The sequence below is a fragment of the Variovorax sp. WS11 genome (genome assembly GCF_010499245.1).
Taxonomy (GTDB): domain Bacteria; phylum Pseudomonadota; class Gammaproteobacteria; order Burkholderiales; family Burkholderiaceae_C; genus Variovorax.
Genome location: NZ_JAAGOW010000001.1, coordinates 3,049,261 through 3,268,351, shown reverse-complemented (window position 1 = coordinate 3,268,351; position 219,091 = coordinate 3,049,261). Strand labels below are relative to the sequence as shown.

General features: G+C 68.7%; 226 protein-coding genes, 1 tRNA gene, 2 pseudogenes and 3 riboswitches (2 of these 232 running past the window's edge). Of the genes and pseudogenes, 98 read left to right on the top strand and 131 right to left on the bottom strand.

Annotation, left to right across the window (positions count from 1 at the left end; translation table 11 throughout):
• Window positions 1–355, top strand: the final stretch of a protein-coding gene (locus GXN78_RS16220) for a tripartite tricarboxylate transporter substrate-binding protein (RefSeq protein ID WP_106558979.1). It extends 623 nt beyond the left edge of the window; the window shows 355 of its 978 coding nt (coding positions 624–978); its start codon lies beyond the left edge, outside the window; its stop codon occupies window positions 353–355.
• Here GXN78_RS16220 and GXN78_RS16215 read toward each other — a convergent pair.
• The 8 genes from GXN78_RS16215 to GXN78_RS16180 all read right to left on the bottom strand — a co-directional run bounded on the left by GXN78_RS16215 (window position 352) and on the right by GXN78_RS16180 (window position 7,434).
• The gene (locus GXN78_RS16215) at window positions 352–1,506 is read right to left on the bottom strand and encodes an ROK family transcriptional regulator (RefSeq protein WP_106558978.1); all 1,155 of its coding nucleotides are present in this window, start codon (window positions 1,504–1,506) and stop codon (window positions 352–354) included. The two genes, GXN78_RS16220 and GXN78_RS16215, sit on opposite strands and share 4 nt — an antisense overlap.
• Entirely contained in the window at window positions 1,503–2,279 is a 777-nt protein-coding gene (locus tag GXN78_RS16210; protein ID WP_106558977.1) for an ATP-binding cassette domain-containing protein, read from the bottom strand. The genes GXN78_RS16215 and GXN78_RS16210 overlap by 4 nt, the downstream gene beginning before the upstream one ends.
• Window positions 2,276–3,466, bottom strand: a complete 1,191-nt coding sequence (locus GXN78_RS16205) for an ABC transporter permease (RefSeq protein WP_106558976.1) — start codon at window positions 3,464–3,466, stop codon at window positions 2,276–2,278. Before GXN78_RS16205 ends, GXN78_RS16210 begins: the two co-directional genes overlap by 4 nt.
• Window positions 3,467–3,479: 13 nt before the next feature.
• A complete protein-coding gene (gene xylF, locus GXN78_RS16200) occupies window positions 3,480–4,505 on the bottom strand; it encodes a D-xylose ABC transporter substrate-binding protein (protein ID WP_106558975.1) in 1,026 nt (341 codons plus the stop codon).
• Between the two features lie 141 nt (window positions 4,506–4,646).
• A complete protein-coding gene (locus tag GXN78_RS16195) occupies window positions 4,647–5,882 on the bottom strand; it encodes a DUF5666 domain-containing protein (RefSeq protein ID WP_239142734.1) in 1,236 nt (411 codons plus the stop codon).
• 129 nt (window positions 5,883–6,011) lie between these two features.
• The gene (locus GXN78_RS16190; protein WP_239142733.1) at window positions 6,012–6,800 is read right to left on the bottom strand and encodes a DUF6502 family protein; all 789 of its coding nucleotides are present in this window, start codon (window positions 6,798–6,800) and stop codon (window positions 6,012–6,014) included.
• A gap of 97 nt (window positions 6,801–6,897) precedes the next feature.
• Complete coding sequence (locus tag GXN78_RS16185) at window positions 6,898–7,083, bottom strand: hypothetical protein (protein ID WP_106558972.1); 186 nt, start codon at window positions 7,081–7,083, stop codon at window positions 6,898–6,900.
• Window positions 7,084–7,224: 141 nt separating this feature from the next.
• On the bottom strand, window positions 7,225–7,434 hold the full coding sequence (locus GXN78_RS16180; protein WP_106558971.1) for a hypothetical protein: 210 nt from the start codon (window positions 7,432–7,434) through the stop codon (window positions 7,225–7,227).
• Between the two features lie 153 nt (window positions 7,435–7,587).
• Here GXN78_RS16180 and GXN78_RS16175 point away from each other — a divergent pair, with 153 nt between their 5' ends.
• The gene (locus GXN78_RS16175) at window positions 7,588–7,914 is read left to right on the top strand and encodes a hypothetical protein (RefSeq protein WP_106558970.1); all 327 of its coding nucleotides are present in this window, start codon (window positions 7,588–7,590) and stop codon (window positions 7,912–7,914) included.
• Window positions 7,915–8,183: 269 nt separating this feature from the next.
• Here the strand turns inward: GXN78_RS16175 and GXN78_RS16170 are convergent, their stop codons facing one another.
• Window positions 8,184–8,891 (bottom strand): hypothetical protein, encoded by a 708-nt coding sequence (locus GXN78_RS16170; protein ID WP_106558969.1) that lies wholly within the window; start codon window positions 8,889–8,891, stop codon window positions 8,184–8,186.
• Between the two features lie 206 nt (window positions 8,892–9,097).
• Between GXN78_RS16170 and GXN78_RS40840 the strand changes: the two genes are divergently transcribed.
• The 4 genes from GXN78_RS40840 (at window position 9,098) to GXN78_RS16150 (ending at window position 11,204) form a co-directional block, all read left to right on the top strand.
• Entirely contained in the window at window positions 9,098–9,751 is a 654-nt protein-coding gene (locus GXN78_RS40840) for a hypothetical protein (protein WP_204162229.1), read from the top strand.
• 167 nt (window positions 9,752–9,918) lie between these two features.
• A complete protein-coding gene (locus GXN78_RS16160) occupies window positions 9,919–10,206 on the top strand; it encodes a DUF1778 domain-containing protein (protein ID WP_106556336.1) in 288 nt (95 codons plus the stop codon).
• 5 nt (window positions 10,207–10,211) lie between these two features.
• Window positions 10,212–10,709, top strand: coding sequence for a GNAT family N-acetyltransferase (locus GXN78_RS16155; RefSeq protein WP_106556337.1), 498 nt, complete (start codon window positions 10,212–10,214; stop codon window positions 10,707–10,709).
• A gap of 72 nt (window positions 10,710–10,781) precedes the next feature.
• Window positions 10,782–11,204: a GNAT family N-acetyltransferase gene (locus GXN78_RS16150; RefSeq protein WP_106556338.1), complete on the top strand. Its 423-nt coding sequence runs from the start codon at window positions 10,782–10,784 to the stop codon at window positions 11,202–11,204.
• 151 nt (window positions 11,205–11,355) lie between these two features.
• Here the strand turns inward: GXN78_RS16150 and GXN78_RS16145 are convergent, their stop codons facing one another.
• A complete protein-coding gene (locus GXN78_RS16145) occupies window positions 11,356–12,837 on the bottom strand; it encodes an MBL fold metallo-hydrolase (protein ID WP_164255492.1) in 1,482 nt (493 codons plus the stop codon).
• 13 nt (window positions 12,838–12,850) lie between these two features.
• Window positions 12,851–14,956: a PQQ-dependent dehydrogenase, methanol/ethanol family gene (locus GXN78_RS16140; RefSeq protein WP_106556340.1), complete on the bottom strand. Its 2,106-nt coding sequence runs from the start codon at window positions 14,954–14,956 to the stop codon at window positions 12,851–12,853.
• 146 nt (window positions 14,957–15,102) lie between these two features.
• Here GXN78_RS16140 and GXN78_RS16135 point away from each other — a divergent pair, with 146 nt between their 5' ends.
• The 3 genes and pseudogenes from GXN78_RS16135 (at window position 15,103) to GXN78_RS16125 (ending at window position 18,440) form a co-directional block, all read left to right on the top strand.
• The gene (locus GXN78_RS16135) at window positions 15,103–16,329 is read left to right on the top strand and encodes a helix-turn-helix domain-containing protein (RefSeq protein WP_106556341.1); all 1,227 of its coding nucleotides are present in this window, start codon (window positions 15,103–15,105) and stop codon (window positions 16,327–16,329) included.
• A gap of 96 nt (window positions 16,330–16,425) precedes the next feature.
• Window positions 16,426–17,445, top strand: a pseudogene (locus GXN78_RS16130) (thiamine pyrophosphate-dependent dehydrogenase E1 component subunit alpha).
• Window positions 17,436–18,440, top strand: coding sequence for a transketolase C-terminal domain-containing protein (locus GXN78_RS16125; protein ID WP_239142732.1), 1,005 nt, complete (start codon window positions 17,436–17,438; stop codon window positions 18,438–18,440). The pseudogene GXN78_RS16130 and the gene GXN78_RS16125 overlap by 10 nt, the downstream one beginning before the upstream one ends.
• A gap of 89 nt (window positions 18,441–18,529) precedes the next feature.
• Here GXN78_RS16125 and GXN78_RS16120 read toward each other — a convergent pair whose 3' ends face one another.
• The 3 genes from GXN78_RS16120 to GXN78_RS16110 form a co-directional block, all read right to left on the bottom strand.
• On the bottom strand, window positions 18,530–18,721 hold the full coding sequence (locus GXN78_RS16120) for a hypothetical protein (RefSeq protein ID WP_106556342.1): 192 nt from the start codon (window positions 18,719–18,721) through the stop codon (window positions 18,530–18,532).
• Window positions 18,722–18,724: 3 nt separating this feature from the next.
• Entirely contained in the window at window positions 18,725–19,186 is a 462-nt protein-coding gene (locus tag GXN78_RS16115) for a hypothetical protein (RefSeq protein ID WP_164255490.1), read from the bottom strand.
• 214 nt (window positions 19,187–19,400) lie between these two features.
• The gene (locus tag GXN78_RS16110; protein WP_106556344.1) at window positions 19,401–20,162 is read right to left on the bottom strand and encodes an SDR family oxidoreductase; all 762 of its coding nucleotides are present in this window, start codon (window positions 20,160–20,162) and stop codon (window positions 19,401–19,403) included.
• A 109-nt stretch (window positions 20,163–20,271) separates the two neighbouring features.
• On the opposite strand from GXN78_RS16110, the gene GXN78_RS16105 reads away from it, so the two are divergent.
• Together GXN78_RS16105 and GXN78_RS16100 are read left to right on the top strand one after the other, a co-directional pair.
• A complete protein-coding gene (locus GXN78_RS16105; protein WP_106556345.1) occupies window positions 20,272–21,210 on the top strand; it encodes a LysR family transcriptional regulator in 939 nt (312 codons plus the stop codon).
• A 76-nt stretch (window positions 21,211–21,286) separates the two neighbouring features.
• On the top strand, window positions 21,287–22,303 hold the full coding sequence (locus tag GXN78_RS16100) for a tripartite tricarboxylate transporter substrate binding protein (protein WP_106556346.1): 1,017 nt from the start codon (window positions 21,287–21,289) through the stop codon (window positions 22,301–22,303).
• 28 nt (window positions 22,304–22,331) lie between these two features.
• Here the strand turns inward: GXN78_RS16100 and GXN78_RS16095 are convergent, their stop codons facing one another.
• Together GXN78_RS16095 and GXN78_RS16090 are read right to left on the bottom strand one after the other, a co-directional pair.
• Window positions 22,332–22,655, bottom strand: a complete 324-nt coding sequence (locus GXN78_RS16095) for a DUF1840 domain-containing protein (protein WP_106556347.1) — start codon at window positions 22,653–22,655, stop codon at window positions 22,332–22,334.
• A gap of 11 nt (window positions 22,656–22,666) precedes the next feature.
• Window positions 22,667–23,929, bottom strand: a complete 1,263-nt coding sequence (locus GXN78_RS16090) for a cyclopropane-fatty-acyl-phospholipid synthase family protein (RefSeq protein ID WP_106556348.1) — start codon at window positions 23,927–23,929, stop codon at window positions 22,667–22,669.
• A 124-nt stretch (window positions 23,930–24,053) separates the two neighbouring features.
• Here GXN78_RS16090 and GXN78_RS16085 point away from each other — a divergent pair, with 124 nt between their 5' ends.
• Genes GXN78_RS16085 through GXN78_RS16060 form a run of 6 tightly spaced genes read left to right on the top strand, consistent with a single transcriptional unit; the run spans window position 24,054 to window position 30,952 of the window.
• Window positions 24,054–26,417, top strand: coding sequence for a bifunctional salicylyl-CoA 5-hydroxylase/oxidoreductase (locus tag GXN78_RS16085; RefSeq protein WP_106556349.1), 2,364 nt, complete (start codon window positions 24,054–24,056; stop codon window positions 26,415–26,417).
• Window position 26,418: 1 nt separating this feature from the next.
• Window positions 26,419–26,895, top strand: coding sequence for a MarR family transcriptional regulator (locus GXN78_RS16080; protein WP_106556350.1), 477 nt, complete (start codon window positions 26,419–26,421; stop codon window positions 26,893–26,895).
• On the top strand, window positions 26,892–27,746 hold the full coding sequence (locus tag GXN78_RS16075; RefSeq protein WP_106556351.1) for an enoyl-CoA hydratase family protein: 855 nt from the start codon (window positions 26,892–26,894) through the stop codon (window positions 27,744–27,746). Before GXN78_RS16080 ends, GXN78_RS16075 begins: the two co-directional genes overlap by 4 nt.
• A gap of 4 nt (window positions 27,747–27,750) precedes the next feature.
• Window positions 27,751–28,947 carry an acyl-CoA dehydrogenase family protein gene (locus GXN78_RS16070; protein ID WP_106556352.1) on the top strand — a complete coding sequence of 399 codons (1,197 nt, stop codon included), beginning with the start codon at window positions 27,751–27,753 and terminating at the stop codon, window positions 28,945–28,947.
• Window positions 28,944–30,560 (top strand): AMP-binding protein, encoded by a 1,617-nt coding sequence (locus tag GXN78_RS16065; RefSeq protein WP_106556353.1) that lies wholly within the window; start codon window positions 28,944–28,946, stop codon window positions 30,558–30,560. Before GXN78_RS16070 ends, GXN78_RS16065 begins: the two co-directional genes overlap by 4 nt.
• The gene (locus GXN78_RS16060) at window positions 30,554–30,952 is read left to right on the top strand and encodes a RidA family protein (RefSeq protein WP_106556458.1); all 399 of its coding nucleotides are present in this window, start codon (window positions 30,554–30,556) and stop codon (window positions 30,950–30,952) included. The genes GXN78_RS16065 and GXN78_RS16060 overlap by 7 nt, the downstream gene beginning before the upstream one ends.
• 16 nt (window positions 30,953–30,968) lie before the next feature.
• On the opposite strand, the gene GXN78_RS16055 is transcribed toward GXN78_RS16060, so the two are convergent.
• The 21 genes from GXN78_RS16055 to GXN78_RS15955 all read right to left on the bottom strand — a co-directional run bounded on the left by GXN78_RS16055 (window position 30,969) and on the right by GXN78_RS15955 (window position 41,181).
• Complete coding sequence (locus GXN78_RS16055; protein WP_146163029.1) at window positions 30,969–31,370, bottom strand: hypothetical protein; 402 nt, start codon at window positions 31,368–31,370, stop codon at window positions 30,969–30,971.
• Between the two features lie 323 nt (window positions 31,371–31,693).
• Window positions 31,694–31,770: transfer RNA gene (locus GXN78_RS16050), tRNA-Met, on the bottom strand.
• Between the two features lie 18 nt (window positions 31,771–31,788).
• The gene (gene rplQ, locus GXN78_RS16045) at window positions 31,789–32,190 is read right to left on the bottom strand and encodes a 50S ribosomal protein L17 (RefSeq protein ID WP_106556355.1); all 402 of its coding nucleotides are present in this window, start codon (window positions 32,188–32,190) and stop codon (window positions 31,789–31,791) included.
• A 110-nt stretch (window positions 32,191–32,300) separates the two neighbouring features.
• Complete coding sequence (gene rpoA / locus GXN78_RS16040) at window positions 32,301–33,290, bottom strand: DNA-directed RNA polymerase subunit alpha (protein ID WP_086919805.1); 990 nt, start codon at window positions 33,288–33,290, stop codon at window positions 32,301–32,303.
• A 127-nt stretch (window positions 33,291–33,417) separates the two neighbouring features.
• Complete coding sequence (rpsD, locus tag GXN78_RS16035) at window positions 33,418–34,041, bottom strand: 30S ribosomal protein S4 (protein ID WP_106556356.1); 624 nt, start codon at window positions 34,039–34,041, stop codon at window positions 33,418–33,420.
• Window positions 34,042–34,172: 131 nt separating this feature from the next.
• A complete protein-coding gene (gene rpsK, locus GXN78_RS16030; protein WP_009124825.1) occupies window positions 34,173–34,577 on the bottom strand; it encodes a 30S ribosomal protein S11 in 405 nt (134 codons plus the stop codon).
• Between the two features lie 12 nt (window positions 34,578–34,589).
• Window positions 34,590–34,955, bottom strand: a complete 366-nt coding sequence (gene rpsM / locus GXN78_RS16025) for a 30S ribosomal protein S13 (protein ID WP_019653977.1) — start codon at window positions 34,953–34,955, stop codon at window positions 34,590–34,592.
• A 23-nt stretch (window positions 34,956–34,978) separates the two neighbouring features.
• Window positions 34,979–35,092 (bottom strand): 50S ribosomal protein L36, encoded by a 114-nt coding sequence (rpmJ, locus tag GXN78_RS16020; protein WP_038201958.1) that lies wholly within the window; start codon window positions 35,090–35,092, stop codon window positions 34,979–34,981.
• A 34-nt stretch (window positions 35,093–35,126) separates the two neighbouring features.
• A complete protein-coding gene (gene infA, locus GXN78_RS16015; protein WP_106556357.1) occupies window positions 35,127–35,345 on the bottom strand; it encodes a translation initiation factor IF-1 in 219 nt (72 codons plus the stop codon).
• 13 nt (window positions 35,346–35,358) lie between these two features.
• Window positions 35,359–36,669 (bottom strand): preprotein translocase subunit SecY, encoded by a 1,311-nt coding sequence (gene secY / locus GXN78_RS16010; RefSeq protein ID WP_106556358.1) that lies wholly within the window; start codon window positions 36,667–36,669, stop codon window positions 35,359–35,361.
• 22 nt (window positions 36,670–36,691) lie between these two features.
• A complete protein-coding gene (gene rplO / locus GXN78_RS16005; protein WP_106556359.1) occupies window positions 36,692–37,123 on the bottom strand; it encodes a 50S ribosomal protein L15 in 432 nt (143 codons plus the stop codon).
• A gap of 11 nt (window positions 37,124–37,134) precedes the next feature.
• Complete coding sequence (gene rpmD, locus GXN78_RS16000) at window positions 37,135–37,320, bottom strand: 50S ribosomal protein L30 (protein ID WP_057593150.1); 186 nt, start codon at window positions 37,318–37,320, stop codon at window positions 37,135–37,137.
• A gap of 14 nt (window positions 37,321–37,334) precedes the next feature.
• Entirely contained in the window at window positions 37,335–37,853 is a 519-nt protein-coding gene (gene rpsE, locus GXN78_RS15995) for a 30S ribosomal protein S5 (RefSeq protein WP_106556360.1), read from the bottom strand.
• 18 nt (window positions 37,854–37,871) lie between these two features.
• Complete coding sequence (rplR, locus tag GXN78_RS15990; RefSeq protein WP_106556459.1) at window positions 37,872–38,237, bottom strand: 50S ribosomal protein L18; 366 nt, start codon at window positions 38,235–38,237, stop codon at window positions 37,872–37,874.
• A gap of 14 nt (window positions 38,238–38,251) precedes the next feature.
• Complete coding sequence (rplF, locus tag GXN78_RS15985) at window positions 38,252–38,785, bottom strand: 50S ribosomal protein L6 (protein ID WP_106556361.1); 534 nt, start codon at window positions 38,783–38,785, stop codon at window positions 38,252–38,254.
• Window positions 38,786–38,810: 25 nt separating this feature from the next.
• On the bottom strand, window positions 38,811–39,206 hold the full coding sequence (rpsH, locus tag GXN78_RS15980; RefSeq protein ID WP_068674576.1) for a 30S ribosomal protein S8: 396 nt from the start codon (window positions 39,204–39,206) through the stop codon (window positions 38,811–38,813).
• Between the two features lie 20 nt (window positions 39,207–39,226).
• Complete coding sequence (rpsN, locus tag GXN78_RS15975) at window positions 39,227–39,532, bottom strand: 30S ribosomal protein S14 (protein ID WP_106556362.1); 306 nt, start codon at window positions 39,530–39,532, stop codon at window positions 39,227–39,229.
• A gap of 8 nt (window positions 39,533–39,540) precedes the next feature.
• Window positions 39,541–40,080 (bottom strand): 50S ribosomal protein L5, encoded by a 540-nt coding sequence (rplE, locus tag GXN78_RS15970; protein WP_106556363.1) that lies wholly within the window; start codon window positions 40,078–40,080, stop codon window positions 39,541–39,543.
• An 11-nt stretch (window positions 40,081–40,091) separates the two neighbouring features.
• Window positions 40,092–40,409 (bottom strand): 50S ribosomal protein L24, encoded by a 318-nt coding sequence (gene rplX / locus GXN78_RS15965; protein ID WP_106556364.1) that lies wholly within the window; start codon window positions 40,407–40,409, stop codon window positions 40,092–40,094.
• A gap of 12 nt (window positions 40,410–40,421) precedes the next feature.
• Window positions 40,422–40,790, bottom strand: a complete 369-nt coding sequence (rplN, locus tag GXN78_RS15960; RefSeq protein ID WP_068674584.1) for a 50S ribosomal protein L14 — start codon at window positions 40,788–40,790, stop codon at window positions 40,422–40,424.
• Window positions 40,791–40,914: 124 nt separating this feature from the next.
• Window positions 40,915–41,181: a hypothetical protein gene (locus tag GXN78_RS15955; protein WP_164255488.1), complete on the bottom strand. Its 267-nt coding sequence runs from the start codon at window positions 41,179–41,181 to the stop codon at window positions 40,915–40,917.
• Window positions 41,182–41,246: 65 nt separating this feature from the next.
• Here GXN78_RS15955 and proC point away from each other — a divergent pair, with 65 nt between their 5' ends.
• On the top strand, window positions 41,247–42,104 hold the full coding sequence (proC, locus tag GXN78_RS15950; RefSeq protein ID WP_106556460.1) for a pyrroline-5-carboxylate reductase: 858 nt from the start codon (window positions 41,247–41,249) through the stop codon (window positions 42,102–42,104).
• Window positions 42,105–42,122: 18 nt separating this feature from the next.
• Here proC and ubiA read toward each other — a convergent pair whose 3' ends face one another.
• The 4 genes from ubiA to recG all read right to left on the bottom strand — a co-directional run bounded on the left by ubiA (window position 42,123) and on the right by recG (window position 46,955).
• Window positions 42,123–43,004: a 4-hydroxybenzoate octaprenyltransferase gene (gene ubiA, locus GXN78_RS15945; protein WP_106556365.1), complete on the bottom strand. Its 882-nt coding sequence runs from the start codon at window positions 43,002–43,004 to the stop codon at window positions 42,123–42,125.
• 68 nt (window positions 43,005–43,072) lie between these two features.
• Window positions 43,073–43,666 (bottom strand): Dps family protein, encoded by a 594-nt coding sequence (locus tag GXN78_RS15940; RefSeq protein WP_106556366.1) that lies wholly within the window; start codon window positions 43,664–43,666, stop codon window positions 43,073–43,075.
• A gap of 149 nt (window positions 43,667–43,815) precedes the next feature.
• The gene (locus GXN78_RS15935) at window positions 43,816–44,787 is read right to left on the bottom strand and encodes a LysR substrate-binding domain-containing protein (protein WP_106556367.1); all 972 of its coding nucleotides are present in this window, start codon (window positions 44,785–44,787) and stop codon (window positions 43,816–43,818) included.
• 65 nt (window positions 44,788–44,852) lie between these two features.
• The gene (gene recG, locus GXN78_RS15930; protein ID WP_106556368.1) at window positions 44,853–46,955 is read right to left on the bottom strand and encodes an ATP-dependent DNA helicase RecG; all 2,103 of its coding nucleotides are present in this window, start codon (window positions 46,953–46,955) and stop codon (window positions 44,853–44,855) included.
• A gap of 81 nt (window positions 46,956–47,036) precedes the next feature.
• Here recG and queA point away from each other — a divergent pair, with 81 nt between their 5' ends.
• On the top strand, window positions 47,037–48,077 hold the full coding sequence (gene queA, locus GXN78_RS15925) for a tRNA preQ1(34) S-adenosylmethionine ribosyltransferase-isomerase QueA (RefSeq protein ID WP_106556369.1): 1,041 nt from the start codon (window positions 47,037–47,039) through the stop codon (window positions 48,075–48,077).
• Window positions 48,078–48,091: 14 nt separating this feature from the next.
• A complete protein-coding gene (gene tgt, locus GXN78_RS15920; protein WP_106556370.1) occupies window positions 48,092–49,264 on the top strand; it encodes a tRNA guanosine(34) transglycosylase Tgt in 1,173 nt (390 codons plus the stop codon).
• Between the two features lies 1 nt (window position 49,265).
• Here tgt and GXN78_RS15915 read toward each other — a convergent pair whose 3' ends face one another.
• Window positions 49,266–49,442, bottom strand: coding sequence for a hypothetical protein (locus tag GXN78_RS15915; RefSeq protein WP_164255486.1), 177 nt, complete (start codon window positions 49,440–49,442; stop codon window positions 49,266–49,268).
• A 182-nt stretch (window positions 49,443–49,624) separates the two neighbouring features.
• Here GXN78_RS15915 and GXN78_RS15910 point away from each other — a divergent pair, with 182 nt between their 5' ends.
• Window positions 49,625–50,401, top strand: a complete 777-nt coding sequence (locus tag GXN78_RS15910) for an SDR family oxidoreductase (RefSeq protein WP_106556371.1) — start codon at window positions 49,625–49,627, stop codon at window positions 50,399–50,401.
• Here the strand turns inward: GXN78_RS15910 and GXN78_RS15905 are convergent.
• The 8 genes from GXN78_RS15905 to GXN78_RS15870 form a co-directional block, all read right to left on the bottom strand.
• Entirely contained in the window at window positions 50,374–51,477 is a 1,104-nt protein-coding gene (locus tag GXN78_RS15905) for a zinc ribbon domain-containing protein (protein WP_106556372.1), read from the bottom strand. The genes GXN78_RS15910 and GXN78_RS15905 overlap by 28 nt on opposite strands.
• Before the next feature lie 32 nt (window positions 51,478–51,509).
• Window positions 51,510–52,958, bottom strand: coding sequence for an FAD-binding oxidoreductase (locus GXN78_RS15900; RefSeq protein WP_239142731.1), 1,449 nt, complete (start codon window positions 52,956–52,958; stop codon window positions 51,510–51,512).
• A 14-nt stretch (window positions 52,959–52,972) separates the two neighbouring features.
• Window positions 52,973–53,770 carry a DUF2145 domain-containing protein gene (locus GXN78_RS15895; RefSeq protein ID WP_106556461.1) on the bottom strand — a complete coding sequence of 266 codons (798 nt, stop codon included), beginning with the start codon at window positions 53,768–53,770 and terminating at the stop codon, window positions 52,973–52,975.
• Window positions 53,771–53,853: 83 nt separating this feature from the next.
• Complete coding sequence (locus GXN78_RS15890; RefSeq protein WP_146163030.1) at window positions 53,854–54,312, bottom strand: hypothetical protein; 459 nt, start codon at window positions 54,310–54,312, stop codon at window positions 53,854–53,856.
• Window positions 54,313–54,353: 41 nt separating this feature from the next.
• Window positions 54,354–54,839: a YiaA/YiaB family inner membrane protein gene (locus tag GXN78_RS15885; RefSeq protein ID WP_106556375.1), complete on the bottom strand. Its 486-nt coding sequence runs from the start codon at window positions 54,837–54,839 to the stop codon at window positions 54,354–54,356.
• A 103-nt stretch (window positions 54,840–54,942) separates the two neighbouring features.
• Complete coding sequence (locus GXN78_RS15880) at window positions 54,943–55,593, bottom strand: phosphatase PAP2 family protein (RefSeq protein WP_106556376.1); 651 nt, start codon at window positions 55,591–55,593, stop codon at window positions 54,943–54,945.
• On the bottom strand, window positions 55,593–57,557 hold the full coding sequence (locus GXN78_RS15875) for an MFS transporter (protein WP_106556377.1): 1,965 nt from the start codon (window positions 57,555–57,557) through the stop codon (window positions 55,593–55,595). Before GXN78_RS15875 ends, GXN78_RS15880 begins: the two co-directional genes overlap by 1 nt.
• Window positions 57,558–57,580: 23 nt before the next feature.
• Window positions 57,581–58,423, bottom strand: coding sequence for a hypothetical protein (locus GXN78_RS15870; protein WP_106556378.1), 843 nt, complete (start codon window positions 58,421–58,423; stop codon window positions 57,581–57,583).
• 121 nt (window positions 58,424–58,544) lie between these two features.
• Here GXN78_RS15870 and GXN78_RS15865 point away from each other — a divergent pair, with 121 nt between their 5' ends.
• The 3 genes from GXN78_RS15865 to GXN78_RS15855 all read left to right on the top strand — a co-directional run bounded on the left by GXN78_RS15865 (window position 58,545) and on the right by GXN78_RS15855 (window position 62,502).
• Entirely contained in the window at window positions 58,545–59,279 is a 735-nt protein-coding gene (locus GXN78_RS15865; RefSeq protein ID WP_106556379.1) for a helix-turn-helix transcriptional regulator, read from the top strand.
• Between the two features lie 167 nt (window positions 59,280–59,446).
• Window positions 59,447–59,572, top strand: a riboswitch (glycine riboswitch).
• Between the two features lie 79 nt (window positions 59,573–59,651).
• On the top strand, window positions 59,652–60,887 hold the full coding sequence (locus tag GXN78_RS15860) for an FAD-dependent oxidoreductase (RefSeq protein ID WP_164255485.1): 1,236 nt from the start codon (window positions 59,652–59,654) through the stop codon (window positions 60,885–60,887).
• Window positions 60,888–60,927: 40 nt separating this feature from the next.
• Window positions 60,928–61,031, top strand: a riboswitch (glycine riboswitch).
• Window positions 61,032–61,035: 4 nt separating this feature from the next.
• Window positions 61,036–61,141: riboswitch (glycine riboswitch) on the top strand.
• 92 nt (window positions 61,142–61,233) lie between these two features.
• Complete coding sequence (locus GXN78_RS15855) at window positions 61,234–62,502, top strand: D-amino acid dehydrogenase (protein ID WP_106556381.1); 1,269 nt, start codon at window positions 61,234–61,236, stop codon at window positions 62,500–62,502.
• A 3-nt stretch (window positions 62,503–62,505) separates the two neighbouring features.
• Here GXN78_RS15855 and GXN78_RS15850 read toward each other — a convergent pair whose 3' ends face one another.
• Entirely contained in the window at window positions 62,506–63,387 is an 882-nt protein-coding gene (locus GXN78_RS15850) for a LysR family transcriptional regulator (protein WP_106556382.1), read from the bottom strand.
• A 133-nt stretch (window positions 63,388–63,520) separates the two neighbouring features.
• Here GXN78_RS15850 and GXN78_RS15845 point away from each other — a divergent pair, with 133 nt between their 5' ends.
• Window positions 63,521–64,504 (top strand): tripartite tricarboxylate transporter substrate binding protein, encoded by a 984-nt coding sequence (locus tag GXN78_RS15845; protein ID WP_106556383.1) that lies wholly within the window; start codon window positions 63,521–63,523, stop codon window positions 64,502–64,504.
• Window positions 64,505–64,513: 9 nt separating this feature from the next.
• Window positions 64,514–65,686: a M20 aminoacylase family protein gene (locus GXN78_RS15840; protein ID WP_106556384.1), complete on the top strand. Its 1,173-nt coding sequence runs from the start codon at window positions 64,514–64,516 to the stop codon at window positions 65,684–65,686.
• Here GXN78_RS15840 and GXN78_RS15835 read toward each other — a convergent pair.
• The 7 genes from GXN78_RS15835 to GXN78_RS15805 form a co-directional block, all read right to left on the bottom strand.
• Window positions 65,683–66,951 (bottom strand): FIST N-terminal domain-containing protein, encoded by a 1,269-nt coding sequence (locus GXN78_RS15835; RefSeq protein ID WP_106556385.1) that lies wholly within the window; start codon window positions 66,949–66,951, stop codon window positions 65,683–65,685. The genes GXN78_RS15840 and GXN78_RS15835 overlap by 4 nt on opposite strands.
• A gap of 32 nt (window positions 66,952–66,983) precedes the next feature.
• Window positions 66,984–67,736 carry a PhaM family polyhydroxyalkanoate granule multifunctional regulatory protein gene (locus GXN78_RS15830; protein ID WP_106556386.1) on the bottom strand — a complete coding sequence of 251 codons (753 nt, stop codon included), beginning with the start codon at window positions 67,734–67,736 and terminating at the stop codon, window positions 66,984–66,986.
• A 68-nt stretch (window positions 67,737–67,804) separates the two neighbouring features.
• A complete protein-coding gene (locus GXN78_RS15825) occupies window positions 67,805–68,305 on the bottom strand; it encodes a copper chaperone PCu(A)C (RefSeq protein WP_106556387.1) in 501 nt (166 codons plus the stop codon).
• 26 nt (window positions 68,306–68,331) lie between these two features.
• On the bottom strand, window positions 68,332–70,659 hold the full coding sequence (locus GXN78_RS15820; RefSeq protein ID WP_106556388.1) for a TonB-dependent receptor: 2,328 nt from the start codon (window positions 70,657–70,659) through the stop codon (window positions 68,332–68,334).
• A 100-nt stretch (window positions 70,660–70,759) separates the two neighbouring features.
• Window positions 70,760–71,113, bottom strand: a complete 354-nt coding sequence (locus tag GXN78_RS15815; RefSeq protein ID WP_106556389.1) for a DUF2946 family protein — start codon at window positions 71,111–71,113, stop codon at window positions 70,760–70,762.
• A gap of 10 nt (window positions 71,114–71,123) precedes the next feature.
• Entirely contained in the window at window positions 71,124–72,239 is a 1,116-nt protein-coding gene (locus GXN78_RS15810; protein WP_106556390.1) for a TraB/GumN family protein, read from the bottom strand.
• Complete coding sequence (locus GXN78_RS15805) at window positions 72,240–73,487, bottom strand: cystathionine gamma-synthase family protein (RefSeq protein ID WP_106556391.1); 1,248 nt, start codon at window positions 73,485–73,487, stop codon at window positions 72,240–72,242.
• A gap of 53 nt (window positions 73,488–73,540) precedes the next feature.
• On the opposite strand from GXN78_RS15805, the gene GXN78_RS15800 reads away from it, so the two are divergent.
• Together GXN78_RS15800 and GXN78_RS15795 are read left to right on the top strand one after the other, a co-directional pair.
• On the top strand, window positions 73,541–73,954 hold the full coding sequence (locus GXN78_RS15800; protein WP_106556392.1) for a VOC family protein: 414 nt from the start codon (window positions 73,541–73,543) through the stop codon (window positions 73,952–73,954).
• Window positions 73,955–73,958: 4 nt separating this feature from the next.
• Window positions 73,959–75,128, top strand: coding sequence for a hypothetical protein (locus GXN78_RS15795; RefSeq protein ID WP_239142730.1), 1,170 nt, complete (start codon window positions 73,959–73,961; stop codon window positions 75,126–75,128).
• A 12-nt stretch (window positions 75,129–75,140) separates the two neighbouring features.
• Here GXN78_RS15795 and GXN78_RS15790 read toward each other — a convergent pair whose 3' ends face one another.
• From GXN78_RS15790 to GXN78_RS15780, 3 genes are read right to left on the bottom strand one after another with little or no spacing between them, the layout of a single operon-like run.
• Window positions 75,141–76,115: a tripartite tricarboxylate transporter substrate binding protein gene (locus tag GXN78_RS15790; RefSeq protein ID WP_106556394.1), complete on the bottom strand. Its 975-nt coding sequence runs from the start codon at window positions 76,113–76,115 to the stop codon at window positions 75,141–75,143.
• A gap of 41 nt (window positions 76,116–76,156) precedes the next feature.
• Complete coding sequence (locus tag GXN78_RS15785) at window positions 76,157–76,387, bottom strand: DUF2783 domain-containing protein (protein ID WP_106556395.1); 231 nt, start codon at window positions 76,385–76,387, stop codon at window positions 76,157–76,159.
• On the bottom strand, window positions 76,384–78,138 hold the full coding sequence (locus GXN78_RS15780; RefSeq protein ID WP_106556396.1) for an FAD-dependent monooxygenase: 1,755 nt from the start codon (window positions 78,136–78,138) through the stop codon (window positions 76,384–76,386). Before GXN78_RS15780 ends, GXN78_RS15785 begins: the two co-directional genes overlap by 4 nt.
• A gap of 74 nt (window positions 78,139–78,212) precedes the next feature.
• Between GXN78_RS15780 and GXN78_RS15775 the strand changes: the two genes are divergently transcribed.
• Window positions 78,213–78,992, top strand: coding sequence for a LuxR C-terminal-related transcriptional regulator (locus tag GXN78_RS15775; protein ID WP_106556397.1), 780 nt, complete (start codon window positions 78,213–78,215; stop codon window positions 78,990–78,992).
• Window positions 78,993–79,162: 170 nt separating this feature from the next.
• On the top strand, window positions 79,163–80,314 hold the full coding sequence (locus GXN78_RS15770; RefSeq protein WP_164255484.1) for a Fic family protein: 1,152 nt from the start codon (window positions 79,163–79,165) through the stop codon (window positions 80,312–80,314).
• Here the strand turns inward: GXN78_RS15770 and GXN78_RS15765 are convergent.
• The gene (locus tag GXN78_RS15765; protein WP_164255482.1) at window positions 80,293–81,297 is read right to left on the bottom strand and encodes a fumarylacetoacetate hydrolase family protein; all 1,005 of its coding nucleotides are present in this window, start codon (window positions 81,295–81,297) and stop codon (window positions 80,293–80,295) included. The two genes, GXN78_RS15770 and GXN78_RS15765, sit on opposite strands and share 22 nt — an antisense overlap.
• Here GXN78_RS15765 and GXN78_RS15760 point away from each other — a divergent pair.
• Both GXN78_RS15760 and GXN78_RS15755 read left to right on the top strand, forming a co-directional pair.
• Window positions 81,296–82,540 (top strand): DUF3108 domain-containing protein, encoded by a 1,245-nt coding sequence (locus tag GXN78_RS15760; RefSeq protein ID WP_239142729.1) that lies wholly within the window; start codon window positions 81,296–81,298, stop codon window positions 82,538–82,540. The two genes, GXN78_RS15765 and GXN78_RS15760, sit on opposite strands and share 2 nt — an antisense overlap.
• Before the next feature lie 121 nt (window positions 82,541–82,661).
• Window positions 82,662–82,940, top strand: coding sequence for a DUF3567 domain-containing protein (locus GXN78_RS15755; protein WP_181360530.1), 279 nt, complete (start codon window positions 82,662–82,664; stop codon window positions 82,938–82,940).
• Here the strand turns inward: GXN78_RS15755 and GXN78_RS15750 are convergent.
• Complete coding sequence (locus GXN78_RS15750) at window positions 82,934–83,995, bottom strand: AbrB family transcriptional regulator (protein ID WP_239142728.1); 1,062 nt, start codon at window positions 83,993–83,995, stop codon at window positions 82,934–82,936. The genes GXN78_RS15755 and GXN78_RS15750 overlap by 7 nt on opposite strands.
• A gap of 134 nt (window positions 83,996–84,129) precedes the next feature.
• Here GXN78_RS15750 and GXN78_RS15745 point away from each other — a divergent pair, with 134 nt between their 5' ends.
• Complete coding sequence (locus tag GXN78_RS15745; protein WP_106556462.1) at window positions 84,130–84,912, top strand: ChaN family lipoprotein; 783 nt, start codon at window positions 84,130–84,132, stop codon at window positions 84,910–84,912.
• Window positions 84,913–84,928: 16 nt separating this feature from the next.
• Here GXN78_RS15745 and GXN78_RS15740 read toward each other — a convergent pair whose 3' ends face one another.
• The gene (locus tag GXN78_RS15740; RefSeq protein ID WP_106556403.1) at window positions 84,929–86,263 is read right to left on the bottom strand and encodes an aminotransferase class III-fold pyridoxal phosphate-dependent enzyme; all 1,335 of its coding nucleotides are present in this window, start codon (window positions 86,261–86,263) and stop codon (window positions 84,929–84,931) included.
• 89 nt (window positions 86,264–86,352) lie between these two features.
• Here GXN78_RS15740 and purU point away from each other — a divergent pair, with 89 nt between their 5' ends.
• From purU to GXN78_RS15720, 4 genes are read left to right on the top strand one after another with little or no spacing between them, the layout of a single operon-like run.
• Complete coding sequence (purU, locus tag GXN78_RS15735) at window positions 86,353–87,201, top strand: formyltetrahydrofolate deformylase (RefSeq protein ID WP_106556404.1); 849 nt, start codon at window positions 86,353–86,355, stop codon at window positions 87,199–87,201.
• 34 nt (window positions 87,202–87,235) lie between these two features.
• A complete protein-coding gene (locus GXN78_RS15730) occupies window positions 87,236–88,738 on the top strand; it encodes an FAD-linked oxidase C-terminal domain-containing protein (protein WP_106556405.1) in 1,503 nt (500 codons plus the stop codon).
• Entirely contained in the window at window positions 88,738–89,097 is a 360-nt protein-coding gene (locus GXN78_RS15725) for a CidA/LrgA family protein (protein ID WP_106556406.1), read from the top strand. Before GXN78_RS15730 ends, GXN78_RS15725 begins: the two co-directional genes overlap by 1 nt.
• A gap of 4 nt (window positions 89,098–89,101) precedes the next feature.
• Entirely contained in the window at window positions 89,102–89,830 is a 729-nt protein-coding gene (locus GXN78_RS15720) for an LrgB family protein (RefSeq protein ID WP_106556407.1), read from the top strand.
• A 49-nt stretch (window positions 89,831–89,879) separates the two neighbouring features.
• Here the strand turns inward: GXN78_RS15720 and GXN78_RS15715 are convergent, their stop codons facing one another.
• From GXN78_RS15715 to GXN78_RS15700, 4 genes are all read right to left on the bottom strand, one after another.
• Window positions 89,880–90,299 (bottom strand): YXWGXW repeat-containing protein, encoded by a 420-nt coding sequence (locus GXN78_RS15715; RefSeq protein ID WP_106556408.1) that lies wholly within the window; start codon window positions 90,297–90,299, stop codon window positions 89,880–89,882.
• Between the two features lie 119 nt (window positions 90,300–90,418).
• Window positions 90,419–91,735, bottom strand: a complete 1,317-nt coding sequence (locus GXN78_RS15710; RefSeq protein WP_146163031.1) for an SGNH/GDSL hydrolase family protein — start codon at window positions 91,733–91,735, stop codon at window positions 90,419–90,421.
• A gap of 30 nt (window positions 91,736–91,765) precedes the next feature.
• Window positions 91,766–95,182 carry a carboxyl transferase domain-containing protein gene (locus tag GXN78_RS15705; protein ID WP_106556410.1) on the bottom strand — a complete coding sequence of 1,139 codons (3,417 nt, stop codon included), beginning with the start codon at window positions 95,180–95,182 and terminating at the stop codon, window positions 91,766–91,768.
• A gap of 11 nt (window positions 95,183–95,193) precedes the next feature.
• On the bottom strand, window positions 95,194–96,816 hold the full coding sequence (locus GXN78_RS15700) for an AMP-binding protein (RefSeq protein ID WP_106556411.1): 1,623 nt from the start codon (window positions 96,814–96,816) through the stop codon (window positions 95,194–95,196).
• A gap of 74 nt (window positions 96,817–96,890) precedes the next feature.
• Here GXN78_RS15700 and GXN78_RS15695 point away from each other — a divergent pair, with 74 nt between their 5' ends.
• The 3 genes from GXN78_RS15695 to GXN78_RS15685 all read left to right on the top strand — a co-directional run bounded on the left by GXN78_RS15695 (window position 96,891) and on the right by GXN78_RS15685 (window position 102,207).
• A complete protein-coding gene (locus GXN78_RS15695) occupies window positions 96,891–97,562 on the top strand; it encodes a TetR/AcrR family transcriptional regulator (protein WP_106556412.1) in 672 nt (223 codons plus the stop codon).
• A 53-nt stretch (window positions 97,563–97,615) separates the two neighbouring features.
• Window positions 97,616–98,887, top strand: a complete 1,272-nt coding sequence (locus GXN78_RS15690) for a branched-chain amino acid ABC transporter substrate-binding protein (protein ID WP_106556413.1) — start codon at window positions 97,616–97,618, stop codon at window positions 98,885–98,887.
• Between the two features lie 98 nt (window positions 98,888–98,985).
• Window positions 98,986–102,207 (top strand): cytochrome P450, encoded by a 3,222-nt coding sequence (locus GXN78_RS15685; RefSeq protein ID WP_106556414.1) that lies wholly within the window; start codon window positions 98,986–98,988, stop codon window positions 102,205–102,207.
• A gap of 12 nt (window positions 102,208–102,219) precedes the next feature.
• Here the strand turns inward: GXN78_RS15685 and GXN78_RS15680 are convergent, their stop codons facing one another.
• From GXN78_RS15680 to GXN78_RS15650, 7 genes are all read right to left on the bottom strand, one after another.
• Window positions 102,220–103,182 (bottom strand): GNAT family N-acetyltransferase, encoded by a 963-nt coding sequence (locus GXN78_RS15680; protein WP_106556415.1) that lies wholly within the window; start codon window positions 103,180–103,182, stop codon window positions 102,220–102,222.
• Between the two features lie 14 nt (window positions 103,183–103,196).
• Window positions 103,197–103,727: a hypothetical protein gene (locus GXN78_RS15675; protein WP_204162228.1), complete on the bottom strand. Its 531-nt coding sequence runs from the start codon at window positions 103,725–103,727 to the stop codon at window positions 103,197–103,199.
• A gap of 10 nt (window positions 103,728–103,737) precedes the next feature.
• Complete coding sequence (locus tag GXN78_RS15670; protein WP_106556464.1) at window positions 103,738–104,103, bottom strand: VOC family protein; 366 nt, start codon at window positions 104,101–104,103, stop codon at window positions 103,738–103,740.
• 43 nt (window positions 104,104–104,146) lie between these two features.
• Window positions 104,147–104,920 (bottom strand): alpha/beta fold hydrolase, encoded by a 774-nt coding sequence (locus GXN78_RS15665; RefSeq protein WP_106556416.1) that lies wholly within the window; start codon window positions 104,918–104,920, stop codon window positions 104,147–104,149.
• Between the two features lie 75 nt (window positions 104,921–104,995).
• Window positions 104,996–105,628 (bottom strand): TetR/AcrR family transcriptional regulator, encoded by a 633-nt coding sequence (locus GXN78_RS15660; RefSeq protein ID WP_106556417.1) that lies wholly within the window; start codon window positions 105,626–105,628, stop codon window positions 104,996–104,998.
• 25 nt (window positions 105,629–105,653) lie between these two features.
• A complete protein-coding gene (locus GXN78_RS15655) occupies window positions 105,654–106,121 on the bottom strand; it encodes a phasin family protein (protein ID WP_106556418.1) in 468 nt (155 codons plus the stop codon).
• A gap of 51 nt (window positions 106,122–106,172) precedes the next feature.
• Window positions 106,173–106,724 (bottom strand): hypothetical protein, encoded by a 552-nt coding sequence (locus tag GXN78_RS15650; RefSeq protein WP_181360532.1) that lies wholly within the window; start codon window positions 106,722–106,724, stop codon window positions 106,173–106,175.
• A 310-nt stretch (window positions 106,725–107,034) separates the two neighbouring features.
• Here GXN78_RS15650 and GXN78_RS15645 point away from each other — a divergent pair, with 310 nt between their 5' ends.
• Window positions 107,035–108,633, top strand: coding sequence for a wax ester/triacylglycerol synthase family O-acyltransferase (locus GXN78_RS15645; protein ID WP_106556420.1), 1,599 nt, complete (start codon window positions 107,035–107,037; stop codon window positions 108,631–108,633).
• Here GXN78_RS15645 and selD read toward each other — a convergent pair.
• Window positions 108,623–109,684: a selenide, water dikinase SelD gene (gene selD / locus GXN78_RS15640; protein ID WP_106556421.1), complete on the bottom strand. Its 1,062-nt coding sequence runs from the start codon at window positions 109,682–109,684 to the stop codon at window positions 108,623–108,625. The genes GXN78_RS15645 and selD overlap by 11 nt on opposite strands.
• Before the next feature lie 27 nt (window positions 109,685–109,711).
• Window positions 109,712–110,674 carry a selenoneine biosynthesis selenosugar synthase SenB gene (senB, locus tag GXN78_RS15635; protein ID WP_106556422.1) on the bottom strand — a complete coding sequence of 321 codons (963 nt, stop codon included), beginning with the start codon at window positions 110,672–110,674 and terminating at the stop codon, window positions 109,712–109,714.
• 28 nt (window positions 110,675–110,702) lie between these two features.
• On the opposite strand from senB, the gene senA reads away from it, so the two are divergent.
• From senA to rocF, 6 genes are read left to right on the top strand one after another with little or no spacing between them, the layout of a single operon-like run.
• A complete protein-coding gene (senA, locus tag GXN78_RS15630; RefSeq protein WP_106556423.1) occupies window positions 110,703–111,893 on the top strand; it encodes a selenoneine synthase SenA in 1,191 nt (396 codons plus the stop codon).
• Between the two features lie 32 nt (window positions 111,894–111,925).
• Window positions 111,926–112,795 carry a putative selenate ABC transporter substrate-binding protein gene (locus tag GXN78_RS15625; protein WP_181360533.1) on the top strand — a complete coding sequence of 290 codons (870 nt, stop codon included), beginning with the start codon at window positions 111,926–111,928 and terminating at the stop codon, window positions 112,793–112,795.
• Between the two features lie 13 nt (window positions 112,796–112,808).
• On the top strand, window positions 112,809–113,639 hold the full coding sequence (locus GXN78_RS15620) for an ATP-binding cassette domain-containing protein (protein ID WP_106556425.1): 831 nt from the start codon (window positions 112,809–112,811) through the stop codon (window positions 113,637–113,639).
• Window positions 113,636–114,484: an ABC transporter permease subunit gene (locus GXN78_RS15615; protein ID WP_106556426.1), complete on the top strand. Its 849-nt coding sequence runs from the start codon at window positions 113,636–113,638 to the stop codon at window positions 114,482–114,484. The genes GXN78_RS15620 and GXN78_RS15615 overlap by 4 nt, the downstream gene beginning before the upstream one ends.
• Window positions 114,481–115,299: a phosphonate ABC transporter, permease protein PhnE gene (gene phnE, locus GXN78_RS15610; protein WP_106556427.1), complete on the top strand. Its 819-nt coding sequence runs from the start codon at window positions 114,481–114,483 to the stop codon at window positions 115,297–115,299. Before GXN78_RS15615 ends, phnE begins: the two co-directional genes overlap by 4 nt.
• A gap of 19 nt (window positions 115,300–115,318) precedes the next feature.
• Window positions 115,319–116,236, top strand: coding sequence for an arginase (gene rocF, locus GXN78_RS15605; protein ID WP_106556428.1), 918 nt, complete (start codon window positions 115,319–115,321; stop codon window positions 116,234–116,236).
• Window positions 116,237–116,242: 6 nt separating this feature from the next.
• Here rocF and GXN78_RS15600 read toward each other — a convergent pair whose 3' ends face one another.
• Both GXN78_RS15600 and GXN78_RS15595 read right to left on the bottom strand, forming a co-directional pair.
• Entirely contained in the window at window positions 116,243–116,440 is a 198-nt protein-coding gene (locus GXN78_RS15600) for a hypothetical protein (RefSeq protein ID WP_106556429.1), read from the bottom strand.
• Window positions 116,441–116,579: 139 nt separating this feature from the next.
• Window positions 116,580–116,957 (bottom strand): VOC family protein, encoded by a 378-nt coding sequence (locus GXN78_RS15595; RefSeq protein WP_106556430.1) that lies wholly within the window; start codon window positions 116,955–116,957, stop codon window positions 116,580–116,582.
• 204 nt (window positions 116,958–117,161) lie between these two features.
• On the opposite strand from GXN78_RS15595, the gene GXN78_RS15590 reads away from it, so the two are divergent.
• Window positions 117,162–117,392 (top strand): hypothetical protein, encoded by a 231-nt coding sequence (locus tag GXN78_RS15590; protein WP_106556431.1) that lies wholly within the window; start codon window positions 117,162–117,164, stop codon window positions 117,390–117,392.
• Window positions 117,393–117,399: 7 nt separating this feature from the next.
• On the opposite strand, the gene GXN78_RS15585 is transcribed toward GXN78_RS15590, so the two are convergent.
• From GXN78_RS15585 to GXN78_RS15575, 3 genes are all read right to left on the bottom strand, one after another.
• Complete coding sequence (locus GXN78_RS15585; protein WP_106556432.1) at window positions 117,400–118,023, bottom strand: DUF2242 domain-containing protein; 624 nt, start codon at window positions 118,021–118,023, stop codon at window positions 117,400–117,402.
• A gap of 97 nt (window positions 118,024–118,120) precedes the next feature.
• Window positions 118,121–118,741 carry a nucleoside/nucleotide kinase family protein gene (locus GXN78_RS15580; protein ID WP_106556433.1) on the bottom strand — a complete coding sequence of 207 codons (621 nt, stop codon included), beginning with the start codon at window positions 118,739–118,741 and terminating at the stop codon, window positions 118,121–118,123.
• Window positions 118,738–120,009, bottom strand: coding sequence for a Glu/Leu/Phe/Val dehydrogenase (locus GXN78_RS15575; RefSeq protein ID WP_106556465.1), 1,272 nt, complete (start codon window positions 120,007–120,009; stop codon window positions 118,738–118,740). Before GXN78_RS15575 ends, GXN78_RS15580 begins: the two co-directional genes overlap by 4 nt.
• Window positions 120,010–120,193: 184 nt before the next feature.
• Here GXN78_RS15575 and GXN78_RS15570 point away from each other — a divergent pair, with 184 nt between their 5' ends.
• Window positions 120,194–120,889 (top strand): hypothetical protein, encoded by a 696-nt coding sequence (locus tag GXN78_RS15570; protein WP_146163032.1) that lies wholly within the window; start codon window positions 120,194–120,196, stop codon window positions 120,887–120,889.
• 54 nt (window positions 120,890–120,943) lie between these two features.
• Here the strand turns inward: GXN78_RS15570 and GXN78_RS15565 are convergent, their stop codons facing one another.
• Complete coding sequence (locus GXN78_RS15565) at window positions 120,944–121,633, bottom strand: YggS family pyridoxal phosphate-dependent enzyme (RefSeq protein ID WP_106556435.1); 690 nt, start codon at window positions 121,631–121,633, stop codon at window positions 120,944–120,946.
• A gap of 38 nt (window positions 121,634–121,671) precedes the next feature.
• On the opposite strand from GXN78_RS15565, the gene GXN78_RS15560 reads away from it, so the two are divergent.
• Genes GXN78_RS15560 through GXN78_RS15550 form a run of 3 tightly spaced genes read left to right on the top strand, consistent with a single transcriptional unit; the run spans window position 121,672 to window position 124,838 of the window.
• On the top strand, window positions 121,672–122,715 hold the full coding sequence (locus tag GXN78_RS15560; protein ID WP_106556436.1) for a type IV pilus twitching motility protein PilT: 1,044 nt from the start codon (window positions 121,672–121,674) through the stop codon (window positions 122,713–122,715).
• 28 nt (window positions 122,716–122,743) lie between these two features.
• Entirely contained in the window at window positions 122,744–123,880 is a 1,137-nt protein-coding gene (locus GXN78_RS15555) for a PilT/PilU family type 4a pilus ATPase (RefSeq protein WP_106556437.1), read from the top strand.
• A 37-nt stretch (window positions 123,881–123,917) separates the two neighbouring features.
• A complete protein-coding gene (locus GXN78_RS15550) occupies window positions 123,918–124,838 on the top strand; it encodes an NAD(P)-dependent oxidoreductase (protein ID WP_106556438.1) in 921 nt (306 codons plus the stop codon).
• 175 nt (window positions 124,839–125,013) lie between these two features.
• Here the strand turns inward: GXN78_RS15550 and GXN78_RS15545 are convergent, their stop codons facing one another.
• The 3 genes and pseudogenes from GXN78_RS15545 to GXN78_RS15535 all read right to left on the bottom strand — a co-directional run.
• The gene (locus GXN78_RS15545; protein WP_106556439.1) at window positions 125,014–125,760 is read right to left on the bottom strand and encodes a BON domain-containing protein; all 747 of its coding nucleotides are present in this window, start codon (window positions 125,758–125,760) and stop codon (window positions 125,014–125,016) included.
• Window positions 125,757–126,386, bottom strand: coding sequence for an SIS domain-containing protein (locus tag GXN78_RS15540; protein WP_106556440.1), 630 nt, complete (start codon window positions 126,384–126,386; stop codon window positions 125,757–125,759). Before GXN78_RS15540 ends, GXN78_RS15545 begins: the two co-directional genes overlap by 4 nt.
• A gap of 89 nt (window positions 126,387–126,475) precedes the next feature.
• A pseudogene (locus tag GXN78_RS15535) lies at window positions 126,476–126,835 on the bottom strand (YraN family protein); the annotation flags it as partial.
• Window positions 126,836–126,858: 23 nt separating this feature from the next.
• Between GXN78_RS15535 and rsmI the strand changes: the two are divergent.
• The 3 genes from rsmI to GXN78_RS15520 all read left to right on the top strand — a co-directional run bounded on the left by rsmI (window position 126,859) and on the right by GXN78_RS15520 (window position 129,695).
• On the top strand, window positions 126,859–127,791 hold the full coding sequence (rsmI, locus tag GXN78_RS15530) for a 16S rRNA (cytidine(1402)-2'-O)-methyltransferase (RefSeq protein ID WP_106556441.1): 933 nt from the start codon (window positions 126,859–126,861) through the stop codon (window positions 127,789–127,791).
• Window positions 127,792–128,047: 256 nt separating this feature from the next.
• Window positions 128,048–128,275: an RHS repeat domain-containing protein gene (locus GXN78_RS15525; protein WP_106556442.1), complete on the top strand. Its 228-nt coding sequence runs from the start codon at window positions 128,048–128,050 to the stop codon at window positions 128,273–128,275.
• A 79-nt stretch (window positions 128,276–128,354) separates the two neighbouring features.
• On the top strand, window positions 128,355–129,695 hold the full coding sequence (locus GXN78_RS15520; protein ID WP_106556443.1) for a transglutaminase domain-containing protein: 1,341 nt from the start codon (window positions 128,355–128,357) through the stop codon (window positions 129,693–129,695).
• Window positions 129,696–130,281: 586 nt separating this feature from the next.
• Here GXN78_RS15520 and GXN78_RS15510 read toward each other — a convergent pair.
• From GXN78_RS15510 to GXN78_RS15460, 11 genes are all read right to left on the bottom strand, one after another.
• Complete coding sequence (locus tag GXN78_RS15510) at window positions 130,282–131,010, bottom strand: glutathione S-transferase (protein ID WP_106556445.1); 729 nt, start codon at window positions 131,008–131,010, stop codon at window positions 130,282–130,284.
• Window positions 131,011–131,053: 43 nt separating this feature from the next.
• On the bottom strand, window positions 131,054–131,980 hold the full coding sequence (locus GXN78_RS15505; protein ID WP_106556446.1) for a dihydrodipicolinate synthase family protein: 927 nt from the start codon (window positions 131,978–131,980) through the stop codon (window positions 131,054–131,056).
• Between the two features lie 25 nt (window positions 131,981–132,005).
• On the bottom strand, window positions 132,006–133,757 hold the full coding sequence (locus tag GXN78_RS15500) for an IlvD/Edd family dehydratase (protein WP_106556447.1): 1,752 nt from the start codon (window positions 133,755–133,757) through the stop codon (window positions 132,006–132,008).
• Window positions 133,758–133,791: 34 nt separating this feature from the next.
• Window positions 133,792–134,808 carry a galactofuranose ABC transporter, permease protein YjfF gene (gene yjfF, locus GXN78_RS15495; RefSeq protein WP_239142727.1) on the bottom strand — a complete coding sequence of 339 codons (1,017 nt, stop codon included), beginning with the start codon at window positions 134,806–134,808 and terminating at the stop codon, window positions 133,792–133,794.
• Between the two features lie 8 nt (window positions 134,809–134,816).
• Window positions 134,817–135,875: an ABC transporter permease gene (locus tag GXN78_RS15490; RefSeq protein WP_106556466.1), complete on the bottom strand. Its 1,059-nt coding sequence runs from the start codon at window positions 135,873–135,875 to the stop codon at window positions 134,817–134,819.
• A gap of 50 nt (window positions 135,876–135,925) precedes the next feature.
• On the bottom strand, window positions 135,926–137,434 hold the full coding sequence (locus GXN78_RS15485) for a sugar ABC transporter ATP-binding protein (protein WP_239142726.1): 1,509 nt from the start codon (window positions 137,432–137,434) through the stop codon (window positions 135,926–135,928).
• Window positions 137,435–137,444: 10 nt separating this feature from the next.
• Window positions 137,445–138,662 (bottom strand): multiple monosaccharide ABC transporter permease, encoded by a 1,218-nt coding sequence (mmsB, locus tag GXN78_RS15480; RefSeq protein WP_106556467.1) that lies wholly within the window; start codon window positions 138,660–138,662, stop codon window positions 137,445–137,447.
• Entirely contained in the window at window positions 138,652–140,175 is a 1,524-nt protein-coding gene (gene mmsA / locus GXN78_RS15475; RefSeq protein ID WP_106556468.1) for a multiple monosaccharide ABC transporter ATP-binding protein, read from the bottom strand. The genes mmsB and mmsA overlap by 11 nt, the downstream gene beginning before the upstream one ends.
• A 106-nt stretch (window positions 140,176–140,281) precedes the next feature.
• Window positions 140,282–141,361 (bottom strand): multiple monosaccharide ABC transporter substrate-binding protein, encoded by a 1,080-nt coding sequence (chvE, locus tag GXN78_RS15470; RefSeq protein ID WP_106556450.1) that lies wholly within the window; start codon window positions 141,359–141,361, stop codon window positions 140,282–140,284.
• A gap of 62 nt (window positions 141,362–141,423) precedes the next feature.
• The gene (locus GXN78_RS15465; protein ID WP_106556451.1) at window positions 141,424–142,389 is read right to left on the bottom strand and encodes an ABC transporter substrate-binding protein; all 966 of its coding nucleotides are present in this window, start codon (window positions 142,387–142,389) and stop codon (window positions 141,424–141,426) included.
• 103 nt (window positions 142,390–142,492) lie between these two features.
• The gene (locus GXN78_RS15460; RefSeq protein ID WP_239142725.1) at window positions 142,493–143,950 is read right to left on the bottom strand and encodes an aldehyde dehydrogenase family protein; all 1,458 of its coding nucleotides are present in this window, start codon (window positions 143,948–143,950) and stop codon (window positions 142,493–142,495) included.
• A 117-nt stretch (window positions 143,951–144,067) separates the two neighbouring features.
• Between GXN78_RS15460 and GXN78_RS15455 the strand changes: the two genes are divergently transcribed.
• Window positions 144,068–145,030 carry a LysR family transcriptional regulator gene (locus tag GXN78_RS15455; protein ID WP_106556453.1) on the top strand — a complete coding sequence of 321 codons (963 nt, stop codon included), beginning with the start codon at window positions 144,068–144,070 and terminating at the stop codon, window positions 145,028–145,030.
• 6 nt (window positions 145,031–145,036) lie between these two features.
• On the opposite strand, the gene GXN78_RS15450 is transcribed toward GXN78_RS15455, so the two are convergent.
• Entirely contained in the window at window positions 145,037–145,855 is an 819-nt protein-coding gene (locus GXN78_RS15450; protein WP_106556454.1) for an SDR family oxidoreductase, read from the bottom strand.
• A gap of 117 nt (window positions 145,856–145,972) precedes the next feature.
• On the opposite strand from GXN78_RS15450, the gene GXN78_RS15445 reads away from it, so the two are divergent.
• Window positions 145,973–146,893, top strand: coding sequence for an SMP-30/gluconolactonase/LRE family protein (locus tag GXN78_RS15445; RefSeq protein WP_106556455.1), 921 nt, complete (start codon window positions 145,973–145,975; stop codon window positions 146,891–146,893).
• Window positions 146,894–146,897: 4 nt separating this feature from the next.
• Window positions 146,898–147,833 carry an aldose 1-epimerase gene (locus GXN78_RS15440; RefSeq protein ID WP_106556469.1) on the top strand — a complete coding sequence of 312 codons (936 nt, stop codon included), beginning with the start codon at window positions 146,898–146,900 and terminating at the stop codon, window positions 147,831–147,833.
• A gap of 757 nt (window positions 147,834–148,590) precedes the next feature.
• Here GXN78_RS15440 and GXN78_RS15435 read toward each other — a convergent pair.
• Window positions 148,591–149,247, bottom strand: coding sequence for a TetR family transcriptional regulator (locus GXN78_RS15435; protein ID WP_164255478.1), 657 nt, complete (start codon window positions 149,245–149,247; stop codon window positions 148,591–148,593).
• Window positions 149,248–149,418: 171 nt separating this feature from the next.
• On the opposite strand from GXN78_RS15435, the gene GXN78_RS15430 reads away from it, so the two are divergent.
• The 4 genes from GXN78_RS15430 (at window position 149,419) to GXN78_RS15415 (ending at window position 156,002) form a co-directional block, all read left to right on the top strand.
• A complete protein-coding gene (locus tag GXN78_RS15430) occupies window positions 149,419–150,699 on the top strand; it encodes an efflux RND transporter periplasmic adaptor subunit (protein WP_106559312.1) in 1,281 nt (426 codons plus the stop codon).
• Between the two features lie 13 nt (window positions 150,700–150,712).
• Complete coding sequence (locus GXN78_RS15425; protein WP_106559311.1) at window positions 150,713–153,877, top strand: efflux RND transporter permease subunit; 3,165 nt, start codon at window positions 150,713–150,715, stop codon at window positions 153,875–153,877.
• A complete protein-coding gene (locus tag GXN78_RS15420) occupies window positions 153,873–155,291 on the top strand; it encodes an efflux transporter outer membrane subunit (protein ID WP_106559324.1) in 1,419 nt (472 codons plus the stop codon). Before GXN78_RS15425 ends, GXN78_RS15420 begins: the two co-directional genes overlap by 5 nt.
• 96 nt (window positions 155,292–155,387) lie before the next feature.
• A complete protein-coding gene (locus GXN78_RS15415; RefSeq protein ID WP_106559310.1) occupies window positions 155,388–156,002 on the top strand; it encodes a c-type cytochrome in 615 nt (204 codons plus the stop codon).
• A gap of 69 nt (window positions 156,003–156,071) precedes the next feature.
• Here GXN78_RS15415 and GXN78_RS15410 read toward each other — a convergent pair whose 3' ends face one another.
• Genes GXN78_RS15410 through GXN78_RS15400 form a run of 3 tightly spaced genes read right to left on the bottom strand, consistent with a single transcriptional unit; the run spans window position 156,072 to window position 158,080 of the window.
• Window positions 156,072–156,611, bottom strand: coding sequence for a DUF2946 family protein (locus GXN78_RS15410; protein ID WP_106559323.1), 540 nt, complete (start codon window positions 156,609–156,611; stop codon window positions 156,072–156,074).
• A gap of 51 nt (window positions 156,612–156,662) precedes the next feature.
• Window positions 156,663–157,631: an alpha/beta fold hydrolase gene (locus GXN78_RS15405; RefSeq protein WP_106559309.1), complete on the bottom strand. Its 969-nt coding sequence runs from the start codon at window positions 157,629–157,631 to the stop codon at window positions 156,663–156,665.
• On the bottom strand, window positions 157,631–158,080 hold the full coding sequence (locus tag GXN78_RS15400) for a nuclear transport factor 2 family protein (protein ID WP_106559308.1): 450 nt from the start codon (window positions 158,078–158,080) through the stop codon (window positions 157,631–157,633). The genes GXN78_RS15405 and GXN78_RS15400 overlap by 1 nt, the downstream gene beginning before the upstream one ends.
• Before the next feature lie 243 nt (window positions 158,081–158,323).
• Between GXN78_RS15400 and rutA the strand changes: the two genes are divergently transcribed.
• Genes rutA through rutF form a run of 6 tightly spaced genes read left to right on the top strand, consistent with a single transcriptional unit; the run spans window position 158,324 to window position 162,561 of the window.
• Window positions 158,324–159,436 carry a pyrimidine utilization protein A gene (gene rutA / locus GXN78_RS15395; protein WP_106559307.1) on the top strand — a complete coding sequence of 371 codons (1,113 nt, stop codon included), beginning with the start codon at window positions 158,324–158,326 and terminating at the stop codon, window positions 159,434–159,436.
• A 15-nt stretch (window positions 159,437–159,451) separates the two neighbouring features.
• Window positions 159,452–160,240 (top strand): pyrimidine utilization protein B, encoded by a 789-nt coding sequence (gene rutB, locus GXN78_RS15390; protein ID WP_106559306.1) that lies wholly within the window; start codon window positions 159,452–159,454, stop codon window positions 160,238–160,240.
• Between the two features lie 27 nt (window positions 160,241–160,267).
• Complete coding sequence (rutC, locus tag GXN78_RS15385) at window positions 160,268–160,660, top strand: pyrimidine utilization protein C (protein WP_106559305.1); 393 nt, start codon at window positions 160,268–160,270, stop codon at window positions 160,658–160,660.
• A 2-nt stretch (window positions 160,661–160,662) separates the two neighbouring features.
• The gene (gene rutD, locus GXN78_RS15380) at window positions 160,663–161,463 is read left to right on the top strand and encodes a pyrimidine utilization protein D (protein WP_106559304.1); all 801 of its coding nucleotides are present in this window, start codon (window positions 160,663–160,665) and stop codon (window positions 161,461–161,463) included.
• Complete coding sequence (locus tag GXN78_RS15375) at window positions 161,460–162,050, top strand: malonic semialdehyde reductase (protein WP_106559303.1); 591 nt, start codon at window positions 161,460–161,462, stop codon at window positions 162,048–162,050. Before rutD ends, GXN78_RS15375 begins: the two co-directional genes overlap by 4 nt.
• A 16-nt stretch (window positions 162,051–162,066) precedes the next feature.
• A complete protein-coding gene (gene rutF / locus GXN78_RS15370) occupies window positions 162,067–162,561 on the top strand; it encodes an NADH-dependent FMN reductase RutF (RefSeq protein ID WP_106559302.1) in 495 nt (164 codons plus the stop codon).
• 13 nt (window positions 162,562–162,574) lie between these two features.
• Here rutF and rutR read toward each other — a convergent pair whose 3' ends face one another.
• Window positions 162,575–163,294 (bottom strand): HTH-type transcriptional regulator RutR, encoded by a 720-nt coding sequence (gene rutR / locus GXN78_RS15365; protein WP_106559301.1) that lies wholly within the window; start codon window positions 163,292–163,294, stop codon window positions 162,575–162,577.
• Window positions 163,295–163,547: 253 nt separating this feature from the next.
• On the opposite strand from rutR, the gene GXN78_RS15360 reads away from it, so the two are divergent.
• Genes GXN78_RS15360 through GXN78_RS15305 form a run of 12 tightly spaced genes read left to right on the top strand, consistent with a single transcriptional unit; the run spans window position 163,548 to window position 175,359 of the window.
• Window positions 163,548–164,549 carry a 2-oxoglutarate and iron-dependent oxygenase domain-containing protein gene (locus GXN78_RS15360; RefSeq protein WP_106559300.1) on the top strand — a complete coding sequence of 334 codons (1,002 nt, stop codon included), beginning with the start codon at window positions 163,548–163,550 and terminating at the stop codon, window positions 164,547–164,549.
• Between the two features lie 57 nt (window positions 164,550–164,606).
• Window positions 164,607–165,014 (top strand): VOC family protein, encoded by a 408-nt coding sequence (locus tag GXN78_RS15355; RefSeq protein ID WP_106559322.1) that lies wholly within the window; start codon window positions 164,607–164,609, stop codon window positions 165,012–165,014.
• Window positions 165,004–166,098 (top strand): BMP family ABC transporter substrate-binding protein, encoded by a 1,095-nt coding sequence (locus tag GXN78_RS15350; protein WP_106559299.1) that lies wholly within the window; start codon window positions 165,004–165,006, stop codon window positions 166,096–166,098. The genes GXN78_RS15355 and GXN78_RS15350 overlap by 11 nt, the downstream gene beginning before the upstream one ends.
• A complete protein-coding gene (locus GXN78_RS15345) occupies window positions 166,095–167,615 on the top strand; it encodes an ABC transporter ATP-binding protein (RefSeq protein WP_106559298.1) in 1,521 nt (506 codons plus the stop codon). Before GXN78_RS15350 ends, GXN78_RS15345 begins: the two co-directional genes overlap by 4 nt.
• Window positions 167,608–168,831, top strand: a complete 1,224-nt coding sequence (locus GXN78_RS15340; protein WP_239142724.1) for an ABC transporter permease — start codon at window positions 167,608–167,610, stop codon at window positions 168,829–168,831. Before GXN78_RS15345 ends, GXN78_RS15340 begins: the two co-directional genes overlap by 8 nt.
• Entirely contained in the window at window positions 168,828–169,760 is a 933-nt protein-coding gene (locus tag GXN78_RS15335) for an ABC transporter permease (protein ID WP_106559297.1), read from the top strand. The genes GXN78_RS15340 and GXN78_RS15335 overlap by 4 nt, the downstream gene beginning before the upstream one ends.
• Complete coding sequence (locus GXN78_RS15330) at window positions 169,757–170,452, top strand: isochorismatase family cysteine hydrolase (protein ID WP_106559296.1); 696 nt, start codon at window positions 169,757–169,759, stop codon at window positions 170,450–170,452. Before GXN78_RS15335 ends, GXN78_RS15330 begins: the two co-directional genes overlap by 4 nt.
• The gene (locus GXN78_RS15325; RefSeq protein WP_106559295.1) at window positions 170,449–171,435 is read left to right on the top strand and encodes a 2OG-Fe(II) oxygenase family protein; all 987 of its coding nucleotides are present in this window, start codon (window positions 170,449–170,451) and stop codon (window positions 171,433–171,435) included. Before GXN78_RS15330 ends, GXN78_RS15325 begins: the two co-directional genes overlap by 4 nt.
• Window positions 171,436–171,465: 30 nt before the next feature.
• Window positions 171,466–172,512 (top strand): ABC transporter substrate-binding protein, encoded by a 1,047-nt coding sequence (locus GXN78_RS15320; protein WP_106559294.1) that lies wholly within the window; start codon window positions 171,466–171,468, stop codon window positions 172,510–172,512.
• Window positions 172,509–173,651: an ABC transporter ATP-binding protein gene (locus tag GXN78_RS15315; protein WP_239142723.1), complete on the top strand. Its 1,143-nt coding sequence runs from the start codon at window positions 172,509–172,511 to the stop codon at window positions 173,649–173,651. The genes GXN78_RS15320 and GXN78_RS15315 overlap by 4 nt, the downstream gene beginning before the upstream one ends.
• Window positions 173,648–174,547: an ABC transporter permease gene (locus GXN78_RS15310; RefSeq protein WP_106559293.1), complete on the top strand. Its 900-nt coding sequence runs from the start codon at window positions 173,648–173,650 to the stop codon at window positions 174,545–174,547. Before GXN78_RS15315 ends, GXN78_RS15310 begins: the two co-directional genes overlap by 4 nt.
• Window positions 174,544–175,359, top strand: a complete 816-nt coding sequence (locus GXN78_RS15305; protein WP_106559292.1) for an ABC transporter permease — start codon at window positions 174,544–174,546, stop codon at window positions 175,357–175,359. Before GXN78_RS15310 ends, GXN78_RS15305 begins: the two co-directional genes overlap by 4 nt.
• Here the strand turns inward: GXN78_RS15305 and GXN78_RS15300 are convergent.
• Entirely contained in the window at window positions 175,295–176,098 is an 804-nt protein-coding gene (locus tag GXN78_RS15300) for a hypothetical protein (protein ID WP_106559291.1), read from the bottom strand. The two genes, GXN78_RS15305 and GXN78_RS15300, sit on opposite strands and share 65 nt — an antisense overlap.
• A 50-nt stretch (window positions 176,099–176,148) precedes the next feature.
• On the opposite strand from GXN78_RS15300, the gene GXN78_RS15295 reads away from it, so the two are divergent.
• Genes GXN78_RS15295 through GXN78_RS15285 form a run of 3 tightly spaced genes read left to right on the top strand, consistent with a single transcriptional unit; the run spans window position 176,149 to window position 178,227 of the window.
• On the top strand, window positions 176,149–176,751 hold the full coding sequence (locus tag GXN78_RS15295) for a LemA family protein (RefSeq protein ID WP_239142722.1): 603 nt from the start codon (window positions 176,149–176,151) through the stop codon (window positions 176,749–176,751).
• 7 nt (window positions 176,752–176,758) lie between these two features.
• Window positions 176,759–177,700, top strand: a complete 942-nt coding sequence (locus tag GXN78_RS15290) for a TPM domain-containing protein (RefSeq protein WP_106559290.1) — start codon at window positions 176,759–176,761, stop codon at window positions 177,698–177,700.
• Window positions 177,701–177,702: 2 nt separating this feature from the next.
• On the top strand, window positions 177,703–178,227 hold the full coding sequence (locus tag GXN78_RS15285; protein WP_106559289.1) for a TPM domain-containing protein: 525 nt from the start codon (window positions 177,703–177,705) through the stop codon (window positions 178,225–178,227).
• Between the two features lie 18 nt (window positions 178,228–178,245).
• On the opposite strand, the gene GXN78_RS15280 is transcribed toward GXN78_RS15285, so the two are convergent.
• The 6 genes from GXN78_RS15280 to GXN78_RS15255 all read right to left on the bottom strand — a co-directional run bounded on the left by GXN78_RS15280 (window position 178,246) and on the right by GXN78_RS15255 (window position 185,475).
• The gene (locus GXN78_RS15280; RefSeq protein ID WP_164255476.1) at window positions 178,246–178,824 is read right to left on the bottom strand and encodes a cyclic nucleotide-binding domain-containing protein; all 579 of its coding nucleotides are present in this window, start codon (window positions 178,822–178,824) and stop codon (window positions 178,246–178,248) included.
• A gap of 19 nt (window positions 178,825–178,843) precedes the next feature.
• Window positions 178,844–179,512 carry a ligase-associated DNA damage response endonuclease PdeM gene (pdeM, locus tag GXN78_RS15275; RefSeq protein WP_106559287.1) on the bottom strand — a complete coding sequence of 223 codons (669 nt, stop codon included), beginning with the start codon at window positions 179,510–179,512 and terminating at the stop codon, window positions 178,844–178,846.
• Window positions 179,513–179,557: 45 nt separating this feature from the next.
• A complete protein-coding gene (locus GXN78_RS15270; RefSeq protein WP_106559286.1) occupies window positions 179,558–182,143 on the bottom strand; it encodes a ligase-associated DNA damage response DEXH box helicase in 2,586 nt (861 codons plus the stop codon).
• Window positions 182,140–183,831 carry an ATP-dependent DNA ligase gene (locus GXN78_RS15265; protein ID WP_106559285.1) on the bottom strand — a complete coding sequence of 564 codons (1,692 nt, stop codon included), beginning with the start codon at window positions 183,829–183,831 and terminating at the stop codon, window positions 182,140–182,142. Before GXN78_RS15265 ends, GXN78_RS15270 begins: the two co-directional genes overlap by 4 nt.
• On the bottom strand, window positions 183,828–184,868 hold the full coding sequence (locus GXN78_RS15260) for a ligase-associated DNA damage response exonuclease (protein ID WP_106559284.1): 1,041 nt from the start codon (window positions 184,866–184,868) through the stop codon (window positions 183,828–183,830). The genes GXN78_RS15265 and GXN78_RS15260 overlap by 4 nt, the downstream gene beginning before the upstream one ends.
• Window positions 184,869–184,947: 79 nt before the next feature.
• Window positions 184,948–185,475 (bottom strand): DUF3617 family protein, encoded by a 528-nt coding sequence (locus tag GXN78_RS15255; RefSeq protein ID WP_106559283.1) that lies wholly within the window; start codon window positions 185,473–185,475, stop codon window positions 184,948–184,950.
• A gap of 170 nt (window positions 185,476–185,645) precedes the next feature.
• Here GXN78_RS15255 and GXN78_RS15250 point away from each other — a divergent pair, with 170 nt between their 5' ends.
• On the top strand, window positions 185,646–185,855 hold the full coding sequence (locus GXN78_RS15250) for a DUF3606 domain-containing protein (protein WP_106559282.1): 210 nt from the start codon (window positions 185,646–185,648) through the stop codon (window positions 185,853–185,855).
• A 9-nt stretch (window positions 185,856–185,864) separates the two neighbouring features.
• Here the strand turns inward: GXN78_RS15250 and GXN78_RS15245 are convergent, their stop codons facing one another.
• Together GXN78_RS15245 and GXN78_RS15240 are read right to left on the bottom strand one after the other, a co-directional pair.
• Complete coding sequence (locus tag GXN78_RS15245) at window positions 185,865–187,940, bottom strand: NAD(+) synthase (RefSeq protein ID WP_106559281.1); 2,076 nt, start codon at window positions 187,938–187,940, stop codon at window positions 185,865–185,867.
• 75 nt (window positions 187,941–188,015) lie between these two features.
• Window positions 188,016–188,258 (bottom strand): hypothetical protein, encoded by a 243-nt coding sequence (locus tag GXN78_RS15240; RefSeq protein WP_106559280.1) that lies wholly within the window; start codon window positions 188,256–188,258, stop codon window positions 188,016–188,018.
• 231 nt (window positions 188,259–188,489) lie between these two features.
• On the opposite strand from GXN78_RS15240, the gene GXN78_RS15235 reads away from it, so the two are divergent.
• Complete coding sequence (locus tag GXN78_RS15235; protein ID WP_106559279.1) at window positions 188,490–189,512, top strand: tripartite tricarboxylate transporter substrate binding protein; 1,023 nt, start codon at window positions 188,490–188,492, stop codon at window positions 189,510–189,512.
• A 108-nt stretch (window positions 189,513–189,620) separates the two neighbouring features.
• Window positions 189,621–190,328, top strand: coding sequence for a phenylalanine--tRNA ligase beta subunit-related protein (locus GXN78_RS15230; protein ID WP_106559278.1), 708 nt, complete (start codon window positions 189,621–189,623; stop codon window positions 190,326–190,328).
• 6 nt (window positions 190,329–190,334) lie between these two features.
• On the opposite strand, the gene GXN78_RS15225 is transcribed toward GXN78_RS15230, so the two are convergent.
• On the bottom strand, window positions 190,335–190,769 hold the full coding sequence (locus GXN78_RS15225; RefSeq protein WP_106559277.1) for a hypothetical protein: 435 nt from the start codon (window positions 190,767–190,769) through the stop codon (window positions 190,335–190,337).
• Window positions 190,766–191,359 (bottom strand): hypothetical protein, encoded by a 594-nt coding sequence (locus GXN78_RS15220; protein WP_204162227.1) that lies wholly within the window; start codon window positions 191,357–191,359, stop codon window positions 190,766–190,768. The genes GXN78_RS15225 and GXN78_RS15220 overlap by 4 nt, the downstream gene beginning before the upstream one ends.
• Window positions 191,360–191,543: 184 nt before the next feature.
• Between GXN78_RS15220 and GXN78_RS15215 the strand changes: the two genes are divergently transcribed.
• Window positions 191,544–192,206 (top strand): nucleoside 2-deoxyribosyltransferase, encoded by a 663-nt coding sequence (locus GXN78_RS15215; protein WP_106559276.1) that lies wholly within the window; start codon window positions 191,544–191,546, stop codon window positions 192,204–192,206.
• Here the strand turns inward: GXN78_RS15215 and GXN78_RS15210 are convergent.
• The 14 genes from GXN78_RS15210 to GXN78_RS15145 all read right to left on the bottom strand — a co-directional run bounded on the left by GXN78_RS15210 (window position 192,151) and on the right by GXN78_RS15145 (window position 205,449).
• The gene (locus GXN78_RS15210; RefSeq protein ID WP_106559275.1) at window positions 192,151–193,308 is read right to left on the bottom strand and encodes a Gfo/Idh/MocA family oxidoreductase; all 1,158 of its coding nucleotides are present in this window, start codon (window positions 193,306–193,308) and stop codon (window positions 192,151–192,153) included. The genes GXN78_RS15215 and GXN78_RS15210 overlap by 56 nt on opposite strands.
• 7 nt (window positions 193,309–193,315) lie before the next feature.
• Window positions 193,316–194,278 carry a substrate-binding domain-containing protein gene (locus GXN78_RS15205; protein WP_106559274.1) on the bottom strand — a complete coding sequence of 321 codons (963 nt, stop codon included), beginning with the start codon at window positions 194,276–194,278 and terminating at the stop codon, window positions 193,316–193,318.
• Between the two features lie 52 nt (window positions 194,279–194,330).
• The gene (locus tag GXN78_RS15200; RefSeq protein ID WP_106559317.1) at window positions 194,331–195,311 is read right to left on the bottom strand and encodes an ABC transporter permease; all 981 of its coding nucleotides are present in this window, start codon (window positions 195,309–195,311) and stop codon (window positions 194,331–194,333) included.
• Window positions 195,312–195,324: 13 nt separating this feature from the next.
• The gene (locus GXN78_RS15195; protein WP_106559273.1) at window positions 195,325–196,851 is read right to left on the bottom strand and encodes a sugar ABC transporter ATP-binding protein; all 1,527 of its coding nucleotides are present in this window, start codon (window positions 196,849–196,851) and stop codon (window positions 195,325–195,327) included.
• Entirely contained in the window at window positions 196,848–198,017 is a 1,170-nt protein-coding gene (locus GXN78_RS15190; RefSeq protein ID WP_106559316.1) for an ROK family protein, read from the bottom strand. Before GXN78_RS15190 ends, GXN78_RS15195 begins: the two co-directional genes overlap by 4 nt.
• 236 nt (window positions 198,018–198,253) lie before the next feature.
• A complete protein-coding gene (locus tag GXN78_RS15185; protein WP_106559272.1) occupies window positions 198,254–198,673 on the bottom strand; it encodes a F0F1 ATP synthase subunit epsilon in 420 nt (139 codons plus the stop codon).
• Window positions 198,674–198,694: 21 nt separating this feature from the next.
• Window positions 198,695–200,110, bottom strand: a complete 1,416-nt coding sequence (atpD, locus tag GXN78_RS15180) for a F0F1 ATP synthase subunit beta (RefSeq protein ID WP_106559315.1) — start codon at window positions 200,108–200,110, stop codon at window positions 198,695–198,697.
• Window positions 200,111–200,162: 52 nt separating this feature from the next.
• Window positions 200,163–201,038: a F0F1 ATP synthase subunit gamma gene (atpG, locus tag GXN78_RS15175; RefSeq protein WP_106559271.1), complete on the bottom strand. Its 876-nt coding sequence runs from the start codon at window positions 201,036–201,038 to the stop codon at window positions 200,163–200,165.
• An 18-nt stretch (window positions 201,039–201,056) separates the two neighbouring features.
• Window positions 201,057–202,610: a F0F1 ATP synthase subunit alpha gene (gene atpA, locus GXN78_RS15170; protein ID WP_106559270.1), complete on the bottom strand. Its 1,554-nt coding sequence runs from the start codon at window positions 202,608–202,610 to the stop codon at window positions 201,057–201,059.
• Between the two features lie 36 nt (window positions 202,611–202,646).
• On the bottom strand, window positions 202,647–203,177 hold the full coding sequence (locus tag GXN78_RS15165; RefSeq protein ID WP_106559269.1) for a F0F1 ATP synthase subunit delta: 531 nt from the start codon (window positions 203,175–203,177) through the stop codon (window positions 202,647–202,649).
• 10 nt (window positions 203,178–203,187) lie between these two features.
• Complete coding sequence (locus tag GXN78_RS15160; protein ID WP_106559268.1) at window positions 203,188–203,658, bottom strand: F0F1 ATP synthase subunit B; 471 nt, start codon at window positions 203,656–203,658, stop codon at window positions 203,188–203,190.
• A 90-nt stretch (window positions 203,659–203,748) separates the two neighbouring features.
• Window positions 203,749–204,015: a F0F1 ATP synthase subunit C gene (gene atpE, locus GXN78_RS15155; protein ID WP_170855569.1), complete on the bottom strand. Its 267-nt coding sequence runs from the start codon at window positions 204,013–204,015 to the stop codon at window positions 203,749–203,751.
• A 68-nt stretch (window positions 204,016–204,083) separates the two neighbouring features.
• A complete protein-coding gene (gene atpB, locus GXN78_RS15150; RefSeq protein WP_106559267.1) occupies window positions 204,084–204,953 on the bottom strand; it encodes a F0F1 ATP synthase subunit A in 870 nt (289 codons plus the stop codon).
• Between the two features lie 13 nt (window positions 204,954–204,966).
• Entirely contained in the window at window positions 204,967–205,449 is a 483-nt protein-coding gene (locus tag GXN78_RS15145; protein WP_106559266.1) for an ATP synthase subunit I, read from the bottom strand.
• Between the two features lie 170 nt (window positions 205,450–205,619).
• Between GXN78_RS15145 and GXN78_RS15140 the strand changes: the two genes are divergently transcribed.
• The 8 genes from GXN78_RS15140 (at window position 205,620) to GXN78_RS15105 (ending at window position 213,126) form a co-directional block, all read left to right on the top strand.
• Entirely contained in the window at window positions 205,620–206,525 is a 906-nt protein-coding gene (locus GXN78_RS15140; protein ID WP_106559265.1) for a D-amino acid aminotransferase, read from the top strand.
• Complete coding sequence (locus GXN78_RS15135) at window positions 206,522–206,818, top strand: DUF493 family protein (RefSeq protein ID WP_106559264.1); 297 nt, start codon at window positions 206,522–206,524, stop codon at window positions 206,816–206,818. The genes GXN78_RS15140 and GXN78_RS15135 overlap by 4 nt, the downstream gene beginning before the upstream one ends.
• Entirely contained in the window at window positions 206,815–207,492 is a 678-nt protein-coding gene (lipB, locus tag GXN78_RS15130) for a lipoyl(octanoyl) transferase LipB (RefSeq protein ID WP_106559263.1), read from the top strand. Before GXN78_RS15135 ends, lipB begins: the two co-directional genes overlap by 4 nt.
• Window positions 207,493–207,509: 17 nt before the next feature.
• The gene (lipA, locus tag GXN78_RS15125) at window positions 207,510–208,490 is read left to right on the top strand and encodes a lipoyl synthase (protein WP_106559262.1); all 981 of its coding nucleotides are present in this window, start codon (window positions 207,510–207,512) and stop codon (window positions 208,488–208,490) included.
• Between the two features lie 34 nt (window positions 208,491–208,524).
• Complete coding sequence (locus GXN78_RS15120; protein ID WP_106559314.1) at window positions 208,525–210,051, top strand: class I adenylate-forming enzyme family protein; 1,527 nt, start codon at window positions 208,525–208,527, stop codon at window positions 210,049–210,051.
• Window positions 210,032–210,646: an SLC13 family permease gene (locus GXN78_RS15115; protein WP_239142721.1), complete on the top strand. Its 615-nt coding sequence runs from the start codon at window positions 210,032–210,034 to the stop codon at window positions 210,644–210,646. The genes GXN78_RS15120 and GXN78_RS15115 overlap by 20 nt, the downstream gene beginning before the upstream one ends.
• Window positions 210,647–210,687: 41 nt before the next feature.
• Complete coding sequence (locus GXN78_RS15110; RefSeq protein ID WP_106561502.1) at window positions 210,688–212,424, top strand: IS1634 family transposase; 1,737 nt, start codon at window positions 210,688–210,690, stop codon at window positions 212,422–212,424.
• Window positions 212,425–212,505: 81 nt separating this feature from the next.
• Window positions 212,506–213,126 carry a hypothetical protein gene (locus tag GXN78_RS15105; protein ID WP_239142720.1) on the top strand — a complete coding sequence of 207 codons (621 nt, stop codon included), beginning with the start codon at window positions 212,506–212,508 and terminating at the stop codon, window positions 213,124–213,126.
• On the opposite strand, the gene GXN78_RS15100 is transcribed toward GXN78_RS15105, so the two are convergent.
• From GXN78_RS15100 to GXN78_RS15090, 3 genes are read right to left on the bottom strand one after another with little or no spacing between them, the layout of a single operon-like run.
• Window positions 213,116–214,516, bottom strand: a complete 1,401-nt coding sequence (locus GXN78_RS15100) for a class II fumarate hydratase (RefSeq protein ID WP_106560632.1) — start codon at window positions 214,514–214,516, stop codon at window positions 213,116–213,118. The two genes, GXN78_RS15105 and GXN78_RS15100, sit on opposite strands and share 11 nt — an antisense overlap.
• 6 nt (window positions 214,517–214,522) lie before the next feature.
• Window positions 214,523–215,500, bottom strand: coding sequence for a tripartite tricarboxylate transporter substrate-binding protein (locus tag GXN78_RS15095; protein WP_106560636.1), 978 nt, complete (start codon window positions 215,498–215,500; stop codon window positions 214,523–214,525).
• Between the two features lie 44 nt (window positions 215,501–215,544).
• Entirely contained in the window at window positions 215,545–216,921 is a 1,377-nt protein-coding gene (locus GXN78_RS15090; RefSeq protein WP_106560631.1) for an adenylosuccinate lyase family protein, read from the bottom strand.
• A 93-nt stretch (window positions 216,922–217,014) separates the two neighbouring features.
• On the opposite strand from GXN78_RS15090, the gene GXN78_RS15085 reads away from it, so the two are divergent.
• The 3 genes from GXN78_RS15085 to GXN78_RS15075 form a co-directional block, all read left to right on the top strand.
• A complete protein-coding gene (locus GXN78_RS15085; protein ID WP_106560630.1) occupies window positions 217,015–217,746 on the top strand; it encodes a GntR family transcriptional regulator in 732 nt (243 codons plus the stop codon).
• A gap of 25 nt (window positions 217,747–217,771) precedes the next feature.
• On the top strand, window positions 217,772–218,470 hold the full coding sequence (locus GXN78_RS15080; protein WP_106560629.1) for an AraC family transcriptional regulator: 699 nt from the start codon (window positions 217,772–217,774) through the stop codon (window positions 218,468–218,470).
• A gap of 64 nt (window positions 218,471–218,534) precedes the next feature.
• Window positions 218,535–219,091: the 5' portion of a DMT family transporter gene (locus GXN78_RS15075; RefSeq protein WP_106560628.1), read on the top strand. 295 nt of this gene lie beyond the right edge of the window; only the first 557 of its 852 coding nucleotides appear in the window; it begins with the start codon at window positions 218,535–218,537; the stop codon falls past the right edge of the window.

Below are 219,091 nucleotides of genomic sequence, written 5' to 3'. Positions count from 1 at the left end.
GCAGATCGAGGCCAAGAAGGTCAAGGCCTACGCCGTGACCACCTCGAAGCGCCTGAGCACGCCGCTGCTCAAGGACCTGCCCACGCTGCAGGAATCGGGGCTGAAGGACTTCCAGGTCACGATCTGGCACGGCCTCTACGCGCCCAAGGGCACGCCGCCGGCAGTCACCAAGAAGGTCAACGACGCGCTCAAGGTCGCGCTGAAGGACCCGGACTTCGTCAAGAAGCAGGAAGGCCTGGGCGCCGTGGTCGCCAGCGACAACCGCGTCGAGCCGGCCGAGCACAAGAAGTTCGTCGCCGCCGAGATCGCCAAGTGGAGCCCGATCATCAAGGCGGCCGGGGTCTACGCGGACTAAGGCAGGGCGGAGGCCGCGGCGCGCGCGCGCCGCGCCTTCGAATCCGGATGGAGCGGCCGCAGGTACTCGTGCAAGGCGAGTGCCGCCGCTCCGACCGCCGGCGCCCATTCCCCATGGCGCGCACCGCGCACTACCGGCGGCTGCATGCCGGCACTCTCGGCATAGCGCCGCACCACCTCGATCGCGCCGCGCAGCAGTTGCGGATGCGCCTGGCATGAGTGGCCGCCGACCACGATCGCGCGCGGCTCGAAGGTGACCCACAGGTTCTGAAGCAGCACGCCCAGAAAGGCCGCGCCGCGCGGCGCGGCATCGGCGCTGCCGCCCAGCACGCGCGAGCCGAGGAAGGCCTCGGCACAACCGCGGCGGCCGCAGGAGCACAGGGGCCCGTCCACCTGCAGGATGGTGTGGCCGATCTCGCCGGCCATGCCGTGCGCGCCGGTGAAGAGGCGGTCGTTGAGCACCACTCCGGCGCCCACGCCTACGTCGCAGCTCACGAAGACCAGCGGATCTTCGCCCTCGCCGCCCGCGAACTCGTACTCGCCCAGCGCCGCCGCATCGGCGTCGTTCTGCAGCTGCACCGGCACGTCTTCGATGCCCTCCCGCGCCAGCGCCTCGACCAGGCCCGGCAGCAAGCTCACCTGCCGCCAGCCGAGGTTGGGCGCGAAGCGGACCTGGCCGGTCGCGTCGTCGACCGCGCCGGGGACGCCGACGCCGATGCCCGAGGCACGCAGGCCCGCGGCGAGCAGATGCCGGTGCGCGGCGGCCACCATGCTTGCGACCTGCCGGCAGACCGCGTGCGGCGCAGGCTCGCGCAAGGGCTGGGCTTCCGAATGGAGCCGCTCGCCCAGCAGCGAGACGCACACCACGCGCAAGGTCTCGACTGCGATCTCGACGCCGATCAGGGCCCGCACGCCGGCGTGAATCTGCAAGGGGATGGAGGGCCGCCCGAGCCCGTCGGCCACGGCGGCATCGGCTTCATGCAGCCAGCCGTCTTCGAGCAGTTCTCGCACCAGCAGGCTGACGGTGGATTTCGTGAGCCCGCTCTCGGCCGCCAGCCGCGCGCGCGAGAGGCCGGGCCTGGCGCGCAGCAGCCGCAGCAGCACGCTGCGGTTGATGCGCCTGACCAGTTGCTGGTCGCCGAGGGTCGTCATCCCGAAGCGTGCTCGGCTTGCGCCTTCCCCTCGGGCCGCTTGCCCGCGATGATCATGCCCAGCACTTCGTCCTCATTCACGTCGGCGGTGCGGTAGGTGCCGACCAGGCGGCCGTTCTTCATCACCGCGAGGCGGTCGCTGAGCCCGAAGACATCGGGCATGTCGTGCGTGATCAGGAAGATGCCCACGCCGTCGGCCTTCAGCTGCTTGACCAGCGCGCCGACCATCGCCGTCTCCTCCGGCCCGAGGGCGGCGCAGGGCTCGTCCATGATCAGGATGCGAGCGTTGAAGTAGAGCGCGCGCGAGATCGCCACCACCTGCCGCTGGCCGCCCGAGAGGCGCCGCACCGGCACGCGGATGTTGGTGAAGTTCTTGTTGAGGCGGCGGAAGACCTTGCGCGCCTCGTTCTCCATGAAGTGGTCGTCCAGCGTGCGCCAGGGCGTGAGCTTCTCGCGCCCCAGGAACAGGTTGGCCACGGAGTCGAGGTTGTCGGCCAGGGCCAGGGTCTGGTAGATGGTCTCGATGCCCTGCGCCTGCGCTTCCGAGGGCGTGCGGATGTGGACCGGCTGGCCCGCGATGAGCGTCTCGCCCGAGTCGATGGGGTAGGCGCCCGCGAGCATCTTCATCAGCGTGGACTTGCCGGCGCCGTTGTGACCCAGCAGGGCCACCACCTCGCCGGGGTAGAGGTTGACGCTGACGTTGTCGACCGCTTTCACGCCGCCGAAGGACTTGCGGATCTCGCGCAGCTCGACGAGAGGGGGAGCCGCGTTCATCGCGTCTCTCCGAAATGCTTGCGGTAGAGCACGTCGAACACCACCGCCACGATCAACACCTGGCCGATGATCACCATGCGCTTGCCGATGGCCACGTCGAGCAGCAGCATGCCGCTGTCGAGCGACTGCATGATCAGCGCGCCCAGCACCGAGCCGAAGATGGAGCCGCTGCCGCCCGCCAGTGCCGCGCCGCCGATCACCGCGGCCGCGATCACGTAGAGCTCCATGCCCGAGCCCAGCGAGTTGGTCCCCGCGTTGAGCCGCGCGATCGACACGATGGCCGCCACCGTCACCAGCACCGAGAGCAGCGCGAACAGCAGCAGCGTCACGCGCTTGACCGGGATGCCCACCAGCGCCGCGGCATCGGGATTGCCGCCCATCGCGAACACGTAGCGCCCGAAGCGCGTGCGGTGGACGATGAAGGACAGCACCACCGCCACCACGGCCCAGATCAGCACGGGAATGGGAATGCCCTGCGGCTCGGTCTTGGACGAGATCTGGTAGCTGTTCATGGTCGCTGCGAAGGCGAACACCACCAGCACCGGCACTGCCGTGAGCAGCACGTCGAGCCACAGCGGCTCCACCGGCATCTCGTGGCGCTGGCGCGCGCGGCGCTGCTGCAGCATGCGCGCGAACAGCACGAGCGCCACCAGCGCGGCCAGCGCCCAGGTGGCCGTGGTGCCGATACCGCCGTCGTAGCCGCCGCCCAGGCGCTGGAAGAACTCATCGTTGACCGGCTGGGTCTTGCCGTCGGCCACCAGGAAGGCGGCGCCGCGGAAGGACATCAGCCCGCCCAGCGTGACCACGAAGGAGGGCACGCCCAGCATCGCCGTGAGCCCGCCCTGGTAGAGCGAGACCAGCAGCGCCACCGCCAGTCCCGCCAGGCAGGAGGCCGGCCAGGACCAGCCCGAGGTGTACTGCAGGTAGGCCACCAGCACGCCGACGAAGCCCATCACCGAGCCGACCGAGAGGTCGATGTGGCGGGCCACGATGACCAGCACCATCACGGTGGAGACGATGCCCACCACCGCGGTCTGCTGCGCGATGTTGTAGAGGTTCTCGGGCGTGAGGAAGATGCCGCCCGAGAGCCAGTGGAAGACGATCGCCATGATCGCCAGCAGCGCGCACATGAGGAGCAGGCGCAGGTCGACGCCGCTCCGGCGCCAGAGCCCCGGGGATTCGCTCATCGCTCTGCGCGCGTTACTTGCAGGCCGCGGGGGCCTTGTCGCCCGTCACGCCCTTGCAGAGCTCGTCCTTCTTGATCCAGCCTTCCTTGACCACCACGTCGAGGTTGTCGCGCGTAACCGGCACCGGCGTGAGCAGGCGCGAGGAGATCGCGATCTTCTTCTCGCCGCCGCTCCAGTTGGCCGCCTTCTCCGGCGTCTTACCTTGCACCAGCGCCATCGCGGCGCTCGCCGCCTCGCGGCCGAGCTCGCGCGAATCCTTCCACACCGTCACCGTCTGCGTGCCGAGGGCGACGCGGTTGAGCGCCGCGAAGTCCGCGTCCTGCCCCGACACCGGGATGCCGCGGATGCCCTTGGCGCTGAGCGCCGCCACCGCGCCGCCCGCGGTGCCGTCGTTGGCGGCCACGACCGCGTCGACCTTGCCGCCGGCCTTGGTGAGGATCTGCTCCATGTTCTTCTGCGCCACCTCGGGCTTCCAGCCATCGGTGTACTCGTCGCCCACGATCTTGATGTCGCCCTTCTTCACCGCCTCGGCCACGATCTCCTGCTGGCCGGCGCGCAGGAAGTTGGCGTTCGGGTCGGTGGGCGAGCCCTTGATGAACACGTAGTTGCCCTTGGGCTGCACTTTGTAGACGGCGCGTGCCTGCATGCGGCCCACCTCGACGTTGTCGAAGGTGATGTAGAAAACGCCGGGCGTCTCGATCAGCCGGTCGTAGGCCACCACCGGCACCTTCTGCCGCACCGCCTTGTTGACCGCGGGCAGGATCGCATCCTTGTCCATCGCCAGCACGATCAGCGCCTTGGCGCCCTTGGACATCAGGCCGTCGATGTCGGCCAGCTGCTTCTCGGGCGAGCCGCCGGCGTCGGCGCTGATGTACTTCGCGCCCAGCTTCTCCAGCTGCGCCTTGATCGCGGCCTCGTCGGTCTTCCAGCGCTCCTCCTGGAAGTTGGACCAACTCACGCCGACGACGGTCTGGGCGCAGGCGGCGATCGCGGAAAGGCCAAGGGCCAGGGCGCCCAGGGCGCGAAGCGGCTTCTTCATGTGCAGGTCTCCGGGTTTGTTGTGCGTGCGCTTGGCGCACGCGGCTTAGTTCGAGCAGCGAACTAACTATGGCGAGGCGCTCCGGCCGGGGCCATCCGGGGAATCCCTGCGAGCGAAGGCACTACACCGGCGGGGCTGCCCTCACTCGAAGCTGACGCGCGTGGCGATGAGCACGCCGTTCACGACCTTCGACCCTTCGAGGTTGACGTTGACCCCATTGCCCAGGTTCGCCACCGTTCCGTTGACGAACACCACGGCCGGGTCGCTGGCGTCGACGGGCTGGCCTTTCACCCGGAAGCTCGCGGCCGAGCTGAAGTTGCCGATGGCACCGATCAGGTTGAAAGACGCGGGTCCGCCGGTGCCCGGCACATGGCGGATCTTGAGCTTGGAAGCCTGGAGGACGCCGTTGGACATGACGCCGCCGACTTCCACCTTGACGCCGTTGCCGACCGCGCTGGCAGGCCCGCCGGTGATCTGCGCCGACGCGGCGTTCACCGGGACACCGAGCGCGCGCAAGGACCCCAATCCGGCGTAGTCGGTGACGATGCCGGCGATCTGTACCGGCGTGGCATTCGCCCTCGGCACCGGATACCACCACTGGACAAGGGTGGCCGTCAGCCGGCCCGGCAGCACGGTGTTCGCGCGCACGCGCACCAGGATGCCATTGGCCAGCGCGCTGCCGTCCAGGCTGCCGGAGAGCACCGCCGTGCTGTAGTCGACCGTGAAGCTGCCGATGGTGAAGGTGTGCCGCAGGGGGTCGAGGTTCTGCACCGTGCCGGTCAGAATGGCCGCGGAGGGGCCGCGCTGCTCGATGCGCGTGGCCCGCAGGATGCCCGGCGCGCCCGGCAGGCCCCACACCTGCAGTGTGGTGCCCGGCGGGATGGCGGCGAGGCCGGTGGCATCGGCCCACACGGTGGCGTTGTCCGTGGTCACAGTCGTGCCGAGGATGACGAAGCTGCCCTGCGCGAGATCGACCGAGGACGGCGTTCCGCGCAGATCCGCGGCGGAATCGACCTGGCGTGCGGTGCCGCTCGTGAAGTCGGCGTTGACCGGCCCGATGACCTTGGCGCTCATGCCCAGTTGCAAGGAGGGCGCATCCTCGACTTTCAGGACGGCGGTGTCGGTGTTGTAGCGCAAGCCGTTGACGATGATGCTGCCCGAGCCGTCGACCGCGCCGACGCCGGACGCATCGGCGGTGCTCACGCCGGTGCCGCCGGAGCCTACGCCACCGTCGCCACCCGCCCCTGCGGTCGCGGTCCCGGTGCTGCCCGAGCCCGTTCCGCCGGGTGCGGAGGCCGTCCCGCCCGAGCCGGACGTACCGCCACCCTGGCCATCTCCCCCACCGCCGGCCGGGCTGCTCCCGTCGCCCGAACTCAATCCATGCGCCCGACCCCACGATGCCGGCGCCCCCGACGGCAACACCCCCTGCCGCCGCTGCCACCGCCGCCGCACGAGAGCAGCAGCGCGGTCGACAGCGCCAGCAGGCGGCGCGCAGGAATGCGTACTTCATGCTTTTCTGTCCGATTTTTTCGAGGGGGTCGCCATGGAAGCTTTTGCCACTTCCGCGGCGTCTTCGTAGTAGGTGTAAATGCCGACTCGGATGCGACCCGAGGCCGTGTTGTCCGCCGCCTCGAAGGCACGGGTCATCTCACGCGTCAGTTCGTGGTGCAGCGCGCTCCAGCGTTGCCGCGCCAGCTGGTGGATCCGCTCGCAATCCTCGACCGAGATGCCGGTGGCGAACACCGAGCGCTCGAGCAGGGGTGCAGACGCGCCCAGGGTGTTGGCAACGCCGGCCAGCAGATGGTCGCGCGCGTTGTCGCCGAGGAAGGCGAGCATGCCCTTCAGATCCGTCGCCGGCACGAATCCGGCAGCGTTCAGCTCGACGCGGCCTGCCCGCTCGGTCGCCATGTTCAGGCGCACCAGTTCGTCGAGGATGGTGCGGTGATGCACGTTCCCGCGGCTGGCGTGCCGGGCCACGGTCTCGAAGGAGGCTGCCTCGCCCTCTGCCGCGATCGGCAAACTCAGCAAGGCAGGATCGTCGGTGGACATCTGGAGCCAAAGGGTGAGCGTCTTGGCCGCGGCCGACATCTCGGTGTGCGGCAGGGGTTCTTCTGACTCCCGCACCTTGGCCGTCACGGCCTTGCGGTTCAACCCGGTGGTCACCGAAATCTGGCTGAGGTTCGGCTCGACGCCCTTGGCCAGCCATGCCCGGCGCGCCTCGTCGATGAGGAGTTCGCGCAGCATCAGTTCGAGGTTTGCGTGCTTGAGGCCCAGCGCCAGCGCGAGGCGAATCATCGGCCGCATGACGCGCGCGCAGGCCTGAAGCGCCCAGCCCGTGGGGCCCTCGCCCCCAGGGTGCGCGGCCTCGACGTGCGCGGCGCCGCCGCCTTCGTCAGGCCTGGCGCTGCTCGATCCAGTGCGTCTTGTCGCCATAAAGCCGGTTGCCCAAGGCCATGGCCTCGTTGAGATGGTGTCGGTTGCGGGGAATGTCGGGAAGCCACAGGCTGCCGCTCGGGACAGCTTCCTCCTGAAAGATCTCGTCGGACCAGCGCAGCCTGATCTCGAACAGGGCCCTCAAGGTCCTATGCGACACGATGTTCCCCAGTGCAGAAGATGACAGGCATTGACGCTCAGTTACCAAGTGGACAGTGACATGCGTAACCGTCTTACAAAAAGCTGGGTCTGACTATAAGACAAGCGCATTATCGATGTGAAGTTTTCACATGCCAAACGGCCGATGCTTCGAGGAAAAAATGTCAAAGCCTGTCACACACAAGAAGAGCTCGGCGGCCTCGCGCAGCCATCGCTCGAACGGTGCTCCGCGATACGCCAGGGCCTCGGCGCGGATTTCGACGGAGCCCCGCGAAAAGATGGCGCGCAGCGCCTGGATCGCCGCGATGGACGCGAGGAAGGCCGTGCAGGCGCGCATCGCCGCGGCCTTCGGGAAATACCTCGAGGGGTCCGGGCCAGGCCCCACGGACGAACAGCTGCTGAACTTCGCAAGACTGGCGATCGCGGAGCAACGGCTCGAGCGCCGGCTACGCTGTACGCCACCCATCCTTCCTTCGCGAGGAGATCAGCCATGACCTCGACCGCCTTCGCCCGCCCCCCGGGCCCTCCGGATGTCGCTTTCGGCAGCCTGATCGATCTGGCGATGGTGCGAACAGGCGCGGTCTCGGTGGAGGTGTGCGAGGCGTGCAGCACGATCAATCTCGGCTCCGCGCGATTCTGCAAGGGCTGCTCGCACAAACTGCCGGCGTTCTATCGCGAACAGCCAGCGAGCGAGATGACGGTGCCGCTCGGCGGGTTGCGCGTTGCGCACGGGCGGGGTTGGACATGGGATCTGGCGGCGTTCTGGCTCGTCATCAATTCGCTGGCGGGCGCGACGGCGTTCGGCATCGGCTGGTAGCAGCGGCAACACCACCGGCCCGCTGCCATGCGAGACAAAGCCAGCCAGCCGATCACCGGCATGAGCGAGACGGCGATGCGCTCGCCGGCTTTCGATCACGCCGACCCCGCCGCCAACGAGCCCTTGCAGCCGGATGCAGCGCCGATATCGCGGACGCCGTCGGCACAGCCCAACTGGACGGACTGGCAGCCGCCCGGGCCGGCCATTCCGCCGCACCAGCTGACGCGCGTCTGCGATGCGTGTCAGACGCTCAACAGGGACACCGCCCATTACTGCCGGCATTGCGCGCGCAAGCTGCTGCCGCCCGGCATCGCGGAGCCCGCGGGGACGGCGACCAGCGAGCTGCGCGGGCGGCCGGCGCCGCAGCCGGCGCTGGACGAGTGGCCTCCGGTGCGCAAGCAGCGCGGGAGCAGGACGGCTCGACGCGTGCTGGGGATCCCTGTGCCGCCGGGCGTCGATGCGTCCATCGTGTGGTTGCTGCTCGTGCTGGCGGTGTCGCATGGCGCCTTCGTGCTCTGGTATCTCGGCCGCTCGGCGATGCAAGGCCCGCCGCCGTCCCTTCCGGCGCCGAGCGTGTGGCAGCCGTCCTCGGCCGAGCCGGAGAGCCGGACGGCAGCGACGACGCCTCCCCAGCCTGCCGCGCCGGTGACCGAAGCGAGACGCGAGCCCGACCCGCCGCAGGCATCGGAGACACGCGTTGCCGAGCCGGCAACGCCTGCGCCGCGTCTGCAGGACGACCCCGCGCCTGCTCTTTCTTCGTCGCCGGTCGAGACGGCAGCGGCCACGCCAACTGCCGAGCCGGAAGCGGCGCCGCCCGAAGCGATGCCAGTGCTGGTGCCGAGGCCTGCGCCCGTCGAGACGGCCAGGGCTCTCGCGCCTGCGCCTTCGAGGGCGACTGAGTTCCGCAGGCCGGTCGAGCCTGCCCGGGCCGCCGAGCCCGCGAAGCTCGCCGAGCCGGTGAGGACTGTCGAGCCCAAGGTTCAGGGTGACACGAGCGGGAGCGCGGTTTCCGCGTCGGTTCAGCAGCCGTCGGTTCAACAGCCTGTTGCTCCACCGCGGCCGGTGACTGTCGAGGCCCAGCCCCGCTCGGTCCCGGCTCCGCAGATTCAGGCTGCCCTGCCTCGAGGCCCGTCTCCGAGCCAATGCGACCGCTACAACCCGTTCGGGGAAGTTGCCTGCATGAATGCCCGGCCGGCCGGGTCGGCGGCGCAGTCATCCCGGACGGCTTCCGGCACTGCTGGCACTGGGAATTCCAGGGTCGAGCCTCGGCTACAACGACCGATTTTGTTCGCTGCTGGTGGGGGTGGGGCTTCCGCGGGTGGCGACGGTGGCGCGGGTGGTAGTGCCGGTGGTGGCGCCGGTGGTGGCGCCGGTGGTGGCGCCGGTGGTGGCGCCGGTGGTGGTGGTGGTGCTGGCGCTGGCGCCGGTGGTGGTGCTGGCGCTGGCGCCGGTGGTGGTGCTGGCGGTGGTGCTGGTGGCGGCGCTGGCGGTGGTGCTGGTGGCGGCGCTGGTGGTGGTGCTGGTGGCGGCGCCGGTGGTGGTGCTGGTGGTGGTGCCGGTGGTGGTGCCGGTGGTGGTGCCGGTGGTGGTGCCGGTGGTGGTGCCGGTGGTGGCGCTGGCGGTGGTGCTGGCGCGGGCGGTGGCGCGGGTGGTGGCGGCGCTGGCGGCGGAGGCCCCGGCGGCGGCGGACCTGGTGGCGGCGGTGGTGGAGGCGGGCCGGGTGGCGGAGGACCCGGTGGGAGGCGGTGGCGGAGGACCCGGCGGTGGCGGTGGCGGGCCTGGCGGCGGTGGCGGAGGCCCCGGCGGTGGTGGTGGCGGCGGCGGGCCCGGCAGGTAATCCAGGAATCACCCTGCCGACCCGGGCTCTCTTCCTCGGCGTGCAATGGTCGACGTGATGCGACCGGCCTCAATTGGTGAGAAGCCTTCTGACCAATGCCCTGTTTGTAATGACATTGTCGTTACCGTATGCTAAGGTGCAGCCAATCAACAGGAAGGACAGCCGCCATGACAACAGCCGTCACCAAACCGCGCAGAGAAACGCTGAACTTGCGGATTCCAGCGGTAGAGCGCAATCTCATCGACCGTGCGGCCGAGTCGGCAGGCAAGACACGCACGGACTTCATCCTGGAAGCCGCGCGGCGCGCCGCCGAAGAAGCGCTGCTGGATCGAGCGCTGATGGTTGTCAGCCCGGAGGCCTATGCGAAGTTCTTGAAACGGCTCGACCGCCCTGCCCAGCCGAGTGAGCGACTGCAGCGCACCATGCAAGCAAAGGCGCCCTGGCCGACGGCCTGAGCCGGATGCTGCGCGCCCCCGAAGCGCTCAATCCCGACCACGTTATCGCCGAATTCGACTGCGGGATTGTTTCACTCAACACATGGCTGCAGCGCCGCGCGGCTGCCAACCAAGTCAGCGGCGCATCGCGCACGTTCGTCGCCTGCGAGGGCGAGCGAGTTGCAGGCTACTACGCCCTGGCGTCAAGTGCAGTCACCCCAGCGTCCGCCCCGGGGCGCTTCCGCCGCAACATGCCGGACCCGGTTCCGGTTGTCGTGCTCGGCCGCCTGGCGGTGGCGGCGAGCCATCATGGCCAGGGGCTTGGGCGCGCCCTTTTCCAGGACGCGGCGCTCCGCGTCATCCATGCAGCCGACGCGATCGGCATCCGGGGTATGGTCGTACACGCCCTTTCAGAAGATGCCAAGGTCTTCTACTTGCGCCTCGGTCTCGACGAGTCCCCTCTCGACCCGATGACGCTCATGGTGACGATCGCCGATCTGCAGGCCGCGGTCAAAAAACGATGAGGCCGTGCCGCAGTCGATGCACCGCGACGCTGGGCCTGCAGAATGCATCTCTTCGCACCCATTGAGCGTTCCATGACAAGCTGGACCATTGCCGACGCAACACAAGAAGAAGTGAAGTCCGGCGAACTCGGGCGCCGACTGCGTCACTTCAACTACGGCTTCGTCGGCGAGTACCCCGAAGCGCAGCCCGTGTGGCTCAACGCCAAGGACGAACAAGGCCGAACGATCGGAGGACTTCGCGGATACGTGTTCCTGTATTGGCTCCAGATCGACGTGTTTTGGGTCGACGAGGCAGTCCGCGCCGCCGGCCTCGGGAGCGAACTGCTCGCGCAGGCCGAAGCCAGGGCGAAGCATCTGGGCGCGCACAGCGCAAAGCTCGAGACCTTCGAGTGGCAGGCGCGCGGCTTCTACGTGAAGCACGGCTACGAGGAGTTCGGCCGCATCGACAAGCACACCCAGGGCTTCTATCTGGCGTTCATGATGAAGGCGCTCTGACCCAAGCGGCAGAATCAAATCACCAAAGCCAAGGCGCTCTATGAACGATTCGGCTTCGAGGCCGAAGGGTTCATGGCGCCGCGCGTTCCGGATCGAGGGCGACTACCACGACGGCTATGCCATGGCGCTGGTGCGGATGCAGCCATGGACTTCAGCGCGCCGGCATGGGCCTGCCGGCTGTGGCGTAGAGCTCCGACAGCGCGACCACGCGGCCATGCAGCGGAAGGATGCGGTCGATCTTCAGGCCGAGCCGCTCGATGTTGGCGATCAGGTTCAGGTGGTTCGCATTCGGCGCGGGCAGGGGCGGCGCGTTTGGCGGGCTCGGCGTGAAGGCATCCGCCTGGATCAGCAGCTTCTCGTTGGGCAGATAGACCATGATGAAGCTGTCGCTGTGGACGCTGTTCGTGATGCGGTGCACCTCGATCGGGCGCGATGCGTCGCCCATGACCAGGCTGTCGCCGACGGCGAGCGTGCTCGGGCGCTTGCCTTCCTGCGCCATGCGGTCGGGTCGCACGCGGTTGGCCTGCGCGAAGGCGCTTTCAAAGTAGGGAACGTTGGCCGCCTGCGTGACGATGGTCGCGCCTTCCGCCACGGCAGTGCGCACGCCGCCCGCATGGTCGAAGTGCGCGTGGCTGTTGATCGCGAAGCGGATCGGCTTGCCCGGCACCAGGGCCTTGGCCTGGGTGATCACGGCCTGGGTGCGGGCGTCGTTGAGCGGGGTCTCGACCAGCACCAAATGATCCCTCGCCTCGATGGCCACGCTGTTATGCGAGCCACCGCCGAGGAACCACACGCCCTCGGCCACCTTCTCGGCGGTGACGCGCTCACCCGTGTTGCGCGCGGCATCGGGGACCTGCAGTGCCGCGGTATCGGCGTTGGGCTGCACCTCCTTGACGGTCAGGTCGAGCACCGGAAAGCCGCCCATGCTCTGCCGGATCCGCATCGGAAACCGGATGCCGGCGACGTCGCGGTAGTCCGAATAGGACGTGAGCGCGCGGGTGTCGCCCAGCACGGGGTCGGGGAACACGGAATCGACCTGCGTCACCAGGCCCTCGCTACTGATTTGCGCGGTCGCGCTGAAGCGGCCCGGCTCGACGAAGCTGAGCGTCGAGCCGCCATCCGCGCCGCGGCGCGCGCTGGCGTTGTTTCGCGCCGCCGCCTTGAGCACGCCGTGCGGCGTGATCCAGAGTTGGTGCATGCGGTCGGAGACGAGGCGCGGTCCCGGCGCGACGCCGCCCGGCGTCTGGTTCCACGCCAGGTCGCCGTGGATGAACTGGTCGTTGCGCTGCTGGCCTGAGAGCGGGTAGCCGCCACCGCCCGTGGGCTCGGCACGGCTCAGCACGATCTCGTCGCGCATGGCACCGCTGTCGTAGTCGATGGTGCGGGTATACGAGTGCAGCGTGATGCGCGGCCAGGGAGCACCGGGCTTGTACGCCTGGCCGAAGGTGTAGCCGACGCCCTCGGCCACGTAGCGCAGGCGCTTGGCTTGCGCCTCGCCCATCGTGGCGGAAGCACGGGCCAACGCGTCGCCGGCGCTGCCCGGGTTCGAGGCGCAGGCAGCCAGCCCACAGGCCATGGCGATGACGAAGGCCGATCGACATGCCGTGCCACGCGTGAAGGCGGATCGGGTCATGGTGTCTCCTGACCTACTTCGGCCGGATCGCATCGGCCGTCCCCTGGATGAAGGCCTTGATCTTCTCCACGTCCTCGGCGCTCAGCTTGCCGGTGAAGTCGGGCATGCCGCGCTCCATGGCCGGGCCCTTGAAGATGAATTTGTCGAGGTTCTCGATGTAGTTCGCATTCATGTAGCCCAGGTTCGGGATGTTGCCGCCGCGGTCCACGCCCGGCACGCCGTGGCAGAAGACGCAGTTGCTCACGTAGAGCAGCGTGCCGTCGGGCACCTTGGCCGGGTCGTACTTCACGCCCTGCAGCAGCTTGTCCATGCGGTACTGCACGAACTCCGGCTTCGGCGCATTGCCGCCGACCACGAAGGTATAGACGGTGCCCGGTCCCTGCCGCTCGGTGGCGCGCGCGGCCAGGCCATAGACCCCGCCCCAGCCCACCGCGATCGAGACGTACTGCTTGCCGTCCACCATGTAGGTGGAAGGCGCGGCGACCACGCCGGTGCCGGTGGCGGTCTCCCAGAGCTTCTCGCCGGTCTTGGCGTTGTAGGCGACGAGGCGGCCGTCGGCCGTGCCTTGGAACACCAGGTTGCCGGCCGTCGTCAGCGTGCCGCCGTTCCAGGGCGAGACGTGCTCGACGGCCCAGGCCTGCTTCTGCGCCACCGGGTCCCAGGCGATCAGGCGGCCGAAGGGCTTGCTCTTGGGCGGCTCGGCGTTGATGAACATGGCCGTGTTCCAGCCCAGCGCGGCATGGGGGCGGGCCGGCATGTTCTCGTTGAACTTCCAGGCCTTGTCGTCCATCAGGCTCAGCGGGATGTTCTGCGCCGGCAGGTAGGCCAGCCCGGTCTGCGGATTGAAGGACATCGAGTGCCAGTTGTGCGCGCCGAAGGGGCCGGGAATGCTGTCACCGGGCTTTTCGTTCTGGCGCGCAGCGGCGACCTCGATGGGGCGGCCGTTCTTGTCGTAGCCGGTGGCCCAGTTGACGTCGACGAAGTTCTTCGCGGAGATGAACTTGCCGTTGGTGCGATCGAGGACGAAGAAGAAGCCGTTCTTCGGCGCATGCAGGATCACCTTGCGCGGCTTGCCGCCGATCTTCAGGTCGGCCAGGATCATCGGCTGGGTCGAGGTGTAGTCCCAGTTGTCGCCCGGGGTCTCCTGGTAGTGCCAGACGTATTTGCCGGTGTCGGGGTCGAGCGCGACGATCGAGGCCAGGTAGAGGTTGTCCCCGCCCTTCGGGCTGCGCTTGCTGCGCGCCCATGGCGAGCCGTTGCCGGTGCCCACGTACATGAGGTTGAGCTCGGGGTCGAAGGCCAGCGTGTCCCAGGCGGTGCCGCCGCCGCCCGCTTCCCAATACTTGCCGCTCGGGTCCCAGGTCTTGGCGGCCTTGGCCATCGAAGCGTCCTCGAAGGGCTTGGACGGATCGCCCGGCACGGTGAACCAGCGCCACTTCTGCTCGCCGGTCGCGGCGTCGTAGGCGGTGACGTAGCCGCGCACGCCGTACTCGGCGCCGCCGTTGCCGATGACGACCTTGCCCTTGAAGACGCGCGGCGCGCCGGTGATGGTGTAGGACTTCGAGCGGTCGACGATGGTGTCCTTCTCCCAGACCGGCTGGCCGGTGGCGGCGTCGAGCGCGATCAGGCGTCCGTCGTAGGCCGCGACGTACACCTTGCCCTGGTGGAGCGCGACGCCGCGGTTGACCACGTCGCAGCAGCCCTTGAAGCCCTTGGACTTGTCGACCTTGGGATCGAAGCTCCAGATCTTCTTGCCGGTGCGCACGTCGACGGCATGCACCACGCTCCACGAAGCGGTGACGTACATGATGCCGTCCACCACCAGCGGGGTGGCCTCCACGCCGCGCGTGGACTCGAGGTTGTAGGACCAGGCGAGGCCGAGGTCCTTGACGTTGCCGGCGTTGATCTGGTCGAGCTTGCTGAAGCGGGTCTCGGCGTAGTCGAGGCCGTAGCTGGGCCAGTCGGGCGTCTTCGCGGCGTTGGCGCGGATGAAGGCGCCGTCGACGCGGCCGGTGGCGGCCTTGATGTGATCGGGCGAGCCCTTGCCCTGGGCCGCGGCGGGCATGGCAGTCAGGCACAGCAGCGCGCCGAGCGCCAGCGCGGTGTGGAGCTTGTTCATCGTGTCGTCTCCGGTGTCGTTATCAAGCGAAGGATCGTTCGCGCAGGCACTTTGTTCACCCTCGGGATTTCCCTAGCGCGCGACTGTTCCATTGCGGAACAAATTCGATGCGCTTCCCGAGGCGCCCACACGAGGAGGAGAAGGCCATGCCCCAGTCCCCGAGCCGCAGCGCCCCAGGCGCTCCGCGACAGCTGTTCTCGAGCACGCGCGCCGAGCGCGTGGCGCTGGCGCGTCAGCAGTTCTTCGAGGAAGGGGTGCGCCCCTCGGGGCTGGTCGGCGAGGCGGTGATCCAGTCGTGGATGCGCTGCACCCGCGCCCACACCGACCGGCGGCGCCTCGTCGCTTTCGACGCCGTCACGCCCAGCCGCCTGCATGCCACGCTGAACCGCAACCGCGAGCTGCTCGACGCGGCGCGCGCCGAGCTGGCGAGCATGGAGAGCTCGCTCGCCGGCACCGGCTCGCGCGTGCTGCTGACCGATGCGCAGGGCGTGATCGTGCACGTCACGCACAACCCGTCGGCGGCGCAGCAGCCGATCCTGCACAAGACCGCGCGCCTGGGCGTCAACATCGCCGAGAGCGTGGTCGGCACCACGGCGCCGGGCATCGTCACGTGCACCGGCCTGGCCTGCACGGTCGACGGTGCCGAGCACTACTTCGACTACCTGCGCGAGATGCAATGCGCGGCGGCGCCCATTCGCGACGTGCATGGCCGGCTGGCCGCGGTGCTCGACGTCACGGTGGAGTCGCGGCCCTTCGGCTTCGATGCGGCCTCGATGGTCGCGCTCTACGCCACCACCATCGAGAACCGGCTGCTGCTGGCGCAATCGGCCGACCGGCTGGTGCTGCGCTTCCAGGCCAGCCCGGCGCTGCTGGGCACGCCGCTGGAGGCGCTGGCCGGCGTGGCGCCGGACGGGAGCGTGGCCTGGCTCAACACGGCTGCGGCGCGGCTCGTCGGACGGCTGCCCCCATCGGGACCGCGCGACGTGGAGCGCCTGTTCGGGCTCGACCTCGCCACGCTGCTGCGCCTGGGCCGGCGCGAAGCGGCGCAGCCGGTGCGGCTGGCGAGCGGGCTGGGCGTGTGGCTGCAGGCGCGGCTGCAGGCGTACGACGGGGTGGACTTCAGGCACGCGATCGGCATGGCGGGGATCGCGGACGCGAGCCCGCCCGCCATCGAGACCACCCAGCCGTCCGCTGCCCCCGAAGCCGCCCCCGGCGGCGACGGCACCCTGCGCAGCCACAGCCGCAAGCTGATCGAGGACACGCTGGCCGCGCACGGCGGCAACATCTCGCACGCAGCGCGCCAGCTGCGGGTGTCGCGCGGCACGCTCTACCGGCGGCTGCACAGCTGGGAACAGGACGGCAAGGGCGACTGAGGCCCACAGCGCGCCCGGGTTAGCCCGCTCAGCCCTGTTGGTCGCGATCGATACGATGGCCCGCCAGGCGCAGCCCTGCCCTGCGCTGGAGTCGAGATGAACCCCCAGATTTCCGAGCCCGAGCGCCTGGCGCTCTACCGAACGATGCGGCGCATCCGCGCCTTCGAGAACGCCGCCGAGGCGGCCAGCCAGGGCGGCGTCAGCGCCTACGGGCAGGAGGCGGCGGGCGCTGCCCGGGTGCGCGGCTCGCTGCACCTGTCCACCGGCCAGGAGGCCGTCGCCGCGGGCGTCTGCACCCACCTGGCGAAGACCGACTAGCTGACTTCCACGCACCGCGGCCACGGCCACACGCTGGCCAAGGGCGCCGACCTGACGCGCATGATGTGCGAGCTCTTCGGCAAGGCCAGCGGCTTCAATGGCGGCAAGGGCGGCTCCATGCACATCGCCGACTTCTCGGTCGGCATGCTGGGCGCCAACGGCGTGGTCGCGGCCGGGCTGCCCATCGCGGTGGGGGCGGCGCATGCGCAGAAGCTCCAGGGGGAGGACGCGATCACCGTGTGCTTCTTCGGCGACGGTGCGATCAATCGCGGTCCCTTTCTGGAATCGCTGAACTGGGCGCGCGTCTATGGCCTGCCGGTGCTCTTCGTCTGCGAGGACAACCAGTGGAGCGCGACCACCGCCAGCGGGCCGATGACGGCCGGCGACGGCGCCTCGGCCCGCGCCGAGGCGCTGGACATCCCCGCGACTCGGGTGGACGGCAACGATGTCTTCGCGGTGCAGGCCGCCGCGGGCACGCTGGTGGCCGAGGTGCGCGCCGGCCACGGGCCGCGGCTGCTGCATGCGCTGACCTACCGCGTGAAGGGCCATGTGTCGGTCGACCCGGCGGTCTACCGCGATCCGGCCGAGCTGGCCGCCGCGCTCGAAACCGATCCGCTCGCGCGCGCACGTGCGCGCCTGCTGGCCGAGGGCGCGGAGCCCGCCCTGCTCGATGCGATCGAGCGCGAGGCGCTGGCGGAAGTCGAGGCGGCCCTCGCCGCGGCCGAGGCTGCGCCCTGGCCCGAGGCCGCGGCCGCCTTCACCGACGTGCAGAGCACCGGAGCCGGCCAATGGATATGAGCAGCGACATGGCACCCGGCCGCGCGGCCGTAGGCACGGTGAAGGAGCTCAGCTACGCCGAAGCCGCCGCGCTGGCCTTGCAGCGCGAGATGGAGGCCGACTCCCGCGTGGTGGTGCTCGGCGAGGACGTGGGCCGCGGCGGCATCTTCGGCCAGTACAAGGGCCTGCAGCAGCGCTTCGGCGCGGAGCGCGTGATCGACACGCCGATCTCGGAGGCCGCGATCATGGGCGCCGGCGTGGGCATGGCGCTGGCAGGCCTTCGCCCGGTGGTCGAGATGCGCGTGGTGGACTTCGCGCTGTGCGGCATGGACGAGCTGGTGAACCAGGCCGCAAAGAACCGCTTCATGTTCGGCGGCCAGGGCCGGGTGCCGCTGGTGGCGCGCATGCCGGGCGGCATCTGGGATGCGTCTGCGGCGCAGCATTCGCAGTCGCTGGAAGCCTGGTTCGCGCACCTGCCGGGCGTGGTGGTGGTCTGTCCCTCGACGCCGCAGGACAACCATTCGTTGCTGCGCTCGGCGCTGCAGTGCGGAGATCCGGTGGTCTACATCGAGCACAAGAATCTGTGGGCGTTGCGCGGCGCGGTGGACGAGTCGCTCGCCGTTCCGCTCGGCAAGGCCGCGCGCTTGCGTCGGGGCGATGCTCTGACGATGGTCAGCTGGAGCCGCCAGCTGCAGGCCTGCAGGGCCGCCTGCGACGCGCTCGCGGCCGAAGGCATCGCGGTCGATCTGATCGACCTGCGCACCCTGTGGCCCTGGGATCGCGACACGGTGCTGGACTCCTGCGCACGCACGCGACGCCTGTTGGTGGTGCACGAGGCGGTGCAGGCCGCCGGCTTCGGCGCCGAGATCGCGGCTACCGCGGCCGAGGCCACCGGCTGCCGCATCGCCCGCCTCGGCGCGCCGCGCATTCCGGTGGGCTATGCGCCGGTGCTGGAGGCCCAGTCGCGGGTAAGCGCCGACCGGATCGTCGACGCCGCCCGTGCGCTTTGCCGATGAGCGACACGGCCGGCCCCGAGCTGAGCCGACGCTTGACGAGCGCGTCGCCTCGGTGTCGCGGACGGACGGACCAGGAGCGTGCGCCGACCTCAGCGACCGCGCTTTTCCGAGTCCGAATCGCGATCGCCCTCCGGAGGCGGCGGCCAGTCGTCCGGAGCCTGCATGAAGGTATCGTCGGCTTCGATGATCTCCTTGCGCCAGACCGGCACGGACTTCCTGTCGAGATCTTCGAAAAGCGAGTCGTCCTGGTCGGGATCGGTAGGTTGTTGACGAATCACCATGGTTCATCCTTCCTTAGCGAGGCGCTTGGCGCGCAGGACTTCCTGCTGACACTCCCGGGCGAGCCCCCTGTCCTGCGCGATCTTGAGTCGCGGCTCTTTCTCCTCGAGGTCTGCAAAGATCTTCCTCAGCCGCGCATGTTCTCGCTGCAGCGACTCGGTCTCGCCCTTGGACTGGAAGACCGCCCACAGGTCGGCGCACCGAACGCGCAGATTGGCCCAAAGCCCTGCATGAGCCGCAGCCACCTCCGCCTTCTTGCTGAAGGCGAGAAGCGGCGATGCGATGGAAGCGACGGCAGCAGCGCCTGACAGCACCTTCCAGATCTCCGGGTAGTTGCTCCACACGCTCCAACCCGCAACCGCCCCGGAGGCGGACAAGGCGAGGAAGATCTTCAGCGCAAAGTCGCGGTTGCTGTACTTTTCGGTGATGCAGCGCCAGTACCGACTGTTGAAGTCGGAATCCAGCATGGCGCGCCAGAGAAGTGCTTTCATGAAGACCCTCCTGGCGGCAAGCTAGCACCGCAAAGAAGGCAGCACATCCTCAACTTTTGGGAGCTGCGGTCGCCGGACGCCGTGCGAACCCGGCGGACAGCCGGTCGGCCGCCGATGCAAGAGGCCTGCTCGGCAGCAGCCATGACAGCGCCGCTGTCGATGCGCAGGCCCAGAGGATGGAAGTCCGCTGCTAGGCCGCGAAGCCGCCGTCGATGTTGAGACTGGCACCGGTGACGAATCCGGCCTCCGGCCCCGCGAGGTACGCCACCATGCCCGCGATCTCTGCGCCGCGGCCGTGTCTCGGAATGGCCATGAACCCGTGCATGGTGGAAGCCATCGGGCCGTCGGCCGGGTTCATGTCGGTGTCGACGGGGCCGGGCTGCACGTTGTTGATCGTGATACCGCGCGGTCCGAGGTCGCGCGCGAAGCCTTGCACGAGGCCGGTGAGTGCGGACTTGCTCATGGCATAGACACCGCCGCCTGCAAAGGGCATGCGCTCGGCGTTGGTGCTGCCGATGTTGATGATGCGGCCGCCCTCGCCCAGGTGGCGCAGCGCCGCCTGGATGGCGACGAAGACGGCGCGCACGTTGACGTTCAGCGTGAGGTCGAAGTCTTCCAGCGAAATCTCGTCGGCGGCACCGAGCTTGAGAACGCCTGCGTTGTTGACCAGGATGTCGAGCCGGCCGAATGCCTGCGCAGCCTGGTCGACAGCCGCGCGCAGTGCATTCGCATCGGCGCTGTCGACGCGCAGCGCGAGCGCGCGCCCGCCTGCGGCTTCGATGCTTGCGGCCAGGTCCTTGGCCGCGGCATCGTTGCTGGCGTAGCTGAAGGCGACGGCGGCGCCGTCCTGGGCGAGGCGCCGCACGATGGCAGCGCCGATGCCGCGCGAACCGCCGGTGACGAAGGCGGCCTTGCCGCCGAGGATGGGCTTGGGAGAAGTGGCTTGGGTCATGGTTGGCTCCGGAAGTGTGTTGCGATGCCTTCAGTGTCGCGATTCGGTTGCGCCTTCGGTAGCCGCCGACAAGCCCTATCAATTTCAACTTTGGGTTGAAAATCCGCCCATGCAGCCCCTGAGCCATCTCGAGTCCTTCGTCCGCAGCGCCGAGACCGGCAGCTTCTCCGCCGCCGCGCGGCAGTTGGGCCTGACACCGGCGGCCGTGAGCAAGAACGTCGCGCGCCTAGAAAAGAGCCTGGGCCTGCGCCTGTTCCAGCGCAGCACCCGCAAGCTGGCGCTGACCGAGGGCGGGGAACGGCTGCTGGGGCAGATCTCCGGCGCACTCGGCACGCTGGCCGATGCCATGGCAGGGGCGGCCGGGACCGACGGCCAGCCGGCCGGCACGCTCAAGGTGAGCATGGGCCAAGCCTTCGGGCGCGAGTACCTGGTGCCGCTTCTGGGCGAGTTCCTGGCGCGCTATCCGGCGGTTCTGCCGGACTGGCATTTCGACAACCGCCCGGTGGACCTGATCGGCCAAGGCTTCGATGCCGCGATCGGCGGCGGCATTCCACTCACGCCCGGCGTGGTGGCGCGCGAGCTGGGACGCATCCGGGTGGTGGCGGTGGCCGCGCCGCAGTACCTGGCCGGGCGGCCGCTGCCCGGGCATCCGGTGGACCTGGCGGGCTTCGACGGCATCCTGCGGCGCTCCTCCGCCACCGGGCGCGTGGGTGCGTGGAGCCTGCGCAACGAGTCCGGCGAGGAGGTGGCCGTGGAGGCGAAGCCGCGCCTGGTCTTCGACGACCCCGAGGCGATGTGCCGCGCCGCCACGATGGGCCTGGGCATCGCCCTGCTGCCCATGCCCTTCGCGCTGTCCTGGTTGCAGAACGGTGCGCTGCGGCGCGTGCTGCCGGGCTGGTGGGCCGATGCGGGGCCGATCTCCATCTACTATCCGAGCCGCAAGCTGCTGCCGGCGAAGACGCGCGCGTTCGTCGACTTCGTGGTGGAACGCTTTCGCGAGCAGGGCTTCGCCGAACGCATGCAGGGCGCCTGCGTCGCGCCTGCATGAACACGGGGTTATTCCCTGCGGCGGATGTCATCCGCGGCATGTACAACACGGCGCCATGCATTCACAGGATCACAACATGAGACATTCCTCTTCCGTTTCCCGCCGCGGCGCACTCGCCGCGGCTGCCACCGCCACGCTGCTGCTGGCCGCGGGCACCGCCGGCGCGCAGGGCGCCTGGCCGAACAAGCCGGTGCGCATCGTCGTACCCTTCGCGGCGGGCGGCACCACCGACATCCTGGCGCGCGCCGTGGCGCCGGAGCTCTCGAAGGCCTTCGGCCAGCAGTTCATCGTCGACAACCGCGCGGGCGCCGGCGGCAACGTGGGCGCCGAGATCGTCGCCAAGGCACCCAACGACGGCTACACGCTGCTGATGGGCACCGTGGGCACGCACGGCATCAACCGCGCGCTTTACCCCAAGCTGCCCTACGATCCGATCAAGGACTTCGCGCCGATCACGCTGGTGGCCGCGGTGCCGAACGTGATGGAGATGAACGCCGACAAGGCGAAGGCGCTCAACATCAACAACGTGGCGGACTTCATCAAGTACGCCAAGGCCAACCCGGGCAAGCTCAACATGGCCTCGAGCGGCAGCGGCACCTCGATCCACCTGGCCGGCGAGCTCTTCAAGACGATGACGGGCAGCTTCATGACGCACATCCCCTACCGCGGCTCGGGCCCGGCGCTGCTCGACCTGGTGGGTGGCAATTCAGACGTGATGTTCGACAACCTGCCTTCGTCGATGCAGCAGATCAAGGGCGGCAAGCTCAAGGCCCTGGCCGTGACCAGCTCGCAGCGCTCGCCCGCCCTGCCCGACGTACCGACGGTCGAGGAGGCCGGTGGCCCCTCGCTCAAGGGCTACGAGGCGAGCTCGTGGTTCGGCCTGCTGGCCCCGGCCGGCACCCCGCCCGAGATCGTCAACCGCATCCAGCAGGAAGTGGCCAAGTCGCTGGGCACGCCCGCCATCAAGGAGAAGTTGCAGGCCCAGGGCGCGATCCCGAGCGGCAACACGCCAGCCGCGTTCGCCAAGCTGATCGACAGCGAACACACCAAGTGGGCGAAGGTGGTGAAGGCCTCGGGCGCGAAGGTGGACTAAGCCCGAGGCTGGCTCGCCTTGCGGCGAGCTAAACCTCCCAGGTGACGTCCTTGCCGTCAGCCAGTGACTCCTTGAGCATGTGCAGCAAGGGCACCGCACGCTGGTGCAGCCCGACGTGCTGCTTCTCGGCCTCGTTGTCATGGCCCTCGACGGCGTAGTCGTCGTGGTTGTGGGTGTTGCGGCTCTCGCGTGCAATGGCGGACTCGAGCGCGGAGATGGCGGCCGGCATCTGCTCGCCCGTGATGACGCCCTTGGGCGCCGGCGCCTTGCCGATGATGTCGAACAACTGCCGCGCGTGCGTCTCCAGCATCACGAAGGGAGGACTGGCGCGGGATTTGAATCGGTACAGCATGGGTGCCTCGCTTACTTGTAGATGTAATCGCGAACAAAAGGGTACACCGACTGTGCGCCGCGCAGGGGCCGTTCTTTCACCTTGCCGTCGGGCTTGGTGGACAGCATCTGGTGCAGCGCGATCCAGCCTTGCTCGAAGCTCATGGCCGAGCCCGCCAGGTACAGGCGATAGGCGCGCAGGACGCGCTCGGCCTTCTCCGCGCCGCCGGTGCGCACGAGGACCTCGCGCGCCTCGTCGAAGCGGGCCTCGAGCGCATCGGACCAATGCCACAGCGTGCGCGCGTAGTGCGGCCGCAGGTTCTCGGTGTCCACCATCTCGAGGCCGGCGGCGGAGGTCTCGCGCAGGATCCGGGTGACGTGCAGCAGCTCGCCACCGGGGAAGATGTACTTCTCGATGAAGTCGCCCAGGCCGGCACCCAGCTGCGCGTAGTCGACCTGACCCGAGGTGATGCCGTGGTTCAAGGCCAGGCCGCCGGGCTTGAGCAGGGCGTGGATCTTGCGGAAGTAGGTGCCCATGTTCGCGCTGCCCACGTGCTCGAACATGCCGACGGAAGCGATTTTGTCGAAGGGTTTGTCTTCCTCGAGCAGGCGGTAGTCGCGCAGCTCCACGCGCACCCGGCCCAAGAGGCCTTTCTCTTCGATCAGCCGCGTCACGTACGCTTGCTGGTTCTTCGACAGCGTGATGCCGGTCGCGTCGACGCCGTAATGCTCGGCCGCCCACAGCAGCAGCGCGCCCCAGCCCGAGCCGATGTCCAGGAAGCGATCGCCGGGCTGCAGCATGAGCTTGCGGCAGATGTGGTCGAGCTTGGCCTCTTGCGCCTGCGCCAGCGTCATGGCGGCGTCACGGAAATAGGCGCATGAATAGACGCGGCGCGGGTCGAGCCACAGCGCGTAGAAGTCGTCGGACACGTCGTAGTGGAACTCGATCTGCTCCGCGTCCTTGCCCAGCGAATGCGAACCGCGCGAGCGGGCCTGTCGCTGCAGCCTGCTCCACCAGCCGTGGGTGATTTCCGCCGGATTGCGTGGGAGCAGTCCTACCGTCACGTCGACCAGATCGCGCATGGCGCCTTGGATCTGAACCTTGCCCTCGACGTAGGCCTCGCCTATGGCGCCCAGCTGCCGCGCGCCGAGCTTGGCGAGCGCCGACCAGTCGGAGAAGGCCAGCGTGATGCGCGATCCGGGCCGGCTGACCTTCCGGCCGTCGGGCAGCTGCAGGGTCACGGGGACCGGCAAGTCGGAGAGCTGCGATTCGATCTTCGGCATCAGGCTTGGCATGGAGCTTGGCATCAGAGTCGGCATGGAGCCATTCTTGCCAGCACGCGCAGAGTCGTCAACCGACCCTCAGGGAAAGCCCTTCTCGGTGTTGACATCAGATTGTTTAGGTCTAAACTATTGATCCATGAACAGCTTCGCACCCAACCTCCAGCGCGTCCTGTGTATCGGCGGCGGTCCGGCCGGCCTCTACTTCGCGCTCCTGATGAAAGCCAGGCAGCCGAACCTCGAAGTCACGGTGGTCGAGCGCAACCGCCCCTTCGACACCTTCGGCTGGGGCGTGGTGCTGAGCGACCAGACGCTGGACAACCTCCGCGCGGCCGACGCCCCGACCGCGGCACTGATCGGCAACGAGTTCCACCACTGGGACGACATCCAGGTCTTCTTCAAGGGCCGCCAGGTGCGCTCGGGCGGCCACGGCTTCTGCGGCATCGGGCGCAAGCGGCTGCTCAACATCCTGCAGGAGCGCTGCCTGGCGCTGGGCGTCAAGCTGGTGTTCGAGACGGACGTGACGGACGATCAGGCGCTGGCCGCCCAGTACAACGCCGATCTGGTCATCGCCAGCGACGGCCTCAACAGCCGTATCCGCCAGCGCTATGCCGAGATCTTCGAGCCCGACGTCGACCTGCGCCAGTGCCGCTTCGTCTGGCTCGGCACGTACCAGACTTTCGATGCTTTCACCTTCGCCTTCGAAGAGACGGAGCATGGCTGGTTCCAGGCCCATGCCTACCAGTTCGACGACAAGACCTCGACCTTCATCGTCGAGACGCCCGAAGAAGTCTGGAAGGCGCACGGGCTGGACCAGATGGAACAGCCCGAGGCGGTCGCCTTCTGCGAGAAGATGTTCGCGAAGTACCTGGGCGGCCACGAGCTGATCAGCAACGCCACCCATCTGCGCGGCTCGGCCAACTGGATTCGCTTCCCGCGAGTGATCTGCAAGCGCTGGACGCACCGCATCGACGTCGGCAGCAAGAGCGTGCCGGTGGTGCTGATGGGCGACGCGGCGCACACCGCGCACTTCTCCATCGGCTCGGGCACCAAGCTCGCGCTCGAGGACGCGATCGACCTGTGCAACGAGTTCTCGGGCGGCGGCGATGTCGATGCCGTGCTCGAGGCCTACGAGGCGCGGCGCGGCGTCGAGGTGCTGAAGATCCAGAACGCGGCGCGCAACTCGACGGAGTGGTTCGAGAACGTGAAGCGCTACACGGCCATGGAGGTCGAGCAGTTCGCCTACTCGCTGCTGACGCGCTCGCAGCGCATCAGCCACGAGAACCTGCGGCTGCGCGACACGCAGTGGCTGGGGGGCTACGAGCAGTGGCTGTCGGGCGGCAAGGCGATCCCTCCCATGCTCATGCCGCTCAAGGTGCGCGGGCTCACGCTCAAGAACCGCATCATGGTCTCGCCGATGGCGACCTACAGCGCAGTGGACGGAGTGCCGCAGGACTTCCTGCTCGTGCACCTAGGCGCACGCGCGCTCGGCGGCGCGGCGATCGTCTTCGTGGAGATGACCAGCCCCACGCCCGAGGGCCGCATCACCCCCGGCTGCACCGGGCTCTACAACGATGCGCAGTCGGCCGCCTTCAAGCGCATCGTCGACTTCGTGCATGCGCAAAGCACCGCCAAGATCGGCATGCAGCTGGGGCACAGCGGTCCGAAGGGCTCGACCCAGCTGGGCTGGGAAGAGATGGACGAGCCGCTGCCGCAAGGCAACTGGCCGCTGCTGGCCGCCAGCGCGCTGGCCTACGGCGAGCAGAACCAGCTGCCGGCCGCGATGACGCACGAAGAGATGGAGACGATGCGCGAGCAGTTCGTGGCCTCGACGCGGCGCGCGGCCGAGGCCGGCTTCGACTGGCTCGAGCTCCACTGCGCGCACGGGTACCTGCTGGCCTCTTTCATCAGCCCGTTGACCAATCTGCGCACCGACGAGTACGGCGGCAGCCTCGAGAACCGCTGCCGCTATCCGCTCGAGGTGTTCCGCGCCATGCGCGCAGCCTGGCCGGAGGACAAGCCGATGAGCGTGCGCATCTCGGCGCACGACTGGGCGCCCGGCGGCAACACCGATGCCGATGCGGTGGTGGTGGCGCGCCTCTTCAAGGAAGCGGGCTGCGACTTCATCGACGTCTCGTCGGGCCAGACCACCCGCGCTGCCAAGCCGGTGTACGGCCGCATGTACCAGACGCCTTTTGCCGACCGCATCCGCAACGAGGTGGGCATCTCGACCATCGCCGTGGGCGCCATCACCGACGCCGACCAGGCCAACAGCATCATCGCCGCGGGCCGCGCCGACCTGTGCGCGATCGCGCGCCCGCACCTGGCCGACCCGGCCTGGACCCTGCACGAGACGGCCAGGCTGCAGGCCCGCGAGATCGAGTGGCCCAAGCAGTACCTGAGCGGCCGCGACCAGATGTACCGCGAGATCGCCAAGCAGCAGCAGCTCGCCGCCGCCATGGCCGTGAGCGCCGCGCCGCGCAATTCCGAAGAGGAGCAATAGCATGGACCTCGAAGCACGCGGCCACAGCGAGCACCCGGAGGAACTGCGGCTCTGGCTGCGCCTCCTCACCTGCACCCAGCTGATCGAGAAGCAGGTGCGCAACGAGCTGCGCGAGCAGTTCGGCACCACCCTGCCCCGCTTCGACCTGATGTCGCAGCTGGAGCGCGCGCCCGACGGGCTGAAGATGAACGAGCTGTCGCGCCGCATGATGGTCACCGGCGGGAACGTCACCGGCATCACCGACCAGCTGGTGGCGGAGGGACTGGTCGAGCGCGTCGACGTCGAAGGCGACCGCCGCGCCTGGCGCGTCCGGCTCACGGCGCGCGGGCGCCGGCTGTTCAATGACATGGCGCAGCAGCACGAGGCATGGATCGTCGACGCCTTCGCGGCGCTCAACGCCAAAGAGATCGCGCAGCTGCACAAGCTGCTCGGCAAGGTCAAGCAGCATTCCCATCAGCAACTGGCGGAGGCCCTATGAAGCACTACATCGGCGCAGGCAATCCCATGCATGCGCAATTCGAACCGAAATCCGCCTACCGGGCCGAGCACTTCAGCTGGGCCTTCGACGGCGGTGTCGGCACCATCACCCTGAACCGGCCGGAGCGCAAGAACCCGCTGACCTTCGACTCCTATGCCGAGCTGCGCGACCTGTTCCGCGTGCTGAACTACGCGACCGACGTCAAGGCGATCGTGGTGACCGGCGCGGGCGGCAACTTCTGCTCGGGCGGCGACGTGCACGAGATCATCGGCCCGCTGACGAAGATGCGGATGCCGGAGCTGCTGGAGTTCACTCGCATGACGGGCGACCTGGTGAAGGCCATGCGCCACTGCCCGCAGCCGATCGTGGGCGCGATCGACGGCGTGTGCGCGGGTGCCGGCGCGATGATCGCGCTGGCCTGCGACCTGCGCTACGGCACGCCGGCCACGAATACCGCCTTCCTGTTCACGCGCGTCGGGCTGGCCGGTGCCGACATGGGGGCCTGTGCGCTGTTGCCGCGGGTGATCGGCCAGGGCCGCGCCTCGGAGCTGCTGTTCACCGGCCGTGCGATGACGGCGCAGGAGGGCCAAGCTTGGGGCTTCTTCAACGCCTTGCACGAAAGCGATGCGCTCTTGTCCGCCGCCGCCACCATGGCGCGCAAGCTGGCCGAAGGCCCGAGCTTCGCGCACGGCATGACCAAGACCATGCTCTCGCAGGAATGGGCGATGACCATCGACCAGGCGATCGAGGCCGAAGCCCAGGCGCAGGCGATCTGCATGCAGACCGAGGACTTCAAGCGCGCCTTCGAGGCCTTCGCGGCCAAGCGCAAGCCGGTGTTCGGCGGGGACTGACACGATGGCTGCATCCGCAACGCCCCCCTCCACGGCGCATCTGGCGCTTCCCTTCTTCGATGATGCGCATCGTGCGCTGGCGCACGATCTGCTGCCCTGGGCGGCCGCGCAATCGGTGGACGAGCGCGACGATCGCGCCGCTTGCCGCGACTGGGTGAAACGCCTTGGCCAGGGCGGCTGGCTGCGCTATTGCGTGCCGGCGGCCTCGGGCGGCGCGCTGGAACGCCTGGACTCGCGCGCGCTGGTGCTGCTGCGCGAAACCCTGGCCTTCCATTCGCCGCTGGCCGATTTCGCCTTTGCGATGCAGGGCCTGGGCAGCGGCGCGATCACGCTGGCGGGCAGCGCGGCGCAGCAACGCGACTACCTCGGGGCCGTGGCGCGCGGCGACAAGATCGCGGCCTTTGCGCTCAGCGAGCCCGAGGCCGGCTCGGACGTGGGCGCGATGGCGATGCAGGCCGTGGCCACGCCACAGGGCTGGCGCCTCGATGGCGAGAAGACCTGGATCAGCAACGGCGGCATCGCGGACTTCTACTGCGTGTTCGCCAAGACCGACCCGGCGGCCGGATCGCGCGGCATCAGCGCCTTCGTCGTCGATGCGAACGCACCCGGCCTCGATACCTCCGCGCATATCGAAGTGATGGCGCCGCATCCGCTTGCCACGCTGCGCTTCGAAGAGTGCACGGTGCCGCGCGAAGCCCAGCTCGGAGAGGTAAACGGCGGCTTCAAGCTCGCGATGCGCACGCTGGACATCTTCCGTGCCTCGGTCGCGGGCGCCGCTCTCGGCATGGGGCGACGCGCCCTGGCAGAAGCCGTGCGCCATGCGAGCAACCGGCGCATGTTCGGGCAGACCCTGGCCGACTTCCAGCTCACGCAGGCCAAGCTGGGCGAGATGGCCGCGCTGATCGACAGCGCGGCGCTCCTGACCTACCGCGCCGCCTGGATGCGCGACGACAGCGAAAGCCGCGGCGCGCCGCCGGCCGGCGACATCACGGCGGCCGCCGCGATGGCCAAGATGTGCGCCACCGAGAACGCGAGCCGCGTGATCGACATGGCGCTGCAGATGCACGGCGGGCTTGGCGTGAAGGTGGGCACCAAGGTCGAGAGCCTGTACCGCGACATCCGCTCGCTGCGCATCTACGAGGGCGCGACGGAAGTGCAACAGCTGATCATCGGCAAGTCGGTGCTGCGGAGCGTGTCATGAGCGCGCAGGTCGACCGATTCGTCCACGATCGGCTGCCGCCGGCAGAGCAGTTGCCGACGTTGCGCTATGACCTGCCCGAGCTGCAGCTGCCGGACCAGTTGAACCTCGTGGAGGAACTGCTGGACAAGGCCGACTCCAAGCCCTGGGCCCACAGGCCGATGCTGCGCTCGCCGGCGCGCACGCTGAGCTATGCCGAGGCCGCAACGGAGGTCAACCGCATCGCGCAGGTGCTGGTGGAGGACCTGGGCCTGGTGCCTGGCAACCGCGTGCTGCTGCGTGGCGGCAATTCGATCGCGATGGCGCTGGGCTGGCTCGCGGTGGTGAAGGCGGGGCTGATCGCGGTCGCCACCATGCCGCTGCTGCGCGCCAAGGAACTGGGCGACATCATCGAGAAGGCGCAGCCCGTGGTCGCGCTGTGCGATGGCCGGCTGCTCGAGGAGCTTCGGAGTGCGCAGCAGGCCCACCCGGTGCTCAAGACACTGATCGCCTTCAACCAGCCCGAGACGTCCGACTCGCTGGAGGCGCGCGCCGCCGTCAAGAGCGGTGTGTTCAAGGCCTGCTCGACGGCCGCCGACGATATCGCCCTGCTGGCTTTCACTTCGGGCACCACAGGCAAGCCGAAGGCGCCGGTGAGCACGCACCGCGACGTGCTCGCGATGTGCCAGACCTGGCCGCGCCACGTGCTGCGCGCGCGCAGCGAGGACATCGTGCTCGGCTCGCCGCCGCTGGCCTTCACTTTCGGGCTGGGTGGCTTGCTGGTCTTCCCGATGTGGGCCGGCGCCTCGGTCTATTTCAGCGACGGGCCCTACACGCCGGAAAACATGGTCAAGACCATTCGCGATGTCGGCGCCACGATCTGCTACACCGCACCCACCTTCTATCGGCAGATGGCGCCCTTTGCGAAGGCGCTGGGCCTGCCCACGCTGCGCATCAGCGTGAGCGCCGGCGAGGCGCTTCCCGATGCGACGCGCCAGCTGTGGAAGGACGCCACCGGCATCGAGATGCTGGACGGCATCGGCGGAACCGAGGTGTTCCACATCTACATTTCGGCAGCCGCCAACGAAGTGCGGCGCGGGGCGGTCGGCAAGGCCGTGCCCGGCTTCACTGCAAAGGTGGTGGACGACGAGGGCAAGGAGGTGCCACGCGGCACCGTCGGCAAGCTGGCGCTGATCGGCCCGGTCGGCTGCCGCTACCTTGACGACCCGCGCCAGGCGGACTATGTGAAGAAGGGCTGGAACTACCCGGGCGATGCATTCGTGCAGGACGAGGATGGCTACTTCTTCTACCAGTCGCGCGCCGACGACATGATCATCACGGCCGGCTACAACGTGGGCGGGCCGGAGGTCGAGGACGCGCTGCTCAAGCATCCCGCCGTCGCCGAGTGCGGCGTGATCGGCAAGCCGGACGAGGAGCGCGGAATGATCGTCAAGGCCTTCTGCGTGCTCAAGCCCGGCCAGACCGGCGATGCGGCCCTGGTCAAGGCGCTGCAAGACCACGTCAAGGCCACCATCGCACCCTTCAAGTACCCAAGGGAGATCGAGTTCGTCGCCGGCTTGCCGCGCACCGAAACCGGCAAGCTCCAACGATTCAAACTGAGGCAGATGACATCATGAACAAACTCTTGCAACCGCCCGGCTGGGCGCCTCCCAAAGGCTACGCAAACGGCGTCGCAGCGCGCGGCACGATGGTTTTCGTCGGCGGACAGGTCGGCTGGAACGGGCAACAGCAATTCGTCTCGGACGACTTCATCGAGCAGGCCGGCCAGGCACTGCGCAACATCGCCGAGATCCTGCGCGAGGGCGGTGCCGGGCCCGAGCACATGGTGCGGATGACCTGGTATGTGACCGACCGCGACGAATACAACCGGCGCCTGGGCGAGCTCGGGCCGGTCTACCGCGACGCGATGGGGCGCAACTTCCCTGCGATGACCTGCGTTCAGGTCGCTGCGCTGGTCGAGGGGCGCGCGAAGGTGGAGATCGAGGTCACGGCCGTCGTGCCGGACTGACCAACAGGCGTCGAAGCTACAGGTAAGCGCCGTCCTCGGCGCCAGGGTCGGACAGGATCAGTGCCGCGCGATAGGCGGCACGGCCGGCCACCTTCGTCTCCGCGGCCAGCGTCTTCCACAGTTGGTCGCGCTCGACCGGGGACAGCACGTCCGGCTGGTCGATCAACGAATGCGCAATGGCCAGCAGCGAAATGGCCGAGGTCAGGCAGAAACTGAGCGCAGACATCGTCGGCCTGCCGCGGTAATTGGCTTGCTCCCCACGACGAATCTGTTCCTGTTCATTCTCGTCGAGCGAAAGAAGATCGGTCGTCGGGTGGAATGGGACGGCGGGTTGGTTGTCGAAAACGTGGTGAACGACCTGCTGGACGGCATCCATCGCGTTTTCGACCAGATCGCGTGAAATCGAAGGATCAGTCATGAAATTTAACGTCTCCGGCATTCATGGACTTTTTCCTTCATTGCTGAGAATTCTGCTGACCAAATGTTACACATGGCAGGGGCATGAATCCATGACTTTTGTCACATCCGCTACTCGTTTAGGCCATGCGCAGGATAAAAGAGTAGTTTTTTCTTAATAGAAGACGAGGTCTGCCATTCGCCGGAAATTGGCGCAGCGCTGTATTGCGCAGTCGGCGGCCGCGAGGCAAATGGAGCTTTATTTACGCGTACTGCAAAAACAAAAACGCCCACTCGAAAGTGGGCGTTTTGTTATTTGCGAACAACTCGAATTCGCAAAATATTTGGTTGCGCGAGCAAGATTTGAACTTGCGACCTTTGGGTTATGAGCCCAACGAGCTACCAGGCTGCTCCATCGCGCGGCAGACTAATATTATAGCTTATTCTTCGCCAGCCTGCTCGTCGGCAGGGGTATCGGCGATTTCAGGACGATCGACCAGTTCGACCAAGGCCATGGGCGCGTTGTCACCCACGCGGAAGCCCATCTTCAGGATGCGCGTGTAGCCACCCGGACGCGCCTGGTAGCGCGGGCCCAGCTCGCCGAACAGCTTGACCACGCTGTCGCGGTCACGCAGGCGGTTGAAGGCCAGGCGCTTGTTGGCGACCGTCGGATTCTTGGCCAGGGTGATCATCGGCTCGATGACGCGGCGCAGTTCCTTGGCCTTGGGGACCGTGGTTTTGATGACCTCATGCTCGATGAGCGAGTTCATCATGTTCTGCAGCATCGCCAGACGGTGCGAGCTGGTGCGGTTGAGTTTGCGGAGTCCGTGTCCGTGACGCATGGTGAGTTCCTTTCCTTATCAATTGCGCACAGCCGGATCAGGTACTGTGCGTTCACCGTTTGCTAGAAGAAAACAAGGCTTGCCGCACGCGGCAGCCTTGTCCTTGCGGCTTAACGCTTATCCAAGCCAGCCGGCGGCCAGCTTTCGAGCTTCATGCCCAAGGTCAGGCCGCGGGAGGCGAGCACTTCCTTGATTTCGTTGAGCGACTTGCGACCCAGGTTCGGGGTCTTCAGCAGCTCGTTCTCGGTGCGCTGGATCAGATCACCGATGTAGTAGATGTTTTCGGCTTTCAGGCAGTTGGCCGAGCGGACCGTGAGCTCGAGCTCGTCGACCGGGCGCAGCAGGATCGGATCGAACTGCTGGGCGCTGCGCGGCGCCGGCTGGTCGAAGGCGGCGAGTTCGCCACCCTCCAGCTGCGCGAAAACGGCCAGCTGCTCGACCAGGATCTTGGCCGAGGCGCGGACCGCGTCTTCCGCGGTGATGGCGCCGTTGGTCTCGATTTCGACCAGCAGCTTGTCCAGGTCGGTGCGCTGCTCGACGCGGGCGCTCTCAACGGTGTAGCTCACGCGCTTGACCGGCGAGAAGGAAGCGTCGAGCACGATGCGGCCGATCGACTTGGTTGGCTCGTCCGCATAGCGGCGCATGGTACCGGGCACGTAGCCGCGGCCCTTCTCGACCTTGATCTGCATGTCGAGCTTGCCGCCTTGCGACAGGTGCGCGATCACGTGGTCAGGGTTGATGATCTCGACGTCGTGCGGCGTCTGGATATCCGAGGCGGTGACGGCGCCTTCACCGTCCTTGCGCAGGCTCAACGTGACTTCGTCGCGGTTGTGGAGCTTGAACACCACGCCCTTGAGGTTCAGCAGGATGTTGACGACGTCTTCCTGCACGCCATCGATGGACGAGTACTCGTGCAGCACGCCGGCGATCGTCACTTCGGTGGCGGAGTAACCCACCATCGAGGACAGCAGCACACGGCGAAGCGCGTTGCCGAGCGTGTGGCCGTAGCCGCGCTCGAAAGGCTCGAGCGTGACCTTGGCCTTGTTGGCGGCCAGTTGCTCGACCTGGATGGTCTTGGGTTTCAACAGGGTGGTTTGCATGCAGACTTCCTCTCAATACCCCCGGCTCGTTACACCGGTAAGGCTGGTGAAGTGCCCGGCCGCGGCGCCGCGACAGGGAACAAAAATCAAAAGTTCGGGCCGCCGATAGGCGGCACGTCATCGCCTGTTATCGCGAATACAGTTCGACGATCAGCGATTCGTTGATGTCGGCACCGAACTCGTCGCGATCGGGCACCTTCTTGAAGGTGCCTTCGGCCTTGTCGGCATTCACTTCGACCCAGGCCGGGATGCCGACCTGCTGAGCCAGTTGCAGAGCCTCGGCGATGCGGTTCTGCTTCTTCGACTTGTCGCGCACGGCGATCACGTCGCCGGTCTTGACCAGGTACGACGGGATGTTGACCGACTGGCCATTCACCGTGATCGCCTTGTGCGAAACCAACTGGCGCGCTTCGGCGCGCGTGGAGCCGAAGCCCATGCGGTAGACCACGTTGTCCAGGCGCGATTCGAGCAGGAACAGCAGGTTGGCGCCGGTGTTGCCACGGCGACGATCGGCTTCCTCGAAGTAGCGGCGGAACTGCTTCTCGAGCACGCCGTACATGCGCTTGACCTTCTGCTTCTCGCGCAGCTGCAGGCCGAAGTCGGAAGTACGCTGGCCCGAGGTGCGGCCATGCTGGCCGGGCTTGGAGTCGAACTTGGCCTTGTCCTGGATCGAGCGGCGGGCGCTCTTGAGGAACAGGTCGGTGCCTTCGCGGCGGGAGAGTTTGGCCTTGGGGCCGAGGTAGCGTGCCACTTGATCTTCCTTTGTGTCATCTACCGCAGGGGTCTGCGGGAGCCATCAGCGGCGTGCCGATGGCGGTGGGCTTGTTGAAAAAACAAAACGCGCAGCCGGCCCGGAAGCTGGCTGCGCCGAACGCCTTCGCCTCAGATGCGACGGCGCTTCTGCGGACGGCAGCCGTTGTGCGGAACCGGCGTCACATCGGCGATCGAGTTGATGCGAATGCCGAGCGCGGCCAGCGCGCGTACCGACGACTCACGACCCGGGCCGGGGCCCTTGATCTCGACGTCGAGGTTCTTGATGCCTTGTTCCACCGCAGCCCGGCCGGCGACTTCGGAAGCGACCTGCGCAGCGAAGGGCGTCGACTTGCGCGAGCCCTTGAAACCCTGGCCACCGGACGACGCCCACGACAGGGCGTTGCCCTGGCGATCGGTGATCGTGATGATCGTGTTGTTGAACGAGGCGTGCACGTGCGCGATGCCGTCCGCCACGTTCTTGCGGACCTTCTTGCGAACGCGCTGTGCGGCGTTGTTGGCAGGAGCTTTAGCCATGCTTGTCTATCCTTACTTCTTCAGGGACTGCGCGGCCTTGCGCGGACCCTTGCGGGTACGGGCGTTGGTGCGCGTGCGCTGGCCGCGCATGGGCAGGCCGCGACGGTGACGGAAGCCGCGGTAGCAGCCGATGTCCATCAAGCGCTTGATGTTCATCGTCGTTTCGCGGCGCAAGTCGCCTTCGATGGTGAAGAGCGCGATCTGATCGCGGATCTTCTCGAGATCGGCGTCGGTCAGATCCTTGATCTTCTTCGAGTATTCGATGCCGCTCGCTTCGCAGATCTTGCGGGCGCGGGTGCGACCGATGCCGAAGATAGCCGTCAGGCCGATCTCAGCGTGCTTGTGCGGCGGAATGTTGATGCCAGCAATACGTGCCATGTGCGTCCTCTTAAATCTCTAGCTCAACCCTGGCGCTGCTTGTGGCGCGGGTCGGTGCAGATCACGCGCACGACACCTTTGCGGCGGATGATCTTGCAATTGCGGCAAATGGTCTTGACCGAAGCCGAAACTCTCATTTCACTCTCCTAAAACTCTGTTCAACCCGGCGACTCACTTCGCCCTAAACACAATGCGCGCCCGGTTCAAGTCATAGGGCGTCAACTCGACGGTGACCTTGTCACCTGGAAGGATGCGGATGTAGTGCATCCGCATCTTTCCGGAAATATGTCCCAGCACGATGTGGCCGTTTTCCAGCTTGACCCGGAAGGTCGCATTCGGAAGGTTCTCCAGAACCTCACCCTGCACCTGGATGACATCGTCCTTCGACATCTCACTTCGCCTGCTAGGAAGTCTTGAAATTGGCCTTCTTTAACAGGGATTCGTACTGCTGCGACATCATGTAGTTCTGCACCTGGGCCATGAAGTCCATCGTGACCACCACGATGATCAGCAGAGAGGTGCCGCCGAAATAGAACGGCACGTTGTATTTCAGGATCAGGAACTCCGGCAGCAGACAGACGAAGGTGATGTACACCGCGCCCGCCAGTGTCAGGCGAACCAGGATCTTGTCGATGTAGCGCGCGGTCTGATCGCCCGGACGGATGCCCGGGATGAACGCGCCGCTCTTCTTCAGGTTGTCGGCGGTCTCGCGGCTGTTGAAAACGAGGGCCGTGTAGAAGAAGCAGAAGAACACGATCGCGGCGGCGTAAAGCAGCACGTAGATCGGTTGTCCCGGCGTCAGCGCGCTCGCGATGTCCTTGATCCAGCGCATGCTGTCGCCCGTGCTGAACCAGCTCACCACCGTGGTCGGCAGCAGGATGATCGAGGAGGCGAAGATCGGAGGGATCACTCCGGCCATGTTCAGCTTCAGCGGCAGGTGCGAGGACTGGCCGCCATAGACCTTGTTCCCGACCTGCCGGCGCGCGTAGTTGACCAGGATCTTGCGCTGACCGCGCTCCACGAACACCACGAAGTAGGTGACCAGGATCACCACGGCGACGATGAACAACGCGACGAGCACGTTCATGGCACCGGTGCGCACCAGCTCCAGCAGGCCTCCGATCGCGCTCGGCAGGCCGGCCGCGATGCCGGCGAAGATCAGGATCGAGATGCCGTTGCCCAGACCGCGCTCGGTGATCTGCTCGCCGAGCCACATCAGGAACATCGAGCCTGCCGTCAGACTGACCATGGCGGTGAGGCGGAAGCCGAAGCCGGGCGAAATCACCAGGCCTGCGGAAGATTCCAGCGCCACCGCGATGCTGAAGGACTGGAACAGCGCCAGGCCCAACGTCCCGTAGCGGGTGTACTGGGTGATCTTGCGCCGGCCGCCCTCGCCTTCCTTCTTCAGCTGCTCGAAGGTCGGCACCACGTAGGTCATCAACTGCATGATGATCGACGCGGAGATGTACGGCATGATCCCCAACGCGAACACGGTGAAGCGCGACAGCGCGCCGCCCGAGAACATGTTGAACAGGCTCAGGATGCCGCCCTGCTGGCCCTGGAACAGCTGCGCCAGTTGGTCCGGGTTGATGCCCGGCACCGGAATGTGCGCTCCGATGCGGTAGACCACGAGGGCGAGCAGCAAGAAGACGAGCCGGCGACGCAGGTCGCCGAACTTGCCTGTCTTTGCGAGCGTCGCCGCGTTCGTTGCCACTATGACCTTCTTTCGCTTGCGATCAGGCCACGCTGCCGCCGGCCGCTTCGATCGCGGCCTTGGCGCCGGCGGTCGCGCCGATGCCCGTCAGCTTGATAGCCTTGGTCAGCTCGCCCGACTTGATGACCTTGACCACCTTAGCGATCTGGCCCACCAGGCCGGCTTGCTTGAGTGCAAGCAGGTCCACTTCGGCCAGCCCGAGCTTCTCGAGCGCAGCCAGGGTCACTTCGGCGTTGTACTTGAGCGACTGCGACTTGAAGCCACGCTTGGGCAGGCGGCGCTGCAGCGGCATCTGGCCGCCTTCGAAGCCAACCTTGTGGAAGCCGCCCGCGCGGGACTTCTGACCCTTGTGACCGCGACCCGCGGTCTTGCCCAGGCCGGAGCCGATGCCGCGGCCGACGCGACGCTTGGCGTGCTTGGCGCCCGCCGCCGGCTTGATGCCATTGAGTTCCATATCCGTCTCTCTTACAGCACTTTGACCAGATAACTGATCTTGTTGATCATGCCGCGCACCGCGGGCGTGTCCTGCAGCTCGCTCACGCTGTTGAGCTTGCGCAGGCCCAGGCCACGCACGGTGTCGCGATGCGATTGCTTGGTGCCGATCGGGCTCTTGACCAGTTGCACCTTGAGCGTTTGTTGTTGCGTCGTCATGTCGATGCTCCCGTTCAGGCGAAGAGTTGCTCGACGGTCAGGCCGCGCTTGGCTGCGACTTCGGAAGCCGTCGTCGAATTGCGCAGGCCGTTCAGCGTGGCGCGGACCATGTTGTAGGGGTTCGACGAACCATGGCTCTTGGCCACGATGTCGGTGATGCCCATCACTTCGAACACCGCGCGCATCGGGCCGCCGGCAATGATGCCGGTACCCTTCGGCGCCGGGATCATGACCACCGAAGCGGCGCCCCAATGGCCCGTCACGCGATGGTGCAGCGTGCCGTTCTTGATCGAGATCTTCGCGAGATTGCGACGCGCTTCTTCCATCGCCTTCTGCACTGCGGCCGGCACTTCCTTCGACTTGCCCTTGCCCATGCCGACGCGGCCATCGCCGTCACCGACCACGGTGAGTGCTGCGAAACCGAGGATACGACCACCCTTCACCACCTTGGTGACGCGGTTGATCGCGATCATCTTCTCGCGCAGACCGTCTTCGGGGCCTTCGCTTTGCGTTCTTGCCTGAATCTTTGCCATGTTGAATCTCGTGTCCGGTTAGAACTGCAGGCCGGCTTCGCGGGCCGCATCGGCCAGCGCCTTGACGCGGCCGTGGTAGGCGAAGCCCGCGCGGTCGAAGGCAACCTTCTCGACACCGGCGGCCTTCGCCTTCTCGGCGATGCGCTTGCCGATGAGCGTGGCCGCGGCGGCGTTGCCGCCCTTGCCGGAACCACCCAGCGAGTTGCGCACTTCGGCCTCCGCGGTCGAGGCGGAGGCGATCACCTTGGTGCCGTCGTCGGAGATGACGGCGGCATAGATGTGCAGGTTGGTGCGGTTCACCGTCAGGCGCGCCACGCCTTGCGTCGCAATGCGGATGCGGGTCTGGCGCGAGCGGCGAAGACGCTGTGCTTTCTTGGTCAACATCATTTTGCTGCCCCTTATTTCTTCTTGGTCTCTTTGATCACGATCTTCTCGTCCGCGTAGCGGATGCCCTTGCCCTTGTAGGGCTCGGGCGGACGAACAGCTCGGATCTCAGCGGCCAATTGGCCGACGCGCTGGCGGTCGGCACCCTTGATCACGATTTCGGTCGGGGTGGGCGTAGCCACCGTGATGCCTTCGGGCATCAGCTTGTCGACCGGGTGCGAGTAGCCGACCTGCAGGTTCAGCTTGGCGCCTTGCGCCTGGGCCTTGTAGCCCACGCCGACCAGGTTCAGCTTCTTCTCGAAGCCCTTGGTCACACCGACCACCATGTTGTTCACCAACTGGCGCACCGTGCCGCTCATCGCGTTCGCGTTGCGCGACTCGTTGGCGGGCTCGAAGCTCAGCTTGCCGTCCTTGTTGACGATATTCACCAGCGCATTCAGCGGCAGGCTGAGCGCACCGCCCTTGCCCTTGACGCTGATCTGGTCTTCCTTGATCGCCACATCCACGCCTTCGGGGATGGCGACCGGCATTTTTCCTACTCGGGACATTTCAGTGTTCTCCTCGATGTCTCGGTCAGGCGACGTAGCACAACACTTCGCCGCCGACGCCGCTGGCGCGAGCCTTGCGGTCGGTCATCACACCCTTGGGGGTGGTAACGATGGCGACGCCCAGGCCGTTCTGCACTTGCGGGATCGCAGCGCTGGCCTTGTACACGCGCAGGCCGGGACGGCTTACGCGTTCGATGCGCTCGATGACCGGACGGCCGGCGTAATACTTCAGCGCAATTTCAAGCTCGCTCTTGCCGGCTTCGGTCTTGACCTGGAAACCGTCGATGTAGCCCTCGTCCTTCAGCACCTGTGCGATCGCGACCTTCACCTTGGAAGACGGGACCGACACGGTGGGCTTCGCCACCATCTGCGCGTTGCGGATACGCGTCAGCAGGTCGGCAATGGGATCACTCATGCTCATGTTCTTTGCTCCTGCCTGGCTTACCAGCTGGCCTTGGTGACACCGGGGATGTCGCCGTTGAAGGCCAGTTCACGGATCTTGGCGCGGGCCAGACCGAACTGGCGGAAAGTGCCACGGGGACGGCCGGTGATTTCGCAGCGGTTGCGCTGGCGCGTCGGGTTGGCATTGCGCGGGAGCTTCTGCAGGGCCAGGCGGGCGGCTGCGCGCTCTTCGTCGCTCTTCTTCGCGTCGTTGGCGATCGCCTTCAGTTCCGCGTGCTTGGCGGCGTACTTTGCGACCAGTTTTTCTCGCTTGAGCTCGCGCTCGATCAAAGCTACTTTAGCCACAAGTCACCTCAGTTCTTGAACGGGAAACGGAAGCCCGCGAGCAGCGCCTTGGCTTCTTCGTCGGTCTTGGCCGTGGTCGTGATGCTGATATTGAGACCGCGCAGCGCGTCGACCTTGTCGTACTCGATCTCGGGGAAAATGATCTGCTCTTTCACGCCGATGTTGTAGTTGCCGCGGCCGTCGAAGGCACGACCGGAAATGCCGCGGAAGTCGCGCACGCGCGGCAGCGCCACGGTCACGAAGCGGTCCAGGAATTCGTACATCTGGATGCCGCGCAGCGTGACCATGCAGCCAATCGGCTGGTTCTCGCGAATCTTGAAGCCGGCGATGGCCTTCTTCGACTTGGTCACGACAGGCTTCTGGCCGGCAATCTTGGTCAGGTCGGCCACGGCGTTGTCGAGCACCTTCTTGTCGGCGACCGCTTCGCCCACGCCCATGTTGAGCGTGATCTTGGTCAGGCGCGGAACCTGCATGGGCGACTTGTAGCCGAACTTCTCGGTCAAGTCCTTCGCGATCTTTTCGCGGTAGTGTTGTTGGAGACGTGCCATGTGAGTACTCCTTAGGCGGCCTTGATTTCTTCGCCGCTGGACTTGAAGACGCGCACGCGCTTGCCGTCCGTGACCTTGATGCCCACGCGATCGGCCTTGCCGGTCGCAGCATTGAAGATCGCCACGTTGGATTGGTGAATCGGCATAGCCTTCTCGACGATGCCACCGGTCGTGCCCTTGAGCGGGTTCGGCTTGGTGTGCTTCTTGACCAGGTTGATGCCGTCGACGACCACATGCGAGTCGTCCTTGCGCAGCGACACCGTGCCGCGCTTGCCCTTGTCGCGCCCGGCCAGCACGATGACCTGGTCGCCCTTGCGAATCTTGTTCATGGCGAGTTGTCCTTAGAGAACTTCGGGGGCCAGCGACACGATCTTCATGAACTTCTCGGTGCGCAGTTCGCGCGTGACCGGTCCGAAGATGCGGGTGCCGATGGGCTCCAGCTTGGCGTTGAGCAGAACGGCGGCATTGCCGTCGAACTTGACGAGCGAGCCGTCGGCACGACGGATGCCCTTGGCGGTACGGACCACCACTGCGCTGTAGATCTCGCCCTTCTTGACGCGACCACGCGGAGCGGCTTCCTTGATGCTGACCTTGATGACGTCGCCCACGCTGGCATAACGCCGCTTGGAGCCGCCGAGCACCTTGATACACAGGACGGATTTCGCGCCCGTGTTGTCGGCCACGTCGAGCCGGGATTCAGTTTGGATCATTTCGTGTATTCCCAACTTGTACCGGTCGCCGCCCCCCGAAATACCGGAAGCAGCTTGCGGTCAGTCTTGGGCCCGTCGTCCTCGCATCGAAACCACTTCGACGCGTCTCCGTTGGGCAGAAGCTCTATCGCTGTTTTTCGCCTTTGGAAAAGCGAAGCCCATGATTGTTGCACAGGCAGCGCTTGGCTGTCAAACGCCCCTGTTGCGCGGCGCCCCTGACTTCCACGTCCTCGATCAACTGCGCGCCATCGAGCACCAGCCAGAAGACATGGAAGGTGAGTACATGCTTCTGAGAAATGATCGATGGGTCCTGGTTTTTGCGAAATCGTCGGACCCCCAGATTGGGACCGTCCGCAGCGGCCGCACGGCAGCCGCCGCGCGATGGCCGCAAGCGGCGACAATTTCAATCCGCTGCACGCCCCGCAGTCCGCAGCCTTCGAATTCACTGGACAGATCATGAACATCGCCGTCACCTTCCTGCCCCGCCAGGAGCGAGCTCCCCTGCCGCCGATCGGCTTCATCGGCGGCGGCAACATGGCCAGCGCCATCATCGGCGGACTCATCAAACGACAGGTGCCGGCCGCCACCTTCGAGGTCGTCGAACCCCAGGCCGAAGCCCGCGAACGGCTGCGGCACGACTTCGGCATTGCGGCCCAGGCCGAGGCCGGCGCGGCGCTCGAGCGCTGCGGGGTGCTGGTCTGGGCCGTCAAGCCGCAGAGTTTTGCGCAGGCAGCGCAGGCCGTTCGGGGACTGACCAAGGACGCGCTGCATCTCAGCGTCGCCGCCGGAATCCCCTCCGACAGCATCGCTCGCTGGCTCGCCACCGAGCAGGTGGTACGCGCCATGCCGAACACGCCGGCGCTGGTCGGCAAGGGCATGACCGGCCTATTTGCGCGGCCGGCCGTCGATGCGGCAGGGCGCAAGATGGTGGAGCAGGTGCTGGAGGCCACCGGCGAGTTGCTCTGGGTGGACGCCGAGAGCGCGCTGGACGCGGTCACCGCGGTGTCCGGCTCGGGGCCCGCCTACGTGTTCTACGTCATCGAGGCCATGACCGAAGCCGGCGTCGAGCTGGGTCTCACGCCCGAGCAGGCGCACCGGCTGGCCGTCGGCACCTTCACCGGCGCCTCGACCCTGGCGAACGATGCAACCGAACCGCCCTCCGTGCTGCGCGAGCGCGTGACCTCCAAGGGAGGGACCACCCACGCCGCCATCACCTCGCTCGAGAACGCCGATGTCAAGGCGAAATTCAAGGCCGCGATCCGCGCGGCCCACCAGCGCGCCGCGGAACTCGGCGAGGAGTTCGGCCGCGGCTGAGGCGGCGGCCCTGCGGATTCAGCGCAGCAGATGGCCGGCCACGACGCCGGCGAACACGGTGAAACCCAGCCAGTGGTTGAGCCGGAAGGCCTTGAAGCAGCCCTCACGCGTGCGTTCGCGGATCAGCCGCCAGTGCCGTAGCGCCTGCACCGCCGCGAGGGCGATGCCGGCGTAGAAGACGGGACCCAACTGTCGGCTCGCGCCGGCGGCGGCCCACACCGCGAGGAAGATCGCATAACTCGCCATGATCGCAGCCACATCGAAGCGCCCAAAGGTGATGGCCGAAGTCTTCATGCCGATCCTGAGGTCGTCGTCGCGATCGACCATGGCGTACTCGGTGTCGTAGGCCAGCACCCAGAACAGGTTGCCCGCCAGCAGCCACCATGCGAAGGCCGGCACCGAAGCCTGCACGGCCGCGAAGGCCATCGGAATGCCGAAGCTGAAGGCGATACCCAGCACCGCCTGAGGGATCGAGACGAAGCGCTTTGCGAAGGGGTAGACCAGCGTGACAGCCAGCGCGGCGAAGGACCACAGCACCGTCGCACGGTTGGTCGTGAGCACCAGCGCAAAGGCGGCCAGCGCGAGCACTGCCCCTACAACAAGCGCCTCTTTGACCGACACCGCTCCGCTGGTGACGGGGCGTTGGGCAGTGCGCTTGACGTGCCGATCGAAATCGCGATCGGCCACGTCGTTGACGCAGCAGCCGGCACTGCGCATGAGGATGGTGCCGAGCACGAAGACCGTGATCAGGTGCCAGCCGGGGAAGCCGTCGGCCGCGAACCACAGCGCAGCCAGCGAGGGCCACAGCAGCAGCAGCCAGCCGGCCGGCCGGTTCCAGCGGATCAGGTCCAGGTAGAGCGAGAGGCGGCCGCGAGGAGCGAGGGCGGTGGAGGCGGACATGCCGCAATTTTGCGCCACCGCAAAGGAGGAAGCCCGCCCGGATCGAGACTCGTGCCGAGCGAAGTGGCTCAGTCCTCCAGCAGCGAGCGCAGCATCCAGGCCGTCTGGTCGTGCACCGTGCAGCGCGCGGTCAGCATGTCGGCGGTCGGGTCGTCGCCGGCCTCTTCGGCCACAGGGATGAACTCGCGCGCGATGCGCGAGACGGTCTCGTGGCCCTTGACCAGGATGCGCACCATCTCCATCGCCTTGGGCGGGTCCTTGGGCACGTCGGGCACGGTCGCGATCTTGCTGAACTCGGCATAAGAGCCCGGCGCGTAGTGGCCCAGCGCACGGATGCGCTCGGCAATGACGTCGGTCGAGCCCCACAGCTCGGTGTACTGCGCCATGAACATCGCGTGCAGCGAGTTGAAGTGCGGACCGGTCACGTTCCAGTGGAAGTTGTGGGTCGTGAGGTAGAGCGTGTAGGTGTCCGCCAGCACGCGGCTCAGACCTTCGGCGATGGCGGCGCGGTCCTCGCGGTCGATGCCGATGTTGATGATCGGCGCATTGCGGCTGCCCGATTCCTGGGCCACCAGTGCGCCGCCTTTCTTGGGCACCTTGCCGGCGGAAGCGGCCGGTGCGTTGGCGACGGCGGACTTGGATTTCTTGTCGACTTTGGCCATGGCGAAAGTTCTTTCTTCGAGGTTGTTGAACTGGTCAAAACTTTAGAAGCCGGACGCTGGCTTCGCAACAGCCGCACTCTATCGCAGCGATTGCGCCGGACCTGTTCGAAAGCGTAGGCCGATGGCTCGACTTTCGGCTATCGCTGCTGCTACGAAAGCCGCTTGACGCCCGGCAGCTCGCAGGCATAAATGGCATTGCGCAGAGCCGCGATGGCCTCGTAGCGCGTGAAGCTGCGACGCCAGGCCAGCACGACGCGGCGCGTCGGCGGCTCGCCGCCCTGGAGGTCGCGAACCGGCAGGTAGCGCACGATCTGCTCGAGCTCCCTGCCGCGCCCCTTCGCGGCCCGGGGCTTGAGCGCATCGGCCGGCACCGACAGGCGCGGGACCAGCGTCACGCCCATGCCGGCGGCCACCATGTGTTTGATGGTCTCCAGCGAAGAGCCCTCGAAGCTTTTGCGGATGCCCTCGGCATCGCTCGAGAAGCGGGCGAATTCCGGGCAGACCTCGAGCACGTGGTCACGGAAGCAGTGGCCCGTGCCAAGCAGCAGCATGGTCTCCTTCTTGAGCTCGTCGGAGCTCACGGACTCGCGCTCCGCCAGCGGATGGTGGACGGGAACGGCCGCCATGAAGGGCTCGTCGTACAGCTGCGCCACGGCGAGTCCGGTATCCGGGAAGGGCTCGGCCATGATCGCGCAGTCGATCTCGCCGGAACGCAACATCTCCAGCAGCTTGACGGTGAAGTTCTCCTGAAGCACCAGCGGCATCTGCGGCGTGCGCGCGATGTTCTGGCGCACCAGGTCGGGCAGCAGGTAGGGGCCGATGGTGTAGATCACGCCCAGATTGAGCGGCCCCGACAGCGGGTCCTTCCCGCGCTTGGCGATCTCCTTGATGCTGGCGGCCTGGTCGAGCACGCTCTGGGCCTGCTGCACGATCTGCTCGCCCAGCGGCGTGACCGTGACCTCGCCCGCGCTGCGCTCGAAGAGCTTGACCTCAAGCTCGTCCTCCAGCTTCTTGATCGCGACCGAGAGGGTGGGCTGCGAGACGTAGCAGGCCTCGGCCGCCTTGCCGAAATGCCGTTCACGCGCGACCGCAACGATGTATTTGAGTTCCGTGAGGGTCATAGCTTTCGTCAATTATGCGCAAGAGCTCCCGAAGCGTGCCGGGGGCATCGCGCATTGACCCGCACTCAGGCTTTGAGGTATTCGGCCTTGCTGCCCAGCCAGCGGTCCACATGCTTCTCGGCCAGCGCACGGTGGCGGTCGAGCATGCGCGGCGCGAGCTCGCGCGCCCAGTCGAGCAGCAGGACATCGGTGCTGAGGTCCGCAAAGCGCAGCAGCGGCGCGCCCGACTGGCGCGCACCGAGGAATTCGCCGGGGCCGCGGATGTCGAGGTCGCGCCGTGCGATCTCGAAGCCGTCGCTGGTCTCCGCCATGGCCTTGAGCCGCGCCCGCGCCGCCTCGCCGACGCGGCCGCCCTCGTTCGGCGCGTAGAGCAGCACGCAGGCCGAGGCCGCCGCGCCGCGCCCGACCCGGCCGCGCAGCTGGTGCAGCTGCGAGAGGCCGAAGCGCTCGGCATGCTCGATCACCATCAGCGAGGCATTGGGCACGTCGACGCCGACCTCGATCACGGTGGTACTGACCAGCACCTGCAACCGGTTCGCGGTGAACGCCTCCATCACCGCCTGCTTCTCGGCTGTCGGCATGCGCGAATGCAGGAGCCCGACGCCCACTTCCTCGCCGAGCGCGTCGGCCAATTCGTCGCGCGTCTCGGTCGCGTTGCGCAGGTCGATCGCCTCGCTCTCCTCGATCAGGGGGCAGACCCAGTAGACCTGCCGGCCCTGTTCCAGTTGGACGCGGATGCGATCGACGACCTCGTCGCGCCGGTGATCGGCCACCAGCTTGGTGACGATGGGCGTGCGGCCCGGCGGCAGCTCGTCGAGGGTGGAGACGTCGAGGTCGGCGTAGTAGCTCATCGCCAGCGTGCGCGGGATCGGGGTGGCGCTCATCATGAGCAGATGCGGCTCCAGCTGTGCCCCGGCCTTGCCGCGCAGCGCCAGGCGCTGGGCGACGCCGAAGCGGTGCTGCTCGTCGATGATGGCGAGCGCCAGCTGGCGGAAGCGCACCTTCTCCGAGATCACCGCATGCGTGCCGATCACCAGCGCGGCCTCGCCGCTCTCGACCGCGGCCGACATGGCGTCGCGCTCCTTCTTCTTCTGGCTGCCGGTGAGCCAGGCCACCCGCAGGCCACGCTCGGCCAGCAGCGGATCGAGCCAGCCGACCAGTTTGCCGAAATGCTGCGCGGCCAGGATCTCGGTGGGCGCCATCAGCGCGCACTGGTGGCCCGCGTCAATGCAGCGCGCGGCGGCAAGCGCGGCCACCACGGTCTTCCCCGAGCCCACGTCGCCCTGCAGCAGCCGGTGCATCGGCACTTCGCGCGCGAGGTCGCGGACGATCTCCTCCACCACGCGCTGCTGGGCGCCGGTCAGCGCAAACGGGAGGACGGCCCGCAGCGCCTCGCCGAGCGAATCCGTCGAGGCAGCCATCGACAGCACCGGCGCCCGCTGCGCGCCGCGAGCCCGCCTCGCCTGCAGCTGCGACAGCTGCTGCGCCAGTAGTTCGTCGGCCTTGAGCCGCTGCCAGGCCGGATGGCTGTGGTCTTCGAGCGTGGCCATCGCGACGTCGGGCGCCGGGTAGTGCAGGAAATGAAGCGCACCCCGCAGATCCCAAGCCCCCTGCGGCGCGAGCCCCGCGGGAATGGTCTCGTCGAGCACCGCCCGCGCCAGGCCGGAACGCACCTCGCGCCGCAGCAGCGGCTGCGGCAGGCCCGCGACGGTCGAGTACACCGGCGTCAACGCCTGCGGCAGCTCGGTGCCCGCGGCCTTGACGTTCGGATGCATCATCTGCCGCCCGACGAAGCCGCCCCGCACCTCGCCGCGCACGCGCACCCGCGCGCCCACCGCCAGCTGCTTCTGCTGCGAGGGATAGAAATTGAAGAAGCGCAGCTGGCAGGTGTCGCTGCCGTCGTCCACCGTCACCATCAGCTGGCGGCGGGGGCGAAAGACCACCTCGCTCTCGGTCACAACCGCCTCGATCTGCGCCATGTCGCCGTCGCGTGTGTCGGCCAGGCGCACGATGCGGGTCTCGTCTTCATAGCGCATCGGCAGGTAGAGCGCGAAGTCGATGTCGCGCACCAGGCCCAGCTTGCGCAGCGCGCGCTGCACCGCGCTCAGGCCGGTGCCTGGCGCCGCGACGGGCTTTTCCGGGGGCAAGGACTTGGCGGCGGCGGGCATGGGACAATTCTGCCCGCCTCTTCGGCCTCCCTTCCCTTTCTCTCGCCTCCTTGGCACGGGCCCGTCCGGCCCTCAAGATTCATGCGCGCCTTCACGCTTTCCGATTTCGATTTCGATCTGCCGCCCGAGCTGGTGGCGCAGCATCCCGCCGCCGAGCGCAGCGCCTCGCGCCTGCTCGACGGCACGATGGAACCGCCCGCCGATCGCATCTTCAAGGCCCTGCCCTCGCTGCTGCGCGCGGGCGACCTGCTGGTCTTCAACGACACCCGCGTGGTCAAGGCGCGCCTGTTCGGCGAGAAGCCCACCGGCGGCAAGCTCGAGCTGCTGGTCGAGCGCCTGCTGCAAGACCACGAGGTGGTCGCCCACATGAAGGTCAGCAAGAAACCGCCCGTGGGCACCGTGCTCGCCATGGCGGGCGGCTTCCAGGCGACGCTGCTGGGCCGCTGGCCCGACGAGCAGGGTGCGCTGTTCCGCCTGCGCTTCGACAGCCCCACGGGCGAGGACCCCTACGCGCTGATGGCGCGCTGCGGCCATGTGCCCTTGCCGCCGTACATCGAGCACGCCGACTCGCAGGAGGACGAGCGCCGCTACCAGACCGTGTTCGCCCGCGTGCCGGGCGCCGTCGCTGCGCCGACGGCGGCGCTGCACTTCGACGAGGCCCTGCTTGCCGAGCTCGAGGCGCGGGGCGTGCAACGCGCCAGCGTCACGCTGCACGTGGGCGCCGGTACCTTCCAGCCCGTCAAGACCGAGAACATCGCCGAGCACCAGATGCATGCCGAGCGCTACGAGGTGCCCGAGGCGACGCGGCGCGCGATCGCCGAGGCCAAGGCGCGCGGCGGCCGCATCGTCGCCGTCGGCACGACCACCGTGCGCACGCTCGAATCGTGGGCGAAGAGCGGTGAAGCCAGCGGCGACACCCGCATCTTCATCACGCCGGGCTTCACCTTCGCGCACGTGGACCTGCTCGTCACCAACTTCCACCTGCCCAAGAGCACGCTCATGATGCTGGTGAGCGCCTTCGCGGGCTATGAGCGCGTGATGGCGCTCTACGCCCACGCCATTCGCGAGCGCTATCGCTTCTTCAGCTACGGCGACGCGATGCTGCTGGCCCGGGCGAAATGATCAAGAGACAACGCATGCTGAATTTCGAACTCCTCGCCGCCGATCCCGACAGCCACGCGCGCCGCGGCACCCTCACCCTCAACCACGGCGTGGTGCAGACGCCGATCTTCATGCCCGTGGGCACCTACGGCACCGTCAAGGGCGTGATGCCGCGCAGCCTCGAGGAGATGGGCGCGCAGATCATCCTGGGCAACACCTTCCACCTCTGGATGCGCCCGGGCCTGGACGTGATGGCGAGCTTCGGCGGCTTGCATCAGTTCGAGAAATGGGACAAGCCCATCCTCACCGACTCGGGCGGCTTCCAGGTCTGGTCGCTTGGCGCGATGCGCAAGATCAGCGAGGAAGGCGTGAAGTTCGCCTCGCCCGTCAACGGCGACAAGCTCTTCCTCACGCCCGAGGTCTCGATGCAGATCCAGACCATCCTCAACAGCGACATCGTCATGCAGTTCGACGAGTGCACGCCCTACGACACCCAAGGCCACATCACGACCGAGGCCGAGGCGCGCTCGTCGATGGAACTGAGCCTGCGCTGGGCCCGGCGATGCCAGGCCGAGTTCGCGCGGCTCGCGAATCCCAATGCCCTCTTCGGCATCGTCCAGGGCGGCATGTACGAGAACCTGCGCGAGGAATCGCTGGCGCAGCTGGTCGAGCTCGACTTCCCCGGCTACGCGATCGGCGGCGTCAGCGTCGGCGAACCCAAGGAGGAGATGCTGCGCATCATGGCGCACACGCCGCACCGGCTGCCGGCCCATAAGCCACGCTACCTGATGGGCGTCGGCACGCCCGAGGACCTGGTGGAGGGCGTGGCCCAGGGCGTCGACATGTTCGACTGCGTGATGCCCACGCGCAATGCGCGCAACGGCACCCTCTTCACCCGCTTCGGCGACCTGAAGATGCGCAATGCGCGCCACAAGAACGACCCGCAGCCCATCGACCCGAGTTGCAGCTGCCATGCCTGCGCGGGCGCCTCGGGCGTGCCGTGGAACGAGGGTGGGCGCGAGGGCTTCAGCCGCGCCTACCTGCATCACCTGGACCAGTGCGGCGAGATGCTCGGGCCGATGCTCACGACCATCCACAACCTGCACTACTACCTGAACCTGATGCGCGAGATTCGCGCGGCGCTCGATGCGGGCGCCTATTCTGAGTTCCGTACGCAGTTCAAGGCCGACCGCGCGCGCGGCATCTGAGCTACTCTGCGGCGCCTGTCGTCTCGGAGGCCAGCGGCGTGCTGTAGGGCGCGAACAGGTGGATGTCGTCCGGCTCCTTTGCGTAGGCGACCAGGCTCGCCGCCGACAACAAGGCGGCAGCGACCGATGCAAGGTAAAGGCCGGCAGCGGCGTGGCGGCGAAGGAGCTGGCTGAACATGGCTGCATGTCTCGTATCGAAGGCTTCGAGCGTAGCCAGAAGCCGCGCGCGCGGGAACACGACCTAAGCCATACGCCGCACGCGCGAGGACTGCGTGCGGACTGGCGCGCACCATCTGCGGCGTAGAGAATCACTCGGCCGCGCCCGCCGCGCAGCTCCCTCCACTCGCACAGACCCTGATCATGACGGCAACGAACTCCTCCTATTCGGCGCGCTATCCATCGCTCGCCGGCCGCAGCGTCTTCATCTCCGGCGGCGCCACCGGCATCGGCGAAGCGCTGGTGCGCTCCTTCCATGCGCAAGGCGCGCATGTCGGCTTCTGCGACATCGATGCCGCGGCTGGCCAGGCACTGGCGGCCACGCTGCAGGGCGACAACGAAGTGCTGTTCCATGCGTGCGACGTCACCGATGTCGGCGCACTACAGGCGGCCATCGCTGCGGTGCGCGCGCGCTTCGGGCCGATCCGCGCGCTGCTCAACAACGCCGCCAACGACCGCCGCCATGAGATGGCCGATGTCACGAGCGAGGACTTCGATGCGCTGGTGGCGATCAACTTCAAGCACCAGTTCTTCGCTGCGCAGGCCGTGGCGGACGACATGCGCGCAGCCGGCGGTGGCTCGATCATCAACTTCGGCTCGATCAGCTGGATGATCAAGGGCGCCGGCTACCCGGTCTACCAAGCCTGCAAGGCTGCGGCGCGCGGCCTCACGCGTTCGCTCGCGCGCGACCTCGGCAAGGCCAACATCCGCGTCAACTCCATCGTGCCGGGCTGGGTGATGACCGAGCGTCAGCTGAAGCTGTGGGTCAAGCCCGAGTCCGAGATCCAGATCGACGCCGCCCAATGCCTGCCGGGCCGCGTGATGGCGCAGGACATCGCCAGCATGGCGCTCTTCCTCGCGGCTGACGATTCGAGGATGTGCAGCGCGCAGGACTACGTGGTGGATGCCGGCTGGACCTGAGAAGCTGTGAACGAATCCGGCAGGCCGTCGCTCGGCGGCGATGCCGCGACGGTCCCGCAAGCATGGCAGAAACGAGAGAAGGCGCTCTTGCGTGCCTTGCACGCGCGGCAGTGGTCGAACAGGCCGATGCCGCAGTGCGGGCAGAAGTCGATCTCGGTGTTCTTGAGATCCACCGGCCGCTCGCAACCCGGACAGACGCTCTTGGCCAGGCGCGCCAGCGCGGTGTCGTAGCTCAGCTCGTTGCGCCGGACGGTGTCCGGCTGCGCCTCGGCCAGCTTCTGGCGCGCGAGGTAGCGGTTGAGCGCGATGATCGCGTAGCGCCCCACCAGCACGGTCAGCACGATGCCCACCGCGTAGCGCACATAGCCCCCATAGCTCGGCAGGTAGGGCACCAGCTCGACGAAGAAGGCGAACAGCGCGAAGAAGATGAAGCCCCAGACGAAAGGCCACCAGGTGCTCTTGCGCTTCTTCGCGAACAGCCAGCCCGCGACCACCAGCAGCGGCAGGGTCAGCGCGAGCCGGTAGGCGAACACGCGCAGTTCGACGCGCCGATTCTCCGCCTCGAGCGCCTTGCGCGCCGCCTCTTCGAGGACGGCGAGCTTTTCTTGCGCGCTCTGGCGGGCCTGGCGGGCATCGAGCGCGATCTGGCGCTGCGCCCCGACGGCGCGTTCGGCTTCGTTCTCCTTGGTCTTCAGCGCATCGAGCGCCTTGGTGCGGCCGATGAGCTCGGTGTCCTGGTCGGGCTGCGCGGTCACGCGCCGCGTCGCCAGCCAGTTGCCGAAGGTCTCACGCGAAGTGCGGCTGGCCTGCTGCGCGGCCAGGAGCGCAAGCTCGGCCTGCTCGCGCTCGCGCGTGGCCTCCTGCTCGGTGCGCTGGCTGGTCCGGATGGTCTGGCGCAGCGGCTCGGCTGCCGGACGGTCGATGAAGTCGTCGAGCGTCAGCGTGCGCTCGACCCGCGGCAGGTCGCCGACGATCGTGCTGCCCAGTCCGATCAGGAAGGTCGCGAACACCAGGGCCACCACCCACAGGCCGCGGCGGAACCACTTCTCCGACAGGCGCAGGGATTTGCTGCTCATTCAATATCTCCGGTTCATCAAAGGTCGTCGATTCAAAGGTATCGCTGCCACAGCGTGTTGCAGAGGCGCCCCGCAGGGTCAACGACGCGCTTCACCGCGCGGAATGCATCGGCCTGCGGATAGGCCGCGGCAAACTGCGCCGGGGTCGCGTGCAGCTGGTAGGGCATGTAGTAGGTTCCATCGCATTTCAAGGCAGCGTCGATCATCGCCCGGGTCCAGTGGCCGGCGTGCTCCTGGCCTTGGACGTCGGTGCGCTGCTTGTAGTACACGACAAACGAGAAAACTTCCTCGCGGGCCCAAGACAGCAGGGACAGCTCGTCGGGCGGCGAATGCCGGATCGAAACGTTCAGCACCTTGGCCTGATGCTCCCGGATGATCCGGATCATCTCGGTCGCGAAGAGCCCGAAGCACCGCGTCGGAACGAAGTACTCCTGGAGCGCGTAGGTGGATACCCGGCGGCTCGCCGGCTCCAGCGAGCGAAGGTCCAGGCTCGCCTCGTGATTTCGCCAGACCACAGCCTGCCCCTCGAAGAGCAGCGGCCGGACGTACTTGCGCTGCAGCGCATCGCCGTTCGGAAGCTCGGTCACGGCCCAGATCAGGCTCTGCTCGACCCGATAGTTGCGATTGCGCGGAGTCAGACGCTCCGCCACGGTCAGTGGCTTCTCGGACCGAAGCCAGCTCACGGCCACGGCCGTATCGAAGTGGGGCGGCATCAGGTCGGCGTTGTGCAGCAGATATCCGCTGCCGGTCTTGACTTCGCGCGCGAACCAGGCGGGATAGTCCTGCAAGGGCATGCTCGTGACGAAGCGCTCGATGCGCATGTTGTCGTCCAGCGCGAGTTCCACCTCCGTGATCACGCCGATGGCGCCATAGCCGCCGATCGCGGCGCGGAAGAGCTCCGGCCGCGTCCGCCGATCGGCCTCGACGATCTCGCCGTCCGCCAGCACCAGTTGCAGCGCCTGCACCGAATGCCCGAGAGGGCCATGGCCGACATAGCGGCCATGGGCGTTCACCGACACCGAGCCCCCGATGGTGAAGTTGGCGTAGCTCTGCATGGTCCGGACCGACAACTGATGCGGGTCGATGAGATCCTGCAGATCGCGCCAGCGCATGCCCGCCTGCACGCGCACCGTCTTCGTCTCGGAGCGCAACCACACCAGGCGATTCATTTCACGCATGTCGAGATGCAAGCCGCCGGCGACCGCCACCTGCCCGCCCATCGAATAGCGCCCACCGCCCACCGCGATCCGTGCAGGCCATTGAAGGACCGCGTCGCGAACGGCTTCGCGCGAGCGCGGCCTCAGCACACGCGCGACCTCCACGGCGTAGAGCCGCGTGACGTTCTCGACGAGGAACGGCGTTGCGCCAAGGACGACGCGGGCCGGGGTCAGCAGCAGGCCGGCCCCGGCCAACGCCGTCGCGAGCACGGTCCGACGCGATACCAGGGGTTCGTCTGCCCCCAGGCTGCGATCGGTGTGCACGCGCGGCGGCGACCTCATAGGCGCAGTGCCACCGGCGCCGCGCTGAGTCCCACGCGGGGCATCCAGGTGAAGACCGAGTCGACCGTGACGGTCTCGATGCGGTCGGAAAAACGTTTCTCGTTGGGATGGTCGTCGAAGGCCACATTGGCCGTGCTGACGCGGCCGCCCAGGCGCGTCAACGGCCCGAGCTTGAGCGTGGTGGGCTCGTAGCCCTTGAACTTCAGCCAGGCCTGCGCCTGCCCGCGCGTGCGGATCGTCGCGGGCTCCATCGCCGCGGCCAGCGTCTCGATCGCCCACTGATTCGACTGCTGGTACCGGTCGCCCCAGGCATAGCTCACGATGCTGTAGGAGGGGACGTGCAGCCGCGTGATGCGCGCGGGCGATTCTTCGAGCGCTGCCCGCAGCTGCGCCTGCACGGCGGGTGTAGGCACCACCCAGGCGGCCTCGTTGCGCCACAGGTCGTCGAGGAAGAACTCGCCCAGCCCCTGGCGGTAGACCGCCGCCGTCGCCGCGTTGCACTGGTTCAGCTTGTGCACCACGCGCCAGGCGCCCCCCTCGGTCTTGTAGGCCAGGCCCATGTGCGAGTAGCGCAGCCCGTACTTGCCCAGGTCCTGCCCGGCCCGCGCCAGCAGCACCACCTGCGCGCCGCTGGCGTCGAGCTGCTGCGCCGTGCGCTGAGCGAGCTCCATGCCCTTGATGATCGAGGCCGCGTTCGGCCGGTGCTCCTCGCAGGATCGGCCGGCGTGCGCGTTGAGCGGGAACAGGAAGAGTCCGGCCAGCACCACCGCCAGCGCGGCCGCGATCAGGTGCATCACCGCCCGCAGCCCGCGACGTGCGCGCGGGACGCGGCTTCGGTACTCGATCTCGTAGCTGCCGAAGTTGGTGGGGATGCGCTTCACGACAGCCTCTCGTTGTAGAGCAGCGCGCGGCCGATCGCGTTGGGCAAGAAGGCCAGCACCTCGCCGGCCGCCGACAGCACGACGCCGGTGCCGATCACGCTGACGGTCACCACGGTGCCGGCCACGACCGCGCTGCCATGGACGGCACGGCCCAGCACCTTGACGCTCGCGCGGGCGCCGTCGGACGCACGCTCCAGCAGATAGACGGTGCCGTCTGCCGAGGCCTCGACCGCCACCACCGTGAGCGTCGACCCGGCCACCGACAGTGCCGCCGGCAAGGCCACCACCGCGCTCGCCGCGCTGCCAGCCAGCGAGGCCGTCCCGACGACGGAGGCCACCGGCAGCATCGACAGCGCAGCCGAGGCCTCGCTCTGCGCATGAACCTGAAGCGGAGCGGCGACGCCCGCCAGCGCGGCACAGGCCGCGATCAACGCCGTGACGAAGGACTTCTTCATGATGTGTTCTCCGGAAAGAGGGGTTTGAAGGCGTTGCGCTGTCATTCGCCGCGGTCTGCTTCGGCGCGGGCTTCGCGGCGGCCCTGCAGGCGCGCTTCGGCGATGTCGGCCTCGTGGCGGTCACGCAGGGTCTTGGCCAGCGTGAAGGCGCTGCTGATCAGGAAGAGCCAGCTCACTCCCAGGAAGGCCTTGTAGGTCTCGCCGATCTCCATGCGCAGGAGGCCCCAGCCGGTCAGGCCCATGGCGGTGAAGAAGCCGCCCCAGACCACTAGCTTCCACATCGGCGTGTCGCCGGCACCGGGGATCGCACCGTGCTGGTTGTCGCGCACGAACTTCGCCAGCACGAAGGCGGCCGACAGGCAGAACACGTAGCCCATCACCATGAAGGCCCGATCCAGCGCCTGCCCCGGCAGCCAGCCGAGGCCGGTCGCGCAAAGGAACACGGCCATCCCGAAGGAGATCCAGACTTGGACCTGCCAGGCACGGGTGTCGCGCTGGATGGAGACGATGGGTGCAGAGGGTTGCATGAATGCCTCGCGGCGTAGTGAAGGTGCGCGGATGATGGTTCGCGCCTTCGCTGCGGGGTTCAAATTCCTGCACCGGTGGCGGATCTAGCCGCCACGGGTATCTTCAATCGATACCGATGCGCTGCCGGCGCCGCAACAGGTCTTCGCGCGTGAAGGGCCGCTCGGTGCCGGCCAGCCGCACGGCGAGCAGCCCGAGCGCATCTTGCGTGGGCGCCGGCGTTCCGGGACGCAGGAACAGCAGCGGCGAGACGATGCTGATCAGCAGCAAGACCCAGTGAAGCCGCGGCGGCCGGTGGTACTGCCGCCACAGGAAGAGCGCACTGACCGCCGCGCCCAGTGCGAACCCGGCCGCCACCTCCGACTTGGAGTGCGCGTAGATCGCCAGCCTCGACAGCCCGATGAGCCCGGCGAAGACCCAGCCGAGCGTGGCGGCGGAGGCGCGCACGCGCGGCTCCCAGTGCGCGGCGACCAGCCAGAAGGCGACCGGCCAGACGCTGGCCGAGAGCATGGTGTGGCCGCTGATGCCGGTGAAGTTGAGCATCGCGCTGCCGATGCCCCAGCCCATGAAGGCGATCTTGGAAGCCGCCACCAGGGCGCCGGCGGAGCCGAACAGCACGAGCCAGCGCCATGCGATCGGCCGCGTGACCGTCCGCACGCCCAGCCAAACGGCGATCCAGGCCGCGACCGGCAGCAGGAAGCCGCTGTCACCGAACCAGGTGATCGAATGCCAGAAGCCGTCGGGCAGAAACAGCATCAGCTCGGCTGGCCGCCGAGCAGCCCGCCCACGCGCCGCTGCAAAGCTTCGGGTTGCACCTCGGCGCGCGCCATCGCGCTGCCGACATGAAGCCCGACCCGACTGAAGAAGCCGCGCCGGAAGGGGCGCACCATTGCCACGCGCTCACCATCGCGCACCTCGATGCGGCTGAAGTAGGAGCCCCAGAGGTTGGTCAGCGCCATCGGGATCACCGGCACGTCGATGCCCTCGGCGCGGGCGTCTTCGAGGATCCTCATCACGCCGCCCCTGAACGGCTGCAGCGAGCCGTCGTGCGTGATCGCGCCCTCGGGGAAGATGGCGAGCAGGTCGCCCTCGCGCAGCACCTGCACCGCGCGGGCGAAGGCGGCCTCATAGGCGGCCGGGTCTTCCTTCTGCGACGCGATCGGAATGGCCTTGGCCAGGCGGAATAGCCAGCCGAGCACCGGCACGCGGAAGATGCGGTGGTCCATGATGAAGCGGATCGGCCTCGGGCTCGCGGCCATCAGCAGCACCGCGTCGATGAAGCTCACATGGTTGCAGACCAGCACGGCGGCGCCTTCGGCCGGGATGTGCTCCTCGCCCTTCACGTCGAAGCGGTAGACCACGTGCGAGAGCATCCAGGCGAAGAAGCGCAGCAGGTACTCCGGCACCAGCATGAAGATGTAGAAGGCAACCACCGCATTGGCAATGCCGGTGAAGAGGAAGATCTGAGGAATCGTGAAGCCGGCCTTGAGCAGCGCGCCAGCGATCACCGCGCTGGCGATCATGAAGAGGGCGTTGAGGATGTTGTTGGCCGCAATGATGCGTGCGCGGTGCGTGGGCTGGCTGCGCAGCTGAATCAGGGCGTACATCGGCACGCTGTAGAGCCCGGCGAAGAGCGACAGCAGGCCCAGGTCGGCCATCACGCGCCAGTGGGCCGGCTGGGCGACAAAGCTGTAGAGGCCCATCTCGGCCGCTGGCGGCAAGCCACGGGAGGCGAAGTAGAGGTCGATGGCGAACACGCTCATGCCGATCGCACCCAGCGGCACCAGGCCGATCTCCACCTGGCGCCGGCTCAGCGTCTCGCACAGCAGCGAGCCGGTGCCGATGCCGATCGAGAACACCACCAGCAGCAGCGAAGCGACCTGCTCGTTGCCGTGCAGCACCTCCTTGGCGAAGCTCGGGAACTGGCTCAGGAAGACGGCGCCGAAGAACCACATCCACGAGATGCCCAGCAGCGAGCGGAACACCACCAGGTTGCCGTGCGCGAGCCGCAGGTTGCGCCAGGTCTCGCTGACCGGGTTCCAGTTGACCACCAGGCCCGGATCGGTCGCCGGCGTCGGCGGGATCGCCTGCGCCACGCCCCGCCCCACCAGCGCCAGCAACAGGCAGGCCACTGCCACCGTCGTATGGCCGATGCCCGGGAGCGCGACCAGCAGGCCGCCGGCCACCTGCCCCAGCAAGATGGCAATAAAGGTGCCCATCTCGACCATGCCGTTGCCGCCGGTGAGCTCGCGCGCATCGAGCACCTGCGGCAGGTAAGCGAACTTGACCGGGCCGAAGAGCGTCGAGTGCAGCCCCATCAGGAACACGCACGCCAGCAGCAGCACCGCGTCGGCGCGCATGAAGCCCCAGGCCGCCAGCACCATGATCGCGATCTCGAGGTTCTTGACGAAGCGGATCATCTTCGTCTTGTCGTACTTGTCGGTGAGCTGCCCGGCCGTCGCCGAGAACAGCAGGAAGGGCAGGATGAACAGCGCGCCGATCGCCAGCCCCGCCATGGCCGGCGGCATCCAGCCCAGCTGCAGCTGGTAGGTCACCATCACCGTGAAGGCGAACTTGAACAGGTTGTCGTTCGCCGCCCCCGCGAACTGGGTCCAGAAGAAGGGCGCGAAGCGCCGCTGCCCGAGCAGGGCGAACTGGTTGGCGTGCGCGTTCGGCGCGGGCGCGCTGGCTGCAACGGAGGCGTCGGCGGATGTCGTCATTCGAAACGCCCTGGCGGGCTCCTTCAGGCCGTCACCGCGGCCGCGCCCGGATTGTGCCGCAGCGTCTGGCGGCCCATGGCCTGCAGCGCGTGCAGCACGGGCAGCGCCGCCAATGCCGCCGCCAGGTGCTTGAGGCTGTGACCGGCCAGCAGGTGGTGCGTCGCCTCGTAGATGGCGCGGTCCGACAGCTCGAACAGTTTGGCCAGCGCATAGAAGAAGATCACCCAGCCCAGCCGCAGGCCGATGGCGCCCTGCGCGGGCCGGGCGAGCGCCAGCACGAGCACCAGCAGCATGCCGCCGAACTGGACCAGCGCCCAGGGCATCACATTGCCCGTTTCCTGGCAGACGGCCACCGCCAGCAAGCCCGCGCCGAGCACGAACCAGGCCGCCGGCCAACCGGCGCGCGCGCTCACCCGTTCGCAGACGGCGCACCCGATCAGCCCGGCGAAGGCCACCGTCATCCCGGCGCGGTCAGCCGCCAGGCGCAGGGCGTCGGGTTGCAGGTGGTAGAAGGCCGAGCCGGCGGCCGTGATCACCAGGCCGGCGAAGAACATCCAGGCGCAGTCGAGCAGGTTGACCGGCGGCTGGGCCACCGCGTGGTGCAGCGGCACCGCGTCCTGCACGTGCTCGTGTGCCTGGTCGTGCCAGTGGAGCCAGCGCAGGCCCCAGACGCCCAGCGCGGCGAAAGGCAGGTTGCTCAGCACGTCCATCGCGTGAGGAAGGCCGAACCAGTCGCGCTCGTCGGCAAAGGGAGCGCCGCCCGACCCCGGCGACGGCAGCGAGGGCCCGGCGACGGCCAGCAGCAGGAGCAAGGCGAAGAAGAAGAACAGAACACGTTCGCGGCGGGAGAGGAGCGTGAGGGGCATGGCGGTTCCCGGTGAGAGGTCGGTGCGGCGGAATGTAGGTTGTCAAGCTGCGAATGAGCATCGAGAATCGATACGGAGTACTTTTTCACGCCCGCCGGTATCAAAAACCAATACCCGATCCATGAGCACCACCATCGACCTCGTCCAGGCTCTCAAGAACGAGCTGAAGACCGCCCACATGACCTATGCAGACCTCGCCAAGTCGCTGGACATGGCCGAATCCAGCGTCAAGCGCATGCTCGCCAAAGGCGACATGCCGCTCACGCGGGTCGATGCGATCTGCCGTGCGCTGAAAATCGACTTCGCCGAGCTGGCGCGGCGCGTGGCCGATGCCCAGCCGCTGCTCAAGGAGCTGACGCTCGAGCAGGAAAAGGCGGTGGTCAGAGACAAGAAGCTGCTCCTGCTGGCCATCTGCGTGCTGAGCCAGTGGACGCTGGAACAGATCGTGACCGCCTACCGGATCAGCGAGGCCGAATGCATCGGCTACCTGGCGCAGCTGGACCGCATCGGCATCATCGAGCTGCGACCGCTCAATCGCTACCGGCTCAAGCTCGCCAAGACCTTTCGCTGGCGCCCGCACGGGCCGGTGATGGACTTCTTCCGCGAAAACGTGGTGCTGGACTACTACCGCGGCGGCTTCGACGGCCCAGCCGAGGGCCTGCTGCTGGTGCATGGCTCGATCAGCAGGGGGCTGGCCCCGGCCTTCCTCGACCGCCTGCAGCGCGTGGCGCAGGATTTCGCCCAGCAGCACCAGACCGACCAGAAGCTCTCGCCCAAGGAGCGCGAGGGCTATACGCTGCTGTTGGGCATGCGCAACTGGGAGTTTGAGCTATTCACCCGGCTTCGCCGGTCCTGAGCTGAACGAGACGGGCCGGCGCCCCTGACGGACAGTTTCCAGGAAACCGGTTTCTAACTAGAATCTCCTGCAGGAAAGCGGGTGGAGACTTCCACCCCACCGCCGGCGCAAACTCCCATGAACGCCCCCGCGGTGAACCGTCGCGGTTCGCTCACTGCATCTTTCATCAATCGCCGACTGGAGAGTCATCACAGTCCGCTGAACGGCGGACACGCGTGATGCGCCGAAGGAGCAAGTCCGCAGCGACATCGCAGCGGATGAATCTCTCAGGCATCAAGGACAGAGGGAGCGGCAAGACTGGAACCCGGATGTGGGCGCCCCCAAGCAAGGCCCCGCGATCCGCCGTTCATGCCATCCCATAAGGATTCGGACATGCGCGTGCTCGTACTCGGCGCCGGCCTGCTCGGCGTCACGTCGGCTTATTACCTCCAACAGCTGGGCCACGAAGTGACCGTGATCGACCGGCATGCGATGCCGGCCGCAAAAGCCCGCGGGCTGGCCAGCAGCGGGCTCACGATCGACGCTGCCCGGCTTCTTCAGCAGTCCGCCGCCCGGCGGTCCGCGCAGGCCGGCTGGAAGGAGCTTCGACGCCAACTGCGCCGACGCATGGGCAAGTGGCTCGACTGCACCGTGGGCCGCTTCAATCCGCTCGAGCATCTGGTGCGCCTCGGCGCCTATAGCCGCGCCAGCGCGCGGGCCCTGCGCGACGACGTCGGCGTGCCCGCGGGCGCGCGCACTGCGGGCCTGCTGAGCCTGTACACCGACGCCGGCGCCTTCGAGGCCCGCATGGCCCAGCAGCTCCACTGGCGTGCGCTGGGCTGCGAGGAGCAGCTGCTCTCGGCCCAGGAGACGCTCCAACTGGAGCCGGCGCTGCAGGCGGCACGCGAAACGCTCGCCGGCGCGGGCTATGCGCTGGACGACCCGGCGCGCGATCCGGCCCAGTTCGCCGCCAGCCTGGTGTTCTTGTGCCGCGCGGCGGGCGTGCGCTTCCTGACCCGGCACCAGGTGCTCTCGCTGGAGGAACGCAACGGCCGCATCGAGCATGTGGACGCGCTGGACCCCGCCGGCCGCCCCGTCCGGCTGCAGGCCCAGGGCTATGTGCTGGCGCTGGGCGTCTCCAGCGTGGTGCATGCCGAGAAGCTGGGGATCGCCATGCCGCTGCGCTTCCTGCGCGAATACATCCTCACCCTGCCGATCCAGGACCTGGGCCGCGCCCCGCGCGTCGCGCTGTGCGACCGGCAGGACAAGCTGCGCATCCATCGCGTGGAGACGCCGGCCGGCGACTGCTTGCGGGTGTCCGCCACCGTGCATGCCGGGTTCGGCACCGAGGGCGAGCCCGATTCGGACCGCTTCGAAGCGATGCTGCAGCGCGTCGAGACGCTGCTGCCGGGTGCCGTCGACACCAGCCGGGCCCGCTTCGAGACCGCCATGCACGCCGTCAGCAGGAACGGCCTGCCGATGATCGGCAAGACCCGCGTGCGCAACCTCTTCCTCAACACCGCCCCGGGCGCGCGCGGCTGGATCAACGCCTGCGGCGCGGGCAAGTCCATCGCCCGCATCGTGAGCGGCCTGCGGCCGGAGCTCGAGTTCGCCTTCCGCGGCCTGTAGCCCGCCGCGCTTGGTGGCACGGCCCGGGCCGCCTACAATCCGCCCCACTGCAGGAGAGCGGGCCGCTGCGAGGCGGCCCCACCGAAGGCGCAAACTCCCATAAACGCTCAGGTCGGCTCGCAACAACGAGCCTGTACTGCACCAACTGTCAGAGCCGTCTGGAGAGCCGTCGCGGCACGCGACGCACCGAAGGAGCAAGTCCGCTGCGGGCGCAGCGGATGAATCTCTCAGGTACCGAGGACAGGGGGAGCGGCAACTCGGACGCGTGCGCCGGTTGCTTTTTCGTCTTCACGAGCTTCCATTGCTTTCGTCGCGTCCGAACGTTGCAACCTGAAAGGTTCCTGCAATGCGCGTGATCGTTCTCGGCGCCGGCCTGCTCGGCGTCACCTCGGCCTATTACCTCCGCCAACTCGGCCACGAAGTGACCGTGATCGACCGGCAGGCCACGCCGGCCGCCGAAACCAGCTTTGCCAACGGCGGCCAGATCTCGGTGAGCCATGCCGAGCCCTGGGCCAATCCCGGCGCACCGCTGAAGCTGCTGCAGTGGCTGGGCAAGGAGGATGCGCCCCTGCTCTTCCGCCTGCGCGCCGACCTGCGCCAGTGGCTCTGGGGCCTGGCCTTCCTGCGCGAATGCACGCCGGCGCGCACTCGCCGCAACATCGAGCAGATCGTGCGCCTGGGCACCTACAGCCGCGAGCTGCTGCAGCAGCTGCGCCGCGACAAGGGACTGCAGTACGAGCAGCGCACCCAGGGCATCCTGCACTTCTACACGACGCAGAAGGAGTTCGACGGGGCACTCAAGCCGGCCGAGCAGATGCGGGCCCTCGGCTGCGAGCGCCGCGTGGTCTCGGCCGACGAGGCGGTGCGCATCGAGCCGGCGCTGGCCCACATCCGGCCCCAGCTGGCCGGCGCCACCTACACGGCCGAAGACGAGTCGGGCGATGCGAACCGCTTCGCGCGCGAGCTGGTCGCGCTGGCCGTGGCCGACGGCGTGCAGTTCCTCATGAGCCACACCGTCACCGCGCTGCGCGAGGCGGGCGGACGCATCGACCACGTGGAGGCCACCGACAGCGAGGGCCGCTTCCAGCGCATCCGCGGCGATGCCGTCGTGCTGGCGATGGGCTCGCTGTCGCCGCTCTACGCCGCGCCGCTGGGGATCCGCCTGCCGATCTACCCGGCCAAAGGCTACTCGGTCACGCTGCCGGTGAAGGACGCCTCGAAGGCCCACCAGGTCTCGCTGACTGACGACGAATACAAGCTGGTCTTCTCGCGCTACACCTCGGACAGCGGCGACCGGCTGCGCATCGCGGGCACGGCCGAGCTCAACGGCTACGACCGCGACCTCAATCGCGTGCGCTGCGAAGCCATCGTGCGGCGCGTGGAAGAGCTCTTTCCCGGTGCCGGCGACACGACGCGGGCGCAGTTCTGGACCGGGCTGCGCCCCGCCACGCCGAGCAACGTGCCGCTGATCGGCCGCACCCGCCTGCCCAACCTGTTCCTCAACACCGGCCACGGCACGCTGGGCTGGACCCATGCCTGCGGCTCGGGCCATTCGATCGCGCGTATCGTGAGCGGGCTGAAGCCGGAGGTCGACTTCGCCTTTGCCGGCGCCTGAGCCTCAGTCGCGCATCAGCGCCTGCATCAGCGTGCGCAGGATGACCAGCGCCGGCGCCTCGGTGCGCCGGCGCAGGGTCACGAGGCCGAAGCGCGCCACGCCATTCAGCGGCGGATTCATCTTCAGCTCGACCAGGTCGGGTGCCGCTGCTCGAATGGCCAGCAGCACGGCGTCGCTCTGGCGCACCACTTCCACCAGGCTGGGGACCTCCTCGCATTGCAGCGTCACGCAGTGCGCGGGATGCGCCTGCGGCCCGTAGGCCTCGACCAGGGTGCGCGCCACCTCGTCGCTCAGCGGGGTCGAAGCGATCGGGTAGCGCTGCACCGCCTCGAAGGCCACGGCACGCAGCCGCGCGAGCGGATGGCCGCGACGGCACAGGAAGGTGCCGCGCATCTCGCGCACCAGACCGAGCTCGAGGTCGGGCGCCGGCTTCAGCGAGCGCGCATCGACCACCAGCGCATCGAGGGTGCGCTCGCGCAGCGACTGCACGAGTAAGTCTGTGCCGCCGCGCGCCACCGCCACGCGCATCCTCGGGTGGTGCTTCGCCATGTGCATCAGGAAGGGCGTCATCAGCATCGCCCCCGGCCCGGAGCCCATGCCGATGCGCACCGCGCCGCCCTCCCCTTCGCGCAGCCGCCGGCCGCTGTCGCGCAGCTCGTCGGCCTCGGAGACCAGGTGGCGCGAGCGGTCCAGCACCTCGCGGCCGAAGGCGGTGAGCTCGTTGCTGCGGCCCACGCGGTCGAACAGCGGCATGCCCAGTTCGTCCTCCAGCGCACGGATGCTGCGGCTCAGGGCCGGCTGGGTCAGATGCAAGGCCTGCGCGGACTTGCTGAAGGAGCCCGTGCGGGCCAGCGAGATCAGATGTCTGAGTTGGACCAGCGTCATGGCGAAGGCCTGCGGGATAGCTGCATTGAACTCATGCTAATGCAGCCAACAATGCATTGGACGTTATCAGTGGTCGATCCTAGGATTCGTCCGCATCCGGCAATCGCGCCGGCGCCCCACCCGGAGTCCCCCGATGACATCGTTCTTCCAGCGTTCGCATCTCCTCGCCTGCGGCCTGTTGCTGGCCGCAGGCGCGGCCTTCGCCCAGAGCTTCCCCGCCAAGCCCGTCAGCCTGATGGTCCCCTACCCGGCCGGCGGACCCTCCGACGCGGCGGCGCGCATCTTCGCCACGCCGCTGGCCAAGGAGCTGGGCCAGCAGGTGCTGGTCGAGAACCTGGGCGGCGTCAGCGGCGCGATGGCGGCGCAAAAGGTGCTGGCGGCGCCGGCCGACGGCTACTACATCTTCCAGGGCTCGCCCAACGAGGTGATCCTCTCGCCGCTGGCCAACGCGGCCGTCAAGCTCAAGACCGAGGACTTCCGCCTGGTGCATCCGGTGGCCGATGCGGTGATGGTCTTCGTCGCCCGCAAGGACCTGCCCGCCAACAGCGTGGACGAGCTGATCGCGCTGGCCCGCAAGTCGACCGATCAGCCGCTGTCCTACGGCAGTGTGGGCGTCGGCTCGCTCTACCACCTGATCCTGGAGAAGGTGCAGCAGGATGCCGGCATCAAGCTGATGCACGCGCCCTACAAGGGCAATGCGCCGCTCCTGCAGGACCTCGGCGGCGGGCAGGTCGACTTCGCCGTGCTGGTCTACAGCGCCGCCATGGGCGCGCTGGCCGACCAGGGCCGGCTCAAGGTCATCGGACAGCTGGGCGCCCAGCGCTCCGAGTTGCTGAAGAACGTGCCCACCGCGAGCGAAGGCAAGGAGCTGAAGAACTTCGCCTACAAGATCTGGAGCGGCTTCATGGTGTCGAAGAACACGCCGGAGGACGTCGTGCAGAAACTGCACAAGGCCATCGGCGCGACCCTGAAGGACCCGGGCGTGCGCACGCAGCTCGCAGCCCAGACGCAGGTCGCCTCGCCGCCCATGTCGCTGACCGAATCGGCGAAATTCTTCGAGGCCGAAACCGCGCGCTACCGGGACATCGCCAAGTCCATCCATCTGCAACCGCAGTAAGCTGAAATCATGAGCACGCTCCTCGAAGACCTGAACGCACAGGCCGATGCCTTCATCGACATCCGCCGCGACATCCACCGCCATCCCGAGCTCGGCTTCGACGAGCACCGCACCTCGGCGCTGGTGGCCGAGCGGCTCGAAGCCTGGGGCTACCAGGTCGAGCGCGGCCTCGGCGGCACCGGCGTGGTCGGACGGCTGGTGCGCGGCGACGGCGAACGCCGCCTGGGCCTGCGCGCCGACATGGACGCCCTGCCCATCGACGAGAGCACCGGGCTCGCCTACGCCAGCAGCCACGCCGGCGTGATGCACGCCTGCGGCCATGACGGCCACACCGCGATGCTGCTCGCCGCCGCGCACCACCTGGCCGAGCGCGGGCGATTTTCCGGCACGCTGAACCTGATCTTCCAGCCGGCCGAGGAAGGCGGCGGCGGCGCCCTGCGCATGATGGAGCAGGGCCTGTTCGACAAGTACCCCTGCGACGCCATCTTCGCGATGCACAACATGCCCGGCCTGCCGCAGGGCCGGCTGGCGCTGCGCGAAGGGCCGGCGATGGCCTCCTCCGACTACGCGACCGTCACGGTCACCGGCATCGGCGGCCACGGCGCAATGCCGCATCGCACGGCCGACCCGATCGTGGCGGCGGCGAGCATCGTGATGGCGCTGCAGACCATCGTGTCTCGCAACATCGATCCGCTGCAGATGGCGGTGGTGACGGTGGGCGCCATCCACGCCGGCAAGGCCAACAACGTGATCCCGCAGTGCGCGACGCTGGAGCTCAGCGTGCGAGCGCTCGACCGCGAGGTGCGCACCAGGCTCGAGCAGCGCATCAAGGCCCTGGTCGCGGCGCAGGCCGAGAGCTTCGGCGTCAAGGCGCAGATCGACTGGCGTCCCGGCTACGCCGTGCTGGTCAACACGCCCGAAGAAACTGCCTTCGCGCGCGAGGTGGCGCTGGAACTGCTGGGCCCCGAGCGCGTCACGCTGCAGGGCCCGGCGCTGCCCGGCAGCGAGGACTTCGCCTTCATGCTGGAGCGCGTGCCCGGCAGCTACCTCCTGATCGGCAACGGCGAAGGCGACAGCCACGGCGCCTGCATGGTGCACAACCCCGGCTATGACTTCAACGACGGCAACGTGGCGATCGGCGCGGCCTACTGGGTGCTGTTGGCCGAGCGCTTTATGCGCTAGTCGTTCGCCGCAAACACCGTCAGGACGCCCGTATAGCCATACAGGTGGTGCCGCGCGATCTCGCCCGCGGCGAAGAAGCCGACCAGCGGCACGTCGCCCAGCGCATGGCGCACGATCTGCAGCTCGGCGCCGGGCGCGCCGAAGTGCGGGCCACCCCGCCCCGAGCAGCTCACGTACACCGCGCCCGCGATGCGGCGCGCCGGATGGGGCGCAGCCTCGGCCTCGCCGGCCGCCACCGCGCGCGCGGTGGCGAGCGTCTGCTCCTGGGGCTCGAGCTCCTCGCGGATCTCGGCGCAGATGCGCATCAGGTCGGCGCGCGCGGCCTGCGCGTTGCGGCGCACGAAGCTCATGCGCATGCCGGCCTCGGCCACGTCGGCGATCGCGATGCCGCGGCGCGTGGGGTCGAGGCCGATGATGTGGCGCACCAGCACGTCGGCCCCCAGGTCGCCGGTGCGCCGGATGCCATCGCTGCCCGCGTTGACCAGGCCGACCAGCGTGCCGCGCACCGCCTCGATCGCTTCCTGCGGCGCTTCCAGCGAGACGCGCAGCTCGGCCAGCAGCACGTCCAGCGCCGGCTCGCCGTCGAGCCTGAGCAGCAGGTTGCCCTCGGCCTCGGTGATCTCACGCTCGCGCGACACCGGCTGGCAGCCCTGGGTGACGCGCGATACCAGGCGAACGCCCTCACCGAAGACCACCCCAGACAGGCCTCCCGAGAACACGCCGCCCGCGGCGCCATGGCCGCGGATGTTGCCGTTGCCGCCGATGGCGAACTGCAGGGCGTCGCCGCGGCCCGAGGACAGGCCGCCGAAGAGGTAGCCGGTATCTGTGCGCCCGGCCATCTCGGCGACCAGCTCGGTGAGGTCCGGCGTGCCCGGGTCGGCATGCACCAGCGCCGTGTGGGCCGCGAAGCCGCTCATCTCCGAGCCGGCCAGCGGGGCCACGCCCGAGAACACGCGGTACTGATCGCTCGGAAGCATGCACAGCATGACGGACAGCGCCGGCTCGTCGATGTACTCGGCGTTGTTGGCCGAGACGCCGATGCCGACCGTGCCCGACCAGTCGGTGATCTCGGGCAGTTCGGCACCCAGGTGGTCGAGGATCTCCTGCGCCTCGGTCGCGTAGTGGTCGGTGATGTAGAGCAGGCCCAGCGTGGGCGAGTGCGCATAGTCCGGAAGCGCCATCTGCGCCCGCAGTTGCGCGAGCACGAGCCCGGCTGCCATGCGCCATTGGGGATGGGTGGCGTGGCCCGTGGGAAACAGTTTCATGGACTCGGACTCCCCGGCAACGTGGTTGGAAATCAGCGCTCGCGCGTTCGCTTGGCGCTCGTCGTCTTCTTGGCCGCGGCCGGCGCCTTCTTCGCGGCAGTGGTCGCCTTGCGTGCCGGCGCGCGCGCGGGCGCGCCCATGGCCTGGCCGACCGCCTCGGCCAGCGGCTGGGCCGCGGCGGGCATCTTCATCTGCGAGGCGTCCTTCAGGGCCGAACTGGCGATCTGCTGGAACTGCTGCGTGAGCGCGCCCCACCACTGAAGCGGGTCCACCACGCCGCCATTGGCGGCCTGCGGCGCGGCGGGGCCGTTGGATCCCTTGGCCTTGGCTGCGCGCTTGGGCGCCGGCACCTCGGCCGCCTCCTCCGGCTCGGCGGCTTCTTCGGCTTCCGGCTCGGGCGCCGGGGCCTGCGCGCGGGGTGCAGGTTCCGCCGAGGCGGCCGGGGCCGGCGGCGTCGCGGCCGACCGCGTGAAGGCGTTGGCCAGGTCTTCCATGCGCAGGTTCATGCCGCGCAGGGTCGACAGCGTCATCTTCTGCACCTCGAGCGCCTGGATGGTGGCCTTGAGCGCATGGCCGTTCTGCTCCAGCCAGTACTGCACGGTCTTGAGCTCCTGGATGCGCTTGTCGACCTCCTCGACGCTGAGCGTGGGCGCCACCCAGCTCGACAGGCTGGGCATGCCGGGCACGGCGCTGCTCCCGCCGCCCGACGCGCCGCTCGCAAGACTCTGGAGAAAGTCGAATCCCGGAACGAACTGGCTGAAGGCGAAGGGCTTGGCGTCGCTCATGGGCGGTCTCCTGCGAGGGGGTTTTTGTGTCTGGGCAGCTTACTCCATGCGCAGGGCCCTGGGGCCTCTCAGTGCTTGTGCGCGCCGCTCGCGGGCGCGACGGGACCGGCCAACACCGGCACCTTCAGGTCGAGCGTGCTCTTCTGCCCCTTGGCATCCTCGAAGCGCAGCGTCAGCGGCACGGTGCTGTCCTTGGCCAGGGGCTGCTTCAGGTCCATGAGCATCAGGTGATAGCCACCGGGCTTGAGCTCGACGGTCTGCCGGGCGGGCAGCGCGAGCCCGCCCTCCACCGCACGCATGCGCATGGTGTCGCCTTCCATCTTCATCTCGTGGACCTCGGCCACGCCGGCCACGGGCGTGGAAGCGCCGACCAGGCGCGCGCCCGCGGGTGCGTTGAGCTTCATGAAGGCGCCGGTGCCGCTCTGGCCGGGCACCGAGGCGCGGACCCAAGCATCGCGCACATCGACTGCCGCGGCGCCGGGCGCGGGCGCCTGGGCCAGCGCGCTGGCAGCCCCCGCGAGCAGGAGGACGGCGGCGAGGCGCCGGGGTAGAAATGGCTTGTAGTTCATGGCATGGCTCCTTGGCGAAGTGTGAATCAAAGGTCGAAGCGGAGTTCAGCGCTGTAGGTGCGCTGGGGGTAGGGGTGGAAGTTCCAGTACTGCTCGTTGTTGGCGTTGTCGATGCCGAAGGCGGCCGACCAGCGCTTGTCGATGCGATAGACGACGCGCAGGTCGACGGTGAAGTACTTGCTGGCGCCGAAGTAGGCATTGGCGTTGACGTCGCTGTTGTCCAGGTTCGAGTACTGGCGTCCGCTGTAGCGCGCCGCCACGGTGAAGGCCCAGCGTGCATCGGGCTTGTAGGTGGCGTAGACCGTGGAGCGCCAGCGCGGCACGCGCGGCTGCCACTTGCCCACGCTGGCCGGGAAGGCGGCGTTGGCCACGATCTTCGAATCGGCGTAGGTCAGGCTGCTGCCGAGCTCCAGCCCTTTGATGAACACGTCCTGGCCGGTGTAGGCCAGCTCCAGGCCGGTGGTGCGCACCTTGTCGACGTTCTGCACGCGCGAGACGGTCGAGTTCGGGATGAGCTGGTTGTAGAGCGCGTCCTTGGTGGTCTCGTGGAACAGCGTGGCGCGCGCCAGGCCGTTGCCCAGGTCCTTCTCGGCCGAGAGCTCGCCGGTCCACGATTTCTCGGGCTTCAGGTTCGGGTCGTTGATGAAGGAGAGCGTCCCGCCCGAGGTCGCGCCGTAGAGCTCGCCCACGGTCGGGTAGCGTACCGCGCGCCCCACCGAGGCCTTGAGGACCGTGTCCTTCGTCAGCTGGTATGCGAGCGCGGCCTTGGGCGACAGGTCCGATTCGCTGCGCGCGGCGTAGACCTGCGAGCTGGCTGCCGTGGCGGTGAAGCCGTCCTTGGCCTGCCAGTGCTCGTAGCGCAGGCCGAGCACGGTCTTCCATTGCGGCGCGAAGCCCCAGCTGTCCTGCACCCAGGCGCTCTGCGTCTGCGTGCGGCCGCCGACATTGCTGACGGCGGACCCGGGCACGGCCGGCCCGTCCAGCCAGCTGCCGAGGACGTTGTTCTTCGCGATGGCCAGCTTGTACGCATCGCGGCCGACGCCGAAGTCGACGATGTGCGCGCCGCCCACGCCCTGCGGCCGCCAGGTGCCCTTGGCGGCGAGCGTGTTCCAGCCGGTGCCGTCCTGGTCCTGCAGCGTGCCGGCGCCGCCGACCGCCGCCAGGGGCAGCGCGACGGTGGGCGCGCGCTGCTGGTCCTTGGCGTAGTCGTACAGGCTGGCCGCCACCTCCCAGTCCCACTCGCCCCGCGTATTGCTCTTGACCGAGAGGCCGTGCATGTAGTGCGTCTGGCGGTCGTTGGTCAGGGGAAAGGCGGTCGGTGCCAGCGTGTAGCTGCGCCCGCCGATGTTGACCGGCCCGCTGTAGACGGGCTGGCCGGCCGCGTTGACCAGATAGCTTTCGGGCCGGCCCTCCGAGCTGTTCTGCCACCAGCCCAGCGTGTAGGTGGCACGCACGGTGGGCGAGAAGTCGTAGGCCAGCTTGAGCTTGGCATGGTCCTGCACCGTGTGGTACGCGGTGCCGGTGCCCAGGATGTACCAGGGGGTGTTGGTGGTGTTCAGGCCCGGCACCGCGCCAGAGACCGGTGTGCCGCCGCGGCCCGGCGCGCCCGAGGCGATGGTGGCGGTGGTGAAGGTCAGCGGCTGGCCGCGGCTGTCGGTGCGGTTGATGTCGATCCACCAGGACCAGTCGCCGCTCTTGCTGCCCAGCGAGGCGCTGGTCTGCCAGCCGTCGAAGGTCTTGTGCGTGTTATAGAGATCGAAGGGCTGCGAGAAGTAGCCGGCCTTCACATGCGCCTCCAGCTGGGTCGGCATGCGCGTCACGTAGTCCACCACCGCGCCGGCCGAGTTGCCGGGGTAGGCGGCGGAGAAGGGCCCGTACATCACGTCCACGCGCTCGATCTCCTCGGGCGTGACCAGGCCCCAGCGCGGCGCGTAGTTGGTGCCATTGGCGATGCCGTTGCCCAGGTAGTTGGACAACAGGATGCCGTCCGCATAGACCGCTGAGCGCGCGCTGTTGCCGGCGCCCGAGGCGCGGGTCGAGAGGATGGCGTGGTTGTAGTCGCCGATGTAGCGCTTGCGCACCAGCAGGCTGGGCAGGTACTTGAGCGCATCCTCGCTGTCGGTGGCGTTGACGCGGGTCTCGATCTCCTCGCGCGTCACGCCTTCGATGGTGGTGGGAATCTGCGTGGGCAGCGAGGTCGGCTGGCCACCGGTGACGGTCACGATGCCGAGCGATTTGATGCGCTCGGGCGCCTGCTCGTCGACAGGGGCCGAGGGGGTCTGGGCGAGCGCAGGCCCGGCCAGCCACGGGAAAGCTGCGCCCACGGCGAGCGACAGCACGGTTTTCTTGTTCATGGGGAGCGCTCCTCGGCGCCGCTGGGCGCCGGTGCATTGCAAGGAGATCCGCGAGCGAGCGCCGGACCGGCGCACCCTCGCTACGAGATCGACAGCAAGCTCAGAGCGTGGGCGGCCCGCGCGCGGGCAGCGGGGCCGCGGTGGCCGCGGCGATGCGCGCGGCCGGGATGGGCTGGACCGCGTGGGCCAGCGGGAGGGGATGAGGCTGTGCCGCCACTGGCGCCGGCGGCGGCGCGCCGGTCAGCAGGCACAGCGGACAGTCCATGTGGGTGGCGCCCAGTTCCTGCGCGCCGTCCTCGCCCTGGACCACCACTTTGATGGCACCGACGCTGGAGCACACCAGCTCCAGCGCCTGCGGATGCACGATCGGCGAGGCGATCGCCGCGCCCAGCGACAGCGCGAACCACAGCAGCACGAGGCGGCCGAGGTGGTGGGCGTGGCGCAGGCAGGACATGGGGTGGCGATTATCGGCCAGATGGCGTGGCGCCAGCTTCGACGGGCTCGGCCCGAGGGGGTGGAGAAGCGGCAACCGGCGGGGCCGCGGCAACCGGCGAGGCAGCGGCGGCGGATGGAAAGGCCGCGGCAGGAACCACCGGCGTGACGCGGAAACCGCGCGCCGCCAGCAGCGCGGGCAGGCCCGTCGGCCCCACCATGTGCAGCGCGCCGACCGCCCCGAACACGCGCTGCCCCTGCTCGTGCAGCCGCGCGATGCCCTCGGCCAGGCCCGGGTTGCGATCGTCCAGCAGCCGCTGCAGCGCGCGCCTTTCGGCCGGCGTGCGGAGGCACTCGCACCATTCGGTGTAGCTGTCGAGCCGCGGCCAGTCGTTGCGCGCCCAGGCCTGCGCCAGTTCGTTGGCCTGCGCGCCGGCCTGCCCCGACTCGAGCTCGTCGAGCGCCTGGTCGACCTGCTCGCCCTCCTCCGCCTCGGAATCGCCGGCCAGCATCTTCAACTGCGCCGCGGCGCTTTCGAGCGCCACCACCGGCTTGCCGCGGGCCCGCGCCAGGGCCGAGAGAAAGGCCTCGCTGCCGAAGTCGCCGTAGAGCCCCCCGGCGCGCGCCGCCAGCATGGCCAGGGTCGTGACCTGCAGGATCGGCCGGAGGCTGGCGAGCGCTCCCTCGGGCAGGCAGGCCGCGGCCACCTGCCGGTCCAGCCGGCGCCGGCGCTCGGGCGTCAGCAGACGCGCGCTGGCATCAGGGTCGGCCGGCGCGCTGAACACGGCCACCGTGGCGGGGTCCTCCAGGTCGAGCTCGAGCGCCAGGGTATCGCTCTGCATCAGCGCGCGCAGCACGCGGCGGCCCGGGATCATCCATTCGGCCTTGCCCAGGTGCATGGTGCCGTAGAGCCAGGAGCGCCGGCCGTCCTTCTCGATGCGCCACAGCAGCCCGCGGTCGGCGCCCGAGGCCATTGCGCGCGACAGGGCGGCCGGGGAGAGATCGGGTACGGGCGCCGCGGGTGGACAGGCAACCGGCGCCCCCGCTTCGCCGGCCGCGAACACCGGCGCGGCGCCTGCGCAGAGGCCCGCGAGGGCCAGCGCGCGCAGGGCCCGGCGCCAGCCGGGCAGAACGGCACCGGGCTTCATTCAGCCGTCCAGCGCCGCCGCGAAATCGGCGATCAGCTCGCTCTCGCGCTCCAGGCCGACCGAGACGCGGATCAGCCCCTCCGCAATGCCCATCTCGGCGCGCTTCTCGGGCCCGGCCTCCCAGAAGATCGTGGGCGCGACCGGAATGATCAGCGTGCGCGTGTCGCCCATGCCCGTGGCCTTGACCGGGATCTGCAGCCGGTCGATGACCGGGATGCAGGCCGCCGGATCGCGCAGCTCGAAGGACAGCAGCCAGGCGCCCGCGCCGAACAGCGCGCGCGCCATCGCGTGCTGCGGGTGCGATTCGAGCATCGGGTAGTACACGCGCGCCACGGCCGCGTGGGATTCCAGGAAGCGGGCCAGCGCCAGCGCGGTCGCACTGGTCTGCGCCACCCGTAGCGCCAGCGTCTCGGCGCCCACGGCGATGCGGTGCGCGTGGTCCGAGCTGAGGGTGCCTCCCAGGTCGCGCAGGCCCTTCTTGCGCAGCTGCGTCAGGCCCCACTGTTTCGCGTCGCCCTGGCGATAGCCCTCGAAGATGTTCGGATAGGCCTGCCAGTCGAAAAGACCGGTGTCTGTCACCGCGCCGCCGAGCGCATTGCCGTGGCCGGCGATGGTCTTGGTCAAGGAGTTGAGCGACAGGCTGGCGCCCACCGTTCGGGGCCGGAACAGCGCGGGCGAGCTGATGGTGTTGTCCACCACGTAGACCAGCCCGCGCTCGGCGCAGAGCCGGCCGATGCCCGGCAGGTCAGGCACCTGCGTGCCGGGGTTGGCGATGGTCTCCACGAAGACCATGCGCGTCCCGGGCCGCAGCACGGCGGCCACCGCATCGGCCGAGGCCGCGTCGACAAGGCTCACCTCGACGCCCAGGCCCTGCAGGGTGCCGAGCACGCTGTGGGTGTTGCCGAAGAGATGGCGGCTCGCCACCAGGTGATCGCCCGCGCGCAGCAGGGTCAGGAACACCGCCGACACCGCCGCCATGCCGGTCGCAAAGGACACGGTGCCCACGCCCTCCTCCAGCGCCGTGATCTTGGACTCCAGCGCCGCCGTGGTCGGCGTGCCCTGGCGCGCGTAGTTGAAGCGGTTCTTCAAGCGGCCCTGGAACACGCCGATCAGGTCCTCCACTCGCTCATAGCCATACTGAACCGAGGGATTCACGGCCATGTGGACGCCGCCCTGCTCGGCGCCGAAGCGGCGGTCGGCGTGCAGCAGCCGGGTGATCGGATCGGGGGTGTCGGGAGGCGCGCTCATGGTGTTTGTATCCACAGGTTTCGGGACGGCGGCAGCACCGCTATGCTCTTCGCATGCGCAGCATATTTCACCTCGCCTTCAACGTCCGCGATCTCGACGAGGCCCGGCGCTTCTACGGCAATCGCCTCGGTTGCGCAGAAGGCCGCAGCACCGACACCTGGGTCGACTTCGACTTCTTCGGCCACCAGATCTCACTGCACCTGGGCGAGCCCTTCGCCACCGCCCGCACCGGGCATGTGGGCGACGTCCTGGTGCCGATGCCCCACCTGGGCCTGATCCTCGAACTGCCCGACTGGCAGGCCCTGGCCGAGCGCCTGGAAGGGGCCGGCACCGAGTTCGTGTTGAAGCCGCAAGTGCGCTTCGAAGGCCAGCCGGGCGAGCAATGGACGATGTTCTTCTGCGACCCTTTCGGCAATCCCATCGAGGTCAAAGGCTTCCGCTCGCTCGATAGCGTCTACGCCACCTGAATCCATGTTGTCCATGTTCCCGCGCCCGGCCGCTCTCGCAGCCGCGCTGCTCGCCCTGCTGCCGCTGGGCGCGCAGGCGGTGCAGGACTGCGAGCTCAACGGTCAGAGCGTGAACCCGGCCAACGGCAACACCACGGCCGGCAAGACCGGCTTGATGCGCTGCAAGGACCGCGACAGCGGCGAGCTGATGCGCGAGCAGCAGCTCCAGAACGGCGTCTTCATGGGCCTGGTGCGCTACTACGAGAAAGGCAAGCTGCTGAAGGAGCACAGCGTCAACGCCCGCGGCAACATGGAAGGCCCGGCGCGCGAGTTCTCGCCGGCCACCGGTCGGGTGCTGCGCGAGGCGGTGTACGAGAACGGCCACGAGACCGGCCTCACGCGCAGCTTTCATCCCAACGGGCAGCTGCGCCGCGCCACCTTCTACGCCGAGCCCGGCGAGCGCGCCTACGCCGAATTCACCGAGCGCGGGCAGCTGTCCGGCCTGCGCTGCGGCGACAAGCCCCTGCTGGCGCCGGCGGCCGACGATGCGAAGCTGTGCGGCTTCGTCGGCAACACCCCCTCGCAGGTCGAGCTGTTCGATGGCAAGGGCATCCTGCGCACGCGGCTCGCCTACCTGGCCGGCAAGCGGGTGCGCAGCGAAGAGCTCTACGACAACGGCAAGCCCTCAATGCAGGACGAGATCAGCGGCACCCAGCGCATCGAGCGGCGCTGGTCGTCCGAGGGCGTCAAGCGCCGGGAGATCGTCTACCTGCTGCTCGAGCGCGGCGCGATCAAGCGGCGCGAGCAGGAGTTCTCCGAGAAGGGCCTGCTCGTGCGCGACCAGCGCTGGAGCGCCGCCGGCGAGCCTCTGTCCGACGAGAGCTACTACCTCAACGGCCAGCCGCGCAGCAAGGCGGTCTACGGCGAAGGCAACGAGGCGCGCACGGTCGAGATCACCGAGTTCCACGACAACGGCGAGCGCGCCGCGCTGGGACGCTTCGCCGTCGTGAGCCGCTTCCGCCAGATCCCGATCGGCCTGCACCAGCGCTTCAACGACAGCGGCAAGCTGCGCGCCGAGTCGAGCTACGACGACAAGGGCCGCGTGACGCGCGAGCGCAGCTGGGACGCCGACGGCAAGCTGGAGCGCGACGACGAAGTCTTCGAGGACGGCTCCCGAAAAGCCTACGCAAGGTAGGCCTGCGAGTTCTCAATCGAGCTTGATCCCGGCCGACTTGATGATCGGCCCCCAGCGCTTCGACTCCGCGCGCGAGAGCGCCGCGAACTGCTGCGGCGTGCCCGGCATCGCCTCCATGCCGAAGTCGCTGAAGCGCTTCTGCACCGCGGGCACGCCGAAGGCGCGGTTGAGTTCCGTGTTGAGCTTGCTCACCACCGGCGCGGGCAGGCCGGCCGGGCCCAGGATGCCCTGGAAGGCGAACACTTCGGTGTTGGGCACGCCCACTTCGGCCAGCGTCGGCACATCGGGCAGCAGCTTCGAACGCGCGCCCGAGCCGATGGCCAGCACCCGCACCTTCTGGCCCTGCATGATCGGCAGACCCGAGGCGAGGTCGAGGAACATGCAGGGGACCTGGCCGCCCATCACGTCCGCCATCGCCGGCGCCGCGCCGCGGTAGGGGATGTGCGTGATGAAGGTGCCGGTGCGGTTCTTGAACATCTCCATCGCCAGGTGGTGCGGCGAGCCGTTGCCGGGCGAGGCGTAGTTGACCTTGCCGGGATTGGCCTTCACGTAGGCCAGGAAGGCCTTGAAGTCCTTGGCCGGGAAGTCAGGGTGCACCACCAGGGCGAGCGGGAACTTGCCGATCGCGCCGATGTAGCTGAAGTCCTTCTCGGGGTTGAAGGGCAGCTTGCTGAACAGGTACTCGTTGAAGGCCAGCACCGCGTTGTCGGCCGACATGATGGTGTAGCCGTCGGGCTTGGACTTGGCGACCAGGTCGGCGCCGATGTTGGTCGAGGCGCCGGGGCGGTTGTCGATCACGATCTGCTGGCCCAGCGTCTGTCGCATGGCCTCGGCCAGGGTGCGCGCGATGACGTCGGTGCCGCCGCCGGCGGGATAGGGCACCACCCACTTGATGAGCTGCTCGGGGTAGTTCTGCGCGCGCGCCCACGGTGCGGCGGCGGCGGCCGCGGTGGCGGCGAGGGTGGTGAGCAGGGTTCTGCGGTCCATCGATGAAGTCTCCTGGGGTTGTGATTCAGTGGGCGAGGGAATCAAGCCGTTCCGGCGTCGGCCGGTACTGCGGACAGCGAAGGCACTGGCAGGTCGCGCAGCGCTTCGGCGAGCGCGGCACGGCAACGCGCCTCGTCGCCGATCTGCTCGAACAGCAGCAGGACGAGCCGTGCGAGGAAGAGCGATTCTCGCTCGGCACCGGCTTCGCTGATGGCGTTGGCGCATTCGGCGTAGAGCCGGTCGCGGGCTTCGAGCGTGAGGGCGGCAGTCATTGGAGTACCTTCGCCTTCGGCTGCGGAGCGAGCGCCGATGCGCGCGCGAGCGCCTCGGCCAACGCACCCGGCGGCACACGGCGCCAGCGCGCGGCCACATGGCCGTCGGGCCGCAGCAGGTAGACCGCGCCTTCCTCTGCGCCCAGCGCCTCGAACACCGCGGCATGTTCCGCAGCAGGCGGCAACACGCGCAGCACCGGCTGCAAGGGGCCGGCCTGCGCGGCGGCGAGCTCGGCCTCGAAGCCGGCGTCCGGGCGATCGATGTTGAGCAGGAGCACGGTGAACTGCGACCCGACCCAGTCGGTGAGATGAAGCCCGGGCCCCAGCGGCTGTTCGGGCAGGGTCTCGCCAGGCCGCGGGCCGGCCGTGAGCATGTCGCTCTCGCTGGACAGCGCGGATTCGTAGCTCACGGCCTGCGTCTGCCGCGGGTTGATGAGGTTCGCGATGCCGCGCTGCACGCCCGAGAGCGACAGCGCCGCCTCGCGCAGCAGGTCGAAGCCGCGCGAGGGCGGCGACATGAACTCGGTGCTGCGCATCGCGCTCTCGGCATTGATGTGGAAGGCCGCGATGCGCTCCTGCGAGTAGCTGTCGAGCAGCGACGCGTCCGACACGCCACGCGCCACCAGCGCCAGCTTCCAGGCCAGGTTGTCGGCATCGTCGAAGCCGGAGTTGAGCCCGCGCACGCCGAAGATCGGCATGGCATGCGCGGCATTGCCGGCGAACAGCACGCGGCCGTGGCGGTAGCTCGAAAGCGTCATCGCGCCGGCGCGGTAGACCGAGGTCCAGACCGTCTTCCAGGGCAGGTGGCCCTCGCCGATGGCGTCGAGATGGCGCTGCACGAACTCGGCCACCGCGGCGGGCTGCAGCGCCTCCTCGGTGCTCTGGCCGGCGCGCAGCTGGTAGTCGATGCGCCAGATGTCGTCGGGCTGACGGTGCATCAGCACCGTCGAGCCGGGGTTCCACGGCGGGTCGAACCAGGCGCGGCGCTCCGTCGGGTGGTTGCTGTGGAGCTCGATGTCGATGATCACGTAGCGGCCTTCGTAGGCCGTGCCCTCCAGGTTGAGGCCCAGCGACTTGCGCACGAAGCTCTGGCCGCCGTCGCAGCCCACCAGCCATTGCGCATTCAAGGTGTACGCGCCCAGGGCATTGCGCGCCTGCAGCACCGCCCCCTCGGCATCCTGCGTGAAGCCGGCGAGCTCCGTGCCCCAGCGGATGTCGATCAGGCCCGGCGCCGCTGCATTGCGGCGCACGATCTCGTCGAGCAGGTACTGCTCGATGTAGTACTGCTCGAGGTTGATCATCGGCGGCAGCTTCTGCCGCGCGTCGTGCGGCATCTCGAAGTGGAACACCTCCTCGGTCTTGTAGAAGCTGCGCCCGCCGGTCCAGGCCAGGCCCTTGGCCAGGAAGGCCGGCAGCGCGCCCAGGCGCTCGACGATCTCCAGGCTGCGGCGCGAGACGCAGGCCGCGCGGCTGCCGACGCAGACCGTGTCGTCGGCTTCGAGGATCACGCTGCGCAGGCCGTGGTTGGCCAGGCCCAGGGCCAGCGCCATCCCGACCGGCCCGCCGCCTGCGATCACGACGGGATGGCGGCCGGCTTCGACGCCGTCCTCGAGCGGCGGCAGCGTGGGTGCGAAGCGGGTGTAGCGGAAATCGCCGACCGGCGGCGGCAGGTCGCCCGCCGCGGGCGGCAGCGGACCGGTGGCGGCATCGCCGGGGCGCGCGGCCGGAGGGGGCAGTACAGCGGTGTTCATGCGAAGGGATTGTCCCGATGCCTTCGGAGCGCCGATGTCCTAACTTCGTACGAAGTGTTAACCCCGAGACCCCCATGAGGCGCTGGCCCCTGCGCAGCGCTGAAGCGCCTACGTTCGCGGCCCCCGTGGTCAGCGGCGTGCTCGCCGGCATCGGCACGCCGCACTTGGCGGCCAGCTACCTGGGCGCCCTGCATCGGGTGCTGCCGGTCACCTTCTGCACCGTCTTCGCCGTGAGCGCCAGCGGCCGCATCGAGACCGTGTCGGCCGCCAGCAGCTACGGCAGCACGGCAGAGCGTACGGCCGAGCGCTACGTGGCCCAGCGCTTCGACCGGCTCGATCCCAACATGGTGTGGCTCGCCGGCCGCAAACTGCCCAAGCGGCCCCAGCTCTGGATGGGCCACCAGGTCGCCGAGGAGGTGGCGGACCCGGCCTACCGCGCGGCCTGCTACGGCGACGTGGGCATCCGCGAGCGCGCCTCGGTGCTGCTGCTGTTGCCCACCGGGCAGCGCACGGCCGTGAGCTTCTACCGCAGCCTCGCGCAAGCAGAGTTCGATGCGCGGGACTTCGCGCTGCTCGAGGCCCACGCCACCCTGCTCGCCGACGCGACTCTTGCGCACGGCCGCAGCGCGATGGCGGCGCGCGAGGCGGCCGAGCCCAGCCTGGGCACGCGCCTGCTGGCCCTGAGCCTGCGCGAGCGCGAGGTGATCGGCCACCTGCTGGCCGGCCGGACCGCCAAGGAGACGGCGCGCGAGATCGGGATCGAGCTCACCACGGTGCGGACCCATCAATACCGGGCGTTTCGGCGGCTGGGGATACGGAGCCTGAAGGATCTCCTGCGCGGCGCTTCGACCTGACGTGTCGTCAAAACCGGAAATCTGCGACGTGTCATTGTCCTCATGTCGCCGCCAATGACACGAGCCCACGGTCATGTCGCCAAAATCAAAAAACAGCGACACGTTCCGTTGACGTGGCGTCGCCAGCGACATATGCTGAACTCATGTCGACAAATTCGACTTTTTCGAACATGACACAACCCTCCTGGCACCCCGACAGGCCCTATGCCGAACTGCCACCTCTGCCGCCCTCCCGCGACCTGGAAACCAAAGCGGTTCTCAAGCAGTGCATCACGGCCCGCGCCGCCTTGGCCGAGCTCAAACAAGCGGCCGAGCTGATCCCGAATCCCACCGTGCTGATCAACACGATCCCGCTGCTGGAGGCCAAGGACAGTTCCGAGATCGAGAACATCGTCACCACCACCGACCGTCTCTTCCAGCATGCGGACAGCCACGACGGCCAAGCCGATACGGCCACCAAGGAGGCCCTGCGCTACCGGACGGCGCTGCACCAGGGCTTTCGCTCGCTGGAGGCGCGGCCCTTGTGCATCCGCACCGCCGTCGAAATCTGCACCACCATCAAGGGCGTCGAGATGGACATCCGCCGCACGCCGGGCACGCAGCTCGTCAGCGATCGCAACGGCGAGAGCATCTACACGCCGCCCGAGGGCGAAACGCTGCTGCGCCAGCTGCTGGCGAACTGGGAGCGCTTCCTTCACGACGAGCGCGAGCTCGACCCTCTGATTCGCATGGCCGTGGGCCATTACCAGTTCGAAGCCATCCACCCCTTCACCGACGGCAACGGCCGCACCGGCCGCGTGATCAACATCCTGGTGCTGATCCAGGAGAAGCTGCTGACGCTGCCCGTGCTCTACCTGAGCCGCTACGTCATTGCCCACAAGGCCGACTACTACCGGCTGCTGCAGAAGGTCACCAGCGAGCAGGCCTGGGAGGAATGGGTGCTTTACATGCTGCGCGCCGTTGAAGAAACCGCGCAATGGACCACGGGAAAGATCGCCGCGATCCGGCGCCTGGCCGAGCACACCACCGAGCACGTGCGCGAGAGCCTGCCGAAGATCTACAGCCGCGAGCTTGTCGAAACGATCTTCGAGCAGCCTTACTGCCGCATCGGCAACCTGGTCGACAAGCAGATCGCCCAGCGGCAGGCGGCGTCACGCTACCTGAAGGATCTGGTGGGCGCGGGGGTCCTGTCGGAAATCCAGGCCGGCAAGGAAAAGCTCTTCACGCACCCCAAGCTGATCCAGCTCCTGATGAGGGACGGGAACGATTTCGCGCCCTATGCCCGGGCGACGCCGGGCGATCAGGGCGCCGCCGCTTCCTGATCGATCGCCCCGAAGATCGACTGCCCGTCCCGCCCCTTCATTTCGATGCGGATCGTGTCCCCGTACTTCATGAATTCGGTGGACGGCTGGCCATCCTGGATGGTCTCGATGCAGCGCTTCTCGGCGATGCAGCTGTAGCCCTTAGGCCACTCCATCCGCCCGTTCTTCTCGACCCCCTTGTTGCTCACCGTGCCGCTGCCGACGATGCTGCCGGCGCGCACGTTGCGCGTCTTGGCGATGTGCGCGATCAGCTGGCCGAAATGGAAGGTCATTTCCTCGCCGGCATCGCACATGCCGACCTTGCGGCCGTTCCAGCTGCTTTGCAGCGTGAGGTGCACGCGTCCGCCCTGCCAGGCCTCGCCCAGTTCGTCGGGCGTGACGGCCACCGGGCTGAAGGCGGTGGCCGGCTTGCTCTGGAAGAAGCCGAAGCCCTTGGCCAGCTCGTTCGGGATCAGGTTGCGCAGGCTCACGTCGTTGGCCAGCATCACGAGGCGGATGCCGTCGAGCGCCTGGGCGGGCGTGGCGCCCATCTTCACGTCGCCGGTGATCACGGCGATCTCGGCCTCGAAGTCGATGCCGAAGGCCTCGCTGGCCGCCACGATGCGGTCGCAGGGGCCGGTGAAGTCGTCGCTGCCGCCCTGGTACATCAGCGGGTCGCTGTAGAAGCTCTCGGGCACCTCGGCGTCGCGCGCCTTGCGCACCAGTTCCACGTGGTTGAGGTAGGCCGAACCATCGGCCCACTGGTAGGCGCGCGGCAGCGGCGCCATGCATTGGGCGGGGTCGAAGGGGAAGGCGTGGCGGGTGCGTCCGGCGTTGAGGGCGTCCGAAAGATCCTGCAACTGCGGACTGACGAAGCCCCAGTCGTCGAGCGCCTGCTGCAGGCGGTTGGCGATGCCGGTGGCGTAATGGGCGGTGGCCAGGTCGCGCGATACGACGACCAGCTGGCCATCGCGCGAGCCGTCCTTGAGGGTGGCGAGTTTCATGGATGAGGCGGGCGCGGATGCCGGCACGGCACCGCTGCCACTAAACTGGTTGGACGGGCGGCGGTGTACCGAGCTGAACCTGGCAGCAGCCTCCGATCCACTCCCGATGCACCTGCGCCCCGCCGCTCCCGCCCTGCTCAGCGTCCCGCGCCCGCCCTGGCGCGTGCTGGTGCTGCTGGCGGCGGCCGTGCTGTTCGCGCACGTGGCCCTGCTGGCGCTGGCTCCCCTGGCGGGGGGGCCGCATCCCTCGCCGCTGGCCGGCAAGTTCATCACGCGCACCATTGTGATCGCGCCGCCGGCGCCCGAGCCCGCAGCAGCGCCACCGCCGCCCGCCGCAGCGAAGCCGCCCGCACGCAGGCCCCCGCGACCACGGCCGGCGGCTCGGCCGCCCGCATCTGTGGCGCCGAGTCCGGCGCCCACCGAAAGCCCGACGCCCGATCAGACGGCGCCCGCTGCGGCCGAGACGCCGGCAGAGCCGGGCACCGCCGAAGCCGCTCCAGGCGCGGCCGCGGGCGATGCGGCAGGCACGGGCTCCGCACCAGCGGGGGCAGCGGGCAGCGGGGCCGCTGCGGGCCAGGCGGAGGCGCCGGCTCCGATGCAGATTCCTGGATCAGTGCAGCTCGCCTTCGCGGTCACGGGCCAGATAGGCGCCGCACCAATGCAGGGCGTCTTCGGCAAACTGACCTGGCAGCAGGATGGCCAGCAGTACGACGCCCAGCTCTCGCTCAATTTCCTCTTCAAGACCATCCGCAGCCAGCACAGCAACGGCGTGATCGGCCCCGGCGGCATCGAGCCCGCGCGCTTCTCGGACACGCGCCGCAGCGAGGTAGCCGCGCATTTCATGCGCGAGCAGGCCCAGGTGGTGTTCAGCAACAACGCGCCGAGCGTGCCGCTGTTGCCCGGCGCGCAGGACCGGCTCAGCGTGATCCTGCAACTCGGCGCGCTGATGGCCGGCGACCCGGCGCGCTATCCGCCCGGCGCGGCCTTCGCGATCCAGACGGTGGGGCCGCGCGATGCCGACCTCTGGATCTTCAAGGTCGAGGACGACGAGCATCTGAAGCTGCAGGCCGGCGAGTTCAACGCCCGCAAGCTCACGCGCAACCCGCGCAAGCCCTACGACGACAAGGTGGAACTCTGGATCGCACCCGAGCTCGGCTATCTGCCCGTGCGGATCAAACAGACCCAGGCCAATGGCGATTTCGCGGATTTCCAGTTGCGCGACGCCCAAGGAGCGCGCCCCTGAAGCCGAAAAATGCACAAAAAATAACGGTGCGTGCCTACAAAACAACAGTGCGTATTGAAACTGGCGCGTTAAGTGCTATCTAACGACCATGAAGGCCTTAGACATCCTCACTGGACCCGCCATGCAAATGCTTTACGACTCCGACTCCTTCGTCGTGGTGCACGTGCAGCCGACCGAGGGCGACACGCCGGTGGCGCCGAACATTCCCGTGCTCGCCCGCCATGGCTTCGAGATCGTGGACAAGCGCTCCGGCAAGGAGGTGTACCTCGATGGCTCCTGGGCCGAGCTGTTCCAGCAACAGATCGCCGCCTGGCAGCTCAACACGCCGACCCAGGAAGAGGTCGAAGACACGCTCGAAGGCTACGCCGAGCTCGCCCACACGCCCGTGCTGGTTCACTGAGGCTTCTTCCCCGCTCCGTACAAGCGCCCATACATCGGCCCGACGATCAGCAGCACCGCCACCAGCCGGCACACCTGAAACGCCGTCACCACCGGCACCCCCAGCTGAAGCACCTTGGCGGTGATCGCCATCTCGGCGATGCCGCCCGGCGAGGTTCCGAGAATCAGCGTCGCCGGATGCAGCCCGGTGCCCCAGGCCAGCAGCCAGGCGAAGCCGGCGCACAGGACGATCATGCCCAGGGTTCCCAGCGCCACCGTCGCCAGCCAGCGCGGCGCCGTGTGCAGGAACTCGCGGCTGAAGCGCACGCCCAGGCTCACCGCAATCACCAGCTGCGCCGCGTTCAACAGCCACGCCGGCACCGCCGACAGCGGCTGGCCGGCCACGGCAAAGCCCATGGACACCAGCAGGGGCCCGATGAACCAGGGATTGGTGCGCCCAGCGAGCCGCATCACCACCCCGCCCGCCCCGTCGCCAGCACGAGCAGCGCCAGCCCGCCCCAGCGCACCTCGCGCGGCCCCGCGGCATGAAGCTCGAGCCCGTGCAGCCCGCTCCATTGCATCGCAGAAGGGAATCGCCACCGTGACCAGCACCAGCCGCAAGCTGTGGGCGGCGGCCACCAGATCGGTGCGTGCGCCCGCCCGCTCGGCCAGCAGCGTCATCTCGGACGCACCGCCGATCGCGCCCGAGAAGTAAGTCGTGGCTCTCATTGAACGCAGTGGCACATGCGGCATCCGCTTCGCGTGCAGCGCCTGCAACCCCTGTGCGAACAGCCAGCCCAGGCCGAGCGCCCAGACGATCGCCAGCACGATGGCCCACCAGAGTCCGGCCACCAGCCCCACCATCTGCGGCGTGAAGTAGAGCCCCAGCGCCATCCCGATCGCCCATTGCCCGGCATTGCGCAGCGGCGTGTAGCTCGCGGTCGGCGCGCCGGCGATGGAGGCCAGCGACACCGCCAGCAGCGGGCCGATCATCCAGGGCAGCGGGGTGTGCAGCGCGAGGCAGGCGCCTGCGGCCGCGAGCGCAAGCAACAGTGTGGCAAGGACGCGCAGCGTCAATCGAAGCGGGGGCACGGACGGGAGGAAGGGACAATGGATGGCGACGCGGCGCAGCCGCCCTCGCGTAGTATGGCCCGATGCCGCGTCGCTCCCTTTCCTCGCCCGCCTGGCCGGCCGCGCTGCTGGCGGTGGCCATGCTCGCGGGTTGCGCGGCCTCCGGCCCACCGGCGGATGCGCCGGTCGCCCGCCGCGCCATGGCCCTCCTGCCGGCCGACGCCCTGCTCCTGGGCGAACAGCACGACGCCTCCGAACACCAGACGATCGAACGCGAGACCGTCGAGGCGCTGGTGGCGCGCGGGCGCCTGGCGGCGCTGGCCATCGAGATGGCCGAGGAAGGCGCCAGCACCGCCCACCTCGGCGCCACGGCGACCGACGACCAAGTGCAAACCGCCCTGGACTGGAACGAGAAGGCCTGGTCCTGGAGCGCCTACGGCCCGGTCGTGATGGCCGCGGTGCGTGCCGGCGTGCCCGTGCTCGGCGCCAACCTCCCGCGTGCGCGCATGAAGGATGCGATGGCCGACGTGTCGCTCGACGCCCAGCTCGGCGCCGAGGCGCTCAAGGCCCAGCAGGAGGCGGTGCGTGAGGGCCACTGCCGCTTGCTGCCCGAATCGCAGATCGGCCCCATGACACGCATCCAGATCGCCCGCGACCGCGCCATGGCGCAGACCCTCCTCAAGGCCCGCGTGCCGGGCAAGACGGTGTTGCTGGTGAGCGGTGCCGGCCACAGCGCCAAGGCGCTGGGCGTGCCGCAGCACCTGCCCAGCGACCTCGCGGTGAAGACGGTTCAGCTTCAGGCTGGCGCCGCCTCGGACCCGCAGCGCGCGCCGGGCGCCTTCGACGCCGTGTGGCAGACGCCCGCGCTGCCCGAGAAGGACTACTGCGCAACGCTGCGGGCACAGATACGCCCCCCAGGCTAGGCTGCCCGGGCTTTACTCAGGCGTTCTTGCGGATCGAATCCGCCAGCGTGTTGACCAGCGTGTCGATGTGCGACTTCTCGACCACGTAGGGCGGCGCGATCACGATCACGTCGCCGGCCGGGCGCACCAGCGCGCCCTTGTGGAAGCAGTCCAGAAAGATGTCGTAGGCGCGCTTGCCCGGCGCGCCCGCGATCGGTGCGAGCTCCACCGCCGCCGCCAGCCCCAGGCTGCGGATGCCGATCACGTTCGGCAGACCCTTGAAGGTGGCGTGGAAGGCATCGCCCAGCACCTGGCCCATCTCGCCCGCACGCGCGAAGAGCTTCTCCTTCGCGAAGAGCTCCAGCGTCGCGAGCGCCGCGGCGCAGGCCACCGGATGGCCCGAGTAGGTGTAGCCGTGGAAGAACTCCACCACGTGCTCGGGCGCGGAGGTGTTCATCATCGCGTCGTAGAGCTTGTCGCGGCAGATCACGCCGCCCAGCGGGATCACGCCGTTGGTCACGCACTTGGCGAAGTTCAGCATGTCGGGCACCACGCCGTAGAAGTCCGACGCGAAGTTGGTGCCCATGCGCCCGAACCCGGTGATGACCTCGTCGAAGACGAGCAGGATGCCGTGCTTGTCGCAGATCTCGCGCAGCTTCTGCAGGTAGCCCTTGGGCGGCAGGTACCAGCCGGCCGAACCCGCCACCGGCTCCACGATGATCGCCGCCACGTTGCTCGGGTCGTGCAGCGGCAGGATGCGCTGCTCCAGGTCGGCCAGCGCGTCCTCGGCCCACACCGGGTCCTGGTTGTGGATGTAGGCATGGTTCACCGGGTCGTGGATGAAGCGCATGTGGTCGACCCGCGGCAGGAAGGCCGAGCCGAAGACCTTGCGGTTGCCCGGAATGCCGCCCACCGACATGCCGCCGAAGCCCACGCCGTGGTAGCCCTTCTCGCGGCCGATGAACACGTTGCGATGCCCTTCGCCGCGCGCGCGGTGGTAGGCCAGCGCCACCTTCAGCGACGTATCCGCCGCCTCGCTGCCCGAGTTGCAGAACAGCACCTTGTTGAGGTCGCCGGGCGCCATTGCGGCGATCATCTCGGCCGCCTTGAAGGCCTTGTCGTTGCTGACCTGGAAGGCCGTGGCGTAGTCGAGCGTGTCCAGCTGCTTCTTGATCGCCTCGTTGATGGGCTTGCGGTTGTGGCCCGCACCCACGCACCACAGCGAGGAGATGCCGTCGATCACCTTGCGGCCGTCGTGCGTGGTGAACTCCATGCCGTCCGCGGCCACGAAGACGCGCGGGTCCTTGCGGAAATGGCGGTTGGGGGTGAAGGGCAACCACTGGTTGTCCATGCTGAAGTCGTTGTAGGCCATCTATTCGCTCCTGCAGGGTGGACGCTGGGGGGAAGGGCATTTTGGCACCGGCCGCGACATTCGGCAGCCCTGCGACAATCCTGCCCCTTATGACCTGCGCGTACATCCTCACCCTTTCCTGCCCCGACCGCACCGGCATCGTCCACGCCGTGTCCGGCTTCCTGCTCGAGCGCGGCGGCAACATCGAAGAAGCGGCGCAGTACAACGACCACGGCACCGGCCTGTTCTTCATGCGCGTACGCTTCGCCTGCGCCGACCATGGCGAGGCTGCGCTGCGCGAGCAGATCGCCGGCCTGGCGCAGAGCTTCGGGATGCGCTGGAAGCTGCGCGTGGCGGCCGAGCCGATGAAGACGGTGATCCTGGTCAGCAAGGAAGGCCACTGTCTCAACGACCTGCTGTTCCGCTGGAAGAGCGGCCTGCTTTCGATCGACGTGCGCGCCATCGTCTCGAACCACCGCGACTTCTACCAGCTGGCGGCCAGCTACAACGTGCCCTTCCACCATATCCCGGTGACGGCCGACACCAAGGCGCAGGCCGAAGCGAAGCAGCTGGAGATCATCGAGGCCGAGGGCGCCGAGCTGGTGGTGCTGGCGCGCTACATGCAGATCCTCAGCAACGACCTGTGCACCCAGCTCGCCGGCCGCGCGATCAACATCCACCACTCCTTCCTGCCCAGCTTCAAGGGCGCCAAGCCCTACTACCAGGCGCACGACCGCGGCGTGAAGCTGATCGGCGCCACGGCGCACTACGTGACGGCCGACCTCGACGAAGGCCCGATCATCGAGCAGGACGTGGAGCGCGCGGACCACACCGACACGGTGGAGGACCTCACCGCCCGCGGCCGCGACACCGAAACGCAGGTGCTGGCCCGCGCCGTCAAGTGGCACAGCGAGCATCGGGTGCTGCTCAACGGGCACCGGACGGTCGTCTTCAAGTAGCGCACGCCGCGCCCCTTGGCTTAGAGTCGGCCCCATGAACGCGCCCACGACAAGCGCCCAGCGCGAAGGTCTCCAGGCTTCGGAACGTCAGGCCGAAGTGGTCCGCGCGCTGCAGGCCCGGCTGCCCGCCCACGCGCTGATCTGGCAGCCCGAGGACACCACACCCTACGAATGCGACGGCCTCACCGCCTACCGCCAGCGCCCGCTGGTGGTGGCCCTGCCCGAGACCGAGGCGCAGGTGCAGGCCGTGCTGCAGACCTGCCATGCGCTGGGCGTGCCGGTGGTGGCGCGCGGCGCGGGCACGGGGCTCTCGGGCGGCGCGATGCCGCATGCGATGGGCGTGACGCTGTCGCTCGCCAAGTTCAACAACATCCTGAAGGTCGACCCTGTCAGCCGCACCGCCGTCGTCCAGTGCGGCGTGCGCAACCTCGCGATCAGCGAGGCGGCCGCGCCCTTCAACCTCTACTACGCGCCCGACCCGTCCAGCCAGATCGCCTGCACCATCGGCGGCAACGTGGCCGAGAACTCGGGCGGCGTGCACTGTCTCAAGTACGGCCTGACGCTGCACAACGTGCTGCGAGTGCGCGGCTTCACGGCCGAGGGCGAGCCGGTCGAGTTCGGCAGCGAGGCGCTGGACTGCGCCGGCCTGGACCTGCTGGCCCTGGTGGTGGGCAGCGAAGGGATGCTCGCCGTCACCACCGAGGTCTCGGTCAGGCTGGTGCCCAAGCCGCAGCTTGCGCGCTGCATCATGGCCAGCTTCGACGACGTGCGCAAAGCCGGCGACGCGGTGGCCGCGGTGATCGCGGCGGGCATCATCCCCGCGGGCCTGGAGATGATGGACAAGCCGATGACCGCCGCCGTCGAGGACTTCGTGCGCGCCGGCTACGACCTCGAGGCCGAAGCGATCCTGCTGTGCGAATCCGACGGCACGCCCGAAGAGGTGGAAGAAGAGATCGCGCGCATGAGCGAGGTGCTGCGGACGGCGGGCGCCACCGCGATCTCGGTGAGCACCAGCGAGGAAGAACGCCTGAAGTTCTGGAGCGGCCGCAAGAACGCCTTCCCCGCCTCGGGCCGCATCAGCCCCGACTACATGTGCCTGGACTCCACCATTCCGCGCAAGCGCCTGGCCGACATCCTGCTGGCGATCCAGCAGATGGAGAAGAAGTACGGCCTGCGCTGCTGCAACGTCTTCCACGCGGGCGACGGCAACCTGCATCCGCTGGTGCTCTTCGATGCCAACGACCCCGACGAGCTGCACCGTTGCGAGCTCTTCGGCGCCGACATCCTCGAGACCAGCGTCGCCATGGGCGGCACCGTCTCGGGTGAGCACGGCGTGGGCGTCGAAAAGCTCAACAGCATGTGCGTGCAGTTCACGGCCGAGGAGAACGAGCAGATGTTCGGCGTCAAGCGCGCCTTCGACCCTGCGGGGCTGCTCAATCCGGGCAAGACCATTCCCACGCTGCAACGCTGCGCCGAGTACGGCAAGCAGGTGTTCCGCGCGGGACGGATGCCGCACGCCGAGCTGCCGCGCTTCTGATGAAGGGCTTGCGCGGCCTCGCCTGGCTTCTGGTCCTGCAGTCGATCGGTGAGCTGCTGTCGCGTGGGCTGTCGCTTCCGCTGCCCGGCCCGGTGCTGGGCCTGGTGCTGCTGCTCGCCGCGCTCCGGTTCGAGCTCGTGCGCGAGCCGGTGGCCGAATGCGCGAACTTCCTGCTCTCGCACCTGTCGCTGCTCTTCGTCCCGGTCGGCGTGGGCGTGATGACGCACCTCGCGCTGCTCGCACAGTACGGCGGGCGCATGCTGTTCGTGATCGTGCTGTCGACCTGGATCGGGCTCGCGGTGACGGCGACCGTGCTCTACTGGCCCGACCGCCGGCGCGGGCACGAGACGGAGCGCTGAGCCCATGCCCCGCTTCGTCGAGCTCTGGATCTATCTCTCCGCCACGCCGCTCTTCGGCCTCACGGCCACGCTGGTGACCTACCTGCTCGCGAACGCGGCCTATGCGCGGCTGGGCAGCGCGCCCTGGGCCAATCCGGTGCTGTGGTCGGTGATCGTGCTGGCCGGCGGCCTGCTCGCGACCGGCGTGGACTACCCCAGCTACTTTGCGGGCGCGCAGTTCATTCACTTCCTGCTCGGGCCGGCCGTGGTCGCGCTGGCCTGGCCGCTGTGGCAGCGGCGCGCGGAACTCAAAGCGCGCTTCGGGCGCGTGCTGCTCGCCGCCCTGCTGGGCGGCATCGCCGCGAGCGCCTCCGCCGTGGCCCTGGCCTGGGCCGTGGGGCTGCCGCACGACGTGGTGCTCTCGCTCGCGCCCAAGTCGGTCACCGCGCCGGTCGCGATGGGCATCTCCGAGAAGATCGGCGGCATCCCGGCGCTGTCGGCGGTGTTCGCGGTACTCACCGGCATGATCGGCGCGCTCTCGGGCAAGTACCTCTTCGACGCCCTGCGCATCGGCACCGACCCGACGGGCTTCGCGGCGCGCGGCTTCGCGCTCGGCACCACGGCCCATGGCATCGGCGCCGCGCGTGCGCTGCACGTCAATGCGGATGCCGGGGCCTACGCGGGACTGGCACTTGGCCTGCAGGCCGTGCTGGCAGCGCTCCTGATGCCGCTGGTCTTCAGCATGCTGCGCTAAGGAGAAAAAAAACGCCCGCGGAAGCGGGCGTTTTTGTCAACCGCTCACATCAGCTGCGATTGGGGTTGTTGGGCCGGTTGTCGTAGCGATTCGGCACGCCGTCGTTGTCCCGGTCACGGTCGCGGCGATTCGGCACGCCGTCGCGGTCGCGGTCCCAGCGGCCGCGGTTGTATTCCCAGCGCCCGTCGCGCTCACGCCATTCGGGCGCACGGTAGGCATAGCCGGGCCGCGCGCGGACCCAGCCGCCGTTGATCCACACATGTCGTCCGCCACGCCACTCGTAGTGGCCCGGCGCCCACACGTAGCCGCGGCGCGGTGGGGGCATGCGTTCGGAGCGCGGCGGGGGCGGCGGCGTCTGGATGATGACCGCGGGCTGTGCCTGCGCGGTGGTCGGGACCACCATCACGGCCGTACCCACCGACAAAAGCGACGCGGCGCCTACAGCAAAAGAGATCGCGAGTTTTTTCATGGGGATGCCCTCATGAGTTGTTGGAGGAGCCTTCATCCTCCCTGGGCCATGTGAAGCCCTTGTAAGCCCAGCCCGAAGCCTTTTGTAAAGCTCTGTCGCCTTTTGTTGCGCCCCAGGGCCTACTCTTGCAGCTCGCGCAGGTCGATCGCATCGCCCATCGCGGCGTAGCCGGCCGGGCCCGGGTGCAGGTGGTCGCCGCTGTCGCAGAGCGGCTTCATCGCGGCCGGATCGGCGGGGTCGCGCAGCGCCTGGTCGAAGTCCACCACCGCGTCGACGTCCTGGCGGCCCCGGATCCAGCGGTTCAGGGCCTGCCGGCGCAGCTCTTTTTCCTCGCTCCAGTAGCCCGCGCCCTTGAAGGGCGTGATCGTGCCCAGCAGCACCTTCACGTCGCGGGCGCGCGCCTGCTCGATCAGCCGCTGCAGCCCGGCCGCGAGCTGCTCGGCACTGGCCGGCCTGAAGGCCGGCGACAGCCCCTGCATCGCGACCGGCAGGCTCACGCCGAGGTCGTTGATGCCGATCAGGATCAGCACATGCGTCACACCGCTCTGCGCTAGCGCATCGCGCCGAAAGCGCTCGATGGCGCGCGGGCCGGTGCCGTCCACGAGCAGCCGGTTGCCGCCGATGCCGGCATTGATCACCGCGAAGGCCCCGGCGGCGCCCGACTGCTCGCGCAGGCGCGCGGCCAGCCGGTCCGGGTAGCTCGCGGGCGAGGCCTCGCCGTTGCCCGTGCCCTGGGTGATCGAGTCGCCGAAGGCCACCACCACGCGCGGCGTGGCTTGCATCGCGACGTCCAGGCCGGTCACGATGTGATTGATCGGCGAGGGGGCGGCCCCGGGCCAGTTCGCGCGCATCACCGCAGCGCCGGGGACCATGACCGTGGCGCCCAGCGGGTGCATGGTGGCAAAGGGCGTGCCCGCCTCGACCTGGTAGCTCACGGCCACTGCCTGGCCGGGCTCGACCGCAAGCTGCGCGCCATCGCTCCAGGCCTCGCGGCCCGGCGCGATCGTGATGCCAGTGCGACCGCCGAAACGCAGCCGCTGCAGGCTGGCCGGCGCCACCGCGTCGACGCCGGCGGCGAACGCCACGCTGGCATCCAAAATGCGCAGCGGCTGACGCCCGAACAGGTTCGAGAAACGCACACGCATGCCCTCGCCGCCCAGGGCCGACACCATCTGCTGGCGCAAGCTCTGACCATCGAAGTGCTGGGGCTTGGCAGGCAATGCCGGCAGGCCCGGGAACAGCGGCGCCGGCATGTAGTCGAGCGGCGCAGCGGCCCAGCTGGCAGCCCACAGCGGCGCTTGTGCCGGCTTCGACCGCGCGACCAGAGGCAGCGGCATGACGGCAAGCAGCCCCAGGCCCGCGCAGCGCGCGAGCCCGGCCTGGGCGAAGCGTCGTCGTGAAACCAGGTCCTTGCGCAAGCGTGCCAGTTTACGCAAGCCCCTTCCCGCCCGGTGTCGGACGGGGCGCTACCAGGTATCGACGTAGGGCGTGGCCGGCCGCTGCGCCGTTGCGGCGGACGCGAGCCCGCGCACCAGCCAGGCGCGCGTGTCGGCGGGGTCGATCACCGCGTCGATCTCCAGCGTCTGCGCCATGTGGATCGCCTCGCCGTTCGCGTACTGCTGCGCCACCAGTTTCTTGAACAGGGCATCGCGCTCGGGCCCTTCGGCCGCGGCCTCCAGCTCCTTGCGGAAGCCCAGCCGCACCGCACCCTCCAGCCCCATGGCGCCGAACTCGCCGGTCGGCCAGGCCACGGTGAAGACCGGCGCATCGAAGCCGCCGGCCGTCATCGCCTGCGCGCCCAGGCCGTAGCCCTTGCGCAGCACCACCGCGAAGTAGGGCACGCGCAGGTGCGAAGCCACCATGAACATGCGGCACACATGGCGCACCTGCGCCTGCGCCTCGATCTCGGGGCCGACCATGAAGCCCGGCGTGTCGCACAGCGCGACCAGCGGCAGCCCGTGCGCATTGCACAGCTGCATGAAGCGCGCGGCCTTGTCGGCGGCCTCGACGTCGATCGCGCCGCCGAGGTGATGCGGGTTGTTCGCCAACAGGCCCACCGGCTTGCCCTCGATGCGCGCCAATGCGGTGACGATGCCGGCGCCGAAGCCCGCGCGCAGTTCCAGCAGCGAGCCGGTGTCGGCCACGCCGCGCATCGCGGCGCGCACGTCGTACACGCGCAGCCGGTTCTCGGGCACCGCATGGCGCAGCGCACGCGGGTCGGCGCACCGCCACTCGCTTGTCGCCCCCTGGAAGTAAGAGAGGTACTGCTTCGCCGCCGCCACCGCCGCGGCCTCGTCCTTCACGAGGATGTCGATCACGCCGTTGCGCGACTGCACGCCGCTGGGTCCGATCTGCTCGGGCGCGAAGGTGCCGAGCCCGCCGCCCTCGATCATGGCCGGCCCGCTCATGCCGATGTTGCTGGCCTCGGTGGCGATGATCACGTCGGCGCAGCCCAGCAGCGCCGCGTTGCCGGCGAAGCAGCGCCCATGCACGATGCCGACCACCGGCACCTGGCCCGAGAGCGCCGCGAACTGGCTGAAGGTGTGGTTGTTGAGGCCCGCGACGATCGGCATGTCGGTGTCGCCCGGCCGCCCGCCGCCGCCTTCGGCAAACAGCACCACCGGCAGCTTCAGCTGGTGCGCGATGCCCAGCATGCGGTCGGTCTTGTGGTGGTTGCGCATCCCCTGCGTGCCGGCGAGCACGGTGTAGTCGTAGGCCATCACCACGCAGCGCGACCTCTCGGGGCCGAACTGCCGGGCGTTGACGCTGCCGATGCCGGTCACCATGCCGTCGGCCGGGGTGTTGGCGATCAGGTCATCGAGCGTGCGGCGCCGCGTCTGCGCGGCGATCGCCAGGGCGCCGTACTCGCTGAAGTTGCCGGGCGCCTCGGCCAGGTCGCACAGGTCGGTGATGTTGGCGCGCGCGGTGCGGCCGCCCTGCGCCTGGCGCTTCGCGACCGCGGCGCCGCGGTTCGCATCGAGCGTGAAGGCGTGGCGGTCGATCACCTTTTGCAGATCGGGCCGGATCGCATCGAGGTCCTGCTCGGCGTGCGCCTCGGCTTCGACGGCCTGCGCATCCACCGCCTCGAGCCGCAGCAGCGACTGGCCCTCGACGAGGTAGTCGCCGGGCGCGGCCAGCAGCGCGATCACGCGGCCGGCCGCGGGGGCGTGCAGCAGGTGCTCCATCTTCATCGCCTCGAGCACGCCGAGCTGCGCGCCGGCCGGCAGCACGTCGCCCACCTCGACCTCGAACTGCACCAGGCGGGCCGGCATCGGCGCCTTGACGACGAGGCCGCCTTCGCCTTCGTCCTCCTCCGGCGCCGTCGCCTTCGGCTCGAACGCGGGCGCATGCGCCGCCCTGGCCGCCGCCGCATCGATGCGCGAGGCCGCCGCGAGCAGGTCCGACAGATGCGCCTCGACGAAGCGCGTGTGCAGCTTCTGCGTGGCGAACTCGGGCCGCTCGCCGATCGCGCGCAGCAGCGCGAGATTGGTCGCGACGCCCTCGATGCGGCATTCCTCCAGCGCGCGCAGCGAGCGCCGCAGCACGTCGTCGAAGCGCGGCGAGGACGCATGCACGATCAGCTTGGCGAGCAGCGTGTCGTAGTGCGGCGAGGGCGCCAGGCCCGCGTAGCCGTGGGTATCGACGCGCACCCCGGGCCCCGCCGGCAGGTCGAAGCGCGACAGGCGCCCGCCGGCCGGGCGTGCCTGGCCCTGCGCGTCGAGCGTCTCGGCATTGAGGCGCCACTGCACGGCAAAGCCACGCTGCGCGGCGCTGCGGTCGGCGTCGATGCCGAGCGCTTGCAGCGACTGCCCCGCCGCGACGCCGATCTGCAGCTGCACCAGGTCGAGCCCCGTGACGGCCTCGGTCACCGTGTGCTCGACCTGCAGGCGCGGATTGGCCTCGATGAAGACGAAGGGCAGGCTCGTCGAATGTTCATCGACCAGGAACTCGAAGGTGCCCAGGCCCCGGTAGCCCACGGCCTTCGCCATGCGCAGCGCGGCCTGCGTGAGGCGCTCGCGCAGTGCCGGCGACAGCGAGGGGCTGGGCGCGATCTCGACCAGCTTCTGGAAGCGCCGCTGCAGCGTGCATTCGCGCTCGCCGAGGCTCGCGACCGATTGCCCGTCACCCAGCACCTGGATCTCGATGTGGCGGGCGTTGCGCATCAGGCGCTCGACGTACACGCCCTCGACGCCGAAGGCGGCCTTGGCCTCGGACATGCAGCGCGCATGCGCCTCGGGCAGGTCGCGCGCGTGCAGGACTGCGCGCATGCCGCGGCCGCCACCACCGCCGATGGCCTTGACCATGACGCCGGGCCCGGCGTCATTTCCGTCGCTGCCGGGCCCGGCGCCCTTCCTGTTGCTGCCGGGTCCGGCGTCATTCCCGTTGCTGCCGGGCCCCGCGCCATTCCTGTTGCCGCCGGCCCCCTCCTCGGCCTGCTGCGCGGCGAAGAAGGCCTGCGCCTCGGCCAGCGTCACCGCGCCGGCGCTGCCCGGCATCACCGGCACATCGCACTGCTGCGCCAGCGCGCGCGCATGCGCCTTATCGCCGAAGAGCGCGAGCTGGTCGGGCGTCGGCCCGATGAAGTAGAGTCCCGCCTCGGCGCAGGCCTGCGCGAAATCCGCGCGCTCGCTCAGGAAACCGTAGCCCGGATGCACGGCATCGCAGCCCTGGGCGCGCGCGATCTCGATCAACGCAGTGCCGTCGAGGTAGGCCGCGGGACCGGTCGCGGCCAGCGGCACGGCCGCGTCGGCCAGTTCCGCATGCAGCGCCGCGGAATCGTCCTTCGCATGCACGGCCACGCTCGCGATGCCCAGGTCGCGCAGCGCGCGCACCAGCCGCACCGCGATCTCGCCGCGGTTGGCCACAAGGATCTTCTTGAACAACGCAGGACCTTTCAGGGATGGTCTTTCAACAGCCGACGCAGCACCTTGCCGGCGCCGGTGGTGGGCAGCGCATCGATGAAACGCACCGTGCGCGGCGTCTTGTACGGCGCCATGTTCTCGCGGGCCCAGGCCACCAGCGCCTCGGCCTCGAGCACGGCGCCGGGCTTGCGCACGATGAAGGCCTTGACCACCTCGCCCTTCTCCGCGTCGGGCTCGGCGATGACCGCGGCCTGCGCCACGGCCGGGTGCTTGATGAGGATGGTCTCGACCTCCTCGGGGAACACGCTGTAGCCCGAGACCTTGATCATTTCCTTGAAGCGGCCGATGAACGTCAGGTAGCCTTCGGCATCGAGCTTGCCCATGTCGCCGGTATGCACCCAGCCCTTGCGCAGCGTGGCGGCCGTGGCCTCGGGCTTGTTCCAGTAGCCCTTGAAGCTGCCGGGGCTGGTGAGCACGATCTCGCCGATCTCGCCCACCGGCCGGTCCGCGCCCGTGTCGGGGTCGATGATGCGAATGGTGACGCCCGGCACTGCCACGCCCTGCGTGCCCCAGCGCGGCGCATGGTGCGGGGTGTAGGTGTCGCAGGTGTGGGTTTCCGAAAGCCCGTAGGCCGCCTCGAAGGAGGTGCAGTTCTTCGCGAAGCCGCGCCATTGCGCGGCCAGCGGCTCGGTGAAGGTGATGCCGAAGCTGGTGACCGGGTTCATGCGCAGGCTGGACAGCTCGAAGCCCGCGATGCCTTTCACCTGCATGCAGGCCACGTTCATCGGCGCAATGCTGTACCACCAGCTGACGCGGTAGCGCTCGATGGCCTGCAGCACCGCGCGCGGCTCGAAGCGGTGCAACAGCACCGAGGTGGCGCCGGTGAGCACCGGCACGTTGACGCCCATCAGCATGCCGGCGATGTGATAAAGCGGCGCGATGGACAGCAGCACGTCGCTGCCCGCAACGCCGTTGCAATCGGCCGCGGCGCGCGTCTTGAAGAGCGCATTGCCGTAGCTCAGCATCGCGCCCTTGGGCAAGCCGGTGGTGCCCGAGGTGTAGGTCATCAGGGCCACGTCGTCCATCGCGAGCGCAACGGGCGCGGGCCGCGCGCCACTCTTCATGACGGCGAGGAAGTCCTCGCAGCCCACGGGCACGTTGCGCGCCTCGGCTCGCGCCGCTGCGAGATCGGTGGGCAGGTCGAGCGTGGGCGCCTGCGGCAGCAGGTCGGCGTAGTGCACCACGAACACGTGTTCGAGCGCGCTGCGGGCCCGCACCTTCTCGACCACCGGCAGCAGCGAGGAGGCCGCGACGATCACGTGCGCGTTCAGGTCCTCGACCAGGTAGGCCAGCTCGTGCTCCTTGTTGAGCGGGCTGCTCGGGCACACGATGGCGCCGATCTTCTGGATGCCGTAGTGCGCGGCCAGGTACTGCGGGCAGTTGTTGAGGAAGAGCACCACGGGCTGGCCCTTCTTCACGCCGACGGCCTGCAACCGCGCCGCGAAGGCATCGCTGGCGGCATCGAGCTCGGCATAGCTCATCGCATGGCCGTACCAGACGCAGGCGGGATGGCCGCCGCGCTCGCGCGCATGCGTGCGCAGGTACTCGTGCAGGGGCTGCTCGGGGCGATCGGGAAGCGCGGTGATTGTCTCCATGGCGTCACTCTCACAGGGTTATCGATAGGGTTGGCCGCTTGCCATGGCCGCATGGTGCTTCAACAATCCTACCCATGGGTATAACCTCGGCGACACCGCACAAACCCTCTGCGCGCATCGACCTGCCACAGGGCACCGGTCGCCAGCGTGCCGCCACCGCGGGCACCGACGTGCAGCGCGAGCGCATCCTGCAGGCGGCCGCGCAGCTCTTCGCGGCGCAGGGCTACGCCAACACGACCATGGCGCAGATCGTTCGCGCCCTCGACGTCACCAAGCCCTTCGTCTACTACTACTTCCGCGACAAGCAGGAGATCTTCGAGACGCTCTCGTGGCAGCCCGCGGTCGACTGCTTCACCTCGCTGGACTTCGCCGAAGGCGATCAGCGGCCCGCGGTCGAGAAGGTCAAGGAAGGCATCGAGCGCCTGATCAGCGCCACGGTGGCCCACCACCCCTGCGCCTTCTTCCCCTACCGCGAGCCGCAGGTGTACCGGCCCGAGTACGTCGCCGCGCAGAAGAAGCTGGCCCACCATTTCTACGATCGGCTCTGTCCGCTCCTCGAGGAGGCGCGGCGCGACGGCGACCTGGACTTCCGCGAGACCAAGATCACCGCGCTGGCCGCGCTCAGCCTGCCCGGCTTCCTCTACAGCTGGTACCGGCCGGAGGGCCGGCTCCCGCCGGACGAAGTGGTGGCCGAGCTGACGCAGCTCGCATGGCGCGTGCTGGGCCTGCGCGAGCGCGGCGGCTGAGCCCCGGCGCTGCGCCCTTCCCTTTTCTTCCACCCTACTTCCGGAGACAAGCCATGAGGTTCTCTTTCGCCTTCGCGCCGCTGGCCGCCGCGGCGCTGCTCGCGGCCGGCACGGCCCAGGCCCAGGCCCAGGCCCAGGCCCAGCAGACCTACAAGATCGCCTACATCGATCCGCTCTCGGGCCCCTTCGCGAACGTGGGCGAGCTGATGCTCACGCACACGCAGTACGCGATCGAGGACATCAACGCCAAGGGCGGCGTGCTCGGCGGCACGAAGCTGCAGCTGCTGCAGTTCGACAGCAAGCTCTCGGCGCAGGAGAGCCAGAGCGCGCTGCAGGCCGCGATCGACCAGGGCGCGCAGGCGATCGTGACCGGCGGCTCGGGCTCCTCGGTGGTGACGGCGCTGGTGCAGTCGGTCAACCGCTGGAACCAGCGCAACCCGGGAAAGGAGCTGATCGTGCTCAACCACTCCTCGATCGACCCCGAGATGACCGGCAAGGGCTGCAGCTTCTGGCATTTCCAGACCGAAGCCAACACGGCGATGAAGATGAAGGCCCTGGCCAACTACATCAAGAAGACACCGGATATCAAGAAGGTCTACCTGCTCAACCAGGACTACGCGCACGGCAAGCAATGGGCCAGCTACGGCCGCCAGCTGGTGGGCCTGGCGCGGCCCGACGTCCAGTTCGTGGGCGAGGCGCTGCATCCCATCGGCCGCGTGAAGGACTTCTCGCCCTACCTCGCGAACGTGAAGCAGGCCGGCGCCGACACGGTGATCAGCGGCAACTGGGGCCAGGACATGACGCTGCTGCTCAAGGCCGCCGGCGATGCCGGCTACAACCTGCGCTACTTCAACCACAGCGCCGGCTCGGTGCCGGGCACGGTGCTTGCCGTGTCGCAGGCCAAGCTGGGCCAGTTGACCTGGGTGGCCGAATGGCATCCGGGCCAGGCCGACTCGCCCAAGGCCGACGCGCTGGCCAAGGCCTACAAGGCCAAGACCGGCAAGGACTTCCTGGCGCCGCGCATCGAGTTCACCCCGCGCCTGCTGGCCGCGGCGATCGACAAGGCCGGCAGCACCGACACCACCAAGGTGGCGCGCGCGCTGGAAGACATGAGCTTCGATTCGGTGGTCGGCCCGGTGCGCATGCGCGCGGAAGACCACCAGCTGCTGCTGCCGCAGGTGGTCAACACCATCGCTCCGGTGGACGACAAGGCGGTCAAGGTGGGCTGGGAAGGCACGAACTACGGCTTCCGCACCGACGCGGTCTATACGGGCAACGAGCTGGCGCAGGGGACGGAATGCAGGATGGTGCGGCCGGCATCCTGATGCTTCCGCGCTAAGGGATAGCCCTGCCTGCCGGGCGGGGCGGCATCAGGATACTGCGATGTCGCTCGCAAAGGGCTGACCGGAGGTTGAAGAACACCATGGCAGGCAAGAACCCCCTCTACCCGATCCCGCATCCCGCGCGGAAACCCTTCGTCGGCAACATCCTGTCGATCGGCTCCGAGTCGCCGGTGCTCGACATGTGGAAGATCGCCCAGGACCTGGGCGAGATCTACTGGCTCGACATGCCGGGCATGCCGGTGATCGTGGTCTCCTCGGCCGCGCTGGTCGACGAGCTGTGCGACGAGAAGCGCTTCGACAAGAGCACCAAGGGCACGCTGCGACGGCTGCGCGCGCTCTCGCACGGGCTGTTCACGTCCGATACCCACGAGTCGACCTGGTCGAAGCCGCACAACATCCTGCTGGCCAACTTCAGCCAGCGCGCGATGCAGGCCTACCACCCGATGATGCTGGACATCGCCGAGCAGCTGGTGACCAAGTGGGAGCGCCTGAACTTCGACGAGGAGGTGGACGTGGTGCGCGATATGACCGCGCTCACGCTCGACACCATCGGCCTGTGCGGCTTCGGCTACCGCTTCAACTCCTTCTACCGCGAGGGCTTCCATCCCTTCGTCGACGCGATGGTGCGCACGCTGGAGACGGTGCAGAACCGGCGCGGCATTCCGCTCGAGGAGCTGATGCTCAAGAAGGAGCTGGCACAGCAGCGCAAGGACATCCGCTTCATGCACAAGATGGTGGAGGACATCATCCAGGAACGGCGCCAGAGCGGGGCCGACATCGCGACCAAGCCTGACCTGCTGAGCTACATGATCGCCGGCGTGGACAAGAAGACCGGCGAGCGCCTGGACGACCGGCAGATTCGCGACGAGTGCATCGAGTTCCTGATCGCGGGCCACGAAACCACCAGCGGCCTGCTGTCCTTCGCGCTCTACTTCCTACTCAACAACCCCGAGGCGATGGCCAAGGCCCAGGCCGAGGTCGACCATGTGTTCGGTCCCGATCCCACGGCGAAGCCCACCTACGCGCAGGTCAATCGGCTGGTCTACGTGCTGCAGGTGCTGAAGGAATCGCTGCGCATGTTCCCGACCGCACCGGCGATCGCGATGGCCGCGAAGGAAGACACGACCATCGGCGGCCAGTACACCATCAAGAAGCGCAACATGGTGATCATGCATGCGCTCGCGCTGCACCGCGACAAGGCGGTGTGGGGCGAGGATGCGGACCGCTTCAACCCCGATCACTTCAGCCGCGAGGCCGAGCGCGAGCGGCCGGTCAACGCCTTCAAGCCCTTCGGCAACGGGCAGCGCGCCTGCATCGGGCGGCAGTTCGCGCTGCAGGAGGCGGTGCTCACGCTGGGCATGATCCTGCAGCGCTTCGACCTGGTCGACCACACGGGCTACAAGCTGAAGATCCGCGAGGCGCTCACGATCAAGCCGGAGGGATTCAAGATCCGGGCGGTGCCGCGCGATCCCGCCACGCGCTCGCGCACAGACGCGGCCGTCGCGCAACCGGTGCAAACCGCGGCCGAGCGGCCCGCTGCCCCCCGACCGCAAGTCGCGCGCCACGGCACCCCGCTGCTGGTGCTGCAGGGCTCCAACCTCGGCAGTGCCGAGGACCTGGCACGCCAGCTGACCGAAGTCGCCGAGATGCGCGGCTACTCCACCCAGCTCGCGTCCCTGGACGACTACGCCGAGCGGCTACCCGCCGAGGGCGCGGTGGCCATTGTCTGCGCCTCGTACAACGGCATGGCGCCCGACAACGCGGCCGAGTTCTATCGCTGGCTGGACCAGGCCGACGATTCGCTCAAGGGCGTGCGCTTCAGCGTCTTCGGCTGCGGCAACACCGACTGGGCCTCCACCTACCAGGCAGTGCCGCGGCGCATCGACGAGCGCCTGGCCGCGCTGGGAGCGACCTGCATCCACGTGCGCGGCGAAGGCGACGCGCGCGAGGACATGGACGGCGCTTTCCAGGACTGGAGCGATGCGCTGTGGCCACAGCTCGCGAAAACCTTCGAGCTGAAGGCTGTCGATTCGGCGCCCTTGCAGAGCGAACCGCTCTACACCTTGGAAGAGATGCCGCCGCCGCAGAAGAACGGGCTGGTCGACGCGCTGGGCGCGGTCGGCATGCGCATCCTTCAGAACCGCGAGCTGCAGATCGGTGGCGATCTTGTCAACAACGGCCGCTCCACCCGGCACGTGGAGCTGCAGCTTCCCGAAGGCGTCAGTTATCGCGCCGGCGACCACCTGAGCGTGGTGCCGCGCAACGGCGCGGCACAGGTGGAACGCGCCATGGCGCGCTTCGGCTTCGACCGCAGGGCCCATGTGCGGCTGCAGGCCACGCCGGGACGCAAGGCCGCCCTGCCGGTGGACGAAGTGATCGCGGTCGACCGCCTGCTCGGCGACTACGTCGAGCTGCAGGACGTGGCCACGCGCAAGCAGATCGGGCAGCTCGCAAGCCATGCGCAATGCCCCTTCACCCGGCCCAAGCTGGAGGCCTTGTCGGGTGCCGACGAGGCCTCGGCCGCGCTCTACAAGAGCGAGGTGCTGCACAAGCGCAAGTCGGTGCTCGACTTGCTGGAGGAGTTCCCGGCCTGCCAGCCGCCCTTCGCGGTGTTCCTGGAAATGCTGTCGCCGCTGTCGCTGCGTTACTACTCCATCTCCTCCTCGCCGGCGGTCGATGGCGGGCGCTGCAGCGTCACCGTGGGCGTGGTGGCCGGGCCGGCGCGCTCCGGGCTCGGCAGCTTCGAGGGCGTGTGCTCCAACTACCTGGCACGCGCCGAGGCCGGCGAGCTGGTGCATGGCGTGGTCCGCGAGACCACGGCCGAGGGCTTCCGCCTGCCCGAGGACCCGCAGCGGCCGCTCATCATGGTCGGCCCGGGCACCGGCCTCGCACCCTTTCGCGGCTTCCTGCAGGAGCGCGAGGCGCAGATCGCCAAGGGCACGGCGCCGGGCGAGGCCCTGCTCTTCTTCGGCTGCCGCCATCCCGAGCAGGACTTCATCTACGCCGACGAGCTGAACGGCTGGGCCGAGCGCGGCGTGGTGCGGCTTCACACCGCCTTCTCGCGTGCCGGCGAGCGCAAGGTCTATGTGCAGGACCGCATCCGCGAGCAGGCGGCCGAGGTCTGGCGGCTGCTGGACCAGGGCGCGATCGTCTACGTGTGCGGCGACGGCTCGCGCATGGAGCCCGACGTGCGGCGCGCGCTGTCGGACATCGCGCGCGAGCATGGGCAGGACGGCGAGGCCTGGCTGGAGCGCATGATCGCCGACAAGCGCTACGTGCTGGACGTGTGGGCCGGCAATTGAGGCCCGCGCAGGTCAGGCGCGCTTGCGCGCCGTGACCTCGATCTCGATCTTCATCCGCGGGTCCGCCAGCCCGGCCGAGATCATCATCGCGGCCGGCCTGGATTCGCCGAAGTACTTGCGCAGCACGGGCCAGCAGGCGGGGAAGTCGTCCGCCCTGGGCAGCACGTAGGTGACGCGCACCACATCGGCGAAGGAGGCGCCGGCCTCGGCCAGGGCCGCGCCGATGTTCAGCAGGCATTGCTCGGCCTGCTCCACGACGCCGTCGCGGATGGTCATGGTCGCGTAGTCGAAGCCGGTGGTGCCGGAGACGAACACCCACTCGCCGTCCACCACGGCGCGGGAATAGCCGATCTCCTGCTCGAACGTCGAGCCGGAGCTGATGAGTCTGCGTGTCATGGGCTTGCCTGCGAAGTCGAGGGGTTGCGATTCTCGCGCGGCCGCGCGTGCTGCCGAAGCAGGGGCCGGCCTGTCGGCATCTTGCAGCACATAGCGGATCTCCTGGACCTGTGCGCCGCCCATCGCGAATGTCCGGGCGGAGGCCCTCTCCGGCTCGAAACCAGCCGCAGAATAGAAACGAATGGCACGCTGGTTGCCGGTGAGCACCCACAGGCTGATCCTCGCCGCGCCTCGCGCAGCCATCGCCGCTCTCGACGTCAACCATAGCTGCCGCCCCGCGCCCGTGGACCAATGGCTCGGCGCGAGATAGATCGCCCAGAGCTCATGGTCGGAGGACGCCGCGCCGCTATCTCGACAGATGCCGAAGGCCGAAAAGCCGACGATCCGATCGTCCACGTCGGCCACGAGCAGGGACGGCTCTCCCTTCGCGAGCGACTCGGCCCACATCGCCTGCCGTTTCTCGACGGACAGGGCATCCAGGAATGCGTGCGGCAGCAGATCGCGGTAGGCGCACTGCCACGACTGCACATGGACTTCGGCGATGGCGCGTGCGTCGGCGAGTAGCGCGGGGCGGATCACGCTCGTGCTCTCTCTCAAGCGGCGCGGGCAGCCCGCGCGAGACGTGATCGCGCCGCGTGCAGGAGCACGCGGGAATAGAGCTTGTGAAACCCGAGCAAGGCCTTGAAGAGAAAGCCCATCCTGGCCTCGCCGGACGCCTTGTCCACGACGGGCACCACGGCCGAGCCGAAGTACAGGCGCGTGGAGGACGGGCCGCTGCCGCCGGGCGCCTGCGCCACCATCAGCCACGAGCGCGTGCGACCGGCAAGGTCGCACATCAGCAGTTGATCGTCCGTCCGCGCCTCCACCTTCCAGGCGGAAAAGGTGTCTCGTTCGCCGGCAGCGAGCTGCCTCACCTGCGCGTCCGTCGATGGCCTGGATGCCAGCCGGGCGAGCAGGAATCTCTCGAGCTTGAACACGGCGCCCGTATAGAAGGCCTCGACGTAGGCCGCGTGTGACACGACGCCGGCAATGTCGGTCGTGTAGCAGTCCGCATAAGCGCCGCCGTGCGCATACCTTGCGAGCAGCGCCTGATTCGGCAGTTCGCAGGGTTGGATGGAGGACACGGCGTTTGGGCTACTCCGGCCTGTGGCACACGGCCTCGACGTTGTGTCCGTCAGGCCCGATGACGAAGGCGCCGTAATAGTTGGCGTGGTAATGCTCGCGCAGCCCCGGTGCGCCGTTGTCCTTGCCGCCGGCGGCCAAGGCCGCCTCGTAGAACTGACGCACCTGCTCGCGGTTCTCGGCCGCAAAGGCGAGATGGATGGGGCCGGGACTGGGGCCGAAGGAACCGATCCAGAACTGCGGCCTGCCGGGTCGCCCGAGCATCACCCAGCCTTCGTCTTCCATTGCAGCGCCGATGCCGAGCGGCGCCAGCGCCTGGAGATAGAAGGCCTTGCTGGCCTGCAGATCACTCACGTTGAAGCCGATGTGGTCGAAGATCATGGGCACCTCCATCCAAAGCAGCTTGCCACAAGACTCTCGCCTATTCCGGCCGCCCCGGATCCGGATACACCAGCGGCCCCCACAGCTTGCGATCGAAAGGCTTCCACTGCCCCTCCGGCTGAGCCAGCCGATCCGCCAGCGCATAGAGGACCGCGGGATGGGCGCCCAGGCCCAGGTGGCTGGCGATCACCTCGATGTTCTCCGACTGCGGCCCGGGCTCTTCCACGCTGCAGCGCCACGCGACCACGCCGTCGCTGCGGCTGAAGATGGACGTGGTGGGCACCGGCGGCGTGGGGCGCACATGCTTCATGCGCCGCGGGTCTTCCGAGCTCTGGCCGCTCACGCCCTCGTAGATCCGCCATGCGTTCGTGGCACGCGAGCTGCCTGTGAAGGGGCTGCCCAGCGTGACCACGCTGCGCACCCATTGCGGATGGCGCGCGGCGAGCAAGCGGGCATAGACGCCCCCCAGGCTCCAGCCGATCAGGCTGACCTTGCGGCCGCTCTCGGCATGCAGGGCTTCGAGCTTGGCGATCATGCCGTCCTCGATGCCCTCGCGCGGACCGAAGTTGCGCCCCAGGCCCCAGCCATGGGCGTCGTAGCCGCGGCCTTCCAGGTAGCGCCGCAGCAGCTTGGTCGACATGTCGCTGGCCACCAGGCCGGGCAGCACCAGCACGGGATGGCCGTCGCCGCGCGGCGTGAGCTGCAGCAAGGGCCACAGGGCCAGGGCGGCGCCGGCCTCCCAGAGGGCGCGCCCTTCGGCCAGCAGCAGCAGGCGCGAGGGCGGATCGACGGGGTCTTGGGTGGCTGCCATCATGAATATCTCCTTTGTCGTCGTTATGGGTGACCATGCATCTGCGGCAGTTCCGGGTTCGCCGGACGGCGCGTTCGCTTATCCGAGGTATTTGCCACGCAAGTAATCAAGGTAAGCCCTCGATTCCCTGGAAACATAGGGGGAAACCAGCGTCAGCGTGTAGAAGGCCGCCAGCCCCGGATCGGCCTGCTGCAGCGCATCGCGCCCCGGAACCAGCCGCTCGAAGGAGAGCCAGCAGGTGGTGGTGAAGACCATCTGCAGCGCGAGCATTTGCGCCTCTTCGGCTGTCGCCTGGATGACACCGGCGGCCCGCAGCGCCTCGCACAGCGATTGCGCGGCCAGCAGGTTCTGCGCCGTGAGGGCCTGCGCCCGCTGGCCCAGCGCCGGGTATTCGCCCGCCAGGAAGGCCATGTCGCGGTAGACGAAGCGGTAGGCGTCGATGGCCTCGAAGCGCAGGTGCAGCGCGAGCCACAGGTCGTCGATGGCGCGAACGGTGTCGGAGGAAGCGTTGAGCAGTTCCAGCTGCTCCTCGAAGCGCCGGAACAGGCGATCGACGATCAGCTGCTTGGCCTTGAAGTGGTAGTGCAGGTTGCCGGGGCTCATCTCGAGCTCGGCCGCGATGCGGTGCGTGGACACGGCCGCGAGCCCCTGCGCGTTAAACAGCGCCAGGCTGGTCTGCAGGATGCGCTCGCGCGTGTTGATGCTGGCCACGGGCTCTGGGCTCGACCGGTGGCGCTCAGCGCTTGCGCTGTCCCGATTCGATGCGCGCCAGGTGTTCGAGCAGCAGCTTCATCTGGTCGCGCAACTCCTGGATCTCCTGCGCCGTCGGCATGCCCAGCCGCTGCATCGCGGTGGCGACGCGCTGGTCGAAGACGTCTTCGAACTTGCGGATGCCGAAGCTCTCGAGCCCGAAGCCGCGCGGCGGCGCATCGCCTTTGGGCTGGCTCATGCCGAGCAGGCTCTCGATGACATTGGTCTGGCGCTTGACCACGTCGTCGCGCACGTTGCCCAAGGCCTTCAGGCCGGCGCGCAGCAAACCCTGCGCGCCGGCCTTTGAATCGGGGGCCACGGCCTTCTTCGCGGGGGCCGCCTTCTTGCGCGGCACAGCCTTCCTGGCCGGCGCCGTCTTCTTGGCCGGGGCCTTCTTGCCGGCCGCAGCCGCCTTCTTCTTCACGCTGACAGTTTCATCGCGGCGAGTCGCCATGCGTTGCTCCAGGACAGGTCAATTCGAAAGGCGGCCGGCCCGCCGTGGGGCTCAGGCGGCCTTGCGCGCAGTGCGGACCGGGCGGCGCACGGCCGTGCGGGCCTTGGCCTTCACGGTCTTGACCGGCGTCGCTTCTTCCGTGCTGCCCGCCACGCGGCTTTCGATCTGCTTGGCGCCGGCGGCAATGCGGTCGGCGATCTGCACCGAGACCGTAGCGATCGGCTGGTTCAGGGTGCCCAGGGCCTGCAGGACCGAGCTGCCCAGCGGCGACTCGATGCGGGCCGCGGCGTTGGCGACCGTCTCGATGCCGCTGGTGGTGGTGCCGGCGATGCGGTCCATCACGGCGACGACGCGGCCGGTGTCGATGTCGAGGCGGTTGGCCAGGAAGCCGTTGACCTTCTCCTGCGCGCCGATCAGGCGGGCCTTGAGCGTCTCGCTCACCAGCGGCAGCTGACGGGCGTTGAGGAACTCGCTGGTGCGCGAAGCGGCGCCGTTCAGCAGGCGATGGGCGCCGGCGCGGTAGGCGCCGACCAGGGTCTTGCCGGCATCGTTGTACTGGCCGACCACGTGGAGGGCGGCGCTGGAGATGTTTTGCGTGGACATGATGATTTCCTTGAAGTGGGATGGGACACATGACGCCGGGAACCGATCCCGCCATCACTCGCGTCATGGTTCCGACGCGATGGCCTCATCTTCTTCGCAAAGCCCTAGGCCTGAAAAACTAGAACCGTCGGATAGTTAGGCCAACTGCCCCAATTTCTTCAAAGCCCCGCGATGCTACGACGAGCGGGACGTCGCTCTACCCCTCCGAGCCCCGGGCTTACCCGCTATCCGGGCCTTCGCGCATTGCGGATCATTTTCCCTCGCTCCAATCGCGCACCACGCGCCCACGACAACACGGGAACCCATCCGAATGAAACACCTGAGCGGCCTGGACGCGACCTTCCTGCACACCGAGACCCCCGAGACGCCGATGCACGTCGGCGGCCTGCACCTGCTGGAGCTGCCTGCGGACTACAAGGGCGACTACTACGAGGACGTGCAGGCGCATATAGCGAGCCGCATGCACCTGTCGGAGATCTTCACGCGCAAGCTCGCGCTGATGCCCTTCGAGCTGTCGAACCCCGTCTGGGTGGAGGACGAGGACGTGGACCTCGACTACCACGTGCGCCGCGTCACGCTGCCGCGGCCCGGCACGCTGCGCCAGCTCGAGCAGTACGTGGGCCGCCTGCATTCGACGCTGATGGACCGCAGCCGCCCGCTGTGGGAGTTCTACGTGATCGACGGGCTGCAGGGCGGCAAGGTCGCGATGTATTCGAAAGTTCACCATGCGGGCATCGACGGCCAGGCCGGAAGCGCTTTCGCGCAGGCCATCATGGACCTGGAGCCGCATCCCGAGCCGGTCAAGGCGCCGCGCCAGAAGGCGCGCCGCAACAACCGCTACCAGCTGGGCGTGGCCGAGCTGGCCGGCGCGGCGCTGAGCAACACGCTACAGCAGTACATGAAGCTGGTGAAGACCTTCCCCGACATGGCGCGCGCAGTGCAGAGCCTGATCGTGCCGCAGCCCCGCAGCGAGGGCACGAGCCTCTGGCAGCAGCCGAAGAACCTCAATCTGCTGGGCCCGCGCACGCCGCTCAACGTGGCCATCACCAACCAGCGCGCCTACGCGGTGCGCTCGATCCCGCTGGCCGAGGTCAAGCAGGCCGGCAAGAAGCTGGGCGCCAGCCTCAACGACGTGGTGATGGGCATCTGCGCCGGCGCGCTGCGCCGCTACCTGGCGGACCACGGCAAGCTGCCGAAGAAGCCGATGACCGCGGCCATCCCGGTGACGCTGCGCGCGCCGGGCGACACCTCGTCGAACAACCAGGTATCGATGACGGTGATGACGCTGGCGACCGACGTGGCCGACCCGATCGAGCGCATCGCGCGCATCCGCGAGTCCTCCACCGCGGCCAAGAACCTGATGGGCAACATCAAGGCCGCGATCCCCACCGACTTCCCCTCCTTCGGCGCACCCTGGCTGATGTCGGGCCTGGCCTCGATGTACGGCCGCTCGCGGCTGGCGGACCGGCTGCCGCCGGTGGCCAATGTGGTGATCTCCAACGTGCCGGGCGCGCAGGCCGCGCTCTACTTCGCGGGCGCGAAGCTCTTGACCTACTACCCGGTGTCGATCCCGGCCCATGGCATGGCGCTCAACATGACGGTGCAGAGCTACAACGGCAGCCTGGACTTCGGCCTGATCGCCTGCCGCCGCGCGGTGCCCGACGTGGACGTGATCGCGGACTACCTGCTCGTCGAGCACCGCGAGATCCTGGCGCGCGTCAAGGCGCTCGAACCTGCGCAAGCCGCGGACGCGGCCAAGCCTGCGCCACAGTCACAGCCGGTCGAAGTGGTGGCAGTTGCAAAGCCCAAGGCGCGCAAGACGCCGGCGCGAAAGGCCGCGCCCGCCAAGGCCGCCGCTCCGCGCAAGACTCCGGCCCGCCGCGGCGCGGCCGCTGCCGCTACGCGTTGACGCGCAGGCCGGCCGGCCCGGCCTCCATGCGGCCGATCACGCAGGCGGCCTCGAAGCCCTGTTCGTGGAAGAGCGCCAGCACCTGCGGCACGCGGTCCGGCGCACAGCTCACGAGCAGGCCGCCCGAGGTCTGCGGATCGCTCAGCAGGTCCTGCGCCACGGGCGGCAGCGCGGCATCGAGCCGCACCTCGGCGCCGTAGCCGGCCCAGTTGCGGCCCGAGGCACCGGTCACGAAGCCCTCGGCCGCCATCTGGGCGACACGGGGCAGGAGCGGCACCTGCGGCCAGTCGATCACCGCCTGCAGCCCGGCGCCGCGCGCCATCTCCAGCGTGTGGCCAGCCAGACCGAAGCCCGTCACATCGGTCAGCGCATGCACGCCCTCGAGCGCAGCCAGCGCGATGCCGGGCTTGTTGAGCCGCGTGGTGTTGGCAATCAACTGTGCATAGCCCTCGGCGTCGAGCTTTTCCTTCTTGAGCGCCGCCGAGAGCACGCCCACGCCCAGCGGCTTGCCGAGCACCAGCACGTCGCCGGCCTTCGCATCGGCGTTGCGCCTGACCCGCTTGGGATGCACCAGCCCCATCACGACCAGCCCGTAGATCGGCTCGACCGAGTCGATGGTGTGGCCGCCCGCGATCGGGATGCCGGCCTCGCGGCACACGGCCTGGCCGCCGCGCACCACCTCGCCGATCACCTCCAGCGGCAGCTGGTTGACCGGCATCGCCACCAGCGCCAGCGCCATGATCGGCGTGCCGCCCATGGCGTAGACATCGCTGATGGCGTTGGTCGCGGCGATGCGGCCGAAGTCGAACGGGTCGTCGACGATCGGCATGAAGAAGTCGGTGGTGGCGATCAGCGCCTGCTCGTCGTTGAGCTGGTAGACCGCCGCGTCGTCGGCAGTCTCGATGCCGACGAGCAACTCGGGCGGGATGATGCCGCTGCCGCTGTTTCGCAGGATCTCCGACAGCACGCCCGGCGCGATCTTGCAGCCGCAGCCGCCGCCGTGGGAGAAGCTGGTGAGACGGAGGGCGGAGGCAGTGCTTCGATCGTTCATGGTGTCTCGCTTTCGGGGTCTGGCCGATTATGGTGGTGCGAGCAGGTCGCGCAGCAGGCGCCGCACGCATTCACGTTCGGACTCACGGGTGAACAAGGGCTCGCGCAGGGCGCACTGCGCCGCCAGCCTTTTGGCGAAGGCCGGCTCGGCCGCAAAGCGTTCCATCAGGGCCGCCAGTGCCGCGTCGTCGCCGGCCGGAAAGCAGCCTTCGTAGTCCGCGCCCAGCAGCCCCAGGTTGCCGCCGATGCGGCTGGCCAGCACCGGCACGCCCGAGCGCACCGCCTCGATCACCACCTGCGCGCCGCCCTCGATCCGGCTCATGTGCACCAGCGCGCGGCCGCGTGCGATCCAGCGCCGCGTGGCGTCGGGCGGGAGCCCGCCGAACCAGCGATAGTGCGGGCATTCGGCCATGGTGCGGCGCGCCGCCTCGCCGAGCTCGGGCACCAGCGCGTCCCCGATGTGGACGATGCGGACCCGCGTTGCCGCGGGCAAGCGGCGCACGGCGTTCATGAGAGTGAGCGGGTCCTTCTCTTCGCGCAGATGCCCGACCGCAACCAGGTTGAAGCTGTGGACCGCCGCGCCTTTGCGCAGCCGGCCGGCTGACTGCAGGATCACGCGGGTCTTCGCGCGCTCGGCCGGCCCGAGGCGATCGAGCGCATCGGGCTGCAGCACCACCAGTTGGCTGGCACACTGCAGCGAATGCCGAGCAGCCTCGTTCTCTTCGATGTCGCGGTACACGTCGGTGCCGGTCAGGACCAGCGCGACCGGGCAGGCCGGGCGCGCCGCATGCAGGCGCGCTATCGCCTCGGCGGAGCGGCGGGCATGCAGGGCGATCATCGCGTCGCAGGCCATGCCGTTCCAGGCGCGCGCGATCTCGACCTCGGCCACGCCCGAGAGAAACCGGCCCCAGCGCGAAGCGGTGCGCCAGTTGCCGTTGTTCGCATCCGCCAGCGCGGGCGAGACGATCAGAATCCGAGGCTTCTTGTTCATCGGCGCATTCTGTCAGGGCGATATCGCCATGGCTGACGCACGCACCCTCGCCGGCGAAGCGCTCGCGGCTGCGCTGCGCGAATGCCGCGCGCGCACGCGCGCCTGGACCTTCGACCTGAGCGATGCGCAATGGCAGGTGCCGCGCCAGGCCGGTGTGAACCTGGTCGCCTGGGAGCTGTCGCACCTCGCCTGGTTCGGCGAGTTCTGGGTGCTGCGCGGCCCGCACGCGGTCGATGCGCAAGGCCATGTGCAGGCCAGCCGGCCGGCGCGCATCGCCGGGCCCGACGCCCTGTTCGACTCGGCCCGGCTGGCCCACATCGCCCGTTGGTCCGTGGCCCTGCCCACGCGGGACGAGATCGACGCGCGCCTCGATGCGCAGCTCGAGGCCTGCCTGGCCGCGCTCGCGCAATGCGAGGACAGCGACGAAGCCCTGTACTTTCATCGCCTGGCGCTGTTCCACGAAGACATGCACGACGAGGCCTTTGCCTGGCTGCGCGCGACGCTGGGCTACCCCGCGCCTGTCGGCCTGGCAGAACCGCCGCGCCTGGCCGAAGCGCCCGCCATCGAGCTGCCTGCCGCACAGGCTTGCATCGGTTGGCCCGCGACGCGCGACGGCTTCGCCTTCGACAACGAGCTCGGCGAGCATCCCGTCGCCCTGGCCGCCTTCGAGATCGACGCCACGCCGGTCACGGCCGGCCGCTACCTGCGCTTCGTGGAAGCCGGCGGCTACGCCAATCCGGCCTTCTGGCCCGCCGAGGCGGGGCGCTGGCGCGCGACGCAGCCCCGCAGCCACCCCGCGCGCTGGAGGCGCGTCTCCCGCGTCTTGCAGCAATGGGAGACCCGCTGGTTCGACCGCTGGCTGCCGCTCGACCCCGAGCAGTCCGTGATCCACGTCAGCGCCTGGGAGGCCGAGGCCTACGCGCGCTGGGCCGGCCGCCGCCTGCCCACGGCCGCCGAATGGGAGCACGCGGCCGCCACCCAGCCCGCCTTCGCCTGGGGCCGCAGCGTGTGGGAATGGACCGCCAGCACCTTCACGCCCTACCCCGGCTTTGCCCCCGGCCCTTACCGCGACTACTCGGCCCCCTGGTTCGGCGACCACCGGGAGCTGCGCGGCGGCGCCTTCGCCACCCACGCGCGGCTGCACGATCCGCACTACCGCAACTTCTTCCAGCCCGGCCGCAACGATGTCTTCGCCGGCTTCCGCACCGCGGCTACTTAAACTGCAGCCCTCTTCCCTTCGCCATGCCCATCATGAAACGACAACAGTTCCTCCAGACCACCCTCTTCTGCCTGCTGGGCCTGGCCGCCGGACTGCCGGTGCATGCGCAGAGCATCACGACGCTGCGCGTGTCGGCCATCCCCGACGAGGCGCCGACCGAGCTGCAGCGCAAGTTCAAGCCGCTGGGCGAGTACCTGAAGAAAGAGACCGGCCTCGACGTGCAGTTCACGCCCGTCACCGACTACGCCGCCGTGGTCGAAGGCCTGGCCACGAACAAGATCGACATGGCCTGGCTCGGCGGCTTCACCTTCGTGCAGGCCAAGCTGCGCACCGGCGGCGCGGCCGTGCCGATCGTGCAGCGCGCGGAGGACGAGAAGTTCACCAGCAAGTTCATCGTGCCGGCCGACAGCAAGGCGAAGACGCTGACCGACCTGCGCGGCGCCACCTTCGCCTTCGGCGCGCCGTCCTCGACCTCGGGCCACCTGATGCCGCGCCATTTCCTGGCGCAGGCCGGCATCAACCCCGAGAAGGACTTCAAGACCGTCGCCTTCTCGGGCGCACACGATGCGACGGTGGCCTTCGTGGCCTCGGGCCGGGCCGAGGCCGGCGTGCTGAACGCCTCGGTGATGGACAAGCTCGCCGAGTCGGCCAATCCGAACGCCGCCAAGGTGCGCGTGCTCGCGACCACCGCGCCCTATTACGACTACAACTGGACCGTGCGCCCCGGGCTCGACGCCGCGACCACGAAGAAGCTGGCCGACGCCTTCCTCAAGCTCGACGCGGCCAATCCGGCGCACAAGGAGATCCTCGATCTGCAGCGCGCCTCGAAGTTCATCCCGACCCAGGCCTCGAACTACGACGGCATCGAGGCGGCGGCGAAGTCGGCCGGGCTCATCAAGTAGGCGGGCCGCGCCGTTGACCGCCGAAGCCGCGCTGGCGCTGGAGGATGTCGGCCTGGTCCATGCCAACGGCCAGCGCGCGCTGCAGGGGGTGACGCTGCGGGTCGCGCCGGGTGCGCGCGTGGCCGTCATCGGCCCCTCGGGCGCGGGCAAGACCAGCCTGCTGCGCATCGCGGCCACCGCGCTGCGCGCCAGCGAAGGCCGCGTCGAGCTGCTGGGCGCGCGGCCCTGGCAGCTGCGCGCGCGGCCGCTGAAGGCGCTGCGCGCGCGCATCGGGCTGATCCACCAGGCGCCGCCGATTCCGCCGCGGCTGCGCGTCATCACCGCGGTGCTGGCGGGCCGGCTGGGTGCCTGGTCAGGCGGGCGCGCCCTGGCCTCGCTGCTGGTGCCGGCCGACATCGCCGGCGCGCAGGCCGTTCTGGCCCGGCTGGACCTGGCCGACCGGCTGTTCGACCGCTGCGACCGGCTCTCCGGCGGCCAACTGCAGCGCGTGGGCATGGCGCGCGTGCTCTACCAGGCGCCCGAGCTGCTGCTGGCCGACGAGCCGGTGTCGGCGCTGGACCCGGCGCTGGCCGACCTGGCGGTGGGCGAGCTGATCGCGCAGAGCCAGGCCACGGGTGCCACGCTGCTCGCATCGCTGCACGCGGTGGATCTGGCGCTGAAGTGGTTCGACCGCATCGTCGGCCTGCGCGCGGGCGTGGTGGTCTTCGACGCGCCGGCCGCCGAGGTCAGCCCCGGCATGCTGCACGAGCTCTACGCCACCGAGGGCAGCCTGCTGCCGACCCAGGCCCACGGCTTCGACCTCGAGGGCGCCCGCGCGCGCCCCTTGCCCACCGCCTGCCGATGAGCGCCGCCCGGCCGCCCGAAGGCGCGAAGGCCGCTTTGCGCGACCCGCTCGCCCGCCGGCGCCTGGGCGCTCTGCTGCTCGCGCTGGTGGTGCTGTGGCCGATGCTGGTCATCGCCGAGTTCAAGCCCCAGGCGCTGCTGACGCCCGGCAGCCTGCGCGTGATGGGCGGCTTCCTGGCCGGCTTCCTGCCGCCGGCGCTGTCGGCCGATTTCCTGGGTCTGCTGGCGCACGCCACCTTGCAGACCCTCGCGATGGCAACCGCGGGCACGGCGCTCGCCTTCGTGCTCGCGGTGCCGCTGGCCTTTGCGGCGGCACGGTCGCTGTCGATCTCGCGCATCGGCCCGGGCCCCGGGCGATGGCGCGGGCAAGCGATGCGCACGGCCGTGCGCGGCGTGCTCACCGTGCTGCGCGCCATTCCCGAGCTGGTGTGGGCGCTGCTGCTGGTGCGAGCCTTCGGCCTGGGACCGGGGGCCGGCGTGCTGGCGCTGGCGATCACCTACGGCGGCATGCTCGGCAAGGTCTACTCGGAGATCCTCGAGTCGGGCGACACGCGTCCCGCCCGGGCGCTGCTCGAAGCCGGCAGCGGGCGGGTCGCCGCGCTGTGCTACGGCCTCCTGCCGGGCGCGGCGCAGGAGCTGGCCTCCTATACCGTCTACCGCTGGGAGTGCGCAGTGCGCGCCTCGGTGGTGATGGGCTTCGTCGGCGCCGGCGGGCTGGGCCAGCTGATGGACCAGTCGATGAAGATGCTCAACGGCGGCGAGGCGTGCAGCATCCTGATCGTGTTCCTGCTGCTGGTTCTCATGGCAGACGCCTTGAGCGCCCTGTTGCGAAAGTGGCTGGCATGAACCCGACCCGCCCCACCGCCACCGAACGCGCGCGCGCCGCCGGGCCCTGCCTCGGGTGCCTGCTCGCCGGCGCCGCGATCCTGCTCGCGGTGATCGCCAGCTTCCTCTACCTCGGCATCGACTTTCGCGCCCTGGCGGCGCGCGAGTCGCTGGCCTCGATGGGAAAGTTCGTGGCCGAGTTCTTTCCGCCCGACCTGTCGCGCGACTTCCTGGCCAAGACCGCCTGGGGCGCACTGCAGACGCTCGCGGTCTCGGCGCTGGGCACGCTGCTCGCGATGCTGGGCGGCGCCGCGCTGGCGCTGCCGGCTTCGGGCCGCTTCGGCCCGGCGCTGCGGCATGCCTCGCGCCTGGCGCTGAATCTGCTGCGCAGCGTGCCCGAGCTGGTGTGGGCCGCGCTGATGGTGCTGGCGGCCGGGCTCGGCCCCTTCGCCGGAGTGCTGGCCCTGGCGCTGCACACCAGCGGCGTGTTCGGCCGGCTGTTCGGCGAGACGCTGGAGAACGTGCCACCCACGCCCGAGCGCGCGCTGCGCGACGCCGGCAGCGGCGCGGTCGCGGCCTTCGCCTACGGCAGCCTGCCGCTGGCATGGCCCCAATGGCTGGCCTATGCGCTGTACCGTTGGGAAATGAATATCCGCATGGCCGCCGTGCTCGGCTTCGTCGGCGCCGGCGGGCTGGGACAGATGCTGTACTTTCATCTTTCGCTGTTCCAGCAGGCGCAGTCGGCGACCGTCATCGGCGCCATGTTCGTGCTGGTCTTCATCGTGGACACTGCGAGCGGCCGGCTTCGGCGCGGCCTCGTCCCCGCCCACGCATGACCCTTCCGGAGATTCACCCATGAGCACCTTCACCACGGTCGAGCTGATCGGCGCCCCCACCGACATCGGCGCCAGCGTGCGCGGCGCCGGCATGGGGCCGGACGCACTGCGGGTGGCGGACATCGCTGGCACCCTCTCGCGCCTGGGCTTCGAGATCGTGGACCGCGGCAACCTCGCGGGCCCGGCCACGCCCTGGGCCGAGCCGGCCAACGGGCTGCGCCACCTGGACGAAGTGGTCACCTGGAACCGCTCGGTCTACGCGGCCGTCGACCAGGCGATGGGCGCCGGCCACCTGCCGCTGCTGATGGGGGGCGACCACTGCCTCGCGATCGGCTCGATCAGCGCCATCGCCTGGCATGCACGCCGGCGCGGCAAGAAGCTGCGCGTGCTGTGGCTGGATGCGCATTCGGACGTCAACACCGAGCGCACCAGCCCCAGCGGCAACATCCACGGCATGCCGGTCGCCTGCCTCCTGGGCCACGGGCCGGAGGCGCTGAGCGGGTGGAGCGGCGAAGCCGCGGCGCTGGAGCACGATGCGATCCGCTTCCTCGGCATCCGCAGCGTCGACGCGGAGGAGAAGGCGGCGATCCGCGCGCTGGGCCTGAACGTCTTCGACATGCGCCACATCGACGAGCACGGCATGCGCACGACCATGACCGAGGCGCTGCAGGACATCGGCGAGGACACCCACTTGCACGTGAGCTTCGACCTCGACTGCCTGGACCCCGACTACGCGCCGGGCGTGGGCACCGGTGTGCGCGGCGGGCCGACCTGGCGCGAGATGCAGTTGTGCATGGAGATGATCGCCGACACCGGCCGCCTGGCCTCGCTCGACGTCGTCGAGCTCAACCCCGCGCTGGATGTGCGCAACCGCACGGCGGAAGTGGCGGTAGAGCTGATCGAGAGCCTGTTCGGCAAGTCGACGCTGGTGCGCTGAGGCGTGTCAGGCCAGGCGCGCGAACACGCTGGGGAACACGCGCACCGAGATGCCGAGGGTGCGCCGCACGGCGACGTCTTCCAGCCGCGCCCATTCAGTGGACGAGACCAGGGGCTGGCCGGTTTCGGGCAGCGTGCCGGCATTGCTTTCTTCCAGGCTCCGGGCCCAGTCGTCGAAAGCGCGCTTCAGGTGGTAGGGGATCAAGGGGATCTCCGTCGAGGAACAAGATGAGTGAAGCGTATCGGCCGCCCTCTCGAAACGGGAGTGAATAAGTCACCGAAGAAAACTAAACACTGAGCGCAAAAACGCGATCTCGCATGCGCTTAGAACCTTTGATTTCTTTTTACTGGTTGATGAGGTTGAGGATGTTGCCGTCGGGGTCCTTGAACCACGCGACCTTCATCTCGCCCGCGACATGGATGTCGCCTTCGAGCCGCGTGTCGGGCATGTCGTAGTGCTCGAATCGCACGCCCTTGGCCTTGAGTTCGCTGACCAGGGCCTCGATCTCGTCGCCGACGGCCCAGGTGACGGCGGTCGCCTGGTTGGTGCCCGCGTACTTCGAGCAGTAGACGTTGAGCGTCGAAACGCCGCTCTGGAAGACGACCATGTCGTCGCCCTCGGTCTCGATCGGCGTCAGTCCCAGCGTTTCCTCGTAAAACTTTCTTGCCCGGTCGAGGTCCTTGACCGCGAGGTTCGCGACGGCTTCCTTGTTTCCCAGCATGGCTTGCTCCTTATCGAGGGTGGTGACGTCAGTACACAACCAGTTGGCACCGTCCCACAGCGCAACCGTGAAGTCAATCGGCGGGGATGACGAGGTGCAAGCGCCGCAAAAGGCGGCGAAGCGTGAACTTTTCAGCGCCTCGAATGAGACACATAGTCTTACATTCTTAAGTACTCATTTCGAGTTCAGAGCGAGGAGCAAGACATGGATGTAAGGAAGATCGGCCTGGTGGTGGAACAACCGTTCGATGGGTCTTATTACTGGGTGATCCACGAGGACGTGCGCCACGACGGCCACTTCGAGGCGCTGCATCGCGCCGATCGCCCTTTCGCCACCTATGCCGCCGCACTGGCGCAGGGCTACGGGGTGATGCAACGCCTCTGCGGCCTGACCGGCCTGCCCGCCTACGCGGCGCGCGCGGTCCCGCTCTGCTGAACCCGAATCAGCCCCGCGAAGGCGACAGTGGCACCTCGCGCAGAGGTGCATCGTTGCTCGGCGCCGGCAGTGCGGGCGGCGCGACCGGCGTGCTCTGCACCGCCTCGGGCACGAGGAAGCGATCGATCAGGGCAAAGAAGCGATCGTAGAAGCGCTCCTCGGTCAGCGTCTCGCTGGCCACCTTGACCAGCGCATCGTCGCTCGAGGAGAAAGGCAGCGACAACGAACCCAGCGCGCCCACGCCCAGGCTGGCCGAGTTGTTGGTCTTCTTGAGGCTGTAGCGGTCCTGCAGCGCGCTGGCGAAGGCGATGGTGCTCGCACCGCCGCTGTCGCGCGCACAGACCACGCGCAACTCGACCTCCACGTGCACTTCGCTGGCCGGCTGGAAGCTCTTGCGGCCCGCCACCAGGTCGGCGTTGGCGGCAGTCACCAGGTAGCCCTGGCTCAGCAGCGCGCGGCGCGCAGCCTCGCAGGTCTCGGCCTGACTCGCGCGAAAGCTGCGCGTATGGGTGGTGGTCGAATCGAATTCCTCGGGGTCGTAGGTGACCTGCTTCGGAGAGGTGATGCCGCAGCCCGTGAGAACAAGCGTGAACAGCAGCGCGACGGCTGCGTGCGGAAGGGGAGGACGCATGAGAAAGAAGCCAATGTCGGGGATGCGGAATGCTAGCGGCGCTTGCCGCCTTGCGGTGCCCCGATTGGACGTCGCCGCGCCCCCGGTGTTCCCGGCCTCAATCGCCGATGCGGATCACGCGATGCGCCCGCTCGCGCGTGGCGGCGATGCGGCGCGCGTTGGGCTCGTCGGTCTGCGCGACCCACGCCCGCGCTTCCTCGGGACTGCGGCCGAACTGCTGATGGCGCAGTGCCAGGCGCTCCACGCGCAGCGCGTCGTCGACCTCCACGAACCAGACCTCGTCGAGCAGCGGCGCGACCTCGGCCCATGAGTCTTCCTGCAGCAGCAGGTAGTTGCCCTCGGTGATGACGAGCTGCGTCTGCGGCAGCACGGCGATGGCGCCGGCGACCGGCTCCTCGATTTCTCGCCGGAACTCGGGCGCATAGACGATCTCGTCGGCGCGCTGCCCGCGCACCCGCCGCAGCAGCGCCACGTAGCCGGCACTGTCGAAGGTGTCGGGCGCGCCCTTGCGCTCGGCCCGGCCCAGGCGCTGCAGCTCCACTTGCGCGAGATGAAAGCCGTCCATCGGCACCACCTGCGCGCGTCCCGGAAGGGCTTGCTCGAGCGCGCGTGCGAGCGTCGACTTGCCCGAACCGGGCGCCCCGACCAGGCCGAGCAGCCTGCGCCGGCCATCGGCCAGCAGCGACTCGAGACGGGCCAGGTCGGGCGCCAGGTTCACGGGTACAGGCCGCGCTCTTGCCGCGCCATCAGGATGCGCTCGCAGGCCACCGCGAAGGTCGCGGTGCGCAGCGTGATCCGGTGCTTGTCGGCCGTGTCCCAGATGTGGTTGAGCGCGTTCATCATGATGCGGTCCAGCCGCTGGTTGATCTCGTCCTCGTCCCAGAAGAAGGACGAGAAGTCCTGCACCCACTCGAAGTAGCTGACCGTCACGCCGCCGGCGTTGCAGATCACGTCGGGAACCACCAGCACGCCGCGCTCGGCCAGGATGTCGTCGGCCGCCGGCACGGTCGGGCCGTTGGCGCCTTCGAGCACGAGCCTGGCCTTGGTCTTCTGCGCGCGTTCGGCGGTGACTTGGCCTTCGAGGGCCGCCGGGATGAGGATATCGCAGGCCACGTCCCAGAAGGACTCGTTGGCGATCACGTCGCCGCCCTTGAAGCCGACCACGCCCTCGGTGCGCGCCAGCGGCAACAGGGTTTTCAGGTCGAGCCCGTTGGCGTTGACGATGGTGCCGGTGTGGTCCTGCACCGCGACGATCTTCGCGCCGGCCTCCGCAAACAGCTCCGCGGCCACCGAGCCCACGTTGCCGAAGCCCTGCACCGCGACGCGCGCGCCGCGCAGGTCCAGGCCCAGGCGGCGCGCCGCCTCGCGGCCGGTGACGAACACGCCGCGGCCGGTCGCCTTCACCCGGCCCAGCGAGCCGCCCAGGTGCAGCGGCTTGCCCGTGACCACGCCGGTGGCGGTGCCGCCGACGTTCATCGAGTAGGTGTCCATCATCCAGGCCATGATCTGGGCGTTGGTGTTGACGTCGGGCGCGGGGATGTCCTGCTGCGGGCCGATGATGATGCCGATCTCGCTGGTGTAGCGGCGCGTCACCTTCTCCAGTTCCTGCTGCGAGAGCTTCTTCGGATCGACGCGGATGCCGCCCTTGGCGCCGCCGTAGGGCAGGTTCACCGCGGCGGTCTTGACCGTCATCCAGGCCGACAGGGCCATCACTTCCTCCAGCGTCACGTCGGGGTGGAAGCGCACGCCGCCCTTGCCCGGGCCGCGCGACATGTTGTGCTGCACGCGGTAGCCCTCGAAGTGGGCGATGGTTCCGTCATCCATTTCGATCGGCACGTCGACGATCAGCGCGCGCTTGGGGCGCTTGAGCGTCTCGACCCAGCGGGACAGCTCGCCCAGGTAGGGCACCACGCGGTCCACCTGCGACAAGTAGGTGCCCCAGGGGCTGTTGGGGGTCGGTTGGACGTAGGACAGATCGGCGCTCATGGCACTCCAGGCGTTGTTGGGATGCCGCGCACGATAGTCGTGCCCGCGGCCCGCCGCCATGGTCTATGCACGATGCGTTGCGTCTTATGCGCTTGCGGCAAGCCGGCGCGCGCGCACAATTTCCGGCGGCGCGATGCCCATGCGCCACCTGTCTTGGACCCGGATCCCACCAAGAGGGCGACGCATGAAAGAGATTCTTGAACGACTCGCAGGATTGGTCCCGGCCTACTTCGAAGCGCTGCTTCCTCTGCTGACGGGCCCCAAGCGCTTCATCGCCGAGCGTCTGTCCGGCGATGCGTCGGCGATGCAGAAGGCCCTGGTCTTCCTCGCCGTTTCCTTTGCGATCGGCTGGGTTTTGAAGATGCCGCTGAGCCGGGGCGACCCCTTGCTCGAGCTCGGCGCCGATGCGGTTTTCGCCTTCGTGTACGTCGTGGCCTACGGCGTGGCGCTCTACCTGGCCTGGCGCATTGCGGGCGCAAGGAGCGGGCTCCAGCAATTCCTGACCATCCACTTCTACTACGCAGGCATTCTCCTGCTGCTCGCGACCGGTCTTTACCTGGGCACGATGGGCACCCTCAGGGCCGGCGACCCTGAACTGCTCAAGGAGATGCACGACGCCACTCACGCCGGCAAGCTGGCCACCTTCCTGCATGAAAACCTCCAGCGATTGATCGCCAGTCCAGCCTACAGGCTGTCGCTGCCGGTGCAGATCGCCGGCTTCGGCGCGATGCTCGCGTGGATTTTTGCCGGCTGGGGCGCCTACCGGCAGCTGAACCGGCTCTCGCGGCTGCGCTCCTTCGGTGCCGGCCTGCTGTTTCTGATCTTCTGTCTTCCCGTGACGGCCTTCGTGTTCGTGCTCGGGAACGCCCTCGTCAAGTAGGCCGCACGGCGCTCGGGATTGCCCCCCGGGCGCGAGATGCGCCCCGGTTTCCCACTACCCGCGCCCGCCGAAGATCGCGGTGCCGATGCGCACCATCGTGCTGCCGGCCGCAATGGCCGCTTCGAGATCCGCGGACATGCCCAGCGACAGCGTGTCGACCTCGAGGCCCGCGCCACGCATCTCCTCGAAGACGGCCGCGGCTCGCAGGAACAGTGCCCGCTGCGCCTCGAAGTCCGGCACCGGCTCGGGGATCGCCATCAGCCCGCGCAGTCGCAAGCGTGGCAAGGCCGCAACAGCCCGCGCCAGGGCCAGTGTTTCCCCGGGGGACACGCCGGACTTGTTGGCGCCGGCGTCCACATTGACCTGCAGGCAGACCTGCAGCGGCGGCAATTCCGCCGGCCGCTGCTCGGCCAGGCGCTCGGCGATCTTGAGTCGGTCGATGCTGTGCACCCAGTCGAAATGCGCCGCCACCGGCCGTGTCTTGTTGCTCTGCAGAGGGCCAATGCAGTGCCATTCGAGCCCGGCGCGCAGGTCGGACAAGCCCTCGATCTTGGCCACCCCCTCTTGCACGTAGTTCTCGCCGAAGGCAATCTGGCCGGCGGCACGGGCCTCGCGCACCGCCTCGGCCGGGAAGGTCTTGGACACCGCAAGCAAGCGCACGCTCGCCGGGTCTCGGCCGGCTGCCGTGCATGCCGTCACGATTCGGGCCTGAACTTGCTGGAGCTTGTCACCAATCATCGTCATAATCATCAAAACGTATCAAAACGTCACCGAGGAACTTCGTGGATATCACCCAACTGCTTGCCTTCAGCGTGAAGAACAAGGCCTCGGACCTGCATCTGTCGTCCGGGCTGCCTCCCATGATCCGCGTCCATGGCGACGTGCGGCGCATCAACGTCGACGCCCTCGACCACAAGGCGGTGCATGCCATGGTGTACGACATCATGAGCGACACGCACCGCAAGCACTACGAAGAGTTCCTGGAGGTCGACTTCTCCTTCGAGATCGACGGCCTCGCCCGCTTCCGCGTGAATGCCTTCAACCAAGCCCGCGGCGCGGCGGCAGTGTTCCGGACCATTCCCTCGAAGATCCTCACGCTGGAGCAGCTGAACGCGCCCAAGATTTTCGGCGACCTCGCGCTCAAGCCCCGCGGCCTGGTGCTGGTGACCGGCCCGACCGGCTCGGGCAAGTCCACCACGCTGGCTGCGATGGTCAACTTCCTCAACGAAACCGAGTACGGCCACATCCTGACGGTGGAGGACCCGATCGAGTTCGTGCACGAGTCGAAGAAGTGCCTGATCAACCAGCGCGAGGTCGGGCCGATGACCCTGTCCTTCGCCAACGCGCTGCGCTCGGCGCTGCGCGAGGACCCGGACGCGATCCTGGTCGGCGAAATGCGCGACCTGGAAACCATCCGTCTCGCGATGACCGCGGCCGAGACCGGCCACCTGGTGTTCGGCACCCTGCACACCTCATCGGCCGCCAAGACCATCGACCGGGTCATCGACGTGTTCCCCGGCGAGGAGAAGGAAATGATCCGCGCCATGCTGTCCGAGTCGCTGCAGGCGGTGATCTCGCAGACCCTGTGCAAGACCAAGGACGGCCAGGGCCGGGTGGCGGCGCACGAGATCATGCTGGGCACCTCGGCCATCCGCAACCTGATCCGCGAGGGCAAGGTGGCGCAGATGTACTCGTCGATCCAGACCGGCAGCGGCCAGGGCATGCAGACGCTGGACCAGTGCCTGACGGACCTCGTGCGGCGCAATGTCATTTCGGCCGCCGAGGCACGCGGCAAGGCGAAGATCCCCGAGAATTTCCCAGGCTGAACGAGCCTTCCCGCACCGGAGTACCGACATGGAACGCGATCAAGCCAGCCAGTTCATCAACGAACTGCTCAAGCTCATGGTGAGCCGCAACGGCAGCGACCTGTTCATCACCGCCGACTTCCCACCCGCGATCAAGATCGACGGCAAGGTCACCAAGGTGTCGCAGCAGGCCCTGGGCGCGCAGCACACGCTGGCGCTCACGCGCTCGATCATGAACGATCGGCAGACCGCCGAGTTCGAGCGCAGCAAGGAGTGCAACTTCGCGATCTCGCCCACCGGCATCGGCCGCTTCCGCGTCAACGCCTTCGTGCAGCAGGGCAAGGTGGGCATGGTGCTGCGGACCATTCCGGCCACGCTGCCCACCATCGACGGGCTGGGCATGCCCCAGGTGCTGAAGGACGTATCGATGACCAAGCGCGGCCTGTGCATCCTGGTGGGCGCCACCGGCTCGGGCAAGTCGACCACGCTGGCCGCGATGATCGACTGGCGCAACGACAACTCCTTCGGCCACATCGTGACGGTCGAAGACCCGGTGGAATTCGTGCACCCGCACAAGAACTGCGTGGTGACGCAGCGCGAGGTGGGCATCGACACCGACAGCTGGGAAGCCGCGCTCAAGAACACGCTGCGCCAGGCGCCCGACGTCATCCTGATGGGCGAGATCCGCGACCGCGAGACCATGGAGCATGCCGTGGCCTTCGCCGAGACCGGCCACCTGTGCATGGCCACGCTGCACGCCAACAGCGCCAACCAGGCGCTGGACCGCATCATCAACTTCTTCCCCGAGGAGCGCCGGGCCCAGCTGCTGATGGACCTGTCGCTCAACCTGCGCTCGCTGATCTCGCAGCGCCTCATTCCCACCGAGGACGGCCACGGGCGCGTCGCCGCGGTGGAGATCCTGCTGAACACGCCGCTGATCAGCGACATGATCTTCAAGGGCGAGGTGGGCGAGATCAAGGAGATCATGAAGAAGAGCCGCAACCTCGGCATGCAGACCTTCGACCAGGCGCTGTTCGACCTGTTCGAGACCAACATGATTTCCTTCGAGGATGCGCTGCGCAACGCCGACTCGGCCAACGACCTGCGGCTGCAGATCAAGCTCAACAGCCAGCGCGCACGCACCACCGACCTCTCGGCGGGCACCGAGCACTTCGCGATCGTCTGAACGCGGCGAGGCGGCGAGGGGCGATAAGCTCGCCCTCATGAGCAGCCTCAACCCCAAAACCTACGACCCCATCCCGGCGCACAAGGTCGCCTTCCTCGGCCTCGGCGTGATGGGCTACCCCATGGCCGGGCACCTCGCCCTGGCCGGCCACAGCGTCGCGGTCTACAACCGCACGGCCGCGAAGTCCGCCGCCTGGCAGCAGGAGTTCGGCGCCCAGGCCAAGGGCAGCCTGCGCCACGCGCCCACCCCGCGCGAAGCCGCGGCCGGCGCCGACATCGTGTTCAGCTGCGTCGGCAACGACGACGACCTGCGCTCGGTGGTGCTGGGCGAGGACGGTGCCTTCGCCGGCATGGCCCGAGGCGCGGTCTTCGTCGACCACACCACCGCCTCGGCTGACGTGGCGCGTGAGCTGTCCAAGGCTGCGCTCGAACGCGGCCTGCAGTTCATCGATGCCCCGGTCTCCGGCGGCCAGGCCGGCGCGCAGAACGGGGTGCTGACCGTGATGTGCGGCGGCGATGCGGCGGCCTTCGAGCGTGCCAAGCCGGTGATCGCCGCCTTCGCGCGCGCCGTCACCCGGCTCGGCGACAGCGGCGCCGGCCAGCTCGCAAAGATGGTCAATCAGATCGCGATCGCCGGCCTGGTGCAGGGCCTGTCGGAGGCGATCGCCTTCGGCCAGCGTGCCGGCCTGGACATGAACGAGGTGCTGGCCGTGATCGGCAAGGGCGCCGCGCAGAGCTGGCAGATGGACAACCGTGGCAAGACCATGGTCGAGGGCAAGTTCGACTTCGGCTTTGCCGTCGACTGGATGCGCAAGGACCTCGGCCTGGTGCTCGACGAGGCCAGGCGCAACGGCGCGCAGCTGCCGGTCACCGCGCTGGTGGACCAGTTCTATGCCGCCGTGCAGCAGGCCGGCGGGCAGCGCTGGGACACCTCGAGCCTGATCACGCGGCTGAAATAAGCTCTCCCCCAGGCTCCCCCGCTTCGTGTGGTCCGCCAAACGCGCTGCGGCCAGAGGCCTTGCCCTTCAGGCCGTCCAAGCCTGCGCAGGCAGGCTTGGAGCCGCGGCCTTCAGCCCTTCCGGGGGCAACACCAGCGGCCCGGCAAAGCCGGATCCGCGGTGTTCCTGGAATCCCCTATCGGACGGGGGTGGCGATCGCACCTGCGCCGCCGGACGGCTGCGAAGAGCCGGCGGGCGGCAGCGGCTCCATCGGCGGCAGCGGCACGTTCGAGCGCGAGCCCGACGCAGGGCCGGTGCCCCCCTGCTGCGGCTGGCCGGCCAGCTCCGCCTCACTGACGATCTCGACCACGCGCACCACCTTCTCCACGCCCGAAACGCCGCGTGCGATGTCGGTGGCGCGATCGGTCTCGCGGCGCGTGGCCAGGCCCATCAGGTAGACCGTCCCGCGGTCCACGACGACCTTGAAGGAGTTGGCGAAGACGTCCTTGGCGTCGAGCAGCGAGGCCTTGATCTTCCCGACGATCAAGGTGTCGCTGGAGCGCTGCTGGAAGGTGCTCGGCGGCCCGATCGTCAGCTCGTTGACCACCGAGCGCACGTTGTCCACGCGGCGCACCACGTCCTCGACGCGGCGCCGGTCGGCCTCGTTGCCCACCGCGCCGGTCAGCAGCACCTGGCGGTTGAAGCTGGTGACGCTGACGTACATCTGGTCGTTGGCGATCTCGCGCACCCGCGCGCTCGCGCGCAGCTCGATGCCCTGGTCGTCGACCTGCGCGCCCGAGCTGCGGCGATCGGTCGCCACCATGCCCGCGCCGACCACCGCGGCGCCGCCGACCACCAGCGGCACGCAGGCAGAGAGGCCGGCGGCCAGGGCGGTGCCCGCGGCCAGAGCCAGCGCGAGGCGCCGGAGGGATGTCGTCGTCATATGGAACCTTCCTGTTCTCCGAGTAACTGGGCGTCCACGCCGTCGCACAGGCAGTGCAGCACGAGCAGGTGGACTTCGTGGATGCGCGCCGCGCGCTCGTGCGGCACGCAGACCTGGACATCGGTTTCGCGCAAGGCGCGCCCGACGGCGCCGCCGGGATTGCTGCTGCTGGCGCCGCCGCCCGCGGCATTGCCCAGCAGCGCCACGACGGTCATGTCGCGCATGTGCGCCGCCTCGACCGCGGCCAGCACGGCCGCCGACTGGCCGCTGGCGCTGAGGGCCAGCAGCACGTCGCCGCCCTGCCCCAGCGCACGCACCTGACGCGCAAAACGGTCGGGGTCGCCGACCTCGGCCGTGTCGGCGGCGGGGTCGATGGCATCGAGCGGCAGCGCGATGGCGCCGAGCCCGGGACGATCGCGTTCGAAGCGGCCGACGAACTGCGCGGCGAATTGCGCCGCCAACAAGCCCGAGACGCCCGCGCCGCAGGCGAGGATCTTCCCGCCACTGGTGACGCAGGCGAGCAGTGCTTGCATGGCCTGCGAGATCGGTTTGCTGAGAAGCGGGCCGGCCTGGTACTTGAGGTCTGCGCTGTCGATGAAGTGCTGCTGGATCCGTTGCTCGAGCATGGGGCGGGATGATAACTGCGGGGGGCGCAACAAAAGGTTATTGCCCCCGTTGAATGCGTCGAGCGGCCAGGGTACCCGGACGATATCAACGCGTCGAAGGCGGCCCGAATCCATTCGATGCGCGCTTCGACCAGCACCACGTCGAACCGGCAGGGCGGCAGCGTGCGCAGGCGGCTCAGGTAGTGCCGCGCCGCGAACACGATGCGCCGCTGCTTCACACCCGTGATGCTGGAGGCCGCGCCGCCATGGCTCGCGCTGGCGCGCTGGCGCACCTCGACGAACACCAGGGTGCCGTCGCGCGGGTCGCGCATGATCAGGTCGATCTCGCCGCCCCCGCGGCCCGGAGTTCGATAATTGCGCGCGACCAGCACCAGGCCGCCCGCCTGCAGATGCGCGAGCGCGGCCGCTTCGGCCGCGTCGCCGCGCTGCTTGGTGGTGGCCCCGGCCACCTTCTTGTTCTGGAGAAACACGCTTGACCTCCCTTGTCCCCGCCTCCTTCGCCGCGGCCCTGCAGGCTGCGCGCGAGGCCGCGGGCGCGCAGCATTATCCCGAAGGCGCGCTCTACGTGGTCGCCACGCCGATCGGCAACCTGGCCGATATCACGCTGCGCGCCCTCCACGTGCTGCAGATCGTCGACGCAGTGGCCTGCGAGGACACGCGCCACACGCAGAGCCTGCTGCGCGCCTACGGCATCGAGCGGCCTTCGGCGCAGCTCTTTGCGCTGCACCAGCACAACGAGGCCGAGGCGGCGCAGGGCGTGGTCGCGCGCCTGGTAGCCGGCGAGCGCATCGCCTACGTCAGCGATGCCGGCACGCCCGGCGTCAGCGACCCCGGCGCGCGCCTCGCTGCCGCCGTGCGCGACGCCGGCCTGCGCGTGCTGCCGTTGCCCGGCGCCAGCAGCGTGACCACCCTGATCGCGGCCGCGGGCCTGGTTGCGGCAGGCGATGCCGAGAGCGCCTTCGTCTTCGCCGGCTTCCTGCCCACCAAGGCCGGCGAGCGCGATACCGCCGTGCAGGCGCTCGCCACCGAGCCGCGCAGCGTGCTGCTACTGGAGGCGCCGCATCGCATCGAGGCCCTGGCGCGCGCGCTCGCAGCATTGGGCGAACGCCGCGTGACGGTGGGGCGCGAGCTCACCAAGCAATTCGAGGAGATCGCCACGACGGCCGCCGCGGCGCTGCCCGCCTGGCTGGCTGCCAGCCGCGACCGCACGCGCGGCGAATTTGCGCTGGTGCTGCATCCCTTGCTTGCCCCGCCGGACGACAGCGCTGAGGGCGAGCGCGTGCTGCGCCTGCTGCTGGGCGAATTGCCCCTGAAGAGTGCGGTGCGCCTTGCGGCAGAGATCAGCGGCGCGCCGCGCAATGCGCTCTATGAACTGGCGCTGCGGCTGCGCGAAGACGAGCGCTGACTCGGGTTTCGGGCTCCATCTCCGCCCTCCGCGGCCACTCTTCGCACACTGAAGGCGAGTCACATTTGACGAGCCTCCTGTGAGTCTTGCGTCGTGCATGAACGAGGCGAGCGGGTAACCTTTGCGCGACAAAAAACGAGTATTTGATTCGCCCCTGGCTCGGCTACAGTCCGCGCCACATCAAGAAGCCAGGGGCCCCATGAGAAATATAAGTCCCGCTGCATCGCCAGCGCACGCATCGAGTTCGCGCACGTCGATGCCATCCGATCGCCGTGTATCGATCCGGATTCCGTTCCGCACCGTCCTCGCCGCTGGCCTGTGCGCCGCGGCTCTCGCGGCCCACGCCGGCTCCGTGAGCTTCGCGTATGACGCCCTGGGCCGATTGGCCAGCACCGTCTACAGCAACGGCAGCGCCACCACGACGATCACCTACAGCTACGACCCCGGGGGCAATCGCACCTCGGTGGTGACCACCACGCCGTAGCGTCGGCGCGCTGTCGCGGCCCCGGCCCTGGAGGGCAGGGCTGCTCATTTCCTTTTCCATAAAAAACTGGGGAATTCCCATGTCCAAGCTCGCGCGCGCCTGCGCCGTTGTCGTGGCCGTTGCCACATCGCTTGCAGGCGGCATCGCTGCCGCGCAAATCCAGAGCGGCGTGGCTCGCAAGGCGGCATCGCCTGCCGTCGCCCTCGGCGTTCCCGCCGTCAATGCCAACGCCAGCCAGCGTTCATCTTCCAACGCCACCGCGGGTTCGGGCAGTTCGCTGAACTTCGCCAGCGGCCAGCCCGCCCTGCGCTACCTGCCGGATGACCTTCCCACGGCCAAGGACCCGGTGCGGCGCGAGGCCCTCAAGGACGGTGCCAAGGAGTCCGGCGCCTCCGCCCGCGGTGCTACTGCACCCGGCAGCACCAGCGAGTTCGCCCCCGCACCCGGCGTCCTGCGCGCCAACATGCCCCCGGTCAGCTTCGCCGACGCCCAGCGTGTCCTCAAGGCCAGAGTGCTTCCGGCCAACGTCAATCAAGGCGTCACCGCGGCCCCCAAGACCAGCAAGACCTCGGCGACGGTTTCGACATCGACTTCGACCATGGCCTCCGCCATGAAGATCTCCGGCGACGCCAGCGCGCTGGGCCCGGCCTCCATCGCCGAGCTCGCGCGCTCCTTGCGCCACCACCCCGACCTCATCTACCAGTACGTCCGCAACGCCATCGAGTACTACCCCGTCTTCGGATCGCAAAAAGGCCCCCTCGGTTCGGTACTGGACAACCAGGCCACCGCCCACGATCAGGCGATGCTCATGGTCGAACTCCTGCGCGCCTCCGGCTTCGAGGCCAACTACGTGCGCGGCATCGCCAAGCTCAGCGCCGCGCAGCTGGCCGAGTGGTGGGGCGTGAGCACCGCCAACGCCTGCGGCGTCCTGTCCCTTCTCGGCCAGGCCCAGATCCCCGTCTACGAGATCAACGCCACCAGCGCCGGCAGCTGCCCCGGCACCGTGGCCGCATTGACCGACGTGTCCTTCGAGCACATCTGGGTCAAGGCCAAGATCAACGGCAGCTGGGTCGTCTTTGACCCCAGCTACAAGCCCCACACCTTCAAGAGCGGCATCGACCTCGCCAGCGCCGCCGGCTACAACGCCGCCAACCACCTGGCCTCCGCCCAGAGCGGCGCCACGGTCGCGGCCGACTACGTGCAGAACATCAAGGACGCCAGGAACAACCTGACCGTGCACACCTACGACGGCTTCGATCGGCTGGCGCGCACCTACTACGCGAATGGCTCAAAGGTCTGCCTGAACGAGGATGATTCCTTGCGCCAAAGTGCCAGTGCCATTCAGCCGTTTCTGCAAACGTTGGATCGGCCGCCCATGAAACCGCTGGTGACCGCCTGCTTGGGTTTTGACGACAAGTAGTGGGCCTCCTGCGCACACCTGGGGCGAACATACCCGGATCAACGAGCAGCTGACATTCGGTTGCCCATAAAAAAAAGATCATCTGCGATGCGACCTTTACTGCTCCCCCTCATACTTACCTCCTTGCTGGCTGGCTGCACAAGCAAGCCTCCGACGCATTCAATAGGAGGGTCCAAGTTCCTGAGCTTTGAACAAGCTGCAGCAGCACTCCTGGAAGAATCCGCTCCAGGAGAGGGCGCGCTTGGACTGGACCAGCCAACTCGAATCTTGCACGGAGTGCCTTCCCAGTATCCGGAGGAGGCGAGGCGAACAGGCATTAAAGGAAGAGTCATCGTCGAGTTGGAAGTCGATGAGCGCGGCAATGTGGCTCGGACGACCGTCATCGGCGAGCCACACAAACTCCTGGCAGACGCGGCAGTCAGTGCCGTCAGTCGATGGAAATTCCGCCCTCACACCTACCGTGGCACACCGGTCAAGGTGCGGCTTCGTCAGCCCATTACCTTCAGGCTGGACCCGCCGGACGATCCCTCACCCTCGCAGTCAAAACTCACCTTGCCCCTTGAAGCACCATGAGCCCCAAGCCCTCTCAACCATCCAGCTCTGGATAACACCTGAAGATCCCCTCCTCATTAAACGCAATCCGCCGCGCGCTCTGCAGGTACTCCCGCACCCGCTGCCGCCGCGCGACGTTGGCATGCAGCTTCACCACCGCCGGCGTGCGCCCCAATGCGCGCGCCGCGGCCTTGGGAAAGGCATAGCGCAGCCCCGCCACAAGCTGGAACAGCGACAGATCGGCATAGGTCAAGCTGTCTCCAACCAGATGCACGTCCCCCGCCGGGTTGCGCTGCAGCACGCGCTCGAACCAATCGAGATACTTCGGAATGCGCTCCTCGCGAAAGCACTTGGCGCGCGCCTGCGCAGCTTCGCGCTGGTCCTCGTAGTAGTCGCCGACGGAAATCGGATGATGCGTATCGTGCGCCTCGGCCACCACGTCGGCGATGGTGAGCTGCAGTTGGTGCGTCCACAGCCCGTCGCGCTCGCCGATGCCGGCGAGGCCCAGGCGTGCCCCCAGGTAGAGCAGGATCGCGGCGGTCTGGCCGACCACGACATCGCCGTCGACCAGGAAGGGCGGCGCGAAGGAAGCGCGCGGATTACCGGGGTCGCTCAGCCGCTGCGCCAGTGCGGACTCCCCGCCGCCCTTGCCCGGCGGCTCGCGCGCAACGTCGACGTACTCGGCACCGGCCGCCTCGAGCGCGAGCCGCACGAATTCGCCGCGGCCCTGGATGGTGGGCCAGTAGTGGAGCTGGTAGGTCATGTCAGGGCCTTTCGCGCTCATGCTAGCCCGGCACGATACCTCGTCAACGCCCCCAGCGCAGCACCATCGGATCGAGCCGCTTCGCCGTCTCGATCAGCCCCTTGCGCGTGTCCGGATGCAGCGCCGGCCACGGCTGCCGCGGCGCCTCGCAGGCGATCACGCCGCCCTCCTTCATCAGCGCCTTCGCGGCCAGGAAGCCGGCCTGCCGGTTCTCGTAGTTGATGAGCGGCAGCCAGCGCTCGTAGAGCGCATACGCACGCTCGCGGTCGCCGTTGCGATGCGCCTCGATGATGGGACGGATGCCGTCCGGATAGCCGCCCCCCGTCATCGAGCCGGTGGCGCCGGCGTCGAGGTCGGGCAGCAGCGTGATCGCTTCCTCGCCGTCCCACGGTCCTTCGATGGCCTGGCCGCCCAGGCGGATCAGCTCGCGCAGCTTCGACGCCGCGCCGGCGGTCTCGATCTTGAAGTAGGCCACGTGCTCGACCTCCATCGCTAGGCGCGCGAGGAACGGCGCCGACAAGGCCGTGCCGCTCGCGGGCGCGTCCTGGATCATGATGGGGATGTCGATGGCGTCGGAGATGCCCGCGTAGAAGGCCTGGATCTGCGGCTCGACGCAGCGGAAGGTGGCGCCGTGGTAGGGCGGCATCACCATCACCATCGCGGCGCCCATGTCCTGCGCGCGCCGGCTGCGCTGGGCGCAGACGCGGGTGCTGGTGTGCGTGGTGGTGACGATCACCGGCACGCGGCCCGCGACATGTTCGAGCACGGTGCGCGTGAGCACCTCGCGCTCCTCGTCCGACAGCAGGAACTGTTCGGAGAAGTTCGCCAGGATGCAGATGCCGTCGGAGCCGGCATCGATCATGAAGTCGATGCAGCGCTTCTGGCTCGCGAGGTCGAGCTCGCCCGATTCGGTGAAGGTGGTGGGCGCCACCGGGTAGATGCCGCGGTGGCGGGGGTTGTCGAGCGTCATGCAGGGTCCAGGAGATGGGGTGGGATCAGTGGGAGTGCCGCGGCACCTCGGCCCCGCGGCAACCCACCAGGAAGTCGAAGTCGCAGCCTTCGTCGGCCTGCAGCACATGGTCGATGTAGAGGCGCTGGTAGCCGCCCCGCGCCTTCGCGGCCGCAGGCACCGCCTCGGCCGGCGCGGCCAACACCGCCAGGCGCGCGGCCAGCTCCTCGTCGCTGATGTCCAGGTGCAGCCGGCCCGCCTCGCAGTCCAGCTCGATCCAGTCGCCGTCGCGCACCGCCGCAAGCGGGCCGCCGGCTGCCGCCTCGGGCGCGACGTGCAGCACCACCGTGCCATAGGCCGTGCCGCTCATGCGGGCGTCGGAGATGCGCACCATGTCCTTGATGCCCTGGCGCAGCAGCTTGGGCGGCAGGCCCATGTTGCCGACCTCGGCCATGCCGGGGTAGCCCCTGGGTCCGCAGTTCTTCATCACCAGCACCGAGCTGGCGTCGACGTCCAGCGACTCGTCGCCGATGCGCTGCTTGTAGTGGTCGAAGTCCTCGAACACCACCGCGCGCCCGCGATGCTGGAGCAGCTCGGGCGTGGCGGCCGAGGGCTTGAGCACCGCGCCGCGCGGCGACAGGTTGCCGCGCAGGATACGGATGCTGCCGTCGTCCATCAGCGGCCGGTCGAGCGGGCGGATCACCTCGTCGTTGTAGCTGGGCGCCTCGCGCACGTTGTCCCAGAGCGAGTGGCCGTTGACGGTGAGCGCGCCGGGATGCGGCAGCAGGCCCGCCTCGCCGAGCCGGCGCAGCACCGCCGGCAGGCCGCCCGCGTAGTAGAACTCCTCCATCAGGAAGCGCCCCGAGGGCATCAGGTCGACGATGGTGGGCGTGCCGCGGCCGATGCGCGTCCAGTCCTCCAGCTCCAGCTCGACGCCGATGCGGCCCGCGATGGCCTTCAGGTGGATCACCGCGTTGGTCGAGCCGCCGATCGCCGCGTTGACGCGGATCGCGTTCTCGAAGGCCTCGCGCGTGAGGATCTTCGACAGCGTCAGCCCCTCGCGCGCCATCGCCACGGCGCGGGCGCCCGACATCTGCGCCAGCACGTAGCGGCGCGCGTCCACGGCCGGGATCGCCGCGTTGTGCGGCAGCGAGGTGCCCAGCGCCTCGGCCATGCAGGCCATGGTCGAGGCCGTGCCCATGGTGTTGCAGGTGCCGGCCGAGCGCGACATGCCGCCCTCGGCCGCGAGGAACTGGTGGAGGCCGATCTCGCCCGCCTTCAGTGATTCGTGCAGCTGCCACACGGCCGTGCCCGAGCCGATGTCGCGGCCCTCGAGCTTGCCGTTGAGCATGGGTCCGCCGGTCACGACGATGGCGGGGATGTCGCAGCTGGCCGCGCCCATCAGCAGCGCGGGCGTGGTCTTGTCGCAGCCGGTGAGCAGCACCACGGCATCGATGGGGTTGCCGCGGATCGCCTCCTCCACGTCCATGCTGGCGAGGTTGCGCGTCAGCATCGCAGTGGGCCGCAGGTTGGACTCGCCGTTGGAGAACACGGGGAACTCGACGGGGAAGCCGCCCGCCTCAGAGATGCCGCGCTTCACATGCTCGGCGATCTTGCGAAAGTGCGCGTTGCAGGGCGTGAGTTCCGACCAGGTGTTGCAGATGCCCACGATGGGACGGCCGTCGAACTCGTGGTCGGGGATGCCCTGGTTCTTCATCCAGCTGCGGTACATGAAGCCGTTCTTGTCGGCCGGGCCGAACCATTGGGCGGAACGTAGTTTCTTGGGAGCATCCGGCATGAAGCGGCTTTCTCGGGAACGTTGTTGGAGGGACTCAGCGCCGCGGCGCGCGCGCCGTGAAGAAGCGCTGCAGCAGGCAGAAGAAGAAGAGCAAGGCGCCCACCACGATGCGCGTCCACCAGGAGCTCAGCGTGCCGTCGAAGGCGATCAGGGTCTGGATGATCCCGAGCGTGAGCACGCCGAACAGCGTGCCGGCCACATAGCCCACGCCGCCGGTCAGCAGCGTGCCGCCGATGACCACGGCCGCGATCGCGTCGAGCTCCAGCCCCATGGCGTGCAGGCCGTAGCCCGAGAGCATGTAGAAGGTGAAGATGACGCCGGCCAGCGCCGAGCAGCAGCCCGAGAGCGCATACACGCCCACCAGCGTGGAGCGCACCGGCAGGCCCATCAGCATGGCCGAATGCTCGCTGCCGCCGATCGCGTAGACGGTGCGGCCGAAGGGCGTCCAGTGCGCGACGAACACTGCGACGGCCAGCACGACGAGCGCGATCACCGCGCTGATCGACAGCGAGGCGTCGAAGCCCACCGGAATGCGCAGCTGCGAAACCGAGGAATAGAACTCGTTGGTGATGCTGATCGAGTCGATGCTGATGAGGTAGCAAAGCCCCCGCGCCAGGAACATGCCCGCCAGCGTGACGATGAAGGGCTGCAGCCGAAAGCGCTCGATCAGCACGCCCATCACCCCGCCGAAGGCCGTGCCCATCAGCAGCACGAGCGGGATGACCGCCGCCGGATTCCAGCCATGCTTCTCCACCAGCGATGCCGAGACCATGGTGGTGAGCGCGATCACCGAGCCCACCGACAGGTCGATCCCGCCAGAGAGGATCACGAAGGTCATGCCGATCGCCACGACGATCAGGAAGGCGTTGTCGATCAGCAGGTTGAGAAAGACCTGCGCCGAGAAGAAGCCGTCGTAGAGCACCGAGCCGAGCGCGGCCATCATCACGAAGAGCGAGACGGTGGCGGCCAACGGCAGGTACTTGGGATTGAAGCGCGGGCGATGCGCGGCGCCCGGGACAGTGCCGGTCGCGGCTGCTTCGCGCTTGTCCATCACCGCGCTCATCGTTGCGCTCCCTCGAGCGCCGGGCGCCGCACCAGTTGGCCCAGGGTGGCGCGGAACTCCGGCGACTGCAGCAGCATCACCGCGAACACCACCACCGCCTTCACCACCAGGTTGATCTCGGGCGGCACGCCCAGCGAATAGATCGCATAGGTCAGCGTCTGGATGATGAGCGCGCCGATCACGCTGCCTACCAGGCTGAAGCGTCCGCCCGTCAGCGCGGTGCCGCCCAGCGTGACGGCCAGGATCGCGTCGAGCTCGAGCAGCTGCCCGGCGTTGTTGCCGTCCGCGCTTTTCACGTTCGAGCTGATCAGGAGCCCGGCGACACCCGCACAGGCGCCGCAGAAGGCATAGGCGCCCACCACCAGCCGCCGCGCCTGCACGCCGGCCACGCGCGCCGCCGTCGGGTTGATGCCCACGGCCTGGATGAACAGGCCGAGCGCGGTGCGCGTGATCGCGAGGTACAGCGCAACGAAGACCAGCGCCACCACGAAGAGCGAGAAGGGCAGGCCCAGCAAGTAGCCGCTGCCGAGGAAGAAGAAGGGCTGGTAGTAGATGGTGATGATCTGCCCGCCCGTGATGAGCTGCGCGATGCCGCGCCCGGCCACCATCAGGATCAGCGTGGCGATGATGGGCTGCATGCCCACGCGCGCGACCAAGAGGCCGTTCCACAGCCCGCAGACCAGCGCGATGCCGATCGCCGCCACGATCGCCACCGGCATCGGGAAGCGGCTGACGTTGCCCGAGACCGAGCCGCCGATCATCCAGGCGGCGAGTGCCGCGGCGATGGCCATCACCGCGCCCACCGAGATGTCGATGCCGCGGGTGGCGATCACCAGCGTCATGCCCAGCGATACCAGCACCAGCGGCGCCGCGCGGTTGAGGATGTCGATCAGGCTGCCGTAGAGGTGCCCCTCGCGCCATTCGAGGTGCAGGAAGCCCGGGTTGAAGCCCGCGTTGAGCGCGAGCAGCAGCACCAGCGTGAGCAGCGGCCACGCGAGGCGGTGGCGCAAGGCCGTCGCAAAGAAGTTGGAAGAGGGAGTGGTGCTCACTGGAATACCTTCGCCTTTGGCTACGGTGCTATTCGCCTTGGGAACGGCCCGGCGGCTCATGGCGTGGCCGCAATCAGTTCGCACACTTCGTCTTCGCTGCTGCCCGCGGGCAGCTCGCCGACCTTGGCGCGGTCCCGCAGCACCACGATGCGATGCGCCACGCGCACCACCTCGCTCATCTCCGACGAGATGAAGAGCACCGCCATGCCGGCCTTCGCGAGGCGCAGGATCTGCGTCATGATTTCCTGCTTGGCTGCGACGTCGATGCCACGCGTCGGCTCATCGAGGATCAGGAGCCGCGGCTCGGTGGCGAGCCAGCGCGCGATGATGGCCTTCTGCTGGTTGCCGCCGGAGAGCAGGCCGACGGACGTCTCCACGCTCGCCGCCTTGATGTCCAGCGCGGTCACGTAGCGTTCGGCCAGCGCGGTCTGCTCGGCGCGCGACAGGAAGCGGCGCGCACCCAGCCGCGCCTGCAGTGCGAGCGCGATGTTCTCGCGCAGCGACAGCTCGGCGACGATGCCGTCGGTCTTGCGCTCTTCCGGGCACAGCGCGAGTCCGTGGCGGATCGCATCGGCGGGGCTCGCGAAGCGCACCAGCTCGCCGTCGATGCGCAGCTGCCCGCGGTCCGGCGCCTCCAGCCCGAAGAGCAGCCGCGCCAGTTCCGTGCGCCCGGCGCCCAGCAGGCCGGCCAGGCCCACGATCTCGCCCGCCCGCACGCGCAGGTCCACCGGCTGCAGCTGCCCCGACTGGCCCAGCCCCTGCACCTCCAGCAGCGCGGGCGCGTCGATGGCCACGGCCGGCAGGGCCGCCGGCCGCGCCGACTGTGCCGCCAGCTCGCGCCCGAGCATCGCGGCAATCAGCGCCTGCGGGCCCAGCTCGCTGGCCCGCCATTCGCCGACCCACGTGCCGTTGCGCAGCACGGTGATGCGGTCCGACACTGCATACACCTGGTTCAGGAAGTGGGTGACGAAGACGATCGCCAGGCCTTCGTCGCGCAGCCGGCGCAGCACCTCGAAGAGCTTGCGAACCTCGTCCTCGTCGAGGCTGGAGGTCGGCTCGTCGAGGATCAGCACCTTGGCGGACACGCCGAGCGCGCGCGCGATCGCGACCATCTGCTGCACGGCGACCGGGTAGCTCGACAGCAGGCGCGAGACATCGATGTCCAGCCCGATGCGTGCCAGCAGGTCGCGCGCACGCCGGTGCACCGCCGACCAGTCGATGCGAAAGCCCTCGACCGCGCCGCGCCGGGGATAGCGCCCGGCGAACACGTTCTCGGCCACCGAGAGGTTGGGGCAGAGGTTGACTTCCTGGTAGACGGTGCTGATGCCCAGCTTCTGTGCCTCCAGCGGCGAGGCCGGTTGAATCGCCTCGCCGCCCAGCCGCATCGTGCCGCCGCCGGAAGGCAGCGCGCCTGTCAGCACCTTGATGAGGGTGGACTTGCCCGCGCCGTTCTGCCCCATGAGCGCGTGGATCTCGCCCGGGTACAGCCGCAGCTGCACGTCGCGCAGCGCGTCGACGCCGGCGAACTGCTTGCGAATCCCCTCGAGCTCCAGGACAGGCTGCATCGCCAGGGCCTCACTTGTTCTTGTTGTAGACATCGATGAACACCGCCGCCAGCAACACCAGCCCCTTGATGACCTGCTGATAGTCGATGCCGATGCCGAGGATGGACATGCCGTTGTTCATCACGCCCATCACGAAGGCGCCGATCACCGCGCCCATCACCTTGCCGACGCCGCCCGAAGCCGAGGCGCCGCCGATGAAGCAGGCCGCGATCACGTCGAGCTCGAAGCCCAGCCCTGCCTTGGGCGTGGCGGTGTTGAGGCGCGCCGCGAACACCAGCCCCGCCAGCGCGGCCAGCACGCCCATGTTGACGAAGGCAAGAAAGGCCAGGCGCTGCGTCTTGATGCCCGACAGCCGCGCCGCTTTCTCGTTGCCGCCGAGCGCGTAGATGCGGCGCCCGACCGTCGTGCGGGTGGTGACGAAGTCGTAGGCCACGATCAGCACCGCCATCACGATCAGCACGTTGGGCAGCCCCTTGTACGAGGCCAGCAGCCAGCTGAAGAACAGGATGATGGCCGCGAAGATGACGTTCTTCAGCAGGAAGAAGGCGAAGGGCTCCGCCTCCATGCCGTGCCGCGCCAGCTGGGCGCGCCCGCGCAGCTTGAAGAACACCAGCGCCGCCGCCGCCAGCGCGCCCAGCAGCAGAGAAGTGAGCCGCAGTCCGTCGGTGGCCAGCGCTTCGGGAATGAAGCCCGAGCTCAGCCGCTGGAACGCCACCGGGAAGGGCCCGACCGACTGCCCCGCCAAGAGCGCCAGCGACAGCCCCTTGAACACCAGCATGCCCGCCAGCGTGACGATGAAGGACGGGATGCGGAAGTAGGCGACGAACCAGCCCTGCGCCGCGCCGATCGCGCCGCCCGCGATCAGGCAGGCGAGGAAGGTGGGGACGAAATGCCACTCGTACTCCACCATCAGCACCGCCGCCAGCGCGCCGATGAAGCCGCACACCGAGCCCACCGACAGGTCGATGTGGCCGGCCACGATCACCAGCAGCATGCCGAGCGCCATGATCACGATGTAGCTGTTCTGCAGAACCAGGTTCGTGAGGTTGAGCGGCTGCATCAGCGTGCCCTCGGTGAGCACCTGGAACAGCACCATGATCGCGACCAGCGAGATCAGCATGCCGTACTCGCGCAGGTTGCTCTTCAGGAAGCCCGGGTGGATGGTGGCCTTCGCGGCCGCGACCTCCGCGCCCGGCGCGGCCTCGGCCGCCTGCAATTCATTGGCCATGGACGCCACCTCCCGAGTTCACGATTGCGCGCATGATGCGCTCCTGCGAGGCCTCCGCCACCGGGTATTCGGCGACGAAGCGTCCCTCGTTCATCACATAGATCCGGTCGCACATCCCCAGCAGCTCCGGCATTTCGGAAGAGATCATCAAGATGCCTTTGCCCTCGCTCGCGAGCTGGTCGATGATGGTGTAGATCTCGTACTTGGCGCCGACGTCGATGCCGCGCGTCGGCTCGTCGAGGATCAGCAGCTCCGGCTTGGCGAAGAGCCACTTGCTCAGCACCACCTTCTGCTGGTTGCCGCCCGACAGGTTGACCACCTGCTGGTACACATCGGCGCTGCGGATGCGCAGCGCCTTGCGGTAGTCGCTGGCCACCTTGTACTCGCGCGCCTCGTCGATCACCATCGCATTCGACACGGCCTCCAGGTTGGCCAGGCTGATGTTGGTGCGGATGTCCTCCTCCAGCACCAGGCCGGCGCCCTTGCGGTCCTCGGTGACGTAGGCGATGCCGTGGTCGATGGCCTTGCGGATGGTGCCGACGTCGACCTCCTTGCCGTGCATGCGCACCGTGCCGCTGATGCGCTGGCCGTAGGAGCGGCCGAACACGCTCATCGCGAACTCGGTGCGCCCCGCGCCCATCAGCCCCGCGATGCCGACGATCTCGCCGCGGCACACGTGCAGGTCCACGCCCTTGATCTGCTCGCGGTCGGCGTGCAGCGCGTGGTGTACCCGCCAGTTGCTGACCTCCAGCACGCGCTCGCCGATGCGCGGCGTGCGCTGCGGGTAGCGGTGCGCCATGTCGCGCCCGACCATGCCGCGGATGATGCGGTCCTCGCTGATCGGCTCGCGCCGGCAGTCGATGGTCTCGACCGTGCTGCCGTCGCGCAGCACGGTGATGGCATCGGCCACCTTGGCGATCTCGTTGAGCTTGTGCGAGATCAGGATCGAGGCGATGCCCTGCGCCTTGAGCTCCAGCAACAGTGCCAGCAGCGCGTCGCTGTCGCTCTCGTTGAGGCTCGCGGTGGGCTCGTCCAGGATCAAGAGGCGCACGCGCTTGGACAGCGCCTTGGCGATCTCGACCAGCTGCTGCTTGCCCACGCCCAGGTCGGTGATCAGCGTGGTCGGCAGCTCCTTCAGGCCCACCTTGGCGAGCAGCTCGCGCGTGCGGCGCCAGGACTCGCTCCAGTCGATGATGCCGCGCTGCGCCGTCTCGTTGCCCAGGAAGATGTTCTCGGCGATCGACAGCAGGGGCACCAGCGCCAGCTCCTGGTGGATGATGATGATGCCCAGCGCCTCGCTGTCGGCGATGCCGCGGAAGCGCCTGAGCTCGCCGTCGAAGTGGATCTCGCCGGCATAGGAGTCGCAGGGATAGACGCCGCTGAGCACCTTCATCAGCGTGGACTTGCCGGCCCCGTTCTCGCCCACCACGGCATGGATCTGCGCCGCGCGCACGGCGAGGTTGACGTTGTCCAGCGCGTTCACGCCGGGGAAGGTCTTGGTGATGCCGCGCATCTCCAGCAGCACGGCGCCATTCGCATCGCTCGAGTCGCTCAAGGGGCCTCCTTCGCACCGGCGAGCGGGCGCGCCCGCTCGCCGTGCCACACGCTCACGCTCACGATCACTTGATCTGGCTTTCCTTGTAGTAGCCGCTGTCGACCAGCACCGGCTTCCAGTTCGAGCTATCGACGCTCACCGGCTTCAGCAGGTACGAAGGCACCACCTTCACGCCGTTGTTGTAGGTCTTGGTGTCGTTCACCTCGGGCGTCTTGCCGGCCAGCATGGCGTCGACCATCGCGACCGTGACCTTCGCCAGTTCGCGCGTGTCCTTGAACACGGTGGAGGTCTGCTCCTTGCGCAGGATCGACTTGACCGAGGGCACTTCCGCGTCCTGGCCCGACACGATCGGCATCGGCTGCTGCGGCGAGCCGTACCCCACGCCCTTGAGCGAGGACAGGATGCCGATCGACAGCCCGTCGTAGGGCGACAGCACCGCGTCGACGCGGTCCTTGCTGTAGTAGGCCGACAGCAGGTTGTCCATGCGCGACTGCGCCACCGCGCCGTCCCAGCGCAGCGTGCCGACCTTGTCCATGCCCATCTGCTTGCTGCGAACCACCAGCTTGCCGCTCTTGATGTACGGGTCGAGCACCGACATCGCGCCGTTGTAGAAGAAGAAGGCGTTGTTGTCGTCCGGCGAGCCGCCGAAGAGCTCGATGTTGAAGGGGCCCTTGCCGGACTTCAGGTCCAGCGCCTTCTCGATCGACTGCGCCTGCAGCACGCCGACCTGGAAGTTGTCGAAGGTGGCGTAGTAGTCGACGTTCTTCGAGCCCTTGATGAGCCGGTCGTAGGCGATGACCTTCACGCCCTTGTCGGCAGCTTTCTGCAGCACGTCGGACAGCGTGGTGCCGTCGATGGCCGCGATCACCAGCACCTTCGATCCCTTGGTCACCATGTTCTCGATCTGCGCGAGCTGGTTGGGGATGTCGTCGTCGGCGTACTGCAGGTCTGTCTTGTAGCCTTTTTCCTTGAAGTACTTGACCATGTTCGAGCCGTCGGCGATCCAGCGTGCCGAGGACTTGGTGGGCATCGAGATCGCGATCGGGCCCTTGTCCTGGGCCTGGGCGAGCGAGGAGAAGCCGGCCGTGCCGGCGATGGCGAGGGCCGCGAGGGCAAGGGTGGATTTGAGGAAGTTGCGTTTCATGGGCTGGGTCTCCTGGAGTTGTTCGGCGGGCGCGCGGCGGGGGCGCGCGCCCTTGCCTCATTTCAGTATTTGCGCTTCGGGAATTCTTTTGCGGCAACTTCCATCGGGAAGATGGTTTCCTCCGTCACGATCCGCTTGGGCAAGGGCTTGCCGGCCTTGATGTCCTTCACCGCCGACATCAGCTGCGGCCCCAGCAGCGGGCTGCACTCGACCGAGACATTCAGCTTGCCGGCGATCATGGCCTCGAACGCGCCCTTCACGGCGTCGATGGAGATGATGGTGATGTCCTTGGCCGGCTTCAGCCCCGCCTCCTCGATCGCCTGGATGGCGCCGATGGCCATGTCGTCGTTGTGCGCGTAGAGCACATTGATCTTCTTGCCGTCGGCCTTGAGGAAGGCCTCCATCACCTCCTTGCCCTTGGCGCGGGTGAAGTCGCCGGTCTGCGAGCGGATGATCTTGAACTTGGGGTCGGCCTTGATGATTTCCTCGAAGCCCTTCTTGCGGTCGATCGCGGGCGCCGAGCCCACCGTGCCCTGCAGCTCGACGATGTTGACCTCGCCCTTCTGGTCCTTCATCTTCTCGACCAGCCAGCGCCCGGCCTTGCGGCCTTCCTCGACGAAGTCGGAGCCCATGAAGCTGACGTAGAGCGAATCGTCCTTGGTGTTGACGGAGCGGTCCGTCAGCACCACCGGGATCTTGGCGGCCTTGGCTTCGCGCAGCACCGTCTCCCAGCCCGACTCGACCACGGGCGAAAACGCGATCACGTCGACCTTCTGCGCGATAAAGGAGCGAATGGCCTTGATCTGGTTCTCCTGCTTCTGCTGCGCGTCGGAGAACTTGAGCTCGATGCCGGCCTCCTTGGCGGCCGACTTGATCGACTCGGTGTTGGCGGTGCGCCATTCGCTCTCCGCGCCGACCTGGCTGAAGCCGAGGACGATCTTCTTCTGCGCCAGCGCGGTGGCCGGCAGAAGCGCGGCCAGCGAGGCGGCGGCGATGGCGGTGGTCAATGTGCGGCGGTTCAGTTTCATGCTGTTGTCTCCTGGTTGGTATGGTTTAAAACATCGAAACGCACTGTCATGGCTGCAGACTTCGGCTCTTGCTGTTGGCGGCAGCGCTTCCCTCCTGGACGCTTCACGCGGCCTTCATGTAGCCGGTCTTCACCGTGGTGTAGAACTCGGCCGCATGGCGGCCCTGCTCGCGCGCGCCGTAGCTGGACGCCTTGCGACCGCCGAAGGGCACGTGGTAGTCGATGCCGGCGGTGGGCAGGTTGACCATCGTCATGCCCACGCGCGCATGGCGGCGGAAGTGCATCGCATGGCGCAGCGAGTTGGTGCAGATGCCGGCGCACAAGCCGAATGGCGTGTCGTTGGCCAGCGCCAGCGCGTGCTCGGCATCGTCGGCGCGCAGCACGCAGGCCACCGGGCCGAAGATCTCCTCGCGGGCGATACGGTGGTTGGGCTGGGCGAGGAACAGCGCAGGGCTCATGTAGTGGCCCTCGCTTGGGCGCTGCAGCAGGTCGCCGCCGTACACGTGCTCGGCGCCCTCTTCGCGCGCGGTCGCGATGGCGGCCATGTTCTCTTCGAGCTGCGCGCGGTCGGCCACCGGGCCGATGTCCACGCCGGGCTCGAGCGCATGGCCGACCTTCAGCGCGGCCATGCGCTGCTTGAGACGCGCGACGAAGGCGTCGTGCACCCGCGCCTCGACGATGAGGCGGCTCGAAGCCGTGCAGCGCTGGCCGGTGGAGAAGAAGGCGCCCTGCACCGCGCAGTCCACGGCCAGCTCGAGGTCGGCATCGGCGAGCACGACCAGCGGATTTTTGCCGCCCATCTCGAGCTGCACCTTGGCGCGCCGGCCGGCAGCGGCCTGCAGCACGCGCTCGCCGGTCGCCGCGGAGCCGGTAAAGCTGAGCGCATCCACCAGCGGATGCTCGATCAGCGCCTGGCCGACCTCGCGCCCGCTGCCCATCACCAGATTGAAGGTGCCCGCCGGCAGCGCGGCGCGGCCGATGATCTCGGCAAGCGCCCAGCCGCAGGCCGGCACCAGCTCGGAGGGCTTGAACACCACCGCGTTCCCGCAAGCGAGCGCCGGCGCGATCTTCCAGGCGGGAATGGCCAGCGGGAAGTTCCAGGGGGTGATCAGGCCGGCCACGCCCACGGGTTCGCGCGTGATGTCCACATGCACGCCCGGGCGCAGCGATGCGACGGTTTCGCCGCCCACCCGCAGCGCCTCGCCGGCGAAGAACTTGAAGATCTGCCCGGCGCGCGCGGCTTCGGCCACGGCCTCCGGCAGGGTCTTGCCCTCCTCGCGCGCCAGCAGCAGGCCCAGTTCGTCCTTGCGCGCCAGGATCTCGCTGCCGATCTGGTCGAGCGCGTCGGCGCGGCGCTGCGGCGTGGTCATGCTCCAGGCGCGGAAGGCGTCGGCCGCGGCGCGCACGGCCTGCTCGGTTTGGCTGCGGTCGGCGCGCGCGTACTCGGCCACCGTCTCGCGCAGGTCCGAGGGGTTGATGCTCAGCCCGCTGGTCACGCCCGTCTCCCAGCGGCCATTGATGTAATGGCGGGCGCTGAGCTGGACTTCGGGACTGCGCTTCAACGTTGGGGCTCCTGGATTAATGGCGGAAGGTGCGGCGGAGTGTAGGAATCGCACTGATATCTTTCCAATGAAGATTTGGATCGAATCGATACCGGAAACAGGATTCAGGAAAACCCCATGACGAACTACACGCACTGGTTCATCCGTGCACGCCTCAAGACGCGGCAGCTCTTGCTGCTGGTCGCGCTGGCGGAGGAAGGCAACATCCATCGCGCCGCGCAGGTGCTGAACATGACGCAGCCGGCCGCCTCCAAGCTGCTCAAGGATCTGGAGGACGTGCTGGAGGTCCCGCTCTTCGAGCGCCTGCCGCGCGGCATGCGGCCCACCTGGTACGGCGAGTGCATGATCCGCCACGCGCGCATGGCGCTGGCCAGCCTCAACGAAGCGCACGACGAACTCATGGCGCTGAAGGCCGGGCGCTTCGGCCAGGTGAGCGTGGGCACCATCACCGCGCCGGGGCTGACGCTGATGCCGCCCGCCATCGCGATCGTCAAGCGCGACCAGCCCAACCTGCGCGTGGCGCTGGAGATCGAGACCAGCGCGGTGCTGATGGAGCGCTTCGAGCAGGGCAAGCTCGACATCCTCGTGGCGCGGCTGTCCGCTGAGCACGACAAGGCCAAGCTGCACTACGAGCCGCTGACCGAGGAGCCGGTGTCTGCGCTGGTGCGGCCCGGGCACCCGCTGCTGGCGATGACCGGGCTGACGCTGCGAGACCTGGTCGGCGCGGGCTGGATCGTGCCGCCGTCGGGCAGCGTGCTGCGGCACCGCTTCGAGCTGATGTTCAGGGAGGAAGGGCTGGCGCCGCCGATCAACGTGATCGAGACCTCGGCCCTGCTCTTCATCACCCGCATGCTGCAGCAGTCGGACATGCTCGCGGTGCTGGCGACCGACGTGGCGCGCTACTACGCCGCGCACGGCCTGGGTTCGGTGCTGCCCGTGGCCGTGCCCTGCCACATGGACGCCTTCGGCATCATCACCCACACGGACCGGCTGCTGTCGCCGGCGGCGAAGGTGATGATGCGGGCGCTGAAGGCGGCCAGCCTCGCGGTCTATGGGCGTCGGCTGGAAGTCGACGCCTGAGCTGCCTCAGACCCAGCCGGCGTCGACCTTGAATTCCTGCGCGGTGCACATGGCCGCGTCGTCGGAGGCCAGGAAGAGCACCATGCGGGCGATGTCGTGCGGCTGCAGGCGGTCGGGCAGGCACTGGTTGCGCGCGAGGGCCTGTTCGCCCTCGGCGTCGAGCCAAAGGCGGACCTGGCGCTCGGTCATGACCCAGCCCGGCGAGACGGTGTTGATGCGGATGCGGTCGCGCCCCAGGTTCACGGCCAGGCCGCGCGTGAGGCCATTGACCGACGACTTGGCGATGGCATAGCAGGGATAGGCGCCTCCCTTGCCCTGCCAACCCGTCGAGCCGAGGTTGACGACGGAGCCGCCGCCCAGGCGCTTCATGCCGAGCACCACGGACTGGATGGCGAAGAAGGCCGGGCGCTCGTTGATGGCCATGCGCTCGTCGTAGTAGTCGGGCGTGACCGATTCGAGCGTGTGGCGGTCGTCGCTCGCGACGTTGTTGACCAGCACCGCGAAGTCGCCGAGCTCGCGTGCGGCGTCGGCGACGGCGGCCTGCAATGCGGCGATGTCGCGCACATCGCAGGTCCGCCACCAGGGGGCGCGATGGCCCGCCTCGCCAATCTGCCGCGCGAGCGCGGCGCTGGCCTCCTCTGCGATGTCGACAAAGGCGACCCGCGCGCCCTGCTCGGCGAAGGCGGCGACGATCGCGGCGCCGATGCCGCTGCCGCCGCCGGTCACGAAGACGGTCTTGTCGCGCAGGCTGGGATAGGTGGAAAAAGCAGGCGCGTCGGCGCGCCGGGCGGTGGCGGTCAAGAAGGTCTCCTGGTTATCTGACATTGCAAATTGCGTATCGATATATACGCAATTGCAGGCTTTCGCTTATCAATATGCCTTGCTACGATGCGGCGCGTCAAGGGTCCGGAGTGACCCGCCAGACTTGGATCGGAGACACGCATGGGTCTTTCCACGACATTTACCGCTCCGCGCTTCGAAGGCGCGCTGCGCTGCATCCAGCCCGCGGGCGCGAGCCTCGGCGAAGGGCTGATGTGGTCGGCGCGCGAGCAGGCGCTCTACTGGGTCGACATCCTGGAGAAGCGCCTGTCGCGGCTCGATCCATCGAGCGGCAAGCAGGACGAATGGCGCTTCGACGAGGAGATCTCGGCGCTGGCCGAACGCGAGAACGCGCCCGGGCTGATCGTCACGCTGCGGCGCGGTTTTGCCTTCTTCGATCCGGCGGCGGCCGAAGCGGGCCCGCAGTGGCTGCACCGGCCCGAGCCGGAGCTGCTCAGCAACCGCTTCAACGACGGCAAGTGCGACGCCCGCGGCCGCTTCTGGGGCGGCACCATGGACTTCGACTGCGTGGCCCCGAGCGGCGCGCTGTACCGCTACGACCCCGACGGCCAATGCGCGCAGCACGACAGCGGCTTCGCGGTGACCAACGGACCGACCTGGTCGCTCGACGGCCGCACGATGTACTTCAACGACACGGTCAAGGGCGCCATCCTCGCCTACGACGTCGACCCGGAGCGCGGCACCCTCGCCCACCGCCGGCTCTGGCTGCGCTTCGCCCGCGGCGACGGCCTGCCGGACGGCATGACCACCGATGCGGCGGGCCGCCTCTGGATCGCGCACTGGGCCGGCAGCTGCGTGAGCTGCCACCATCCGCTGAGCGGCGACGAGCTGGCGCGCATCGAGCTGCCGGTGAGCCAGGTGACGAACTGCGCCTTCGGCGGGCCCGAGCTGCGCACGCTGTACATCAGCTCGGCCAAGGTGGGGCTGGACGAGGCGCAATGCGCGGCCGAGCCGCTGGCGGGCGGGCTGTTCGCGATCGAGGTCGACAGCCCGGGGCTGCCGGCCTTTCGCTTTGCCGGCTGACAGCATGGCCACGGACGCTCCGCACCCCACCGTCTGGCTGCGGCACGGCCGCCAGCGCTTGGGCCTCGTGCCCTCGCTCGGCGGTAGTGTGGCCGCCTGGCAGCTCGAGCGCGCCGAGGGCCTGCTGGACCTCTGGCGGCCGTGGGACGGCGTCACGGCCGATCTCTACCGCATGGCTTCCTTTCCCATGGTGCCGTGGTCCAACCGGATCAGCGGCGGGGGCTTCGAGGAGTCGGGCGAGTTTCATCCGATGCGGCCGAACCGCGCGGGCGAGCCCTACCCGATCCACGGCGACGGCTGGTTGCAGGCCTGGCAGCTGGACAGCCTGGAGGACGACACCGCGACGATGACGCTGCAGTCGCTGCGCTTCGATGGCAATCCGTACGAGTACCGCGCGGTGCAGCGGTTTCGCCTGGTCGACGACGGGCTCGAGCAGACGCTCGAAGTGCAGCACCTGGGGTCGACGCCGCTGCCCTACGGGCTCGGCGTGCATCCGTGGTTCCTGCGCACGGCGCGCACGCGCATCGTCGCGCCGGTGCAAGGGGTCTGGTTGTGCGGCGATGACCCGCTGCCGACACGGCACACCGAGCAGATCCCTGAGGACTGGGACCTGGGACGCGGTGCTCCGGCCTTCGGGAGCTTCGTCGACAACGCGTACACCGGGTGGGGCGGGCATGCGCGCATCGAGTGGCCGGAGCATGGGCTGCGGCTGAGCTTGACGATGCCGGACTTCGAGGAGGATGGCGGTGCGGAGCGCCACTACTGCCTGATGTACCGGCCGCGCGATGGCAATGCCTTTTGCTTCGAGCCGATCACGCAGCCTATCGATGCCTTTCATCTCGAGGGCCGGCCGGGGCTGCGGACGCTGGCGCGCGACGAGACGCTGAGGATGCGCATGCAGTGGCGCTTCGAGGCGCTCGGCAGCCGGCTGGGAAGCTGAGGTCGAGTCCGGTCACCGGGGGAACGGCAAAGACCCTGGAAGGCCACCTCCGGGTAACACCGACGAGGCCGTTCAATGGGTACACAGTGGGCGTTTAGTCATGCCTGACGTCGAACGAAGACGGGCGTTCTGTCCTCCTCGGATAGGGGCACACCGCTCATGTATTCGCTTGCTCAGATGCCTACATTGGACCTCAGGCAAGACCCATCACTCGTACGAACGAGGCGGGCCTGCCGATGACGAACGATTTTGGAGACACGTATGCGACTTATCGCCTTCCTTGTGAGCCCCCTTGCAATGGCGGCATTGGTCCTCGCGTTTGGCTGGCCCGTGCTGCTTGCATGCCTTGCGCTTGCATGGGGAACGTTTCTGTTCTCAACCGGAGACAGCGAGACCGGGGGAGCGTCAACGACGCTGGGGGCAGCGGGCAGTCAGGTCGACGCGGTCATCCCGATGCCTTCGCAGGGAGCGCATACGCAGTTCTGACAGGGGTCGGTTCGGTCGGCGTGCATCCGTGTTCGGCCGTGCCTACCGCGTGTCCACGTCGAACATCTTCGCGCTCGCACGCACTCGCACGACCGGCATGGCATTCTCAGAGGGAAAACGAAAAAGGCCGGAAGCATACGGATGCTTCCGGCCTTTGAAGGCCGCCAGGAATCGAACCTGGATCTCAGCCTTCGGAGGGCCGAATTCTATCCATTGAAATACAGCGAGATGGGGCTCCGGCCCAGCGGCCGAAGCCCGCCATTATCACTGATCACGCAGCCCCCTTTGCGGCGCCCCTCCCCCACCCCGCCCTGCGCTCGAACCCCAAGCCCCGCAAGATAGACATTGAACAGATGCCGCCCCGCCGGCACGAGGTCAAACGCCCCGGCTCCAGCAGCCAGTCCTGAATCAACCCGCTGATCACCGCATGCAGCCCATACGCCGCGGTCTTCGCCGGTATGGGCAGCTCGATCCCCGCGCGGCTCGCCGCATGCTGCAGCGCATGCACGAAATCCGCCACGCATTCGTTGCGCGCGCTGCGATGGCGCTGCAGCACCGGCGCCATCTCGTCCGTGTACTCGACCTTGAGCGTGGCCACCTCGAAGACCCGCCGCACCTGGGGGTCGGTCGTCATCAGGCTCAGGGCCTGCACCATCACCTGCTCGATCGCGGCCAGCGGGTCCTCGTTGGCCGCGCTGGCCTCGCGGGTGGCGGACTCCAGCGGCAGCGTGACGCGCTCCATCATGGCGTTGAAGAGGTCCGGCTTGTCCTTGAAGTGCCAGTAGATCGCACCACGCGTGGCGCCGGCCTCCTGCGCGATCTGCTGCAGCGTGGTCTGCGAAACACCTTGAGACTGGAACAGCACCTCCGCGGCATCGAGCAGCCGATGCCGGGTCGCCAGCGCCTCTTCCTTGGTACGACGGACCACTTTGCTCCTTTGACTTGAAACTTGTAAAACAACCGAAGTCGTGAGGGTTGCCACTATACATTCACGAATGTATGTAAACTCGGGTCCCTCCTGATGGCCAGGCTCGCCGTATTGCTATAGGCACTCGCTGCGACCACGCGCCGTTCCCCGTCTCTGCTTCAAAGGAATCGCATGCCTCTCCTGCATGTCTCGCGTCATTCGTTGTTGTCCACGTCGCGCCGCCCCGCCTTTGCCGCCCTCGCAATGGCCGCGGTGCTGGCGCTCGCCGCTTGCGGCAAGAGCGAGGCGCCGGCCGCTGGCGCAAAGGGCGGCGGTGCCGGCGGCGGGGCGCCGCCGCCGCCCGAAGTGGGGGTGGTGGTGGCGACGCCGACCGACGTCGGCCTGCTGACGGAACTGCCCGGCCGGCTCGAGGCCTCGCGCGTGGCCGAGGTGCGCGCCCGCGCGGCCGGCATCCTGCAGGAGCGGCTGTTCCGCGAAGGCAGCGACGTGAAGGCCGGCCAGCCGCTGTTCCGCATCGACCCCGCGCCCTACCTGGCCACCGCGCAGAGCGCGCAGGCCAGCCTGGCGCGCGCCGAGGCCAATGCGGTGCAGGCCAAGGCCCTGGCCGAGCGCTACAAGCCGCTGGTGGAAGCCAACGCGGTCAGCAAGCAGGAATACCTGAACGCGGTGGCTGCCGCGAAGACGGCGGATGCGGACATCGCGGTGGCCCGCGCCTCGGTGCAGACGGCCAAGATCAACCTGGGCTACGCCAGCGTCACGGCGCCGATCTCCGGCCGCATCGGCCGCGCGCTGGTGACCGAAGGCGCACTGGTGGGCCAGGGCGACGCCACGGCGCTGGCCGTGGTCCAGCAGATCAACCCGATGTACGTGAACTTCACCCAATCGGCCAACGAGGTGCTCAAGCTGCGCCGCGCGATGGAGGCCGGCCAGTTCAAGCGCGCGAGCGGCAGCGACGCGGCCAGCGTGCGCATCCAGCTGGAAGGCGGCGCCGAGTACGCGCTGCCCGGCAAGCTGCTGTTCTCCGACCTCACGGTCGACTCGACCACCGGCCAGGTGACGCTGCGCGCCGAGGTGCCAAACCCGAAGGGCGAGCTGCTGCCCGGCCTCTACGTCCGCGTGAAGGTGGAGCAGGCCCAGGCCACCAACGCGATCACGGTGCCGCAGCAGGCGGTCACGCGCACCCAGCAGGGCGACACGCTGACCGTGGTCGATGCCGAAGGCAAGATGCACAAGCGCACGGTGAAGATCACCGCCGCCCAGAACAACCAGTGGGTGGTGACCGACGGCCTGAAGGCCGGCGAGCAGGTGATGGTCGACGGCTTCCAGAAGCTGATGATGATGCCGCCCGGCGCGGCGGTGAAGGCGGTGCCGTGGAAGGCGCCGGCGCCCGAATCCGCCGCAGCCCCGGCTGCTCCCGCGAACGCTGCCTCGGCTCCGGCCGCGAAGCCGTAAGGAGCGCGCCCGCATGGCAAAGTTCTTCATCGACCGGCCCATCTTCGCGTGGGTGATCGCCCTGTTCGTGATCGTGGTGGGCGCCGTGTCCATCACTCAATTGCCGATCGCGCAGTACCCGCCGGTGGCACCGCCGGCCATCGTCGTCAACGTCGCCTATCCCGGCGCCTCGGCCCAGACGCTGGAGGACAGCGTGCTCTCGGTCATCGAACGCGAGATGAACGGCTCTCCGGGCCTCATCTACATGGAATCGGTGGCGCAGGCCGATGGCACCGGCACCATCACCATCACCTTCGAGACCGGCACCAACGCCGATCTCGCCCAGGTGGACGTGCAGAACCGCCTGTCGCGCGCCACGCCGCGGCTGCCGGCGGCGGTAACGCAGCAGGGCGTGCGCGTGGACAAGTCGCGCAACAACTTCCTGCTGTTCACGATGCTGTCCTCCGACAACCCGGCGATCGACACCACGGCGCTTGGCGACTACGCGTCGCGCAACGTGGTGCCCGAGCTGCAGCGGGTGGCCGGCATCGGCCAGGCTCAGCTGTTCGGCACCGAGCGTGCGATGCGCATCTGGATCGACCCGGCCAGGCTGCAGGGCTACAACCTGTCGGCGGCCGAGGTCAACGCGGCGATCCGCACGCAAAACGCGCAGGTCTCCTCCGGCACCATCGGCGACCTGCCCAACGTGCCGGGGCAGGCGATCGCGGCCACAGTGGTGGTCAACGGCCAGCTCACCACGACCTCGCAGTTCGGCGACATCGTGCTGCGCGCCAACACCGACGGCTCGGCCGTGCGGCTCAAGGACGTGGCGCGCATCGAGCTCGGCGGCCAGGCCTACTCGACCTCGGCGCGGCTCAACGGCGAGCAGGCGGTGGGCATCGGCGTGCAGCTCGCCCCCAGCGGCAACGCGCTGCAGTCGGCCAAGGCGATCCGCGCCAAGATGACCGAGCTGGAGCGCTACTTCCCGCAGGGCGTGAAGTGGACCATCCCCTACGACAGCTCGCGCTTCGTGAACATCTCCATCACCGAGGTGGTGAAGACGCTGTTCGAGGCGGTGGCGCTGGTGTTCCTGGTGATGTTCCTGTTCCTGCAGAACTGGCGCTACACGCTCATCCCGACCATCGTGGTGCCGATCGCGCTCCTGGGCACCTTCGGCGTCCTGCTGGCGCTGGGCTTCTCGATCAACGTGCTGACCATGTTCGGCATGGTGCTGGTGATCGGCATCGTGGTGGACGACGCGATCGTGGTGGTGGAGAACGTGGAGCGCATCATGAGCGAGGAGGGGCTCTCCCCGCTCGAGGCCACGCGCAAGGCGATGCGCCAGATCTCCGGCGCCATCATCGGCGTGACGGTGGTGCTGATCTCGGTGTTCGTGCCGCTGGCCTTCTTCGCGGGCTCCACCGGCAACATCTACCGCCAGTTCTCGGCGGTGATGGTGGCCTCGATCGGCTTCTCGGCCTTCCTGGCGCTGTCGCTCACGCCGGCCCTGTGCGCCACGCTGCTGAAGCCGGTGGAGGCCGGCCACCACCACGAGAAGCGCGGCTTCTTCGGCTGGTTCAACCGCGGCTTCACGCGCACCGCGAAGGGCTATGAGAGCCTGGTGGCGCGCATCCTCAAGCGCGCGGCGCGCTACCTGTTGATCTACGCGGCCATCTTCGGCGCGGTGGTGCTGGTGTACCGGCAGCTGCCCACCTCCTTCCTGCCGCAGGAAGACCAGGGCTACCTCATCGTCAACGTGCAGCTGCCGCCGGGCGCGACCAAGGAACGCATGCTGTCGGTGATGCAGGACGTCGAGAAGTACATGCTGAAGCAGCCCGAGGTGGAGAGCATGGTCGGCGTGCTGGGCTTCAGCTTCTCGGGCCAGGGCCAGAACGCCGGCCTCGCCTTCGTCACGCTCAAGGACTGGAAGGAGCGGCACGACCCGGCCCACTCGGCCGAGGCGCTGGCCGGCCGCGCCTTCGGGGCGCTGTCGGGCATCCGCGACGCCTTCATCTACCCGCTGTCGCCGCCGCCCATCCCCGAGCTGGGCAACGCCAGCGGCTTCAGCTTCCGCCTGCAGGACCGCGGCGGCGCCGGCCACGAGGCGCTGGTCAACGCGCGCAACCAGATCCTGGGCATGGCCGGCAAGAGCCCGCTCCTGACGCAGGTGCGCCCGGACGGCCTGGAGGACGCACCGCAGCTGCAGATCGACATCGACCGCGACAAGGCGAACGCGCTGGGCGTGAGCTTCGACGCCATCAACACCACGCTGTCGACGGCGCTCGGCTCGACCTACGTGAACGACTTCCCGAACCAGGGCCGCCTGCAGCGGGTGGTGGTGCAGGCCGATGCGCCGGCGCGCATGCAGCCGGACGACCTGCTGCGCCTCAACGCCAGCAACACCAAGGGGGAGCCGGTGCCGCTGTCGGCCTTCGCCAACACGCGCTGGGTGACGGGTGCGCAGCAGACGGTGCGCTACAACGGCTATCCGGCGATCCGCATCTCGGGCTCGGCCGCGCCGGGCTACAGCTCGGGCGCCGCGATGGCCGAGATGGAAAAGCTGGCCGCACAGCTGCCCCAGGGCTTCGGCTACGAATGGACCGGCCAGTCGCGCGAGGAAAAGCTCGCGGGCTCGCAGGCGATCATCCTGTACGTCTTCTCGATCCTGGCGGTGTTCCTGTGCCTGGCCGCGCTGTACGAGAGCTGGACCATTCCGCTGTCGGTGATCATGGTGGTGCCGCTGGGCGTGCTGGGCGTGCTGCTCGCGACGCTGATGCGCGCCTATTCGAACGACGTGTACTTCCAGGTCGGCCTGATCACCATCATCGGCCTGTCGGCGAAGAACGCGATCCTGATCATCGAGTTCGCCAAGGACCTGCAGGCGCAGGGCCGCGGGGTGGTCGAGTCGGCACTGGCCGCCGCCCACCTGCGGTTCCGGCCGATCATCATGACCTCGCTGGCCTTCGGCCTCGGCGTGCTGCCGCTGGTGATCGCCTCCGGCGCGGGCTCGGCAAGCCAGCGCGCGATCGGCACCGGCGTGATCGGCGGCATGGTGACCGGCACGGCACTCGCCGTGATCTTCGTGCCGGTGTTCTTCGTGGTGGTGCGCAGCCTGTTCAAGGGCAGCGACCGGCAGCACGAGGTCGACAGGCGCCACGCCCAGGCCGCAGGCATTGAAGAAAGCCCCGCCCATGATTAAGAAGAACTTCGTTTCCACCGCCCTGGCCGGCGCCGCCGCCCTGGTGCTGGCCGGCTGCTCGCTGATCCCCACCTACGAGCGCCCCGCGGCGCCGGTGCCGGCCAGCTATCCGGGCGCACAGCCCGCGGCCACGAGCCCCTCTCCGGCCTCGACGCTGGCCTGGCAGGACTACTTCACCGATCCGCGTCTGGCGAAGCTGATTGAGAGCGCCCTCGCCAACAACCGCGACCTGCGGGTGGCCGTGCTCAACATCGAGCAGGCGCGCGCGCAGTTCCAGATCCAGCGCGCGGCGCAGTTCCCGGCGGTCGACCTCTCGGCCAGCGGCTCGCGCTCCAGCCCGAATGCGCTGCAGTCGCTGGGCCTGGGCGGCAGCGTGACCTCGAGCTACGCGGTCAACCTCGGCATCACGGCCTGGGAGCTCGACTTCTTCGGCCGCGTCGCCAGCCTCAAGGAACAGGCGCTGGCGCAGTTTCTCGCCACCGAGGAATCGCGCAAGGCCACGCAGATCAGCCTGATCAGCGCCGTGGCCAGCGGCTGGCTCACGCTGATCGCGGACGACGAGCTGCTGGCGCTCACGCGCCAGACGCTGACCACCCGAGAGGAGTCGCAGAAGCTCACCCGCATGCGCTTCGACAGCGGCGTGGTCTCGGAGATCGACCTGCGCCTGGCCGACTCGCTGGCCGAGACCGCGCGCGCCTCGTATGCGGAGCAGCGCCGCCTGCGCATGCAGGACGAGAACGCGCTGGCCCTGCTGCTCGGCGCGCCGGTGCCGCCGGAGGCTACCGAGGGCGGCGCGCGCGGCCTGGACGCGGTGGCGCCGATGGCGGAGCTGCCCGCCGGCCTGCCCTCCGACCTGCTGGGCGAGCGGCCGGACATCCGCGCCGCCGAGCAGCAGCTGATCGCGGCCAACGCCAACATCGGCGCGGCGCGCGCGGCCTTCTTCCCGCGCGTGACGCTGACCACCTCGATCGGCACGGCGAGCAGCGAGTTCTCGAACCTGTTCGATAGCGGCACCAAGGCCTGGGCCTTCTCGCCGCAGCTGACGGTGCCGATCTTCGACGCCGGCCGCAACCGGGCCGGGCTGGATTCGGCCAAGGCCGGCCGCGAGATCGCGGTGGCGCAATACGAGAAGTCGATCCAGACCGCCTTCCGCGAGGTCGCCGACGCGCTCGCCGGCCGCGCCACCCTGGGCGAGCAGCTGCGCGCCCTGCGTGCGCAGTCGGAGGCCGAGGCGGTGCGCTTCAAGCTGTCGGACCTGCGCTACCGCAACGGCATCGCCAGCGCGCTGGACCTGCTCGACTCCCAGCGCTCGCTCTACGGCGCGCAACAGGCTGCGGTGCAGATCCAGCTCGCGCAGCTGCAGAACCAGGTGGTGCTGTACAAGACGCTGGGCGGTGGATGGGCCACGCGCTGAGCGGCCGAGGACCGTCGCGGGGCGCTTTCGGGCGCCTCTCTATAATCGCCGGTCGATTAGAAAAAGCCCCCGACGAGCCCCCACACTGAGGACCCAATGAGCGACGACGCGCACCACCAGGCCACAGAAGACGCCCACATCGGCCCGATCAAGAACCCCAAACAACTGCTGCTGGCGGTCTTCTTCTCCTTCATCGCGCCGATCCTGATCATCGTTGGTCTGGTCTCGTACGTGACTTCCGCCAATCATCCGTCGGGCGAGGCCCAGGGCACCGGCATGGCGCTCTACGGCGTGTCGAAGGAAGCACGCGACCGCGAGATCGCCGAGCGCCTCAAGAAGATCGGCTCGATCGAGATCCGCGACGCCAACCGGCCGCTGGCCGCCGGCGAGGCGGTGTTCAAGGCCCAGTGCGTGGCCTGCCACGGCGCCCCGGGCATCCCGGGCGCTCCGCACCTCAACGACGCCGCGGCCTGGGGCCCGCGCATCGGCCAGGGCTACGCCACGCTGCTCGAGCATGCGATCAAGGGCAAGGGCGCGATGCCGCCCCAGGGCGGCGGCGACTTCGAAGACGTGGAAATCGGCCGTGCCGTGGTCTACCTGGCCAATGCCGGCGGCGCCAAGTTCCCGGTGCCCGACCGTCCGGCGACCGCAGGCGCCCCGGAGGCTGCAGCCTCGGAAGCGGCAGCGGCGCCGGCACCTACCAAGCAGTAATCGGGGTTTCGGACCTCACAGCAAAAGAGCCCGCATGCGGGCTCTTTTTTCATGGGCCTGCGCTTTCCTTCAATGCGCGGCCTGGACGGGTCGGCCCGCCGCCGGGCTCATGACATGGCCGAAGCGCGCGGGCAGTTCCTCCGCGCGCACGCTCTCCGGCACCCAGCGCCCCTGCTCGATGGCCTCGGCCGCGTAGCCCACGTCTTGCGTATGCACCAGGCCCAGGCCAGGCGGCGCGACCAAATAGAGCCGCCCCTGCTCGTCGACCAGGCAGGCCGAGGGCTCGACCGGATCGCCGGCATGCGAGCGCACCGAGAAGTCCTCGCCGACCCGCCACACCCAGGGCGCAGCCTCCAGTTCCACGTAGACGCGCTGCGGCCCGTTCTGGAAGAACCACTGGCCCTGCTCGTCGTGCTCGTAGTTGCGCTGGATGAAGTCGATCAGCTTCTCGTGCTCGAGGCGCGAGCCCTTGGGGGCCGGAAAGGCCCCCATAGCCTGCGTGCGGTCGTCGCGCAGGTACCAGTTCCCGCGTGCGTCGAGGCCCAGCCAGCCGTAGCAGTGCGGCACGTTGGGCCACTTGGCGAGCGCCTGTTTGACGATGTCGTCCATGCCGGGGATTCTGGCGCGGATCATGCCGCCGCGCCATCGGACGAAGCCTCTTCAGAGGTGCTGCGCCAGCCAGTCGCCGACCCGCTCGGGCATGCCCAGCACATGGCCCGGCGGCCGCCCCATCGGAAAGCCCACATGGCCGCCATGGGCCGGCTGCCACAGCGTGACGTGGCGGCCCGCTTCCTCCGGGCGCGGCAGGCTGGCGGCCGGCACGAAGGGATCGTTGGTCGCGTTCACCACCAGCGCCGGAATGCGGATCGCGTCCAGGTGCGGCTTGGCCGAGGCGCGGCGCCAATAGTCGTCGGTGTCGCGAAAACCGTGCAGCGGCGCAGTGAACACGTTGTCGAAGGCGTGCAGGTCCGCGGCCGCGAGCAGCGCCTCGCGGTCGAACAGCCCCGGATGCTGGGCCAGCTTGGCCAGCGCCTTGGGCTTCATGCTGGCCAGGAACATGCGCGTATAGACCAGCCGGTTGAAGCCCTGCCCGATGGCCGCGCCGCCGGCCGCCAGGTCCAGCGGCGCGCTGATCGAGGCCGCCGCGCTCACTACCTTCGAGGCCTCCGCGCCTGCCTCCTCGACCCAGCGCAGCAGCGCATTGCCGCCCAGCGAGACGCCGGCAACGAGCATCGGCCCCGCATGCCGCTCGCGCAGGCGCGAGAGGATCCAGCCCACCTCTTCGAAGTCCCCGGAGTGGTAGGCCCGCGGCGCCAGGTTGATCTCGCCGCTGCAGCCACGGAAGTGCGGCACCGCGTAGTCCCAGCTGCGCGACTGCGCGTGGGCCGCGAAGGCCTCGGCATAGTGGCTCTTCGACGAGCCCTCGAGGCCATGGAACAGCACCAGCAGCGGCTTCGGCGCCGGCCCCTCTGCCGCGAGGAAGTCCACGTCGATGAAGTCGCCGTCCGGCGTGTTCCAGCGCTCGCGAAGGTAAGCCGGCAGGGGCGCCTCGACCCGACGCGCCCAGAGCGCGGGCCAGATGGTCTGGAGGTTGCCGCCCGGCAACCAGCGTGGCGCAACGTACTGCATCAGTGAAGGGTCTGCGGTATCTCTTCCGACTCGTCGGGCGCATGAACCGTTCCCGGACTCGCATGGTGGGCCACCATGCGCCAGCCCTGCGCGGTCTTGTGATAGACGTTGGTGGCCAGCACGAAGGCGTGGCGCGGCCCCTCGGCCGTCAGCACTTCGATGCGCTCCAGCACGTTGTGCACCGCGCTGGCGAGCGACTCCACCCTGCGCACGTGCGCCGGCGTGGCATGGATCGCGCCGTTGGCGAACATCTGCTCGAAGGCCGCGCGGATCGCGCTGGCGCCCACCAGGCGCGGGCCGCCGGGATGCACGCAGAACACCTCGTCCTCGTCGGCCCAGCAGGCCATCAGCGCATCGATGTCGCCGCGTTGCAGCGACTCGTAGAAGGTCGCCTCCACATCGTCGGCAGTGCCGGCCAGGGCGGCGGCGCGAAGTTTGGTCTTGGGCATGGCGGAAGAAACACGGGGAGTGACGGAGATTGTGCGGGGTCGGGCGGCCGGTTGCGACGCACAAGCGCGACGCTGTTGCACCAAAGCCAATCGCGATCCGTCCGACCAAACGCTCCAAATTGGACCATTTGGTCCAAACATAAGCAGGGCCGGAGTGCAAGTTGTTGATTTCAAAGGACTTAGAGGAATGGCACGGTGTATGCATAGCAATCGCCACCCCTCTCTAGCCCCGGAGCGCAACGCATGAACGTCGGCATCTTCATCCCCATCGGCAACAACGGCTGGCTGATCTCGGAGAACGCTCCGCAGTACAAGCCCAGCTTCGAGCTCAACAAGCAGATCACGCAGCGCGCCGAACACTACGGCATGGACTTCGCGCTGTCGATGATCAAGCTGCGCGGCTTCGGCGGCAAGACCGAGTTCTGGGACCACAACCTCGAAACCTTCACGCTGATGGCCGGCCTGGCCGCCGTCACCTCGAAGATCAAGCTCTACGCCACCGCCGCCTCGCTGGTGATGCCGCCAGCCATCGTGGCGCGCATGAGCTCGACCATCGACTCGATCTCCAACGGCCGCTTCGGCCTCAACCTGATCACCGGCTGGCAGAAGCCCGAGTACTCGCAGATGGGGATGTGGCCCGGCGACGCGTTCTTCGGCACGCGCTATCAGTACCTGTCGGAATACGTGCAGGTGCTGCGCCAGCTCTGGGCCACCGGGCAGTCGGACTTCAAGGGCGATCACTTCAAGATGGACGACTGCCGCGTCAGCCCCAGGCCGCAGGCCGAGATGAAGGTGATCTGCGCCGGCCAGAGCGACGCCGGCATGGACTTCTCCGCCAGTTACGCCGACTACAACTTCTGCTTCGGCAAGGGCGTCAACACGCCGCAGGCCTTCGCGCCGGCGGCACAGAAGCTGATCGAGGCGACGAAGAAGACCGGCCGCCACGTCACCTCCTACGTGCTCTTCATGGTCATCGCCGACGCCACCGACGAGGCCGCGCGCGCCAGGTGGGAGCACTACAAGGCCGGCGCCGACCAGGAGGCACTGGCCTGGCTCACGCAGCAGAGCGCGGCCGATACCAAGTCGGGCGCCGACACCAACGTGCGCCAGATGGCCGACCCGACCTCCGCCGTCAACATCAACATGGGCACCCTGGTCGGCTCCTACGCGACGGTCGCGCGCCTGCTCGACGAGGTCGCCGAAGTGCCGGGCACCGAGGGCGTGCTGCTGACCTTCGACGACTTCCTGCCCGGCGTGGAGGCCTTCGGCGAACACATCCAGCCGCTGATGAAGAGCCGCACGCACATGGACAGCCCCGTGCCTTCGCGCGTCGCCGCCGAGCGCCTGGTTGCCTGATCGACAAGGACGGCCATGAGCAACCGCAAGAACACCACCCTCGCCTCCAGCACCCCCGCTGGCGTGCCGAATGCGCCGGGCGCGCCCGCGCCGCTCGTGCTGCCCGCGCGGCCCGAGCCCCTCGCGCTGCACGCGGCCAACACCGCGCTGATCGTGGTCGACCTGCAGAACGCCTACGCCTCCTCCGGCGGCTACGTGGACACGGCCGGCTTCGACATCTCGGGCGCGCAGGGCGTGATCGCCAACATCGCGCGCACCCTTGCCGCGGCCCGCGCGGCCGGCCTGCTGGTCGTGTTCCTGCAGAACGGCTGGGATGCGGACTACGTGGAGGCCGGCGGCCCCGGCTCGCCCAACTGGCACAAGTCCAACGCGCTCAAGACCATGCGCAGGAAGCCCGAGCTGCAAGGCCGCTTCCTCGCCAAGGGCGGCTGGGACTACGAGCTGATCGACGCGCTGCGGCCGCGGGCCGGCGACATCGTGATCCCCAAGACCCGCTACAGCGGCTTCTTCAACAGCACGCTCGACAGCAGCCTGCGCGCGCGCGGCATCCGCAACCTGGTCTTCACCGGCATCGCCACCAACGTGTGCGTGGAGTCCACGCTGCGCGACGCCTTCCACCTCGAGTACTTCGCCGCGATGCTGGAGGACGCCACGCACGAGCTCGGCGGGCCGGCGATCCAGCAGGCCACGGTCTACAACGTCGAGACCTTCTTCGGCTGGGTGTCCACCGTCGAGGACTTCTGCCGCACCGTCGCGCCGCAGACCGCCGCGCAAGCCGCGCCGGCCGAAGCGGCCACCGCCTGATTCATCACTCCCACCGGACATCGAACCATGCCCAAGCAAGCCATCATCCCGCCCGGCACCGGCGTGCCGCTCGCCCCCTACGTCCCCGGCACGCTGGCCGACGGCGTGCTCTACGTGTCGGGCACCCTGCCCTTCGACAAGGACAACAACGTGGTCCACGTCGGCGACGCGAGCGCGCAGGCGCGCCACGTGCTCGCCACCATCCAGGGCGTGGTCGAGGCCGCCGGCGGCACCATGGACGACGTGACCTTCAACATGATCATGATCAAGGACTGGGCCGACTACGCGAAGATCAACGCGGTCTATGCCGAGTTCTTCCCCGGCACCAAGCCGGCGCGCTACTGCATCCAGTGCGGGCTGGTGAAGCCCGATGCGCTGGTCGAGATCGCCTCGATCGCGCACGTCGGCAACAAGGCCTGAGCATGCCGCTGCACCACGAGCTGCATGGCCCAGCCGAAGGCGATGCCGTGCTGCTGAGCCCGGGCCTGGGCGGCTCGGCGGGCTTCTGGTCGCCGCAGCTCGCCGCGCTGGTCGAAGCCGGGCACCGCGTGATCGCCTACGACCACCGCGGCACCGGCCGCAGCCCCGCGGACCTGCCGGCCGGCTACACCATCGCCGAGATGGCGCGCGACGTGCTCGAGGTCATGGACGCCACATCGACGCCGCGCTGCCACCTGGTGGGCCACGCGCTCGGCGGCCTGGTCGGGCTGCAGCTCGCGCTCGATGCGCCCGCGCGCGTGGCCAGCCTGGTGCTCGTCAACGCCTGGTCGCGGCCCAACCCGCATTCGGCGCGCTGCTTCGAGGCGCGCCTCGCGCTGCTCGGCGCCTGCGGCCCGCGCGCCTACGTGGAAGCGCAACCCATCTTCCTCTACCCCGCCGCCTGGTGCGACCACAACGCGCAGCGCGTGGCCGCCGAGGTCGAGCACGCACTCGCGCATTTCCCCGGCGAAGCCAACCTGCGCGCACGCATCGGCGCGCTGCGCGCCTTCGATGTCGATGCGCGTCTCGGGCAGATCACTGCGCCCGCGCTCGTCGCCAGCGCCGAAGACGACGTGCTCGTCCCCTGGACCTGCTCGCAGCGCCTGGCCGAGGGCCTGCCGCAGGCCTCGCTCGATCGCATGCCCCACGGCGGCCACGCGCACAGCGTGACGGAGGCCGCCGCCTTCAACCGCCGCCTGCTCGCCTTCCTCGCGCGGGTGGGCGCACCTGGAGTTCCCGCATGAAACCCGCCCTGGACAGCGCCGCCCTGGCGCTGCTTTTCACCGACGCTCGCTCGCACAACGGCTGGCGGCCCGAGCCGATCACCGACGCCCTGCTCGAACAGCTCTACGCGCTCGCGCGCTCCGGGCCGACCTCGGCCAACTGCTCGCCCGGCCGCTTCGTCTTCGTGCGCACGCCCGAAGGCAAGCAGCGCCTGGCGCCGGCCCTGTCCAAGGGCAACCTGGCCAAGACCCTGGCCGCGCCGGTCACGGTAATCGCGGCCTGGGACAGCGTCTTCTACGACAAGCTGCCCCGCCTGTTCCCGCACGCCGACGCCCGAAGCTGGTTCACCGGCAGCCTCGAGGCCGCGCGCGAGACCGCGTTTCGCAACGCCACGCTGCAGGCCGCCTACCTGCTGCTCGCCGCGCGCGCGCTGGGGCTGGATGCGGGGCCGATGTCCGGCTTCGACAAGGCGAAGGTCGACGCCGCCTTCTTCTCCGGCACCCCCTGGACCGCCAACTTCCTCATCAACCTCGGCCACGGCGACGACGCGCAGCTGTTCGGCCGCCTGCCGCGCCTGGACTTCGCCGAAGCCTGCGCGCTCGCCTGAGGAAAGCGCCGACGCCATGAACACCGTACCCAAGGGCGACTACCGCGATGCGATGGCGCGCCTCGGCGCGGCCGTCCATGTCATCACCACCGACGGCCCCGGCGGGCGCGCCGGCTTCACCGCATCGGCGGTGTGCAGCGTGACCGACGAGCCGCCGACGCTCCTGGTCTGCCTGAACCGCTCGGCCTCGGTCTACCCGGCCTTCCGGGCCAACGGCGTGCTCTGCGTGAACGCGCTGGCGCCGGGGCAGCAGGCGCTCTCAGGCCTGTTCGGCGGCAAGACGCCGATGGAGGAACGCTTCGCTGCCGGCCGCTGGCAGCGCAAGCTCACCGGCGCGCCGGTGCTCGAGGACGCGGCCGTCTCCTTCGACTGCCGCGTGTCGCACGTGACGCGCGTGGGCACGCACGACGTGCTGTTCTGCGAGGCGGTGGCCATCGCGATCGGCGGCACCGCGCACGGCCTCATCTACTTCGATCGCCGCTATCACGACATCGTCACGGCGCCTCACTGAGCGCGCAGCGCGCTCAGTGCGCGACGATGCCGTCGAGCACGATGCGCTGCACGTTGGCCACCGTCTCTTCGAAGAACTCCGGGTCCTCCAGCGTGCGGCCGGTGATGGCCTGCACCTGCACACCGAAATCGGCGTAGTGCTGGGTGGTGGCCCACAGCGCGAAGATCAGGTGGTGCGGATCGACCGGCGCGAGCTTGCCGGCCGCGACCCAGGCGCGGATCACCTCCGACTTGCGCGTCACCAGGTCGCGCAGCTCGCGATCGAGCTCGTCGCGCAGCAGCGGCGCGCCCTGGATCATCTCCAGGCAGAACAGCCGCGAGGCATCGGGCTGGTCGCGCGAGATCAGCAGCTTGCGCCGGATGTAGTCGCCGATCGCCTGCCGCGGATCCTGCTCGGCGCTGAAGCCGCGCAGCGGCTCCAGCCACACCGCGAGCAGCTCGCGCAGCGCGCTGACGTACAGCTCCTCCTTGTTGGCGAAGTAGTAGAGCAGGTTGCTCTTCGAGACATCGGCGCGCGCCGCCACCTGGTCGACGCTGGTGCCGTGCAGGCCGTAGCGCGAGAACAGGCCCAGCGCCGCGCGCAGGATCGCCGCGCGCTTGTCCTCGATCTGGCGCAGCCGGCGGCTCACCGCGGTGGCGCTGCGCGCGGCGGGCGCGCGCTTGGCATGCACGCGCTTGAGCGCGGGCGCTTCGAGGATCGGCTTGGACGGCGTCTTGCTGCGTGTCTTGGGCATGAGGGCGGCTCTCTCTCCGGTGGAATTTTCCTTCTCTCGGCGCGTCCGCATGCACGAGCCATACCGGCGATGGTACGCACCACGGCAACACGCGCGCGCACGCATTCGCCGCGCTCTGCGCCGCGCACGCACCACGCCGCGGCGGGAAACGGCATTTGTCCATTTGGTCCAACTGGCATGGACGTTGCATGGCGATGACACCGGCGAGCCGCGCGCACCGGCTCGAATCCACCGTCACCGAAGGATTGAAAGCATGACCCTGCTGTCCGTTCCGATCATCGATCTCGCCCCGTACTTTGCGGGGACGGCCGAAGGCAAGGCCGAGGTGGCGCGCCAGGTCGACGAGGCCTGCCGCAGCATCGGCTTCCTGGTCATCACGAACCACGGCATCGCACCGGAACTCGTCGCGCGCGTCTGCGCGGCCTCGCGCCGCTTCTTCGAGCTGCCGCTGGCCGAGAAGCGCAAGGTCGACCGCCCGCGCGACGACGCCGTGCGCGGCTACAGCGCGGTGGGCGAGGAGGGGCTGTCGTACAGCCTGGAGGAAGCGGCGCCGGGCGACCTCAAGGAGTCCTTCTCGATCGGTCCCTCGAAGGTGCCCGAGGACGAGTACCACCGGGGCGAAGCGGCCGGCCCGCATTTCGAGCCCAACGTGTGGCCCGCGCTGCCGGACTTCCAGCCGGCCTTCGACGGCTACTTCGAAGCCATGAGCGATCTCTCGCGCTCGCTGATGCGCATCTTCGCGCTCGCACTCGCGCTGCCCGAGACCTTCTTCGACGACAAGATCGACCGGCACATCAGCATGTTCCGCGTGCTGAGCTACCCGCCGCAGATCGAGGCCGCGCTGCCGGGCCAGCTGCGCGCCGGCGCCCACAGCGACTACGGCAGCCTCACCGTGGTGCTGCCCGACGACAAGGGGCTGCAAGTCTTCAACAAGGCCGGCCAGTGGGTGGATGTGCCGATGGTCGAGGGCGGCCTGGTGGTGAACATCGCCGACCTGATGATGCAGTGGACCAACGACCTGTGGGTGTCGACGCTGCATCGCGTGGTCAACCCGCCGCCCGATGCGGCGAGCACCAACCGGCGCCAGTCGCTGGTGTTCTTCCACCAGCCCAACTACGACGCGATGGTCGAGTGCCTGCCGAGCTGCCTCGCACCGGGCGAGAAGCCCAAGTACGCGCCGGTCTCCTCGGGCGATCACCTGAAGTCGAAGTTCCTCAAGCAGACGACCTTCGGCGGCACGAAAGCGACGGCCTGAGCCGCCGGGCCGCTCCCAAGGCGAATACCGCAGCGCGCAGCGCGGAGTCCAATGAACATGGCGCATCTCTCCTACGTCAACGTCTTCGCGAAGGACGTGGTCGCGCTCAGCGGCTTCTACCAGCGCGTGTTCGGCTTTCCCGAGATCGAGGCCATCCGCTCGCCGATCTTCCGCGGCCTGGACACCGGCAAGTCGAGCCTGGGCTTCAACGCACTCGATGCCTACGCGCTGCTGCAGCTGGCCGAGTTCTCCGACACGCGCGGCGTCAAGTTCCTGCTGAACATCGACGTCGATTCGCAGGAGGAGGTCGACCGCAGGGTGCCGCTCGCCGTCGCGGCCGGCGCGACGCTGGTCAAGGCCCCTTACCTCACCTACTACCACTGGTACCAATCGGTGCTGCTCGACCCCGAGGGCAATGTGTTCCGTATCAATTTCATGATGAAAGGTCCGAGTGATGTTGCGTAGCAAATCGATTCCCTGCGCGGTCGCGGCGCTCGTGGCGGGTGCCGCGCTGGTCGCCCCGGCGCTGGCCGCCGACGGCTTCACGCTCAAGGGCAAGCCCAAGATCGCGATGCTGTACTTCGGGCCCAAGAACGACGGCGGCTGGACCCAGGCCTTCGACGAGGCGCGCATCAAGGTCGAGAAGGAGACCGGCGAGAAGATCCAGTTCGTCGAGAACGTGCCGGAGGACGCCTCGGCCATCAAGCCCGCCGCCGAGAAGTTCATCCAGCGCGGCGCCAACATCATCATCGGCACCGCCTTCGGCTATTCGGACAGCTTCAAGGAGCTGGCGGCCAAGTACCCGGACGTGGCCTTCCTCAACGGCTCGGGCACCAGCAACGGCGCCAACCTCGAGTCCTTCTACGGCCGCACCTACGAGAGCCAGTACCTGTGCGGCATGGCGGCCGGCGCGGCCTCGAAGAGCGGCAAGCTCGGCTTCGTCGCGGCCAATCCCTTCGGCGTGGTCAACTGGACCATCAACGCCTTCGCGCTGGGTGCGCAGAAGATGAACCCGAACGCGACGGTCAACGTGATCTACACCGGCGCGTGGAACGACCCGGTCAAGGAACGCGCGGCCGCCGCGGCGCTGATCGACCAGGGCGCCGACGTGATCGGCCAGCACGTCGACAGCCCGACGCCGCAGATCGTGGCGCAGGAGCGCGGCGTCTATGGCACCGGCCACCACCGCGACCTGCGGCAGTTCGCGCCCAAGGCCACGCTGTGCTCCTCGGTCTGGGTGTGGGACAAGTTCCTCACGCCCGAGCTCAAGAAGATCATGGCCGGCAACTGGAAGCCCGCACCCTACGGCGCCTTCATCCCGATGAGCGCGGGCGGCACCGACATCGCCGGCTTCGGCCCGGGGGTGCCGAAGGACAAGGCGGCTGCCATCAGCGCCGTGCGCGAGGCGCTGCTCAAGGGCAAGCAGATCTACGCCGGCCCGCTGCTCGACCGCGAGGGCAAGGAGCGCGTCGCCAAGGGCGCCGTGCTCTCGGACGCGGATCTCTGGAAGATGGACTGGTTCGTCAAAGGCGTCGTCACGCAGAAATGAAGACCGCGCTCGAGCTCACCGGCATCCACAAGTCCTTCGACGGATTCGCCGCCTTGACCGACGCGCATTTCCGCGCGTCCTGGGGCGAGGTGCATGCGCTTCTGGGCGAGAACGGCGCCGGCAAGTCCTCGCTGATGAACATCGCGGCCGGGCTCTACGCGGCCGAGGCCGGCACGCTGCGGGTGGACGACAACACGGTGCGCTTCAGCGGACCGCGCGACGCGGCCCGGGCCCGCATCGGGATGGTCCACCAGCATTTCCGGCTGGTGCGGTCCTTCACGGTGGCGCAGAACGTCCTGTTGACTGCGCCCGCCGCCGAGGGCTTCGAGAGCCACCGCAAGCGCCTGCGGCGCATCGAGGCGGCCATCCGCGAGCAGGCGCAGGCGCTCGGCTTCGACATCGATCCGGCGCAGCGCGTGGACCGGCTCTCGGTGGCCGAGCAGCAGCGCGTCGAGATCCTCAAGGTGCTGCTGGCCGGCGCGCGCATCCTGATCCTCGACGAGCCCACCGCGGTGCTGACCGACAGCGAGGCCGAGCGCCTGCTCTCGACCGTGCAGGCGCTGGCGCGGCGCGGAGCGGCGGTGGTGCTGGTCACGCACAAGATGGCCGACGTCAAACGCCATGCCGACCGCGTGACCGTGATGCGCGGCGGCCGCACGGTCGCGACGGTGGACCCGAAGCAGATGCCGGTGGCCGAGCTGGTCCGGCTGACGGTCGGCGAATCGATCACCGCGCCGGCCGCCGGTTCGACACGCGCGACGCCCGGCCCGGTGCGGCTCGCGGTGCGCGGCCTGCGTTCGCCCGCGCTGCAGGGCCGCCGCGTGCTCGACAGCATCGACCTCGAACTGCGCGCCGGCGAGATCTACGGGCTGGCCGGCGTCGGCGGCAACGGCCAGGGGGAGCTGGCGGGGGCGATCATGGGCATGGCAGACGATGCCGAAGGCGAGATCGCGCTCGAAGGCCATGGCGATCTCCTGCGCACGCCGGCGCCCGCGCGCCGCGCGCTGGGCCTGGCCGCCATCCCGGCCGACCGCTACGGCCTCGCGCTGGCGGGCGGCCTCTCGGTGGCCGAGAACTACGGCATCGGCCAGGTCCACAGCGGGCGCTACGGCCCGGCGTGGCGCCTGAAGCGCCGGGCGATGGACGCCGATGCGCGCGCGGCCGTCGCCGCCTTCGACGTGCAGGGCGCGCGCTCGGTCGCGCAGAAGGCCGCGCTGCTGTCGGGCGGCAACGCGCAGAAGCTGGTGCTGGCGCGCGAGTTCGGCAAGTCGCCGCGCCTGGTGCTGGCCCACAGCCCCAGCCGCGGGCTGGACGTGCGCGCCGGCGCCGACGTGCATGCGCGGCTGCGCGCCGCGCGCGATGCCGGGGCGGCCGTGCTGCTGATCAGCGAGGACCTCGACGAGGTGCTGGCGCTGGCCGACCGCGTGGGCGTGATGACGCGCGGCCGCATCGTGGCCGAGTTCGCGCAGCCGGCCGACCGGCAGGCCATCGGCCAGGCGATGGTGGACCATGGCTGAGCCTGCGTTGTCGATGTCCGCGCCGGCCATGGTGCCCGGCGGTGCCGTTGCGGGCCCTCCGGCGCCGACCGTTCGGGGCGAGCCGGTCGAAGACGGCTTCGGCCCTTCGACCGGCGAAGGGGGCACGGAGGAGCCGAAGGCCGCGCGCCAGCCCTGGGCCGCGCGCCGCTACGCGCTGGAGATCCGCCAGCACATGGCCTGGCACCGGCAGGCGCTCATCCTCGCCGCGGCCATCGGCGTGGGGCTGCTGATCTCGGCCGTCATCCTGGTGGCCGCGGGCGTGCCGGCCGCCGAACTGGCCAACGAGTTCATCGTCCAGACCTTCCTCGACGGCCAGAACCTGCGCGCCGTGCTGTTCCAGGCGGCGCCGATGGTCCTGGTCGGGCTGGCCGGCGCGATGGCCTTTCGCGCCCGCTTCTGGAACCTCGGCCTGGAGGGCCAGATGATCTGGGGCGCCATCGGCGCCACCGCCGTGTCCTTCTTCGAGATCGGGCCGCCCGCGCTGCGGCTGCCGCTGATGGCCATGGCCGCAGGGGCCGGCGGGCTGCTGTGGGTGCTGGGCCCGGCGCTGCTCAAGCGCCGGCTGGGCGTCAACGAGATCATCTCGACGCTGATGCTGAACTACATGGCGGCCAACTTCCTGCTGCACCTGGTCTACGGCAGCTGGAAGGACCCGAAGGACAACTTCCCCTACTCGCCGCAGTTCCGCGCCTTCGAGCGCCTGCCCGACCTCGTCGCCGGGGTGAACAGCGCCATCGTGCTGGCCGGCCTGGTTGCGCTCGCGGCCTGGTGGGCGGTCGGCCTGAGCCGCGCCGGCCTGTACCTGCGCTTCGTCGACGCCAATCCGCGCATGGCGCAGGCGGCCGGCGTGCCGGTGGCACGCATGGTCTACGGCGCGGTGCTGTGCTCCGGCGCGATGGCCGGCCTCGCGGGCTTCGCGGTCGCGGCCGGGCAGGAGGGCCGGCTCACGCAGGCCTTCTACCAGGGCTACGGCTTCTCCGGCATCCTGATCGCCTTCCTGGCGCGCAACAACCCGCTGGCCGCCTGCCTGGTGGCACTGCTGGTCGCGGCGCTGTTCGTGACCGGGCGCAGCCTGCAGGTCTTCTACCAGGTGCCCTTTTCGATGGTGCAGCTGATCCAGGCGGTGATCGTGGTCTGCGTGGCGTCGAGCGACTTCTTCATCAGGCACCGTTTGCGTCGGGTGGGGAACGCATGAACGCGGACATCCTCCTCAACTGGCTCGCCAACACGCCGGATTTCGCGGTGCCCTATGCCCTCGCCGCGCTCGGCCTGATCGTGTGCGAGCGCGCCGGCGTGCTCGCGCTCGGGGCCGAGGGCCTGATGCTGGTGGGCGCGCTGGCCGGCATCGGGGCGCAGCTCGCGTTCGGCGAGCCGGCGGTGTCGCTGCTGCTGGCGATGCTGGCCGCGGCCGCGGTCTCCCTGCTGTTCGCGGCGATGGTGATCGGGCTGCGCGTCAACCAGGTGATCGCGGGCCTGGCGCTGGTGTTCTTCTGCCAGGGCCTCACCGCCCTGGTCGGCACACTGGCGCAGTGGACCAACCAGGCCACGCCGGGCATCGGCACGATGGCGTTGTGGCCCCTGTCGGCGCTGCCCGTCGTGGGCCGGCTGTTCCAGCAGAACGCGATGGTCTGGCTCACGCTGCCGATCTTCGCGGCGGTCAGCGGGTTCCTGCTGCGTACCGATGCCGGCCTACGGCTGCGCGCAGTGGGCGAGAACCCGCAGGCCGCCGATGCGGCCGGCATCCCGGTCTCGGCCTGGCGCTTCGGCGCGGTGCTGGCGGGCTCGGCGCTGGTCGGCCTGGCCGGCGCCTACATCTCGGTGGTCAGCACCAAGCTGTGGATCGCCGGCATGACCGGCGGCCGCGGCTGGATCGCGGTCGGCCTGGTGATCTTCGCGCGCTGGTCGCCCTGGAAGGCGCTGGCCGGCGCGCTGCTGTTCGGCTGCATCGAGGCGCTGATCCCCCAGTTGGCCGCGGCCGGCGTGCAGCTGCCGCAGTACTTCGTGCTGATGACGCCCTATGCAGTGACGCTCGGCGTGATGGTCTGGGCCGCGCTGGCGCGGCGCGGCGGGGACGGCGAACCGGGCGCCCTGGGCGTGCCCTACGTGCGGGAGGAACGGCGATGAGGGCCTACGTCTACGGCCAGGCACGCGAGCTCGACGCGGGCTTCGAGGACTACCTCGACCCGGCCGGCACCGCCGTGATCTCCATCGACATGCACCGCGGCCACCTGGACGACAGCCCCGACTGCCCCTGCCCCGCGCCGCGCGCCCGCGAGCTGGTGGCGCCCATCGATGCCTTCCACGACCATGCCCGCGCGCTCGGCCTGCCCGTGGTGCACGTGAAGTCGGTGCTGCGGCCCGGCGGCGCCGACGACCTGCGCGGCATTCCGGCCGCGTGGCGGCGCACCTTCCCGCTGCACGTGGGGCCCATCCCCAACGCGGATGCGCACGCCCTCGAAGGCAGCCGCTGGACCGAATGGGTCACGCGCGTCGAGCCCGGCGACCTGCGGGTGGAGAACAAGCGCCGGCTCTCGGCCTTCTATCCCACCGATCTCGACTTCCTGCTGCGCAACCAGGGCATCCGCACCGTGGTGCTCAACGGCGGCTTCACCGACTGCTGCGTGCTCAACACCGCCTTCGACGCCAACAACCACAACTACCGCGTGATCGTGCTGCGCGACCTGGTGCGCGGCACCGACGCTCACCTCGAGGCCGCGGCGCTCAGCATGGTGTCGCTGCACCTGGGGCTGGTGGTGGATTCGGCCGACCTGCTTTCGCACTGGCAGCAATTCATCTCCTTCGAAGTTCATCCATGACCTCCATTCCCCTCATCGACCTGCACGGCAGCATCGACCCCCACGCGCCCCTGGCGCGCGAGTCCGCGGCGCGCCTGCACGAAGCGCTCAGCACCATCGGCTTCACCTACATCGCTGGACACAACGTGGCCCCCGCCTCACGCGACGCGGCCTTCGCGGCCTCGCGCGAGTTCCATGCATCGCCGCTCGAGCGCAAGCAGTCGGTCGCCATCAACGGCTTCCATCGCGGCTACATGGGCATGGCCACCTCCACCATCGTCACCTCTTCGGTGGCCAAGGTGACGCGGCCGAACATGAGCGAGTCGCTGATGCTCATGCACGAGCTGCCGCCGGACGACCCCGGCCTGCTGGCCGGCCTGCCGCTGCAGGGCCCCAACCAGTGGCCCGGCTGGGTGCCGGACTTCAAGCCGCGCGTCACGCGCTACATCGCCGAGGTGGACGCGCTCTCGCGCTACGTCGTGCAGCTGATCGCGATGAGCCTGGGCCTGCCCGCGCACGCGCTCGACCACCACTTCGAGCGGCCCACCACGTTCCTGCGCCTGCTGCACTACCCGCCGCAGGCGCCGCAGGAAGACGAGCAGATCGGCTCGGCGCCGCACACCGACTACGGCGTCGTCACGCTGCTGGCGCAGGACGACGCGGGCGGCCTGCAGGTGCGGCCGCGCGGCGGCGACTGGATCGAGGCGCCGCCGATCCCGGACACCTACGTGCTCAACGTCGGCGACATGCTCGCGCGCTGGACCAACGGGCGCTTCGTCTCCACGCCGCACCGCGTGATCAACCGCTCCGGCGGCGACCGCTATTCGCTGCCCTATTTCTTCGACCCGGGCATGGATGCGCTGATCGAATGCCTGCCCACCTGCACCGACGAGGCGAACCCGCCGCGGCACGCACCGGTGCGCTACGGCAACTACCTGCTCGACCGCCTGAACCGCAACTACGACTACCGCCGCGCGCCGTCGGGCGACGCCGTCACCGCCTGACTCCCTCTTCCGCCGCTCCAAGGACCCGCCATGCACACCCTCATCGATCGACGAGACCTCCTCCTTCGCAGCCTCGGCGCCGCCGCCGGCCTCGCGCTGCCCGCCCTGCCCGCCTTCGCCGCCTCGCCCCTGGTGGTCAACACCTACGGCGGCCGCTGGGAGAAGTTCTGGCGCAGCGACCTGCTGCCCATGTTCGACAAGACCAGCGGCGTGCAGCCCACGCTGGACGTCGGCCTGGGCAAAAACTTCATCGCCAACCTGCGCGCCGCCGGCATCGAGAAGCCGCCCTACAGCGTGCTGATGGTCAACGAGAACATCGCCAGCATGGTGCGCGGCGAGGGCTACTTCGAGCCCATTCCCGCGGCCAAGGTGCCCAACCTCGCCAAGGTCTACCCCAACCTGCGCAACCCGGGCGACAACGGCGTGCGCGGCATCGTGTCGACCATCGGCATCGGCTACCGCAAGGACCTGGTGAAGACGCCGCCGAAGTCCTGGACCGACCTCTGGAGCAACCCCGAGTTCAAGGGCAAGATCGGCCTCTACCAGATCGGCAACACGGCTGCCATGCTGTTCCTGCTGATGACCGCGAAGCTCTACGGCGGCTCGCAGGACGCGATCGACCGCGCCTTCGTCGAGATCAGGAAGCTGCTGCCCTTCACCCAGGCCGACTGGAGCGGCACGCTGTCGACCATGCTTACGCGCGGCGACGTGACGGTGGCGGTGATCGACTTCCCCGAGATCGTCGCGCTCAGGAAGAAGGGCGTGCCGGTCGAGATGGTGGTGCCGAGCGAAGGCGTGGTGGCCTTCGAGCAGTCCTTCAACATCCTGAAGAACGCGCCCAACAAGGAGGATGCCTACAAGTACCTGGACTTCATCCTGCAGCCCCAGGTGCAGGAGATGATGGCCCGGGAATTCTTCACCTCGCCCACCAACACCCAGGTGGCGCTGCCGGCCGCGATGGCGGCCGAGGTGCCGGTCAGCGGCAAGGCCATGGCGTCGATCGTGGGCTTCGACTGGAGCAAGGTCAATCCGCAGCTGCCGGCCATCACCGACCGCTGGAACCGGGAGATCAAGTGAGCGCGGTGCTGCGCGCCGATGCGCTGCCGGCGGCTACCGATGCGGCGGCCGCGAGCCGGCCGCGGCGCATGACGCGGCTCACGCTGCGCGGCCTGCGCAAGAGCTTCCAGGCGATGACGGCGCTGCATGCGCTGGAGCTGGACAGCGAGCCCGGCGAGTTCATCTCGCTGCTGGGCCCGAGCGGCTGCGGCAAGACCACCACGCTGCGCTGCGTGGCCGGCTTCGAGCAGCCCGACGAGGGCGCGGTGCTGCTCGACGGCGAGGACATCACCGGCCTGCCGCCGGAGCGCCGCGACATCGGCATGGTGTTCCAGAACTACGCGCTGTTCCCGCACCTCACGGTGCGGCGCAACCTGGCCTTCGGCCTCGAGATGCGCGGCATGCCCCGGGCCGAGATGGCTCGGCGCATCGACGCAGTGCTGGCGATGGTGCAGCTCGCCGACAAGGCCGAGCGCTACCCGCGCCAGCTCTCGGGCGGACAGCAGCAGCGGGTGGCGCTGGCACGCGCGCTGGTGATCGAGCCGCGCCTGCTGCTGCTCGACGAGCCGCTGGCCAACCTGGACGCGGTGCTGCGCGAGGACATGCGCGTGTTCATCCGCGAGCTGCAGCAGCGCGTCGGCATCACCACGCTCTACGTCACCCACGACCAGGCCGAGGCGATGGTGATGTCGGACCGCGTGGCCGTGATGCTGGGCGGCCGGCTGCAGCAGTTCGACCGGCCCGAGGCGATCTACCTGCGGCCGCGCAGCGCGGATGTGGCACGCTTCATCGGCCGCTCCAACCTCATCGAAGGCCGCGTGCAGGCCATGCAGCCGGCGGCCGGCGCCTACCTGCGCTACCGGGTCGAGACGCCGCTGGGCCCGGTCGAGGCCGACCACGACCAGCCGCTCGCGCCCGGCGCGCCGGTGCAGGTCGCGATCCGGCCCGAGGCCATCCATTTCGATGGCGCCGGGCCCTACCAGGGGGTGGTGCACACCAGCTACTTCCTCGGCAGCAGTGTGGAGCACAACGTGCAATGCGGCACGGGCCAGGCGCTGCTGGTGCAGACCGCGCCGGGCCGGCGCCTGGCCACCGGCGCGGCGAGCGGGATGCGCTTCGAGCCGGGGCATGCCTGGATCGTCGCGGAACTTGTCCAATGAGCAGCCTCGCGTCCACCGTCGCCGCGCCGCAGGCCGTGCGGGCCGGGCCGCGTGGGCGCCGCGCCTTCTGGCTGATCGCGCCGGCCCTGCTGCTGATCGGCGTCTTCCTGGTGCTGCCCTACCTCAACATCGTGCTCATGAGCCTGCGCCCGCCGGCCGTGGGCGCGCCCTACGGCGCGGGCTTCACGCTCGCCAACTACGGCCGCGCGCTGACCGACCCCTACCTGCTCGGCGTGCTGGGCGACACGCTGCTGCTCGGCCTGACCGTGACGCCGATCTGCCTGCTCCTGGGCTACCCGGTGGCCTACCACCTGGCGCGCACGCGCTCGCGCTTCGCCGGCGTGCTCTACGTGCTGGTGCTCTCGCCGCTGCTGGTGGGGGTGGTGGTGCGCAGCTTCGGCTGGCTGATCCTGCTCTCGGGCAACGGCGTGATCAACCGCCTGCTGCTGGACCTCGGCGTGGTCGAGACCGGCCTCGCGCTGATGAACAACCGCTTCGGCGTGACGCTCGCGCTGGTGCACGTGTTCCTGCCCTTCATGATCCTGCCGCTGGTGGGCGTGATCCAGAGCATCGACCCCTCGCTCGAGCAGGCGGCGCGCTCGCTCGGCGCCTCGCGGCCGAAGGTGTTCCGGCGCGTCGTGCTGCCCCTGTCCTGGCCCGGCATCCAGGCCGGCACCATCCTGGTCTTCGTGCTGGCGCTGAGTGCCTACGTGACGCCGGTGATGCTGGGCGGCGCGCAGGTCAAGACGATGTCGGTGCTGGTGGTGCAGAACCTGATCGACAACTTCCAGTGGCCCGCCGGCGCGGCGCAGGCGCTGCTGCTCACTGCCTGCGGCGTGGCCGCGGTGGCGCTCTACGCGAAGCTGACGGGTCGCTTCATGAAGGGCTTGGCATGAAGCGCACGGCACCGCTTTCCGAACGCATCGCCAACGGCGCCGGGCTGCTCTATGTAGGCGCCGTCTACGCCTTCCTGCTGCTGCCGATCGCGATCATCGTGCTGATGTCGCTCAACGCGGGCGAGTTCATGAGCTTCCCGCCGCAGGGCCTGTCGCTGCGCTGGTTCGGCGCCCTGTTCGCCAACGAGGCCTTCATGCGCGCGATCCGCAGCTCGCTGCTGCTGGCGGCGATCGCGACGGCGATCTCCTCGGTCATCGGCATCGCCGCGGCGCTGTACGTGGTGCGGCATTCCACGCGCCTGCGCGAGCCCCTGCGCATGCTGCTGATGATGCCGCTCATGCTGCCCGAGATCCTGACCGCCATCGCGCTGCTGTTCTTCCTCTATGCCACCGGCATCGGCACGCGCACCCTGTTCGGCCTGGTCGTGGGCCACGTGCTGGTGACCCTGCCCTACGTGTTCACCAACGTGGCCTCGGCGCTCTACAACCAGGACGCCTCGCTGGAGCAGGCGGCGCGCAGCCTCGGCGCCTCGCCCTGGCGCGCCTTCCTGCGCGTGACGCTGCCTCTGATCAAGCCCGGCATCGTCACCGGCGCGCTATTCGCCTTCGTGATCTCCTTCGACCTCTTCAACATGTCGCTGCTGCTCAAGGGCATCGGCATGACCACGCTGCCGCTGCAGCTCTTCGACTACCTGCGCTGGGACTTCGACCCGACCGCGGCCGCAGTCTCGACGGTGAGCATCGTGCTCACGCTGGCGGTGGTGCTGTGGGTGGACCGGACGGTGGGGCTGCGCTCGCTGCGCTTCGGCTGAGCCAGCCCTCGGCCACCGCCTGCAGCGCGCCCTGCGCCGCCTGCCACACCAGCTCGGGCGCGGCCACGTGCACGCCCGGCGGCGCGATGCGCAGCGCCACGTCGACCAGCTCGGCCACCTTGCCGGGGCGCACCGGCTGCTCGCTGGCCGGCACCATGAAGCGGGCGATGGACAGCATCCAGGCCGCCAGCCGCTCGGCCGGATTGGCGAAGCGCCCCGCGGCGGGCTTGCGCGCCGAGCGCACGATGATCACGCGCTCGAAGCCCAGCGCCACCACGGCCTCCTCGTCGAGGCTGGCCAACCCGCGCTTCAGCGCCTCGGGCAGGCGGCCCTGGTCGTGCGGCTGCACGACGGCCAGCGTGCGCACGCCGCAGGCCTTCAGCCAGCTCGCGAGCACGGGCAGCTGCGCCGGCTCGGGCGTCCACAGTGCGCGCTCGCGGTCGTAGTAGAGGCGCGGCGGCTCGAACGAGACCAGCGCGGCATCGGCCGCCGTGCGCGGCCATTGCGCGATGTCGGGGCCCGGGGCCAGCAGGGTCTCGACGCCGCGCAGCCCGTCGCGGATGGGCTCGCGCGCCAGCACGAACGTGTGCTCGAAGCGATGCCGGCCCGCCAGCCGCCGCACCAGTTCGTGTCCCAAGGCCCCGGTGGCGCCGGCGATCAGCAGCGTGCCTTCGTCGCGGCGCACCGGCGGGGCCGCGCGGTTCGCGGCCTGCAATGCCTGGAAAGGATCGACCGCCATCGGCCTATGCTAACTTCGCCTCTTCGCAAGAACGACGAAGAGGCTTCGACATGAAGATCGTGCAACGCTGGCTCCTGGTCCTCCTCGCGGCGCTCGCGCTCTCGGGCTGCGGCTACAACGACTTCCAGCGCCTCGACGAGGCCAGCAAGTCGGCCTGGAGCGAGGTCCTCAACCAATACCAGCGCCGCGCCGACCTGGTGCCCAACATCGTGGCCACGGTCAAGGGCGAGGCCAACTTCGAGCAGGAGACGCTGACCAAGGTGATCGAGGCGCGCGCCAAGGCCACCTCGATCCAGGTCACGCCCGAGACGCTCAACAACCCCGAGGCCTTCAACAAGTTCCAGCAGGCGCAGGGCGAGCTCTCCAGCGCGCTATCGCGCCTGATGGTGGTGGCCGAGCAGTACCCCAACCTCAAGGCCAACCAGGCCTTCCGCGACCTGCGCGTGACGCTGGAGGGCACCGAGAACCGCATCACCGTGGCGCGCAACCGCTACATCCAGACGGTGCAGGAATACAACGTGCTGGCGCGCAGCTTTCCCACGAACATCACCGCCAAGATCTTCAGCTACGACCCCAAGGCCAACTTCAGCGTGCAAAACGAGGCCCAGATCTCCACGCCGCCGACCGTCGATTTCGGCGCCCCGAAGAAGTAATCCCTCAATGACAGCCGCCCGCATCCGGCGCGCGCTGGCAGCCCTCTTCCTGATGGCTTGCGCGCTGGCGGGCGCGTGGGCCCAGGACCTGTTGCCGGTGCCGCCGCTCGGCGCGCGGGTGATCGACCAGACCGGCACGCTCGACGCCGCCCAGCGCGAGGCGCTGGAGGCCAAGCTGGCCGCCTTCGAGCAGCAGAAGGGCTCGCAGATCGTGGTGCTGATGGTGGCGACCACCGCGCCCGAGGACATCGCGAGCTTTGCCAACCGCGTCGGCAACACCTGGAAGATCGGCCGCAAGGAGGTGGGCGACGGCATCCTGGTGATCGTCGCCAAGAACGACCGCAAGATGCGCATCGAGGTCGCCAAGACGCTGGAAGGCGCGGTGCCCGACATCGCCGCCGGCCGGATCATCGACTCCGCGATGAAGCCGCGCTTCCGCGAGAACGACTTCGCGGGCGGGCTCGATGCGGCGGCCGACCAGCTGATCGCGCGCGTCAAGGGCGAGGCGCTGCCGGAGGTCGATGCGAAGAGCGGCGACTTCGGCGGCGGTCAGGAGCAGCAGGGATTCGACTGGGGCGACCTGGCCATCTTCCTCTTCTTCGGCGTGCTGATCGGCGCGCCGATCGCGCGCGCCATCCTCGGCAAGGTGCTGGGCCCGGTGGCGCTGGGCGGCGTGACGGGCGCCGTCGTGATGGTGCTCACCGCGAGCCTCGTGGTCGCGGTGCTGGCCGGGCTCGCGGCCCTGCTCTTCACGCTGCTGTCGAGTGCCTTCGGTGCCGGCGCCGGGCGGCGCGGCGGCCGCGGCGGCGGCTGGGGGCCGGCTGCCGGCGGCCTGGGCGGCGGACTCGGCGGCGGAGGCTGGAGCGGCGGGTCTTCTTCATCCGGCGGCGGCTTCAGCTCGGGCGGCGGCGGCGATTTCGGTGGCGGCGGCGCCTCGGGAGACTGGTAGCCATGGCCACCCCATCCTTCTTCTCCAAGCTGCTGCGCCTGTGGCGCCATCGCTGGATCGATGCGGCCGACGTGCGGCGCGCGCTGCCGCCCGAAGCGCTGCAGCGCCTGGGCGCCCGCGTCGCAGCCAGCGAGCGCCGGCACAGCGGCGAAGTGCGCATCTGCATCGAGGCCGGGCTGCCCTGGTCCTACATCCGGCGGGGGGCGGCGGCGCGCGAGCGCGCGATCAACATGTTCGGCAAGCTGCGCGTGTGGGACACCGCAGACAACAACGGCGTGCTGATCTACCTGCTGATGGCCGAGCACGCGATCGAGATCGTGGCCGACCGCGGCATCGACGCGCATGTGAGCGCCGAAGAGTGGGCGGCGATGGCCAAGCGCATGGCCGCGGCCTTTCGCGAGGGCCGCTTCGAGGACGGGATCACGCAGGCGCTGGAGGAAGTCTCGGCGCTGCTGGTCGCGCACTTCCCGCTGGCCGAGGGCGAGCCCGACCGCAACGAACTGCCCGACGAGCCGGTGGTGATGTAAGGGCGCAGGACGACGGGCTCAGCGCCCGACCTGCTCTTCCAGCAACCGCCGGTTGACCGCATGGACCGCGTCCAACTCCAGCTGCAGTGCGCGCGACACCTGCGACAGCGTGCGCATGCGGCGGTTGCCCTCGCGCAGCCGTCCGGCGAGCACGGCGGAGATGCCCAGCATCATCCGGGCCGCCACGGTCGGATGGCGGTCGATCAGGCCCAGCAGCGCCTCGCGCGAGAGCACACCGAGCTTGACGTCCGTGAGCGCCGTGCAGCTGGCCGAACGCGGGCCGCCATCGATCACGCCCATCTCGCCCAGCAGGCTGCCGGGGCCGACCACCGTGATCACGACTTCGCCATCGGGGATGCTGGCGCTGCTCACGGCCCGGAGCTGGCCTTCCAGCACCAGCACCATGTAGTCGTTGTCGTCTGCGTCACCCTCCTCGAACAGCAGCGTGTCGGCCAGCACATGCAACGGCTTCATGACGTCGATCACGACTTCCGCTTCGCCGCGGCGCATGCCGGCCAGAGGGGCGGCTTGCACCATCAGATCGATGGCGTGTTCGCGCAGGTCGTTGCGGCGGGGAGGCGTGGGGGCTTGTGGCATGAGGAAGAAGATGTGGATCTCAGTTCGGCAAGGGCCACACGGCATCGCCGCCGATGCCATAGAAGCGTCGGCCCGGCACAGCCTCCATCAGCCATCCGCCGGTGAATTCGCCGAAGGCCGGCAAGATCAGGCGCCGTTCCTCGCGCACGAAGCAGGGCATGCGCAGGCTGTCGCGTCCACTGCCCTGCAGCTTGCAGACCGGATGGAGGTGGCCGCCGAGCACGAAGTGCGTCGGATGGGGCCGGGGGTGGTGGCAGGCGGCGAAGGGGCCGGTCAGATAGGGCTCGTCGACGACGTCGAAGGACAGCGAGTGCGGCGGATCGCCGGCACGGGCGTCGTGGTTGCCGCGTACCAGCGTGCAGCGCAGTCCTGCGTTGCGTTCGCGCCAGGATTCGAGGTTTGCCAGCAGTTGCGGCGTGCGCGCCTGCGCGTCATGCAGGAAGTCGCCGAGCACGACGAGTTCGCGAGGCTGGTGCTGCCCGATCAGGTCGTCGAGCCGGGTGAGGTTCTGCGCGGTGGTGCCGTGCGGCACCGGTTGCCCCAGCGCTCGGAAGCTGGCCGCCTTGCCCAGGTGAAGATCGGCGATGAAGAGCACTTCGCAGGAAGGCCACCAGACCGCCCGCTCGGGCAGGAGTTCGATGGATTCGCCGGCAATTTCGAGCCGGCAGGATGGGGATGCGGCATGCACGCGTCGAGTGTCCGTTAAGCCAGCGCCGCAAAAACTCGCAAATTGTCACGCCGCACCCGCGCGTCCGGGACTTTTTCCGCGGCCGCGGGAAGTCCGGCGCACTGCGCCTTGCTGCATGCCGGCCTCACCGTCTTCCACGGGTTTCTCGAAGGCCAGCGTCTTGCGCACGCGCTCCGGGTCCGCCGCCTCGGCGGTGCCGCCGGCGGCCTGCTCCAGCTGCGCGACCATGCGGGCGATGCGCTCGGCGGCGCTCTCGTTCGACAGCTTCTCGCGAAAGAGCTCCACCATCAGCGGAAAGGCGAAGGGTGTGGGCCGCTGCGGCGTCTGCAGCAGCAGCCGCTGCGAAGCCATGCGCGCCAGGGCGGCGCGCAGGCGCCCGATCTCCAGCTCCTGCGCGAGCAGTTCCTCCTCGGCCTGCTGCAGCAGGCGGTTGGCCGGGTCGTACTTGCGGAACACCTCGTAGAACAGCGAGGACGAGGCCTGCAGTTGCCGGCTGCTGCGCCGCTCGCCGGGATAGCCCTGGAAGATCAGGCCCGAGACGCGTGCGATCTCGCGGAAGCGCCGGCGTGCCAGCTCGGTCGCGTTGAGGGAGGCGAGGACCTCGTGCAGCAGCTGCGCCTCCTCCACCGGCGCCAGCACCTGCGGCAGCAGCGCGGGCCAATCCACGTCGGCCGCGCAGAGCAGCTCGAAGCCGTAGTCGTTCACCGCGATCGAGAAGGTGCGCGGCTGGTGCTGCGCGACGCGCCACGCGACCAGGCTGGCCAGGCCCAGGTGCACCAGCCGCCCCGCAAAGGGATAGAGGAAGAGATGCCAGCCCTCGCGCGTCTTCAGCAGCTCGGCCAGCAGGGTGTCGGGGGTGGGCAAGGCTGACCAGCGCTGCTGGATCTCGAGCAGCGGCCGCACGCATTGCAGTTCGGGAGTGTCGTAGCGGCCCTCGTTCGCCAGCGCCAGCTGCCGGACGACGGCATCGGCCAGGGTGCTGGTCAGCGGCATGCGCCCGCCGTTCCAGCGCGGCACGGAGGGCTTGCGGCCGCTCGCGCGCCGCACCCAGGCCGTCATGTCGTGCACGCGCACCAACTCCAGCAGCCGGCCGCCGAAAAGGAAGCAGTCGCCCGGCTTCATGCGGGCAACGAAGCTTTCCTCCACGCTGCCGATCCTCGCGCCGCGCAGGTACTGCACCGCCATGCTGGCGTCGCTGACGATGGTGCCGATGTTCATGCGGTGGCGGCGCGCCAGCCGCGCATCGGGCACGCGCCAGACGCCCTCGGCGTCGGGCACCACGCGGCGGTAGTCGGGGTAGGCCGTGAGCGAGGGCCCGCCCTGCGCCACGAAGTCCAGGCACCACTGCCAGCTCTCGCGGGACAGCCCGGCATAGGCGACGGTGCCGCGCACCTCCGCATAGAGTTCGTCGGGCACGAAACCGCCGCCGAGCGCGACCGTGACCAGGTGCTGCACCAGCACGTCCAGCGGCTGCGCCGGCGAGCGGCGCTCCTCGATGCGGCCCTGCGCCACGGCCTCGCGCGCGGCCGCGCCCTCCACCATCTCGATGCTGTGAGTGGGCACGAGCGTGATGCGCGAGGGCCGCCCCGGCGCGTGGCCCGATCGGCCGGCGCGCTGCAGCAGCCGTGCCACGCCCTTGGGCGAGCCGATCTGCAGCACGCGTTCGACCGGCAGGAAGTCCACGCCCAGGTCCAGGCTGGAGGTGCAGACCACGGCCTTGAGCGCACCGGACTTCAGGCCCAGCTCCACCCACTCGCGTACCGCGCGGTCCAGCGAGCCGTGGTGCAGCGCGATCTGCCCGGCCCACTCGGGCCGCGCCTCGAGCAGCGCCTGGTACCAGATCTCGGACTGGGAGCGCGTGTTGGTGAAGACCAGCGTGCTCGCGCTGGCGGCGATCTCCTCGATGACTTGCGGCAGCATCGTGAGACCCAGGTGCCCGCCCCACGGAAAGCGCTCGGCACGCCCGGGCAGCAGCGAGTCGATGCGCAGCTGCTTGGGCACGTCGCCCTGCACCAGCACGCCCTCGCCGCCAGCCAGCAGCGTGCGCATCGCCTCCTGCAGGTTGCCCAGCGTAGCGGACATGCCCCAGATGCAGAGGTCTGGGTTCCAGCGGCGCAGCCGTGCCAGCGCGAGCTGCACCTGCACACCGCGCTTGTTGCCCATGAGCTCGTGCCATTCGTCGGCCACGACCAGGCGCAGCGAGTTCAGCACCTCCTTCGCATCGGCGCGCGCGAGCTGCAGCGAGAGGCTCTCGGGCGTGGTGACCAGCACCGTCGGCAGGCGCAGGTTCTGCGCGCTGCGCTCGGCCGAGGAAGTGTCGCCGCTGCGCGCGCCGGCGCTCCAGTCGGGCTGCAGGGCGTCGAGGGCTTGTTGCAGCGCGCGCAGGGTGTCGGCGGCGAGGGCGCGCATCGGAGTGAGCCACAAGACGGTCAGCGGCGGCGCGGTCTTGCTCCTGGTCGTCGTGGCGAAGGCCTGCAGCGCGCCGAGCCAGACGGCGTAGGTCTTGCCGGCGCCGGTGGTGGCGTGGAGCAGGCCGGAGCGGCCTTCGGCGAGGGCTTGCCAGACTTCGCGCTGGAAGGCGAAGGGCGCCCACCCACGCGATGCAAACCACTCTTGCGCGCTCGTCTTCATGTCGATGGCGATGCGGCCGCTTCCGGCAACAGCGCCGCCAGCGTCTGCAAGCTGTCCGCCTCCTCCACCGGCTTGTCCTCGCGCCAGCGCAGCATGCGCGGAAAGCGCACCGCGATGCCGCTCTTGTGGCGCGTGCTGCGCGCGATGCCCTCGAAGCCGAGCTCGAAGACCAGCGTGGGCGTCACGCTCCTCACCGGCCCGAAGCTCTCGATGGTGGTGCGCCGGATGATCGCGTCGACCCGCGCCATCTCGGCATCGCTCAGGCCCGAGTAGGCCTTGGCGAAGGGCACGAGCTTGCGCCCTTCGACCTCGGGCGGCGCATCCCACACCGCGAAGGTGTAGTCGCTGTAGAGGCTCGCGCGCCGGCCGTGGCCGCGCTGCGCGTAGACCAACACGGCGTCGACCGACAACGGGTCGATCTTCCACTTCCACCACAGACCCACGTCCTTGGTGCGGCCGACGCCGTAGGCCGCGTGGCGCTGCTTGAGCATCATCCCTTCCACGCCCATGGCCCGCGCGGACTCGCGCTGGCGCGCGAGGTCCTGCCAGCTCTCGCCATGCAGCATCGGACTGGCGATCAACGAGGGATGCTGCGCGGTCGCGACCAGTTCGTCGAGCAGCACGCGCCGCTCCTGCTGCGGCAGCGCGCGCAGGTCGCGGCCTTCCCATTCGAGCAGGTCGTAGGCCAGCAGCACCACGGGGATCTCGCGCAGCAGCTTGGGCGTCAGCGTCTTGCGGCCGATGCGCTTCTGCAGCTCGGCGAAGGGCTGCACTCGACCCTCGCCGTGAGGCGAGGTCGAATCCCTGCGCCACACCACGATCTCGCCGTCCAGGACCGTGCCCTCGGGCAAGGTCCTGCCCATGTCGGCCAGCTCGGGGAAGCGGTCCGTCACCAGCTCCTCGCCGCGCGACCACAGGCACACCTGGCCGGCGCGCCGCACCAGTTGCGCGCGGATGCCGTCCCACTTCCACTCGACCAGCCACTGCGAGGGCGGACCCAGCACCGCGTCGAACTGATCGAGCGGCAGCGCGAAGGGATGCGCGAGGAAGAAGGGGTAAGGCTGCCCGCTGGTCTGGCGGTCCTGCTCGCCGCTGCTCTCGGGCGCGATCAGCGCGGCGAAGTCGGCCGCGCCGGGCCGGCCCGCGATGTGGGTGTAGCCCATCAGGCGTTGCGCGACGCGCTTGGGGTCGAGCCCGCTGATCGTCGCCAGCACCTGCGTGACCTGCAGGCGCGAGACGCCGACGCGGAAGGCGCCGGTGATGAGCTTGAAGTAGACGAGGCGCTCCTCCGGCGCCAGCTGGTGCCACTGCGCGCGCAGGGCATCGGAGAGCTGCTCGGGCGGCATCCCGCGCAAAGGCAGCAAGTGTTGCTCGAGCCACGCCGCGAGGCCCAGGTCGTGCGCTTCGGTGGGCGGCGGCAGCAGCAGCGAGAGGGTCTCCGCCAGGTCGCCGACCGCCTCGTAGCTCTCGTCGAACAGCCACTCCGGCAGGCCGGCAGCCTGCTGGGCCAGCAGCCGCAGCAGTTTGGTCGGCACCAGTTGCCGCGGCCGGCCGCCGGCCAGGAAGTACACGGCCCAGGCCGCGTCCTCGGGTGCGGCGGTCCGGAGATAGCGCTGCAGAGCCGCCTGCTTGACGAGGTTGGAGGTGCTCGCATCGAGTTCGCGGTACAGCGCGGCAAATTGCTTCATGGCCCGGCCGCTTCCCCTCGCCGGGCGTCTCCATCGCCCTCCATATCCTCATCGCCGTACTCAGTCCGAAAGGCCCGCGCATCCAGCCCGCTCTCGCTCAACCACCGCACCATCACCGCCACGCTCCCATGCGTCACGAACACGCGCTCGGCCCCGGTTCCGGCAATGGCCTGCTGCAACCCCGCCCAATCCGCATGGTCCGACATCACGAAGCCGCGATCCACGCCGCGCCGCCTTCGCGTCCCGCGCAACTGCATCCAACCGCTGGCAAAAGCATCCGAGTACTGGCCGAAGCGCCGCATCCACGGCGTGCCCGCAGCCGAGGGCGGCGCCAGCACCAGCGCGCGCTTCAGCAACGCCGCATCCACGCCCGGATCGCTCACCCGCAGCGTGGGCGGCAGCGCCACCCCGGCCGCGCGGTAGACCGCGTTCAGCGGCTCCACGGCCCCATGCACCACGATCGGCCCGATGCCCGCGTCCACCCCGTGCAGGATGCGCTGCGCCTTGCCGAAGGCGTAGCACAGGAGCACCGAGGCGCGCCCCTGCGCCGCGTTCGCGCGCCACCAGTCGTCGATCTCGGCGAAGAGCGCGGCCTGCGTCGGCCAGCGGTAGATCGGCAGGCCGAAGGTGGATTCGGTGATGAAGGTGTCGCAAGGCACCGGCTCGAAGGGCGTGCAGGTGCCGTCGGGCTCGGTCTTGTAGTCGCCCGAGGCGACCCACACGCGGCCTTCGTGCTCGAGCCTTACCTGCGCCGAGCCCAGCACGTGGCCGGCCGGATGCAGCGACAGGCGCACGCCGCGATGGGCGATCGCCTCGCCGTAGGGCAATGTCTGCAGGATGATGTCGCCGAGCCGCGCGCGCAGCGTGCCAGCGCTGTCGTCGTGGGCCAGGTAGTGCCCATGGCCCACGCGTGCGTGGTCCGAGTGCGCATGGGTGATGACGGCGCGGTCCACCGGCCGCCACGGGTCGATGTAGAAATCGCCAGGCGGGCAGTACAGGCCTTCGGGGCGAGCGATGACGAGGTCTTCGGCAGGCATGGGCAGGTCATGCTAGCCCTGCCGTACCCGGCGCGCCTGTAGGCCCGGGTCGCGCGCAATGCCCTGGGGTTTGGCCGTCCTACTTGCCGCGCGCTGCGGGCATTTCGAGCAGGTTCATCTTCATGCCGTTGGGCAGCACGACGTCGCCCGGCTTCTGGCCTGCCTTGCAGGGCCCGACCCACTTGGCCTCGATGACCGCCGTGCCTTCGCTGCGGCCCATCATCGGCGGGCTGTAGGTCGAGCGGCTCTCCATGCGGTAGGCCGTGCCGAAGTCGCCCGTGACCACCGCATGCGTGGTGGCGGTGCTGGTGCCGATCTTGCAGACGGAGTCGATCACCATGCGGCCGGACTCGTTGCGCATATCCTGCTTCGAGCAGTTCTGCCGCTCCATGCCGTTGCCCATCTCGCGCATCGCCTTGTCGGTGGCGGCGTCGATGCATTGCTGGGTGCTCATCGCGGGCGTCTTGGCGCCGCCGTCGCCCTGGATCGTCATTTCCCAGAGGCCGGGCTTGCGCGCGGGGTAGTCCATCGCGCTGGCCGCGCCGGCCAGCAGCAGGCAGACCGTTGCCGCGGCGGCGTTCCGGGGGGTGCGGGCGAAAGTCGTCATCGAGGGCTCCGAAGAAAAGGTGCCGCTTTCTAACCCGTCCGCCGCGCCGGCGAAATAGCACGATCGGCCTGTTCGGCGGGCAGGCCGGATGGCTGATCTCCTACATCGCCGCGAAGCCGAGGCTCCTAGGGTGGGCGTCCCACGAAGCACAAGCACCCAGGAGCGAAGCCATGAACACCCCGGCAGCCGGCGCGCGCAGCGGCGCTCCGCCCGAACGCATCGACATCAGCAGCGCCCGCGAGCTCGACAAATGGTCGCGCCGGCTGGACGTGACGCACGACCGGCTGCGCGAGGCCGTGCGCGCCGTCGGCAGCCGCGCGGCCGACATCGAGTGGCATCTGAGGGGGAGCCGCGGCACGCCCCGCACGGCGCGGGGCTGAGCGCACAAGTCAGGGGGTTGGCACGCGCTTCAGGTCTTCCAGCCACACCTCTGCTTCCGAATCGCTGGGCGCACGCCAGTCGCCGCGCGGCGACAGCGAGCCGCCCGAGCCCACCTTGGGCGCGTTCGGCACGCAGCTGCGCTTGAACTGGCTGGTCTTGAAGAAGCGGAACAGGAAGGTGCCGAGGTGGCGCTTGATGTCGGCCAGCCCGTACTCGTTGCGCGCCTTCTGCAGATCGTCGGGCCAGCGGCCGCGCGCGCGGTCGCCCCAGGCCGCATGCGCGAGGAAGGCGACCTTGCTCGGCCTGAAGCCGTAGCGCAGCGTGTAGTAGAGGTGGAAGTCCTGCAGCTCGTAGGGGCCGATGGTGTCCTCGGTGCGCTGCCCGGGCTGGTTTGAAGCGCCCTCGCCGGCCGCCGGCGCATCTGCGGGAATCAGCTCCGGGCTGACCTCGGTCTCGAGGATGTCGCGCAGCACGGAGCTGCCCTCGTCGCCCAGCAGCTTCGTGGTCTCGACCCAGTGCACCAGGTGCTTGATCAGCGTCTTGGGCACGCTCGCGTTCACGTTGTAATGCGACATGTGGTCGCCCACGCCGTAGGTGCACCAGCCGAGCGCCAGCTCGCTCAGGTCGCCGGTGCCCACCACGATGCCGCCGTGGAAGTTGGCGAGCCGGAACAGGTGGCTGGTGCGCTCGCCGGCCTGCACGTTCTCGAAGGCGATGTCGTACTGCGGCTCGCCCTGCGCGAAGGGATGGCCCAGGTCCTCCAGCATCTGGCGGCAACTGGGGCGGATGTCGATCTCGCGCGCGGTGCAGCCGATGCTGGCCATCAGCCGGTGCGCCTGCGCCAGCGTGCGGCCGGTGGTCGCGAAGCCGGGCATGGTGAAGCCGAGGATGTCGGAGCGCGGCTTGCCCAGCCGGTCCATGGCCTGGGCGCACACCAGCAGCGCGTGAGTGGAGTCGAGACCGCCCGAAACGCCGATCACCAGCTTGCCGATGCGGGCCGCCTCGATGCGCTGCACCAGCGACTGCACCTGGATGTTGAAGACCTCGCTGCAGCGCGCGTCGCGCGTGGCCGCGTCCGAGGGCACGTACGGGAAGCGCGCCACCTGGCGCAGCAGGCCGTGCGGCACCTGCGACGGCACCGGCAGTTCGAACTCGACGGTGCGCCAGCCCGCCAGCGCCTCGCGGTGCTTGTGCACCGAGGTACCGAAGCTGTTCTGCCGCATGCGCTCGCGCGAGAGGCGTTCCAGGTCCACGTCGGCCGCGACGAAGTGCGAGCTGTTGCGGAAGCGCTCGCTCTCGGCCAGCATGTCGCCGCCCTCGTAGATGAGCGCCTGCCCGTCCCAGGCCAGGTCGGTGGTCGACTCGCCGATGCCGGCCGAGGTGTAGAGATAGGCCGCCAGGCAGCGCGCCGACTGCAGGCTCACCAGCCGGTGCCGGTAGTCCGATTTGCCGATCGTGATGTTCGAGGCCGAGAGATTGACCAGCACCGTCGCGCCCGCGAGCGCGGCATAGCTGGAGGGCGGGATGGGCACCCACACGTCCTCGCAGATCTCCACGTGCAGCTTGAAGAGCGGCAGCTGGCGCGACTGGAACAGCAGGTCGGCGCCGAAGGGGATGCGCTGGCCGCCGAGGGCGATCTCGGTCGCGAGCGCGGTGTCGGCGCCGTTGAACTGGCGGCCCTCGTAGAACTCGCCGTAATTCGGCAGGTAGGTCTTGGGCAGCACGCCCAGCACCCGGCCATCGGCCACCACCGCGGCGCAGTTGAAGAGGCGATGGTCCACGCGCAGCGGCAGGCCGACCACGGCCACCGCGCCGATGTCGCGCGAGGCGGCGGCAATTTCCAGCAGGGCGCGCTCGCAGGCATCGAGCAGCGCGGCCTGGTGGAACAGGTCGTCGCAGGTGTAGGCCGAGAGGCCCAGCTCCGGGAAGGCGACCAGCACGGCGCCGTCGGCCGCGGTCTCGCGGTACAAGCGGAGGGTTTCTGCGGTGTTGAACACCGGGTCGGCCACCCGGTTGCGCGGCACCGCCACGGCCAGGCGGACGAAGCCGTGGGTGTAGGGGTTGAAGAACTCGTGCTCGGTCATGGCCGGATTGTGGCCTCACGGGGCGGATGCCGCCGGCGCGCTTCCAGGCCGGCCCTTCGACGCACGGTTCCTACCTCACTTCGAGGCGCCGCCCTTGCGCAGCGCCGGGTCCTCGCCCTTCGCGTGCGACTTGCCCTCCTGCTCGGCCTTCTTCATCGCCTCGGCCTCGGCCTCGCTCTTTGGACGCGCATCGCGCGCCGCCTGATCGACCTTGCCCGACTGCACGAAGTCGGTGGTGGCCTTGTCGTAGCGGCGGGTGGCGTCGTAGTTGCCTTCGCCCTGGAGGTCGGGGCTCTTGGGGTCTTGCGGCTTGCTCATGCGGATCTCCTTTCAGGCTCGTGGAGGGCCTACCCTACGAAGCCGGGCCACGACTCGGCGAGCGGCGGACATCGACGCCCGGGATCGGACAGGCCGCCGAGATACGTAGGAGCGCACCGACGTCGCGCCGCAAGGCCCCACGCGGCATGGCGTTGCCGCCCTTGTGGCGCGTCCGGCGCACTCCTATGATGGCCCCCGCAGACCTTGCCATGCCAAGGTCCGGAGGAGAACATGATGCCGATCGCGCCCGATGTCTCTCTGTCGCGCCGCAGCGCCCTGTTGCAACTTGGCCTCGGCGGCCTCGGGGCCGGACTGCTGCCCGACTTCGCCCACGCCCAGGGTGCCTGGCCGACCAAATCGGTCACGCTGGTGGTGGGCTATCCGCCGGGCGGGCAAACGGACTTCGCGGGGCGCATCCTCACCGCCGGCATGCAGGCCAGCCTGGGCCAGCCGGTGGTGATGGACAACAAGCCCGGCGTCAACGGCAACATCGCGACCGACTACGTGGCGAAGTCCCCGCCCGACGGCTACCGGCTGCTGGTGGGCAACGGCAGCAACATGGTGCTGAATCCGCACACCTACCGCAACACGCCGGTGGCGGACCCGCTGAAGATGGTGCCCATCGGCCTGCTGCTCACCTCCTCGCTGATGCTGGTGGTGCCGGCCAGCCTGCCGGTGAAGGATCTCGAGGGCTTCATCGCCTGGGTCAAGGCGCAGGACAAGGAAGGCAAGACCGTGGACTACGCCTCGGGCGGGCCGGGCAGCCTGGTGCAGACCACGATGGAGCTGTTCCGCGAGCGCATCGGCAAGCCGAAGATGAGCCATGTGCCCTACAAGGGCAGCGCGCCGGCCATGACCGACCTGATCGCCGGCCGCGTGCCGTGCATGTTCGACGCCTCCTCGGTGGTCGCGCCCTTCCTCAAATCCGGCCAGCTCAAGGCCCTGATGGCCACCGGACCGAAGCGGGTGCCGGCCTTCCCCGACGTGCCCACGGCCACGGAAAAGGGCATCAAGGACTTCCAGGTCATCTCCTTCATCGGCCTGTACGGGCCACCCGGCTTGAATGCGGACGTCGTGAAGAAGGTCAACACCGCGATGAACAGCGCGCTCAAGGATCCGAACGTGCAAAAGACCATTTCCGATCGCGGCGACGATGCCGGCGGCGGCACGCCCGAGCAGCTCGGCGCGCTGACGAAGGACTACTACGCGCTGCTGGGCAAGGTGGTGAAGGACAACGACATCCGCGCCGAGTAGGGCTGCGGCCGCGCGCCGTGGCTGCGCCTAGCCGCGCCCGAGCGGGCGGCGTGACGGAAGCTCGCGCCCATCGATGACGCTTCGAATCCGCCGATCGCGACATTGCCCATGAAGTTCTTCCACAGCCCCGCCATCTGGGCGGCCCATCCGAGCCTGCACGCGGGCGTTCTTCACGTCGAGCAGGTGCGGCCGCAGGCAGCGGCAGCCGATCAGCTGGCCCGCTTCCATGCCCTCGCCCGCACGCGGCTGGCACAAGGACCCGAAGGCGAGTTCGCGGAGATCCAGGCCTGGCGCCGCACCTTTTCAGCAATGGGGCTCAAGCCTACGCAATACCGCTGCGCCGCCGAGTCCCTGCTGCGCCGCTTCCGCAAGGAGGACAGCCTGCCTTCATTGCATCCGTTGGTCGACCTTTGCAATGCAGCCTCGCTGGCCAACGCCGTCCCGATCGCCGTGTTCGATCTGGCACGGGTGGCGGACTTCCTCGAGGTGCGCCCTGCGTCCGGCAGCGAGATCCATGAGAGCTTCGCGGGCGAAGCGGAGCACCCCGAGCCCGGCGAAGTGATCTTTGCCGATGCGAGCGGCCACGCGCATGCGCGGCGCTGGTGTCATCGGCAGAGCGCGCTGTCCTGCGTGCGCGAGGACACGGTCAGCGCGCTTGTCGTGACGGAAGCAATGCACGCCGCCGCGGCGAGCGACATCGCTCGGCTGACGGGGACGCTGGCCGATGCGATGCGGGCGGCGGGATGGCAGGTCACCGCGCACGCGCAGCTCAAGGCGGATGCGCCCCTGTTCGAGTGGCCACGTGCTGCGCCCTGAATGCCATCACAGCGATAACAGCCGCTGCATGAAGGCGCGGTAGCGGCGCAAGGCCAGGCGCAGCTTCTCCGTCGATCCGGTATCCGCCGCCCCATCACCCTGGGCGTCGAGTCCCGCCCGATCTTCCGAGAAGGTCTGCGCCAGGTTCTGCAGCATCTGCCGGACCAGTTCGTCCGCGTCTCGCACGGCCTGCTTCGGATCGTCGACGAAGCCGATCTGCACCGCGTCCCAGCGGGCGCGGAAATCACGGGTCGCGTCGGTCGTGAAGAGCGGGGCCAGGGCATCATCGTCGGCACCGTCCGCCGGCAGCGGATTCTGGGCCACCACCGGCTGGTCGAGGTCGTCCGGCGGGACGCGCGCATCGGCGCTCGGCGTCTGGGTCTGGGCCTGCGTGGCTCGGGCCGCGACGGGCCGTTCATCCTGCTTGGTTCCGAAAATCATGATCGTGCCTCCACCGGCCTGGCCGGCATCCGACGTGGTTCCTCGACGCTGACTTCGAGCAGTTCGTCGAACAGTGCTCGGTAGTGCACCACCGCCTTGCGCAGCTCCTCGGTCTCGACTTCGCCGCTCAGGGTGCGCGCATGGATGGCCTGCGCCGCGCGGTAGTTCCTCACCACCGCCGGATGGTCCACCGAGATATCGGCGGCACGATGCTCGAAGTCGCTCATCGGATAGCCGCGCTTCTGCATGAGCTCGCGCACCAGCTGATCCGCCTGCGTCACCGCGCCGGCAGGGTTGTCGACGAAATCGGCCTGCACGCGGTTCCATGCGCTGCTGAAGCGGGCGCCTTCACCCGGCGCCAGCGGAACGATGCGCAACTGGCCGACGCGCGCCTCGCGCTGCCGGAGCTCGGCCTCGGCCTTGGCTCGGCTGCCGTGCTCTCTGACGGCCAGGTCGTACTCGTCACCGAAGCGCTCGGCGAGCCGGCCGGACTGTCGTTTTCGATAGAGGAAATAGGCGGCCAGCGCGACAAGTGCGAGAACCACGACGATCCCCACCACCCACCAGGCCTGCATGCTCACGGTGTCCATACGCATCTCCCTTCACATCGAGAAACCCGCTCGTGCGTGCCGCGGATGCAGCAGCGAGCGCGTGCGGATGCCTGCATGCTGATTCGCCTGCGGCGCCCGATCGGCAGCGCAGGGGCGTTTTCAGCTGTGGGAGCGAACCTACACACCCGGCCCGCGCGTGCGCCGGGCCCTTGCGTGCTGGAGAATGCAAGCCCAAGCTCGTGATGACCCGACGACCACCGACGCGACCATGCCCCAGCCCCAACCTTCCCGGCCTCGCGTCTATCTCGCTGGTCCGGACATCTTTTTTCGCGACTGCGAGCGGATCTACCAGGACCTGAAGGCTCACTGCGCGCGCCTGGGCCTGGAGGGCATCGAGCCTTCGGACGGTGGTCTGGGCGCAGACTTCAAGGGCACCGACGACGAACGGGCGCGCCTCATCTACGAGGGCAACATCGCCCTTATCCGGCAGTGCGACGGCGCGATCGCCAACCTGATGGACTTCCGCGGGCTCGAGCCGGATTCGGGCACCGTGTTCGAGGTCGGCTTTGCGGTGGCGCTGGGCAAGCCGGTGGTGGTCTACGGCGTGCCGGCGGGCAGCTATGCGAGCCGCGTGGGCGCGGCGATGGCGTGCACGCAAGATGCGGACGGCGTCACGCGGGAGCGGGAGAACGGCGTGATGGTGGAAGGGCTGGGGCAGCGCCTGAACCTGATGCTGGCCTGCTCGACGGCGATCGAGGCGACGGCGGAGGCGGCCCTGGCGCGGCTGGCGAAGATGCTGCATGCCCTCTCCCAGAGGGAGAGGGAGCAAGTCACCAGGCCGTCCACTTCTGCTCGCTCCGGCTCGACGCCACCACGCGCTCGATGAAGCGCACGCCGCGCGCGCCGTCCTCCACGCGCGGGTAGTCGGTTTCCACCGCATCAACCTGTAGGCCCCCGAGCCGCGCGCGCACGTCGGCCACGACACCGGCATACACATTGGCGAAGGCCTCGATGAAGCCTTCCGGATGGCCGCTGGGCAGGCGGCTCGCACGCCGCGCCGATTCGCCCAGCCACGGCGAGCCGCGCGTCAGCACGCGCCGCGGCCCGTCGTGCGGCAGGTGCAGCAGCTCGCTGGGCTGCTCCTGCCGCCACACCAGCGTGCCCAGCGTGCCGGAGACGCGCAGGCGCAGGTCGTTCTCCAGGCCGGTGTTGACCTGCGAGGCGACCAGCACGCCGCGCGCCCCGCCTTGGAAGCGCAGCAGCACGCTGCCGTCGTCGTCGAGCGGGCGGCCGGGCACCAGCGCGCTCAGGTCGGCGCAGAGGCTTTCGATCTCGAGCCCCGTCACGGTCGCGACCAGGTTTTCGGCATGCGAGCCGATGTCGCCGATGGCGCCGGCCGCGCCGCTCTTTTCCGGATCGCTGCGCCAGGCGGCCTGCTTGTTGCCTTCCTTTTCCAGCTGGGTGGCGAGCCAGCCCTGGTTGTATTCGACGACCACCTTGCGGATTTCGCCGAGCCGGCCACTCTTCACCATCTCGCGCGCCTCGCGCACCATCGGGTAGCCGGTGTAGTTGTAGGTCACGGCGAACACAGTGCCCTGCCGCGCCACCGCTGCGACCAGCGCATCGGCCTGCGCGCCGGTGTGCACCAGCGGCTTGTCGCACACCACGTGGAAGCCGGCCTCGACGAAGGCCTGCGCCACCGGGAAGTGCAGGTGATTGGGCGTGACGATGGAGACGAAGTCGATGCGCTCCCCGGCGGGCCGCTTCAGTTCGTCGTCCAGCAGGGCTTGCCAATCGCCGTGGTTGCGGTCGTCGGCCAGCCAGAGCTCGCGCCCGGAGGCCTTAGCCTTCTCAGGGCTGGACGACAGCGCGCCGGCCACCAGCTCAGCCTGCCCGTCAAGCGCGATCGCCTTGCGGTGCACCGCGCCGATGAAGGCATCGCGCCCGCCGCCGACCATGGCGTAGCGCAGCTTTCGTGTCGCCGGCATCGGGACCTCAGAACGGCGAGTTGGGGTGGTAGAAGTCCTTGGCGTTTTCCTTGGTGATCAGCACCGAAGGAATGATGGTGGTCGCCGGCAGCTTCTCGCCCTTCAGCCGCGCTTCGGCCGTGAGCTTGATGGCGTCGTAGATGAACTTGGGCGAGTAGCTCACGTCGGCCTGGATGCGCGGGTCCTTGCCGTCCAGGATGGTCTTGACCATGCCCTTGGCGCCGGCGCCGCCGAAGATGACCTTGATGTCGTCGCGCTTGGCCTGCTCGATGGCCTTGAGCACGCCGACGGCCATGTCGTCGTCGGCCGCCCAGATGGCGTCGATCTTCTTGAAGCGGGTCAGGTAGTCCTGCGTGACCTTGAAGGCGTCGTCGCGGTTCCAGTTGGCGTACTTGGCGTCGAGCAGCTTGATGTCGGGATGGTTCTTGAGCACGCCGTTGAAGGCGTCCATGCGCTCGTTGTCCAGCGTGGTGGCGATGCCGCGCAAGGCGACGATCTCGCCCTTGCCGCCCAGCTTCTTGGCGATGTACTCGGCGGGGATCTTGCCGAAGGCGGTGTTGTCGCCGGCCACGTAGGCGTCCTGCGCGCTGGTGTCGGTCAGGCCGCGGTCGACGACGGTGACATAAGTGCCCTTGGCCTTGACCTGGGCCACCGGCTTGGTGAGCGCGGCCGACTCGAAGGGGAAGATCACCAACGCGTTGATCTTGGTCACCGTCGACAGGTCCTGCAGCTGGTTCGCCTGCTCGGGCGCGTTGGCGGCGGTCTTGATGGTGATCTTGAGGTCCTTGTGCTCCTTCTCCAGATCCTTCTTCGCCTGGTTGGCCCAGTAGTTGATGCCGCCCATGAAGCTGTGCGTCGCGGCCGGAATCGAGACGCCGAGGTTCACTTTCTCCGCAGCGAGCGCCGGAATGGCTGCAAGCGCGGCAGCGGCGACCGCGGTGAGTGCGATGCGTCGGGTGAGATGCTTCATTGACTTGTCTCCTTGGTTGAAAAGTTCACTGACACGAAATCGGACGGCCCCGTCAACGGCGGCCTCGTTGAAGGAAAGCGACCACGATGATCACGAAGCCCTGCACCGCGGCATTGAGGTACACGCTGATGATGCTCGTGAGGTTGAGGATGTTGCTGATGACCGAGAGCAGGATGGCGCCGATCACGGTGCCGGTGATGCTGCCCGCGCCGCCCTTGAGCGCGGTGCCGCCGACGATCACCGCGGCGATCGCCTCCAGCTCCCACAGCAGGCCGGTGGTGGGCGAGGCCGAGCCCAGGCGCGGCACGTAGAGCAAGGTCGCGATGCCCACGCAAACGCCCAAGAGCACGTAGGTGAGGATCTTCACGCCGTCGACGCCCACCGCCGCGTAGCGCGCGACCTGCTCGTTGGAGCCGATGGCCTGCACATAGCGGCCGTAGGCGGTGCGATTGAGGATCAGGCCACCGATCACCGCGACGACCAGGAACACCCACACCGGCACCGGGATGCCCAGCAGGCTCGCGTAGTAGACCGGCGCGTAAAGGTCGGACAGCTCGTTGTCCAGCGTGAGCGCGCCGCCGTCGGCGAAGTAGGTGAGGTAGGCGCGGAAGATGCCCAGCGTGCCGAGCGTGACGATGAAAGGCTCGATGCGGCCCTTGGTGATGAGCAGGCCGTGGGCCAGCCCGAAGACGGCGCCCAGCACCACCGCGAGCAGCGCTCCGAGCAGCACCGCCAGCAGCGGCGAGCCGAGCGCCGGCCCCATGGCGTTGATGAACATGATCACGCAGCCCGCGATCAGCGCGGCCATCGAGCCCACCGAGAGATCGATGCCGCCCGAGATGATCACGAAGCACATGCCCACCGCGATGATGCCGATGAAGGCGGTGCGGGTGAGCACGTTCATCGCGTTGTCGAGGGTGGCGAAGTCGCTGTTGAGCAGCGTGCCGGCAATGCACAGCAACACCAGGCCGATGACGGGGCCGAGGCCGTGCAGGCGCTCGGTCCAGCGCGGCCGGGTTTCGCTGCGGTGCATGGCGCCCGCGACTTCAGGCGTGGCTTGCTGCGGTTCCGGTGGCATGGGCGATCAGCTCCTCTTCGGTCAATTGGTCAGCGTCCAGCGTGGCGACGAGCCGGCCGGCGCGCATCACCGCAACGCGGTGGCACAGGCCGATCAGCTCCATCAGCTCCGAGGAGACGACGATCACGGCCAGCCCCTCGCGGGCCAGCCGCTGGATCAGGAAATAGATGTCGCGCTTGGCGCCGACATCGACGCCGCGGGTGGGCTCGTCGAGCACCACCACCTTCGGCTTGGGTTGCAGCACCTTGGCCAGCGCGAGCTTCTGCTGGTTGCCGCCCGAGAGCGAAGAGGCGCGCGCGTCCAGGTCGCCGGTGCGGATGCCGAAGTCCTTCACCGCGGCAGCCAGCGCGCTGCGCTCGGCCTCGGGCTTGAGCCAGGGCTGGGCATAGCGCTCCAGCGCCATCAGCGTGAGGTTCTGGCGCAGGCCCAGGTGCACGTGCAGGCCCTTGCCCTTGCGGTCCTCGCTGAGGTAGGTGAGGCCGTGGCGCGCGGCGTCGCGGGGATTGCGCAGCTGGACGGGCTTGCCGGCGATCTCGACGCTGCCGGCGCTGACGGGGCGCAGGCCCAGCAGGCCCTCGAAGAGCTCGGTGCGGCCGGCGCCCACCAGGCCGGCGAAGCCCAGGATCTCGCCGGGGCGCACCTCGAAGCTGGCGCTGTCGGCCCAGCCGGGCACGCTGAAATCGCGCACCTGCATCGCGGGCGCATGCGCCGCCGTGACGGGGTCGCGCGGCGGGTACAGGTCGGCCAGCTCTCGGCCCACCATCAGGTTGGCCATCTGGTGGCGCGTGAGCTCGGCGGTGGGCGCGCGGGTGACGAAGCGGCCGTCGCGCATCACGATCACTTCGTCGGTCACGCGCTCGACCTCGTCGAGCTTGTGCGAGATGTAGACGATGGTGACGCCGTCGGCGCGCAGCTGCGCGATCAGGCGGAACAGGCGCTCGGTCTCGCCGGGCGTGAGCGTGGCGGTGGGCTCGTCCATGATCAGCAGGCGGGCGTGGCGCGAAACCGCCTTGGCGATCTCGACCAGCTGCTTCTCGGCCACGATCAGGCGGCGCACCTTGGTGCGCGGATCGACCTTCAGGCCGACCTGCGCGAGCGCGGCCGCGGCATCGCGGTCCATCGCGGCGTCGTCGAGCAGCCAGCCCCTCTTCTTCTCGTGGCCGAGGAAGATGTTCTGCGCCACGCTCAAGTCCTCGGCGAGGTTGAACTCCTGGTGGATCAGCACGATGCCCAGCGCCTCGGCCTCGCGCGAGCTCGCGAAGACCTGCGGCTCGCCGTTGACGTGGACCGAGCCGCCGGTGATCGGCTCGTAGCCGGCCAGGATCTTCATCAGCGTGGACTTGCCGGCGCCGTTCTCGCCCAGGAGGCCGTAGACGCGCCCGGGCTCGAGCGAGAAGCTCACGCCGTGCAGCACCTGCACCGGCCCGAAAGCCTTCACCACCTGTTCGAACTCGACGGCGACGGTGCGTCTCGGCGGATGCTGCTGCTGCGTCATGGCGCCACCCCCCGGACCTTGAGCGTCTCGTGCATCGCCAGCACGCCCGCGCCGACCAGGCCGGCCTGCGCGCCCAGCGGCGTGTACTGGATCTCCAGGTGCCGCGTCGACAGCGCCAGCGAGCGGTGGTAGACGCTCTGGCGCAGCGCCGCCAGGAACAGCGGCCCGATGTGGGTGATGCCGCCGCCGATGAACACATGCGAGGGATTGAAGAAGTTGACGATGGAGGCCAGCATCTGCCCGATCAGCTGGCCGGCGCGCTGCACGATCGCATTGGCCGCCGCGTCGCCGGCGCGGCTGGCTTGGCCGACGTCGACCGCGTCGATGCGGCCCTGCGCGCGCAGGCGCTCGGCGAGCGCGCGGCTCTCGCCCGCTTCCGCCGCCTGCATTGCCATGCGCGTGATGGCCGGGCCGGCCGCCATCGCCTCGACGCAGCCCAGGTTGCCGCAGTGGCACAGCGGCCCTTCCTGGTCGACGCAGATGTGGCCCACGTCGCCGGCCGAGCCGGCCGCGCCGCGGTACACCTCGCCGTGGCAGACGATGCCGCAGCCGATGCCGGTGCCGACCTTGATGACGAGGAAGTTGGACAGCGAGCGCTTCAGGCGCCAGAGCTCGCCCAGCGCCATCAGGTTCACGTCGTTGTCGACGAAGACGGGGGCCGCGTAGTCCTCGCGCAGGTAGTCGCGAATCGAGAAGCTGTCCCAGGCCGGCATCAGCGGCGGGTTCACCAGCTGGCCGATCTCGAAGTTGACCGGGCCCGGCACGCCGATGCCGATGCCGATCACCTGCTTGGCTCCGAAGCCGCAGCGGCCCAGCAGCTCGCGCATCAGCACGCGCACACGGGCCAGCACCACGCCGGGGCCTTCGCGCACGTCGGCCGGCTCGGCATGCTGGGCCAGCACGCTCAGGTCGGGCCGCAGCACGGCCACGTCGAGGCTGGTGGCGCCGATGTCCACGCCGACCAGAACGCCCAGGCCTTCGTGCAACTGGAGGTTCTCGGCGCGGCGCCCGCCGGAGGAACGCTGCAGGCCGGCCTCGGCCAGCAGGCCCTGCTCGACCAGCCCGGCGATCAGCGCATTGGCCTTGCTCTTGGAAAAGCCCAGCCGCTCGGCCATGGCATGGCGCGAGCCGCCGGCGGACCAGAAGGTCGTTTCCAGCAGCGCCATCTCGTCGGCAGTGAGGCCGCTCCAGGGTGCCAAGCGCTTGTCTCCGTTGTTCGTCTTGGATCCGGGCAGCGCGCTTGCTGTCGGATCGAAGGCGAATACTAGGCGTTGATCTTCAGCCGAACAAGATTGAACTTCGGCCTAATTTGGTTCCAAGATGGCAGCGCGCAGCGGGTCGGCGCAATAAAAAAGCCGCCCGGATGGGCGGCTTTTTGGAAAGGGCGGTGGTCGCGCCTTGCTTATTTTTTCTGGCGGTATTTGCGCAGCGCGGCGATCTGAGCGGCCATCACGGCCAGCTCGGATTGCGCCAGCGCGATGTCGATGTCGCTCTTGGCCTTCTTCAGCGCTTCCTCGGCCGCGGCCTTGGACTTGTTGGCCTTCTCTTCATCGAGGTCCTTGCCGCGGATCGCGGTGTCGGACAGCACGGTGACGGTGTTGGGCTGCACTTCCAGGATGCCGCCGGCCACGAAGACGAATTCCTCGCCGCCATCGGCCGTCTCGATGCGCACGGCACCGGGGCGGATGCGCGTGATCAGCGGCGTGTGGCGCGGATAGATGCCGAGCTCGCCGGCTTCACCCGGCAGCGCGACGAACTTGGCCTCGCCCGAGAAGATGGACTCCTCGGCGCTGACCACGTCGACGTGAATGGTGTTTGCCATCGGGGTTCCTATGCAGCCGCCTTAGGCGACCTTCTTGGCCTTCTCGAAGGCCTCGTCGATGCCGCCCACCATGTAGAAGGCCTGCTCCGGCAGGTGGTCGGCCTCGCCGTTCACGATCATCTTGAAGCCGCGGATGGTTTCGGCCAGCGGCACGTACTTGCCGGGCGAACCGGTGAACACCTCGGCCACGTGGAAGGGCTGCGACAGGAAGCGCTGGATCTTCCGGGCGCGGGCCACGGCCAGCTTGTCGTCGGGCGCCAGTTCGTCCATGCCCAGGATGGCGATGATGTCGCGCAGTTCCTTGTAGCGCTGCAGCGTGCCCTGCACGGCGCGGGCCACGTTGTAGTGCTCTTCGCCGACCACATGCGGGTCGAGCTGGCGCGAGGTCGAGTCCAGCGGGTCCACGGCGGGGTAGATACCCAGCGAGGCGATGTCGCGCGACAGCACCACGGTGGAGTCCAGGTGGGCGAAGGTGGTGGCTGGCGAGGGGTCGGTCAAGTCGTCGGCCGGCACGTACACGGCCTGGATCGAGGTGATCGAGCCCACCTTGGTCGAGGTGATGCGCTCCTGCAGGCGGCCCATTTCCTCGGCCAGCGTCGGCTGGTAGCCCACGGCGGAAGGCATGCGGCCCAGCAGCGCCGACACCTCGGTACCGGCCAGCGTGTAGCGGTAGATGTTGTCGACGAAGAAGAGCACGTCGCGGCCTTCGTCGCGGAAGGATTCGGCGATGGTCAGGCCGGTCAGCGCCACGCGCAGGCGGTTGCCCGGGGGCTCGTTCATCTGGCCGTAGACCATGGCCACCTTCGACTCGGCGAGGTTCTCGAGGTTGACCACGCCCGAATCGGACATCTCGTGATAGAAGTCGTTGCCTTCGCGGGTGCGTTCACCCACGCCGGCGAACACCGACAGGCCCGAGTGAGCCTTGGCGATGTTGTTGATGAGCTCCATCATGTTCACGGTCTTGCCCACGCCGGCGCCGCCGAACAGGCCCACCTTGCCGCCCTTGGCGAAGGGGCAGACCAGGTCGATCACCTTGATGCCGGTTTCCAGCAGGTCCTGCGAGGGCGAGAGCTCGTCGTAGGCCGGCGCCTTGCGGTGAATCGAAGCGGTGACCTCCTGGCCGACCGGGCCGCGCTCGTCGATCGGGCGACCGAGCACGTCCATGATGCGGCCCAGGGTCGCCTTGCCCACGGGCACGGTGATCGGGTTGCCGGTGTTGGTCACGACGAGGCCGCGGCGCAGGCCGTCGGACGAGCCGAGCGCAATGGTGCGCACGACGCCGTCGCCGAGCTGCTGCTGCACTTCGAGGGTCAGCGTGCCGCCTTCGTATTGCAGGGCGTCGTACACCTTGGGCATCTGGTCGCGCGGGAATTCCACGTCGACCACGGCGCCGATACATTGAACGATCTTGCCTTGCGTTGTATTTGCTTGAGCCATCATCTGCTCCGATAAAAACTAAATCTGGTTGAGGTCGAGGGACCGAAGGCCTTCAAACGCCTGCGGCCGCCGCAGCGCCCGAAACGATCTCCGACAGCTCTTTGGTGATGCCGGCCTGGCGGGTCTTGTTGTAGACCAGCTTGAGCTCGTCGATCACGTTGCCGGCGTTGTCAGTCGCAGACTTCATGGCGACCATGCGCGCCGACTGTTCCGACGCCATGTTCTCGGCCACGGCCTGGTACACCAGCGACTCGACGTAGCGCACCAGCAGTTCGTCGATCACGCTCTGCGCATCGGGCTCGTAGATGTAGTCCCACGAGTGCTGGCCCTTTTCCATCTTCAACGACTCGGCGGCCAGCGGCAGCAGCTGTTCGACCACCGACTCCTGGCGCATCGTGTTGATGAACTTGGTGTAGCAGAGGTAGACCGCGCTGAGCTTGCCTTCGGCGTACGCGTCGAGCAGCACCTTGACCGGGCCGATCAGCTTGTCGAGATGCGGGGTGTCGCCCAGCTGGGTGACATGCGAGACCACGCGAGCGCCGATGCGGTTGAGGAAACCCAGGCCCTTGTTGCCGATGGCCACCGCCTCGACGGCGACGCCGGCGGCCTGCTGCTCGCGCAGCTTGGTCGTCACGGCGCGCAGCACGTTGGTGTTCATGCCGCCACACAGGCCCTTGTCGGTGGTGACGACGATGAAGCCCGCGGCCTTCACGTCGTTGACCTTCATGAAGGCATGCGTGTACTCCGGGTTCGCCTGGCCGAGGTTGGCCGCGATGTTGCGGATCTTCTCGCTGTAGGGGCGGGCGGCGCGCATGCGTTCCTGCGCCTTGCGCATCTTCGACGCGGCCACCATTTCCATGGCCTTGGTGATCTTCTTGGTGTTCTCCACCGATTTGATCTTGCCGCGGATTTCCTTACCAGCTGCCATTGGGACTCCTTGGGTCGATCAGGCGAACGACTTCTTGAACGCCGTCACGGCGGTCGTCAGCTCGGCCTCGGCGTCCTTGTCGATCGCCTTGGCCTGCTCGATCTTGTCGAGCAGCGCGCCGTGGCTGGACTTGAGGAACTGGTGCAGGCCGTGTTCGAAGGCGAGCACCTTCTTGACGTCGAGATCGTCCATGAAGCCCTTGTTCACCGCGAACAACGAGGCACCCATCAGCGAGATGGGCAGCGGGCTGTACTGGGGCTGCTTCAGCAGTTCGGTCACGCGGGCGCCGCGGTCGAGCTGCTTGCGGGTGGCTTCGTCCAGGTCGGAGGCGAACTGCGCGAAGGCCGCGAGTTCGCGGTACTGCGCGAGGTCGGTACGGATGCCGCCCGACAGGCTCTTGATGACCTTGGTCTGCGCCGACGAACCCACCCGCGACACCGAGATACCGGCGTTGATGGCGGGCCGGATGCCGGCGTTGAACAGGTTGGTTTCCAGGAAGATCTGGCCGTCGGTGATCGAGATCACGTTGGTCGGCACGAAGGCGGACACGTCGCCGGCCTGCGTCTCGATGATCGGCAGCGCGGTCAGCGAACCGGTCTTGCCCTTCACTTCGCCCTTGGTGAAGGCTTCGACGTAGTCGGCGTTCACGCGGGCTGCGCGTTCGAGCAGGCGGCTGTGCAGGTAGAACACGTCGCCGGGGTAGGCTTCGCGGCCTGGCGGGCGGCGCAGCAGCAGCGACACCTGGCGGTAGGCCACGGCCTGCTTGGACAGGTCGTCATAGACGATCAGCGCATCTTGCCCGCGGTCGCGGAAGTACTCGCCCATCGTGCAGCCCGAATACGCGCTGACGTACTGCATGGCGGCCGATTCGGAAGCCGAGGCGGCCACGACGATGGTGTAGTCCATCGCACCGGCTTGCTCCAGCGCACGCACCACGTTCTTGATCGACGAAGCCTTCTGGCCGATCGCGACGTAGACGCAGGTCATGTTCTGACCCTTCTGGTTGATGATCGCGTCGATCGCCACAGCGGTCTTGCCGGTCTGGCGGTCGCCGATGATCAGCTCGCGCTGGCCGCGGCCGATCGGCACCATCGAGTCGATGGACTTGAGGCCGGTCTGCATCGGCTGGTCAACCGACTTCCGCGCGATCACGCCCGGGGCGACCTTCTCGATCACGTCGGTCAGCTTGGCGTTGACCGGGCCCTTGCCGTCGATCGGCTGGCCCAGCGCGTTGACCACGCGGCCGATGAGCTCGGGGCCGACCGGCACTTCCAGGATGCGGCCCGTGCACTTGACGGTGTCGCCTTCGGAAATGTGCTCGTACTCGCCCAGAATCACGGCGCCGACGGAGTCGCGCTCGAGGTTCAGCGCCAGGCCGAAGGACGGCGTGCCGTCCGCGGAAGGCGGGAACTCGAGCATTTCGCCCTGCATCGCGTCCGACAGGCCGTGCACGCGCACGATGCCGTCGGTCACCGACACCACGGTGCCTTCGTTGCGGATGTTCGCGCTGACGCCAAGACCCTCGATGCGGCTCTTGATCAGCTCGGAAATTTCTGCGGGATTGAGTTGCATGACTCTTTCCTTCTTTCGTTGAGGGGGCTGGCGGCCTCAGGCTGCCAGCGCAACTTTCATTTGTTCGAGGCGCGCCTTGACGGAGGTGTCGAGCACCTCGTCACCCACCACCACGCGGATGCCACCGATCAGGGACGGGTCCTGCTCGACGGTGACCTGCAGCTTGCGGCCGAAGCGCTTTTCGAGCGCGGCGGCCACGCCGTTGAGCGAAGCGGCGTCGATCGGAAAGGCGCTGTACACCACCGCATCGGACGAGCCGCTCTGCGCATTCGCCAGGGCCCGGAACTGCCTGGCGATCTCCGGCAGCGCGGTGAAGCGGCCGTTCTCGAGCAGCGCCATCAGGAAGTTGTTGGCGGCCGGGGGCAGCGCAGCGCCGTTGGCGCCGGCAATCACACCCAGCACCTGCTCGGGCGTGGCCTTGGGGTTGTCGGCGAACTGCTGCAGCTCGGGATTGGCGGCGATGGCCGCGACCCTCTCGAGCCATGCGCCGGCGCCGGCGAGGTCCGTCGAAGACGCCTTGAACAGCGCTTCGGCGTAGGGGCGTGCAATGGTGGCGAGTTCAGCCATGGCGTCCGTTTCAGAGTTCGGTCTGCAGCCGCGAAAGCAGATCGGCGTGCACGGCCGGATTCACTTCCTTGCGCAGGATCTGCTCGGCGCCCTTGACGGCCAGCACGGCCACCTGCTCGCGCAGCGTCTCGCGCGCCTTCACGGCCTGTTGCTCGGCTTCGGCGCGGGCGGCCGCCACGATCTTGTTGCCTTCTTCCGTGGCGCGGGCCTTGGCCTCTTCAACGATGGCCTGCGCACGGCGTTCGGCATCGGCCAGGCGCTGCGCCGACTCGTTGCGTGCCTTGCCCAGCTCGACTTCCACCCGCTTGTCCGCTTCCGACAACGCGACCTTGGCCTTGTCGGCTGCGGCCAGGCCTTCGGCGATCTTCTGGGCACGGTCATCCAGCGCCTTGGCGATCGGCGGCCACACGAACTTCATCGTGAACCCGACAAGAATCAGGAACACGATCATCTGGACGATCAGGGTACCGGTAATGCTCACTTTTCACCCTCTCTTTGGGATTGAAATCCGGCGCCGTTCTTCATGAGGAAGAAAGGTCTGCAGCGGTTTCGACGAGAAGCCTGCGCTCAATTACTTCGGCAGGTTGGCGATCTGCGAGAGGAAGGGGTTGGCGGTGGCGAACCACAGCGCGATACCGGTACCGATGATGAACGCGGCGTCGATCAGACCGGCCAGCAGGAACATCTTGGTCTGGAGTTCACCCATCAGCTCGGGCTGGCGGGCGGCCGACTCGAGGTACTTGCTGCCCATGATGCCGATGCCGATACAAGCGCCCACGGCGCCCAGACCGATGATCAGGCCGGCGGCCAGGGCGACAAAGCTAATAACTTCCATGATGACTCCTAAGGACTTTGGTTGAAGAGAAAAAGAAAAAACGAAAGCGGAAAGAACGCAGGGAACCCGGATCAGTGGTGATCGTGGGCTTGGCCCACGTACACCAGCGTCAGCATCATGAACACGAAGGCCTGCAGCGTGATGATCAGGATGTGGAAGATGGCCCAGGCGGTGCCGGCGATGATGTGGCCGAGCGCCAGGAAGATCCCGGTGGCCGACAGCGTGAAGGCGCCGCCCATCAGCGCGATCAGCAGGAAGATCAGTTCACCGGCATACATGTTGCCGAAGAGACGCATGCCATGCGAGACGGTCTTGGCGACGAACTCGATGATCTGCATGGCGAAGTTGAAGGGGTACAGCCAGATCTTGTTGCCGAAGGGCGCGGTGAAGAGCTCGTGCACCCAGCCGCCGGCACCTTTGATCTTGATGTTGTAGTACAGGCAGATCAGCAGCACGGAAACCGACATACCCATCGCCACCGAAAGGTCCGCCGTAGGCACGACGCGCAGGTAGGCGTGGTGCGGGTCGTGGCCGGCGGCACCGAAGATCTGGGCCCAGATCGCGGGCAGCAGATCGACCGGCAGCAGGTCCATCGCATTGAGCATGAAGATCCACACGAAGATCGTGAGCGCCAGCGGCGCGACGAACTTGCGGCTTTGGGCGTTGTGGACGATGCCCTTGGCCTGCTGGTCGACCACCTCGACCAGGATCTCGACGGCGGCCTGGAAGCGACCCGGGACGCCCGAGGTCGCCTTGCGAGCAGCCAGCCAGAGCAGCCAGCAGCCGAGCACGCCGAGCGCGATCGAAAAGAACAGGGAGTCGAAGTTGAAAACCGAGAAATCGGCAACACCTGCCGGCTTGGAGCTTTGAAGATGGGTCAAGTGGTGAACGATGTATTCACCAGCGGTCTGACCATGTTCCGCAGCGTTTTCAGCAGCCATCCGTTACTCGTCTTTAAATTTTCGGGCGTTTGGGCGCCAGCATTACCGCCACCCACGCCGCCTTCATTGTCACCACCAAGCCCACCAGCATCGCCGGCCAACTCAGTTCCGTTATCAGTCTCGGCGCGGCGAGCAGCATCGCCACCGACAAGACCAGCTTGACCATTTCCCACAAGAAGAACCCGAGCACCGCGGTGCCCGCATTCAGCGAAGAAAACCTCCCCGTCAGTCCTCTTGCGAACACCGCGGAGGGAATCACCACCGCCAATGCGCCGTATCCGGCGGACCACCCCAAATTCTGCCTCCCCGACAAGCCCCAGGCGGCCAATGCCACCAGCAGCCCCGCCGCGACCTGGATCGCGATCACGCGCCACGGCGAGATCAGCGGTTTCCGCTCGCGCAGCCGCTGGGCCTCCTCGGCAGTCAGCGGCTTGAAGTCGGCATCCGGGTCTTGTCCGTCCTCATGAACATGCGCATCGCGGGCAATTGTTTTCATATCGAATGAAGCCCGGATGACGACCCAGAAATTCTACAAAGCCGCTGATTATAAGTAGAAACCCACGGCCCTTTGCCAGCTTCCCGTCAGGTTTGCCAACACCCTTGCCGATCACGCGGGCGCCAGGGCAGGCATTGGAAAGCACAGCGCAGCCCCCACCATAATCCCTCATGCACCCGATCGCCGAAGCTCTCCCCGATTCTCTCTGCTATCTCGACGGCGTCTACACGCCGCTGCGCGACGCCAAAATCAGCGTGCTGGACCGCGGCTTCATCTTCGGCGACGGCGTCTATGAAGTGGTGCCCGTCTACGGCGGCGCGCCCTTCTGCTTCGAGGAACACATGGCGCGGCTGGACCGCTCGCTGGCCGAGCTGCGCATTACCAACCCGCTCACGCGCGAGGAATGGCAAGCGATCGCGATGCGCCTGGTCGAGGCCAGCCCCGCCGAGCAGCGCGCCGCCGTGCAGGCGCTCTACATCCAGGTCACGCGTGGCGTTGCGCCGCGCGAACACGCGATGCCCCAGGGCCTCGTGCCCACCGTGTTCGTGATGCTCAACCCGCTGAAGCCGGTGCCCGACGCGGCGCGCGCCAAGGGCGTGGCCTGCGTCAGCGCGCAGGACTTCCGCTGGCAAAAGGCGCACATCAAGAGCACCAGCCTGCTGGGCGCGGTGCTGGCGCGGCAGATCAGCGTGGAGGCCGGCGCAGCCGAGACCGTCATGTTCCGCGGCGACTGGCTGAGCGAGGCCTCGTCGAGCAACGTCTGGGTGGTGAAGGACGGCGCGGTGAGCGGCCCTCCCAAGGACGAGCTGGTGCTCGCGGGCATCCGCTACGGCCTGATCGAGCGCATCTGCGGCGAGGCCGGCATCCCCTTCTCGCTGCGCCGCATCGCGCGCGACGAAGTCTTCGGCGCCGACGAGTTGCTGCTGTCCTCGGCCACCAAGGAGGTGCTGCCGGTCGTCACGCTCGACGGCGAGCCCATCGGCACGGGCCGCACGGGCCCGGTCTTCCAGGCCATCGATGCCGGCTACCAGCGCGCCAAGGAACGCAGCGCGCACGACCACGGAGTGACAGCATGACCCCCCCCCCTTCCGACACCCCGATCGACGCGCGCAAGGAATCGCTGATCGAGTACCCCTCGCAGTTCCCGATCAAGGTGATGGGCGCCAAGGCCGACGGCTTCGTGCATGCCATCACGCAGATTGCCCAGCAGTTCGATCCGGCCTTCGACGCCAGCACCGTCGAGCTGCGCAACAGCAAGGCAGGCAACTACCTGGGCGTGACGATCACCGTGACCGCCACCAGCCGCGAGCAGCTGGACGACATCTACCGCGCGCTCACTGCGCATCCGATGGTCAAGGTGGTGCTGTGACGCTCGAGGTCGACTGGCTCGGCCAGGTCGACTACGCGCCCATCTATGCGGCGATGCAGCGCCTGACGCAGGGCCGCACGCCGGAATCGGCCGACCTGCTGTGGATCTGCGAGCACTCGCCGGTCTACACGCAGGGCCTGGCCGGCAAGGCCGACCATGTGCTGAATCCCGGCGAGATCCCCGTGGTGCAGACCGATCGCGGCGGGCAGGTGACCTACCACGGGCCGGGGCAGGTGGTGGCCTATCCGCTGATCGACCTCAAGCGTGCGGGCTACTACGTCAAGGAGTATGTGTATCGCATCGAGGAGTCGGTGATCCGCACGCTGGCGCATTTCGCGGTGACCGGGCACCGCGTGGGCGGGGCGCCGGGTATCTACGTCCGGTTGGACGATCCGTTTTCGCATGCACGGCTGCAGCCCTCACCACAGGGGGACCCCGCCCCCTTCCACGGCCTCGGCAAGATCGCCGCCCTCGGCATCAAGATCACCCGCCACCGCACCTACCACGGCGTCGCGCTCAACGTCGCGATGGACCTCGAACCCTTCTCCCGCATCAACCCTTGCGGCTACCCTGGCCTGAAAACCGTCGACCTTTCTACAATCGGCGTTCAAACAACCTGGGACGAAGCCGCGCAGGTGCTGGCCAGCAAGCTCGCCATCTACCTCGCGCCCTGAGCCCCGCCCACGCACCCATGAGCACCCCCGAAGTCGTCCGCGACGCCCAAGGCCCCGCCACCTACAACCCGCTGGCCAAGCAGAAGGCCGCGGCCAAGCTCTCGCGCATCCCGGTGAAGGTGGTGCAGGGCGAGGTGCTCAAGAAGCCCGAGTGGATCCGCGTCAAGGCCGGCAGCCCGAGCACGCGCTTCTACGAGATCAAGCAGATCCTGCGCGAAAGCAACCTGCACACCGTCTGCGAAGAGGCCTCCTGCCCCAACATCGGCGAATGCTTCGGCAAGGGCACCGCCACCTTCATGATCATGGGCGACAAGTGCACCCGGCGCTGCCCCTTCTGCGACGTGGGCCACGGCCGGCCCGACCCGCTGGACCAGGACGAGCCCCTCAACCTCGCCAAGACCATCGCCAAGCTGCGCCTCAAGTACGTGGTGATCACCAGCGTGGACCGCGACGACCTGCGCGACGGCGGCAGCCAGCACTTCGTGGACTGCATCCGCAACATCCGCGAGCTCTCGCCGCAGACGCAGATCGAGATCCTGGTGCCCGACTTCCGCGGCCGCGACGACCGCGCGCTCGAGATTCTCAAGGCCGCGCCGCCGGACGTCATGAACCACAACCTCGAGACCGCGCCGCGCCTCTACAAGGAAGCGCGTCCGGGCAGCGACTACCAGTTCAGCCTCAACCTGCTGAAGAAGTTCAAGGCCCTGCATCCGAAGGTGCCGACCAAGAGCGGCATCATGGTCGGCCTGGGCGAGAGCGACGAGGAGATCCTGCAGGTCATGCGCGACATGCGCGCGCACGACATCGACATGCTGACCATCGGCCAGTACCTCGCGCCCAGCAGCAGCCATCTCCCGGTGCGCCGCTACGTGCATCCCGACACCTTCAAGATGTTCGAGGAAGAGGCCTACAAGATGGGCTTCAGCCACGCCGCGGTGGGCGCGATGGTGCGCAGCAGCTACCACGCCGACCAGCAGGCGCACGCCGCCGGCGTCTGAGGGGAGCCCGCGGATGAGCGCGATCGACGCCGCGATGGCACGCGAGTTCGGCGCCATCGCCGATCTGATCCGCCTGCATGCGCAGGAAGCCCCGTCCCGCGCTGCGCTCGCCGATTCCCAACGAACGCTGGACTACGGCGCGCTCGATGCGCTGATGGACCGCGTGGCCGCGAGCCTGCAGCGCGACGGCCTGCGCGCGGGCGACGCCATCGCGATCTGCGCCGCCTCGAGCACGCAGTACGCCGCACTGTTCCTCGGCGCCTTGCGCGCCGGCATCGCGGTCGCGCCGCTGGCGCCCGGCTCCACGCCCGCCAGCCTCGCCAGGATGATCGAGGACGCTCAGGCGCGCATCCTCTTCCTCGACGCCGCGGCAGCCGAGGTGATCGGCGCGCCGGAGAAGGACGCCATCCCGCGCATCGCGCTCGACGCCTCCGCGGCCGGGCAGGCCTTCGAGGCCGCCTGGCTGGCCCCGACGGGCGCGCGGCCGCAAGCCGTCGAGCCGCAGCCCGCCTGGCCCTTCAATATCATCTATTCCTCCGGCACCACCGGCGAGCCCAAGGGCATCGTGCAGGGCCACGGCATGCGCTGGGCCCACGTGCAGCGCGGCGCCAAGTACGGCTACGGGCCCGACACCGTGACGCTGCTGTCGACGCCGCTGTACTCCAACACCACGCTGGTGGTCTTCTTCCCCACCCTCGCCTACGGCGGCTGCGTGCTGCTGATGCCGAAGTTCGACGCCGCCGGCTACCTGGCGCTGGCCGAGCGGCATCGCGTGACCCACACGATGCTGGTGCCGGTGCAGTACCAGCGCCTGATGGCGCACCCGGCCTTCGACAAGCACGACCTCTCCAGCTTCCGCTTCAAGTTCAGCACCAGCGCTCCCTTCGGCGCCGCGCTCAAGGCCGATGTGCTGAAGCGCTGGCCCGGCGGCCTGGTCGAGTTCTACGGCATGACCGAGGGCGGCGGCACCTGCATCCTCGAAGCGCACCTGCACCCCGACAAGCTGCACACCGTGGGCCAGCCGGCCGAGGGCAGCGACATCCGCCTGATCGACGAATCGGGCCGTGAGGTCGCGCGCGGCGAGGCCGGCGAGGTGGTGGGCCATTCGGCCGGCATGATGGTCGGCTACCACCGCCAGCCCGAGAAGACGCGCGAGGCCGAGTGGTTCGACCCGGCAGGCAAACGCTTCATCCGCACCGGCGACGTCGGTCGCTTCGACGAGGAGGGCTTCCTCACCCTCTTCGACCGCAAGAAGGACATGATCATCAGCGGCGGCTTCAACATCTACCCGAGCGACCTCGAAGCCGTGCTGCGCGGCCACGCGGCAGTGGCCGAGGCCGCGGTGGTCGGCATGCCCTCGGAGCAATGGGGCGAGACGCCGGTGGCCTTCGTGGTGCGGCGCGCAGGCGACGAAACGCCGGGCGAGGCGCTGCTGCAATGGGCCAATGCCCAGCTCGGCAAGACGCAGCGGCTCGCGCGCCTGCACCTGATCGACGAGCTCCCGCGCAGCGCGATCGGCAAGGTGCTCAAGCGCGAGCTGCGTGAGCGCGACGCCCGCTGAAGCCGAGGCCGCCACGGCCGAGCACGGCGGCGGGCACGGCCTCCTGTGGGTGCTGCTGGCGGTGGCCGTGGTCTTCGCCTTCGTGCGCCCGCGCGCGCCGCTGGACTACCTGAAGCTGATCGACTGGCAGACGGTGGGCGCCCTGGCCGGCCTGCTCGCCATCACGCAGGGCGTCGAGCGCAGCGGCATGCTGCAGTCCGTCGCCGCGCGACTGCTCGCGCGCACCACCGAACTGCGCCACCTGGTCTTCTTCCTCGTCGCGACCGCCGCAGGACTCTCTGCGCTGGTCACCAACGACGTGAGCCTGTTCCTGCTGGTGCCGCTCACAAGGGTGCTGGCGGCGCAGGCCCACCTGCCGCTGGCGCGGCTGGTCGTGCTGGAGGCGCTGGCCGTGAACGCAGGCTCTGCCCTCACGCCGATCGGCAATCCCCAGAACCTGTACCTCTGGCACCGCTCGGGCGAGAGCTTCCTGGGCTTCATGGGCATGACCGAAGTTCCCGCCCTCTGTAGTTACTCCAACTACGGCAAGTGCTTGTCGCTGCTGATGAATCCTCCTCTCTGGAGGATTTTTTTGGATGATACATGTAGTCACTAAATTGACTTGAAGTTTGATGATATGTGACTAGAGTTGTTTCCATGGCAGCCCGAACCGGTACCGCTCATGTCGTCACTACGACGCGCACCTACAAGGACCAGGTCTATCGCACCCATCTGCTGCGCCGCAGCTACCGCGAGGACGGCAAGGTCAAGAACGAGACCCTGGGCAACCTGTCGCACCTGCCCGATGAGCTCATCGAGATCATCCGGCGCTCGCTGCAGGGCGAGACCTTCGTGCCCGTGTCCTCGGCGTTCCAGATCACGCGCTCGCGTCCCCACGGCCATGTGCAGGCAGCAGGCGCCGCGATGGCCAGCCTGGAGATGGCCTCGCTGCTGGCCTCCAAGCCCTGCGCCGAGCGTGCGCTGGTGCTGGCCATGGTGGCCGCGCGCATCGTCGCCCCGCACACGAAGCTCGCCACCACGCGCTGGTGGCACACCACGACACTGGCCGAGGACTTCGGTGTCGCCGACGCCGATGAGGATGATCTGTATGCGGCGATGGACTGGCTGCTCGAGCGCCAGGATCGCATCCAGAAGAAGCTCGCCTCGCGCCATCTGAGCCCCGGTGGCCTGGTGCTGTACGACCTGTCCTCCAGCTACTTCGAGGGCAGTTGCTGTCCGCTGGCCAAGCTTGGCTACAGCCGCGATGGCAAGAAGGGCCTGCTGCAGGTCAACTACGGCCTGCTCACCGATGCGCGCGGCTGCCCGCTGGCCGTGTCGGTGCACGAGGGCAACGTCGCCGACAGCCAGACCTTGATGCCCGAGGTCAAGCGGCTGCGCGAGGACTTCGGCATCGAGCAGCTGGTGATGGTGGGCGACCGCGGAATGATCTCGAACAAGGCCATTGACGAGATGCGCGAGAGCGACGGCATCGCCTGGATCACGGCGCTGAAGAGCGTCTCGATCCGCGCGCTGGTCGAGCAAGGGCAGCTGCAACTGGACCTGTTCGACGAGCGCAATCTGCTCGAGCTGAGCTCGCCGGACTATCCGGGCGAGCGCCTGGTGGCATGCCGCAATCCGGAGCTTGCCAAGCTGCGCACGCACAAGCGCGAGGAGTTACTGGCGGCCACCGAGGCCAACCTCGAGAAGATCAAGGCCCGCGTGGACGCGGGCAAGCTCGCCGGGAAGGATGAGATCGGCTTGCGCGTGGGCAAGGTGATCAACCAGTACAAGATGGCCAAGCACTTCGAGTTGGCCATCGGCGACACCGCCTTTACCTTCGCGCGCAAGACAGACGCCATTGCCGCCGAGGCGGCGCTGGACGGCATTTACATCATCCGTACGTCGGTGCCGCCCACACAGATGGACTCGGCCGACTGCGTGCGCAACTACAAGGCGCTCGCCAACGTCGAGCGCGCGTTCCGCTCGCTCAAGACGATCGACCTAAAGGTGCGCCCGATCCACCACCGCACCGCCGATCGGGTACGGGCTCACATCTTCCTGTGCATGCTGGCCTACTACGTCGAGTGGCACATGCGCGAGGCTTGGGCGCCGCTGATGTTCGCCGACACCGACCGGCGCGCCAAGGCCACGCGTGACCCGGTGGCGCCGGCCACGCGTTCCAAGGCGGCGCTGGCCAAGGCAGCCCGCCACACCCTGGACGACGGCACGCCCGTGCACAGCTTCTCCACCCTGATGGCCGAGCTCGCCACCATCGCGCGCAATACCTGCCGAGCCCCACAGGCCGGCCCCGAGGCGCCGACCTTCGAGGTCCTCACCACGCCCAACGCCAAGCAGCAGCGCGCGCTCGACCTCATCCAGCAGATCCGCCTGTAGACAGAAGTCGGAACCCCGATCTCACGCCAAGTCCTTGTCGTGCAAAGGCAAACGCGCTTCGCGCTTGGGGGAATCTCGGGCATGATGGCGCCCACCGTGGCCGTGATGCTGTTCTGGCTCTTCGCCGCGGTGCGCTTCCTGGTGCCGCGCGTGGAGATCCAGCTCAAGCCCGCGGGCGATGCCGAGCCCGTGCAGCCGCGGTTGCTGGCGCTGTCGGCCCTGCTCTTCATCGCCTTCGTGATCGCGCTCGACCAGCGTTGGCTGGCCGCCGGGCTCGGCCTGGTGTTCGGCGCCTTCCTGCTGCTGCGCCCGCGCGTGCTGCTGGGCATCGACTGGGCGCTGCTCGCGATCATCGCGCTGATGTTCGTGGACCTGCGCCAGCTGGCCGAGCTGCCGGCCGTCGCCGCGGTGCTGCAGCAGTGGCCGATCGGCGAGGGCTGGCGCGCCTACCTGGCCGCCATGGGCGTCTCTCAGCTCATCAGCAATGTGCCGGCCACCATCCTGCTCGATCGCTACATGCACGACCTGCCCGCGCTCGCCGCCGGCGTCAGCGTGGGCGGCTTCGGCTGCGTGCTGGGCTCGCTGGCCAACCTGATCGCGCTGCGGCTGGCGAAGGTGCCGCACGGGCTGCGCGAATTCCATCGCATCAGCATCCCCTTCCTGCTGGTGTGTGCGGCCTCGGCCCTGCTCCTCAGGCTTTAACCGATACGCCGGCCATCGCCTTCGGGTCGACCAGCCGGTCGTAGTCCGCGGCGCTCAGGAAGCCCAGTGCGACGGCCGCATCCCGCGGACTCGTGTTCCGCTCCAGCGCGGTCTTCGTGATCTGCGCGACCCGGTCGTAGCCCAGCACCGGATTGAGCGCGGTCACCAGCAGCAGCGCGTTGTCGACCTGTGCCGCAAGCCGCTGCCGGTCGACCTCGATGTCCTTCACCATCCGCTCGGCGAACACGCGGGCGCTGTCGGCCAGCACGCGGATCGATTGCAGCAGGTTGTGGATCAGCACCGGCTTGGCAACGTTGAGCTCGAAGTTGCCGGAGGCGCCGGCCAGGGTGATGGTGACGTGATTGCCCATGACCTGCAGGCTCGCCTGCACCACCACTTCGGCGATGGTCGGATTGCGCTTGCCCGGCATGATCGAGCTGGTCAGGCCGTCGTCCGGGATCACCAGCTCGCCCAAACCGCATCGCGGGCCCGAGCCGAGCAGGCGGATGTCGTTGGCGATCTTGACCAGCGAGGTGGCCACCACGTTGAGTGCGCCCGAGACCTCGACCAGCGTGTCGTGCGCCGCCATGCCTTCGAACTTGCTGGGATTGGGCGCGAAGACCGTGCCGGTCAACGCGCTCACCTCTTCGCAGAAGGCCGCGTCGAAGCCCGGCGGCGCATTCAGTCCGGTGCCGGCCGCAGTGCCGCCTTGCGGCAGCAGGCAAAGGCGCGGCAGCGTCGCGTCGATCCGCTCGATGCCGTGCCCGATCTGGCGGCCGAAGGCGTCGAAAGCCTGGCCCATGGTCATCGGCACCGCATCCATCAGGTGCGTGCGCGCGATCTTCAGCACCCCGGCGAAGGCCGTGGCACGCTCGGCCAGCCGCTGGCGCAGCAGCAAGAGCGCGGGGCGCAGCCGCTGCGCGAGTTCCTGCTGTGCCGCGAGGTGCATCACGGTCGGGAAGCTGTCGTTGGACGATTGCGAGGCGTTGACGTGGTCGTTGGGATGCACCGGCGCACGCGTGCCCAGCGGCTGGCCCAGCAGCTCGTTGGCGCGGTTCGCGATCACCTCGTTCGCATTCATGTTGGTCTGCGTGCCCGAACCCGTCTGCCACACGCTGAGCGGGAAGTGGTCGTCGAAGCGCCCGGCCCGCAGCTCTTCGGCAGCGGCGACGATCTTCTGCGCCAGCGCGGCATCGAGCGCACCGCAGCGCAGGTTGGCGCGCGCGGCCGCCATCTTCTGCAAGCCGAAGGCGCGGATCAGGCAGGCGGGGAAGCGCTCTTCGCCGATCTCGAAGACGCCGAGCGCGCGCTGGGTCTGTGCGCCCCAGTAGCGATCGGCCGGGATCTCGACCGGGCCGAAGGCATCGTGCTCCACACGCATGGCGGTCATACCGCCTCAGTCCAGCGAGATGTTGGTCTTGGCCGCGACCGCTTTCCAGCGCGCGACTTCCGCCTCGGTGTGCTTGCCCAGCGCGGCGCCCGTGTACTGCTCGGCCGGCAGCATCTGGATCGCCTGGCTGCTCATCTTGTCGGTGAAGGCCTTGTCGGTCATGACCTTCAGATAGGCCTGCTGGACCTTGTCCAGCACCGCCTTGGGCGTTCCCCTGGGTGCATAGATGCCGTACCAGGTCGAGGCCTCGAAGCCCGGCAGCACAGTCTCGGCCAGCGTCGGCACGTCCTTGAGTTGCGGCAGGCGCACCTTCGAGGTGACGGCGAGCGCGCGCACCTTGGACTCGGTGATCTGCGGCAGCGCGGTGTTGGTCTGGTCGAAGATGCCGTCGACCTGGCCGCCGATCACGTCCACCAGCGCCGGCCCTGCGCCCTTGTACGGCACCAGCGTCACCTTGACGTTCGCGGCGCTCGCGACCAGCGCCGCGATCAGGTGCGAGCTGGAGCCCACGCCGGCGTTGCTGATGAAGAGCTTGTCCGGGCTCTTCCTGGCGAAGTCGATCAGGCCCTCGATGTTCCTGGCCGGATGCTCCTTGCGCACCATCAGCACCAGCGGCGTGTCGGGGAAGCGGAAGACGGGCTCGAAGTCCTTCACCGGGTCGTAGCTGAGCTTCTTGTAGAGCGCCGGCGCGGCGCCCATGTAGCCCATGTGGCCGACCAGCATGGTGTAGCCGTCGGGCGTCGCGCGTGCGGCCTTGGCGGCACCGATGGTGCCGCCCGCTCCGGCCGAGTTGTCGATCACGATCGGCTGGCCCAGCTCGCGCGCCACGCGCTCGGCGATGCTGCGCGCGAGCGCATCGGTGGGGCCGCCTGCGGCGAAGGGCACGATCCACGTGATCGGCTTGGTCGGGTAGGCCTGGGCCTGCGCGGCACCGACGGCGGCGGCGGCCGCGAATGCGCACAGAACGGTCTTGATGAAACGCATGCTCATGTCTCCTGGATGGAAGGAAGGATGGGGGTCGGGAAAATTCAGTGCTGCACCTTCGCCGACAGCGCGAGCGCGCGATCCACCATCTGCGGCGCGAGGCCGAGGTAGTTGGCGGGGTCGCTCAGGCGGTCGATCGCGGCGCGGTCGAGGTGCTTCGTCACTTCGGGCAGCGCGGCCAGCGCCTCGGCCAGCGTGCCGCCCTTCTCGTTGACCGTTCGGCAGGCGTCGTAGACCAGGTCGTGCGCCTGCTGGCGGCCGGTGTGCGGCGCCAGGCCCATCATCACCGCCTCGGCCACGATCAGGCCGCGGCTGATGCCGAGGTTGTGCTTCATGCGCTCGGCATCGACGATCAGGCCGCCCAGCGCAAACTTGGCCTGGTGCAGCGCGCCCGCCGTGAGGATGAAGCTCTCGGGGATCGCGATCCACTCGGCATGCCAGGGTCCGGTGGCGCGCTCGAAGTCCTGCACCATCGCGTCGACCATCAGGCCGGCGTGCTGCCGCACCGCCTTCGACGCAGCCAGCATCAGCTCGCTGGAGATCGGGTTGCGCTTCTGCGGCATCGTGCTGCTCGCGCCACGCCCTTTCACGAAAGGCTCGTACACCTCGGCGAATTCGGTGGACGCCATGATCATGATGTCGAGCGCGATTTTCCCGAGCGAGCCGGTCACCAGCGCCAGCAGGTTCACCGCCTCGGCGAAGCCGTCGCGCGCCACGTGCCAGGTGGTGGCGGGCACGCCCAGGCCGAGCTCCTCGGCCATCGCCTGCTGCACCTCGAAGCCCTTGTCGCCGAGCGAGGCCAGCGTGCCCGCGGCACCGGCGAACTCGACCACCGCGACGCGCGGGCGCAATTCGGCCAGGCGCTGCTGGTGGCGATCGAACATCGCGAGCCAGATCGCGGCCTTGTAGCCGAAGGTCACGGGCAGGGCCTGCTGCAGGTGGGTGCGGCCGGCCATCGGCGTGTTGCGGTACTTCTTCGCGAGGCCGGCCAGGATGGCGCGCAGCTCGCGGATGTCGGCGTCGATGCCGTCGAGCGCGTCGCGCACCTGCAGCGCCACCGCGCTGTCCATGATGTCCTGCGTGGTCGCGCCCCAGTGCACGTAGCGCCCGGCCTCGCCGCACATCGCCACCAGTTGGTGCACGAGCGGAAGGATCGGGTAGCCGACGATGTCGGTCTCCTCGCGCATGTGGTCGAAGTCGATGCGCTCGATGGTGGATTCGCGCGCAATGGTTTCGGCCGCCTCGCGCGGGATCACGCCGACCCGCGCCTCGGCCTTCGCCAGCGCGACCTCGACGTCGATGTAGCGCTGGATCAGGGCGCGGTCGGAAAAGAGCGAGCGCATCTTCGCAGTGCCGAAGGCGTCGCGGAACAGGATCGAATCGACGACCGTGCTGGCCATCGGAAAAGAGGTGGAGGACATGGTGGCTCTCATATGTTCGGACATATTGACTTTAATATGTCCGAACATATCTGCGTTTTGGTGTTAACCCTGAGCCTCAAAATCACGTTCACGATGAACAAGCCCCGCTTTTCCGATATCGCCCTGCACCTCAAGGAAGGCATCACCTCGGGGCACTACCCCGTCGGCACGCTGCTGCCGACTGAACTGGAGCTGCGCGATCACTACAAGACGAGCCGGCACACGGTGCGCGCCGCCCTGCAGGAGCTCCAGCAGCTGGGCCTGGTGTCGCGCCGCAAGAACGTCGGCACGCGCGTGGAGTCGGCGACGCCGCAGGTCGGCTTCCAGCAGTCGCTGGCCTCGGTCGAAGACGTCGTGCAGTTCGGTGCGACGCATGTCCGGGTGGTGCGGGAGGTCGAGACGCTGGAAGCCAAGGGTGCCCTGGCGCGCCTGCTCGGCTGCGCGGAGGGAACGGCCTGGCTGCGCATTTCCAGCCTGCGGATGGACGAAGAGCAGCCCGAGCTGCCGATCTGCTGGACCGACCTGTACATGGACCCGGCCTACACCGAGCTGGTGGAAGTCGTTCGCGATTCGCCGGAGGCGCTGGTCAGCACCTTGATCGAGCAGCGCTACGGCCGGCGCGTGGTCGAGATCGTGCAGCAGTTGCAGGCGGTGGAAGTGCCCGCGGCGATGGCGCGGCAGCTGGGCGTGGACACAGGCTCGGCGGCCATGCAGATCGTGCGCCGCTACCTCGACGCCGAGGGCGACACGATCGACGTCACGGTCACCCTCCATCCGGCGGAGCGCTTCTCGCTCACCATGCGGCTGCAGCGCTCGGCCGGCTGAACGGGAGGACAATCGGCGCCCTCCCATGCAATCGCACGACACCACGCCATGGCCCTCGCACGCGCTTTCGCTGCGGCGCTACGGCGCCTCGCGCGGCAGCCATGCGCATGAGCACTTCCAGGTGCTGATCGGGCTCGACGGCGTGCTGGACCTGGAGGTCGAGGGGCGCGGCCGCCGCGTCGGCGCCGGCGAGGGCTGGGTGGTAACGCCCGGCGAGCGCCACGACTTCGAATCGCGCGCCGGCAGCCGATGCCTCGTGCTCGACACCACCCAGGACCTGTGGGCCCAGTGCGCCGGACGCACGCCGATGGCGCCGCAGCTCCTGTCGCTGGCGCGCTTTCTCGCGCTGTGCGTGACGCAGGCTTCGCCACCCGCGGCCGCGCTGCATCACGCACCGGCGCTGCTGCTGGAGGCCTGGGGGCCTCAGGTTCCGAACGGCCGCCGGCGCGCCATCGACTGGCCGGCCCTTGCCGCGTGGGCCCAAGCGCGCTGGCATCAGCCCTTGAGCGTTGCCGACCTCGCGGCGGTCGCGTGCCTGAGCCCCAGCCAGTTCGCCCAGCGCTGCCGCGTCGAGCAGGGCATGGGGGCCATGCAGTGGCTGCGAAGCCAGCGGCTGTTGCAGGCGAGGCAGTTGCGCACGGGCGGCATGAGCGTCGCAGAGACGGCCCGCCGCACCGGCTACCGCTCGCCGTCCGCACTCACCGCGGCCCTTCGAAGGAACTGAAGACCGTCGTTTCCCGACGATGCGCCGTCGTTTCGCGACGAGCCCGCCGCTTAAGCTCGGGCGCATGTCCGCCGCCACGCTGTACGCCCTCGCCGCCATCGCCCTCTGGGGCACGCTCGCCTCGCTGGGCACGTCGCTCTCGCACCTGCCGCCCTTCCTCCTGACCGGGCTCGCGCTGATGATCGGCAGCGTGATGAGCTGGCCGGCGGTGCTGCGCAACCGCCAGGCCTGGGCGGTGCCGGCGCGCACGCTCGCGCTGGGCATCTACGGCCTGTTCGGCTTCCACTTCCTGCTGTTCATTGCGCTGCGCCACGCACCGCCCGTCGAGGCCAACCTGGTGAACTACCTGTGGCCGCTCTTCATGGTCGTGCTGGCGCCGGCGCTGCTACCGGGGCTGTCGCTGCGCCCGCTGCATCTGGCGGCAGCGCTGCTGGGCTTCGCGGGCGCCGCGATCGCGATCCTCGGCGCGCGCAACGCCGGGCCGGCGGCCACGGATGCCGGCTACTGGGGCTTCCTGCCCGCGCTGGGCTCGGCTTTCATCTGGGCCAGCTATTCGCTGTGGACGAAGCGTGTGGCTGCCTTCCCGACCACGGCCATCGGGCTGTTCGGCCTGGTGTCGGG

Bases quoted from the DNA above. Each gene is read 5' to 3' on its own strand.
- GXN78_RS15200 (WP_106559317.1), bottom strand. From the start codon at position 195,311: ATGCACCGCAGCGAAACCCGGCCGCGCTGGACCGAGCGCCTGCACGGC.
- GXN78_RS15485 (WP_239142726.1), bottom strand. From the start codon at position 137,434: ATGCAGCCTGTCCTGGAGCTCGAGGGGATTCGCAAGCAGTTCGCCGGC.
- rplN (WP_068674584.1), bottom strand. From the start codon at position 40,790: ATGATCCAAACTGAATCCCGGCTCGACGTGGCCGACAACACGGGCGCG.
- rplO (WP_106556359.1), bottom strand. From the start codon at position 37,123: ATGGAACTCAATGGCATCAAGCCGGCGGCGGGCGCCAAGCACGCCAAG.
- GXN78_RS15310 (WP_106559293.1), top strand. From the start codon at position 173,648: ATGAGCAGCCTCGCGTCCACCGTCGCCGCGCCGCAGGCCGTGCGGGCC.
- GXN78_RS16080 (WP_106556350.1), top strand. From the start codon at position 26,419: ATGGACCTCGAAGCACGCGGCCACAGCGAGCACCCGGAGGAACTGCGG.
- rutF (WP_106559302.1), top strand. From the start codon at position 162,067: ATGAACACCGTACCCAAGGGCGACTACCGCGATGCGATGGCGCGCCTC.
- GXN78_RS15830 (WP_106556386.1), bottom strand. From the start codon at position 67,736: ATGAGCGACGCCAAGCCCTTCGCCTTCAGCCAGTTCGTTCCGGGATTC.
- GXN78_RS15695 (WP_106556412.1), top strand. From the start codon at position 96,891: ATGGGTATAACCTCGGCGACACCGCACAAACCCTCTGCGCGCATCGAC.
- GXN78_RS15465 (WP_106556451.1), bottom strand. From the start codon at position 142,389: ATGAAACTGAACCGCCGCACATTGACCACCGCCATCGCCGCCGCCTCG.
- GXN78_RS15860 (WP_164255485.1), top strand. From the start codon at position 59,652: ATGCGCGTGCTCGTACTCGGCGCCGGCCTGCTCGGCGTCACGTCGGCT.
- GXN78_RS15595 (WP_106556430.1), bottom strand. From the start codon at position 116,957: ATGCTGGGAAACAAGGAAGCCGTCGCGAACCTCGCGGTCAAGGACCTC.
- GXN78_RS15455 (WP_106556453.1), top strand. From the start codon at position 144,068: ATGACGAACTACACGCACTGGTTCATCCGTGCACGCCTCAAGACGCGG.
- senB (WP_106556422.1), bottom strand. From the start codon at position 110,674: ATGAACAAGAAGCCTCGGATTCTGATCGTCTCGCCCGCGCTGGCGGAT.
- GXN78_RS15240 (WP_106559280.1), bottom strand. From the start codon at position 188,258: ATGAGCAAGCCGCAAGACCCCAAGAGCCCCGACCTCCAGGGCGAAGGC.
- GXN78_RS15795 (WP_239142730.1), top strand. From the start codon at position 73,959: ATGTTGTCCATGTTCCCGCGCCCGGCCGCTCTCGCAGCCGCGCTGCTC.
- GXN78_RS15095 (WP_106560636.1), bottom strand. From the start codon at position 215,500: ATGCGTTTCATCAAGACCGTTCTGTGCGCATTCGCGGCCGCCGCCGCC.
- GXN78_RS15555 (WP_106556437.1), top strand. From the start codon at position 122,744: ATGGAACGCGATCAAGCCAGCCAGTTCATCAACGAACTGCTCAAGCTC.
- GXN78_RS15540 (WP_106556440.1), bottom strand. From the start codon at position 126,386: ATGCTCGAGCAACGGATCCAGCAGCACTTCATCGACAGCGCAGACCTC.
- GXN78_RS15895 (WP_106556461.1), bottom strand. From the start codon at position 53,770: ATGCACCTGATCGCGGCCGCGCTGGCGGTGGTGCTGGCCGGACTCTTC.
- GXN78_RS15135 (WP_106559264.1), top strand. From the start codon at position 206,522: ATGACCCCCCCCCCTTCCGACACCCCGATCGACGCGCGCAAGGAATCG.
- selD (WP_106556421.1), bottom strand. From the start codon at position 109,684: ATGAACGATCGAAGCACTGCCTCCGCCCTCCGTCTCACCAGCTTCTCC.
- GXN78_RS16190 (WP_239142733.1), bottom strand. From the start codon at position 6,800: ATGATTCGCCTCGCGCTGGCGCTGGGCCTCAAGCACGCAAACCTCGAA.
- GXN78_RS15940 (WP_106556366.1), bottom strand. From the start codon at position 43,666: ATGGCCAAAGTCGACAAGAAATCCAAGTCCGCCGTCGCCAACGCACCG.
- GXN78_RS15335 (WP_106559297.1), top strand. From the start codon at position 168,828: ATGAACGCGGACATCCTCCTCAACTGGCTCGCCAACACGCCGGATTTC.
- GXN78_RS15440 (WP_106556469.1), top strand. From the start codon at position 146,898: ATGGCCACGGACGCTCCGCACCCCACCGTCTGGCTGCGGCACGGCCGC.
- GXN78_RS15550 (WP_106556438.1), top strand. From the start codon at position 123,918: ATGAGCAGCCTCAACCCCAAAACCTACGACCCCATCCCGGCGCACAAG.
- GXN78_RS15520 (WP_106556443.1), top strand. From the start codon at position 128,355: ATGTCCAAGCTCGCGCGCGCCTGCGCCGTTGTCGTGGCCGTTGCCACA.
- GXN78_RS15355 (WP_106559322.1), top strand. From the start codon at position 164,607: ATGGCGCATCTCTCCTACGTCAACGTCTTCGCGAAGGACGTGGTCGCG.
- GXN78_RS15845 (WP_106556383.1), top strand. From the start codon at position 63,521: ATGACATCGTTCTTCCAGCGTTCGCATCTCCTCGCCTGCGGCCTGTTG.
- GXN78_RS15780 (WP_106556396.1), bottom strand. From the start codon at position 78,138: ATGAACACCGCTGTACTGCCCCCTCCGGCCGCGCGCCCCGGCGATGCC.
- GXN78_RS15790 (WP_106556394.1), bottom strand. From the start codon at position 76,115: ATGGACCGCAGAACCCTGCTCACCACCCTCGCCGCCACCGCGGCCGCC.
- GXN78_RS15330 (WP_106559296.1), top strand. From the start codon at position 169,757: ATGAGGGCCTACGTCTACGGCCAGGCACGCGAGCTCGACGCGGGCTTC.
- GXN78_RS15615 (WP_106556426.1), top strand. From the start codon at position 113,636: ATGAGCGCCGCCCGGCCGCCCGAAGGCGCGAAGGCCGCTTTGCGCGAC.
- rutD (WP_106559304.1), top strand. From the start codon at position 160,663: ATGCCGCTGCACCACGAGCTGCATGGCCCAGCCGAAGGCGATGCCGTG.
- GXN78_RS15405 (WP_106559309.1), bottom strand. From the start codon at position 157,631: ATGCAGTACGTTGCGCCACGCTGGTTGCCGGGCGGCAACCTCCAGACC.
- GXN78_RS15415 (WP_106559310.1), top strand. From the start codon at position 155,388: ATGAGCGACGACGCGCACCACCAGGCCACAGAAGACGCCCACATCGGC.
- GXN78_RS15350 (WP_106559299.1), top strand. From the start codon at position 165,004: ATGTTGCGTAGCAAATCGATTCCCTGCGCGGTCGCGGCGCTCGTGGCG.
- chvE (WP_106556450.1), bottom strand. From the start codon at position 141,361: ATGAAACGCAACTTCCTCAAATCCACCCTTGCCCTCGCGGCCCTCGCC.
- GXN78_RS16160 (WP_106556336.1), top strand. From the start codon at position 9,919: ATGACAACAGCCGTCACCAAACCGCGCAGAGAAACGCTGAACTTGCGG.
- GXN78_RS15725 (WP_106556406.1), top strand. From the start codon at position 88,738: ATGAAGGGCTTGCGCGGCCTCGCCTGGCTTCTGGTCCTGCAGTCGATC.
- GXN78_RS15085 (WP_106560630.1), top strand. From the start codon at position 217,015: ATGAACAAGCCCCGCTTTTCCGATATCGCCCTGCACCTCAAGGAAGGC.
- queA (WP_106556369.1), top strand. From the start codon at position 47,037: ATGCGCGCCTTCACGCTTTCCGATTTCGATTTCGATCTGCCGCCCGAG.
- GXN78_RS15300 (WP_106559291.1), bottom strand. From the start codon at position 176,098: ATGGCGGTCGATCCTTTCCAGGCATTGCAGGCCGCGAACCGCGCGGCC.
- GXN78_RS16110 (WP_106556344.1), bottom strand. From the start codon at position 20,162: ATGACCCAAGCCACTTCTCCCAAGCCCATCCTCGGCGGCAAGGCCGCC.
- GXN78_RS15270 (WP_106559286.1), bottom strand. From the start codon at position 182,143: ATGAAGACGAGCGCGCAAGAGTGGTTTGCATCGCGTGGGTGGGCGCCC.
- rocF (WP_106556428.1), top strand. From the start codon at position 115,319: ATGAGCACCTTCACCACGGTCGAGCTGATCGGCGCCCCCACCGACATC.
- GXN78_RS15320 (WP_106559294.1), top strand. From the start codon at position 171,466: ATGCACACCCTCATCGATCGACGAGACCTCCTCCTTCGCAGCCTCGGC.
- GXN78_RS15430 (WP_106559312.1), top strand. From the start codon at position 149,419: ATGCCTCTCCTGCATGTCTCGCGTCATTCGTTGTTGTCCACGTCGCGC.
- GXN78_RS15720 (WP_106556407.1), top strand. From the start codon at position 89,102: ATGCCCCGCTTCGTCGAGCTCTGGATCTATCTCTCCGCCACGCCGCTC.
- GXN78_RS15165 (WP_106559269.1), bottom strand. From the start codon at position 203,177: ATGGCTGAACTCGCCACCATTGCACGCCCCTACGCCGAAGCGCTGTTC.
- GXN78_RS15840 (WP_106556384.1), top strand. From the start codon at position 64,514: ATGAGCACGCTCCTCGAAGACCTGAACGCACAGGCCGATGCCTTCATC.
- GXN78_RS15250 (WP_106559282.1), top strand. From the start codon at position 185,646: ATGAACACCCCGGCAGCCGGCGCGCGCAGCGGCGCTCCGCCCGAACGC.
- GXN78_RS15280 (WP_164255476.1), bottom strand. From the start codon at position 178,824: ATGCCACAAGCCCCCACGCCTCCCCGCCGCAACGACCTGCGCGAACAC.
- GXN78_RS15880 (WP_106556376.1), bottom strand. From the start codon at position 55,593: ATGCTGTTTCTGCCCGACGGCTTCTGGCATTCGATCACCTGGTTCGGT.
- GXN78_RS15825 (WP_106556387.1), bottom strand. From the start codon at position 68,305: ATGAACTACAAGCCATTTCTACCCCGGCGCCTCGCCGCCGTCCTCCTG.
- GXN78_RS15730 (WP_106556405.1), top strand. From the start codon at position 87,236: ATGAACGCGCCCACGACAAGCGCCCAGCGCGAAGGTCTCCAGGCTTCG.
- GXN78_RS15505 (WP_106556446.1), bottom strand. From the start codon at position 131,980: ATGACGCTCGACAACCCCCGCCACCGCGGCATCTACCCGGTGGCGCCC.
- GXN78_RS15570 (WP_146163032.1), top strand. From the start codon at position 120,194: ATGAAAGAGATTCTTGAACGACTCGCAGGATTGGTCCCGGCCTACTTC.
- rplX (WP_106556364.1), bottom strand. From the start codon at position 40,409: ATGAACAAGATTCGCAAGGGCGACCAGGTCATCGTGCTGGCCGGGCGC.
- GXN78_RS15145 (WP_106559266.1), bottom strand. From the start codon at position 205,449: ATGAAAACAATTGCCCGCGATGCGCATGTTCATGAGGACGGACAAGAC.
- GXN78_RS15565 (WP_106556435.1), bottom strand. From the start codon at position 121,633: ATGACGATGATTGGTGACAAGCTCCAGCAAGTTCAGGCCCGAATCGTG.
- GXN78_RS15700 (WP_106556411.1), bottom strand. From the start codon at position 96,816: ATGGAGACAATCACCGCGCTTCCCGATCGCCCCGAGCAGCCCCTGCAC.
- GXN78_RS16135 (WP_106556341.1), top strand. From the start codon at position 15,103: ATGCCCCAGTCCCCGAGCCGCAGCGCCCCAGGCGCTCCGCGACAGCTG.
- GXN78_RS15235 (WP_106559279.1), top strand. From the start codon at position 188,490: ATGATGCCGATCGCGCCCGATGTCTCTCTGTCGCGCCGCAGCGCCCTG.
- GXN78_RS15785 (WP_106556395.1), bottom strand. From the start codon at position 76,387: ATGACTGCCGCCCTCACGCTCGAAGCCCGCGACCGGCTCTACGCCGAA.
- GXN78_RS15400 (WP_106559308.1), bottom strand. From the start codon at position 158,080: ATGCCCAAGACCAAACTTCGCGCCGCCGCCCTGGCCGGCACTGCCGAC.
- GXN78_RS15820 (WP_106556388.1), bottom strand. From the start codon at position 70,659: ATGAACAAGAAAACCGTGCTGTCGCTCGCCGTGGGCGCAGCTTTCCCG.
- GXN78_RS15800 (WP_106556392.1), top strand. From the start codon at position 73,541: ATGCGCAGCATATTTCACCTCGCCTTCAACGTCCGCGATCTCGACGAG.
- GXN78_RS16065 (WP_106556353.1), top strand. From the start codon at position 28,944: ATGAGCGCGCAGGTCGACCGATTCGTCCACGATCGGCTGCCGCCGGCA.
- atpD (WP_106559315.1), bottom strand. From the start codon at position 200,110: ATGGCTCAAGCAAATACAACGCAAGGCAAGATCGTTCAATGTATCGGC.
- rpmD (WP_057593150.1), bottom strand. From the start codon at position 37,320: ATGACGACGCAACAACAAACGCTCAAGGTGCAACTGGTCAAGAGCCCG.
- GXN78_RS15100 (WP_106560632.1), bottom strand. From the start codon at position 214,516: ATGACCGCCATGCGTGTGGAGCACGATGCCTTCGGCCCGGTCGAGATC.
- GXN78_RS15525 (WP_106556442.1), top strand. From the start codon at position 128,048: ATGCCATCCGATCGCCGTGTATCGATCCGGATTCCGTTCCGCACCGTC.
- GXN78_RS15360 (WP_106559300.1), top strand. From the start codon at position 163,548: ATGACCCTGCTGTCCGTTCCGATCATCGATCTCGCCCCGTACTTTGCG.
- GXN78_RS15935 (WP_106556367.1), bottom strand. From the start codon at position 44,787: ATGACCCTCACGGAACTCAAATACATCGTTGCGGTCGCGCGTGAACGG.
- GXN78_RS16120 (WP_106556342.1), bottom strand. From the start codon at position 18,721: ATGGTGATTCGTCAACAACCTACCGATCCCGACCAGGACGACTCGCTT.
- GXN78_RS15645 (WP_106556420.1), top strand. From the start codon at position 107,035: ATGAAACACCTGAGCGGCCTGGACGCGACCTTCCTGCACACCGAGACC.
- GXN78_RS15685 (WP_106556414.1), top strand. From the start codon at position 98,986: ATGGCAGGCAAGAACCCCCTCTACCCGATCCCGCATCCCGCGCGGAAA.
- rpsK (WP_009124825.1), bottom strand. From the start codon at position 34,577: ATGGCTAAAGCTCCTGCCAACAACGCCGCACAGCGCGTTCGCAAGAAG.
- GXN78_RS15500 (WP_106556447.1), bottom strand. From the start codon at position 133,757: ATGCCGGATGCTCCCAAGAAACTACGTTCCGCCCAATGGTTCGGCCCG.
- GXN78_RS16150 (WP_106556338.1), top strand. From the start codon at position 10,782: ATGACAAGCTGGACCATTGCCGACGCAACACAAGAAGAAGTGAAGTCC.
- rplE (WP_106556363.1), bottom strand. From the start codon at position 40,080: ATGGCACGTCTCCAACAACACTACCGCGAAAAGATCGCGAAGGACTTG.
- GXN78_RS15220 (WP_204162227.1), bottom strand. From the start codon at position 191,359: ATGGACACCGTGAGCATGCAGGCCTGGTGGGTGGTGGGGATCGTCGTG.
- GXN78_RS16085 (WP_106556349.1), top strand. From the start codon at position 24,054: ATGAACAGCTTCGCACCCAACCTCCAGCGCGTCCTGTGTATCGGCGGC.
- GXN78_RS16125 (WP_239142732.1), top strand. From the start codon at position 17,436: ATGGATATGAGCAGCGACATGGCACCCGGCCGCGCGGCCGTAGGCACG.
- GXN78_RS16115 (WP_164255490.1), bottom strand. From the start codon at position 19,186: ATGCTGGATTCCGACTTCAACAGTCGGTACTGGCGCTGCATCACCGAA.
- rutC (WP_106559305.1), top strand. From the start codon at position 160,268: ATGCCCAAGCAAGCCATCATCCCGCCCGGCACCGGCGTGCCGCTCGCC.
- rpsE (WP_106556360.1), bottom strand. From the start codon at position 37,853: ATGGCAAAGATTCAGGCAAGAACGCAAAGCGAAGGCCCCGAAGACGGT.
- GXN78_RS15080 (WP_106560629.1), top strand. From the start codon at position 217,772: ATGCAATCGCACGACACCACGCCATGGCCCTCGCACGCGCTTTCGCTG.
- GXN78_RS15105 (WP_239142720.1), top strand. From the start codon at position 212,506: ATGATGGCGCCCACCGTGGCCGTGATGCTGTTCTGGCTCTTCGCCGCG.
- atpG (WP_106559271.1), bottom strand. From the start codon at position 201,038: ATGGCAGCTGGTAAGGAAATCCGCGGCAAGATCAAATCGGTGGAGAAC.
- GXN78_RS15190 (WP_106559316.1), bottom strand. From the start codon at position 198,017: ATGGCGCTGCTGGAAACGACCTTCTGGTCCGCCGGCGGCTCGCGCCAT.
- GXN78_RS15325 (WP_106559295.1), top strand. From the start codon at position 170,449: ATGACCTCCATTCCCCTCATCGACCTGCACGGCAGCATCGACCCCCAC.
- GXN78_RS15625 (WP_181360533.1), top strand. From the start codon at position 111,926: ATGAAACGACAACAGTTCCTCCAGACCACCCTCTTCTGCCTGCTGGGC.
- GXN78_RS16180 (WP_106558971.1), bottom strand. From the start codon at position 7,434: ATGCGCGCCTGCACGGCCTTCCTCGCGTCCATCGCGGCGATCCAGGCG.
- GXN78_RS15870 (WP_106556378.1), bottom strand. From the start codon at position 58,423: ATGCCCCTCACGCTCCTCTCCCGCCGCGAACGTGTTCTGTTCTTCTTC.
- GXN78_RS15740 (WP_106556403.1), bottom strand. From the start codon at position 86,263: ATGGCCTACAACGACTTCAGCATGGACAACCAGTGGTTGCCCTTCACC.
- GXN78_RS15305 (WP_106559292.1), top strand. From the start codon at position 174,544: ATGAAGCGCACGGCACCGCTTTCCGAACGCATCGCCAACGGCGCCGGG.
- GXN78_RS15690 (WP_106556413.1), top strand. From the start codon at position 97,616: ATGAGGTTCTCTTTCGCCTTCGCGCCGCTGGCCGCCGCGGCGCTGCTC.
- GXN78_RS15265 (WP_106559285.1), bottom strand. From the start codon at position 183,831: ATGAAGCAATTTGCCGCGCTGTACCGCGAACTCGATGCGAGCACCTCC.
- GXN78_RS15810 (WP_106556390.1), bottom strand. From the start codon at position 72,239: ATGAAGCCCGGTGCCGTTCTGCCCGGCTGGCGCCGGGCCCTGCGCGCG.
- GXN78_RS15230 (WP_106559278.1), top strand. From the start codon at position 189,621: ATGAAGTTCTTCCACAGCCCCGCCATCTGGGCGGCCCATCCGAGCCTG.
- GXN78_RS15255 (WP_106559283.1), bottom strand. From the start codon at position 185,475: ATGACGACTTTCGCCCGCACCCCCCGGAACGCCGCCGCGGCAACGGTC.
- mmsA (WP_106556468.1), bottom strand. From the start codon at position 140,175: ATGCGCGGCATCACCAAGACCTTCCCCGGCGTGAACGCGCTGGACAAC.
- proC (WP_106556460.1), top strand. From the start codon at position 41,247: ATGAACATCGCCGTCACCTTCCTGCCCCGCCAGGAGCGAGCTCCCCTG.
- GXN78_RS15885 (WP_106556375.1), bottom strand. From the start codon at position 54,839: ATGCAACCCTCTGCACCCATCGTCTCCATCCAGCGCGACACCCGTGCC.
- GXN78_RS15185 (WP_106559272.1), bottom strand. From the start codon at position 198,673: ATGGCAAACACCATTCACGTCGACGTGGTCAGCGCCGAGGAGTCCATC.
- GXN78_RS15855 (WP_106556381.1), top strand. From the start codon at position 61,234: ATGCGCGTGATCGTTCTCGGCGCCGGCCTGCTCGGCGTCACCTCGGCC.
- GXN78_RS15245 (WP_106559281.1), bottom strand. From the start codon at position 187,940: ATGACCGAGCACGAGTTCTTCAACCCCTACACCCACGGCTTCGTCCGC.
- GXN78_RS15760 (WP_239142729.1), top strand. From the start codon at position 81,296: ATGGATGAGGCGGGCGCGGATGCCGGCACGGCACCGCTGCCACTAAAC.
- GXN78_RS15285 (WP_106559289.1), top strand. From the start codon at position 177,703: ATGGCCACCCCATCCTTCTTCTCCAAGCTGCTGCGCCTGTGGCGCCAT.
- rplQ (WP_106556355.1), bottom strand. From the start codon at position 32,190: ATGCGTCACGGACACGGACTCCGCAAACTCAACCGCACCAGCTCGCAC.
- GXN78_RS40840 (WP_204162229.1), top strand. From the start codon at position 9,098: ATGCCCGGCCGGCCGGGTCGGCGGCGCAGTCATCCCGGACGGCTTCCG.
- rutB (WP_106559306.1), top strand. From the start codon at position 159,452: ATGAGCAACCGCAAGAACACCACCCTCGCCTCCAGCACCCCCGCTGGC.
- GXN78_RS15205 (WP_106559274.1), bottom strand. From the start codon at position 194,278: ATGAAGCATCTCACCCGACGCATCGCACTCACCGCGGTCGCCGCTGCC.
- GXN78_RS15510 (WP_106556445.1), bottom strand. From the start codon at position 131,010: ATGACCTACCAGCTCCACTACTGGCCCACCATCCAGGGCCGCGGCGAA.
- GXN78_RS15875 (WP_106556377.1), bottom strand. From the start codon at position 57,557: ATGACGACATCCGCCGACGCCTCCGTTGCAGCCAGCGCGCCCGCGCCG.
- lipA (WP_106559262.1), top strand. From the start codon at position 207,510: ATGAGCACCCCCGAAGTCGTCCGCGACGCCCAAGGCCCCGCCACCTAC.
- rpoA (WP_086919805.1), bottom strand. From the start codon at position 33,290: ATGCAAACCACCCTGTTGAAACCCAAGACCATCCAGGTCGAGCAACTG.
- rpsM (WP_019653977.1), bottom strand. From the start codon at position 34,955: ATGGCACGTATTGCTGGCATCAACATTCCGCCGCACAAGCACGCTGAG.
- GXN78_RS16070 (WP_106556352.1), top strand. From the start codon at position 27,751: ATGGCTGCATCCGCAACGCCCCCCTCCACGGCGCATCTGGCGCTTCCC.
- GXN78_RS15110 (WP_106561502.1), top strand. From the start codon at position 210,688: ATGGCAGCCCGAACCGGTACCGCTCATGTCGTCACTACGACGCGCACC.
- GXN78_RS15120 (WP_106559314.1), top strand. From the start codon at position 208,525: ATGGCACGCGAGTTCGGCGCCATCGCCGATCTGATCCGCCTGCATGCG.
- GXN78_RS15650 (WP_181360532.1), bottom strand. From the start codon at position 106,724: ATGTCCACGCAAAACATCTCCAGCGCCGCCCTCCACGTGGTCGGCCAG.
- GXN78_RS15450 (WP_106556454.1), bottom strand. From the start codon at position 145,855: ATGTCAGATAACCAGGAGACCTTCTTGACCGCCACCGCCCGGCGCGCC.
- GXN78_RS16215 (WP_106558978.1), bottom strand. From the start codon at position 1,506: ATGACGACCCTCGGCGACCAGCAACTGGTCAGGCGCATCAACCGCAGC.
- GXN78_RS15715 (WP_106556408.1), bottom strand. From the start codon at position 90,299: ATGAAAAAACTCGCGATCTCTTTTGCTGTAGGCGCCGCGTCGCTTTTG.
- GXN78_RS15590 (WP_106556431.1), top strand. From the start codon at position 117,162: ATGGATGTAAGGAAGATCGGCCTGGTGGTGGAACAACCGTTCGATGGG.
- atpA (WP_106559270.1), bottom strand. From the start codon at position 202,610: ATGCAACTCAATCCCGCAGAAATTTCCGAGCTGATCAAGAGCCGCATC.
- phnE (WP_106556427.1), top strand. From the start codon at position 114,481: ATGAACCCGACCCGCCCCACCGCCACCGAACGCGCGCGCGCCGCCGGG.
- GXN78_RS16100 (WP_106556346.1), top strand. From the start codon at position 21,287: ATGAGACATTCCTCTTCCGTTTCCCGCCGCGGCGCACTCGCCGCGGCT.
- mmsB (WP_106556467.1), bottom strand. From the start codon at position 138,662: ATGGCCAATGAATTGCAGGCGGCCGAGGCCGCGCCGGGCGCGGAGGTC.
- rplF (WP_106556361.1), bottom strand. From the start codon at position 38,785: ATGTCCCGAGTAGGAAAAATGCCGGTCGCCATCCCCGAAGGCGTGGAT.
- rplR (WP_106556459.1), bottom strand. From the start codon at position 38,237: ATGTTGACCAAGAAAGCACAGCGTCTTCGCCGCTCGCGCCAGACCCGC.
- GXN78_RS15745 (WP_106556462.1), top strand. From the start codon at position 84,130: ATGCTCGCGGGTTGCGCGGCCTCCGGCCCACCGGCGGATGCGCCGGTC.
- GXN78_RS15775 (WP_106556397.1), top strand. From the start codon at position 78,213: ATGAGGCGCTGGCCCCTGCGCAGCGCTGAAGCGCCTACGTTCGCGGCC.
- GXN78_RS15290 (WP_106559290.1), top strand. From the start codon at position 176,759: ATGACAGCCGCCCGCATCCGGCGCGCGCTGGCAGCCCTCTTCCTGATG.
- atpB (WP_106559267.1), bottom strand. From the start codon at position 204,953: ATGGCTGCTGAAAACGCTGCGGAACATGGTCAGACCGCTGGTGAATAC.
- GXN78_RS15295 (WP_239142722.1), top strand. From the start codon at position 176,149: ATGAAGATCGTGCAACGCTGGCTCCTGGTCCTCCTCGCGGCGCTCGCG.
- GXN78_RS15655 (WP_106556418.1), bottom strand. From the start codon at position 106,121: ATGGCGACTCGCCGCGATGAAACTGTCAGCGTGAAGAAGAAGGCGGCT.
- GXN78_RS16055 (WP_146163029.1), bottom strand. From the start codon at position 31,370: ATGACTGATCCTTCGATTTCACGCGATCTGGTCGAAAACGCGATGGAT.
- GXN78_RS15210 (WP_106559275.1), bottom strand. From the start codon at position 193,308: ATGCCGGCGACACGAAAGCTGCGCTACGCCATGGTCGGCGGCGGGCGC.
- GXN78_RS16145 (WP_164255492.1), bottom strand. From the start codon at position 12,837: ATGACCCGATCCGCCTTCACGCGTGGCACGGCATGTCGATCGGCCTTC.
- rutA (WP_106559307.1), top strand. From the start codon at position 158,324: ATGAACGTCGGCATCTTCATCCCCATCGGCAACAACGGCTGGCTGATC.
- GXN78_RS15225 (WP_106559277.1), bottom strand. From the start codon at position 190,769: ATGATTTTCGGAACCAAGCAGGATGAACGGCCCGTCGCGGCCCGAGCC.
- GXN78_RS15815 (WP_106556389.1), bottom strand. From the start codon at position 71,113: ATGTCCTGCCTGCGCCACGCCCACCACCTCGGCCGCCTCGTGCTGCTG.
- GXN78_RS15195 (WP_106559273.1), bottom strand. From the start codon at position 196,851: ATGACGCAGCAGCAGCATCCGCCGAGACGCACCGTCGCCGTCGAGTTC.
- yjfF (WP_239142727.1), bottom strand. From the start codon at position 134,808: ATGGACAAGCGCGAAGCAGCCGCGACCGGCACTGTCCCGGGCGCCGCG.
- GXN78_RS16095 (WP_106556347.1), bottom strand. From the start codon at position 22,655: ATGCTGTACCGATTCAAATCCCGCGCCAGTCCTCCCTTCGTGATGCTG.
- GXN78_RS16205 (WP_106558976.1), bottom strand. From the start codon at position 3,466: ATGAGCGAATCCCCGGGGCTCTGGCGCCGGAGCGGCGTCGACCTGCGC.
- GXN78_RS15445 (WP_106556455.1), top strand. From the start codon at position 145,973: ATGGGTCTTTCCACGACATTTACCGCTCCGCGCTTCGAAGGCGCGCTG.
- GXN78_RS15340 (WP_239142724.1), top strand. From the start codon at position 167,608: ATGGCTGAGCCTGCGTTGTCGATGTCCGCGCCGGCCATGGTGCCCGGC.
- GXN78_RS15850 (WP_106556382.1), bottom strand. From the start codon at position 63,387: ATGACGCTGGTCCAACTCAGACATCTGATCTCGCTGGCCCGCACGGGC.
- GXN78_RS16090 (WP_106556348.1), bottom strand. From the start codon at position 23,929: ATGCCAAGCCTGATGCCGAAGATCGAATCGCAGCTCTCCGACTTGCCG.
- GXN78_RS15545 (WP_106556439.1), bottom strand. From the start codon at position 125,760: ATGACGACGACATCCCTCCGGCGCCTCGCGCTGGCTCTGGCCGCGGGC.
- GXN78_RS15755 (WP_181360530.1), top strand. From the start codon at position 82,662: ATGCAAATGCTTTACGACTCCGACTCCTTCGTCGTGGTGCACGTGCAG.
- GXN78_RS15425 (WP_106559311.1), top strand. From the start codon at position 150,713: ATGGCAAAGTTCTTCATCGACCGGCCCATCTTCGCGTGGGTGATCGCC.
- infA (WP_106556357.1), bottom strand. From the start codon at position 35,345: ATGTCGAAGGACGATGTCATCCAGGTGCAGGGTGAGGTTCTGGAGAAC.
- GXN78_RS15140 (WP_106559265.1), top strand. From the start codon at position 205,620: ATGCACCCGATCGCCGAAGCTCTCCCCGATTCTCTCTGCTATCTCGAC.
- tgt (WP_106556370.1), top strand. From the start codon at position 48,092: ATGCTGAATTTCGAACTCCTCGCCGCCGATCCCGACAGCCACGCGCGC.
- GXN78_RS16075 (WP_106556351.1), top strand. From the start codon at position 26,892: ATGAAGCACTACATCGGCGCAGGCAATCCCATGCATGCGCAATTCGAA.
- xylF (WP_106558975.1), bottom strand. From the start codon at position 4,505: ATGAAGAAGCCGCTTCGCGCCCTGGGCGCCCTGGCCCTTGGCCTTTCC.
- rpsH (WP_068674576.1), bottom strand. From the start codon at position 39,206: ATGAGCATGAGTGATCCCATTGCCGACCTGCTGACGCGTATCCGCAAC.
- GXN78_RS15410 (WP_106559323.1), bottom strand. From the start codon at position 156,611: ATGGACGACATCGTCAAACAGGCGCTCGCCAAGTGGCCCAACGTGCCG.
- GXN78_RS15090 (WP_106560631.1), bottom strand. From the start codon at position 216,921: ATGTCCTCCACCTCTTTTCCGATGGCCAGCACGGTCGTCGATTCGATC.
- GXN78_RS15805 (WP_106556391.1), bottom strand. From the start codon at position 73,487: ATGAGCGCGCCTCCCGACACCCCCGATCCGATCACCCGGCTGCTGCAC.
- GXN78_RS16175 (WP_106558970.1), top strand. From the start codon at position 7,588: ATGACCTCGACCGCCTTCGCCCGCCCCCCGGGCCCTCCGGATGTCGCT.
- GXN78_RS15765 (WP_164255482.1), bottom strand. From the start codon at position 81,297: ATGAAACTCGCCACCCTCAAGGACGGCTCGCGCGATGGCCAGCTGGTC.
- GXN78_RS15665 (WP_106556416.1), bottom strand. From the start codon at position 104,920: ATGATGGCAGCCACCCAAGACCCCGTCGATCCGCCCTCGCGCCTGCTG.
- rpmJ (WP_038201958.1), bottom strand. From the start codon at position 35,092: ATGAGAGTTTCGGCTTCGGTCAAGACCATTTGCCGCAATTGCAAGATC.
- GXN78_RS16140 (WP_106556340.1), bottom strand. From the start codon at position 14,956: ATGAACAAGCTCCACACCGCGCTGGCGCTCGGCGCGCTGCTGTGCCTG.
- GXN78_RS15375 (WP_106559303.1), top strand. From the start codon at position 161,460: ATGAAACCCGCCCTGGACAGCGCCGCCCTGGCGCTGCTTTTCACCGAC.
- rutR (WP_106559301.1), bottom strand. From the start codon at position 163,294: ATGCCCAAGACACGCAGCAAGACGCCGTCCAAGCCGATCCTCGAAGCG.
- GXN78_RS15915 (WP_164255486.1), bottom strand. From the start codon at position 49,442: ATGTTCAGCCAGCTCCTTCGCCGCCACGCCGCTGCCGGCCTTTACCTT.
- GXN78_RS15215 (WP_106559276.1), top strand. From the start codon at position 191,544: ATGCAAGCCCAAGCTCGTGATGACCCGACGACCACCGACGCGACCATG.
- purU (WP_106556404.1), top strand. From the start codon at position 86,353: ATGACCTGCGCGTACATCCTCACCCTTTCCTGCCCCGACCGCACCGGC.
- GXN78_RS16210 (WP_106558977.1), bottom strand. From the start codon at position 2,279: ATGAACGCGGCTCCCCCTCTCGTCGAGCTGCGCGAGATCCGCAAGTCC.
- GXN78_RS15585 (WP_106556432.1), bottom strand. From the start codon at position 118,023: ATGCGTCCTCCCCTTCCGCACGCAGCCGTCGCGCTGCTGTTCACGCTT.
- GXN78_RS15770 (WP_164255484.1), top strand. From the start codon at position 79,163: ATGACACAACCCTCCTGGCACCCCGACAGGCCCTATGCCGAACTGCCA.
- GXN78_RS15905 (WP_106556372.1), bottom strand. From the start codon at position 51,477: ATGAGCAGCAAATCCCTGCGCCTGTCGGAGAAGTGGTTCCGCCGCGGC.
- GXN78_RS15345 (WP_106559298.1), top strand. From the start codon at position 166,095: ATGAAGACCGCGCTCGAGCTCACCGGCATCCACAAGTCCTTCGACGGA.
- GXN78_RS15835 (WP_106556385.1), bottom strand. From the start codon at position 66,951: ATGAAACTGTTTCCCACGGGCCACGCCACCCATCCCCAATGGCGCATG.
- GXN78_RS15260 (WP_106559284.1), bottom strand. From the start codon at position 184,868: ATGCCTGCCGAAGACCTCGTCATCGCTCGCCCCGAAGGCCTGTACTGC.
- GXN78_RS15890 (WP_146163030.1), bottom strand. From the start codon at position 54,312: ATGAAGAAGTCCTTCGTCACGGCGTTGATCGCGGCCTGTGCCGCGCTG.
- GXN78_RS15865 (WP_106556379.1), top strand. From the start codon at position 58,545: ATGAGCACCACCATCGACCTCGTCCAGGCTCTCAAGAACGAGCTGAAG.
- senA (WP_106556423.1), top strand. From the start codon at position 110,703: ATGGCTGACGCACGCACCCTCGCCGGCGAAGCGCTCGCGGCTGCGCTG.
- recG (WP_106556368.1), bottom strand. From the start codon at position 46,955: ATGCCCGCCGCCGCCAAGTCCTTGCCCCCGGAAAAGCCCGTCGCGGCG.
- GXN78_RS16155 (WP_106556337.1), top strand. From the start codon at position 10,212: ATGCTGCGCGCCCCCGAAGCGCTCAATCCCGACCACGTTATCGCCGAA.
- ubiA (WP_106556365.1), bottom strand. From the start codon at position 43,004: ATGTCCGCCTCCACCGCCCTCGCTCCTCGCGGCCGCCTCTCGCTCTAC.
- GXN78_RS16105 (WP_106556345.1), top strand. From the start codon at position 20,272: ATGCAGCCCCTGAGCCATCTCGAGTCCTTCGTCCGCAGCGCCGAGACC.
- GXN78_RS15575 (WP_106556465.1), bottom strand. From the start codon at position 120,009: ATGAGCGCCGATCTGTCCTACGTCCAACCGACCCCCAACAGCCCCTGG.
- GXN78_RS15910 (WP_106556371.1), top strand. From the start codon at position 49,625: ATGACGGCAACGAACTCCTCCTATTCGGCGCGCTATCCATCGCTCGCC.